At 68.3% G+C, this 230,686-nt stretch carries 188 protein-coding genes, 1 tRNA gene and 2 pseudogenes (2 of these 191 only partly in view); 89 read left to right on the top strand and 102 right to left on the bottom strand.

The window, feature by feature from the left end; genetic code table 11:
• The 3 genes from G4D83_RS03710 to G4D83_RS03720 all read left to right on the top strand — a co-directional run.
• A protein-coding gene (locus G4D83_RS03710) for a TetR/AcrR family transcriptional regulator (RefSeq protein ID WP_163862905.1) crosses the window boundary here: on the top strand, positions 1–488 show its 3' portion. Its footprint begins 154 nt before the window's first position; only the last 488 of its 642 coding nucleotides appear in the window; its start codon lies off the left edge, out of view; it ends in the stop codon at positions 486–488.
• A gap of 333 nt (positions 489–821) precedes the next feature.
• On the top strand, positions 822–2,441 hold the full coding sequence (locus G4D83_RS03715) for a serine/threonine-protein kinase (RefSeq protein ID WP_163862907.1): 1,620 nt from the start codon (positions 822–824) through the stop codon (positions 2,439–2,441).
• 82 nt (positions 2,442–2,523) lie between these two features.
• Positions 2,524–3,375, top strand: coding sequence for an ATP-grasp domain-containing protein (locus G4D83_RS03720; protein WP_163862909.1), 852 nt, complete (start codon positions 2,524–2,526; stop codon positions 3,373–3,375).
• 12 nt (positions 3,376–3,387) lie between these two features.
• Here G4D83_RS03720 and G4D83_RS03725 read toward each other — a convergent pair whose 3' ends face one another.
• Both G4D83_RS03725 and G4D83_RS03730 read right to left on the bottom strand, forming a co-directional pair.
• A complete protein-coding gene (locus tag G4D83_RS03725) occupies positions 3,388–4,812 on the bottom strand; it encodes an alpha/beta hydrolase (protein ID WP_163862911.1) in 1,425 nt (474 codons plus the stop codon).
• Between the two features lie 30 nt (positions 4,813–4,842).
• The gene (locus G4D83_RS03730) at positions 4,843–5,388 is read right to left on the bottom strand and encodes a hypothetical protein (protein ID WP_163862913.1); all 546 of its coding nucleotides are present in this window, start codon (positions 5,386–5,388) and stop codon (positions 4,843–4,845) included.
• Positions 5,389–5,537: 149 nt separating this feature from the next.
• Between G4D83_RS03730 and G4D83_RS03735 the strand changes: the two genes are divergently transcribed.
• The gene (locus G4D83_RS03735) at positions 5,538–6,071 is read left to right on the top strand and encodes an FHA domain-containing protein (RefSeq protein WP_163862915.1); all 534 of its coding nucleotides are present in this window, start codon (positions 5,538–5,540) and stop codon (positions 6,069–6,071) included.
• Between the two features lie 129 nt (positions 6,072–6,200).
• Here G4D83_RS03735 and G4D83_RS03740 read toward each other — a convergent pair whose 3' ends face one another.
• The 3 genes from G4D83_RS03740 to G4D83_RS03750 form a co-directional block, all read right to left on the bottom strand.
• Positions 6,201–7,736 (bottom strand): serine/threonine-protein kinase, encoded by a 1,536-nt coding sequence (locus tag G4D83_RS03740; RefSeq protein ID WP_163862917.1) that lies wholly within the window; start codon positions 7,734–7,736, stop codon positions 6,201–6,203.
• Positions 7,737–7,944: 208 nt separating this feature from the next.
• The gene (locus G4D83_RS03745; protein ID WP_163862918.1) at positions 7,945–8,298 is read right to left on the bottom strand and encodes a hypothetical protein; all 354 of its coding nucleotides are present in this window, start codon (positions 8,296–8,298) and stop codon (positions 7,945–7,947) included.
• A gap of 3 nt (positions 8,299–8,301) precedes the next feature.
• Positions 8,302–9,501 carry a PEGA domain-containing protein gene (locus G4D83_RS03750; protein WP_163862920.1) on the bottom strand — a complete coding sequence of 400 codons (1,200 nt, stop codon included), beginning with the start codon at positions 9,499–9,501 and terminating at the stop codon, positions 8,302–8,304.
• A 192-nt stretch (positions 9,502–9,693) separates the two neighbouring features.
• Between G4D83_RS03750 and G4D83_RS03755 the strand changes: the two genes are divergently transcribed.
• The 3 genes from G4D83_RS03755 to G4D83_RS03765 all read left to right on the top strand — a co-directional run bounded on the left by G4D83_RS03755 (position 9,694) and on the right by G4D83_RS03765 (position 11,654).
• Positions 9,694–10,134 carry a host attachment protein gene (locus G4D83_RS03755; RefSeq protein WP_163862922.1) on the top strand — a complete coding sequence of 147 codons (441 nt, stop codon included), beginning with the start codon at positions 9,694–9,696 and terminating at the stop codon, positions 10,132–10,134.
• Positions 10,135–10,233: 99 nt separating this feature from the next.
• Positions 10,234–10,833, top strand: coding sequence for an HAD family hydrolase (locus G4D83_RS03760; protein WP_163862924.1), 600 nt, complete (start codon positions 10,234–10,236; stop codon positions 10,831–10,833).
• Positions 10,830–11,654 (top strand): glycosyltransferase family 2 protein, encoded by an 825-nt coding sequence (locus G4D83_RS03765; RefSeq protein ID WP_163862926.1) that lies wholly within the window; start codon positions 10,830–10,832, stop codon positions 11,652–11,654. The genes G4D83_RS03760 and G4D83_RS03765 overlap by 4 nt, the downstream gene beginning before the upstream one ends.
• Positions 11,655–11,672: 18 nt before the next feature.
• On the opposite strand, the gene G4D83_RS03770 is transcribed toward G4D83_RS03765, so the two are convergent.
• From G4D83_RS03770 to G4D83_RS03795, 6 genes are all read right to left on the bottom strand, one after another.
• Entirely contained in the window at positions 11,673–12,320 is a 648-nt protein-coding gene (locus G4D83_RS03770; RefSeq protein WP_163863811.1) for a glutathione S-transferase family protein, read from the bottom strand.
• A 41-nt stretch (positions 12,321–12,361) separates the two neighbouring features.
• A complete protein-coding gene (locus tag G4D83_RS03775) occupies positions 12,362–12,961 on the bottom strand; it encodes an adenylate/guanylate cyclase domain-containing protein (RefSeq protein ID WP_163862928.1) in 600 nt (199 codons plus the stop codon).
• 376 nt (positions 12,962–13,337) lie between these two features.
• A complete protein-coding gene (locus G4D83_RS03780; RefSeq protein WP_163862930.1) occupies positions 13,338–14,159 on the bottom strand; it encodes a hypothetical protein in 822 nt (273 codons plus the stop codon).
• 11 nt (positions 14,160–14,170) lie between these two features.
• Positions 14,171–14,995: a hypothetical protein gene (locus tag G4D83_RS03785; protein ID WP_163862932.1), complete on the bottom strand. Its 825-nt coding sequence runs from the start codon at positions 14,993–14,995 to the stop codon at positions 14,171–14,173.
• Positions 14,996–15,049: 54 nt separating this feature from the next.
• Positions 15,050–17,314 carry a serine/threonine-protein kinase gene (locus tag G4D83_RS03790; RefSeq protein WP_205522562.1) on the bottom strand — a complete coding sequence of 755 codons (2,265 nt, stop codon included), beginning with the start codon at positions 17,312–17,314 and terminating at the stop codon, positions 15,050–15,052.
• Between the two features lie 199 nt (positions 17,315–17,513).
• Positions 17,514–19,592 carry a S46 family peptidase gene (locus tag G4D83_RS03795; RefSeq protein ID WP_163862934.1) on the bottom strand — a complete coding sequence of 693 codons (2,079 nt, stop codon included), beginning with the start codon at positions 19,590–19,592 and terminating at the stop codon, positions 17,514–17,516.
• 108 nt (positions 19,593–19,700) lie between these two features.
• Between G4D83_RS03795 and G4D83_RS03800 the strand changes: the two genes are divergently transcribed.
• The 3 genes from G4D83_RS03800 (at position 19,701) to G4D83_RS03810 (ending at position 22,922) form a co-directional block, all read left to right on the top strand.
• Positions 19,701–20,843 (top strand): esterase/lipase family protein, encoded by a 1,143-nt coding sequence (locus G4D83_RS03800; protein WP_163862936.1) that lies wholly within the window; start codon positions 19,701–19,703, stop codon positions 20,841–20,843.
• Positions 20,844–20,998: 155 nt separating this feature from the next.
• Positions 20,999–21,883, top strand: a complete 885-nt coding sequence (locus G4D83_RS03805) for an oxidoreductase (RefSeq protein WP_163862937.1) — start codon at positions 20,999–21,001, stop codon at positions 21,881–21,883.
• A 1-nt stretch (position 21,884) separates the two neighbouring features.
• On the top strand, positions 21,885–22,922 hold the full coding sequence (locus G4D83_RS03810; protein ID WP_163862938.1) for an AraC family transcriptional regulator: 1,038 nt from the start codon (positions 21,885–21,887) through the stop codon (positions 22,920–22,922).
• Here G4D83_RS03810 and pdxR read toward each other — a convergent pair.
• A complete protein-coding gene (pdxR, locus tag G4D83_RS03815) occupies positions 22,813–24,369 on the bottom strand; it encodes a MocR-like pyridoxine biosynthesis transcription factor PdxR (protein WP_163862940.1) in 1,557 nt (518 codons plus the stop codon). The two genes, G4D83_RS03810 and pdxR, sit on opposite strands and share 110 nt — an antisense overlap.
• A 142-nt stretch (positions 24,370–24,511) precedes the next feature.
• Between pdxR and G4D83_RS03820 the strand changes: the two genes are divergently transcribed.
• Entirely contained in the window at positions 24,512–24,967 is a 456-nt protein-coding gene (locus G4D83_RS03820) for a rhodanese-like domain-containing protein (RefSeq protein ID WP_163862942.1), read from the top strand.
• Between the two features lie 40 nt (positions 24,968–25,007).
• Here G4D83_RS03820 and G4D83_RS03825 read toward each other — a convergent pair whose 3' ends face one another.
• From G4D83_RS03825 to G4D83_RS03835, 3 genes and pseudogenes are all read right to left on the bottom strand, one after another.
• Entirely contained in the window at positions 25,008–25,595 is a 588-nt protein-coding gene (locus G4D83_RS03825) for an imm11 family protein (protein WP_205522563.1), read from the bottom strand.
• Positions 25,596–25,605: 10 nt separating this feature from the next.
• Positions 25,606–26,899: pseudogene (locus G4D83_RS03830) on the bottom strand (AHH domain-containing protein).
• 113 nt (positions 26,900–27,012) lie between these two features.
• Complete coding sequence (locus tag G4D83_RS03835) at positions 27,013–28,068, bottom strand: ferrichrome ABC transporter substrate-binding protein (RefSeq protein ID WP_240356134.1); 1,056 nt, start codon at positions 28,066–28,068, stop codon at positions 27,013–27,015.
• Positions 28,069–28,514: 446 nt separating this feature from the next.
• On the opposite strand from G4D83_RS03835, the gene dps reads away from it, so the two are divergent.
• From dps to G4D83_RS03875, 8 genes are all read left to right on the top strand, one after another.
• Positions 28,515–29,072 carry a DNA starvation/stationary phase protection protein Dps gene (dps, locus tag G4D83_RS03840; protein ID WP_163862944.1) on the top strand — a complete coding sequence of 186 codons (558 nt, stop codon included), beginning with the start codon at positions 28,515–28,517 and terminating at the stop codon, positions 29,070–29,072.
• Between the two features lie 102 nt (positions 29,073–29,174).
• A complete protein-coding gene (locus G4D83_RS03845) occupies positions 29,175–30,035 on the top strand; it encodes an SDR family oxidoreductase (protein WP_176434442.1) in 861 nt (286 codons plus the stop codon).
• Positions 30,032–30,649: a glutathione S-transferase N-terminal domain-containing protein gene (locus G4D83_RS03850; RefSeq protein ID WP_163862946.1), complete on the top strand. Its 618-nt coding sequence runs from the start codon at positions 30,032–30,034 to the stop codon at positions 30,647–30,649. Before G4D83_RS03845 ends, G4D83_RS03850 begins: the two co-directional genes overlap by 4 nt.
• A 20-nt stretch (positions 30,650–30,669) precedes the next feature.
• Entirely contained in the window at positions 30,670–32,112 is a 1,443-nt protein-coding gene (locus G4D83_RS03855) for a protein adenylyltransferase SelO (RefSeq protein ID WP_163862948.1), read from the top strand.
• A gap of 56 nt (positions 32,113–32,168) precedes the next feature.
• A complete protein-coding gene (locus G4D83_RS03860; RefSeq protein WP_163862950.1) occupies positions 32,169–32,723 on the top strand; it encodes a hypothetical protein in 555 nt (184 codons plus the stop codon).
• The gene (locus G4D83_RS03865) at positions 32,720–33,133 is read left to right on the top strand and encodes a hypothetical protein (protein WP_163862952.1); all 414 of its coding nucleotides are present in this window, start codon (positions 32,720–32,722) and stop codon (positions 33,131–33,133) included. The genes G4D83_RS03860 and G4D83_RS03865 overlap by 4 nt, the downstream gene beginning before the upstream one ends.
• 90 nt (positions 33,134–33,223) lie before the next feature.
• Positions 33,224–33,763: an inorganic diphosphatase gene (locus tag G4D83_RS03870; RefSeq protein WP_163862954.1), complete on the top strand. Its 540-nt coding sequence runs from the start codon at positions 33,224–33,226 to the stop codon at positions 33,761–33,763.
• Between the two features lie 4 nt (positions 33,764–33,767).
• On the top strand, positions 33,768–34,667 hold the full coding sequence (locus G4D83_RS03875; protein ID WP_163862956.1) for a CHAD domain-containing protein: 900 nt from the start codon (positions 33,768–33,770) through the stop codon (positions 34,665–34,667).
• A 59-nt stretch (positions 34,668–34,726) separates the two neighbouring features.
• On the opposite strand, the gene G4D83_RS03880 is transcribed toward G4D83_RS03875, so the two are convergent.
• Positions 34,727–35,251 (bottom strand): hypothetical protein, encoded by a 525-nt coding sequence (locus tag G4D83_RS03880; RefSeq protein WP_163862958.1) that lies wholly within the window; start codon positions 35,249–35,251, stop codon positions 34,727–34,729.
• Positions 35,252–35,328: 77 nt separating this feature from the next.
• Positions 35,329–36,759, bottom strand: coding sequence for a hypothetical protein (locus G4D83_RS03885; protein WP_163862960.1), 1,431 nt, complete (start codon positions 36,757–36,759; stop codon positions 35,329–35,331).
• A 165-nt stretch (positions 36,760–36,924) separates the two neighbouring features.
• On the opposite strand from G4D83_RS03885, the gene G4D83_RS03890 reads away from it, so the two are divergent.
• Positions 36,925–38,178 carry an Hsp70 family protein gene (locus G4D83_RS03890; RefSeq protein WP_163862963.1) on the top strand — a complete coding sequence of 418 codons (1,254 nt, stop codon included), beginning with the start codon at positions 36,925–36,927 and terminating at the stop codon, positions 38,176–38,178.
• A gap of 118 nt (positions 38,179–38,296) precedes the next feature.
• Here G4D83_RS03890 and G4D83_RS03895 read toward each other — a convergent pair whose 3' ends face one another.
• Both G4D83_RS03895 and G4D83_RS03900 read right to left on the bottom strand, forming a co-directional pair.
• Positions 38,297–38,707 carry a hypothetical protein gene (locus tag G4D83_RS03895; protein ID WP_163862965.1) on the bottom strand — a complete coding sequence of 137 codons (411 nt, stop codon included), beginning with the start codon at positions 38,705–38,707 and terminating at the stop codon, positions 38,297–38,299.
• A gap of 159 nt (positions 38,708–38,866) precedes the next feature.
• Entirely contained in the window at positions 38,867–39,295 is a 429-nt protein-coding gene (locus G4D83_RS03900) for a hypothetical protein (RefSeq protein WP_163862966.1), read from the bottom strand.
• A gap of 212 nt (positions 39,296–39,507) precedes the next feature.
• Here G4D83_RS03900 and G4D83_RS03905 point away from each other — a divergent pair, with 212 nt between their 5' ends.
• The 3 genes from G4D83_RS03905 (at position 39,508) to G4D83_RS03915 (ending at position 42,848) form a co-directional block, all read left to right on the top strand.
• Positions 39,508–40,836 (top strand): Kelch repeat-containing protein, encoded by a 1,329-nt coding sequence (locus tag G4D83_RS03905; protein ID WP_163862968.1) that lies wholly within the window; start codon positions 39,508–39,510, stop codon positions 40,834–40,836.
• A 68-nt stretch (positions 40,837–40,904) separates the two neighbouring features.
• A complete protein-coding gene (locus G4D83_RS03910) occupies positions 40,905–42,263 on the top strand; it encodes an AHH domain-containing protein (RefSeq protein ID WP_163862970.1) in 1,359 nt (452 codons plus the stop codon).
• 15 nt (positions 42,264–42,278) lie between these two features.
• A complete protein-coding gene (locus tag G4D83_RS03915; protein ID WP_163862972.1) occupies positions 42,279–42,848 on the top strand; it encodes an imm11 family protein in 570 nt (189 codons plus the stop codon).
• A gap of 66 nt (positions 42,849–42,914) precedes the next feature.
• On the opposite strand, the gene G4D83_RS03920 is transcribed toward G4D83_RS03915, so the two are convergent.
• From G4D83_RS03920 to G4D83_RS03945, 6 genes are all read right to left on the bottom strand, one after another.
• Positions 42,915–43,784, bottom strand: coding sequence for a hypothetical protein (locus tag G4D83_RS03920; RefSeq protein ID WP_163862974.1), 870 nt, complete (start codon positions 43,782–43,784; stop codon positions 42,915–42,917).
• A gap of 2 nt (positions 43,785–43,786) precedes the next feature.
• Positions 43,787–46,402, bottom strand: coding sequence for a TonB-dependent receptor (locus G4D83_RS03925; protein WP_163862976.1), 2,616 nt, complete (start codon positions 46,400–46,402; stop codon positions 43,787–43,789).
• Between the two features lie 38 nt (positions 46,403–46,440).
• Positions 46,441–47,244, bottom strand: coding sequence for an OmpA/MotB family protein (locus tag G4D83_RS03930; RefSeq protein WP_163862978.1), 804 nt, complete (start codon positions 47,242–47,244; stop codon positions 46,441–46,443).
• 139 nt (positions 47,245–47,383) lie between these two features.
• Complete coding sequence (locus tag G4D83_RS03935; RefSeq protein ID WP_163862980.1) at positions 47,384–47,935, bottom strand: chalcone isomerase family protein; 552 nt, start codon at positions 47,933–47,935, stop codon at positions 47,384–47,386.
• Between the two features lie 312 nt (positions 47,936–48,247).
• Positions 48,248–49,258 (bottom strand): 3-oxoacyl-ACP synthase III family protein, encoded by a 1,011-nt coding sequence (locus tag G4D83_RS03940; protein ID WP_163862982.1) that lies wholly within the window; start codon positions 49,256–49,258, stop codon positions 48,248–48,250.
• A 143-nt stretch (positions 49,259–49,401) separates the two neighbouring features.
• On the bottom strand, positions 49,402–50,319 hold the full coding sequence (locus tag G4D83_RS03945) for a hypothetical protein (protein ID WP_163862984.1): 918 nt from the start codon (positions 50,317–50,319) through the stop codon (positions 49,402–49,404).
• Positions 50,320–50,440: 121 nt separating this feature from the next.
• On the opposite strand from G4D83_RS03945, the gene G4D83_RS03950 reads away from it, so the two are divergent.
• Positions 50,441–52,657 (top strand): molybdopterin oxidoreductase family protein, encoded by a 2,217-nt coding sequence (locus G4D83_RS03950; RefSeq protein ID WP_163862986.1) that lies wholly within the window; start codon positions 50,441–50,443, stop codon positions 52,655–52,657.
• Here G4D83_RS03950 and G4D83_RS03955 read toward each other — a convergent pair.
• Positions 52,590–53,645, bottom strand: a complete 1,056-nt coding sequence (locus G4D83_RS03955) for a lysylphosphatidylglycerol synthase domain-containing protein (RefSeq protein WP_163862988.1) — start codon at positions 53,643–53,645, stop codon at positions 52,590–52,592. The genes G4D83_RS03950 and G4D83_RS03955 overlap by 68 nt on opposite strands.
• 245 nt (positions 53,646–53,890) lie before the next feature.
• Between G4D83_RS03955 and G4D83_RS03960 the strand changes: the two genes are divergently transcribed.
• Together G4D83_RS03960 and G4D83_RS03965 are read left to right on the top strand one after the other, a co-directional pair.
• Positions 53,891–54,877: a zinc-dependent alcohol dehydrogenase family protein gene (locus G4D83_RS03960; RefSeq protein WP_163862990.1), complete on the top strand. Its 987-nt coding sequence runs from the start codon at positions 53,891–53,893 to the stop codon at positions 54,875–54,877.
• A 32-nt stretch (positions 54,878–54,909) separates the two neighbouring features.
• Positions 54,910–55,683, top strand: coding sequence for a glucose 1-dehydrogenase (locus G4D83_RS03965; protein ID WP_163862992.1), 774 nt, complete (start codon positions 54,910–54,912; stop codon positions 55,681–55,683).
• 38 nt (positions 55,684–55,721) lie between these two features.
• On the opposite strand, the gene G4D83_RS03970 is transcribed toward G4D83_RS03965, so the two are convergent.
• Positions 55,722–58,241, bottom strand: coding sequence for a hypothetical protein (locus G4D83_RS03970; protein WP_163862994.1), 2,520 nt, complete (start codon positions 58,239–58,241; stop codon positions 55,722–55,724).
• A gap of 62 nt (positions 58,242–58,303) precedes the next feature.
• Complete coding sequence (locus tag G4D83_RS03975) at positions 58,304–59,746, bottom strand: ELWxxDGT repeat protein (protein WP_163862996.1); 1,443 nt, start codon at positions 59,744–59,746, stop codon at positions 58,304–58,306.
• A 214-nt stretch (positions 59,747–59,960) separates the two neighbouring features.
• Between G4D83_RS03975 and G4D83_RS03980 the strand changes: the two genes are divergently transcribed.
• From G4D83_RS03980 to G4D83_RS03990, 3 genes are all read left to right on the top strand, one after another.
• The gene (locus G4D83_RS03980) at positions 59,961–61,382 is read left to right on the top strand and encodes a galactose oxidase-like domain-containing protein (protein WP_163862999.1); all 1,422 of its coding nucleotides are present in this window, start codon (positions 59,961–59,963) and stop codon (positions 61,380–61,382) included.
• Positions 61,383–61,404: 22 nt separating this feature from the next.
• Positions 61,405–62,106: a TFIIB-type zinc ribbon-containing protein gene (locus tag G4D83_RS03985; protein ID WP_163863001.1), complete on the top strand. Its 702-nt coding sequence runs from the start codon at positions 61,405–61,407 to the stop codon at positions 62,104–62,106.
• 82 nt (positions 62,107–62,188) lie between these two features.
• The gene (locus G4D83_RS03990) at positions 62,189–62,551 is read left to right on the top strand and encodes a PilZ domain-containing protein (RefSeq protein WP_163863003.1); all 363 of its coding nucleotides are present in this window, start codon (positions 62,189–62,191) and stop codon (positions 62,549–62,551) included.
• A gap of 40 nt (positions 62,552–62,591) precedes the next feature.
• Here G4D83_RS03990 and G4D83_RS03995 read toward each other — a convergent pair whose 3' ends face one another.
• The gene (locus G4D83_RS03995) at positions 62,592–63,245 is read right to left on the bottom strand and encodes a TetR/AcrR family transcriptional regulator (protein WP_163863005.1); all 654 of its coding nucleotides are present in this window, start codon (positions 63,243–63,245) and stop codon (positions 62,592–62,594) included.
• Positions 63,245–64,375 carry a saccharopine dehydrogenase family protein gene (locus G4D83_RS04000; protein WP_240356135.1) on the bottom strand — a complete coding sequence of 377 codons (1,131 nt, stop codon included), beginning with the start codon at positions 64,373–64,375 and terminating at the stop codon, positions 63,245–63,247. The genes G4D83_RS03995 and G4D83_RS04000 overlap by 1 nt, the downstream gene beginning before the upstream one ends.
• Positions 64,376–64,549: 174 nt before the next feature.
• On the opposite strand from G4D83_RS04000, the gene G4D83_RS04005 reads away from it, so the two are divergent.
• The 7 genes from G4D83_RS04005 to G4D83_RS04035 all read left to right on the top strand — a co-directional run bounded on the left by G4D83_RS04005 (position 64,550) and on the right by G4D83_RS04035 (position 71,413).
• Positions 64,550–65,395, top strand: coding sequence for an urease accessory protein UreD (locus G4D83_RS04005; RefSeq protein WP_338041901.1), 846 nt, complete (start codon positions 64,550–64,552; stop codon positions 65,393–65,395).
• An 85-nt stretch (positions 65,396–65,480) separates the two neighbouring features.
• Positions 65,481–66,251, top strand: coding sequence for an urease subunit gamma (ureA, locus tag G4D83_RS04010; protein WP_163863011.1), 771 nt, complete (start codon positions 65,481–65,483; stop codon positions 66,249–66,251).
• Positions 66,248–67,963, top strand: coding sequence for an urease subunit alpha (gene ureC, locus G4D83_RS04015; protein ID WP_163863013.1), 1,716 nt, complete (start codon positions 66,248–66,250; stop codon positions 67,961–67,963). Before ureA ends, ureC begins: the two co-directional genes overlap by 4 nt.
• A gap of 16 nt (positions 67,964–67,979) precedes the next feature.
• A complete protein-coding gene (locus tag G4D83_RS04020; RefSeq protein WP_163863015.1) occupies positions 67,980–68,642 on the top strand; it encodes an urease accessory protein UreF in 663 nt (220 codons plus the stop codon).
• Between the two features lie 12 nt (positions 68,643–68,654).
• Positions 68,655–69,392: an urease accessory protein UreG gene (gene ureG, locus G4D83_RS04025; RefSeq protein WP_163863017.1), complete on the top strand. Its 738-nt coding sequence runs from the start codon at positions 68,655–68,657 to the stop codon at positions 69,390–69,392.
• A gap of 74 nt (positions 69,393–69,466) precedes the next feature.
• The gene (locus G4D83_RS04030; protein WP_163863019.1) at positions 69,467–70,816 is read left to right on the top strand and encodes an AHH domain-containing protein; all 1,350 of its coding nucleotides are present in this window, start codon (positions 69,467–69,469) and stop codon (positions 70,814–70,816) included.
• 15 nt (positions 70,817–70,831) lie between these two features.
• Positions 70,832–71,413 (top strand): imm11 family protein, encoded by a 582-nt coding sequence (locus G4D83_RS04035; RefSeq protein WP_163863021.1) that lies wholly within the window; start codon positions 70,832–70,834, stop codon positions 71,411–71,413.
• Between the two features lie 109 nt (positions 71,414–71,522).
• Here G4D83_RS04035 and G4D83_RS04040 read toward each other — a convergent pair whose 3' ends face one another.
• Together G4D83_RS04040 and G4D83_RS04045 are read right to left on the bottom strand one after the other, a co-directional pair.
• Positions 71,523–71,906 carry a hypothetical protein gene (locus tag G4D83_RS04040; RefSeq protein ID WP_163863023.1) on the bottom strand — a complete coding sequence of 128 codons (384 nt, stop codon included), beginning with the start codon at positions 71,904–71,906 and terminating at the stop codon, positions 71,523–71,525.
• A gap of 78 nt (positions 71,907–71,984) precedes the next feature.
• A complete protein-coding gene (locus tag G4D83_RS04045; protein WP_163863025.1) occupies positions 71,985–74,435 on the bottom strand; it encodes an ABC transporter permease in 2,451 nt (816 codons plus the stop codon).
• Positions 74,436–74,766: 331 nt separating this feature from the next.
• On the opposite strand from G4D83_RS04045, the gene G4D83_RS04050 reads away from it, so the two are divergent.
• Positions 74,767–76,134, top strand: coding sequence for a hypothetical protein (locus G4D83_RS04050; protein WP_163863027.1), 1,368 nt, complete (start codon positions 74,767–74,769; stop codon positions 76,132–76,134).
• A gap of 43 nt (positions 76,135–76,177) precedes the next feature.
• Positions 76,178–77,014 (top strand): ceramidase, encoded by an 837-nt coding sequence (locus G4D83_RS04055; protein WP_163863029.1) that lies wholly within the window; start codon positions 76,178–76,180, stop codon positions 77,012–77,014.
• 14 nt (positions 77,015–77,028) lie between these two features.
• On the opposite strand, the gene G4D83_RS04060 is transcribed toward G4D83_RS04055, so the two are convergent.
• The 4 genes from G4D83_RS04060 to G4D83_RS04070 form a co-directional block, all read right to left on the bottom strand.
• Complete coding sequence (locus G4D83_RS04060; protein ID WP_240356136.1) at positions 77,029–77,490, bottom strand: SMI1/KNR4 family protein; 462 nt, start codon at positions 77,488–77,490, stop codon at positions 77,029–77,031.
• A 2-nt stretch (positions 77,491–77,492) separates the two neighbouring features.
• On the bottom strand, positions 77,493–77,804 hold the full coding sequence (locus G4D83_RS45860) for a hypothetical protein (protein WP_240356137.1): 312 nt from the start codon (positions 77,802–77,804) through the stop codon (positions 77,493–77,495).
• Positions 77,785–78,009 (bottom strand): hypothetical protein, encoded by a 225-nt coding sequence (locus G4D83_RS45865; protein WP_240356138.1) that lies wholly within the window; start codon positions 78,007–78,009, stop codon positions 77,785–77,787. Before G4D83_RS45865 ends, G4D83_RS45860 begins: the two co-directional genes overlap by 20 nt.
• 240 nt (positions 78,010–78,249) lie before the next feature.
• Positions 78,250–78,768 carry a nuclear transport factor 2 family protein gene (locus tag G4D83_RS04070; RefSeq protein ID WP_163863031.1) on the bottom strand — a complete coding sequence of 173 codons (519 nt, stop codon included), beginning with the start codon at positions 78,766–78,768 and terminating at the stop codon, positions 78,250–78,252.
• 95 nt (positions 78,769–78,863) lie between these two features.
• Here G4D83_RS04070 and G4D83_RS04075 point away from each other — a divergent pair, with 95 nt between their 5' ends.
• Positions 78,864–79,643 (top strand): alpha/beta fold hydrolase, encoded by a 780-nt coding sequence (locus tag G4D83_RS04075; RefSeq protein ID WP_163863816.1) that lies wholly within the window; start codon positions 78,864–78,866, stop codon positions 79,641–79,643.
• A 10-nt stretch (positions 79,644–79,653) separates the two neighbouring features.
• Here the strand turns inward: G4D83_RS04075 and G4D83_RS04080 are convergent, their stop codons facing one another.
• From G4D83_RS04080 to G4D83_RS04105, 6 genes are all read right to left on the bottom strand, one after another.
• Positions 79,654–81,831, bottom strand: a complete 2,178-nt coding sequence (locus G4D83_RS04080) for a caspase family protein (RefSeq protein WP_163863033.1) — start codon at positions 81,829–81,831, stop codon at positions 79,654–79,656.
• Positions 81,832–81,926: 95 nt separating this feature from the next.
• On the bottom strand, positions 81,927–82,850 hold the full coding sequence (locus tag G4D83_RS04085) for a hypothetical protein (protein WP_163863034.1): 924 nt from the start codon (positions 82,848–82,850) through the stop codon (positions 81,927–81,929).
• On the bottom strand, positions 82,850–85,576 hold the full coding sequence (locus tag G4D83_RS04090) for a TonB-dependent receptor (RefSeq protein ID WP_163863036.1): 2,727 nt from the start codon (positions 85,574–85,576) through the stop codon (positions 82,850–82,852). The genes G4D83_RS04085 and G4D83_RS04090 overlap by 1 nt, the downstream gene beginning before the upstream one ends.
• Positions 85,577–85,740: 164 nt before the next feature.
• Positions 85,741–86,532: an energy transducer TonB gene (locus G4D83_RS04095; RefSeq protein WP_163863038.1), complete on the bottom strand. Its 792-nt coding sequence runs from the start codon at positions 86,530–86,532 to the stop codon at positions 85,741–85,743.
• Positions 86,533–86,542: 10 nt separating this feature from the next.
• Positions 86,543–86,968: an ExbD/TolR family protein gene (locus G4D83_RS04100; protein ID WP_163863039.1), complete on the bottom strand. Its 426-nt coding sequence runs from the start codon at positions 86,966–86,968 to the stop codon at positions 86,543–86,545.
• 2 nt (positions 86,969–86,970) lie between these two features.
• Complete coding sequence (locus G4D83_RS04105; protein WP_163863040.1) at positions 86,971–87,645, bottom strand: MotA/TolQ/ExbB proton channel family protein; 675 nt, start codon at positions 87,643–87,645, stop codon at positions 86,971–86,973.
• Positions 87,646–87,794: 149 nt separating this feature from the next.
• Here G4D83_RS04105 and G4D83_RS04110 point away from each other — a divergent pair, with 149 nt between their 5' ends.
• Together G4D83_RS04110 and G4D83_RS04115 are read left to right on the top strand one after the other, a co-directional pair.
• Positions 87,795–88,604: an SDR family oxidoreductase gene (locus G4D83_RS04110; RefSeq protein ID WP_163863041.1), complete on the top strand. Its 810-nt coding sequence runs from the start codon at positions 87,795–87,797 to the stop codon at positions 88,602–88,604.
• A 127-nt stretch (positions 88,605–88,731) separates the two neighbouring features.
• Complete coding sequence (locus G4D83_RS04115) at positions 88,732–88,920, top strand: hypothetical protein (RefSeq protein ID WP_163863042.1); 189 nt, start codon at positions 88,732–88,734, stop codon at positions 88,918–88,920.
• A gap of 94 nt (positions 88,921–89,014) precedes the next feature.
• Here the strand turns inward: G4D83_RS04115 and G4D83_RS04120 are convergent, their stop codons facing one another.
• Together G4D83_RS04120 and G4D83_RS04125 are read right to left on the bottom strand one after the other, a co-directional pair.
• Entirely contained in the window at positions 89,015–91,192 is a 2,178-nt protein-coding gene (locus G4D83_RS04120) for a hypothetical protein (RefSeq protein ID WP_163863043.1), read from the bottom strand.
• Between the two features lie 128 nt (positions 91,193–91,320).
• On the bottom strand, positions 91,321–92,763 hold the full coding sequence (locus tag G4D83_RS04125) for a DUF2079 domain-containing protein (protein WP_176435524.1): 1,443 nt from the start codon (positions 92,761–92,763) through the stop codon (positions 91,321–91,323).
• Positions 92,764–93,395: 632 nt separating this feature from the next.
• Here G4D83_RS04125 and G4D83_RS04130 point away from each other — a divergent pair.
• Both G4D83_RS04130 and G4D83_RS04135 read left to right on the top strand, forming a co-directional pair.
• Positions 93,396–94,445 (top strand): esterase/lipase family protein, encoded by a 1,050-nt coding sequence (locus G4D83_RS04130; RefSeq protein WP_240356139.1) that lies wholly within the window; start codon positions 93,396–93,398, stop codon positions 94,443–94,445.
• Positions 94,442–94,750 (top strand): hypothetical protein, encoded by a 309-nt coding sequence (locus G4D83_RS04135; protein WP_163863044.1) that lies wholly within the window; start codon positions 94,442–94,444, stop codon positions 94,748–94,750. Before G4D83_RS04130 ends, G4D83_RS04135 begins: the two co-directional genes overlap by 4 nt.
• A 123-nt stretch (positions 94,751–94,873) precedes the next feature.
• Here the strand turns inward: G4D83_RS04135 and G4D83_RS04140 are convergent, their stop codons facing one another.
• The 6 genes from G4D83_RS04140 to drmD all read right to left on the bottom strand — a co-directional run bounded on the left by G4D83_RS04140 (position 94,874) and on the right by drmD (position 108,389).
• Positions 94,874–95,263 carry a hypothetical protein gene (locus G4D83_RS04140; protein ID WP_163863046.1) on the bottom strand — a complete coding sequence of 130 codons (390 nt, stop codon included), beginning with the start codon at positions 95,261–95,263 and terminating at the stop codon, positions 94,874–94,876.
• A 150-nt stretch (positions 95,264–95,413) separates the two neighbouring features.
• A complete protein-coding gene (locus tag G4D83_RS04145) occupies positions 95,414–96,100 on the bottom strand; it encodes a phospholipase D-like domain-containing protein (protein WP_163863048.1) in 687 nt (228 codons plus the stop codon).
• The gene (drmB, locus tag G4D83_RS04150; protein ID WP_163863050.1) at positions 96,091–97,938 is read right to left on the bottom strand and encodes a DUF1998 domain-containing protein; all 1,848 of its coding nucleotides are present in this window, start codon (positions 97,936–97,938) and stop codon (positions 96,091–96,093) included. Before drmB ends, G4D83_RS04145 begins: the two co-directional genes overlap by 10 nt.
• Entirely contained in the window at positions 97,925–101,263 is a 3,339-nt protein-coding gene (gene drmA / locus G4D83_RS04155; protein ID WP_163863052.1) for a DISARM system helicase DrmA, read from the bottom strand. Before drmA ends, drmB begins: the two co-directional genes overlap by 14 nt.
• 8 nt (positions 101,264–101,271) lie before the next feature.
• Complete coding sequence (locus G4D83_RS04160) at positions 101,272–105,189, bottom strand: DNA methyltransferase (RefSeq protein WP_163863054.1); 3,918 nt, start codon at positions 105,187–105,189, stop codon at positions 101,272–101,274.
• Entirely contained in the window at positions 105,189–108,389 is a 3,201-nt protein-coding gene (gene drmD, locus G4D83_RS04165) for a DISARM system SNF2-like helicase DrmD (RefSeq protein WP_240356140.1), read from the bottom strand. The genes G4D83_RS04160 and drmD overlap by 1 nt, the downstream gene beginning before the upstream one ends.
• Before the next feature lie 347 nt (positions 108,390–108,736).
• Here drmD and G4D83_RS04170 point away from each other — a divergent pair, with 347 nt between their 5' ends.
• Positions 108,737–108,973, top strand: coding sequence for a hypothetical protein (locus G4D83_RS04170; protein ID WP_163863056.1), 237 nt, complete (start codon positions 108,737–108,739; stop codon positions 108,971–108,973).
• 12 nt (positions 108,974–108,985) lie between these two features.
• Positions 108,986–110,163 (top strand): IS3 family transposase gene (locus G4D83_RS04175; RefSeq protein ID WP_163863058.1). Its coding sequence is split into 2 segments (ribosomal slippage): positions 108,986–109,262 and positions 109,262–110,163, totalling 1,179 coding nucleotides; the frame shifts between segments, so codons are not numbered across the junction.
• 322 nt (positions 110,164–110,485) lie between these two features.
• On the opposite strand, the gene G4D83_RS04180 is transcribed toward G4D83_RS04175, so the two are convergent.
• Both G4D83_RS04180 and G4D83_RS04185 read right to left on the bottom strand, forming a co-directional pair.
• On the bottom strand, positions 110,486–110,773 hold the full coding sequence (locus tag G4D83_RS04180) for a hypothetical protein (RefSeq protein ID WP_163863060.1): 288 nt from the start codon (positions 110,771–110,773) through the stop codon (positions 110,486–110,488).
• Complete coding sequence (locus tag G4D83_RS04185) at positions 110,770–117,135, bottom strand: RHS repeat-associated core domain-containing protein (protein WP_338041903.1); 6,366 nt, start codon at positions 117,133–117,135, stop codon at positions 110,770–110,772. The genes G4D83_RS04180 and G4D83_RS04185 overlap by 4 nt, the downstream gene beginning before the upstream one ends.
• A gap of 2,235 nt (positions 117,136–119,370) precedes the next feature.
• Between G4D83_RS04185 and G4D83_RS47170 the strand changes: the two are divergent.
• A pseudogene (locus G4D83_RS47170) lies at positions 119,371–120,342 on the top strand (IS3 family transposase); the annotation flags it as partial.
• Between the two features lie 213 nt (positions 120,343–120,555).
• On the opposite strand, the gene G4D83_RS04195 reads toward G4D83_RS47170, so the two are convergent.
• The 4 genes from G4D83_RS04195 to G4D83_RS04210 all read right to left on the bottom strand — a co-directional run bounded on the left by G4D83_RS04195 (position 120,556) and on the right by G4D83_RS04210 (position 129,929).
• Positions 120,556–123,159: a coiled-coil domain-containing protein gene (locus tag G4D83_RS04195; RefSeq protein ID WP_163863063.1), complete on the bottom strand. Its 2,604-nt coding sequence runs from the start codon at positions 123,157–123,159 to the stop codon at positions 120,556–120,558.
• Positions 123,160–123,195: 36 nt separating this feature from the next.
• Positions 123,196–124,230, bottom strand: a complete 1,035-nt coding sequence (locus G4D83_RS04200; protein WP_163863065.1) for a trypsin-like peptidase domain-containing protein — start codon at positions 124,228–124,230, stop codon at positions 123,196–123,198.
• 201 nt (positions 124,231–124,431) lie between these two features.
• Entirely contained in the window at positions 124,432–126,855 is a 2,424-nt protein-coding gene (locus G4D83_RS04205) for an alpha-2-macroglobulin family protein (RefSeq protein WP_163863067.1), read from the bottom strand.
• Complete coding sequence (locus G4D83_RS04210) at positions 126,852–129,929, bottom strand: MG2 domain-containing protein (RefSeq protein WP_205522565.1); 3,078 nt, start codon at positions 129,927–129,929, stop codon at positions 126,852–126,854. The genes G4D83_RS04205 and G4D83_RS04210 overlap by 4 nt, the downstream gene beginning before the upstream one ends.
• Before the next feature lie 99 nt (positions 129,930–130,028).
• On the opposite strand from G4D83_RS04210, the gene G4D83_RS04215 reads away from it, so the two are divergent.
• A complete protein-coding gene (locus tag G4D83_RS04215; protein WP_163863071.1) occupies positions 130,029–131,228 on the top strand; it encodes a hypothetical protein in 1,200 nt (399 codons plus the stop codon).
• 12 nt (positions 131,229–131,240) lie between these two features.
• Here the strand turns inward: G4D83_RS04215 and G4D83_RS04220 are convergent, their stop codons facing one another.
• Together G4D83_RS04220 and G4D83_RS04225 are read right to left on the bottom strand one after the other, a co-directional pair.
• The gene (locus tag G4D83_RS04220) at positions 131,241–131,519 is read right to left on the bottom strand and encodes a hypothetical protein (RefSeq protein WP_163863073.1); all 279 of its coding nucleotides are present in this window, start codon (positions 131,517–131,519) and stop codon (positions 131,241–131,243) included.
• A gap of 103 nt (positions 131,520–131,622) precedes the next feature.
• The gene (locus G4D83_RS04225; RefSeq protein ID WP_163863075.1) at positions 131,623–131,820 is read right to left on the bottom strand and encodes a hypothetical protein; all 198 of its coding nucleotides are present in this window, start codon (positions 131,818–131,820) and stop codon (positions 131,623–131,625) included.
• Between the two features lie 242 nt (positions 131,821–132,062).
• On the opposite strand from G4D83_RS04225, the gene G4D83_RS04230 reads away from it, so the two are divergent.
• Positions 132,063–132,272: a hypothetical protein gene (locus G4D83_RS04230; RefSeq protein ID WP_163863077.1), complete on the top strand. Its 210-nt coding sequence runs from the start codon at positions 132,063–132,065 to the stop codon at positions 132,270–132,272.
• Positions 132,273–132,335: 63 nt separating this feature from the next.
• On the opposite strand, the gene G4D83_RS04235 is transcribed toward G4D83_RS04230, so the two are convergent.
• The 7 genes from G4D83_RS04235 to G4D83_RS04265 all read right to left on the bottom strand — a co-directional run bounded on the left by G4D83_RS04235 (position 132,336) and on the right by G4D83_RS04265 (position 137,736).
• Positions 132,336–132,728 (bottom strand): hypothetical protein, encoded by a 393-nt coding sequence (locus G4D83_RS04235; RefSeq protein WP_163863079.1) that lies wholly within the window; start codon positions 132,726–132,728, stop codon positions 132,336–132,338.
• 182 nt (positions 132,729–132,910) lie between these two features.
• The gene (locus G4D83_RS04240) at positions 132,911–133,579 is read right to left on the bottom strand and encodes a hypothetical protein (protein WP_163863081.1); all 669 of its coding nucleotides are present in this window, start codon (positions 133,577–133,579) and stop codon (positions 132,911–132,913) included.
• 112 nt (positions 133,580–133,691) lie between these two features.
• Entirely contained in the window at positions 133,692–134,492 is an 801-nt protein-coding gene (locus G4D83_RS04245) for a nucleotidyltransferase family protein (protein WP_240356142.1), read from the bottom strand.
• Between the two features lie 140 nt (positions 134,493–134,632).
• On the bottom strand, positions 134,633–135,211 hold the full coding sequence (locus tag G4D83_RS04250; RefSeq protein WP_163863085.1) for a head protein: 579 nt from the start codon (positions 135,209–135,211) through the stop codon (positions 134,633–134,635).
• Between the two features lie 8 nt (positions 135,212–135,219).
• Positions 135,220–135,843 carry a hypothetical protein gene (locus G4D83_RS45870; protein ID WP_240356143.1) on the bottom strand — a complete coding sequence of 208 codons (624 nt, stop codon included), beginning with the start codon at positions 135,841–135,843 and terminating at the stop codon, positions 135,220–135,222.
• A 22-nt stretch (positions 135,844–135,865) separates the two neighbouring features.
• Positions 135,866–136,771 carry an AEC family transporter gene (locus G4D83_RS04260; protein ID WP_163863086.1) on the bottom strand — a complete coding sequence of 302 codons (906 nt, stop codon included), beginning with the start codon at positions 136,769–136,771 and terminating at the stop codon, positions 135,866–135,868.
• Entirely contained in the window at positions 136,768–137,736 is a 969-nt protein-coding gene (locus tag G4D83_RS04265; RefSeq protein ID WP_163863089.1) for a LysR family transcriptional regulator, read from the bottom strand. Before G4D83_RS04265 ends, G4D83_RS04260 begins: the two co-directional genes overlap by 4 nt.
• A 140-nt stretch (positions 137,737–137,876) precedes the next feature.
• Here G4D83_RS04265 and G4D83_RS04270 point away from each other — a divergent pair, with 140 nt between their 5' ends.
• The 5 genes from G4D83_RS04270 (at position 137,877) to G4D83_RS04290 (ending at position 147,796) form a co-directional block, all read left to right on the top strand.
• Positions 137,877–138,464, top strand: a complete 588-nt coding sequence (locus G4D83_RS04270) for a hypothetical protein (RefSeq protein WP_163863091.1) — start codon at positions 137,877–137,879, stop codon at positions 138,462–138,464.
• A gap of 90 nt (positions 138,465–138,554) precedes the next feature.
• Positions 138,555–140,432 carry a sigma 54-interacting transcriptional regulator gene (locus tag G4D83_RS04275; protein ID WP_163863093.1) on the top strand — a complete coding sequence of 626 codons (1,878 nt, stop codon included), beginning with the start codon at positions 138,555–138,557 and terminating at the stop codon, positions 140,430–140,432.
• Positions 140,429–144,256, top strand: coding sequence for an nSTAND1 domain-containing NTPase (locus G4D83_RS04280; protein ID WP_163863095.1), 3,828 nt, complete (start codon positions 140,429–140,431; stop codon positions 144,254–144,256). Before G4D83_RS04275 ends, G4D83_RS04280 begins: the two co-directional genes overlap by 4 nt.
• A 112-nt stretch (positions 144,257–144,368) precedes the next feature.
• On the top strand, positions 144,369–146,069 hold the full coding sequence (locus tag G4D83_RS04285) for an ADYC domain-containing protein (RefSeq protein ID WP_163863097.1): 1,701 nt from the start codon (positions 144,369–144,371) through the stop codon (positions 146,067–146,069).
• A gap of 464 nt (positions 146,070–146,533) precedes the next feature.
• Positions 146,534–147,796, top strand: a complete 1,263-nt coding sequence (locus G4D83_RS04290; RefSeq protein ID WP_163863099.1) for an MDR family MFS transporter — start codon at positions 146,534–146,536, stop codon at positions 147,794–147,796.
• An 81-nt stretch (positions 147,797–147,877) separates the two neighbouring features.
• On the opposite strand, the gene G4D83_RS04295 is transcribed toward G4D83_RS04290, so the two are convergent.
• Positions 147,878–149,347: a M57 family metalloprotease gene (locus G4D83_RS04295; protein WP_163863101.1), complete on the bottom strand. Its 1,470-nt coding sequence runs from the start codon at positions 149,345–149,347 to the stop codon at positions 147,878–147,880.
• Between the two features lie 283 nt (positions 149,348–149,630).
• Entirely contained in the window at positions 149,631–151,451 is a 1,821-nt protein-coding gene (traC, locus tag G4D83_RS04300; RefSeq protein ID WP_163863822.1) for an outer membrane exchange accessory lipoprotein TraC, read from the bottom strand.
• A 265-nt stretch (positions 151,452–151,716) separates the two neighbouring features.
• Between traC and G4D83_RS04305 the strand changes: the two genes are divergently transcribed.
• The 3 genes from G4D83_RS04305 to G4D83_RS04315 all read left to right on the top strand — a co-directional run bounded on the left by G4D83_RS04305 (position 151,717) and on the right by G4D83_RS04315 (position 153,389).
• A complete protein-coding gene (locus G4D83_RS04305) occupies positions 151,717–151,953 on the top strand; it encodes a hypothetical protein (protein ID WP_163863103.1) in 237 nt (78 codons plus the stop codon).
• A gap of 158 nt (positions 151,954–152,111) precedes the next feature.
• Positions 152,112–152,522, top strand: coding sequence for a response regulator (locus tag G4D83_RS04310; RefSeq protein WP_163863105.1), 411 nt, complete (start codon positions 152,112–152,114; stop codon positions 152,520–152,522).
• 78 nt (positions 152,523–152,600) lie between these two features.
• On the top strand, positions 152,601–153,389 hold the full coding sequence (locus G4D83_RS04315) for an FRG domain-containing protein (protein ID WP_163863106.1): 789 nt from the start codon (positions 152,601–152,603) through the stop codon (positions 153,387–153,389).
• Between the two features lie 12 nt (positions 153,390–153,401).
• Here G4D83_RS04315 and G4D83_RS04320 read toward each other — a convergent pair whose 3' ends face one another.
• The 3 genes from G4D83_RS04320 to G4D83_RS04330 form a co-directional block, all read right to left on the bottom strand.
• Positions 153,402–153,608 carry a hypothetical protein gene (locus G4D83_RS04320; protein WP_163863108.1) on the bottom strand — a complete coding sequence of 69 codons (207 nt, stop codon included), beginning with the start codon at positions 153,606–153,608 and terminating at the stop codon, positions 153,402–153,404.
• A gap of 168 nt (positions 153,609–153,776) precedes the next feature.
• Positions 153,777–154,916, bottom strand: a complete 1,140-nt coding sequence (locus G4D83_RS04325; protein ID WP_163863110.1) for a hybrid sensor histidine kinase/response regulator — start codon at positions 154,914–154,916, stop codon at positions 153,777–153,779.
• On the bottom strand, positions 154,913–158,056 hold the full coding sequence (locus tag G4D83_RS04330; RefSeq protein WP_163863112.1) for a PAS domain-containing protein: 3,144 nt from the start codon (positions 158,054–158,056) through the stop codon (positions 154,913–154,915). Before G4D83_RS04330 ends, G4D83_RS04325 begins: the two co-directional genes overlap by 4 nt.
• A gap of 341 nt (positions 158,057–158,397) precedes the next feature.
• On the opposite strand from G4D83_RS04330, the gene G4D83_RS04335 reads away from it, so the two are divergent.
• From G4D83_RS04335 to G4D83_RS04355, 5 genes are all read left to right on the top strand, one after another.
• Entirely contained in the window at positions 158,398–159,213 is an 816-nt protein-coding gene (locus tag G4D83_RS04335) for a TadE/TadG family type IV pilus assembly protein (RefSeq protein WP_163863114.1), read from the top strand.
• 26 nt (positions 159,214–159,239) lie between these two features.
• Entirely contained in the window at positions 159,240–160,871 is a 1,632-nt protein-coding gene (locus tag G4D83_RS04340; protein WP_163863116.1) for a TadE/TadG family type IV pilus assembly protein, read from the top strand.
• Positions 160,872–160,938: 67 nt separating this feature from the next.
• Complete coding sequence (locus tag G4D83_RS04345) at positions 160,939–162,021, top strand: TadE family protein (protein ID WP_240356144.1); 1,083 nt, start codon at positions 160,939–160,941, stop codon at positions 162,019–162,021.
• Between the two features lie 46 nt (positions 162,022–162,067).
• A complete protein-coding gene (locus G4D83_RS04350) occupies positions 162,068–162,910 on the top strand; it encodes a hypothetical protein (protein WP_163863120.1) in 843 nt (280 codons plus the stop codon).
• Positions 162,911–162,918: 8 nt separating this feature from the next.
• Positions 162,919–163,107 (top strand): hypothetical protein, encoded by a 189-nt coding sequence (locus G4D83_RS04355; protein WP_240356145.1) that lies wholly within the window; start codon positions 162,919–162,921, stop codon positions 163,105–163,107.
• A 12-nt stretch (positions 163,108–163,119) separates the two neighbouring features.
• Here the strand turns inward: G4D83_RS04355 and G4D83_RS04360 are convergent, their stop codons facing one another.
• On the bottom strand, positions 163,120–163,938 hold the full coding sequence (locus tag G4D83_RS04360; RefSeq protein WP_240356146.1) for a hypothetical protein: 819 nt from the start codon (positions 163,936–163,938) through the stop codon (positions 163,120–163,122).
• A gap of 63 nt (positions 163,939–164,001) precedes the next feature.
• Here G4D83_RS04360 and G4D83_RS04365 point away from each other — a divergent pair, with 63 nt between their 5' ends.
• Positions 164,002–164,625, top strand: coding sequence for a hypothetical protein (locus G4D83_RS04365; protein WP_163863123.1), 624 nt, complete (start codon positions 164,002–164,004; stop codon positions 164,623–164,625).
• 3 nt (positions 164,626–164,628) lie between these two features.
• Here G4D83_RS04365 and G4D83_RS04370 read toward each other — a convergent pair whose 3' ends face one another.
• Complete coding sequence (locus G4D83_RS04370; protein WP_163863125.1) at positions 164,629–165,246, bottom strand: hypothetical protein; 618 nt, start codon at positions 165,244–165,246, stop codon at positions 164,629–164,631.
• A 51-nt stretch (positions 165,247–165,297) separates the two neighbouring features.
• Positions 165,298–166,101: an AraC family transcriptional regulator gene (locus G4D83_RS04375; protein WP_240356147.1), complete on the bottom strand. Its 804-nt coding sequence runs from the start codon at positions 166,099–166,101 to the stop codon at positions 165,298–165,300.
• 136 nt (positions 166,102–166,237) lie between these two features.
• Here G4D83_RS04375 and G4D83_RS04380 point away from each other — a divergent pair, with 136 nt between their 5' ends.
• Positions 166,238–168,481 carry a M9 family metallopeptidase gene (locus G4D83_RS04380; RefSeq protein ID WP_163863129.1) on the top strand — a complete coding sequence of 748 codons (2,244 nt, stop codon included), beginning with the start codon at positions 166,238–166,240 and terminating at the stop codon, positions 168,479–168,481.
• A gap of 43 nt (positions 168,482–168,524) precedes the next feature.
• On the opposite strand, the gene G4D83_RS04385 is transcribed toward G4D83_RS04380, so the two are convergent.
• The 6 genes from G4D83_RS04385 to G4D83_RS04410 form a co-directional block, all read right to left on the bottom strand.
• The gene (locus G4D83_RS04385) at positions 168,525–170,099 is read right to left on the bottom strand and encodes an aldehyde dehydrogenase (NADP(+)) (RefSeq protein WP_163863131.1); all 1,575 of its coding nucleotides are present in this window, start codon (positions 170,097–170,099) and stop codon (positions 168,525–168,527) included.
• 72 nt (positions 170,100–170,171) lie between these two features.
• Entirely contained in the window at positions 170,172–171,062 is an 891-nt protein-coding gene (locus G4D83_RS04390) for a dihydrodipicolinate synthase family protein (RefSeq protein ID WP_163863133.1), read from the bottom strand.
• Positions 171,059–172,336, bottom strand: a complete 1,278-nt coding sequence (locus G4D83_RS04395) for an NAD(P)/FAD-dependent oxidoreductase (protein WP_163863135.1) — start codon at positions 172,334–172,336, stop codon at positions 171,059–171,061. The genes G4D83_RS04390 and G4D83_RS04395 overlap by 4 nt, the downstream gene beginning before the upstream one ends.
• Positions 172,329–172,598 (bottom strand): (2Fe-2S)-binding protein, encoded by a 270-nt coding sequence (locus tag G4D83_RS04400; protein WP_163863136.1) that lies wholly within the window; start codon positions 172,596–172,598, stop codon positions 172,329–172,331. Before G4D83_RS04400 ends, G4D83_RS04395 begins: the two co-directional genes overlap by 8 nt.
• Positions 172,591–173,727, bottom strand: coding sequence for an NAD(P)/FAD-dependent oxidoreductase (locus G4D83_RS04405; RefSeq protein ID WP_163863138.1), 1,137 nt, complete (start codon positions 173,725–173,727; stop codon positions 172,591–172,593). The genes G4D83_RS04400 and G4D83_RS04405 overlap by 8 nt, the downstream gene beginning before the upstream one ends.
• Positions 173,724–174,659, bottom strand: coding sequence for a proline racemase family protein (locus G4D83_RS04410; protein ID WP_163863141.1), 936 nt, complete (start codon positions 174,657–174,659; stop codon positions 173,724–173,726). Before G4D83_RS04410 ends, G4D83_RS04405 begins: the two co-directional genes overlap by 4 nt.
• A gap of 277 nt (positions 174,660–174,936) precedes the next feature.
• Between G4D83_RS04410 and G4D83_RS04415 the strand changes: the two genes are divergently transcribed.
• From G4D83_RS04415 to G4D83_RS04425, 3 genes are all read left to right on the top strand, one after another.
• Positions 174,937–175,245: a hypothetical protein gene (locus tag G4D83_RS04415; protein WP_163863142.1), complete on the top strand. Its 309-nt coding sequence runs from the start codon at positions 174,937–174,939 to the stop codon at positions 175,243–175,245.
• A 55-nt stretch (positions 175,246–175,300) separates the two neighbouring features.
• Positions 175,301–175,588, top strand: a complete 288-nt coding sequence (locus G4D83_RS04420; protein ID WP_163863144.1) for a DUF6289 family protein — start codon at positions 175,301–175,303, stop codon at positions 175,586–175,588.
• Positions 175,589–175,690: 102 nt separating this feature from the next.
• On the top strand, positions 175,691–176,800 hold the full coding sequence (locus tag G4D83_RS04425; RefSeq protein WP_163863824.1) for a serine hydrolase domain-containing protein: 1,110 nt from the start codon (positions 175,691–175,693) through the stop codon (positions 176,798–176,800).
• A gap of 13 nt (positions 176,801–176,813) precedes the next feature.
• Here the strand turns inward: G4D83_RS04425 and G4D83_RS04430 are convergent, their stop codons facing one another.
• Positions 176,814–178,874: a methyl-accepting chemotaxis protein gene (locus G4D83_RS04430; RefSeq protein ID WP_338041905.1), complete on the bottom strand. Its 2,061-nt coding sequence runs from the start codon at positions 178,872–178,874 to the stop codon at positions 176,814–176,816.
• A gap of 391 nt (positions 178,875–179,265) precedes the next feature.
• Between G4D83_RS04430 and G4D83_RS04435 the strand changes: the two genes are divergently transcribed.
• Complete coding sequence (locus tag G4D83_RS04435; protein ID WP_163863146.1) at positions 179,266–179,823, top strand: ECF-type sigma factor; 558 nt, start codon at positions 179,266–179,268, stop codon at positions 179,821–179,823.
• Between the two features lie 19 nt (positions 179,824–179,842).
• Here G4D83_RS04435 and G4D83_RS04440 read toward each other — a convergent pair whose 3' ends face one another.
• Entirely contained in the window at positions 179,843–179,998 is a 156-nt protein-coding gene (locus G4D83_RS04440; RefSeq protein WP_240356148.1) for a hypothetical protein, read from the bottom strand.
• A gap of 671 nt (positions 179,999–180,669) precedes the next feature.
• On the opposite strand from G4D83_RS04440, the gene G4D83_RS04445 reads away from it, so the two are divergent.
• A complete protein-coding gene (locus tag G4D83_RS04445; protein WP_163863148.1) occupies positions 180,670–182,475 on the top strand; it encodes an acyl-CoA dehydrogenase in 1,806 nt (601 codons plus the stop codon).
• A gap of 16 nt (positions 182,476–182,491) precedes the next feature.
• Here the strand turns inward: G4D83_RS04445 and G4D83_RS04450 are convergent, their stop codons facing one another.
• Positions 182,492–183,601: a sensor histidine kinase gene (locus tag G4D83_RS04450; protein WP_163863150.1), complete on the bottom strand. Its 1,110-nt coding sequence runs from the start codon at positions 183,599–183,601 to the stop codon at positions 182,492–182,494.
• Positions 183,602–183,829: 228 nt separating this feature from the next.
• Between G4D83_RS04450 and G4D83_RS04455 the strand changes: the two genes are divergently transcribed.
• The 3 genes from G4D83_RS04455 (at position 183,830) to G4D83_RS04465 (ending at position 187,113) form a co-directional block, all read left to right on the top strand.
• Positions 183,830–184,639: a hypothetical protein gene (locus G4D83_RS04455; protein ID WP_163863152.1), complete on the top strand. Its 810-nt coding sequence runs from the start codon at positions 183,830–183,832 to the stop codon at positions 184,637–184,639.
• Positions 184,640–184,958: 319 nt separating this feature from the next.
• Positions 184,959–185,690, top strand: a complete 732-nt coding sequence (locus tag G4D83_RS45460) for a RodZ family helix-turn-helix domain-containing protein (RefSeq protein WP_205522567.1) — start codon at positions 184,959–184,961, stop codon at positions 185,688–185,690.
• A 274-nt stretch (positions 185,691–185,964) separates the two neighbouring features.
• A complete protein-coding gene (locus tag G4D83_RS04465; protein WP_338041906.1) occupies positions 185,965–187,113 on the top strand; it encodes a DUF1615 family protein in 1,149 nt (382 codons plus the stop codon).
• Between the two features lie 55 nt (positions 187,114–187,168).
• Here the strand turns inward: G4D83_RS04465 and G4D83_RS04470 are convergent, their stop codons facing one another.
• From G4D83_RS04470 to G4D83_RS04485, 4 genes are all read right to left on the bottom strand, one after another.
• Positions 187,169–188,731, bottom strand: a complete 1,563-nt coding sequence (locus G4D83_RS04470) for a hypothetical protein (protein WP_163863156.1) — start codon at positions 188,729–188,731, stop codon at positions 187,169–187,171.
• Positions 188,732–188,961: 230 nt separating this feature from the next.
• The gene (locus tag G4D83_RS04475; protein WP_163863158.1) at positions 188,962–190,431 is read right to left on the bottom strand and encodes a M16 family metallopeptidase; all 1,470 of its coding nucleotides are present in this window, start codon (positions 190,429–190,431) and stop codon (positions 188,962–188,964) included.
• Positions 190,428–191,837, bottom strand: coding sequence for a M16 family metallopeptidase (locus tag G4D83_RS04480; RefSeq protein ID WP_163863160.1), 1,410 nt, complete (start codon positions 191,835–191,837; stop codon positions 190,428–190,430). Before G4D83_RS04480 ends, G4D83_RS04475 begins: the two co-directional genes overlap by 4 nt.
• A gap of 529 nt (positions 191,838–192,366) precedes the next feature.
• Positions 192,367–192,699 carry a hypothetical protein gene (locus tag G4D83_RS04485; RefSeq protein ID WP_163863163.1) on the bottom strand — a complete coding sequence of 111 codons (333 nt, stop codon included), beginning with the start codon at positions 192,697–192,699 and terminating at the stop codon, positions 192,367–192,369.
• 189 nt (positions 192,700–192,888) lie between these two features.
• On the opposite strand from G4D83_RS04485, the gene G4D83_RS04490 reads away from it, so the two are divergent.
• Positions 192,889–193,788 carry a DUF3396 domain-containing protein gene (locus G4D83_RS04490; protein ID WP_163863164.1) on the top strand — a complete coding sequence of 300 codons (900 nt, stop codon included), beginning with the start codon at positions 192,889–192,891 and terminating at the stop codon, positions 193,786–193,788.
• Between the two features lie 45 nt (positions 193,789–193,833).
• Here the strand turns inward: G4D83_RS04490 and G4D83_RS04495 are convergent, their stop codons facing one another.
• Positions 193,834–194,376, bottom strand: a complete 543-nt coding sequence (locus G4D83_RS04495) for a hypothetical protein (RefSeq protein WP_163863165.1) — start codon at positions 194,374–194,376, stop codon at positions 193,834–193,836.
• 308 nt (positions 194,377–194,684) lie between these two features.
• On the opposite strand from G4D83_RS04495, the gene G4D83_RS04500 reads away from it, so the two are divergent.
• The 7 genes from G4D83_RS04500 (at position 194,685) to G4D83_RS45875 (ending at position 206,363) form a co-directional block, all read left to right on the top strand.
• The gene (locus G4D83_RS04500; RefSeq protein ID WP_163863166.1) at positions 194,685–195,887 is read left to right on the top strand and encodes an MdtA/MuxA family multidrug efflux RND transporter periplasmic adaptor subunit; all 1,203 of its coding nucleotides are present in this window, start codon (positions 194,685–194,687) and stop codon (positions 195,885–195,887) included.
• Positions 195,888–198,998 carry a multidrug efflux RND transporter permease subunit gene (locus tag G4D83_RS04505; protein WP_163863167.1) on the top strand — a complete coding sequence of 1,037 codons (3,111 nt, stop codon included), beginning with the start codon at positions 195,888–195,890 and terminating at the stop codon, positions 198,996–198,998. It abuts the gene before it with no gap.
• On the top strand, positions 198,995–202,108 hold the full coding sequence (locus G4D83_RS04510; protein ID WP_163863169.1) for a multidrug efflux RND transporter permease subunit: 3,114 nt from the start codon (positions 198,995–198,997) through the stop codon (positions 202,106–202,108). Before G4D83_RS04505 ends, G4D83_RS04510 begins: the two co-directional genes overlap by 4 nt.
• 128 nt (positions 202,109–202,236) lie before the next feature.
• Positions 202,237–203,703 (top strand): efflux transporter outer membrane subunit, encoded by a 1,467-nt coding sequence (locus tag G4D83_RS04515; protein ID WP_163863172.1) that lies wholly within the window; start codon positions 202,237–202,239, stop codon positions 203,701–203,703.
• 31 nt (positions 203,704–203,734) lie between these two features.
• Positions 203,735–204,109, top strand: coding sequence for a DUF1330 domain-containing protein (locus tag G4D83_RS04520; RefSeq protein WP_163863174.1), 375 nt, complete (start codon positions 203,735–203,737; stop codon positions 204,107–204,109).
• A 191-nt stretch (positions 204,110–204,300) separates the two neighbouring features.
• Positions 204,301–205,926 carry an LVIVD repeat-containing protein gene (locus tag G4D83_RS04525; RefSeq protein ID WP_163863175.1) on the top strand — a complete coding sequence of 542 codons (1,626 nt, stop codon included), beginning with the start codon at positions 204,301–204,303 and terminating at the stop codon, positions 205,924–205,926.
• 74 nt (positions 205,927–206,000) lie between these two features.
• Positions 206,001–206,363, top strand: a complete 363-nt coding sequence (locus G4D83_RS45875; protein ID WP_240356149.1) for an HIT family protein — start codon at positions 206,001–206,003, stop codon at positions 206,361–206,363.
• Here G4D83_RS45875 and G4D83_RS04535 read toward each other — a convergent pair.
• From G4D83_RS04535 to G4D83_RS04555, 5 genes are all read right to left on the bottom strand, one after another.
• Positions 206,257–207,231, bottom strand: a complete 975-nt coding sequence (locus tag G4D83_RS04535; RefSeq protein WP_163863177.1) for a DUF6414 family protein — start codon at positions 207,229–207,231, stop codon at positions 206,257–206,259. The two genes, G4D83_RS45875 and G4D83_RS04535, sit on opposite strands and share 107 nt — an antisense overlap.
• Positions 207,232–207,252: 21 nt before the next feature.
• Positions 207,253–207,978, bottom strand: a complete 726-nt coding sequence (locus G4D83_RS04540; protein WP_163863179.1) for a nucleotide-binding protein — start codon at positions 207,976–207,978, stop codon at positions 207,253–207,255.
• 451 nt (positions 207,979–208,429) lie between these two features.
• Positions 208,430–208,921: an ester cyclase gene (locus G4D83_RS04545; protein ID WP_163863181.1), complete on the bottom strand. Its 492-nt coding sequence runs from the start codon at positions 208,919–208,921 to the stop codon at positions 208,430–208,432.
• A 102-nt stretch (positions 208,922–209,023) separates the two neighbouring features.
• Positions 209,024–209,096: transfer RNA gene (locus tag G4D83_RS04550), tRNA-Phe, on the bottom strand.
• An 87-nt stretch (positions 209,097–209,183) separates the two neighbouring features.
• Positions 209,184–209,978 (bottom strand): sigma-70 family RNA polymerase sigma factor, encoded by a 795-nt coding sequence (locus G4D83_RS04555; RefSeq protein WP_163863183.1) that lies wholly within the window; start codon positions 209,976–209,978, stop codon positions 209,184–209,186.
• A 121-nt stretch (positions 209,979–210,099) separates the two neighbouring features.
• Here G4D83_RS04555 and nhaR point away from each other — a divergent pair, with 121 nt between their 5' ends.
• Positions 210,100–210,999, top strand: a complete 900-nt coding sequence (nhaR, locus tag G4D83_RS04560) for a transcriptional activator NhaR (protein ID WP_163863185.1) — start codon at positions 210,100–210,102, stop codon at positions 210,997–210,999.
• Positions 211,000–211,011: 12 nt separating this feature from the next.
• On the opposite strand, the gene G4D83_RS04565 is transcribed toward nhaR, so the two are convergent.
• Both G4D83_RS04565 and G4D83_RS04570 read right to left on the bottom strand, forming a co-directional pair.
• A complete protein-coding gene (locus tag G4D83_RS04565; protein ID WP_163863187.1) occupies positions 211,012–212,601 on the bottom strand; it encodes an amidohydrolase in 1,590 nt (529 codons plus the stop codon).
• A 277-nt stretch (positions 212,602–212,878) separates the two neighbouring features.
• Positions 212,879–213,100 carry a hypothetical protein gene (locus G4D83_RS04570; RefSeq protein WP_163863189.1) on the bottom strand — a complete coding sequence of 74 codons (222 nt, stop codon included), beginning with the start codon at positions 213,098–213,100 and terminating at the stop codon, positions 212,879–212,881.
• Positions 213,101–213,391: 291 nt separating this feature from the next.
• Here G4D83_RS04570 and G4D83_RS04575 point away from each other — a divergent pair, with 291 nt between their 5' ends.
• The 3 genes from G4D83_RS04575 (at position 213,392) to G4D83_RS45880 (ending at position 216,861) form a co-directional block, all read left to right on the top strand.
• Positions 213,392–214,702 (top strand): NfeD family protein, encoded by a 1,311-nt coding sequence (locus tag G4D83_RS04575; RefSeq protein ID WP_163863191.1) that lies wholly within the window; start codon positions 213,392–213,394, stop codon positions 214,700–214,702.
• The gene (locus G4D83_RS04580) at positions 214,699–215,544 is read left to right on the top strand and encodes a slipin family protein (protein ID WP_163863193.1); all 846 of its coding nucleotides are present in this window, start codon (positions 214,699–214,701) and stop codon (positions 215,542–215,544) included. The genes G4D83_RS04575 and G4D83_RS04580 overlap by 4 nt, the downstream gene beginning before the upstream one ends.
• 882 nt (positions 215,545–216,426) lie before the next feature.
• Complete coding sequence (locus G4D83_RS45880) at positions 216,427–216,861, top strand: hypothetical protein (RefSeq protein ID WP_240356150.1); 435 nt, start codon at positions 216,427–216,429, stop codon at positions 216,859–216,861.
• Between the two features lie 9 nt (positions 216,862–216,870).
• On the opposite strand, the gene G4D83_RS04590 is transcribed toward G4D83_RS45880, so the two are convergent.
• The gene (locus G4D83_RS04590) at positions 216,871–217,356 is read right to left on the bottom strand and encodes a DUF2721 domain-containing protein (RefSeq protein ID WP_163863195.1); all 486 of its coding nucleotides are present in this window, start codon (positions 217,354–217,356) and stop codon (positions 216,871–216,873) included.
• A 198-nt stretch (positions 217,357–217,554) separates the two neighbouring features.
• On the opposite strand from G4D83_RS04590, the gene G4D83_RS04595 reads away from it, so the two are divergent.
• From G4D83_RS04595 to G4D83_RS04610, 4 genes are all read left to right on the top strand, one after another.
• Entirely contained in the window at positions 217,555–218,052 is a 498-nt protein-coding gene (locus tag G4D83_RS04595) for a helix-turn-helix domain-containing protein (RefSeq protein WP_163863197.1), read from the top strand.
• Positions 218,049–220,664 (top strand): VIT domain-containing protein, encoded by a 2,616-nt coding sequence (locus G4D83_RS04600; protein ID WP_163863199.1) that lies wholly within the window; start codon positions 218,049–218,051, stop codon positions 220,662–220,664. The genes G4D83_RS04595 and G4D83_RS04600 overlap by 4 nt, the downstream gene beginning before the upstream one ends.
• A gap of 96 nt (positions 220,665–220,760) precedes the next feature.
• The gene (locus G4D83_RS04605; protein WP_163863201.1) at positions 220,761–221,891 is read left to right on the top strand and encodes a hypothetical protein; all 1,131 of its coding nucleotides are present in this window, start codon (positions 220,761–220,763) and stop codon (positions 221,889–221,891) included.
• 37 nt (positions 221,892–221,928) lie between these two features.
• Positions 221,929–222,573: a phospholipid scramblase-related protein gene (locus tag G4D83_RS04610; protein ID WP_163863203.1), complete on the top strand. Its 645-nt coding sequence runs from the start codon at positions 221,929–221,931 to the stop codon at positions 222,571–222,573.
• On the opposite strand, the gene sitI6 is transcribed toward G4D83_RS04610, so the two are convergent.
• The 7 genes from sitI6 to G4D83_RS04645 form a co-directional block, all read right to left on the bottom strand.
• Complete coding sequence (sitI6, locus tag G4D83_RS04615; protein WP_163863205.1) at positions 222,574–223,296, bottom strand: SitI6 family double-CXXCG motif immunity protein; 723 nt, start codon at positions 223,294–223,296, stop codon at positions 222,574–222,576.
• A 6-nt stretch (positions 223,297–223,302) separates the two neighbouring features.
• Positions 223,303–223,974: a SitA6 family polymorphic toxin lipoprotein gene (gene sitA6 / locus G4D83_RS04620; protein WP_163863206.1), complete on the bottom strand. Its 672-nt coding sequence runs from the start codon at positions 223,972–223,974 to the stop codon at positions 223,303–223,305.
• A gap of 66 nt (positions 223,975–224,040) precedes the next feature.
• Positions 224,041–224,871 carry an SDR family oxidoreductase gene (locus G4D83_RS04625; RefSeq protein ID WP_163863208.1) on the bottom strand — a complete coding sequence of 277 codons (831 nt, stop codon included), beginning with the start codon at positions 224,869–224,871 and terminating at the stop codon, positions 224,041–224,043.
• A 113-nt stretch (positions 224,872–224,984) separates the two neighbouring features.
• The gene (locus G4D83_RS04630) at positions 224,985–225,290 is read right to left on the bottom strand and encodes a YkvA family protein (RefSeq protein ID WP_240356151.1); all 306 of its coding nucleotides are present in this window, start codon (positions 225,288–225,290) and stop codon (positions 224,985–224,987) included.
• An 89-nt stretch (positions 225,291–225,379) separates the two neighbouring features.
• Complete coding sequence (locus G4D83_RS04635; protein WP_163863828.1) at positions 225,380–226,435, bottom strand: ABC transporter ATP-binding protein; 1,056 nt, start codon at positions 226,433–226,435, stop codon at positions 225,380–225,382.
• A gap of 93 nt (positions 226,436–226,528) precedes the next feature.
• Positions 226,529–228,094 (bottom strand): ABC transporter permease, encoded by a 1,566-nt coding sequence (locus G4D83_RS04640; RefSeq protein ID WP_163863210.1) that lies wholly within the window; start codon positions 228,092–228,094, stop codon positions 226,529–226,531.
• A gap of 10 nt (positions 228,095–228,104) precedes the next feature.
• Positions 228,105–229,088, bottom strand: coding sequence for an iron ABC transporter substrate-binding protein (locus G4D83_RS04645; protein ID WP_163863212.1), 984 nt, complete (start codon positions 229,086–229,088; stop codon positions 228,105–228,107).
• A 234-nt stretch (positions 229,089–229,322) separates the two neighbouring features.
• Here G4D83_RS04645 and G4D83_RS04650 point away from each other — a divergent pair, with 234 nt between their 5' ends.
• Together G4D83_RS04650 and G4D83_RS04655 are read left to right on the top strand one after the other, a co-directional pair.
• Positions 229,323–229,973 carry a nuclear transport factor 2 family protein gene (locus tag G4D83_RS04650; protein WP_163863214.1) on the top strand — a complete coding sequence of 217 codons (651 nt, stop codon included), beginning with the start codon at positions 229,323–229,325 and terminating at the stop codon, positions 229,971–229,973.
• A 9-nt stretch (positions 229,974–229,982) separates the two neighbouring features.
• On the top strand, positions 229,983–230,686 hold the 5' portion of the coding sequence (locus G4D83_RS04655) for a PfkB family carbohydrate kinase (protein WP_163863216.1). Its footprint extends 133 nt past the window's final position; 704 of the gene's 837 nt are visible here — the first part of the coding sequence; its start codon is at positions 229,983–229,985; the stop codon falls past the right edge of the window.

A 230,686-nucleotide genomic window follows, 5' to 3' on the forward strand; every position in this document is an offset into this window, starting at 1 on the left:
GCGCGCTGTACTGGCACTTCCCCACGAAGGAGGACCTGCTCCTCGCGGCGATTGATGAACTGCACCAGCGCTACCAGACCGCCTTCGTGGACCTCATCAACGAGTACCGCACCCTGTCCGCACGCGAGCAACTCCAGGCCTTCACCCGCCGCACCCACCACTTCCTGGGCGCGAATCGCGAGTACGGCATCTTCTTCGGCATGCTCGCGGCCGAGGCGGCGGACTCGAACGAGCGGGTGGCCGAGGCCATCCGCGAGAAGCTGGGCCTGTACGCCAAGGTGCTGGGAGGCATCCTCCGCCACGGCCAGAAGACCGGCGAGTTCCGTCAGGACATCGACACCGAGCAGGCCGCCCACGGCGTCTTTGGCGGATACCTGGGCGCCCTGATGTACCAGAACCTCTTCCGCGCCACGCTCGGCTATGACCCGCTCGCCAACGCGCTGGACCTCCTGCTGACGGACGGCACCCTCGCGCGCACCAAGCCGTAGCGCCCGGCGCGAGCCCCACCAGCATGTCGAACCTCTTCGTGTTCGCCACGCCGCTGAGGGTGGCCCGCGGCACCGGCCCCTCGCAGGCGAGCGAATCGCTGACCGCGGCCAGCAGCAGACAAGGGGGCTTTCGCCTCTCGTGGACGCCAGCCCGCGGTGTGGCGGCGGGTCCTCGACGGGCGCGGAGAGCAGTCCGTGTAACATGCGGGTGACAGCCCCCCTGGGGCCCCTTCCTGAAATCCCGTGGCCGGGCCGGTCCCTCCGACGGGGAAGCGGGCTGGCGGCCCTGGGAGGACGTGTCGGGTTCCCAGGTTTTGTAGAGTGGGAGAACCGATGACCCCGCACACCCTGACCAGCCCCGTCACCCGCTTCCTCGACGGCCACCTACGACGCGATGCGCAGGCGCGGGAGTTGTCGGTGGCGCGCTTCATGGCGGGCCTGTCGGGCGCCTCGGTGCTGGTGGCCGCCGCGCTGGGGCCCTCGATTGGCTGGGGCCTGACGCAGGCCCTGATGGGGTTGTCCGCCGTCCTGGCCCTCTACTACACGGCGCTGTGGCGCGTGCTGCGCTCGGGCGCGTTCCACCCGGCGATTCCGTGGCTCAACGTGGCGATTGAGGTCAGCATCCCCGCGGTGGTTCTGGCGTTCGACTTGCGCTTCCAGGGGCCCATCTACGCGCTCACCGCGCCCACGCTGGTCATCTGGCCCACGCTGATTACGCTCGCGACGTTGCGCAGCAACCCCCGGCTGGCACTGGCGGCGGGCATCCTCGTGGCGGCCGAGTACCTGGGCATCTACTTCCTCTTCGTCCAGCCGCTCTTGCCGGAGTCAGCGCTCATCACGCTGACGCCGCGCTTCATCGCCACTCGGGCGTTCTTCTTCGTGGCCGCGGGCGTCTTCACGGCGACGCTGGCGCGGCACTTCCTCCAGCTCACGCGCGGGGCGCTGTCCGCGCTGCGCGAGCAGGAGGTCATGGGCAAGTACGTGCTGCACGAGCGCGTGGGCGCGGGCGGCATGGCGGAGGTGTACAGGGCCACGTACTGCCCGGAGGGTGGCTTCCAGAAGCAGGTGGCCCTCAAGCGAATCCTCCCCTCGTTCGCGGACGACGACGAGTTCGTCACCATGTTCCGCCGGGAGGCGGAGCTGTGCTCGTCGCTCAACCACCCCAACATCGTCCAGGTGTTCGACCTGGGGCGGCATGGCGGCACGTACTTCCTCGCGATGGAGTTCGTGGACGGGATGCCGCTCAGCACGCTGATGCGGGGCCTGGCTCGCAAGCCGCTGCCGGTGGCGGCGGTGACGTTCCTGGGCGCGGAGCTGGCATCGGCGCTCGACTACCTGCATCGGCGCACGGGCCCGGATGGGCAGCCGCTGCGACTGGTCCACCGGGACCTCAACCCGCCCAACGTGCTGGTGTCGCGCTTCGGCGACGTGAAGCTGTCGGACTTCGGGATTGCGCGGGACTCGGCGCGCTCGCAGCTCACCGCCGCGGGCAGTGTGCGCGGCAAGCTGGGCTACATGGCGCCCGAGCAGGCGGCGGGCCGTCCGTTCGATGGGCGCGCGGACCTCTTCGCGCTGGGGCTGACGCTGCACGAGGCCCTCACGGGGCGACGCGCGCTGCAGGGCTCCACGCAGGAGGCGCTGCTGCGCGCGACGTTGGACCAGGAGCTGGCGCCGCCCTCGCACTTCAACCCGGAGGTGTCGCCGGCGCTGGACGCGGCGGTGATGGGGTTGCTCGAGAAGCGGCCGGAGCAGCGCACCGCCAGCGGCGCGCTCTTGCGACAGCAACTGCTCGCGGTGGATGGCGAAGGCGCGCCGTATCCTCGAGGCCAGGCGCTGCTCGCGAACGCGCTGCGCGAGGCCCACGCGCGCAACCAGCAGGACAAGGCGGACAAGGTCGGAGAGGCCTCGGGACAGGCGCCTCCCCGGGCCCCCGCCACCGCTCGCCCGGCCTGACGCGAGCCCCATTCAAAACCCCTGCACCCGTGACGCCTTCGCGCTAATCAGGGCGCGCACGCCTCACCGGGAGCGACACACCATGGACGTGGCCGTCCTCACCTTTGCCGACCTGCCGGAGCTGGACGCCTACGATGCTCCCCTGCTCCCCGCGCTCAAGGCGCTCGGACTGGATGCGCGGCCCGTCGTGTGGGACGACCCGACGGTGGACTTCCGCACCGTGCGCCTGGCCGTCGTGCGCACCACCTGGGACAGCCACCTGCGCCGCGACACCTTCGTCGCCTGGGCCCAGAAAGTGGGCCGCCTCACCAAGCTCCACAACCCCGCCGACGTGCTGCGCTGGAACACGCACAAGTTCTACCTGCGCGAGCTGGAGGCCAGGGGCATCCCCGTGACGCCCACCGTCTGGGTGGAGCGCGGTGGCACCCTGGACGTCGGAGCGCTCATGAAGTCGCGCGGCTGGGACACCGTCGTCCTCAAGCCCGCCGTGTCCGCGGGCGCGCTCAAGACGCACATCCTCCCGCGCTCGGAAGCCGCCACCGCCACCGCGCTCGTCACGGAGCTGGCCGCCGCGTGCGAGCTGATGGTGCAGCCCTACCTCACCGCCTTCGAGACGGAAGGCGAGCGCAGCTACATCTCCTTCGACGGCGCCTTCAGCCACGCGGTGCGCCGTCCTCCCACGCTCAAGTCCGCGCCTCGAGGCTTCGCGCAGCCCTCCGTCTTCTCACCCGACAACCGCGAGGAAATCCGGCTGGCGGAGCGCGTGCTGGAGGCCATGGGCGCGCCACTGCTCTACGCGCGCGTGGACCTGGCCACGGACAACGAGGGCATCACGCGCCTGCAGGAAGTGGAAGTCACCGAGCCCTCCCTCTTCCTGTCCCTGGACCCCGAGGCCTCGGGCCGACTGGCCCGCGCCATCGCAGCCAGGCTCTGAGGCCGTGAAGCCCTAGAGCGCGCACACCCGCGTGTCCGTGTTGCGGAACACGCACAGCAGCTTCGGCAGGCGCTTCTTCCAGAAGAACCAGTCGTGCTGCCCGCTCGGCTCATGGACGTAGGCCACGTCGTAGCCCCGGCTCCTCAGCGCCGCGAGGAACTGGATGTTGGACTGACAGTCGTCGGAGCCCTGCTCTCCGTCGTCCGTGCAGCCCGTCGCGGGCGAGCCATGGTCCACGTAGAAGCGCACCGGCACCACCGGCTCCTGCCCCGCGCGCACCACCATGGCGTTGCCGTCGTCCCGGTCCACCTCGCCGTCGTGCGGCCAGAACAGCGTCCCCGACTGCGTGCCCACGAAGCCGAACCTCTCCGGGAACTGGAAGCCCGCGTACACGGAGATGAGCCCGCCCAGCGACGCGCCGAAGATGCCCGTGTCCCGCGGCCCCGTCTTCACCCGGAAGCCCGCCTCCACGCGCGGCATCAGGTCATCCTTCAGGAAGGCCAGGTACTCGTCACCCTTGGGCGCGGGCCAGCCCGGCGCGCGCGCGGGCGGGAAGGTGTACTGCGCCAGCCGCACGTCCTGGGTGGGCAGCGCCACGAAGACGAGCACCGCCGCGTCCTGGGGCCGCGCCTTGTAGTGCGCGTCCGCCGCGTCCACGAAGGACTCGCGGGTGATGCTCTCGTTGCCGTCGTGCACGTACATCACCGGCAGCGTCGGGCACTCCGGGCCGTCGTACGAAGGCGGCATGTAGACGTACACGTCGCGCGCATCGCCGAGCACCGTGGCGTGCACGCCGTACCAGGCGGTGAGCCGCCCCTTCGTCGCGTCCTGCGCGTCCGGATACACGAGCGAATTGAACTGGCCCACCGCGTTGCGGTTGAGGCGGTCCCACACCACGTTCTTCGCGCGGGGGTCCTCGAAGAAGCTCCCAGCCTTCACCAGCTTGTAGGGGTGTGGCCCCGTGCGTGGGATGTCCACCTCCGCGACGAACAGGTCCGTGTCGCGCACCTGCGCGAGCTGCGTGGCGGTGGGCGACCATTCGTTGAAGTCGCCGGCCACGTACGTGTCGCGCGCGGCATCACCCCGGACGAAGAAGACCACCCGCTGCCGGCCTGAGCTCGCGTCGCTCACCAGCGGCGTGCCGCCCTGCGCCGCCACGTCCGCGACGAACTGGTCGATGGCCGCGGTGCGGACCTCGGGCGAGGTGGCCCGGCTCATCGCGAGTTGCAAGCCCACCCACAGGGAGATGGGGGCGCCGCGCACGACGGACGAGCGCTGACAGGCCCAGCTCTCCGGTCCCGAGCCGCCATCCGGTGAGACGCCCCCATCCGGGTACGACTGGGTGAAGGGCGGGGGCCGCACGTACACCGAGCCCTCGGAGTCATCACACGCGGACAGCAGCGTCGCGCACAGCAGGACGGCGGACAGACGGCGCATCAAGGTCTCCAACGGCTGGAGGGAACCGACCTACGGCTGGGGCTTGGTGGCGGTGGCGGTCCCCGGCACCGTGAACTCGCGGCCCCACAGCCGGACCTTCGCGGCCTTGTCCGCCTCGCCATCGAAGAAGACGCTCGCCTTCACCTTCACCGAGGGCGGCACCTTGATGGAGTCCGCCGCCTGTCCCGGAGAGCGCGCCTGGAGCGACGTGGCGAAGCCATCCTTGTCCAGGAGCTGCGCGCCTCCTCCCTCCTGGAGTCCGAGCAGGTGCAGCGGCTCGGCCGTCTTGTTCGTCACGGCCAGCACCACCTCCACCCCTCCTCCACTGGACGCCTTCACCTCCAGCACGGACAGCTCCGTGTTGGCGTGGACCTCGTCGGCCGCGGACAGCGTGCGCGAGCCATCCGTGCTCACCGCGCCCTTGCGGCCTTCCTTCAGGCCCTCCACCACGCCACTGCTGGCGCCCTTGGCCACTTCCACCGTCTTGCCCACCACCGCGGCCGTGACGTCCTTCGCGGTTTCGCCCTGGCAGGCGGGGACGAGGAGCAACAACGGAGCGAGCAGCAGGCGGCGCATGGGACCTCCAGACGAATGTGGGCGCGGGTGTACTACAGGCCCCCGCCTGGGCGCGAGAGGGGCCTCCCCCGCCTGGCTTCCGACCATTCGTGGACACCTGGACGCACCTTCTCGCGCCCGGCGGGCTCCGAAGAGGTTATGAGTCACCCATGGCTCGCGCTCTGCTGCTCTCGCTGCTGGTGAGGCAGCACATGGCTCTGAAGGAAAAGTTTCGCGCCAAGTACCCACACCCCTGGTTGGTGTGGGAGGCGGGCGCGTGGAACGTCCCCGAGACGACGGAGGGGAACGTGGGTGCCACCCGCCTGCCCTTGACGGACCTGCGGGACTGTCTGCCCGCCGGGGACGCCATGTGCTTCGAGTTGGTGGCCCTGGCGGAGCGAGGCCCCATGCGGTTGGGCCGCGCCTCGAACAACGCCTTGGTCGTCAACGACGCCACGGTGTCGAGGGAGCAGCTCATCCTCACGCCCCGGCCCCACGCGGGCTGGCATGTGGCGAAGGTGGCGGATGCCCGGCCGGTGAAGCTGGATGGCCAGGAGCTCACCGAGGACGGCGCGGAGCTGAGCCCCGGCGCGAAGCTGGAGGTGGGCGACGTGCGCTTCACCTTCCACGACGCGGACGGCTTCGACGAGCGCATCTCCCGCATCGCCGCGCAGGTCCTGGCGCAGACGGCCGCCTCGCGCTGAGGCGGGAAGGCCCGACGCTCCCACGAGCAGCGCGGCGAGATTGCCCTTCACGCAACGAAGGAGCGGCGCTCGCCACGAGCAGCCTGCCCGTCCCGAAGGAGTCCTCGCTCTCGGCGGGGCTGCCTGCTCCTACCGTGAAGCCGGGTCAGCGCTCGCCGCGCGAGTGCCCCTGCGAGGCGCGGGAGCGTTCCGGGTGCCCTTCTTCGCGCTCGTCTTCGCGGTGAGGGACTTGGCCAGCGGCACCTCCAGCTCGGCGTGGGCATCCAGCCGCACCGAGCGCTCCGACGACACGTAGCCCGCCAGCTCCACCTTGAGGGTCAGCGGCACCTCGCGGCGCGGCAGCTCACGCACCAGCGGGGTGATGCCCAGCACCTCGCCCGTGTCCGAGCGCACCACCTGCGCGCCCTCCGGGAAGGAGTGCACGGTGAGCCTGACGGCGGGATGAACGAGCTCAAGCGGCAACGGCTCCGCCCGGGCCTCGGCCTCGCGCTGAGGCGCCACGACGGACACTGGCGCGCGCGCGAGGAGGGACTCGTCCACAGAGACCACCGAGCCCTTCGAGTTCGTCGAGCGCATCCCGGTCCACAGCAGCGCTCCCGTCAGCAGCGCCAGCACGCCACCGCCCGCGGCCATCACCGCGCGACGACGCGTCGCTCCCGCGATGGCGGCCATCCGCCGCGTGGGCCGCTCCGACGCCTCCAGCGCCGCCACGGCCTCCGGCGACGAGGGCGCCTGGACGGGCATCAGCAACAGCCCCGTCGTCACCTCCGCGAGCGTCTGGGGCCGCGCCTCCGGCTCCTTCGCCAGGCAGCGCATCACCAGGTCCGCGAGCTGCGGCGGCAGCGGCTCGCCGGAAGGCAGGTGCGAGGGCAGCGGCGGCGGCGGCTGGGTGATGATCTGCACCACCAGCTGACCGAAGGCCTCCGCCTGGAACGGCGGATGCCCGCAGAGCATCTCGTAGAAGATGTTGCCCACCGCGTAGATGTCCGAGCGCGCGTCCACCGAGAGGCCCGCGGCCTGCTCTGGAGACATGTACGCCGGCGTGCCGATGATGGTGCCGTCCAACGTGCCGGTGGGAGCCCCCTCGGAGGACAGGTGCTTGGCCACGCCGAAGTCCAGCACCTTCACGAAGTCCGGCTGGCCCGCGCGCTGGGTGAGGAAGAGGTTGTCCGGTTTGATATCCCGGTGCACCACGCCCACGTGGTGGGCCGCGCCCAGCGCCGCGCAGACCTGCACGGCGATGCGCTGGATGCGCGCGAGCGACAGCGGCTCCTGCTTCAGGAGCGCGCCCAGCCCATGGCCGCGCAAGAGCTCCATGACGCAGTAGACATGGCCACCCTCGCCCTCGTCCACGAAGTCGAAGATCTCCACGATGTGCTCGTGGTTGATTTGATTCACGGTGCGGGCTTCCTGGAAGAAGCGCTGCACGAAGCCGCCGTCCCGCGCGTGCTCCGGCTTCAGCACCTTCAGGGCCACCTGCCGCCCCAGCCGCGCGTGACGCGCCTGGAACACCCGCCCCATGGAGCCTTCACCCAGGTACGTCTCGAGCTGGTAGCTGCCCAGCACCGAGCCCTCCCGCAACTCCACGCCCATCCGGGGCTCGCCACTCATGGAGCCTCCACGACCGGACAGCAGGGTCTGCGCGAAGAGGTCATCGTTGCCCATGGTGTGAAGAACTCTCCATGCCCGGGCCCAACGGCAACCCACACCGGCCCCTCTGTCTTCCACGCAACGTCCGCGCCGTTGCCTCCGCCAGAGGTCCTCGAGGACCCCTCACTCCAGCCGGAGGCCCCGAGCCCGCACGCACGCCTCCACGCTCCGTCCGCCGTCCACCCACGGACGGGCGTGCCCACCTGTCGCCGGTGCCGTTGCGTCAGGGAGTCCCCGAGCGAAGCTGGCACCGACCCTCCACGCAGGCCTGCTCGGCGGTGCAGGCAACGCCGCAGGCGCCGCAGTTCAACGGGTCCGACCCCCGGTCGATGCCCTCGTCGATCTGCCCATCGCAGTCGTCGTCCACGTTGTTGCACTTCTCCTCGGGCTCCGGGAGGCAGCAGTACTTGGGCCCGTCGTTGGGGAGCGACGTGCACACGTACCCCTCCCCGCCGCAGTCGGCCTCCACCTCACAGGTGTAGGGAGAGTCCTTGGGGAAATCCACCGCGCAGCCCGCCACGCCGGACACCAGCAGCAGGGCGGCGAAGGCTCGCAACCAGCAATTGAAGGTCTTCATGGGTCAGAAGCTCCCGCCAACGACGACATGGACCGCGGTGGCCGCGCCCGCGCTGACCGTGCCCGTGGGCGCCGGCGCCTCACTGCGCGAGGGCACCACCAGCAACCACGTCACGCTGCCCGCCGTCACCGCGCCACCGCCGACGAGCAGCGCCGTGGCCAGATTGGCCTGCGACTGCGCGTCCAGCCGCTCCTTGCGCGTCACGTCGATCATCCCGTCTCCATCCGCGTCGGTCGCCCGGGACGCCACGTCCTTGGCGCTCTTGCCCATCATCGCGCCCACGCCCACCGCCACCAGGCCCACCACCGCCGTGTAGAGCGCCGGCCGCTTGTAGATGGGCGTACCCCCGGAGCCCTTCGCCGCCTTCCGGGCCACCGCGTCCTCCGGGCCTTCCGGCGCCGGGCCGGAGATCTCCATCCGGACCTCCACCTGCTCGCGCCCACCGGGCTTGAGCGTCAGCGTCTTGGTGAAGGGCGCGTATTCCTCCGCGGACACCTCCAACTGCGCGGTGCCCGGCGGCAGGCGCGCCTCCACGCTGCCCACGCCGAGGATGCGCTCGCCCACCTTCACCACCGCGGTGGGGACGTTGACGCTCACCTTCAGCACCGCGCGCGGACGGGCCAGCGCCATCATCCGGCTGCCCAGCTTGCTGGCCGCTTCCTTCTGGAACGCCGCGTCCTTCGGGTTGCGCCCCGACACCACGTCCTCGTGCACCACGTTGCGGTCGCGGTCATACGTCCACGCGCGCAGCGTCCAGCCCGCGTCCTCCAGCGACAGCCGCGCCGTGGTGAGCAGGTCCGCCTCCAGCGCCTCCGCCGGCTCCGCCAGACACGCGGCCTGCGTGCAGCGCAGCGTCGCGTCGTAGCGGTTCTCCAGCCGCTCGCGCACGTCGCGGGGGCTGCCGCCGAAGGCCACCATGCCGGAGGACACCGCGCCCTTCGCCAGCTCTCGCAGCCAGACCGAGGCCTGCTGCGCGCCCGCGCGCTCCGGTGTGTCCAGGCCCACGAGGATGAAGCGCGGTGTCAGCGACACGCCCTCGTCCTCGGGTCTCAGGTCCAACCCCATGCCCGGCTGCTCCGGGGACTGCTGGGTGGACGAATCGGAGCTGAGGTCCAGCCCCAGGCCCTGCTCCTGGGCCCGCGCGGGACGGGCCAGCAGCACGAGCGCCAGCATGGCGACAGGCAGAACGGCGGGAATGCGCATGCTGTCGTTCTACTCCTTTGCCATTCCCAACGGAATGATCGCTCGTGTTCCAGACACCGGAGGTCGGCATGTGGGTGTCAACCCTGTGCGACATGGCCGCCTGCCCTGCGCACGGAGGGGAAGCGGCTCGGGGCTGGAAGCTTGCCGGGTGTCGCGGGGGTCCTCATCTCCCATCGTAAGGAGGCGTGACACATGGCGGACGCAAAGCTCTGGATTCTTGTGGGGAACGCGAGCCGGGCAAGGCTCTTCGCGACGGACGCGAAGGCGGAGAAGGACTGGAGTCTGGTCGAGGAGTTCCACCACGAGGAGAGCCGCTCCAAGAGCGAGCTGCTGCGCGACCAGCCAGACAACCCCAACGCCGGCACCCTGCATGGCCCGCCGGGTGAGAACGAGCCCAACGGCCGCCGGGAGCTGGAGCATGAGCGCTTCGCCCGGGAGCTGTCCGGCGTCCTGGACAAGGGGCATGACAGCCACGCCTTCGACAAGCTCGTCATCGCCGCGCCGCCCGAATTCCTCGGCAGGCTGCGCAAGGCGCTGAGCACCCGGGTGCGGCAGCGCGTGCTGCTCGACGTGGGCTCGGACTACTCCACCGTGCCCGCCCGCGATTTGCCTGAGCGCGTCCCCCTCCTCTAGCGTGGCCTTTTCCGGAATTTCCGGAAGCAGCGGTCCGGGCGTCAGCGGTGGGGCGGGCGCCCGGGCCCCGCGCGGATGCGCGCGGCGCGAGGAGCATGAATGGCGGTGGTGAAGGCGGTCCTGCTGGACCTGGGCAACGTCCTCGTCTTCCACGACAACGCGTTGCTCTTCTCCAGACTGGGAGCGTGTGCCCGGATGCAGGCGCACGAAGTCTCGCAGCGGCTGATGGGCGCCGGGTGGACCGCGGCCAACAAGGGCCTGCTGGACGCGGAGGGCATCCGCCGCAGCGTGTGCGGAGCGCTCCAGGTGGAGCTGCCCATGGCGGAGTTCGCGCCCCTGTGGAGCAGCCACTTCACCACCCACGACGCGGTGCTGCCCCGGGTGGAGTCCCTCGTCGGGAAGGTGAAGCTGGTGCTGGTGTCCAACACCAACGCGCTGCACGCGGCCTACCTGCGACCCCGGCTGCCGCTGCTCCAGCGCTTCGACGCGCTGGTGATGAGCTGCGAGGTGGGCAGCGTCAAGCCGGAGCCGGACATCTACCGAATCGCCCTGGAGCGCGCGGGCTGCGCGCCCGAAGAGGCCGCCTTCTTCGACGACCTGCCGGAGTTCGTGGACGCGGCCGACGCGCTGGGCATGCGCGGGCAGGTGTTCACCACCGCCGCCGCCTTCGACGCGCAGCTCGAGGCGCTGGGTCTATGAGGCTCGGCGGCTACGTCCTGCACCGCGACAACCAGGACACGTTGGCGCCCTGCCTGCGCGACCTGCTGGCCCTCTGTGACGAAGTGGTGGCGATGGACTCCGGCTCCACGGATGGCTCGGCCCAGTTGGCTCGCTCGCTGGGCGCGCGCTCGCTGTCACACTCCTGGCGGGGCTACGGCGCCGCGCGCGTGGCCGCGGTGAACGCGCTGGCGCCGTGCGACTACGTCTTCTACCTGGACTCGGACGAGTCGCTGGAGCCCGGCGCGCTGGACACGCTGCGCGCGTGGAAGGGCTCCTCGCCCGACGCGGACGTCTACCGGCTGCCCCGGCGCGACTGGGCGGAGATGGAGGGCCGCCGCTTCCTCTTCCGCACCCAGTGGCGCGCGCGGCTGGTGCGGCGGGAGAAGGCCGTGTGGCACGCGCGGCACATCGTCCACGAGGCCCTGCCGAAGATGCGGGGCGGGCGCGTGCAGGCGCCCATCGACCACCGCTTCGCCACCTCGGTGGCGCGCCGCTGCGCCAAGGAGGAACGCTACGCGCTGCTGTGGGCCCTGCGCGCCCACTTCGAGCGGCGTGGGCTCAAGCCCGTGGTCCTCCAGCGCCTGGCCGCGTGGGTGCGGGACGGCGTGCTCAACGGCGCCGTCTTCCGGGGCGGAGCGGACGCCTCCCGGCTGGCGTGGGGCGTGGCCGGCTACCACTCCATCAAGTACGCGTACCTGCGCGAGCTGCGCCAGGGCCGCTACTCGGAGCTGGCGCGCATCTATTCAGAGGAACGCTACGACGAGCTGTTCGCCCGCGTGCGCGAGGGCCGGCTGGACTGAAGGCCACGGCCCCGAGGCTCACTCGTACTTCGCCACGGGCGGCTCGTGCAGCCCCGCCTCCGCCCACTTCTGGTACGCGGGCTGGGACAGGAGCGTGTCGCGGTACGCGGCGCTCACCGGCTCCAGCGCCACGTCGTAGGTGATGAAGCGCGTGGCCACCGGCGTGAAGAAGGCATCCGCGATGCTGAACTGGCCGAAGAGGAATGGCCCGCCCTGTCCGAAGCGCGCGCGGCAGTCGGTCCACAAGGCCTGGATGCGAGCGATGTCCTCGGCGACGCCGGGCACCCGGCCCTGTCCCGGCCGGCGCGCGCGCAGGTTCATCCCCATGTGCTCGCGCAGCCTGGTGAAGCTGGAGTGCATCTCCGCCGTCACCGAGCGCGCCACCGCGCGGGCCATGCGCTCCTGGGGCCACAGGTGGGCCTCCGGAAACGTCTCCGCCAGGTACTCGCAGATGGCCAGCGAGTCCCAGATGGACAGGTCGCCATGCTTGAGCAACGGCAGGCGTCCGCTGGGCGAGTGCCGGGCGATGAGCTCGCGCGTCTCCGGGGTGTCCAGGGGGATGACCACCTCCTGGAACGGCTGCCCCGTGTGGGCCAGCGCCAGATACGGCCGAAGCGACCAAGAGGAGTAGTTCTTCGAGGCAACGACGAGGGTGAGCGGGGACATGGCGCGCACGGTAGCGCTCCATGCGGCGGGATGCCCGTGCTTCAGTGCGCCGGGGTGTTGCGGCTCAAGAGCGAGCGCACGCGGGACAACCACGGCTGGCGACGACGGTGCTCCGGCGGGTCGATGCGGTACACCGCCACTGGCAGGCGGATGTTCTTCATCTCGCCCCGGCCCAGCCGCACCGGCGGGGACTCGAGCTGGCCCTCCACCTGTCGCGCCACCGTCTCGCTGACGTAGAGCGTGCCGGGCCTCGCCAGCGCTTCGATGCGCGCGGCCAGGTTGACGCCCTCACCGAACACGTCGCCATCGCGGTGCACGACGACGCCCAGGTGCACGCCCACGCGCATGACGACGCGGCGCTCGGCGGCCACCAGTCCGTTGTGCACCTTGAGGGCCTGCTGAAGCTCCAGCCCGAAGTCCACGGCGGCAAGGCCACCCTCGAACTCCAAGAGGAAGCCATCCTCCAGGCGCTTCACCTCGCGGCCACCGTGACGCGGCAACAGCTCGCGGACCAGCACGGCGTGCTCGTCGCGCACCACCTGCTGGAGCGCTTCGTCACGCCAGGACTGATGCCCCACGGCCTCGATGCCCGTGAACAGGATGGCCGACAGTTTCCCCGGCTCGGGTTCCTCCACCACCATCGCTCATCTCCCCTCCCCCCGATGCCAATTGTCCGAAACGTTACTCCAGGACGAGGTCCCCGGTCCCAGCCGAGCCCCCCGTCACGGCTGGGACCGGGCCCCGGATGACTCCTCGCCCTGGGAGGGCGCGGCCATGCATTTCATGAATTCCTTGGCCCTTCACGGGATGAGCTCAACGGCCGCTCGCTCTCTGTCTTGCTGCGTCAGAGCCCGTGGAGGGAAAGGATGACGAGTGAACCATCCTGCTCGACTTCATCAGGATAATTCATCACTGACGCGGCGCGCAAACCTCCCAGGAGGTCGGACACCGGGGTGTCTGACCCCCAACGTGGGGAGTCGGGCGGGAGTCCTGCTCAGGACAAGTGAGGGGTGGGCCTCACAGGTCGTCGCAGGGGGTCCCCAGGCGCGCGCCGGTGTAGATGCCCAGCTCGTTGTAGATGAGCGACAGGTTCTCCGAGACGGGCACCTGGCGCAGCTTGCGGCGGGCCTTCTTCTCCACCCAGACGGAGGGCAGCTCGCGGTCCAGCAGCAACTGGAGGTCGCCCTTCTTCGTGGAGAAAATCTCTCCCTTGGAGTCGGAGACGACGTTGAGCATCTGCTGCGGCTTGAGCCGTCCGCGCGGGCCGATGAAGACCCGGAAGCTCTTCTGCTCGGCTTCGGACCGGCCCCGCTCCACCAGGAAGTAGACGCCCTTCGTGTCGCGCAGCAGGGCGTACGGCTCATACTTCATGGGGCTGGGGTGGTAGGCCGCCTTGCGCAGCAGCTCGCGTGCGGGCTCCGTCGCCATCAACGTGAAGGGCGTCTCGCGCTGGCCACAGCGCACCGAGCAGGTGCCCGCCGCCGCGTCCACCTTGACGACGGAGTACGCGCGCGCGTCGACGCCGCTCCCGTCGAAGGACAGCTCCGGGTTCCAGAAGCGCGGCTCGAAGAAGGAGCCGGAGGAGAGCCGGACGACGTTGGGGGCGATGGGCACCTCGACGAAGGTCGCGCCGTCTCCGTAGAAGAGCTGGCGCTGCGCGCTCTCGAAGACCTCCGTCGAGGAGACGTAATGCCCCTTGCCGTCGGTGCAGACGGCGGTGCGCTCCAGGAGGATGCGCTTGCGCAGCGAGTCCTCGCGCCCCCAGGGGGGCTCGTGGGCGAGGACGGTGGAGGAGGACAGCGTCAGGAGCAGCGCGAGGCGACGGGCCAGCAGGTTCATGGGAGCGAGCCTCACAGGTGGTCCAGGAAGAAGTCGGCGTAGGAGGCGGTGTCCATGCCGCCGGTGGCGGGGGCGATGGTCCACTGGAGCGTTCCGTTCTCAACCTTGCCGCCGTAGCTGGTGCCGTTGCGGCACTCCATGCGTTGCAGCGCGCGCTTCACCGTCTTGCGAGCCTCCTCCGAGTCCCGGCACAGGTTCTGGAGGGCCTCCAGCGGTCCGGCGCAGTACGCGCCGATGGGGTGCTCGCGCAGCTCCTTGTCGGAGACGGTGTCCCAGGCCACCTGGACCGGGAAGGACGTGCCGCACTTCTCGTGGGTCTCCTTCACCCGCCTGGCGAGGTCGCGCTCCTCGGAGGCGGCCCAGAACGCCTTGTCGAAGGCAGCGGCGCGCTCGAGCGTGCCGTCCGCGAGCTGCCGCTGGTACAGCTCCACCACGTCATCGACGTCCACCTTCTTGGAGCGCTCCTCGCTGCCGTAGAGGGTGACGGGGTCTTCCTTGTCGAAGCGGTTGAGGGTGTTCCTCCCGTTCGACTTCTTGGACGGGGCCAGACGCACCAGGCGCAGGCGCTTGCCGCGCCAGTCCGTCCAGTAGGAGTTGTCGTCGCTGACGCTGTGGAGGGCGACCTTGCCGTCCAGGTCATCCCCCGGGGCGTGGAACTGGACCAGGGCCTTGCGGGAGCCCGAGGGCAGCAGCGGGACGATGGTGATGACGTCTCCGCCCTCGGACGTGAAGACCGACGCCTGTCCTTCCGGCTTGGGGGCTTCCCCCGTGGGGCGCGCGTTTCGCGAACAGCCGAGCGCGACGACCACGACACTCAACGCCAACAAGACTCTCAAGCAACTCCCCTTGGGTGTGGAGCCCCGCGTGGACGCCCGTCACGGGCGCCGCCTTCACAGGGCGATGTCGTACTGCTTGCAGTATTGGCGCACCTGGGCGCGCTCCGCGGCGGGCACGCGAAGCCAGACGGTGCGCGCGTTGGACAAATCCTTCTGGCGACAGTGGACACGCGTCAGCAGCGCGAAGGAGGCGCCCGTGACTTGCGTCCGCTGACTGCGGCGCACCAGGTGGAGCGCCTCGGCCGGGTCTCCACGCTCCAGCGCCTGCTCCGCCAGTTCGAGGTCCGCGAGCGCGCCAGCCTGGATGGACTCCTTGCCGCTCGGATGCGGGGTGCCCACGGGGTTTCGAGCCGAGTCATCGGGCGACGTCCCATTGCCCCAGGGCTTCGCCTTCAACTTCACGCTCGTCTCCGACGTCGAGGGCACCACGTTGGGAGAACCGATGGCGAGCGCGTTGTCCGGCTTCGCCTTCTCCGTGGGCGAGTCCTCGCGCGGCGCCTGGGCCGGCGGCTCTTGCGAGGGCGCATCCTGTCCCACGGGCGGCGGGTTCTCCTGCACCAGCGACGAAGGCGGAGCCCCGGGCGTGGGGTTTGCCTGCGTCGGAGCTGAAGGCGGGGACCCGAGCCCGCCAATCTCCACGGCCGTCGGGTCCGCCTGCACCGGCGACGACGGCGGGGCCCCGGGCGCGCCATGTCCCACGGGCGGCGGGTTCGCCTGTGTCAGGGCGGAGGGAGGCAGGGTATCGCCAGGTGCCGCGGGAGGAGCCTCGCGCGCCGGGGCCGGGTTGTTCGAGGCGGACATGGAGCCGTCTCGAGCCGCGAAGGGCAGGACGCGCGAGAGCCCCAGGCCCACGGCGATGAGCACACCCGCGGCCAGCGCCACCCTCACCAGGAGCTTGCGCGAGACGAGGGCCGCGACTCCTCGCGAGGCGGAGCGAATCGTCGGGAGCTCGGGCTCCAAGTCTTCGGACTCCGAGGGAGCCGGGCTCACCGGCGCGGCCTTCGACGGCTTCCACACCTCGAGCGGAGCCGCCGCCACGGCCTCGGGCACGGGAGGAGGCGCGGAGGAGCCGGCCTTCGGCGACGACACGCGCACCGACTTCCCGACGAGGCCAGAGGACTCCGAGGGACGTGAGGCCTCGCCCTGCGCCGAGCGCCGAGCGGCCTCCGCGACGTGCGCGGACTCACCATTCGCGGGGCGTCGAGACGGCTCCGCACCCTGCGCCGAGCGCCGCGCGGACTCCGGAGCCTGCGCGGGCGCACCCTGCGCGGAGCTTCGGGACGCGGCGTGCTGGGACGGACGACGGGGCGCGGCGGCCACCGTGGCGGGCCTCGACGGAGGAGACGCGATGGGCCGGGGCTGCACGGTCGCCGTGGGCACCTGCGCGGCGGGCGGAGCGACGACTTGCGGCGGCATGTCCGCGGGCGGCGTCACGGTGCGCAGCGGCGTCCCCGTCAGCGCGGCGATGAACGCGCTCACATCCGGGAAGCGGTCCTCCGGGCGCTTCGCCAGCGCCTTCTCGATGGCGCGGATGACGTGCTCGGGCGTCTCCGGGGCCGCTTCGGCCAGGGGCTCCGGTGGGTCATAAACGATGCGGTAGATGAGCTCCGGAAGGATGCCCCCGTCCTTGAAGGGCAGCTTGCGCGCCAGCATCTCGTAGACCATGCACCCGAACGAGAAGATGTCCGTGCGCAGGTCCACGTCCTTGTTCTTCCCCGTCGCCTGCTCCGGGGCCATGTACTGCGGCGTGCCCAGCAGGATGGCGTCCTGCGTCTGCACCGTCTTCGAGTCGAGAATCTTGGAGATGCCGAAGTCGAGCAGCTTCACGTGCTCCACCTGCATGCCCGCTATCTCCATGGGCACCAGGAACACGTTGCCGGGCTTCAAGTCCCGGTGGATGACGCCCACGCCGTGCGCGGCCTGGAGCGCGGAGCCCATCTGCCGCGCAATCGAGAACACCTCCGTCAGCGTCAGCGGCGCGCCCTTGCGCATCCGCCGCGACAGCGGCATCCCGCGCAGGTGCTCCATCACCAGGAACGGCGAGCCGTCCTCCAGCGTGTCGAAGTCGATGACCTCCACGATGTTCGGATGGCCCAGCCGGGTCGCGATCTCCGCCTCGCGCCGGAAGCGGAGGTAGACGTCCTTTCCCAGACTGGAGTCGGGCCGCAGCACCTTGATGGCCACCTGCCGACCCGGCAGCCGCAGATGGCGCGCCAGGAAGACGGTGCCCATGCCGCCTCGGCCAAGCACGCCGGAAATCTCGTACGTGTCCCGAAGGACGGTGCCGAGTGGAATGTCGTGTGCCGCCGAGGAACTCATGGAAGACCGGCCTTCACTCCGGAAGCCGCATTCTATCCTGGAGCCCCTGACACGCCTTGGCCAGTCATCCGCCGTTGCTACACGTCCCCGTGGGATTTCCGCAAGGACACTGGACGCCGGCACGCCTCGACTCGGGCGCGCCGGCTATCGACTTCTCACAGCTTGAGGAACCGATGGATGCGGGGAATCCACATCCAGCCTACCTGGCGGGTGGGGTCGCCACCTCGCTGGCCGCGCGCAGCTCCTTCACCACGCGTGTGGCGCCGTAGACGTGCTCCAGGGCGGCGAGGATGCCGTCTCCGTGCACCGCCACCGCGCGGTTCGTCTCGGGGACATACGCATACCGGCCGCCGAGTGAGTGCAGGTTGCCGTCGAAGATGAGTCCGACGACGCGCCCATCGCGGTCCACGACGGGAGAGCCGGAGTTGCCGCCGATGATGTCGTTGGTGGAGGCCATGTCCAACGGCGTCTCGTCCGGCACCTTGCCCTTCGCCTTCATCCAGGTGTCCGGCAGCTTGAAGGGCTCATTGCCCGTGTGCCGCGCGTACGCGCCACCGAACGTCGTCAGCGCCGGCACGGCGCGGCCATTCTCGTCCCAGCCCTTCAGCTGTCCGGCGTTGAGGCGCAGCGTGAAGGTGGCGTCGGGATAGCCGGAGGTGCCGAACACCGCGAGGTGCGCCTTGGCCAGCCGCTCGCCGTTGCGCTTGAGCACCGCCTCCACCGTGTCCTCGTAGCGCTTGCGCACCGCTCTCGCCTCCGCGTCCACCTTGCGCGCGAAGAGCAGCATCGGGTCCTTCGACGCGTCCACCGCCGCCTTGCCGCCATCCAGCAGCGCCTGCCGCGTCTTCACGTCGCCCAGCTTCGTGCCGCGCACCAGCGAGCGAGCCAGCGCCTCGGGGGCCTCCGCGCCGAGCACCTGCCGCACGAAGGGGTCATCCGCGCCCAGCGTCTCGCGCAGACGGCCAAGGCCGAAGGAGAGCACCGCTTCGTCCAGCTCCAGGGTGATGGGCGCGGCGCGCAGGAGGTTCTGACGCAGCGAGGGGAGCTGCGCGTCGGTGTACTCGCGCAGGCGCTCCGCGTTGGCCTTGGGCTGCTCCTCGGCGATGCGCACCAGGTGGCGCGCCAGCGTGAACAGCTCCGAGGAGAACGCGTCTCCGCCTTCCTTCATCCGGTACTCGGGCAGCATGCGGCGGTACGTGTCGAGCGCCTTCGCCGTCTCCTCCCACGCCCCCGCCGTGGCGGCCTTCACCGTGGCGTTGGCCTCCACGCGCTTCCTCAACTCCGCCTCCTCCTCGCGCTTGCGTGCGAGCAGCGACGGGTCCGCCAGGGCCTGGTGCCGACCGCGCAATGCCTTCAGCCCGTTCTCCACCCCGCGCAGCCGCGAGCGCGTGGTGCGGTAGCGCTCCGGAGAGCCGCTGGAGTACTCCTTCAGCTTGCCGCGCAGCTCGGAGAGCTGCAGCAGCGTGTAGGGCAGGTTCACGTCGCGCTGGAACTCCAGCTCCGCGACGGTGGCCTTGCGCTCGGTGCCGCCGGGGTGGCCAGAGACGAAGACGAGGTCTCCGTCCTTGGCGCCCTGCTTCGCCCACGGCAGGTAGTCCGGGCTCTTCGCGGGCGCGTCGTCCTTCCACACGCGCAGGAAGGCCACGTCGTAGCCGAAGCGCGGGAAGTGGAAGTTGTCCGGGTCTCCACCGAAGGCCGCCATGGAGAACTCGGGGGCGAAGGCCAGGCGCACGTCCTGGAAGCGGCGGTACTCGTAGAGGTGATACTTGCCGCCGTTGAACAGCGTCACCACGTCACAGCGCACGTCGGTGGACGTCGCGCACGCGGACTCCACGGCGGACATCTCCTTCTTGAGCGCGGTGTTGAAGGCCGCGCCGGCGAGGCCCTTCGTCGCCGCGTTCATCCGCTCGGTGACGTCGGTCATCTTCACCAGCTGGTTGGCCTCCACCTTGGGGCAGCGGCGCTCCTCCGCGGGCGTCCGGGCCTGGAAGCCCTTGGCCAGCAGGTCCTCCTTGGGCGAGGACAAGTCTTCGATGCAGCCGCGGACACAGTGGTGATTCGTCATCACCAGGCCGTCCGGAGACACGAAGCTGGCGGAGCAGCCGCCGGCCAGTCTCACCGAGCCGAGCCGGACCTTGTCCAGCCACGCCTGCGTGGGCGTGAAACCATGGGCCTTGTTCACCGCCTCCGAGGGAAAGGCGTCATAGGTCCACATGCCCTCGTCCGCGGCGGCGGGGAGGGACATGAGCAGGCCAAGTGCGAGCAATGCACGGTCCACGGAGTTCGTCCTTCTTGTTGACGGGGTGAGAAAGGCGCCGGTGAACGCCTGCTCGGAGGGTGCATTCCCGAGCGGGAATCACGCGTCGCGTCAGGTATGGTGGAGACAATGGCCGCGAAGCACCACATCTATCTGGTCCCCGGGTTTTTCGGGTTCATCAACCTGGGTGAGCTCGTCTACTTCGGACACGCGCTCGACTACCTGAAGGCGGAGCTGGCTCGTCGCGGCATGACGGAGTCGGAGGTCGTCATCGTCCTGTCTCATCCGACGGCGTCCATCCGGACGCGCACGGCGGACCTGCTCCGGGCCGTGCAGGAGACGGCGAGCGGAGATGACGGACCCATCCACCTGGTGGGCCACTCGACGGGAGGACTGGACGCGCGGTTGTTCGTCAGCCCGGGCGCGCAGCTCGCGGAGGGGCTGGAGCTGGAGCCCTTCGCCAGGCGGGTGCGCTCGGTGGTGACGGTGTCCGCGCCGCACGCGGGCACGCCGCTGGCGTCGTTCTTCCTGGGACTCTTCGGGCAGAAGCTCTTGAAGCTGCTGTCGCTGTTCACCGTGTACGTGCTGCGCTTCGGCCGGCTACCGTTGCGAGTGGTGTTCCGCTTCGGGCACCTGATGGCGCGCGCGGATGACCAGCTCGGGTGGAAGCAGACGCTGTTGGATCAACTCTATGACCAGCTCCTGGGGGACTTCTCCTCTGAGCGGCGCGACGCGGTGACGAAGTTCCTGAGCGATGTGGGCAATGACACGTCGCTGATTCCGCAGCTCACGCCGGAGGGCATCGACCTGTTCAACGCGAGCACGTTGGACCGGCCGGGTGTGCGCTATGGCTCGGTGGTGACTCAGGCGCGGCCGCCGTCGCTGCGCACGCGCGTGTCGGCGGGGCTGGACCCCTACGCGCAACTCACACACACCATCTACGCGTTCATGTATGGGCAGACACAGCGGATGCCGCTGACGGCGCTGCCGCTGCACTCGCCCGCGCAGACGGCGGCGCTGGTGCAGGCGTATGGGGCGATGCCGGGCCCCACGGCGTGTGACGGCATCGTCCCCACGCGCTCACAAGTCTACGGGCGCGTGCTGGCGGCGGTGCGCGCGGACCACCTGGATGCGATTGGCCACTTCGACCAGCCGGCGCACCAGCCGCCGCACGTGGACTGGCTCATCTCCGGCTCGGGCTTCCGGCGGCCCCAGTTCGAGGCCACCTGGAAGGCCATCACCGACTTCCTCTTCGAGGACGAGCCGCGCTGAGCCCCGAGCGAGCGGGCCCTCGGGGGCCACTCGGGACGGTGGCGCGATTGGATGAAACATTGGCGCCATGCGATTGGCGCCGTCGTGGGGCGGTTCGTAACTCTTGGGCGTGGCCGAATTCACGGCACGACGACGAGAGAAGAAGGACGGTCCCCATGTCGAAGGTCTGGCTCATCACTGGAAGCTCTCGCGGCCTTGGCCGTGATTTGGCGGAGGCCGTGCTGGCGGCCGGTCACCGGCTCGTGGCCACGGCGCGCAAGCCGGAGCAACTGAAGGACCTGGTGGAGCGGTATGGCGACCGGGTGCGCGCCGTGGCGCTCGACGTGACGGACCCCGCCGCGGCGCGAGCAGCCGTCGAGGAGGCGACCCGCGCCTTCGGACGGTTGGACGTCGTCGTCAACAACGCGGGCTACGCCAACGTGGCGGCCATCGAGGACGTGGACGAGGCGGACTTCCGCGAGCAGTTCGAGACGAACTTCTTCGGGATGATGCATGTCACCCGCGCCGCCCTGCCGGTGCTCCGCGCGCAGAAGGACGGGCACATCATCCAGGTGTCCTCCATCGGCGGACGCCGAGGCTCGCCCGGACTGGCGTCGTACCAGTCCGCGAAGTGGGCGATGGAGGGGTTCTCGGAGGTCCTCGCGCAGGAGGTGGGGCCGCTGGGCATCCGGGTGACCATCGTCGAGCCCGGGGGCATGCGCACCGACTGGGCTGGCTCGTCCATGAACGTCGGTGACATCAGTGACGCCTACAAGCCCACGGTGGGCGCCTTCACCCAGCACGTGCGCCAGGGCGCGGACGGCGCGCGCGGAGACCCGATGAAGGCGGCGAAGGCGATTCTCAAGATTGCCGACGAGAAGCAGCCGCCCCTGCGCCTGTTGCTCGGGTCCGACGCGGTCTTCCTGGCGGAGGTCATCGTCCAGGAGCGCGCGGCGGAGGATTCGCGGTGGAAGTCGCTCAGCATCTCCACGGACGTTGATGGCCTTGTCCCCTTCGCGGAGACTCCGGTCGCCAAGATGTTGGTGACCAAGAGGAACTGACGTGCCCGCCGACCTCGTCCCCGTTCCCAGTGTGTTGCTCGACCGCCTCGCCGCGCTTGGCGTGGAGGTCGAGCGCGTGCTGCGACACGCGGGCCTGGTCCGCTCGCGCTTCCAGGAGCCCAAGGCGCGCCTCACGACGCGGGAGTTCATGGCGTTCTGGCACGCGGTGGAGGCCGTGGGTGGCGGGAGGGACGTCGGACTGCGCGTCGGCTCCGGGGCGAGACCCCACCACTTCGACGTCGCTTCCATGGCGGCCCTCCACGCGCCCACGCTGGGCGAGGCCCTGGCGAAGCTCGCCCGCTACAAGGGCCTGGTCTGCCCGGAGGAGGTGACAGTCGAAGTCGTGAAGGGCGAGGCGCGGTTCCGGTTCCACTGGCTGCTGGCGGAGGGGCCTCTGCCCCTGCTCCTCGTCGATGCGACGTTCGCCTCCACGCTGGCGCTCGCGCGCCGAGGCACGGGCAAGCCGCTGGTGCCCCGTCGTGTCGAGCTGGCTCGGCGCCGCTCCGACGCGGAACTGCTCACCCGTCACTTCGGTTGCAAGGTCCGGTTCGATGCGCCCGTGGACATGCTCGTGTTCGAGGCGAGCGCGCTCGACGAACCCTTCCTGACGCACAACGCGGACCTGCTGGCGATGCTCGCGCCCGGGCTGGAGCGGGAGATGGAGCAGCGACAGCGACACACCCTGGCGGACGACGTGCGGTTGGCGTTGAGACGCCGCATGTGTGGCGAGCGTCCCTCCGTCGAGAAGGTCGCCGAGGAGCTGCACCTGAGCTCGCGCACGCTCCAGCGCAAGCTGGAGGCGGCGGGGACGACGTACCAGCACCTGCTCGATGAAGTGCGCCACCAGTCCGCGCGCCAGTTGCTCGCGAGCACGGACCTGGACGCCAACGAGGTGGCGTTCCTGCTGGGCTTCGAGGAGCTGAACTCCTTCAGCCGCGCGTTCCAGGGCTGGGAGGGGACGACCCCGCTGCGCTGGCGTGGGACCTCGCGCGAGGGGGCTGACGGGGCGGTCCGTCGAGCAAGCCGCACAGCGTCCTGACAGCGGCGCGGAGCCCGGCGGGGCTCGCTCCCGAGAAGCCCAGCACCAACCCCTGACGCCTCCCTCGCCCCAGGTAGAGCGGGGACAGTCGGCGCGCGCCGAGACTCCGCTCGTCCGTCCGCGCAATCACAGCCACATCCTGGAGTCCTTCGGACAGGAACGCCGTGACATGCATTCCCGCCTCCGCCGCGCCGAGCCGCAGTGCTCCACGCGACTCCCGCTCCAGTGCATCCAGGAGCGCATCGCGTCGCTCCGCATAGACCAGACGCATCTGTCGCAGGTGCGCGGCGTAGTGCCCTGACTCCATGAAGTGCGCCATCGCGGCCTGCGTGAGCGGAGGCGCATGGCCATCCGTGGCGGCGCGCGCGGCGGTGAAGGCGTCCACCAGCGCTTCCGGGACGACGAGGAAGGCCAGCCGCAGCGACGGGAACATCACCTTGTTGAAAGTGCCCGCGTAGAGGACTCGCCCCGCCACGTCCATGCCCTGGATGGCGGCGAGCGGCCGCGTCGCATAGCGGAACTCGCTGTCGTAGTCGTCCTCGAACAGCCACATCCCGGAGGCGCGCGCATGCTCCAGCAGGGCCAGCCTCCGTGACAGGCTCATCGTCACGCCCAGAGGGTATTGGTGCGAAGGCGTGACGTAGGCCAGCCGAGCCTTCGGCGCTCGCGCCAGCGCCACCTCCAAGCGCAAGCCATTCGCATCCACGGGGACGGGATGCAGGCGCGCGCCCGCGGACTCGAAAGCCACGCGTGCGCCGAGATAGCCCGGCTCCTCCAGCCACACTCCATCCCCTTCATCGAGGAGCAGCCTGGCCGTCAGGTCCAGGGCCTGCTGTGTGCTCGCGAAGACCAGGACCTGGCGCCAGTCACAACGCACACCGCGCGCCGGCCCCAGGTGCGCCGCGATGGCCTCCCGAAGGGGACGAAAACCCTCCGGCTCGCCCGCGGTCATCCGTCCCGGCTCCAACATCCGCGCCTGCTTCGCCACCGCGCGAGCCCACAGCTTCGTGGGAAAGAGCTCCAGCGCCGGCAGGCACGGCGTGAAGGGCCGCACGTCACGCGGCTCGGGAGGAAGCACGTCGCTCGCCATGCGCAGCCCTCTTCGGGACAGTCCTCCCAGGCGTGGAGTCGGCACGCTCCCGCGAGCAGGCACCGAGCGAGGCCCGCGAGCGTGGTCCGGAAGCGCGACGACACTGCCCGAGCCCACGCGCCGCACCAGGAAGCCCTCCGCGTCGAGCTGCGCGAAGGCCTCCTCCACTGTCCCTCGTGAAATCCCCAGCTCCTGGGACAGCGTGCGCGTGGACGGCAGGCGACTTCGGGGCGCGAGCGTCCCCGCGAGGATGGCCTCGCGCAGCCGCTCGTAGAGCTGTCGATGCAGAGGGCCTGCTTCCCTGCCCGCGTCCGGTACGAGGAAAGGCAGCGACACACCCACGGAGCGCTTCGACATGTGCACTCTGTAGCCGGCGCTCCGTTCCGCCACAACCCGAGCCTGCCTGAAAGTGGTCCAGTCTTCCGGCACGGAATGGCGCTTTCAAGTGGACCACTCCGGGAGCACTGTTCCTGGCATCGAAGCCCAGGGAGTCCCCGTCATGACCACGCCCGCCACCCCGTTCTCCTTCGTCCTGGAAACCCCCGCCGCCCTGCCCGAGGAAGCCCACCGCCACTTCCTCGCGAAGCTCTCCGTGGAGACCGACGCCGCCGACGTGCACCTGGATTTGGAGCGCGGCAAGAAGGGCTTCGTCGTCGTGGACGTCCGCTCGCCCGACGCCTACGCCGAGCGCCACATCCCCGGAGCGCTGAGCCTGCCCGCGCGGAGCATCTCCACCGCCACGACGGCGCACCTGAGCAAGGACGACGTCATCGTCACCTATTGCTGGAGCCCCGGTTGCAACGGCTCCACCAAGGCCGCCGCGCGCCTGTCAGCGCTGGGCTTCCGCGTGAAGGAGCTCATCGGCGGAATCGAGTACTGGGTGAAGGAGGGCTACGCCACCGAAGGCACCGTGCCCCAGGGCCAGCCCGGCTACGCCGAGCGATTGCCGCGCTGACCGGAGCCCGCGCGAAGCAGAGGCTCATCGGCATCGACCGTCAGTGGTACTCGTGCGGCCCGGTCACGGGCTCGAACGACACCCCCGGGTTTCCGACCTGTTCGAGCGCATCCTTGATCTCCTCCGAGACGATGAACGCTGTCTTGAACTTCCTCGGCCTCAAGACGCTCACGCCCTCAGTCTTCGCGGGATCAATTCGCAGACCATTGATCCAGCGATATTGTCCTGCGGACTCTGGAAAAGGGTCGTCTTCGGCATAGTGCTGAACTTCTCGACACTTCGCTTCGTCAAGGCAATCAATCGTCTTCGCTGCATTGATAATGAAGTACCGCTCGGACTCCCCTTCCACCGTCACCGGAAACGCTTGAATGTCATCCGGAGCGAGCGTCTTGAAGACGTTCGCGACTGCCTCGCTGACGATGGGTGTTCGCTCAATCCCCGCGAAGACAAAGGCGCGCTTCTGGCCTGGGTTTCTGACCCGAGCCTTGATGGGCCCAGGATCCGAAAGGGAGTGACCCTCTCCGAACATCCAAGGCTCTTCGAACTTCCCGCCAGACGCTGGCACAGGCGTCGTGATGTACCACTGAGGTACATCAGCGATACTCACCCAATAATAGTGACGTTCCACCACATCCCTCCTACTTCACAATGAAGCTTCGCAGCTCAGAGCCGGGTGTCAGCAATTCATTTGCAATCGTCGCGAGTTCCTTCAGCAGCCTGGCACGACATGCGTCCGTGGTTCTGCAAGTTCTCACCGCCTCTTGCAGGCGATTCACCACTTGATTGTGATAAAATTCGGGATGCGGCCCCTCGTGCCCCTTGAGCCGCACTTTGTTTGCAGCATCCTCAAGCGACATACCGGCCTTCTCGAAGATTTCTTCACATGCGGGCGTCCATGGACCGCCTGTAGTAGCCGAAGTCGGGTTCTTGTTCGTGCAGATGTGATGAGTGGGGCCCGTGTCATCGCCAGGAAACCGCCCGTCCGAGTACATCGCGAGAGCGGCAGCAACCCCCCGGAGCCAGCGCCACGTTCAGCACTCCGGCGGCGGGCAGCGCGATTGACGTCATGCCACCGTTCAGTGCCGTCCCGAGCTGGAATCCCGCCTCGGCCTGTCCTCGAAGCGCGGCCTGGGAGAAGCCCGGAAGCCTGGGTCCCTGGGACGCCATCGCGCTCTTTCCCCCGAGGGCCGCCGTGACGAGCAGCACCAGGACGCGCGTGCCATTCGTGCCGAGGACCTTCCCGAAGCGGTGGCCGATGTCCTGTAGCTCGGTGACGCTCATTGCCTTGCCCGCATCATCCCACAACTGGACGAAGCCTCGCCCTATCTCCCAGACTGGCACCACTCCGAGATAAGCCACCATCGCCGCCGTCAACGCCACCGCGATGACCTTGGTGATGGGCTCAGGCAAGATCATCGTGAGAAGCACGCTCAGCGCCGCCGAGGTCACCATGACCTTGAGCGCGGCCGGGTTCAGCATCTTGCCGAGCTCTCCTTCCACAGCCCCCCACACCGTATCGAGTGCGAAGGACAGGGCCATGAGCGTCCGGTCCTTTCGCGAGAACGTGAGCCCTGTCCCGCCCACCTGGGACAAGCAGCCGTCCGCGTCTGGACAGATGCGCGCGTACAAAGACTCAGGTGAACTCCCCGAGCCGGAATCCGCAAGACCGGCTGAGGAGGCAAGCAGCGTCCTGGACCGCACCCATCCTCGCTCATCCGCCGCCTCGGCCTCGCGGAACGCAACGTCCATGCGCAGGTCCAGGATGAGCTGCGTGAGGGCAGACTTGAACTCCACCTCGCTCACCTCGACTGGGTCGACGTCCACCGACATGTGAATGGCTCGCTGACCATTTCCAGCATCGATCTGGACGACACGAGTGGTCGCGCACCCCGACGCAATCAGCAGCAGGGAAACGACTGCAATCAACCGCATGGAATCCCCCGAAGGCACCCCTGGGAGTCAGGGGCGCGGCATCCTAGCTTGGGGGGGTGAACGAGAGAGGTGCGACGCGCTTCTACCCGTGGCTCCAGCACGAGCCAAGAGGCTCAGTACACGCCGATGAGGATGACCTTCACGCGGGGGTTGCCCAGGTACTCCTCCAGCCGCCACCGGCTGCGCAGCTCATCGTCACGCAGGCCCAGGCCCGACTCCGGCGGCGCGTCCGCGCTGGCCAGCGCATCGCGCAGATGCGTCACCGCCCACGCGTCGAACTTGGGGTCTCCCGAGCCTTCCAGCACCTTCAAGTCCAGCAGCTTCCCGTCACGCGCCTGCCGCACCTCCAGCACCGTGGCGAGCGCGAGCACCGGCGCGGTGACGTCCATCATGAACATGTTCGCCGCCCGCCCCGCCTCGACGGCCGCCTGGAGTCGGTTGCGCTGCTCCAGCCGCCTGTCCCGCTTCTCCGCCACATACGGAGTGCCCGTCTTCCCGAAACGCTCGGTGGCCTCCACCTGCTCGTTCTTGAGGCGCGAGCCCAGCACCTTCAGGTCCGGCGACGGTGGATTCACCAGCTTCTTGGCGAAGCGGTCCTGGAGGTTCGTGAAGTACGGATTCACCGCGCCGCTCTCCGCGCGCGCAGTCGCACTCGCGTCCGCCGCCCAGCCATCCACCCGCTCCTTCGCCTCCGCCGCTTCTCGCTGAGCGATGGCGCGACGGTCCGGTGGCCGCCCGTCATTGCGCAGCGTCGTGCCCGACTGACCGGGCTTGCCCGGAGGCTCGCTGCCCCAGAGTCCCTTCGGCACGAGCGAAATCGTCGGCGGCGCGGCGCGAGTGGGCGCATCCTCCGGAGTGGCCGAGGGCTCCTGCTCCTGCGACGCGCCTCCAGGCGCCTCCGCGACGGCCGAGGGCGGCTCCTCCTTCTTCTTGCCCTCGGGTGCCCGCGCGATGTCCTCGGGCGGACGCTCCGGACGACGCTGCGACGGAGCACGCTCGGGCACCGGAGGCCGCACGACGGGGGCCGGAGCAGGCGGCCTCGCCACGGGCGCCTTGGGCTGCACGTAGACGATTTCCAGCTCCGTCATCGAACTGGGACGCGATGGCGCGGCCGACCGCACTCGCGACAGCGCGAAGAAGAGCGCCGCGTGCACGAGCACGGAGACCACGACCGCAATCCACCACGATGAACGCCGGGACACCTTCAGAGTCTGCCTCCTGGCTCCCCCGAGGAGAAGCACCCTGACGTCCGAGCCCGATGACGTCCAGTCGCTCCCTCCCGCCGCCTCCCCTGTGACGGAGGTTGCGTCACGAACTACCGCGAGAGTGGTTTCTCATGAGATATCACGCTGGCTTGCTCTGGGGGGGGCTCCTCATACCCCTCGCCTCCAGTGCGTCGGGAATTCCGGAAGGTCGTCCAGGTCGACGACTCCCACCGCGCCCTCGTCCACGTGCGCTACGACGACGCGGACACGCGCACCCTCCCTTGAGCGTCACCCGTCGTCGGATGGACCGCCCGCCCGGCCGTACGCCCTCCAGCCAGGATTCCACGCCATGGCACATGGGGAAGGCCGTCCCCACCCTTCGGACAGCCTTCTTGGAGGGAGCGCCAACCATGAACTTTCCCAGCCATGTGAATGTCCCCAGTGAGACGCGCGAGGAGATCATCGACCTGCTGAACAACCTGCTGGCCGACTCCATCGACCTGCACTGGCAAATCAAGCAAGCGCACTGGAACATCCGGGGCACCCACTTCTACAGCCGTCACCTGCTCTTCGACGACCTGGCCAAGCACGCGCGCAAGCAGGCCGACGAGTTCGCCGAGCGCGCCGGCACCCTGGGCGGCTACGCCGAGGGCACCATCCGCCTGGCCGCCAAGAACAGCGAGCTGCCCGAGTACGACCTCAAGGCCGTGGAGAGCGAGGACCACCTGAAGTGCCTGGTGGACCGCTTCGCGCGCTACGGCGCCTCCATCCGCGGAGGCATCCAGCGCTGCGATGAACTGGAGGAGCCCATCACCGTGGACCTGCTCACCCAAATCCTGGGCGACGTGGAGCTGGACATGTGGTTCCTGGAGAGCCACCTCAACGGCACCGCGCGCCCCACGCCGCGCACCAAGGGCGGTCGCGACGAGTCTCGCTCCAGCGAGCCCACCCGGCCTCCGCACGCCTGAGCCACACTCCGACCTCCCTTCCCCATGGGCCCGGCGCTTCCACGAGCGTCCGGGCCCGTGTCGGCATATAGAAGGCGTCCTCGGAATCCAGAGGACGCCCACATGAGCGCTGAGACACGGTTGGACGGGAAGGTGTGCCTCATCACCGGGGCCACCGGCGGCATCGGCCTGGCGACGGCCAAGGCCCTGGGACGCCTCGGCGCCACGGTGGTGCTGGTGGGCCGCGACGCCGCCCGCACCCAGGCCGCCGTGGACGCGGTGAACCAGGTCGTCGCGGGCGCGAGTGTCGACACGATTCTCGCGGACTTGAGTTCGCTTCAGGCCGTGCGTGCGCTGGCCGACACCTTCCGTTCGCGCCATTCGCGCCTGGACGTGCTGGTCAACAACGCGGGCCTCATCATCGACCAGCGTCAGGTGACGGTGGATGGGCTGGAGGCCACGCTCGCCACCAACCACCTGGCGCCCTTCCTCCTGACACATCTCTTGATGGACACGCTCAAGGCCAGCGGCCCCGCGCGCGTCGTCAACCTCTCGTCGGACGTGCACCGCATCGGCAAGCTCGACTTCAGCGACCTCCAGAGCGAGCGTCGCTACGACGGCTTCCGCGTCTACGCCAACTCCAAGCTGGCCAATGTCCTGTTCACCCACTCGCTTTCGAAGCGGCTGGAGGGCACGCGCGTGACGACGAACGCGGTGCATCCTGGCGTGGTGCGTTCGGGCTTCGGCCACAACACCAAAGGCTACTTCCGCTGGATTGTGAAGCTGGGCGCGCCGTTCTTCCTCTCCGCCGAGGGCGGCGCGAAGACGTCCATCTACCTGGCGTCGTCGCCGGAGGTGGACGGAGTCTCGGGCAAGTACTTCATCCGTTGCCGGAAGAGGAAGCCGTCCGCCGCCGCGCGGGACGACGCCCTCGCCGAGCAGCTCTGGCGGGAAAGCGCGCGGCTCACGGGAGTCCAACCATGATTGACCTGTACACGTTCGCCACGCCCAACGGGCGCAAGGTTTCCATCGCCCTGGAGGAGCTGGGACTGCCGTACACCGCGAAGTCGGTGAACATCGGCAAGGGCGAGCAGTTCAAGCCCGAGTTCCTGGCCATCAATCCCAACAACAAGATTCCCGCCATCGTCGACTCGGAGGGGCCGGGCGGCAGCCCCATCTCCGTCTTCGAGTCGGGCGCCATCCTCCTGTACCTCGCGGAGAAGACGGGCCAGCTCATGCCGTCCAGCCTGCGCGGCAAGACGGAGGTGACGCAGTGGCTGATGTTCCAGATGGGCGGCGTGGGCCCCATGTTCGGCCAGCTCAACCACTTCGGCCGCTTCGCCTCCACCAAGATTCCCTACGCCATCGACCGCTACACCGAGGAGTCGAAGCGACTGCTCAAGGTGCTCGACGGGCAGTTGGGCAAGGGGGACTACGTGGCGGGCCGCTACTCCATCGCCGACATCGCCCTCTACCCGTGGGTCGCGGGCATGCGCTCGTTCGTCCCGGAAATCTTCGCGGGCCTGGGCCAGGTGCCGCAGTGGCTGTCGCGCGTGGGTGACCGTCCCGCCGTGCAGCGCGGCATGAAGGTCCCCTGAGCGTTACTGTTCCCCTCTCCATGCCCGCGCTCGAACAGCTTCGCTTCGACAACTCGTACGCCCGCCTGCCTCCTGGCTTCGGCGCGAGAGTGTCTCCTCGCGCCTTCCCGAATGCCCGGCTGGTGAGCCTCAATCCCGCCGCGCTGCGCCTCCTGGAGCTGTCGCCAGAGGAGGCTCGACGTCCGGAGTTCGTCGAGGCGCTGGGCGGTGGGCGTCCGCTGCCGGGCATGGAGCCCTTCGCCATGGTGTACGCCGGGCACCAGTTCGGCGTGTACGTGCCCCGGCTGGGGGACGGCCGCGCCCTGCTGCTGGGCCAGGTGCGCACCAGCGCGGGCACGTCGTGGGACTTGCACCTCAAGGGCGGAGGCCCCACGCCCTTCTCGCGCGGTGGAGACGGGCGCGCCGTGCTGCGCTCCTCCATCCGTGAGTACCTGTGCGGCGAGGCCATGCACGGGCTGGGCATCCCCACCACGCGCGGGCTGTGTCTGATTGGCGGCGACGAGCGGGTGTACCGCGAGGAAATCGAACCGGGCGCCATGCTGGTGCGGATGGCTCCGTCCCACGTGCGCTTCGGCACGTTCGAGTTCTTCCACCACTCCGAGCAGCACGAGCACGTGGCGCTGCTGGCCGACCACGTCATCGACGGACACTTCCCCCACCTGTCCGGAGCGCCGGGGCGCCACGCGCGCTTCTACGCGGAAGTGGTGGAGCGCACCGCGCGGCTGGTGGCGCAATGGCAGGCGGTGGGCTTCGCGCACGGGGTGATGAACACGGACAACATGTCCATCCTCGGCCTCACCCTGGACTACGGCCCCTTCGGCTTCCTGGACGCGTTCGAGCCGGGCTTCATCTGCAACCACTCCGACCACCGGGGCCGATACGCGTTCGACCAGCAGCCGCGCATCGCGATGTGGAACCTGGCCTGTCTGGGTGAAGCGCTCCTCACGTTGATGTCCGAGGACGAGGCCCGCGCGACGCTCACCACCTTCGAGCCCACCTTCAAGGAGCACTTCCTGAAGCGGATGCGCCAGAAGCTGGGCCTCCAGGAGTCACGCGACGAGGACCGCGCCCTGGTGGGAGACCTGTTCGCGTGCATGGCCGAGGCCCGCGTGGACTACACCCGCTTCTTCCGCGCGCTGGGACGGCTGGACTCGGTGGGAGCGATGTTCGCGGACCGGACGGGCTTCGACGCGTGGGCGGAGCGATACCGGGCGCGGCTCGCGTCGGAAGGCAGCGTGGACGAGGAGCGGCGCACGCGGATGGAGCGCGTCAATCCGCGGTACGTGCTGCGCAACTGGATGGCGCAGGCCGCCATCATCCGCGCCCAGGAGGGCGACTTCTCGGAGGTGGACCGCCTGCTCGCCGCCCTGGAAGACCCCTTCACGCAGCGCTCCGAGTACGAGGAGTACACCACGGAGCCTCCTGCCTGGGGCCGGCACCTGGTGGTGAGCTGCAGTTCGTGAGGCACGGGAGACCCTGACTGGCGCGCGCCGAAGTGTCTGGATTAGAACCGCGCGCCATGTCCGCTGACGTTGTCATTCCCAAGAACGAGCTCAGTGAGTTCGACCTGCCCCGTGTCTGTGTCATCACCGGCCAGACGGAGGGCATCTCCTTCAAGCCCGTGAAGTTCGCGTGGTATCCGCGCTGGCTGCTCATCTTCGTGCCGTTCGCGGCCCTCATCGTGCTGCTCATCGCGATAGCGCTCACCAAGCGCGCCAAGGGCACCCTGCCCTTCAGCGAAGAGGGGTGGGCCCGGTGGCAGCGGAGCAAGCTGCTCTTCGGACTCTCCTTCCTGGGCACCATCGCCATCCTGGTGGGTGGAATCACCGTGTTCGCGGGCAGGAGCGATGGGACGCCCATCCTCGTGGCGGTGCTGCTGGCCGTCCTCTTGCCCGTCGTGGCCTATTTCGCGGTGATGAAGGGACGGGTGCCCCTGGTGAAGCGAATCGACGAGCGGCACATCACCCTCTCCCTCCCCAGCGAGTCGGCGGCGACCACCATCACCGCGCACCTGAGCTCCGGGCGGCGGCGGTCGCGCGGCGTGCAGCACCCGCTGGAGCGGCAGTCGGCATGAGCGTGGAGACGCCACCGGAGGGAGCCTCCTGCGCGGGGCATCCCGACGTCATCGCGAGCTGGGTGTGTGGCCGCTGCGGCACGTTCATGTGTCCGGGGTGCGAGCGGCGGGTGCGTCCGGAGGCGCGCCCCATGTGCCCCTCGTGCTGGGACCTGCGCGAGCGCACCGTCAACGCGCCGGAAGTCGCGGGCATGGGGCTCGTGGTCAGCGGGCTCGTCCTGGGCGTGCTCTCGCTCGTCCCCATGTGCATCGCCATCCAGATTGCGTCGGCGATAGTGAACGTCGTGGCCCTGTACCGCACCCGGGAGCCCCCGGGACGACAGCGACGGTGGATGCCCATCACCGGCCTCGTCCTGACGGGCGTGGGACTCGTCGGCAGCGGCATCGTCGCGGTGTTGGGCTCCATCTAGCCCGCCTGCTCGCCTGGAAGGTTGGCGAGCCGAAAGTCACCCCCGAGGGCGCTTGCCGCGCGGGGGGAGCGGGCTGACCTTCCACCTTCCATGACGACGGACCTCACCCGCCTGCCCTCGCGTGGGCCCCAGGGCGCTTTTCACGTCGTCGTCGAGTCCCCTCGGGGCTCGACGGTGAAGCTCAAGTACGACGCCGCGCTCTCGGCCTTCACGCTCTCCCGCCCCCTGACCCGGGGGCTTCGCTATCCGTTCGACTGGGGCTTCATCCCGTCGACGAAGGGTCCGGACGGAGACCCGCTGGATGCCATGGTGTTGTGGGACGACACCACGTGGCCCGGGGTGGTGCTGCCCTGCCGCGCGCTGGGCGTCCTCCAGGTGGACCAGAAGCGCAAGGGCGGCAAGCCGGGCGAGCGCGAGCGCAATGACCGCATCATCGCGCTGCCCACGGCGTCGCCGCGCACCGAGCACCTGCGCACGTACCAGGACGTGTCCCGTCGCGAGCGCGAGGAGCTGGCGCACTTCTTCCTCACCGCCGTGCACTTCGAGGACAAGGAAGCGCGCATCCTCGGTTGGGAAGGCCCCGAGGCCGCCGAGCGGATGTTGCACACCCAAGCCGCGACGGGAGGCTGACTCGATGGCCCAACCCACACCCATTCGAGGACTGGGCCCGGACAGCGAGCTGGGCGAGGCCGCGCGGCGCATCCTCGCGGGCCGGCTGGCGGATGTCCGCAAGCCCGAGGCGAAGCTCGCGGAGGCGCTCGACGACGACGGGGTCCACGACATGCGCGTGGCCACGCGTCGGCTGCGCGCCGCCATCCAGGTGTTCCGTCCGCTCGGCGGGCTGGGCAAGCTGGAGGTGGAGGTGAAGCGGCTCCAGGACGCGCTGGGCGACGTGAGGGATTTGCACGTCCAGGCGGCCTGGCTGGAGGAGGTCGCGAAGAAGTCGCGCCGCGAGAAGCCCGACACGCGCGCGGGCATCGCCGCGCTGGGCAAGGCGCGCCTCACGGGCCTGAAGGCGAAGGAGAAGCGGCTGCGCTCGGAGTTGGAGCGGTGGGCTTCGCGCACCATGCCCCGGCTGCTGCGCAAGGTGGACGGGCTGGAGGACGACCATCGCTTCGGCGGGCGCCGGGTGAAGGAGCCTCTGCTCTGGCGGGTGCGCCGCGTGCGCAAGCGGATGAAGGTCTACATGGACGCGCCGGATGCCGCGTCCGCGCATGCGCTGCGCAAGGACTTGAAGAAGCTGCGCTACGAGTTGGAGATCTTCCAGCCCGCGTTCCGCCGCACGCTGGGCGCGTTGGTGGAGGTGCTCGTCCCGCTCCAGGAGGGGCTGGGGGAGCTGCACGACGCGGACGTGAGGCTGGAGGTGTTCGAGCGACTCGCCGCCGGAGGCAAGCCCGGGGAGCGCAAGGCCGCGCGCGCCCTGCTGCCGCTCATCCGCGAGGGTCGGGCGCAACGCTCCGCGGAGATTGCACGCGAGCTCCAGCGCTGGCACGCCGAGGCGATTCCCCGACGGCTGCTCCAGGTGCTCGCGTAGCGCGGACACGTGGGCGCCACACGAGGGCGTCCACGTATTCGCGGGACGTGGGGTGACGCTCAGCCGTCACAGTCGGTGGGGCAACCCTGGTGCGTCTCGTGCGACTCGCACAGCCCATCGCCGCACGTGTCACCGACGGGAGTGTCGCAGTCGAGCGGGCAGCTCAAATGCGTCTCGAGCGGCTCGCAGTAGCCGTTGCCGCACGTTCCGCCGATGGGACCGGCGCCGCAGTCGGTGGGGCAGCTCAGCTGCGTCTCGCTCAGCTCGCAGAGCCCGTTGCCGCACGTGCCTCCGATGGGACCGGCGCCGCAGTCGGTGGGACAGCTCTGCTGTGTTTCGAGCGACTCGCACAGTCCGTTGCCGCAGGGGTCGCCGGGACTGTCGCAGTCGAGCGGGCACGTCTCGGGAGTCTCCCCGAGGTCACAGATGCCGTCCTCGCCACAGGGGCCCTGGGGAGACTCCTCCTCGGTGAGCATCGCTCGCGACACGGAGTTGTCCGCGACCTGTGTCGGCCCGCCCGCGTTGCAGCCGAGGAGCGCGCCGAGACACCATCCACCCAGGAGGACGACCAGTTGCTGCTTCATGTGCGTGACCCCTCTCGAAAGAGGGGTCTGGGATTACCACGGCGGCGGCGGACAGCGTGACACCCGTCGCCATCTGATTACTGCTGCTGCGTGGGTTGCTCCTGGGTCGAACCCGTCCCCGGGGTACTCCCTTGTGAGGTCGCGTCGATGCTCACGGCCTTGGCCTCCCCTGTCTCATCCATGGTGTACGAGGCGCGGACCTGGGCGCCTTCCTGGATGTCCTCGGCGACGGAGCGGAACCCATCCACGGTCACCTGCGTCTCGGGTTTGACCGTCAAGCGGAGCTGGGGCTCACCCCCCTGACTGAGCAGGACCTCGGTCTCGCTCGCGCGGACCACCTCGCCGGTGAACTGCTGCGGGGTGTTCTGCTGAGCCTGTGTTCCCGACGTGGTGCCGCTGCCCTGCTGAGAACCGGAGGGAACCGGGAGCATGACCACGGGCTGCTGGGGCTGCTGCGCGCCCTGCTGTGGCTGCGGCTGCTGGGTGGTGCCCGAGGTGCCCGTCGTGGAGTCAGTAGTCCCGGAGGCGGGCTGCCGCTGCTCGGCCGTCGAAGGCGCGGTGGCGATGGGCTGCTGCTCCGTGGCCGACGGGGTCGACGACGTGGTGGGCTGCTGTTCCGTTCCGCTCGTCGTCTGACCCTGCTGCTGTCGGGCATCGAGCTGCTCGAGGGGAGACAGCGGCTGCGGACCCTCGTCGACCTGTTGCCCGGAGCCACCGGAGGCCTGTCCCGAGCTGGAGTCCGTGGGCGACCCGGTGGTGGATGGTGTGGATGACGTGCCCGTTCCCGAGGAGGAGGCCACGGGTGACTGCGTGTCCTGCCCCGTCTGTGACTGCATGTCCGACGGCGCGGAACCACTCTGTGCCGCCTGCTGTTCAGCGCGTTGCTCCGCGCGGAGTTCGGCGTCCCGCTCCGCCCGCAGGTCGGCCTGTCGCTCCGCCTCGCTCTCCGTGCCGGTGGCGCTGGCCTGGGCCTGCTGCTGCGCATCCGTGGCCTGCTGTCCCGCCTGTGCGGCTTGCTGCTGAGCGTCCGTGGCTTGCTGTCCCGCCTGGGCAGCCTGCTGCTGAGCAGCTCCGGTGGCCTGCTGCTGCGCGGCCCCGGCCTGCTGTGCCGCTTCCGAGGCCTGCTGCTGCGCGGCCCCCGCCTGTTGCTGGGCCGCACCCGTCTGCGCATTCGCCTGGGCCGCCTGTTGCCGCGCTGCCCCGGCCTGCTGCGTCGCATCCGTGGCCTGCTGCCGGGCCTGGGCGGCCTGTTGTGCGGCTTCCGTCTGCTGTGCGGTCTGGGCCTGGTCCGCCTCGCCCGACTCACGCTGGGCGCGGGCCTTGGCCTCGTCCAGGGCCTGCTGCTTCCGCCGCACCTCTTCCTGGGCGCTGTTCGCCTGATGCTGTTGTTCGCTCGCGGTCGCCTCCGTGCCCTGCCGCGACTGCGCCTCCTGGCCGCGCTCACGGCAGCCGGTGGCGAGCAACGCGGCGGCACCGGCGGCCACCCATCCTCTCGCGCGGACCTTCATGAAGACCCCCTGTCGTGACTTCCGAAAAAGAAACATGGGAAGTCATCGAATCTCGCCAACCCACGCCCTCTCCGGGCGGCCGCCCACTCGCCCGTCCTCCACCGGGCAGCCCGGCTCACGACGCCCTACCCTTTCCTGGAGTTTGGCGATAAGGGGCGCACCCCCATGCATGCCTGCGGACTCGACTTCGGAACCAGCAACACCGCCGCGGCCCTGCCTGACGGCACGGTGCTGTCGCTGCAACCCCATACCTCGGAGCCCCGCCTCTTCCGCTCCGTGATGTTCTTCCCGGACGACGAGCGCGAAATCTACACGGGCGCCGACGCCATCAACCGCTACATGGAGGACAACACCGGACGCTTCATCCAGTCCGTGAAGTCCTTCCTCCACTCCAACTCCTTCCGCGCCACCCAGGTGAGGGGCCGCACCTTCACCATCGAGGACCTGGTCGCCATCCTCCTGCGTCGCGTGCGCGAGGCGGCGGGCGCCCACATGGGAGGCCTCCCGGAAGCCGTCATCCTCGGCCGCCCCGCCGTCTTCACCCCGGACAAGGACGCGGACGCGCTCGCCCAGAAGCGCCTGCACCGCGCCGCCGAGCTGGCCGGCTTCCAGCACATCGAGTTCCTCATCGAGCCCATCGCCGCCGCGCTCGCGTACGAGGCGCAGCTCACCCGCGATGAGCTGGTCCTCGTGGCCGACTTCGGCGCCGGCACCACCGACCTCACGCTGATGCGCCTGGGCCCGTCGCGCCGAGGCGCCAAGGACCGCCGCCCGGACGTCGTGGGCTCCACCGGTGTGCGCATCGGCGGTGACCGCTTCGACGCCGAAATCATGCGCCACAAGCTGCTGCCCCGCTTTGGCGCGGGCTCCACCTACCGGGTGCGAGGCCTGAGTGACAAGCGCCTGCCCATGCCCCAGCACGTCATGGCCAAGCTCTTGTCCTGGCACGAGATGTCCTTCATCCGGGAGAAGTCCACCCAGGACCTGCTGGACACCATGCTGGAGACCAGTGACAAGCAGCCCGAAATCGAGGCGCTCCACGACCTGGTGATGGACAACCTGGGCTATCGCCTGTTCCGCGCGATTGAAGCCGCCAAGGTGCGCCTGTCCCGCGACGAGGTGGCCACCGTGGACTTCGAGGAGGCCCGCATCAACCTCCACGAGCCCATCACCCGCAAGGAGTTCGAGGCGTTCAGCAAGCCGCTGCTCGACGAGTTGGAGCAGTGCACGGTCGGGCTGCTGTCGCGTCACCCCGAGGCGGCGAACATCGACGCCGTGTTCCTCACGGGTGGCTCCTCGCAGATTCCCGCCGTGCGCCAGCTCTACGTGAATCGCTTCGGCGAGGAGCGCGTGCGGACCGCGGACGCCTTCACCTCCGTGGCCGAGGGTCTGGGACGCGCCTCCGCGACGTTCGGCTGAGCCGCGGGCCAGCGCTCACTGCGTGCACATGAAGTACGGCCCCGCGCGCTCGCGCCTCAGGGGCCCTGAGTCGGGCCCTGCACGGAGATGAGCACCTCGCCTCGATGGTTGCCCGCCTTCAGGAGGCCGCCCCAATAGCGAATGGCCGCGTCGACGTCCTCGTGTAGCCGACGACCGAGACTCGGGCCGCATGAGGCGCGTGGCAGCCGGGCCGGGTGCGGTCAGCGCGGGCCTGCTCGTCTGGACCGCCCATCAGCACCGCCGAGGTACGGCGCTGGTCATGGTCCTCGGGCTCTCCCGCGACGACGGGCGCGAAGACCCGTGAGCCATGGCCGGTGACGACGATGAGGCGTCGGTCTGGATTCTTGTCGGGCTTGCAGAGGTCCACCGAGTAGCCGTCGTATCGACCTGGCCTCGTGTGGACGTCCGCGAGCTGGCCGAGCTGCGGTGCGGGCCTGAGGACACGTGGGGCACAGGCACTCGACGAGAGGACGGTGACGAGGCCCACGGCGAGAAGAAGGCATCTCATGACGGGGAGTCTCCCGCCCGCGCCCGCGCCAAAGCCAATCATGGAATCATCATGATTCGGGGGGCGCCACCGCCTGACAGGTGCAACCCGGTGGAGTTCATCCACGGCGACACGCCGCCCGGAGGGACTGCGTTCCGGGCGGCGCGAGTCACGTCGCGACTACTCGACCCAGTGGACCTTGCCCAGGCCGGCGGCAACCAGGTCGCACACGTAGAAGATGTCGTCGTAGGGGTAGTTGTCGTAGACGCCCCGCGCGGCGATGCAGCGCGCGCTGTTCGGGGACGGAGCGTTCAGGTCCGCGGCCAGGGTGCGGCAGCTCGCATGGTCCGCAGGGCCACCACACTCCTCCGTGCAGCTGTCGGCGTGAATCCAGGCCGGGTTGTAGAGGGGGTAGGAGTCCGCCTCCACCCAGCACAGGCCAGAAGCACACTGCGTGTCGGCCGAGCAGCCCTTGCCCGTCGCCGTCAGGCTCTGCGTCTGCTCCGCGGCCTCCGGCGTGGGCTCGGGGGTCGGCTCCGCGGGCGCAGCGTTGCAGCCAAGGAACGTGAGAGCGAAGAGGGAGGCAGTCACTGCGAGGAGGTTCCGCATGGGGGAGTCCTTTCCAGGTGAAGGGAGGGGCGGAACCAACCACTCCTGAAGAACGGAACCAAGCGGACTTCTCGCGAATTCTTATTTCAAGAGACAGAATCAGGTTTTATTTGACTCGGGGTACATCCGTCGTTCCAGGAAGCTCCGCCATCGAGGTGAGACCGCGCCCCTCTTGCCGAGACGCGTCGTGAGCGGGCCGGACAGGATGAGGGATGCGACGAATCTCCCGAATCCTGCTCCCCGCCGCCGCGTTGGCCTGGGCCGCCGTGCTGTCTCCCGGCTGTGATGACAGCGACCCCTCCGAGACACCGCCGAGAGCGGACGGAGGCGCTGGTGCGGACGCGGGCGACGGAGGCGACGGAGGTTCCGGCCCGGTGCCCGACGCGGGGGGAATCGAGCCGGGCCCTGTCGACGCCATCATCGCCGCCATGCCGGCGGGCTCATGGAAGGAGCTGCCGGGGACGAACATGGCGGACGTCTGTCCCCCGCCGTACTCCAGCTATCCGTGCGAAGCGGTGATGATTGCGTGGAGCGGTGGGGCCTACGACTCGCTGCGAGACAGGCTGGTTGTCTGGGGCGGCGGGCATGACGACTCGCCGTACAACAACGTCTTCACGTTCGACCTCGCGTCGATGACGTGGAAGCGGTGGACGGAGCTGCCTCCGGGGATGACGGGCAACAGCGTCACGCCGGTGATGCGGGACAAGCGGCTGGAGACGTGTGGCTTCTATCCGTCCGTCGCGTCGCTCGATATTCCGGACACGAGCCTGACGGCCAGCGGCTACGTGCGTCCGGAGCTGTGTGACGAGCCGAGCATCCTCGCCCAGGTCGACTTGCAGCAGCCGCGCAGCGCACACACCTACGGCAACATCGCCTTCAGCCAGGCGACAGGGCGATTCTATGTGCTCGGCTCCGTGGGTCCGTACCCCAGCGGACAGGCGGGCTCGAAGCTGGTGATGGGCTTCGACTTCGCGACGGGGCGTTGGGTGCGCGGTGCGAACAACCCGGTCATCGACTACGGAGCCAGCGCCGCCGATGCGCGCGGGCACGTCTGGTACGTGGGGCCGAGGAAACTGCACGAGTACGACCCGGTCGCCGACACCTGGACGGCGCATGCGGCGGATGGCGTGGGCTACTACTACGCGGGCGCGGACGTGGACACGCGGCGCAACGTCCTGGCGCTGGTGCGCGAGGGGGCCACGGTGTCGACGTATGGGTTGGGTGATGCGGGGAAGACGCAGGCCACCGTCACCACCACGGGATTGAGCACGCCGGTGGGTGGAGCGCCGGGGCTCGCGTACTCACCGGTGCTGGACCGATTCGTCGCGTATCCCGGAGGGAAGAGGCTGGCGATGCTCGACCTGCCGAACGCGCGCTGGGTGGAAGTCACGGGCACGGGGGATGACCCGGGCCCGGCCGCGTCGAATGGGACCTATGGACGGTTCCGCTACAGCCGCGCGCGCAACGTGTTCGTCGTCGTGAACGGGACACGGCGCAACGTGTTCCTCTGGAAGCCACCCGCGACGGCGCCAGCGCAGTAGCCTGGTATCCACATCGCAGACAGGGTTGGCATGCTCCAGTGCAGGCCAGCCCTTCCTGGAGAGTGCCCATGAGACTGCATCGCGCCCTTGCGTTGTTGCTCTTGCCTTTGCTGACAGGCTGCGCCACGGCGCGAGTGGTGCGCTTGGAGACGGACCGGGGTGAGGTGCTCACCTTCATTCCTCGCACCGACGAAGCCGAGCCCGTCGAATTGGAAGAGGATGAATTCAAAGAGGCTCTGTTCAAGCACGCGAGAACCCAGCGACCTCCGGCACACCCGCAAGAGGCCGCCCGGCGGCTCTTCGAAATGGACGCGCGTGGAGGAACGTACCTCTTCGATGCGCGCACCCGCCAAGTCACGCCGCTTGGGTCAGGCGAGCGTCTGGAGGGGGAGCCTTCGGAAGCAGACGTGGAACTGACGCGTGCCTACCTGCGCTGGTGCGCACGTACGGAGAGGACAGGAGATTGCCTCCGCTTGTTAGCGGAGAAACCCACGGTGACTGGGGATGGTCGTTACGCGCTGGCCATGGCGCTCGCCCAAGACGCTGTGAACGAAGAGATGTTGGAAGCATTCAAGGACATGGTCGACCCGCACGCCATGCTGGCGGACGCGTTGTGGACGGGCACGCTGTATCTCATCTTATGGACGGTGCCCGAACCGGTGAGTAAGGGATTGGCTGCTGTCATGACAGCCACCCTGATTGTCTACCTGGGAGTGGACACTTTCTGGAGCCTGATTACAGGCTTCCGGGGACTGGTAGACGAGGCGGATCATGCCCGCACCTTCGATGAACTGCGCGACGCTGGGGAGCGATACGGCAAGGTCATGGGACGGAACGCGGCGCGCGCATTCGCCCTTCTCGCCACGGTGGCCATCGGGAACACGGCGGCGGGGTTCGCGGGCAAGGTGCCGACGCTACCCGGCTCGGCGCAAGCATCCATGCAGGCAGGTTCCCGAGCGGGCATCGTGCTGGCCGCCGTGGGCGAAGTGCAGGCGGTGACGGCGACGGGAGAAGCAGTCACCATGGCGCTCGCTCCTGGCGCGGTCTCCACGACGGCACGGAGCATTGGCGGTACGGCTATCGCTCCGGTGGACGCCAAGGGCCAGGATCACCACATCGCCACCGACAAGTGGTGGACGGACACGAAGGACGGCGGGCCATGGTCGCCCCTCTTCAAAAGAATCTTCGACAGAGCAGGCATGTCGCTGAAAAATGACCCTGCGAACATCGTCAATATCAAGGGCCATCAAGGGCCGCACCCGCAGTCGTATCACAAGGAAGTTCACAAGCGCTTGCTTGAAGCAACGGAGGATTGCCGCACCATGCAGCAGTGCCGCGAAGCATTGACGGCAGAACTTCGCCGCTTGGCGCAGGAGATTTCCAAGGAAGGCTCCAAGCTCAACAAATGGGTGACTCGCAGCGAATGACGGTGGGTGCGCATCATGCCGCAGCAGTACTTCGAGCTGACCGATGACATGAGTATTCGGGGACGGTGGGTGCTCGGAACACCCGCTGATCTGCAAGCCCGAGAAGTGGAAGACCCGTGGATTTTCAAGAAAGGGAGACCCGTTCCAGACCTGGGCCGCTTGCAGGTTCCGGTGGATGTCCCAGGGAAGCCCCTGGACTTTTCCCTGGCGGGATTTGCCACGCCCATCGTTCACGTCCGGGTGGCTTCCCTCTTCGTGGAAATAGCCCCAGCCGACGTGCAAATCCTGCCAGTCAATATCCAGGGACAGGCCGATCAGTTCTGCATCTTGGTCGCGACCAAGCTCATTCAGTGCGTCGATGATGCGGCATCCGAAGAAGTGGAATACTGGAAGCCAGAGGATGGGCGCCCGGAGAAAGTAGGGCAGTACCGCAAGGTTTCGGGAATGCGCATCGACCCATCGAGAGTGGGCGACACCCAGGTGTTTCGGACCTGGGGATGGTCCGTTGTCCTCGTTGTCTCTGAAAGGCTCAAAGGCGCGCTAGAGCAAGCAGGGGCCACCGGAATGCTGTTCGAAGCGGTCTAACCCTCCCGCCTCGAAACCTGCCCCTACACCACGCCAGAGTCGCTGTGCGGGCGCTCAGCGCCGTGACTACGGCCCCACGTCCACATCCCGACTGAGCCAGCCCACTCCGCCGCGTCCGTCGCGCGCCACCACATACACGGTGATTCGCTGAGCCGTGGCGGGCGTCTCGTACTTCGACGTCGGGTCTCCGGGCCTGTTGTCCACGGGCTCCTGCGAGCGGAACTCCTTCACCTCGCCGTCCCCCGTGACGAACCAACTGTAGAAGACCTGCTCCGTGCGCGGGCCGTCCTCCGCCGTGTACAGCTCCAGGCTGCCCTCCGTGAGCACCGGACGGAACACCACCTCCGTGGCCAACGGCAGCGGTCCCGTCAGCGTCGCATCGTCCCAGAGGATGTCCGCCACCGCCGGATTCTGATTCGGCGCCGTCGTCGAGCGCACGAGCACCTGCCTCACGCCCCGCTCCACGCCCTCCGGCGTGCCCGTGCCGTCCGACGCCTCGTAGCCCACGAAGAGCGGAATGCCCTGCTCCAGCGCCTCGCGCGTGCGCGGGTCATCCGGATTCGGCGTCCCTCCTCCATTGGGATTCGCCGCGGCCAGCGCCTCCTGCAACACCACCTGCACGTTGGGGTCCTGCAATGACAACACACCATCCGGCAGCGCCACGCCGTTCACACCCGGGCAGCGACCGTCATACGGATTCCCGTTGTAGCGACACAGCGCATACGTGACGGTGACGGCACGCCCCTCCGGCGCCACGCCCAGCGCGCTGAACGTCACCGGCCCGGGCAACGTCCCGGTGTCCGGATTCAGCACCAGCTCCGGCGGCTCCGCGCGGATGCCCAGCACCCGCACCCGGCGGATTTCACTCTGCAATTCGAAGTCGGGACCGCAGGCAAACAGCAGCGCGGCCAGTGTGACGAGGACTCGCGTGCGCATGCTCAGAAGCTCCCCTTGGCGCCGAGGACCGGAAGGATGGGCAGTCCCTCGAAGTAGGCGCTCTCGGTGTAGTTGTAGTTGTAGGCGATGCCCTCCACCGCCGCGTTGTTGTAGACGTTCGTCAAATCCAGATAGAGGTCCAGCGTCCACTTGTCGAAGACGAGAATCTTGTCCACGCGGATGTCCAACTGATTGAACGACGGCAGCCGTCGCGAGTTCACCCCGGCGAACAGCGGCAGGAACACGTCGGTGCCGTCATCCCTCACCGAGCCCACCACCGGCGTCGTCGGATTGCCCGACGCGAAGCGGAAGCGCGCTCCCACCTCCCAGCCCTTCGGCAGCTTGTATGAGGCAATCGCCGTCAGCACGTGCGTCTGGTCGTTGTCGAACAGGCGCCAGTTCGCCCCCGGCGCGTCCCGGCGCTCACTCCTGCTGAGCGTGTACGCAATCCAGCCGAACAGGCGCTCCGTCAGCGAGCGGCGGATGAGAATCTCCAGGCCATACACGCGGCCCACGCCCCCGTTCTTCAGCCGCTCCGGCACCAGCTCCCCGTCCCGCTCCACCAGCGCGTCCGAGCGGCTGATGAGGTCGTCCAAGTCGTTGTAGAAGACCTCGCCGCTGACGAACCACTCCTGCTGCGGCTGCCACTCCGCGCCCACGCCGTACTGGAGCGAGCGCTTCGCCGACAGGTCCGGATTGCCGAACGCCAGGCTGGGCTCATCCTGCACCGGAGGCCCGTGGTACACGCCCGCGCCACCCTTCAGCGTCAGCGTGTCCGTCAGCGCATAGCGCACCGCCAGACGCGGGTTGAGCGTGCGCTTCACGTCCTTCTGGTCCGTGAAGACATACCCTTCGTACCGCACGCCCGGCACCACCAGGAGCCCCTTGAACGGACGCCAGCGCCCCTCAATCCACAACGAGGGGAAGTACTGGAGGAAGTCACCGTCGGTGTTGAGCAGGTCCTCGGTGATGAGCGGACTGGGCGGCTCGCCCTCGCGCGGCGGACGCTGGATGCGCGCCTTCACGTTCGCGAAGCTGCTGGTCACGTCCACGCCACCCGCCAGGGTGAAGGGCTCCACCAGCGCGTACTCCGCCGTGGCGCGCAGGTTCAGGTCCGTGGAGGCGATGCGCAGGTTGCGGTCGCCAATCTCGAACTCCACCAGCGTGTTGCCCACCAGCGCGTGCGTGTCCAGCGTGAGCCGGTCCGCGCGGTACTGGTGACGCAGCCGCAGTTGGTTGAAGCCCGTGGTGACGTCCAGGCTGCCGTTGACGGTGGGGTCGTTGTCCGACGGCCGGTCGAACACCAGCCCCAACCTGTCGCGCGAGGTGATGCCCTGCAGCGTGAAGGTGTGACGCGACAGCGGCTTCCACACCAGCTTGAGCTGCGCGTCGTAGTAGCGCGGCGCCACCTGGAGGCTCGGGCCGTCACCCTCCGGAATCACCCCCAGCACGATGTCGATGTACGAACGCCGGCCGCCAATCGCGAAGCCCAGCGTGTCCGTAATCGGCCCTTCAATCACCGCGTTGGACTCAATCAGGCTCACGCCCACGGTGGCGTGGAGGCGGTCCATCCTCGGCTCGCGGCTGTTCACGTTGATGACGCCGCCGGTGATGTCGCCGTAGTACGAGGAGAAGTTGCCGGGCAGGTAGTCCAGCGACTCCAACAGCTCGGAGTTGTAGACGCTCGTCAGGCCGCCGAAGTGGAACAGCAGGGGGATGCGCTGGCCGTCCAGGAAGACGCCGGACTCCTGCGGGCTGGTGCCTCGAATCACGAGCGCGCCACCGTTGAACGCGGGCCGCGCGACGCCGGGCAGGTTCTGCACCACCTTCAGCGTGTCGCCCTGCGTGCCAGGCACTCGCTGCACCTCCGCCACCTGGAGCGTGGTGCTCGTCACCTCCTTGCGCTCACGGTCGCTTCTCACCACCGTCTCGAACGGACTGAAGATGCGCTTCTGCACGTAGTACGTGGCGCGCGTCTCCAACCCCTCGGACATCGTCTCCTTCGTCTTGAAGCGGTCATACCCGCCCTGCACCACCAGCACCTCGTGGGTGCCCAGCGGCACGCCTCGGAAGGAGAAGCGTCCCTCCGCGTCCGCGACGGCGGACAGGTCCAGCTCCGGCAGCACGATTTCCGCGCCGTTGAGCGGCTTGCGCGTGCCTCGCTCCAGCGCCTGACCGCTGAAGTTCACCGGCGCCTCGGGCTGCGAGACGCCACCGTCCTCCGTGGGCGTGGGCTCCACGGGCCGGAAGACGAACTGGTACGCGTACTGGATGCGCACCGGGGAGGGGACGTTGTCCACCTCCGCCGGGGAGAACTCGAACTGCTTCACCGCCTCCACCGCGGCCTCGTCGAAGCCGTGCCCCGCGGCCTGCGTCACCTCGACATTCGTGACGGCGCCCGTCTCCGAGATGTCGATGAACATCACCACCGTCCCCTCCAACTGCTGGGCGGCGGCTTCGGCGGGGTACGGCGCTTCCACCTGGCGCAGGAGCTCGGGTGGCTTCGTCAGCACACCCGCGGGGATGCCCGCATCGGGGTCGGCGACGCCGCCATCCGGGGCCTGGGCCAGCGCCCCGGTGGCAACGAGGAAGCAGAAGACGGTGAAGAGCGTTTTCATGAGGGAGGGGCGCACCAACGCGCGCCCTCCCGAAGCTCTCACAACTTGGGCGCGAGGACGATTTCGATGCGCCGGTTCAAGCTGCGGTTTTCCGGCGAGTCGTTGGCCGCAATCGGCTGGTACTGGCCGTACCCCGCCGCCGACAACGTCGTCGGGTCGACACCCGCGTCCTGGAGCGCCCGGACCACCGCCATGGCCCGCGCCAGGCTCAGCTCCCAGTTCGTGGGGAACTGACCGCCGCCCGTGGGCACGTCATCCGTGTGGCCCTCCACGCGCACAATCTTCCCCTGCACCGTCTTGAGCGCGGTGGCGATTTTATTCAGCGCGTCCACGCCCTCCTTGCCCACCCGCGCCGAGCCGGAGGCGAAGAGAATCTTGTCCTTGAGCTGCACCGTCATCCGGCCCTTCAGCTCGGACAGCTCGATTTTGCCTTCCGAAATCTCCGACTTGAGGCTCTGCGCCAGGTTCTCGTACTCGGAGCTCTTCTTCTCCAGCTCCTCCTTCGCCTGCGCCAGCTTCTTGGAGTTGCGCGCCAGCTCGTCATTGAGCGCGGCCAGCTGCGCGTTCTGCTCCTGCAGCGCCCGGCGCTCGGCGGCGCCCGACGTGAGGCGAGACTCAGAGGTGGTCAGCCGCGTCTCCAGCGCCGTCTTCTCCTGCTCCTGCGCCGTGATTTTCTCCGTCAGCTCCTTCACCTTGGCCTCGGCGGCCTCGCGCGCGCCCTTCTCGTCCGTGAGGCCCTTGGTGAGCTGCTCCGCCTCCAGGGCCTTCGCGTCGAACTTGCCCTGCGAAACGCATCCCGTGGAGAGCGCGACGAATGCCGCCAGAATCAGCCGTGTCCGCATATGTATGGGTTCTCCCGACAACGATGGTTGGAGCTCCACCTTACTGCTCGGGAGCTTCAAGGTCAGGAAGAACCCACGGGGGCATTTCGCCAGCCGGGTGCCCTGGCCGGTGGCCAGGGGGTCCTCGGTGGCGTGGCCCTCAGCGCGGGAAGATGGGGTGCACGTCCAGCCAGACGGAGAAGAGCGCGTCGGCGAACGTCTTGCCGGGGATGGAGACGCCGCCGCTGGCCGCGCCGCCGATCTCCAATCCGCCCCCAGGCGTGTAGGTGATGATGAGGTCCCCGCCCTTCTCCACGTCACGCATCGAGTCGAGCATGACGCCGAGTTGCTGGGACAGAGGCCCCTCGCGCAGCTCCGCGCTGCGGAGCAGGCCGTGGCGCAGGCTGTCCACCAACTGCGAGCGGGTGATGTCCCGCAGGAAGCGGAAGTGCAGCCGCTTCACCGAGTTGGAGGCGATGGCCTCCGACGCACTGCGTGGACGGTCCTCCAGATAGAGGCTCCACACGTACACCTTGAAGAGGAAGCGCTTGTGCAGCTCCATGTGGGCGAGCTCCACCGTTCGCCCCTGGAGCGTCATCGAGTCCGGCATATGGACTCCGCCCACCTGCTTCTGTCCCGCTCGCGCCGAGCCCGCCACCAACACCAGCCCCAGCACGAGCCACCGCGCGCTCTTCCACGCCTGCTCTCTCATGCGTCCGACCCCCGCCCCGTTACGGTGCCGGGATAGGTGCGCACGCCCTCGCCTCGCCGCCAGCAGATCCACGTGTGCACCTGTGCCCTGGTGGACGGAGAAGACCGCCGGTGAGTCCGATGTCACGCCGGGTGTCGAACCCAGGGATGCCCTGCCAGGGCACCCGGTGGGAGGCTGAAGGGGAATGTCGGGGTGAATCGGGTCCATGACGCTCGTTGGAGAACATACCAGTGCGCTCCGACGTGCGGGGCTCCGGGCTTCATGACAGGCCGGGTTCCGGGCATCCGGACCGAGCCCTTTCCGACACGTCTCTCAGAGGGTGCCGGGGTCCGTGCGCTCCAGCAGGGCGCCGGCCCAGGTGAGGCCGCTGCCGACGACGCTCAGCACCACCGCGTTGCCCAGGGAGGCGTCGTCCCAGTGCTCGCTCAGCACGCCTGGGGCTCCGGCCGCGCCGGTGTTGCCCCGGACGTTGACGTTGAAGCGGTGGCGGGACTCGGGCACCTCGCAGCGGCGCTGGACGGCCTCCAGCATGCGCAGGTTGGCCTGGTGGCCGATGAAGGTGACGTCCTCGTTGCCCTTCCCCGGGTGCTGACGCAGGTAGTGGGCGCGCAAGTCCAGGAACGTCTCGCCCGCGCGGCGGATGGCGAACTTCTGCACCTCCGCGCCGTGCTGGGTGAAGTGGCCGATGCGCGGCACCCGCACCTTGTCCGCGCCCGACGGGTCTCCCGCCAGCCGCGTCTCGGTGATTCGCCAGCGTCCCGGCACGCGGGGAGAGAGCACCGCCGCCGCCGAGCCATCCCCCCACAGCACCGCGCTGGAGCGGTCCGTGTAGTCGACGACGCGCGTGGAGTTGTCCATGTTCACCACCAGCACGTAGTCCGGCAGTCGCTCCGGCCGCATGCCCGTGAGGAAGTGCAGTTGCGTGCAGAACGAGGAGCAGGCGCTCTGGAGGTCCACCGCCGGCGCGTCGATGCCCAGCACCTGCGCCACGCGGTTGGACTCGGCGGGAATGCACTCGTCCGGGCTGCACCCGCCCGCGACGACGAGGCCGATGTCGGACGGCTTCAGCCCCGCGCGCGTGAGCGCCATCCGCGCCGCCTGGGCCCCCGTCTCCGCGTTGCTGAAGAGGGCCGCTTCCTGCGCGGCCCGCACGTCCTTGTTGCGCGTCTCCCGCAGGTACTCCAGCGGCAGCACCGTGTGACGGGAGCGGATGCCCACCCGCTCCACAATCCACGCGTCCGAGGTCTCGAGCCCCAGCTCCTCGAGGAAGGCATTGGTCAGGAGGTTGGGCGGATGGAAATGGCCGAGCGCGTGCAGGAACATGTGAACCCTCTAACCACGAACCCTGCCCATTCTCTGTCAGCGCCCTGTCACGCCTTCGCCACTCCGCGGAGCAGCCGGCCACTCGTGCGGAGCGCCGGACCATTCCCGTCACGTTTCCGCCACGCCGCTGACGCGCTGTGTCGTCACTTCTCGGGCGGTGGGGGGAGGACCTGGGTGGTGAGCACGAGGCGCGAGTCGCCCTTGCCTTCGATTCGCATGCCCAGCTTGTGCATCTCCGGGGTGGGGGTGAGCGTCAGGGGCCCGGCCATGGAGAAGCTGATGAGCACGGTGCCGGCGGCCAGGACGTTCATCGTCCCCTGGTAGGTGACGGACATCGACACGGGGGTCTCCTCGTCCGAGGGGACCTCCAGCGTGGTGGACACCGCGAAGACGCCCACGGGCCCGCGCACCTCGTGGCGAATCTCCGAGAGCTGGATGCGGGTGTCCTTGAACTTCACCCCGTCGGCGCCCCCTCCCTTCTGGAGGCTGGCCTGGAACGCCTGGGCGACGCGCTCCACGCTGTCGCCAATCTTGAGCGGCGCTTCGGGGAAGGCGGCGACGATGGGGTCCTCCTCGCCCAGCCCCTCCAGGTCCGAGAGCACCGTCTCCCGCACCTCCTTCGTCACGGCCATTCCGCGGAGGTCCGTCACCAGGATGCGCCCCGTCTTGAACTCCCCCAGGTAGCTCTTGCCACTGACGGCGGCCACCTCCCGCGTCTCCTTGCCGTCGCCGTCCTTCGTCACGTCCCGCACTTCACCGTAGGCAATCTTCTGCTGGGTGATGACGCGCCCCTTCGCCGCGAGCGTGGTGAGGACCTGGTTCTGGACCATCACGCTCTTGAGCGACATGGGCTCCGGCTCCATCTCTGGCCCGGTGACGTGGAAGTCCTGGGTCATCTCCATGCGCAGCCGCTGCTCCTCGGCCTGCCCCACCACCGCGTCCTTCCGGGTGAAGCGAATCGTCCGGCCGAGCTCCTCCCGGTCGCCCTTCACCTCGTCTCCCAGCGCGACGGACGACAGCGACATCACCGCGACAGCGACCCACGACCACATTCGGCGCATTTGTTCCCCTCTCGCCGCAATCCTTTCATGGGCTTGCCAATATCGTCAGCCCTGAATCCGCACAGCGGAACGCGACGGTGACAGGCATTGGCGCTGGCACGGGCGAGGTACAGTGCCGCGCATGAGCGCGACGGCTACGTCCCGGGTCCACTTCCGTACGTGCAACCTGTGCGAGGCGATGTGCGGCCTGCGCATCGAGCTGGAGGGCGAGAAAATCACCGCCATCCGAGGTGACGACGAGGACCCGTTCAGCCGGGGCCACGTGTGTCCCAAGGCGCTGGCGCTGAAGGACTTGCACGAGGACCCGGACCGGCTGCGCCACCCGATGCGGCGCACGGCGACGGGCTGGGAGCGCGTGTCGTGGGACGACGCGCTCGACGAGGCGGCCCGGCGCATCCACGCGGTGCAGCAGGAGCACGGGCGCGACGCGGTGGCCTCGTACCTGGGCAACCCCAACGTGCACAACCTGGGCAACATGGTGTTCGGCCCGGAGCTGGTGCGCGCGCTGCGCTCGAAGAACCGCTTCTCCGCCACGTCGGTGGACCAGCTCCCCCACCAGCTCGTGTCGTACTTCATGTTCGGCCACCAGCTCCTCACGCCCATCCCCGACCTGGACCGCACGCAGTACCTGCTCGTCATGGGCGCCAACCCGCTCGCGTCCAACGGCAGCCTGATGACGGCGCCCGACATCCGCGCCCGCCTGCGCGCGATTCAGCAGCGCGGCGGCAAGCTCGTCGTCGTGGACCCGCGCCGCACGGAGTCGGCCGCCATCGCCGACAGCCACGTCTTCATCCGCCCCGGCACGGACGCGCTCGCGCTGCTGGCCCTGTTGCACGTCGTGCTCGTGGAGAACACGCCGCGCGCAAGCCACCTGGCCGCGCACCTGGAGGGCCTGGAGGCCGTGCGCGAGCTGGCGCGCGACTTCCCACCCGAGCGCGTCGCGCCCCACACCGGCGTGCCCGCGGAGACGCTGCGCGGAATCGCCCGGGACTTCCTCTCCACCGAGCAGGCCGTCTGCTACGGGCGCATGGGCCTGTCCACGCAGCCGTTCGGCTCGCTGTGCCAGTGGCTCATCAACGTGCTCAACACGGTGACGGGCAATCTGGACCGGCAGGGCGGCGCCATGTTCACCCAGCCCGCGTTCGACGTCGTCGGCGGGCCCAAGGCGATGGCGCTCGGACGCGGCAGCTACGGCCGCTGGAAGAGCCGCGTGCGCGGGCTGCCGGAGGTCGGCGGAGAGCTGCCCGCCGCCGTGCTCGCCGAGGAGATGCTCACCCCGGGCGAGGGCCGCATCCGCGCGCTCATCACCCTGGCCGGCAACCCCGTGCTGTCCACGCCCAACGGGCCGCAGTTGGAGCGCGCGCTGGAGGGCCTGGACTTCATGTTGAGCCTGGACCCGTACCTCAACGAGACGACGCGCCACGCGAACCTCATCCTCCCGCCCGTCTCTCCGCTGGAGCGCGGCCACTACGACGTGGCCTTCCACGTGCTCTCGGTGCGCAACACCGCCAAGTACTCGCCGCCCCTCTTCCAGCCCGGGCCGGAGGGACGTCAGGACTGGCAAGTCGTTCTGGCGCTCCAGCACCGGCTGGAGAACCTGCGCCGGGGCCGTCCCTCGCTGCGCGCGACACTGAAGTACCAGGCCCTCACGCGTCTGGGACCGGAGCGGGTGCTGGATGTCGGCCTGCGCATGGGCCCGTACGGCGCGCGCTTCCATCCGCTGCGCGAAGGCCTGTCGCTGGCGAAGCTGCGCGCGTCACCGCACGGCGTGGACCTGGGCCCGCTCCAGCCGTGCCTGCTCGGCCGGCTCCAGACGAAGGACCGGCGCATCCAGCTCGCACCCGCGCCGCTGATGGCGGACGTGCGCCGGCTGCGAGAGACCTTCCCGGAGGGCGCAGCTCAAGAGCCGAAAGAGGGAGAGCTCTTGCTCATCGGCCGGCGCCACCTGCGCGACAACAACTCCTGGATGCACAACGTGGCGGGCCTGGTGAAGGGCAAGCCGCGCTGCACGCTGATGGTGCACCCGGAGGATGCCTCGCGGCTGGGCCTCGTCGATGGCGTGGCCGCCGTCGTCACCTCGCGCGTGGGCGAAGTGACGGTGCCGGTGGCGGTGACGGACGACGTGATGCGCGGCGTGGTGAGCCTGCCCCACGGCTATGGCCACCGCCGTCAGGGCACGGGCCAGCGCATCGCCGCCGAGCACGCGGGCATCAGCCAGAACGACCTGACGGACGACCGCGCCGTGGACCTGCTCAGCGGCAACGCCGCCTTCAACGGCACGCCGGTTCGGGTGAAGCCGGTCGGGCCGCCGGACGCACCCGCCACACCAGCGGCGTGAGCGCGCCGGCCGTGACGAAGACGAGCTGCACCAGGTGGCCCAGGAGCGCCACCGACATGGCGCGCGCGGCGGTGGTGTCCAGCACACCCGCCGCCAGCGCGAAGGCGCCGTCACTGACGCCCACCTGCCCGGGCACCAGCGAGCCCACCGCCAGCGCGCAGAGGTAGAGGCCTTGCGAGAAGAGCGCCTGCACCAGCGACGTGTCGATGCCCACCGCGTGCGTCAGCACCGCGTACTGCGCCACCTGGAGCGCGCGGCTGCCCAGGAAGGCCAGCATCGGGCCTCTCGGCAGCAACGTGCCGTGGCACGCCGTCGCGCGGAACTGCTCGGTGTGGTGGGCCCAGCGCTGGGAGCGACGCGCCAGCCACGCACAGGGCTTTCGCGCGCGCATGCATGCCCGCAGGCCCGTGGAGGCCACCACCAGCACCACGCCGTGGCCCAGCATCGCCAGGGTGAAGACGGACCAGCCCGTCAGCAGATAGGACGCCGCCGCGCAGGGAAAGGAGATGAGGCCGCCCGCTCCCAGCGAGGCCGCTTGCGATGTGGCCGCGGCCGCGGTGGCCGTGGCGCCGCCCATGTGGGGCGACAGCAGCGCGGCCTTGGTGGCCTCCGCCGCCGCGCGGCCCGCGGGGGCCATGCTGGACACCGCCGTGCCGATGAGCTGCGCGCGCAGCAATACGCGCATCGGGACGTGCTCGGCCCGGGCACCATAGGAGGCGCGCGTCGCGAGCGCGTCCATGCCCTGACGTCCCAGCTCCAGCAGCACCACCCAGGGCAGCCAGGGCGCGGCCTCCAGCAGCACCCCGCCCAGCTCCCGGGCTCCCGCCTTTCGCACCAGCAGCGCCAGCATGGCCAGGCCCGCCACCGCGAAGACGGGCCGCAAGAGCCCCGTCACCTTCTTCCGCCAGGGCACCGACACCGAGGGGAGCGCCATCGCGGCGTCCATCGGCCGGCCCAGGGTCATCTCCCCGCGCGCGTTGCTCACCATCGCCTCCCTCACCCACCCTGCGCCCCGAGTCACGGTGGAAGGTGGACAGCCCCGGCTGGGATTGCGAGGGTCGCCCGTCGCCCGGAAGCCACCTCCCTTTCCTCGCGTCCGCCGGTGGACATCCGCGCTCGGCCGCCCCGCCCCGGAGCGCTGGTTGCCCGAGCGACTCCGAGTGCGTGCTCGGCTCCGGCCTCGAAGGTCGCTAGGGTGCGACACCGATTTCCCGCGCGCACACGGAGCAACACATGAAAGCGGTCCGGTTTTCGAAGTTCGGGCACCCGTTGAAGGTGGTGGAGGTGGTGGAGGAGCCCGACGCGGAGCTGAAGTCGGGCGAGGTCAGGCTCGAAGTTTTGGCCAGCCCCATCAATCCCTCGGACGTGCTCACCCTCTCCGGCCAGTACGGCTCGCTGCCCAAGCTGCCGGCGATACCGGGCAACGAGGGCGTGGGCCGCGTGGTGGAGGTGAAGGACTCGTCGGCGGTGAAGGTGGGAGACGTCGTCTTCCTGCCGCTGGGCTCTGGGACGTGGCGCACCCACCTGGTCGCCCCCGCCGAGGGGCTGATGCCGGTGCCCAAGGGCACGGACGTGAAGCAGGCGTCCATGCTGTTCGTCAACCCGCCCACCGCGGACATCATGCTGCGCGAGTTCGTCACCCTGCAGCCCGGAGACTGGGTGCTCCAGAACGCGGCCAACTCCGCGGTGGGCCGCTACCTCATCACCCTGGCGAAGCAGGCCGGCTACAAGACGCTCAACGTCGTGCGCCGCGAGGAGCTGGCGCCGGAGCTGCTCGCGCTGGGCGCGGACGTCGTGCTCACGGACACGGACGACCTGAAGGAGCGCGTGCGCGAGGCGACGGGCGGCGCGAAGGTGCGGCTGGCCATCGACGGCGTGGGTGGCGACTCCACGCGGCGGCTCGGCGACTCGCTCGCCACCGGCGGCACGGTGGTCAACTACGGCGTCATGAGCGGCAAGGGCCCCAAGCTGTCGGCGGAGGCCACCATATTCAAGGACGTCACCCTGCGCGGATTCTGGCTGGTGCTGTGGCTGAAGCGCGCCCAGCGCGAGCACCAGCGCGACACCTACGCCCGGCTGTCGAAGCTGCTGGCGGACGGCACGCTGAAGACGGCGGTGGAGGGCACCTTCTCGCTGGATGCCATCCAGGACGCCCTGGCGCGCGCCATGGAAGGCGGACGCGGCGGCAAGGTGCTGCTCACGCCCAACGGTCCAGTCTGACTCCCACTCGCAGCCCCGAAAGGAACACGACGATGAAACGCGTGGAAGGCAAGGTGGCACTCATCACGGGCGCGGCGGGCGGCCTGGGCAGCGCGTCCGCGCGGATGCTGGCGCGCGAGGGCGCGAAGGTCGTGGTGACGGACCGCAAGAGCCAGGAAGCGCTCGGGCGTGAAGTGGCCGCGTCCCTGGGCGAGGGCCAGGGCCTGTTCCTCCCGCTCGACGTCACGCGCGAGGAGGACTGGGTCCAGGCCATCGACACGACGCTGGAGAAGTTCGGCCGGCTGGACGTGCTCGTCAACAACGCGGGCCTGGGCATCCCCAAGGACGTGGAGCACATCTCCCTGGAGGAGTGGAGGCTGGTGCACGCGGTCAACCTGGACGGCACGTTCCTGGGCTGCAAGCACGGCATCCGCGCCATGCGAAAGTGTGGCGCCAAGGGCTCCATCATCAACATCTCCTCGCTGGCGGGCCTCATCGGCGTGCCCACGCTGCCCGCCTACGGCAGCGCCAAGGGCGCTGTGCGCATGTTCACCAAGTCGGTGGCGCTGCACTGCGCGCAGCAGGGCTACGGCATCCGCTGCAACTCCATCCACCCCACCTTCGTGGAGACGACCATGGTGAAGGCGCTGATGGACGCCAGCGGCGTGCCGGACAAGATGCGCGAGGGGATGCGGCGCAGCATCCCCCTGGGCCACCTGGGCGAGCCGGACGACATCGCCCACGCCGTCGTGTACCTCGCGTCGGACGAGTCGAAGCTGATGACGGGCTCCGAGTTCGTCCTCGACGGCGGCTCGTCCGCGCAGTAGCCCCGGCTTCAAGCTTCAAGCCGGGTGACTGGCGGCGCTCAGGTCCAGGGCGCCGTCAGCATCTGCGCGAAGCGCACGCTCAGCTCCGGGCGCCGCATCATCGCCTGTATCCAGGCCTGCGCCTCCGTGCTCCAGTCGGCAATCGACAGGCCGCGCGCTTCGAAGACCGCCAGCGCGTTGCTCGACACGCTCATCGCCTTGAGAACCCGCGCGTACTCCAGCAACGTGCCCAGCGTCGCCCCGGGGAGGATGACCTCCGTGTCCAGCTCCTGCGCGTCCACCTGGGGGCGGGCCTGGAACCACCGCTCCAGGGACACGGGCGGTCCCATTTGAGCCACCGCGTTCATCAGCCGCACGCGGTGCGCCTCCTGCTCCTCGCGCACCCGGTCCGCCTCGCGCTGGGCGGCCTCGGCCTCGCGATGGGCCAGCTCGATTTGCCGCTGCTGGTCCCTGCGTCGGGACTCCTCCACGCGCCGCCGCAGCTCGTCCTGGCGCCGTGACTCCTCGTCGTCCCGCTGGCGCTGGAGGTACTCGCCCATCATCTTCACGTCGACGTGGATGTCCTCCAGCAGGTCGCGGTGGTAGCTGGACTCGGCCTCCTGGACGGGTGCCTCGCGGATGCGCCGCTCGAAGTCCGGGAGCCACGCCAGGAAGCGCTCCACGTCGGGGATGAGGAAGTCGTTCCCCTGGCGCAGCGCATGGTTGAGCGGCGAGGACGCGTGGAACACCGCATGCGAGGTGGAGCGCGGCCACGCCGCCACCCGAGCCTCCGCCGCCCTCCAGACGAAGGGCAGGCGCTCGGCCAGCGTCCGGGCGGGGACGTCGTCCAACAACCACGCCACCAGCTTCGGGAGCTGGAGCTGCGAGTCCACGCGCCACCACGTCTCGAAGGTGACGAGGGGGTCCGGCTCCGCCGCGAGCTGACGCTCCCACAGCTCCTGTCGCCAGGGCGTGAAGGCGGCCAGCAGCTCCGCGCGCTCGTCTGGGTAGCGCTGGAAGCGCAGCCACACGGCGTCGATGAGCTCCTCGCGTCCGGAGATGCCGCTCCAGGAGCGCACCGCCTTCGCGAAGGGAGCCAGCACCGCCGCGCGTGAGGGCTTCTCCCACGCCGCCATCAGCAGCCGCGCCGAGCGGCCTCTTCCCAGCTCCGGCGTCAGGCGGTCCAGCCGCCCTGGCAGCGACACCAGCAAGTCCAACAGCGGCTCCGCGCAGGCCGCATCGCGCGCCCACGAGTGAACCAGCGTCAGCTCCTCCACGTCGCCCAGCGCGAGCAAGGTCGTGAAGCCGCTCGCTCGCACCAGCTCCACGCGCTCGGCGGAAGGGGCGAGCCGGAGCGCCCGCACGGCGGCGTCATGGAAGGCGCGCGCGGCCGGCGTGGCCCGGGCCTCGCGTTCATCGGTAGCCCACTCCAACCACCGCATCACGTTGCGCGCGGGCCACGTGCCCAGGATGTCACGGGCCCACGTCTCCCAGCGGGCATGGACTTCTGGAGACAGGCGCTCGAAGGGAGTGTCGCGGGCCCAGGACTGCACCGCGTCCGCGAGCGTGTCCGGCTCCCGCGCGGCGACGGCGAGCACCGCGTCCAGCGCCTCCAGCGTGGGCGGTGAGGGCAGCCGCCGCAGCACGTCCCGGACGAAGTCCGCGTCTCCCGTCTCGCCGAGGCTCGCGAGCAGCGCCGACGAGCCCAGCGCCGCCAGCGTGCCCCGCGCCTCCGTCACCACGTCTCCGTCCTCCGAATCCAGCGCCGCGAGCAGCCCCGGCTCGTCGCGGAGCACGAGCGCGCACTCGAAGCGGAGGTCCTCATCCCGGGAGCGCAGCCCCTCACGCAGCGCGAAAAGCAGGTCCACCTCCGGCGGCTTTCCGGTGGCTCGCACCCAGGCCACCGCGGCCCACGCGGCCTGCTCCGGGAAGGCCGCGAAGGCGGCACGCGCGTGACGCTCGACGAGCTCGCGCTGCTGCCGCTGCAACCGCGTGCGGCTCCACACCCGCCAGCGCGTCAGGGCGAGCGCGGCCTCCATCGCCGCGCGCCCCTCTTCATACAGACAGGACAGGACGGTGGAGAACATGTCCCGCGTGTCTTGTCGCAGGTGCACCTTGGCGAGCGCCGCGAGCTGGCGGACCTCGGAGCCCGGACCGTGCCGGAACATCACCGTCAGCATGTCCTCGCCGTCCTCCGGGGAGGACTCGGGCACCGGGGGCTGGGTCCACGGGAGCAGCTCCGCCCAGCGGTCCTCGGCCTCCTCGACGAAGCCCGGGAGCAGCAGGCAGGGCTCGCATCGGCGCACGTCCGCGATGACGCGCAGCACGTCCGCCCACCGCGCGGCGTACTGGGACTCCAACTGCCACGACAGGGCGGGCGCCAGCGCCTCCAGCCGCCCCACCAGCGCGAAGCGGTCCACGCCCGCGTGGAGCAGCATGCGCGCGGCGCCGTAGTGCTCGGGCGGCACCGGGCCGCACGCGCAGCTCGGACAGCGGACGCCGGGTGTATTGAAGCGGGTGCAGCCTGGACACCGCACCCGCGTGCCACGCAGGGCACCGTTCTCCCACGGAAGGGCCATGCCCCCTGTCTACAACGTCCCGGCGCCGCTGTACTCCCGGACGGCGCCAGGACGCGCCTGGCTCAGGGAGGACACCCTCCCACGGGCGCGATGGGCAGCGCATACACGTACCGGACGCCGCTGTTGTCCTGCGCCGTGAAGAAGACATTCTGACCGGAGCGCGTGAAGCTCCTCGGGAAGGAGTCGAGCGGACCGGGTGCGATTTCCGTCAGGGACACCGTGGTGATGCGCACCCCGTTGCTCACCCAGGGCTCCGCGCCCCGGTTGCGAATCGCCGCGCTGAAGAAGAACAGGTTGTCGACGGTGGTCAGCACGTCCGGGAACGAGCTCCCCGCTCCGGCCTCCAGGTCGCCGAACAGACGCGTCTTCGCCGCCGTGCTGTCGCTGTCCCAGGGCTCCACGCCATGGACGCCATCGTCCGCGGCGAAGAAGAGCTGGTTGCCCAGCACCGTGAAGTGGTCGGGATTCGAGCCCATGGGCCCCGGGAGGATGTCCTCCACCAGCACCGTCCCCGAAGCCGTGCCATCACTGCGCCACAGCTCCATGTCGTCGCTGTCCATCCCCATGGCCGCGCTGAAGAGCAACCTCCCTCCCACGCCCGCCATCTCCCCCACCATCCCGAACTGACGCAGCATCACCGGAGGCGCCCCCCCGTCCGTCACCATCAGCATCGCTCCACCCGAGTGCGACACGCCCACGGCGAAGAACAGCTTGCTGCCCACGGCCACCAACGGGAGCTGGAAGCCATGGTCGCTCGACATCCGGAACACCTCGTCGGCGCCTGGCCCCCCGTCCGAGCGAAGCAGTATCGTGATGACGCCGCGATACGACGCGAGGAAGTAGAGCGAGCCGTCTCCCCCCAGGGTGAACCGATGGGGCGAGGAGTCCTCGATGCCCGGCTCGAAGTCCTCCACCATGAAGGTCCCGGCGGCGGAGCCATCGCTGCGCCACAGCTCCCGTCCATGCGTCGGGTCCCCCGCGGCGAAGTAGAGCAGTCCGTTGAACGCGAACAGCTCATTCGGGAACGAGCCCACCGCGCCGGGCCAGATGTCCTTCACGCGGCGGGTGCCACCGACCGTTCCATCGGTCACGAACAGCTCGCGCCCGGCCACCGGGTCATCGGCGGCGAAGAACACCCGGCTCCCCACGGTCGTGAACCAGGTCGGGTGCGAGCCCACCGCTCCAGGGATGATCTCCTTCAGCAGCCGGGTGCCCGCCCCCGGAGCGCCGCTGCTCACCCACGGCTCGCTGCCTCGCACCCCGTCGTCCACGCTGAACACCATGCCTCCCGCGCTGGGCGCCATGGGCGTCACGAGCTCCGCGGGCGGCGCGAACGGAGACTCCTCCAACAGGGAGACCCCCAGCGACACGGCGGTCCTCGTACAGATTTCCCAGGGACCCGCGAGCAGCGATGAGCCCGCCTGCACCGGCTCCGGCGACCCCGAAGACGACGAGCAACTCGCCAGCAAACACACCACCACCAGGAAACAGCACCTGTACCTCATCGGGACTTCTCCTCATCCGCTCGAGTCGACAGCCATCACTCGCGCGGGCCCGAGACTGAAGACACTTCGCGACGCGCGACAACGACCCTCCAGTGGCAGCGTCTCGTCGGGCAATCGTCAGCGAACGGGACTCGGGAACAGCTCGACGTTGTCGGCCTCGCCCCTACGTTCTGGCCCGCGCCTGGACAACCCCGCGTTCGGAGTCTCCCCTTCCATGACGAACCGCTGTGTCACGCTTTCGCCGCGCGTCAGCGCGCTCTGGCTGCTCGGGCTCGTGGTGTGTGCCTCGTCGGCCCGCGCCCAGCCGGCCCCCGCTCAGGTCGGCCGATGGGCCAGTGTCATGAACTGGCCCATCTCCGCCACCCACACCAGCCTGCTCCCCGATGGCAAGGTGATGTTCTACGGCGAGTTCGAGGAGGGGGCCCTGCCGCCCCGACGCTGGGACCCCGCCACCAATGTGCTCACCGAGTATCCCTATGCGGGCTACAACATCTTCTGCTCCGGCCACTCCTTCCTCTCGAATGGCAAGCTGCTCGTCACCGGAGGACACATCGCCAGCCACGTGGGCCTCCCCCACGCGAGCATCTTCGACTACCTCAGCAACACCTGGACGCAGATGCCGGACATGAACGGTCCGCGCTGGTACCCCACCAACACCACGCTCAACAACGGTGACATCGTGGTCACCTCTGGAGAGATGAATGGGGCCAACGACATCAACCTCATTCCCCAGCGCTTCATCGCGGGGACGAACACCTGGCGGACGCTGACCAACGCGTCGATGGACATCCCCTACTACCCGAAGATGTTCCTCGCCCCCAACGGGCAGCTCTTCTACGCCGGCTCCTTGCGCGGCTCGCTCTGGCTGGACCCCACCAGCAATGGCGCCTGGAGAACCGGGCCCGTGAGCAACTACGGCACCCGCAGCTACGGGCCCGCCGTCTACCTGGACGGCAAGGTGCTCCTCATCGGCGGAGGACAGCCCCCCACCTCCACCGTGGAGCAGATTGACCTCAACGCGGCCAACCCCACCTGGCAATACATGGCCCCGATGAGCATCCGCCGTCGGCAGCACAACGCCGTCATTCTGCCGGACGGCACCGTGCTCGTCCTGGGAGGCAGCAGCGGCCCGGACTTCGACTCGTCCGACTTCCCCGTCTATTACGCCGAGCTCTACAACCCCGCCACCAACACCTGGACCTCGCTCGCGAGCAACGTGCGCTACCGGGGCTATCACTCCACCGGGGTGCTCCTGCCGGATGGACGCGTGCTGTCGGCGGGAGGCAACATGGAGCGCACCGCCGAGGTCTACTCACCGCCCTACCTCTTCAAGGGCGCGCGCCCCGTCGTCACCGCGGCCCCGACGACGGCCCAGCCGGCGAGCACCATCACCATCACCACACCCGACGCGGCCAGCACCACCCGCGTGTCCCTCATCGCGCTCAACGCGACGACGCACACGTTCGACCAGAACCAGCGGTTGCTCACGCTGTCCTTCACGCGCGACGCGGGAAGCATCACCGCCACCATGCCCGCCAATCGCAACCTCGCGCCGCCGGGCTACTACCAGCTCTTCATCGTGAACAGCGCGGGCGTGCCTTCCAGTGGCCGGAGGCTGCGCATTCCCCCGCCCTGATTCGTGGAAGAATGCACACCGCATGAAGAGCGACTGCCCCGTCTGCACACAACCTGCTCCCACGCTGCGCGTCATCGACCTGCGCGGTGTCTGCGTCGACACCTGCACCCGCTGTCACGGCCACTGGCTGGACGCGGGTGAATTGGAGCGGCTGGCACCGGGCTGGAAGACGGAGGCCCTCCGGGCGGCCCTGCCGACGGCGACCCGGCGCTGCCGTCACTCGCGGCACCATGTCCCGGCGACGCATGAGCAGTGCGGGCTGTGCGGCGCTCCCGCGGCGCGCTGTCCGTCCTGCGCGAAGTTCCTCTCCCAGGTGCGCACGGAGGTGTGCTCGGTCGACCTGTGTGGGAGCTGCCATGGCCTCTGGCTGGACGCGAACGAGCTCAAGGCGTTGATCGACTGGCACCAGCGCTCCCAGCGTCCGCTCGCGGTGGGCGCGGCGGTGGTGGGTACGGCTGCCGCGGCGGCGGTGGCGGTGGCGGCGCTGTCCCAGGTGACGGCGGGCAGCCCCGAGCGCTCCCGGGCCGCCGAGGTCCTGACGACCTCCCTGGAGCGGGCGGGCGACGCGGCGGACGTGGTGGAGGTCGGCGAGATGCTGGGCGTCACGGTGGAGGCGGCCAGCGAGGGACTGGGCTCCGCCGCCGAGGCGGCCGTGGAGGGGGCGAACCTGGTGGGAGAAGCGATGGGTGGGTTGTTGGAGGTGGTGGCGGGGTTGTTCCATTGACCCACCTTCACACCGCGCCTGAATCCCCTATGCTCGTGACAGTCCCGTGAGACCCGCCGGATTGTGACGGGGGGAGTGCCGAATGATGAGCCAAGTGAGCACGAAGAGCATTCCGCCGGATGACCGTCGTCTGTTTCCCCGTCTTCAGGCGCCGCTGTACGCGCGCCCGGCGCGTCTGAAATTCGGCGACAAGCGGCAGGTGCTGGACGCGAGCCTGGGCGGCGTCCGCATCTACTCCGACGAACAGTACGCGGAGGGCACCCAGCTCGAGGTGGACCTGTTTCTGGGAGACGGCTCCACGCTGGAATGTCGCGCGCGCGTGGCATGGCTGCGCAAGCTCCCCAAGGACGGCGTGGCCGTCTACGAAGTAGGCCTCGCGTTCACGGACGTCACCCCGGAGACGCTGGAGCGCCTCAAGTCGGTGCTCGTCGTCGAAGAGGACTGAAGGCCCCCGGAGCTTCCCTCGTCGCACGGCGCTGGAAGGCTCAGGGCCGTCCGGCGAGTTCGTCCCAGAGGGCGCGCAGCTCCTGCTCCAACCCGGGCACGGAGGAGGCACGCAGGCTGCCTCCGCCGCGAAAGAGGGAGAGCCCCTCGAAGAAGGCCACCAGCAGGGCCGCGCGTCGCTCCCGTCGAGCGGGCGTGAGGTCGGGAGACAGCTCTCGCAGCAGCGCCACCACGCCCTCGCGATAGCCGGCGTAGAAGACCCCCAGCGCCTCCGCCACCATGGCGTCGCGAGCGGCCAGCGCCCACAGCTCCGCGAAGAGCTGGAAGTGGCGGGGGGACTCCTGGTCCTCCAGCAAGGCGTCCAGTGCGTGTCGCAGCCGCTTCGCCGGCTCCTGTCCTCCGCCGTCCATGCGTTCGCGCACGCGACGGATGGCGGTCTCCAGGTAGCGCGCGAGCAGCGCGCGCACCACGTCCTGCTTGGTGGGGAAGTAATACTGGAGATTGCCCAGGCTCAGGCCCGCGCGTTGGGCCACGCCGCGCAGGCTCAGCCCCGCGTAGCCGTCCTCCACCAGCACGTCCATGGCCGCGTCCAGGATGCGCTCCACGCGCTCATGTCCCTTGGCGTGGACGGCGGTGCCCGCTCGCGGCTTCGCGGAGGGGAGCTTCCCGGGAGACTTGCTCGCGCGTGGGGACATCAGGCCGCCTTCCTCGTCGGCACCTCGGAGGACGCTACCTCATCGAGCCGCACGGTGACGCCACAGGCGCGCAGCGTGGCCAGCAGCTCCTCGGGCCGGGGCTCGTGCTCGGGGAACCACACGCCGGCGGACGGAGGCGGCGCGCCATCCATCCCCAACAGTCGCTCGACGCCGAGCAGCGCGCCCACGGCCGTGAGGTGCGCCTGGCCCTTCGGGTCCACCACCTCGATGCGGGTGCGGCCGTGCGCTCCTTCCAGGTCGGCCACCCACGCGGCCTCGCCTCCGGTGCCGTGGGTCGCCAGCAGCGCGCGGCGCAGCGGCGTCAGCCGGGGATGCTGGAGCAGGCGGAGGATTCCGAGCCGCTGGAGCACCACGAGAGACCACGTCGCCGAGCCCGAGTCGAACCCCAGCCGCGTCGCCACGCCGCGCGCGCCCAGCACCATGGGCAGCGTCGCCTGCTCGGGAGTGTCGAGCCGGAACACCCGCGTGCTCCGTCCGTCCGAGAACGTCACGCGCCGCCCGTCCGTCAGCGGCAGCACCTGGCGCTCCCGTCCCTGCTCCGTCACGTCATAGGACAGCCCCAGCCGGTCCATGTACTCCAGGGAATCCGGCCCCGCCTCGTCCGCGAGCGCGAAGCGGATGCCCACGTCCACGTGCTCCAGCCGTCCCAGGCGCCGCGCGGCCATGGCCACCAGCCGAGGCACCAGCCCCGCCATCCACGCCGAGCCCAGCATCACCGGCCCGCGCGGAGGCGTGCCCGACAGCCGCAGCACCGCGGCCCTCACTCGCGACGTCCATCGGGTGATGTCCAGCACGGGGACGCCGTCGCGCGCCGCCGACATCAGCAGATGGTCCTCCGGGTCATTGACCAACGACACCACGGCCCGAGGCTTCGCACCGAGCACCGCCAGCGGTGACGGGGCCCGGATATCCAACGCCACGCCCTCGGCGTTCCCGAGCTCGGCGGCCAGTTCGCGCGCGGGCTCCAGCCGCCGGCCGGCGATGACGAGCGGCAGCCCGGGATGGCGCTCCCTCAACAAGCGGGCGAGCCGGACGCCCACCACGCCGTAGCCCCCCACCAGCACGACACTTCCCTCGGACACCATGACGACTCCCACACGGGTGGACACGGGACGTCCGTGCCTCGACGAGGACAATATAGGTCACATGACCTAATTTTCACGACAATCGCCCGGGACGCCCTGGTGGGAGCGAGGGGCTCATTCCCGTCAGAGGCGCGCGCGTGGGCAACTCGCCACGGGCCGGGCGTTGTGCTCCAGCGGCGTTTGGCCCAGGCTGACCGCGTGAGCCTGGCCCCGCTGTCCCCCCTCCCCGAGACACCCCGACGCGCGGGCTTCGCCCACCTCGCCTTCGAGCGCTCCGGCCCACGCACCGTGGTGCGCACCGCGCTCGCGCACAGCCCGCTGCGCCTGCTCACCCCGCGCAACCACGGCCACGCCGCGTGGGCCTACACCAGCTCGTTCGGCGGCGGACTCGTGGATGGGGACCACCTCTCGCTCCAGGTGGACGTGGCGCCCGGCGCCACCGCGTGGGTGTCCTCCCAGGGCTCCAATCGCGTCTACCGCTCGCCCTCCGGCTGTCGCAGCGACGTGTCGGCCCGCGTGGGCGAGGACGCGCTGCTCGCCTGGGTGCCGGACCCCACCGCGTGTTTCACCGGCGCGCGCTACAGCCAGACCCTCGCCTTCCAGCTCGCGCCCGGGGCGTCGCTCGTCCTCGCGGACCTCATCACCTCCGGACGCAGCGCCAGCGGCGAGCGCTGGGCCTTCTCGCACTACGCCTCCACCCTGCGCGTCCACGTGGGTGAGCGCGCCCTCATCGACGAGCGCTGGCTGCTGGACCCCACGCACGGAACGCTCCCGGAGCGCCTGGGCCGCTTCGAGGCCATGGCCACCCTCCTCCTCGTCGGCCCCGCGCTGGCGACCGTGCGCGAGGCGCTGCACGCCCGCATCACCGCGCTGCCCGTCACCTCGCGCGCCTCCCTCATCCCCTCCTCCAGCCCGCTGGGCACCCAGGGCCTGCTGGTGCGCGCCGCCGCCGTGTCCGTGGAGGAACTGGTGCGCACCACCCGGGACTGGCTCTCCTTCCTCCCCGCGCTGCTCGGGGACGACCCCTGGGCACGCCGCGTCTGAACCTCCTCCCTGGCGACGCCCGACACGTTGCACTAGTGTTGACGCGTCAAGTCATGGCGCCTTCGGGCCCCTGGGAGTTGGTCTCGTGCACCTGTCCCCTCGCGACGTCGACAAGCTGTTGCTGCATCAGGCGGGCTTCCTGGCCCAGAAGCGGCTCGCCCGAGGCGTGAGGCTGAGCTACCCGGAAGCCGTCGCCCTCATCGCCACGCAGTTGCTGGAGTTCATCCGTGACGGCAGGAGCGTGGCGGAGCTGATGGACCTGGGGCGGCGCTTCCTGGGACGCGCGCAGGTGATGGAGGGCGTGCCGGAGATGCTCGCGGAGGTGCAGGTGGAGGGCACCTTCCCGGACGGCTCCAAGCTGGTGACGGTGCACCACCCGGTGGTGGCCGAGCATGGGGATTTGGAGCTGGCGCTGTACGGCAGCTTCCTGCCGGTGCCCTCGCTGGAGCGCTTCAGCGCGCCGGTGTCCACGGGAGACGGAGTGCCCGGTGAAGTGCGCGTGAAGCCCGGCGACATCGAGCTCAACGCGGGCCGCGACACCCTCTCCCTCACCGTGACGCACCTGGGGGACCGTCCCATCCAGGTGGGCAGCCACTACCCCTTCTTCGAGACGAACCGCGCGCTCGCCTTCGACCGCGAGAAGGCCTACGGCCGACGCCTGGACATCCCCGCGGGCACGGCCGTCCGCTTCGAGCCGGGCGAGCGCAAGACGGTGCAGTTGGTGGCCATCGCGGGTGAGCAGGTGGTGCGCGGCGGCAACGCGTTGGGCAGCGGGAAGGTGTCCGCCGAGAATCTCGCGCGCGGAATGGAAGCGGTCCGTGCGCGAGGCTTCGGCCATGAGGGGGAGCGCGAATGAGTCGGAAGATGGACCGGCGCCACTACGCGGACATGTTCGGGCCCACCACCGGAGACAAGGTGCGGCTGGGCGACACGGGGCTGTGGGCCGAGGTGGAGCGCGACGCCACCGTCTACGGTGACGAGTGCAAGTTCGGCGGAGGCAAGGTGCTGCGCGAGGGCATGGGCCAGCGCGCGGGGGCTGGCGACGCGGACGCGCTGGACGTCGTCCTCACCAACGCGCTCATCCTCGACTGGACGGGCATCTACAAGGCGGACATCGGAATCAAGGCGGGCCGCATCGTCGGCATCGGCAAGGCGGGCAACCCGGACATCATGGCCGGGGTGACGCCGGGCATGGTGGTGGGCGTCACCACGGAGGCCATCTCCGCGGAGGGGCACCTCGTCACCGCGGGCGGGTTGGACACGCACATCCATTTCATCTGCCCGCAGCAGGCGGACGAGGCGCTCGCCAGCGGCATCACCACCTGGGTGGGCGGAGGCACCGGCCCCGCGACGGGCACGAAAGCCACGACGTGCACGCCGGGCATCTGGAACCTCCAGCGGATGCTCCAGGCCACGGACACGATTCCGCTCAACATCGGCCTCACGGGCAAGGGCAACACGTCCATGCCGGAGGGCCTGGTGGACCAGATTCGCGCGGGCGCCATCGGCCTGAAGCTGCACGAGGACTGGGGCACCACGCCGGCCGCCATCGACACGTGCCTCACCGTGGCCGAGGACGAGGACGTCCAGGTCACCATCCACACGGACACGCTCAACGAGTCGGGCTACGTGGATGACTCGCTCGCGGCCATCAAGGGCCGCACCATCCACACGTACCACTCCGAGGGCGCGGGCGGTGGCCACGCGCCGGACATCATCCGCGTGTGCGGCGTGGACAACGTGCTGCCCTCGTCCACCAACCCCACGCGGCCGTACACGGTGAACACGCTGGACGAGCACCTCGACATGCTCATGGTCTGCCATCACCTGGACCGTGAGATTCCCGAGGACGTGGCCTTCGCCGAGAGCCGCATCCGGGGCGAGACGATTGCGGCCGAGGACATCCTTCATGACCTGGGCGCCATCAGCATCATGTCCTCGGACAGCCAGGCCATGGGGCGCGTGGGCGAGGTCATCTGTCGCACGTGGCAGACGGCGCACAAGATGCGCGAGCAGCGCGGTCGGCTGAGCCAGGAGACGGGCGACAACGACAACCTGCGCATCCGGCGGTACGTGGCGAAGTACACCATCAACCCGGCCATCGCCCATGGGCTGTCCCACGAGGTGGGCTCGGTGGAGGTGGGGAAGCTGGCGGACCTGGTGCTGTGGCGGCCGGCCTTCTTCGGCATCCGTCCGGAGCTGGTCATCAAGGGCGGCTTCATCGCCTGGGGACAGATGGGTGACGCCAACGCCTCCATTCCCACGCCGCAGCCGTACCTGATGCGGCCCATGTTCGGAGCGCGGGGACGCGCGCTCGGGGCCACCAGCGTGGTGTTCGTCTCGCCGCGTGCGCTGGCGGAGGGGACGACGCGCGAGCTCGGTTTGACGAAGCGGGTGGTCGCGGTGAAGCGGTGTCGGGGGTTGAGCAAGCGGGACATGCGGCTCAACGACGCGCTGCCGGTCATCACGGTGGACCCGGAGACGTACGAGGTGCGGGCGGATGGGGAGCTGTTGCGGTGTGAGGCTGCGGTGAAGCTGCCGCTGGCGCAGCGCTACTCGCTGTTCTGACCGGGAGCCGCGCGCCATGGGCTCGTCCTGGAAGGTGCTTCAGCTGGCGGACTCGGGGTTTCCCACGGGGGGCTTCGCGCACTCGGGGGGACTGGAGGCGGCGGTGCAGGCGGGCGAGGTGCGCGGCGCGCCGGAGCTGCGCCGCTTCGCGCGGGAGCTGCTGTGGCAGGCGGGGTATGGAGCGCTGCCGCTGTTGAGCGCGGCGCATCGCGAGCCGTCGCGACTGCCGGAGCTGGACGCGCGCGCGGAGGCGTTCCTCACCAGCCACGTGGCGCACCGGGCGAGCCGCACGCAGGGCCGCGCGTTCCTGGACACGTGCGCGCGCATCTTCCCGGGGCCGGTGGGCCCACTGCGCGAGTCAGCGCGGGCGGCGGGGCTGGGCTTCCACCACGCGCCGGTGTTCGGCGCGGTGTTGAACGTGTTGGAGGTGGAGCTGGCGGAGGCGCAGCGGCTGCATCTGTCATTGACGCTGAGAGGCACGCTGTCGGCGGCGGTGCGGTTGGGCATCATCGGCACGCACGAGTCGCACCAGCTCCAGCATCAGGCGGCGACGTTGTTGGACACGGTGTGGGAGCGCTGCGCGGGGCTGGGGTTGGAGGAGCTGGCGCAGCCGTCTCCGTTGTTGGACTTGCTGGGTTCCACGCACGACCGGCTCTATTCGAGACTCTTCCTGTCCTGAGGTGAAGCGCACATGCACGACGATGACCACCGCGGCCATGGCCATGACGACGAGCACGACCACACGCATGAGGAGTGGGACCATCCGGGCCACTTCGAGGAGCGGGAGGAGCCGAAGAAGCGCGACTACCAGTCGAGGGCCTTCACCATCGGCATTGGCGGGCCGGTGGGCAGTGGGAAGACGGCGCTGGTGCTGGCGCTGTGCCGCAGGCTGCGCGAGCGCTACCGGCTGGGCGTGGTGACGAACGACATCTTCACCAAGGAGGACGCGGAGTTCCTGGTCCGCAACCACGCGCTGTCGCCGGAGCGAATCAAGGCGGTGGAGACGGGAGGGTGCCCACACGCGGCGATTCGCGAGGACATCAGCCACAACCTGCTGGCGCTGGAGCAGTTGATGGAGGAGCTGACGCCGGAGCTGCTGATTGTGGAGAGCGGCGGCGACAACCTGGCGGCGCAGTACAGCCGGGAGCTGGCGGACTACACGGTGTATGTCATTGACGTGGCGGGAGGGGACAAGGTGCCACGCAAGGGCGGGCCGGGAATCACGCAGTCGGACCTGCTCATCATCAACAAGACGGACCTGGCGCCGCACGTGGGCGCGGACCTGGGAGTGATGGAGCGCGACGCGAAGAAGATGCGCGGCAGCGGGCCCTTCGTCTTCACCCAGGTCACCAAGGACGTGGGCCTGGACGAGGTCGTCGAACACCTGCTCACCGCGTGGAAGCAGCGCACCGGGGCCCGCGCGTCCTGACCCGGCGGTTCATGATGCTGTGAGGGCGCTCGATGGAGCGTCCGACGAAGTGAACTCGCATCAAGAGGCTCCGCATGTCACCACGAGGGGTGCTTCCCCTGCTGCTCTTGATGGTGGTCGGCTGCGGAGGTGCGAGCAGAACCGTGCGCCTGGAGACAGTCTCGGGCGAGCCCATCACCTTCACCCCACGCCCCCATGACGTTGCGGTCGTGGAACTGGATGAGGACGACTTCACGAAGGCAATCGCGAGTCTGGGTCGGGGTGTGCGCAGGTCCGCACAACCTGGGTCGGCTGCTCGTCGGCTGTTGGGGCCCCCCTCGCATGAGGCTTACGCGAACGTGCGTGGACGCTTGGGCCTCGTGTCTATCGGCGACCACCCCAGCGAGGCCTGGAGGCCAGAAGCAGACTCAGTGCTGACGCGGGCTTATGGTCGCTGGTGCGAGCAGACGCAGCACGCCCGAGACTGCCTTCGGCTGCTGGAGGATGGCCCCACGCTCGACGAAGAGGCCAGACGCACCATCGCTCTTCATTTCGCCCTCGGCTCGGTCCTGCGGGAGACCCAAGAAGCGCTGGTTGAGATGGCGGACCCCATCGCGGTGCGGAACACGATTATGACTGCCATGAGCGTGTATCTCGGCCTCTGGTTGCTACCCGAGCCCGTGAGCAAAGGCGTGGCCGCCACCCTGACAGCATGTCTCATCGCATACTTGGGCATCGATACCGTCTGGAGCCTGATTGCAGGCTGGCAGCGCCTCGCGGAAGACGTCGGGCACGCCACGACCTTCGACGAACTGCGCGCAGCCGGCGAAAGCTACGGCGAGGTCCTCGGCGAGAATTCGGCACGTGTATTCATCATGCTCGCGACGGCTGCCGTGGGAAGCACAGCGGGGCTGGCAACCAAGGCACCAGGACTTCCGGGCTCCGTCCAGGCCATGCGACTGGCCGAGGTCCAGGGCGGTTTCCGCTTCGCGGCGCTCGCGGAGGTCGGCGCGGTGGCTATTCCCGCCGAGGGCGCAATCACCATCGCGCTCGCACCTGGCGCACTGGCAATGTCAGCCCGCGAAACGAGCGCCACCAGCATTGCTCCGGTCGACACAGAGGGCCCCTGGCATCACATTGCTTCCGACAAGTTCGGCACGTCCACCAACAACGGAGGCCCTTGGACGCCCAGGTATCAAGAAGTCTTCGACCGGGCGGGCATGTCGCTCGACGACGCGGCGAACCTGGTCCGAGTCCCCGGCCACAAGGGGCCTCATCCAAGGCAGTACCATGAAGAGGTCTACGAGCGACTGGACGAGGCCACCTCGACCTGCAAGAGCATCGAGCGCTGCCGAGAAGCGCTGACCAGGATTCTCGGGATGTTGGCTCGCGAGGTCGCGAAGACGGGGACACGACTCAACCGGTGGGTCACCCGAACTGAATGACGGAAGATTGACTTCATGCCGAAGCGGTTCTTCAAACTGACTGATGACGTGTACCTCGCCGGCCGGTGGGAACTGGGGCACCCGCTCGACCAGGAGGGCCAGAAGATTGAGGACCCATGGCGGTTCAGGAGCGGGCATCCGACTGAATCCACTGAGCGCATCCAGATTCCCGTCAAGCACCCAGGCAAGCCGCTCGATTACTCACACGCGGCATTCAGCCTCCCCGTCATCCATGCGAAGGCGGCACCCCTCTTCACCGCATTGGCACCCGACGACGTGCAGCTTTTTCCCGTGGAACTCGACTCCCCGGAACAACACTTCATCCTCAACGCCACTCGCTTGGTGAAGTGCATCGACGATACGGCGAGCGAAGAGGTGCGGTACTGGACTCCGGAGGATGGGTTGCCCGAGAAGGTGGGCACATACGCCTCGGTAGCCGGGATGCGCATCGACCCGATACAGGTGGGAAGCGCCAAGGTCTTCCGCACCTGGGGTTGGACGGTGGCCCTGGTTGTCTCCGAAGAAATCAAAGAGGCCATGGAGCGAGCGGGTATCACCGGCGCGAAGTTCACGGACGTGACGGGACCCGCGCGGTAGCCACCGTTTCCGTCGGGGCCGCCGCGAACCCTTCTCACGGTCCGAGGGGGCATGGCCCACATCAGTTGCCTTCCACCGTCCAGAGCCTGGGAGGCACTGTCGATGCGACTCAAATCACGGTGTCGCCATCCACCTGGAGAATCAGCGGATCTTTCTCACGGGCCGCGGGGTCATAGGCCACATCCAACACCGTGCCGGCTGTCAGCTGGCCGATGCGCTCACGCCCTTCCACGAAACGCACCTGCTCCAGGAGCCAGTCCTTGCCCGGCTCCCCTTCGTGCATCAGGAGCGACATTTTGAGGGTCGCCTCCTCCTGCGGGAACATGGACCCGGTGTCGACTTCGCGCAACGTGGCCTTCACCCGTCGGCCATGGGTGAGGATCCAGTTCCGCCTGTGGCGCTGCTTCCGGACCGCCTTGATGGCCAGTGCCCCCACATAGATGACCAGCAGATTGATGACGGCCCAAAGCCACGGATGGGGATGATCAAACATGGCGCCCCCTTCGAACAATGCGCCCAGGATATTCCCACCCAGGCCGTCAACACCACCAGGACACCGCGCCGCGCGCGGTTACTCGGCCCGCAACGCGACCAGTGGGGAGACCCTCGTCGCCCGTCGTGCCGGCAGATAGCAGGCCAGGAGCGCACAGAATGTCAGCAGCAACGACACCCCCACGAAGGTCCACGGGTCCGTCGCGGTGATGCCGTACAGCCAGCGCTCCAGCACCTGCGTGAGCACGAGCGAGCCCACCAGACCCAGCGCCACGCCCACGCAGGTGCGGCGAATCCCCTGCCGCAACACCAACCACAGCACATCCGAGGCCTGCGCACCCAGCGCCGCCCTCACGCCGAACTCGTGCGTGCGCTGCGCCACGGTGTACGCCATCACGCCGCCCAGTCCGAGCAGCGTCAGCACCAGCGCCACCGCCGCGAACGCGCCCAGCAGCAACGTCACGAAGCGCTGCGGCACCAGGGCCTCCTCGATGAAGCCCTCCACCGTCCGCGCTCCCGCCAGTGGCACCCCGGCGTCCAGCGCGCGCACCTCCGCGCGGACCGTGGCCAGGAGCGATAGCGGCTCGCTCGACGTCCGCAGGAACACCGTCAGCGCGTTGAGTGGGAACTGGGCATGAGGGACATACACCTCGGGCTCCGGCGGTGCGCCGAGCCCCTGGTGCCTCACGTCCCGCACCACGCCGACAATCTCCTTCGGCGCCTCGCCGCCCCACCCCAGCTTCAGCCGACGCCCCAGCGGGGCCTGTCCGTCCAGGTATCGCCGCACGAAGGCTTCATTCACCATCACCACGGAGGGGCTCGTCCGGTCATCGCCCACCGCGAAGTCCCGACCCGCGACACGGCCGATGCCCAGGGTGCGGAAGTAGTCGAGCCCCACGAAGCGCAGCCGCGCCTCGTCCTTGCGCACGGGAGCCCCTTCCACCTGCACGCTGGTGCCGTTGTTCATCCCGCTCAACGGGAGCCCCTCGGCGGTGCTCACGGAGAGCACGCCGGGCATCCCGCGCAGCCGGTCCACCAACCGCGCATAGAAGCCCGTCACGCTCGCCGAGCGCATCGGATAGCGGGACACGGGCAGGTCCAGGCTCACCGCCAGCACCCCGCGCGTCTCGAACCCCGGGTCCACGTGCGTGAGCCTCACCAGGCTGTTCACCAACAGGGCCGCGCCCACGAGCAGCACCAGCGCGAGCGCCGTCTGCGCCACCACCAGCGCACCGCGCAATCGCATCGCCGAGCGTCCACCCGTGGTTCCCCGAGCCGCGTCCTTGAGCGCCTCGCGAAGCCCCGGCTCCGTGCCACTCAGCGCGGGCACCAGCCCACACGCGAGCGCCGTGAGCAGTGAGAGCAACACCGCGAACCCCAGGGCGACGGCGTCCACGCGCACCTCGTCGAGCCGAGGCACCTCCGCCGGAGCGAACGCCTGAATCACATCCACGCCCCACACGGCGAGCAGCAGGCCCAGCGCGCCGCCCAGGGAGGACAGCACCAGGCTCTCCGTCAGCATCCACTGCACCACGCGCGCGCGGCTCGCTCCCAACGCGAGTCTCACCGCCACCTCACGCCGTCGCACCGTGGCACGGGCCAGCAGCAGATTCGCCACGTTGACGCAGCCGATGAGCAGCACACAGGCCACCGCGCCGAACAGCAGCAACAGCACCGGCCGGACGGGGCCGACCAGTCGCTCCAGCCCGGAGACGACCTCGACTCCGGTGAACGTGCCGCTGTCCGGATGGGCCGTCTCCAGCTCCTTCGCGAGCGCGCTCAGCTCCTGCCGCGCGGTCTCCACGGAGACGCCCCGCTTCAGCCGGCCCAGGGCCGCGTCGTAGCGCATGTAGCCACGGCTGGACGGAATGGTACCGCCGTACACGCTGGGCTCCGCGTCCACCGCCACGCTCACCCACAGGTCCGCGGGCTCGTGCAGCAGCGGGAAGCTGAAGCCCTCGGGCAACACACCGACGATGGTGAACGACAGGTCATCCAGTCGCACCACGCGCCCCAACACGCCCGAATCCCCCGCGCCCGCGCCAGGGAAGTGCTTGCGCCAGAACGCATGGCTCAACACCACCGGCCGTGCGCCCTCGGGCCCACCTCCGGGTCGGTCCTCCTCGGGGAGGAAGGTGCGCCCCAACAGGGGCGACGTGCCCAGCAACGGGAACAGGTCCGAGGAGGCGATGACACCGGTGACGCGCGTGGCCTCACCGTCACCGCTCAGCGTGAAGCGGGTGGACGTGTAGACAGCGAGCCGCTCGAAGGACGTGCTGCCCGAGCGCCAGTCGAGCAGGTTCGGATACGCGACTCCGCCCAGCTCACCCGGCTTCGCCTGCTGCACGACGACCAGTCGCTCCGGCTCGGAGTACGGCAGCGGGTTGAGCAGCACGGCGTGGAGCACGGAGAAGAGACTCACGTTCGCGCCGATGCCCAGCGCGAGCACCGCCACCGCCACCAGCGTGAAGCCAGGAGCGCGCCTCAGCCCGCGCGCGGCATACCGAAGGTCCTGCCAGACTGCCGTCATGCCGCGCGCTCCGTTCCGGGGATGCCGCTCCCCGGTATGGAATAAGCGTGCCACGGAGCGCCCCCCGCCTGGCACTCCAGCGGGCTCCTGGGCGCACCACTTATGGGACAAGCCAATCCCACCCGTGGAACACGAAGTGGGGCCTGCCAGCGCCTCACTCGCGCTTCGTGGTGCATGACGGACGGGGAGACGACGCCAAGGGCTCGCGCGGACCTCGCCGAAGCGTTGGGATGCGACCACTTCAGGTGAAGACTCCGGGGAGGACGGGTACCCACGACAGGAGAAATGGGCCATATCCGTCTTCGCGAACCCCCCTGAGACGACATCCTCCATGACCCTCCTTCATCTCGCGCGATGTGCCCTGCTCGGAACGCTGCTCTTGCTCACGGCCTGTGGCGACGAGGAGGACCCGTCGCCCGGTGACCCTGTCGACGCGGGTGTCCAGGGGCGCGACGCGGGAACAGATGCGGGGACCGATGGCGGGACGGATGCCGGGGCCGATGCTGGGCCTCCCATCGAGGTGCCCTCGATTCCCGCGCAGACGGTGACGCTGGGCGGGCAGTCCTACGTCGCCTATCAGCGCGCCGGGGACACGTTCCGCATCGTCTGTCAGGCGCCCTGCCCCATCGAGGAGTCGTACATCTTCGCTCGCTACGCGGGCTTCCGCGCGGTGAAGGACGACCTGCTGTCACTCACGGGGGTCGACGTGACGCCGAAGATGATGCCGGTGGACATCCACCTCGCCTCGGACAGCGTGTGCGGGAGTCCGGGCAACCTCGCGGGCGCGTCGTTCATGAACTCCACACCGGAAGGTCCAGGGCCCGGGTCGAACGTCTGCCTGTGGGAGTTGGAGGCATCGCGAGCACAGCCGCCCAACGTCCCGCGTCCCCTGACGGTGGAGAACGCGCTGGCCCGCGCGAACCAGGTGCTGGTGGCACACGAGTACGCGCACGTCGTGTTCTTCCTGCGCCATGAGGTCTCTCACGAGTGGTTCGTGCGCGCGGTCTCCTACCGCGTCAGCGGAGACGCCCAGAGCCTGTGTGATGCGACGAACGAGCTGTTCGCACCCACGGCCTGGAACCTGTGCCAGCAGCACGGGCTCGACTATCCGCAGCTCGCGGAGAGCGTGCGGCGAATCGACACGTTGTGGTCCAGAGGCGATGGGACGGAGGTCCTCTACCAGGGCGTTCCCCTCGCCACGTCCATGTACCAGTATCACCGCCTCCTGGACGGGCTCGCGGGCGAGGATACCTTCACGGGGCTGACGATGGCGGGAGAGCTGCGCCCGAACCAATGCGGTGACGTGGCGAGCTTCACCCCTGCCGGCGGCACTATCTCCATGTATGGAGGGCGAGTGCACTGGGAGCTTCCAGCGGGGGCCGTGGCCGAGGGTTTTCATGTCGGGCCTGGAAGCTGGCGCTCGGGAATGGTGGTGCCGACCGGGTGGGAATCGTTCGCCGGGACGCACAACTACTCCTTCACGTTCGGGGAAGAACCGCTCTTGAAGCAGGCTCGACTGACGGTGCGTTACGACCCAAGCCTCATGCCCACGGGCGCGTCCGAGTCCTCCCTCACGCTCTACTGGAAGCCCGCGGCGAGCATCGCGCAGGAGGTTCCGGGAGCGCAGGTGGACACGGCGGCGAACACCGTGAGCGGCACCGTGTCGCGGTTGGGGCGCTACATCGTCGCGCCGCGCTGAGTGCAGGTAGACGTGAAGTCCGGGTGCTACGCTGCCGGGCATCATGTCCTCGACCACGACGGGCTTCTGGGGCCCGAGCACTTCCACGGTGGATTGGTGCGAGACGAACTACCAGCACCTGTTCCACGTCGGAGAGCTGTTCAACTCGGCGTCCAGTCTCATCCTGGTCCTCACGGGGGTGCTGGGCGTCGTGTTGCACCGCCGGGTGTTGGAGCGGCGGTTCCTCCTCGCCTTCGCGTTGCTCGCGCTGGTGGGCGTGGGCAGCACGGCGTTCCACATGACGCTGCGCCGCGAGCACCAGATGCTGGACGAGTTGCCGATGCTCTATCTGGCCATCGTCATCGTCTACATCCTGCTGGAGGACCGGCCCCAACGACGGTTCGGGAGCTGGTTTCCGTGGGCGTTGTTCGGGCACGCGGTGCTGGTGACGTACCTGACGGCGTTCACCCGGGGCGCGGTGCAGTTCTTCCTCTTCCAGGTGAGCTTCGCGTCGCTGGAGTTCTTCGCGCTCGGGCGGACGTACTTCCTGCAGCGGCGCAGTCCGGACATGGCCACGAAGCGACTGTTCCAGCTCGGCATCGGGGCCTATGCGCTCGCGATTGTGTTGTGGGTGAGTGACATCCATTTCTGCCCCACGCTCAACGAGACGCTTCCGGCACAAGGCATCCCCAACCCCCAATTCCATGCATGGTGGCACGTGCTCGTGGCCTTCGGGTTCAACGCGCTCCTGCTCGTGATTGCGCGGGAGCGGTTGAGGACGCTGGGAAAGGAGTCCCAGCTTCGGGCCGTGCTCGGCGTGATTCCGCGAGTCCTGTTGCCTTCACGGCTCAGGGAGCAGGTGGCACCACCCTCGTCACGGGACGGAGCGAATCCCACCTGACGACAGGAGCGAGCCTACTCGTTCAGCCAATAGAGCTTGTCGCCACCCGACAGCGCTCGCTCCAGAAACTCACGGAAGGATGCGGCAATCGGCCGGCACCTGAGTGGATACGATTCGTGCCACCCATCCAGGAGTGGGTATCCGCCGTCACGAGGAGCGCTGACGTCGAGCAGGGCATAGTCCCCGTCCTGGACATCCACGAGCGCCCACCAGCCAGCAGGGCCCGCCGAGTCCTCGTCTCTTCCCCGAATCGCGATGCGTGCACGTCGAATCTCCGCGAGCGAGAGGATGCTGTAGCGCGCATCCGGCAACGGGTCGAAGAGCTCGGCACCATCACAGTGTTGATAGAAGGCGCGAAGTTCATCATCCAGGCGCCAGCCCACCCGTTCCTCGAAAGCGGCGATCTCCGCCCGCGCCGCGGGTGCATGCGGATGATGGACACAGGAGACTTCGGCGAGGAGTTCTTCCATCGTCATGGTCAGTCCACGTACGGCTTCACTGGGCCGATGGAGAGCCATCGCGGGTCCCTGGCATAACATGCAGGGTACGCGTCGTTGACGACCTTGTGCACCTCTTCGGGGAGGGGCAGCACGTTCGACTGCGCCGTGGGATGTCCGCCATGGAGCAGGTCGTGGATGTGGTGCCCCGGCCAGTTCCGGCCAGCGGTCTGTGGCCACTCGCCCAGTTCTTCTGCCCAGGTGCGCCGGAAGGTCTTCCGCACGTTGTCCCACTGGCGGCGAATCTCCTCCGCATTGCTGACCGTCGGGTAGTCACAGCAGCAGTGCGTCACTGCGAGGCGAGTGCCCCCCCTCGGCAGGCAAGCCCAGGAAGCGCCCCGTCCAATCCCCCCTGATGTCCGCCAACCAGATACAGCCGAGCAGCGCGTGCCCGGCCGTGGCACATCGTTGCTCACACCGCGCCATCCACTGCGCGTTGCATTGCCAGGGGCCGTAATAGATGGCCGTTCGCACCGAACCACCATCAGGCGTCGGCATCGATGGACCTATCCATTTCGCCGTGGCTGGTGTGGCACCAGCGGAGCTGATCGTGGCTGAGCCGCAACCTGAAATGACGAACAGCAGGAGGGACTTGCTCGCGCGAGACAAAGACCCGAGGGAGAAGGACACAGGGCGACATTGCCTCAATGAATTCGAGAAGACCATCGGGGAGACGCGCCTCGCGCGAGGTCGTGGTGGCACGCACCGCACCACGACTCCGCACCTCATCCCTCGTGACTACTTCTTCTTCGGAGCCGGAGGCACCGGAGCCGGCGCGGGCTTCGCGGGCTCTTGCGTCTGGATGCGCTTCACCACCTCATCCATGATGTCGTTCGGAATCGGAATGGACAGGTTGTACTGGGCAATCTTCCAGGTGGCGCCGTCCTTCACCAACACACCACTGCCCCGGCTTGGCCCCAGGTTGGGCGTGTCCAGCGCCTCGTCGAACCACGCCACCGCGCCGTCCTTCGACACGAAGATGTAGCGGGAGACCGCCTTGAAGCTCCACGCCTTGCCCTTGGAGAAGTACGGCTTCGCCCAGGCGCGGAACTCGTCGCGCGTCCACCGCTCCGTGGCATCCGTGCCCATGTAGACGGCGTCCGGCGTGAAGTACCCGAAGTAGCGCGCCTCGTCCGCGTCGGCGGCGGCCTTGTGCCAGTCGTCCAACACGGTGGTGATGGCGGCCTTCGGGTCCGAGGAGGCTCCCGTCACGGGAGCGGCGGCGAGCACGAACAACAACAGGGAGACAGTGGACACGCGGGGCAACCTCGTCGAAGAGAAGTTCGCGATATGAAGCGGCACGGCCCACCCCCGGGTCAAGACTCCGGGCGGGCCAGAAAGGCGTGAGTCGCGTGGTCCTCGAGAGCTTCCAGGTCGGTGAGGGGGATGTGCCCACGGTGCTGCTGCATGGCTTCCTCGGCTCGGGACGCAACCTGCGCTCCCTGGCGCTGGCGTGGAGCGCCGCGGACCCTCGGCGCCGCTTCCTCCTGCCCGACCTCACCGGCCACGGCACCTCGCCCGTCCCTCCCCCGAGCGCCGACCTCTACACCGTCGCTCGCGACGTGCTGGACACCGCCCGCGCCCAGGGCTTCAACGGCGCCCTCGACTGGGTGGGCCATTCGCTCGGCGGTCGCGTCTCACTCGCCGCCAGCCTCCACGTCCCCGAGGCCGTCTCCCGCGTGTCGCTGCTCGATATCGCCCCCGGCCCCGTGCCCTACGACTTGTCCGACAGCGGCATGGTGCTGGGCATCCTCCTCCAGGCCCCGCCCCAAGCGAAGGACCGCAGGGAGATGCGCGCGACGCTCACCAGCAAGGGACTGTCCGACGGACTCGCGGACTGGCTGGTGATGAATCTGATGGCGGACAGCGACGGCGTGCGCTGGCGCTTCGACCGGCAGGCCCTCGCGGAACTGCACTCACGCGTGAATGGCACGGACCTGTGGACCGCGGTGGAACGCAAGGACCGTCCCCCCATGCGGTGCATCCGAGGAGGCCGCTCGCGCTACGTCTCCGACGAGGAGGCCGCCCGCCTGGAGGCCGCCGGTTGCCCGGTGACGACGCTCCCCGGTGCGGGACACTTCGTCCATGTGGACGCCGCGAAGGAGCTGCTGGAGTGGCTGCTGCGCGACTGAGGCCCGCGCGTCAGATGCGCACACCCATGAACAGGCCGGGCCACATGCGCGTACCCGAGGGCCCGCGTCCCGTCTGCCACTGGGGCATCCACGTCATCCCCTTGTCGGGGTTGTCCTCCGGCGGCGTATAGGCATTGAGCGACACGCCGCCGAAGAGCGCGAAGCGACGCTTCAGCTCCCAGCCCACGCTGCCGCGCAGGCGATAGAGGTTGTTCTTCGTGCCTTCACCGAAGAGCTTGGGCTGCCAGCCGCCGAGGGAGAGGTCCACGTCCGCGTAGTAGCGGTCCGCGTCGCCGAAGGGCAGGTGCACGCCCACGCCCAGCGACGTGACGGTGCGCCAGGAGTCGTCTCCCTCCAGCCCCTTCATGCCGATGCTCGCGAGCACGTGCACCGTGCGGCTGCCGTACTTCACGCCGACGGACAGCGGTGTCACTTCGTCCGTCCAGATTTCGAAGGCGATGCGCCCCTTGCGCACCAGGCTGAGCAGGCCGATGGGCACCGACACGTCATCGGCGATGTTGATGAGCCCGAGCTGCACCCCGCTCACATTGCCCGCGACGTTGATGAGGCCCACCTGCGCGCCCGTCACGCTGCCCGCCAGATTGAAGACACCAATCTGCGCGCCCGTGAGGTTCTCCACCATGTTGACGCCGCCGACGAGCTGGAGCCCATGCATGTCCGCGTCCGAGCGATTGCCCACCGCGGCGAGCTGGAACCCGGAGAAGGAGCGCTCCGAGTAGTTGATGATGCCCCCGAGCTGCACGCCCGTCGCCCCACCGAAGGCGAGGTTGCCACCCGCCGCGAGCTGGAGTCCCAACGCCTCGCCGCCCGTGACGTTGGCGATGCCCGCCAGTTGCACGCCCTCCATCGTCCCATCCACCCACCCCAGCCCCGCCGCCGCGCCCACCCCTCGGAGCTGGAACGAGCGCACCGCCAGCCCACCCAGCGCGATGTTGTTGAGGCCACCACCGCCCCAGAACGCGCTCGTGGACAAGGGCGGCACCAGCGACAGGTTGATGGGCACGGAGGGCATGTCCTCCAGCGCTCCCTCGCGAGCGAGCGGCGCATCCGACGGCACGGTGCCACCCCGCGCCGCCGTGCGCGTCAGCGTCACCGGCACGAAGTCACCGACGCGCAGCTCCGCGTCGCCCTTCGTCCCCACCAGCAGCTCCGCCTCGAAGCGCTGCGTGGGCCGCTCCAGCGTGACGTGGTAGCGCCCCGCCTCCAGGCCCAGCGAGAGCCTTCGCCCCGCCGGCTTCTGCAGCTCCGCCACCAACTGGTTGCCCCAGTCGCGCACGAAGAGGCGACCCTGCACCTCCTCCGCCACACGCAGGCGCGCGTTGGAGCCGCGCAGGTCCGTCATCACCAGGTCGCCACTGCCCGCGAGCTGGATGTCATAGGCCGCGTGCTGCGGGCCCCCCTGCGAGCGCTCCGTGCGCGCCAGCGTCTCGTGGAAGGCGAATTGATACGCCTCGTGCAGCGTGACGCGTCCATCCCCCGTGGTGTCCGCCGCGCCGCGCAGGCCCGTCACCAGGAAGTGCGTGAAGAAGGACGCGCCGATGGTATCCGACTCCTGCGCCACCTCGTCCGCGGAGCTGGAGGCCAGGTACGCATGGCCTCGCACCTGCGCGGAGACGTCGGTGAGGAATGACGGACGCCGCAGCCCGCCCTTGAAGCGGGTGAGCGCGCCGGAGCCACACGAGTCCAGGATGGCGATGCGCACGTCCACCGGCACCAGGCCCATCAGCCTGCGCAAATCGCCGTAGGTGACGCGCTCGCCGCGCGGCAACAGGCCATCCGCGTCCGAGTGGCCCGAGTAGTACACCACCAGCTCACGCCGCACGCCGGGCATGGCCGCGCCGTCCACCAGCGTCTTGAGCCGCTCCAGCGCGGACAGGAGCATGTCCCGGTCCGCCTCCAGCAGCAGCACGCGGTCCGCCGGGGCCACGCCGCCCAGCTCTTCCAGCACGCGCGACATGGCCAGCGCATCGGAGCCCGCATAGCGCAACCGCTCGCGCCCGGGCCCGCCCTCGCTGGAGCCGACGACGAGCGCGAAGCGGCGCAGCGCGGCGTCAGGCTCCTCCTCCTGCCGAGCGGCCCGTGAGTCCGAGCCCCACGACACCAGCACCACCGCGGCCAATACGCTGGCCACGCGTCCCCACCCACGCGCTGTGCTCCGGCTCATCATCCGCTTCCCACCCCGCTCCAGCCTCGGCCCGGCCTCGCGTGAGCACCGAGGGCATACCCCGGATGGCCGCCCCCTTGCGAGCCATCCCCACGGCGTTACGGCGTCCAGCGGGCCTTGCGGATGAGCCAGGTACTGCCTCCTCGCCCGTCTCTCGCCACGGCCCAGAAGGTGACCTCTTGAGCAACGCCATCCTTCTCCGGAGGCTCCCACTCCACGCGATGCCGACCGGGCTCGCCATTGAAGTCCGCGCCGCCCGTCTCCTCGTCCGGGATTTCTCCCAGCGATGCGTGCCAGCTGATGGACCAGGCCTCCTTGAGCGACACGGCCTCCCGACGGAACCCGGGCACCACGTAGGACTCCTCCAGGGCGGACACGTCCTCGGCCGTAATCACGAACGGCCCCTGTCCCGTCAACTCAGGCAGCGCCTCCTCCGCCCACGGCTCGCCTTCCAGGCGCAGCCCCTGCAACTCCGGCTGCTGGTTGGGCGCCATGCCCGGCACGAGCGGACAGGAGAACACCATCAGCTTCTGCGCGTAGATGGCCTCGCTCCCGGCGGTGAGGTTCAGCACCAGCGGCATGCGCAGTCCCCCGAAGCCCTGGTAGGGGTCCGCCTGTCGCACCTTGTCCAGGAGCAGCGTGCCGTCCGGCAGCGTGCTGGCACCGGGCCGGATGGGCAATACCAGCTCGCCCGCCGTCGTGGTGCCCTGCGCCAGTTGCACGCGCGCGGCGGTGTTCTCACAGAGGGAGTCCTCCGGGTCCGCGCAGGCCCACAGGGTGTAGGCGATGGAGCGCCCCTCGCCGAGGGGGTCCACCACCAGCGCGCGGTAGGACACCTCGTCGGTGAGGACCTCCAGGGCCTCCGCGGTGAGCTCGCACGTCGGAGCCATCAGCTCCGGGCGCTCCACGGCGATGCCCAGCACGCGCAGGTCATGCACGTTGGACGGCTTGTCATCGGGGTCGACACAGGCGACGGCGCCCAGCGTGAGCAGCAGCCCCGCGTTCTTGAGCCAGGTGTTCATCAGAAGCTTCCTTTCACGCCCAGCACGGGGAGGATGGGGATGCCCGGTATCTCCATCTCGTTGCGATACCGGTAGTCATTGAAGACGAACTCGACGTTCTCCGCGTTGTAGAGGTTCTGCACGTCCATGTAGAGCGCGAGCGTCCAGTTGTCGAAGCGCCAGCCCTTCTCCACCCGGACGTCGAGCTGGTGGAACGTGGAGGTCCGCCCCGAGAGATGGCGGCCGTACGTGGGCCCGTAGTTGTTCGAGTCCGAGTTGTAGACGTCATGTGGATGCACCAACGGCGTCGTCGGACGCCCGGTGGTGAGACGGAAGCGTCCGCCCAGCTCCCAGCCATTGCCCAACACGTAGTTGGCGACCAGCGTGAGGATGTGGGTCTGGTCCCACAGGCTCAGGCCGTAGGTCTCCTCGTTCGCGACGGGAGGACCATCGTCGCCGAAGGCACCGTCCACCCGGGGCTTGGCGCCCGCGCGACCGTCCTCCGCGTGGCTGAGCGTGTACGACAGCCAGCCGTACCACTTGTCCGTGGCGGCGGCGCGGTCCTTCTTCACCATCAACTCCACGCCATAGGCCTTGCCGATGCCCGCGTTGACGAAGCGGTCCTGCGTGAAGCTCCCGCCTTCGGTGGGCCGCACATCACCCGGTGCCACCACGTTCTCGAAGCGGCGGTTGAAGAAGCCGGTGACGTCCACGTTCCACACGTCCCCCAGCCTCTGCTCCACGCCGAGGCTCGACTGGAACGCGCGCTGGTAACCCAGCAGGGGGTTGCCGTAGGGGGAGAAGATGAACTGGAAGGTATCCGCCGGCTGGCTGTAGAGACCGAGCGAGCCCTTGAGCGAAGTGCGCTCGGTGGCCGCGTAGCGGACCCACAGCCGAGGGTCCAACAACAGATTCCGCGTGCCGCCCACCTTCTGGAGGTTGCCGCGCACGCCCGGCGTCACGGTGAGCGGGCCCCACTTGAAGTCCGCCTCGGCGAAGAGCGCGCCGTCGAAGCCGTTGATGGTGAGCTTCTCGTGGATGAGCTCCGCGACGGGGTCATTGCCCGGGAAGGGCACGTACTCGGTGCCCTCCGGAGAGGGGGCCTGCACGTCGACCTTCACGTGCTCGAAGTAGACATCCAGACCGGTGCGCAGGGTGAGCGTGTCGGACAGCTCCAGCGCCACCACCTCGCGCGCGCCCAGCGAGTAGATGGAGTCGTTTTCGATGTACTGGCCGAAGCTGATGTCGAAGTAGTCCACGCCCACGTACGGCGTGAAGACCGTGGTGAGCGGGCCCTTGCGGTACGTCCAGTCGCCCTTCACACGGTGGAAGACGGTGTGCGTGTCCAGGGAGATGTCCCGGTTCTGCTCCTCGCCTCCGGACACCAGGCGCAGCTTGTCGTCGCTGCCGAAGGCCATGATGTAGCCGGTGCTGCGCGCGGCTCCCGGCTCCGGCGTGGAGCCACGCGGCGCGCCGAAGTCCACGCGGAGCTGGTAGTCCCAGTACACGGGGACGATGGAGAGCGTGGAGCCCTCGTCGTCCGGAAGCACCAGGGGCAGCAGCGTGTCGATGTACGAGCGCCGCGCGGAGGCCGCCACGCTGATGCCCTCGGTGATGGGCGCCTCCAGGAAGAAGCCCGCGTCGAGCAGGTCCACCTTCACGGACCCGTGCACCGTGTCCGCGGCGCCCTTGCGCGTGGCCACGTCCACCACGCCGCCCACCGCGCGGCCGTACTGACTGCCGTAGCCGCCCGGGAAGAAGTCGAGCGAGTCGATGAACTCGGCGTTGACCACCGACGGTCCACCGAGCAGGTGGAAGAGGTTGGGGATGCGCACGCCGTCCATCAGCGTCGCCGTCTGGCCCGGGTTGGAGCCGCGCACCAGCAAGTCGCCGGAGATGAAGGGCGCGCGCGCCACACCCGGCAGCGTCTGGAGGACGCGGATGGGGTCGCCGAAAGTACCCGGCGTCTTCTGTGCCTCCTCACGCGTCACCGTGCGGCGGACCACTTCCTTCTTCGGCCGCTCGGAGCGCACCACCGTCTCGAAGGCGCTCCCGGCCGGAGCCAGGTAGAAGTTCACCTCCGTCGTCTCGTTCGCCTTCAGCATCTCCTTCGTCTGGTAGAGCTGATGGCCGGAGGCGATGACCCGCACCGCGCACTCGCCCGGAGGGACCTCCAGGGTGAACCGGCCGTCCACGTCGGACACGGCCTCGGCGGCGTCCGCGTCGTCACCGCAGCGCACGGTGGCGCCGGCCACGCGCGAGCGACTGCCTCGCGAGATGAGCTGACCGGTGAGCGTCGCCTTGGGCGCCTCGGGCTCGACGGCAACCTGGCCTTCGGGCGGCGGGGGCGCGTTGAGGGTGAAGTGGTAGACGTACTCCACCTGCACCGGCGCGGGCACGCCGTCGACCTCGGCGGGCGTGAAGCGGAACTGGCGCACGGCGGCGATGGCCGCCTCGTCGAAGCCGTGGCCCGCGGGCTCCGTGGACTGCACGTCCGTCACCGCGCCGTCCTCGGCGATGGTGATGATGAGGCGCACGGAGGCGGTGAGGCCCTGGGCGAGCGCCTCTGCGGGGTACTGGGCTTCGACCTGCTGCACCAACGCTGGGGGCTTGGTGATGGTGGGCTGCGCGGCCGGAGGTGACTCGGCGGCGGGGGCTCCGGGTTGCGGCGCCTGCGCGAGCGCCGGGGTCGCCACCCAGAGGGAAGCGGCGGCGAGCGCGGCGCGGGCTTTCACGTTCGAGGACATGGGGCTTTCAAGGACAGGGGCGTGAAGGGAGTCGGGCTCCCGCCGACAAAGGGACGGAGTGAAGGCGTGCTGGAGGAGCCGGCGAGCGTGGACGGGCCGTGGATGTGGAAGGGGCCCACCGGTGCACTCCCCCGCTCCGGCCCTCTCTCGGCGGGAGCGGGTGTTCAATCGAGCAGGAAGGTATAGGCGTACTTCATTTCCGTGGACACTGCTTCGCCTCCCTTGATGGCGGGACGGAAGCGGAAGCGGAGGATGGCGGAGCGCGCGGCTTCTTCGAGTCCGTGGCCCGGCCCGTTCAGCACGCGCGCATTCACCACGCGTCCCTCGGGGTCGATGGTGATGGACAGCGTCACCGTCCCCTCGACTCCCGCGCGACGTGCCTCGTCGGGATAGGGAATCTTCACCTCGCTGGCGAGCTGCGGCTCACGGTCCACCTGATAGATGGGCGTGTACTTGGGCGCGCTGTAGGCCTTCACCTCTTGCGGCGCCTTCGCCTTGTCGGCGGTGCGGCCATAGAGGGTGTTGCCCACCGGCGCCGCGAAGCCTCCCGCGTTCGTCGTGGAGGACATGGAGATGCCGACCACCAGGGGCGCCGGCTTCGCGCTCGGTGGAGGCGTCTCGTTGGGCGGAGGCGGCGCATCCACGGGGGGCGGAGGCAGGGGACGAGGGGCCTCGGCGACCTTGATGGGCGGAGGCTTCACGCGGACCTTCGGCGGCGGAGGGGGCTCGGGCTTCGGCTCCTCCACCACGGGCGGCGGGGGCGGTGGAGGCTTTGTCACTTCCACCATGACCAACTCCACGGGACGCTGCGGCGCGGGACGCTCGGGCGGGCGGGTGTGCAGCACCACCAACCCCAGCCCGTGCAACACGAGCGAGCCCGTGACGAACCCCACGAACAACCCGTTGCCACCCCGTCTGGGGAGGACGACACCACTGTCGAGCACGCTCGTACTCATGGCCTTCGCGTCAGCCCCGGGGTGCGGGCGCGACGTCCTTCTCGATGTTGAGCGCGAACTTGGCGATTCCGTGGCCCTTCACGGTGTCGATGAGCCGCATCACCTGTCCATACGCGATGCTCTGGTCGGCGCTGATGATGGCGCGGGTGTCCTTGTCCTTGGCGACGGCCTCGGCGACCTTGGTGGACAGCTCCGCCTCGCTCACCGGTGCACCGTCGAAGTAGAGCTTGCCCTCCTTGTCGAGCACCACGTTGACGAGCCCCTGCACCGTCTCGCCGCCGTTGGCCGCGCGGGGCAGGTCCACCTCCACCGTCTCGCGGACGATGAAGTTGGCCGTCACCATGAAGATGATGAGCAGCACCAACACGATGTCCACCAGCGGGGTGACGTTGATGCCAGTGATTTCCTCGTCGTCCTGTTGCGCGCCTCCGGCCATGACTAGCGGACCTCCGCGCGCAGGCTGCCGACCAGGGCGTAGCCCAGAGCGTTGGCTCGGCTGGTGAGGGTCTTGAGCTGACGGTTGAAGATGTTGAAGGCGACGACGGCGGGAATCGCGACGGCCAGGCCCACCGCCGTGGCGACAAGCGCCTCGGAGATGCCGCCCATCACCGTCTGCTGAATCGCCGCGCCCTTCACGCCCGCGGAGCCCAGGTCATGGAACGCCTTGATGATGCCGAGCACCGTGCCGAACAGGCCGATGAACGGGGCGTTGTTGCCCAGGGTGCCGAGGAAGGAGAGGAAGCGTTCGTACTGGGGGCGCTCGCGAGCCATGGTGGAGGCAATCACCTGCTCGACGGAGTCAGCGCCTTGCGCGGCGGAGGCGAGGCCCTCGCGGATGATGGCGGCCTCCATGCCCCGGCGTCCCTGGATGGCCACGCGGACGGCCTCGAGCTCTCCGCGCGCGAGCCGTACCGCGAGCGTCTCCGAGTCCGGGAGGCGGTTGCGGGAGAAGTACACGGCGCGCTCCAGCATGATGGCGATGGAGAGCACGGACAGGACGACCAGGATCCACAGCACCCACTCGGCCGAGGTGAGCGTGACGCCGAGCAGCTTGCTGCTGAGCCAGCCGAGATTCTCGGCGGGGACCTGGGCGATGACCGCGATGGACGACATGGAGTTCTTTCCCCTCTCGAAATGCGTTGGCGCGAACGGAACACCGAGGGCTCCGGAAAGTGTTACCGGGTTTATTTTTCGGGGCGGACCGCTGTGCGCGGGTGTAGGCCCGGCGGGCATCCTCGACGCGCTGGGAGTGCGGGGCGACAATGCCGGCCATGCAAGGCAAGAGCGTGGTGGTCACCGGTGCTTCCATGGGCATCGGCGAGGAGCTGTCGGTGGCGCTCGCGGCGCGGGGCGCGAATCTGGTGCTGGCCGCGCGGAGTGAGGACGCCCTCCAGCGGGTGAAGCAGCGGTGCCAGGCGGCGGGTGGGAAGGCCATCGCGGTGGCCACGGACGTGGGGGACCCGGAGGCGTGTCGGCGGATGGTGGACCGGGCGGTGGAGGCGTTCGGCGGCGTGGACGTGCTCGTCAACAATGCGGGCATCTCCATGGACGCGCGGTTCGAGGACATCACGGACCTGACGATTTTCGAGCGGCTGATGCGCATCAACTACCTGGGCGCGGTGTACTGCACGCACCATGCGCTACCGTACCTGAAGGCCCGGCGCGGGCTCCTGGTGGCGGTGTCGTCGCTGACGGGGAAGACGGGCGTGCCCACGCGCTCGGGCTATGCGGCGAGCAAGCACGCGATGAACGGGTTCTTCGATTCGCTGCGCGTGGAGCTGATGGGCACGGGCGTGGACGTGACGGTGGTGTGCCCGGGGTTCGTCGCGACGAATGTCCGCGCCAACGCGCTGGGCAAGGACGGCAAGCCGTTGCAGGTGAGCGCGCACGACGAGACGGAAGGCAACATGGACGTGGGCACGTGCGTGTCCATCATCCTGAAGGCCATGGACCAGCGTGAGCGCGAGGTGGTGATGACCACCAAGGGCAAGGTGGGTCAGTACCTGAAGCTGTTCACCCCGGGCTTCCTGGACCGCATCGTGTTCAAGGCGATTCAGGAACGGCGGAAGTGAGTGGGGCGGGAGATGAGGTTGCGTCAGTTTCGGCGAGTCCCTTCAACCGTGGAGGAAGGACTGAACGATGCCGAAACCGAAGCCCCCATCCCCTGCGGAGTTCTGAGCGAGAGTCGTCGAGTTGACCATGGCGGTGAGAACGACGAGCAGCCTGGCCGAGGAGTTCCACGTCACCGACACCACGACGCGTAACTGGATGCAACAGAGCGAGACCTCGTTCCTGACCACGACCTCCTTCTGCCCCAGCCCGCTCGCTTCGTACTCCGCCATCAACTGGTTCCACTCTTCAGGAAGTGGTCGGCGGATGCCGGAGTGAACCGGCAGCTCCACCCCTCAGTGCCGGCTGCGCTCCTTGCACACAAGGTGCAAGGAACGCAGATGACTCCACAATGACCTGGAGGCAAGACTCACTATCGGTCAAAGACGGAAATCCGATCAACCTTGAGGTAAGAGATATCGTGCCACCTGACACGCGTCTCAATTTGATGCCCGAGCCGGCCGCTCAGAGAGAAATTCAACGAGAAGTCCCTGTAGGTGTTCGGCTGAGCGAACGAGGCTCGCGCAATAACAGATGATGCGAGAACTGTACCCGACGTACTGTCGTAGATGTCTATCGTCGCGACGTTTCCTCCGGTTGTGACGACATCAATCATCATGCGAAAAACAGCAACCATGTTGCCGTCACCCCAGTGACTGGCATATGGGCCATAGATGAGATGACCCTGGCTGTCGGCAGCCGTGTTTGCTGACCATCCATCGCCCTCTTGGCGCCCCAGGGCCTTTGAGAGTGAATTGCCTTCCGCCTCATAGACAAACGGCAGAATATAGTCGGCCGGGAAGCTGATTCGTCGAGTCGTTTCGATGGAGCGGGCTCCGATCGCAATTGGAAGCGAAATACCACGATGAAGAACGGCCCCACCAATCTCCATTCCCCCATGGACATAGCATGCACAGAATCCAGTGTCGTCGTTATCGGAAGGACCGATGGACTCCATCTTCACCGAGTCGCCACGTGATGCTCTGCCTCGAGCGCTCCAAGAAAGCGAAGTTCCAGCCCAGCCCCATGTCTCGTCTTGGACTGGCAGAAAGGGAGGAAGACGGACGGTCCATTTATCTGCTGGGAATGTAAGCGGGAATACGGGACCTGTGACGGAGATGTTATCGGGGCGAACTGCATGGAATAGCCCGGCCTTGACGGGTTGCGTCGCCGGAAGTTTTGATAGGACGAGGCCGCCAATCACGGACCAGATTTCATAGCCAAAGCCCGGATTCGCAGCAGGGTTTTCGAACTGGTAAGTGCGGTCGAAGTAGTTGCGATCGCCGTACAAGGTGTATCCGACATGCAGGTAGACAGGGCGACGTACACCGTCGGCAAAAAGGAAGTTCTGGTGGCAGCGGTCACCTTCCTGCACACCATCTCGTGCTGCATCCGCCTCTTTCGTGATAGGGGCCTTATAGACCAGTTTCATGGAGGTTCCCGTCTGCTCGCTAACCGTGGCGGACAGCTTCCTGGCCCATGAAATGTGATTATTGCTGCAGGCCGTCCAGTGAGGGACGTCGGCATCTGTGACCGCGGCTGCTTCGTTGACGCCGTACCAATTGCAAATGCGTCGAACGCATGCACTCCCTTGGCAGGACTCGTCTGTGTCGCACAGCCCGTTTCCATTGGGATCTTCGTCGGGCTCAGCTATCTCGTGTGGCAGTTCGAAATGCTCGGCGCCACTGTATCCAGCCATCCAGGCGCCATCTCCGTCCTCGGCGACTCCCAGAAAACTGATGGGACGATGCGTAGAGGGGTCTTCGTGAAGAAACGCCAGAGAACCTCCCGAGGCCCCATTGAGGAGCCACAGGCCATTCATCTTCCCGTAGAATCCCGTCTGATCGATCCAGGCCATGTAGTGCCTTCCCACAAACACAAGATCGCTGGCGTTTGGACCATCCCTTCGAATCTGGGATGCAACTGGGTCATATGTCCCAAAGCCAAGGCCTTCGATCGCTCTGCGGACCAGGCTTTGGACGTGAGCATCCGAACTGAGAGTGAAGTTCTTGATCGCCGGCTGCCCGGCGACGAAGTCGTCGATATGGACGGTGACCTTCTCAATATTCATGAAGGCACGGTCAAGCCAACGGACGCGAACCTCCATCCTATCTGAAGAACAGAGCGTGAGGTCGAACCAAAGGTCGAACTCCTGGTACTGAAATGGTTGGGCGAAATCGCCTCTCAGGACGTCTTGAGCAGCAATGGTTCTGTTGCTGTCGTGGCAGTGGATTTCAATCCTTGCCACAGCGAGATTATTACTGCTTACGTTATCAACCATGAGGCGAAAGACCGCCTTGCCGGCTCCGGCCCCCCAGTTTGTCGCATAGGGCCCATAGACGAGGAATCCATTGCTTTGGTTGGGGACGTTTGCTGCCCACCCTGAGGCATCTGCATATCCAATCTCATGCGCAAGATCGGCTTCCGCCTCGTACGTGAAGTTCCTGTCGAATGACTCTGGAAATGCTTTTGCTGGGGATAGAATCGCAAGCAGAACAAGCGTTGCGTAGACTGACCCCTTGTGGGGGGAGATTTTTTGGGTGTCTGGCATGTGTTTGGCTTGAACTCCGGAGTGGCGGACGTTCATACGTGCCGCAGGTTAAAACCCGACAAATGGCCTGTGCTGAATTTTCTGCGCGCAGGCACGGTGGACACACGGGTGGAGATGCACTCCAACGCCTAACGGTGCGCGGTGAAGCGACCCCGCGCCATGAAGACGTTTGCATCGTCGATGATGATGTGTGTACCCGCATCCGCGCGCCATTCGTCGATGAGTTCTTTCACTCGCTCGGCGGTGAGGGGCCAGACGTCACCATGGGGTGGCTTCTCCACCAGCACCCACTCATACACCCGACCATCGTCGGGCTGCGGGCCGCCTACGGCGTAGATTTCATTCCGGCCAGCCAACAAGGAAACGAAATTACTGCCCAGCAGAGCCATACCCTCACTGTGCTGCGCGAGCACGTCCACTCCACGCGAGATGCTAGCCAGTCGATCCGGAGCCCCGGGACACTGGCCTGGATACGTTCGTGAGGACACCAGCGTGAGCGTGAGCTTTCGGAAATTTGGCTCGTTGCTGATGAGGAGAATCAAGCCGGTGCACACGAGGACCCACGCAGGTGGCCTCCGAGCACGCAGGATGGGCACAAAGCCCATCAGCGCGGCAGCCATCAGCGATACGCCGTAATGGAAGCGCCAAGCCATTCCGAGGAAGCGGATGCCGAGCATCGGCAGAAGGACCATCAGCCACGCCCAGTCGGGCCTCAAGCGCTCACGCCACGCCCAGACGCTCAGTGGGAGGAGCAACACAAACAAGGTGCCGATGCGCGACAGGTGGACCGGTGCCAGGCGGAGTGAGAGATAGTGGAGGAGCCCCTCGTCCAGGCCCAGCTTGAGCCGGACACCGTAGTCCTCCGTGGGGCCCATCAGCCACGGCCGCAGCCCATAGACTCCTGCGAGCCAGACCAGGGACAGCGCGCCAACGCCCACTGCCAAGCGCCGCTCGCCGCGTAGCAACAACGCCACGGTGAGCATGAGACCTCCGAAGGCGAACTCCTCCTTGCAGGCCAACAAAAGTATCAGAGATACCAGCAGCAGGCCCTTGCGACGCAGGTGGAAGGCCAAGCCCGTCAACACCAACGGTAGCGCGGACCATGTCGTCGGATGGATGGGAAACCTCAACGCCTCCACCGCACTGGGGGACAGGAGCAAGAGCGCCGCCAGCAGCACCGTGGCGGCGCGGCTCAGCAGTCCACGTGCGTTGAGCCACACCAATGGCGCAACCGTGAGCAGTACAAAGAGCGCTTCGACCACCAGCACGGCCCACATCGGTGGCAACACCGCCACCAGCGGGCGGGCCACCCACAGGATGGGGTCGAAGTGGTCGTTGAAGATGTAGACCTGTCGCGCGCTGAGCCAAGGGTTCGGATCCGCCAGCGACATGCGCGCCAAGGCCTGCGTGTAGATGCCCAGGTCGAAGTGCGGAAAGCAGGCGTGCGCGGCCTGAATCCAGACCGGCGCCACGACGAAAACCATCCATACGAGGACGACGAGCGGTAGAGCCAGCCACTCCAGCCATTGCCGCACACGTCCGGGGCTCGAATCATTTGCGGAAGAAGGCATGGGTCACGAGTCGAGGGGGCTGACCACGGAGCAAGGGCCGCGTCGTTTATCGCACTCCCGCGACTCATGTCACTCGGCGCAGTGCCGCGATGGAGTTGCTTCGGTTTCATTGAGTCCGTTCAACTGTGGGTGAAGGACTGAGCGATGCCAAAACCAAGGCCCCCATACCCTGCGGAGTTCCGAGCGCGAGTCGTCGAGTTGGCCAAGGCAAGGAGGACAACGAGCAGCCTTGCTGAGGCGATCCATGTCGCCGACACCACGGGTACGCAACACGAGGCGAACGAGTTCGACGAGCCAACGCGCTGTGCGAATCCTTCCTCTCCTGCCTGGAGTGCGAGTTGCCCGTCCGACGAACCTTCCGTCCCCATGCCGCAGCCAGGGTGGCCGCTTCGAATACATCAAAGGTTCGTACAACCTGCGCGGAGACACTCCGCCCTGGGTTACCGTCCCCGACCAACCATGAGAAGCGGCACCGAGCTGCGGCTTGACCCACAAAGTCGAGGGGGCTCAACGGAACCGGCGTAACTCCATCGGTGGCAAGGACGGCTGCTCTACGAGGGAGCTTCCCTGCGGCCACACCTGTGATTCGACTTCCATGACGCAACGTGTCACACTGCGCGCGGAGGTACTGAATGACGACTTCGGAAGCGGCTGAAACCCCAGACTCCGAGCCTGGGTTCCCGGTGGTCTCGTCCCCTCCCGCTGAAGCGGCGCTCCCCGCTCCGCCCAAGCCTCGCGTGGGCAAGGTGGATCTGGCGCTCGGCGTGCTCAATGGCGTGCTGGGCGACTACCTCCACCGCCAGAACAACGCGCTCGCCACGCCCATGGGCCTCTACCACAAAGGCCGCTCCCTCCCCGTCGAGCGCGAGGCTCTGCGCGCCGCGCATCCTCACTCCACGGGACGCGTGGCACTTTGGGTCCACGGACTCGCCGTCACCGAGGCCGTCTGGGCCTTCCCCTCCGAGCCCACCACTGACTACGGCTCCCTCCTGGAGCGCGACGCCGGCTTCACCCCGCTCTACCTCCGCTACAACACCGGCCTGCACATCTCCGACAACGGCGAGGCCCTCGCGCACCTCCTGCAACGCCTGGTCGCCGAGTTCCCCGTCCCCATCACCGAGCTCGTCCTCGTCGGCTACAGCATGGGCGGCCTCGTCCTTCGCAGCGCCTGCCACATCGCCTCCGAGACGTGCCTGCCCTGGCTCTCCCTCGTGCGCCGCTCGTACTCCATCGGCGTGCCCCACTTCGGCAGCCCCCTGGAGCGCATGGGCACCGTCGTCGCCCAGGTCCTCCGCGCCGTGCCCAATCCCTACACTCGCCTGGTCGCCGACGTCGTCGACCTGCGCAGCAGCGGCGTGAAGGACCTCGGTGTCGCCCGCCTGCGCCGACAGGACTGGGAAGACACCACGTCGCCGTGCACGCCCCTGCTCCCTCCGCCGGGCATCGCCCACCACCTCATCGTCGGAGCGCTCGGCCAACAGGGAAAGTGGCTGTCGGCCATGTTCGGTGACGGCGTCGTCTCTCTGGCGAGCGCTTCCGGACGCACCGGCCCTCGTGATACGAGCCCGTTGTTCCCCCCGGAAAACGTCAAGGTGGTCGCCGGTATCGACCACGTCTCGCTCGCCCACCACGCGGAGGTTTACGCGCGGCTGCGCGAGTCGCTCGCAGTGGAGGTCGCATGACTCGCCTACGTGGTCTGAAGGACCTGGTGCACGATGCCGTCGAACAGGGCGCCATCGCCGTGGAGCGCATCCACCGCTCCAGCGCCGCGAAGCCCTTCGAGGTGCTGCGGCTGATTCCCACGCTCGACGCACCCGTGGGCACCCTGCAGTCCCTCCACGACGCCGCCCTCTCCGGCACGTATGGAATGGTCCGCTGGGTCAACCGCGCTGTCGACGGGACGCTGGACGTCGCTCTGGACCTCTTCGAGCAACGCCAGCTCTCCCAGACGAACGCTCAGGGCCATCCCCCTGAACCTCCTCTTTGACGGTCAATGTTACTCGGAGGGGCCGCCGGACAACGGATGGCCGGTGGGACGGCGCTCGACACCGGTCTTGGATTTCCTCACGGTCTCCCTGACGACAGGCGAATCTGTTCGAGCCGCGCCCCCTCAGCCATCAAGTTCCTCGACGCAACTCCATTCGCAGTCCTCACCGACAACATAGGCAGTGTTCTTCGCCAGGTCAGGCAAGCCAGGGCCGTCATCAGGGTAGGCATCCAGAACCACATACACACGGTCCTCCTGCCAGTCGATTTGCACCCCACCCGACAGGACCTCGAATGTCGTCCTGCCAAGCTCGAACCTGAACTCTTTCATGCCGCGCACAGAAAAAGTGACCCTGGACCACCCAGAGCGCGAATCTCTGTCTTTGCACTGCACTTCAATCCTGCAGGTCCTTGAAGGGACGCCGACCTCAAGCTCGACCTTGCGCACCACTCCGTCATAGAAGTCGGCGAACCGCTCATGAAATAGCGCAACATGTTCAGGCTGTAGACGCATGGACTCACACTAGCGCCGAGCAGAACCCAGGTCAGGTGGAAGTGACGCTCAGGGCCCGTCGAACACCGACAACCTCCTCGTCGGCGACACGTCGAAGAACGCGTAGTTCCAGCAGTTCATGTCGTGGACTCCATCCGGCGCAATGCCGGATCAGGCGACCCGTGAGAACCACTCCCCCGTGGAGAACTGGGCCTCCAGCACCGCGGCCAGGTGCGTGTCCTCCAGCAGCACGCCCACTTCGATGTTCCGTGTCTGTCCTCGGTTCGTGAAGTTCGCGGACGTCACGAAGACCCACCGTGCGTCCACCACGACGCATTTCGCATGCAGGCTGGCGAAGACTCCCCTCCTGGGTGAGAAGCCGTGGCACTCCGGAAAGGGCGGCCCGAAGGGCCAGTGCTCCCGCAGGAACGCCGAGGCCACCGGCGCGCTCGCATAGAGCCTGCCACTCACGCCTCGCTGGAGGGCTGCGTGCAGCGGCCCCAACACGTCCGCCGCATGGTCGAACGTGAATCCGGCCACCAGCACCGTGCTCGTGGCCTTGTGGAAAAGGTCCGCCAGCACCACCGCCGTGTCGCGAGCGCCGCTCCAGCGGGCCTCCGGCCCCGTCCAGACCAGCTCTGGCCGCCGGGCACCCGCGCGCCGCTCCACGAGCACCGTGTCCAGCAGCACCAGCGTTCCCTCCCGTCCCAGCGCGTTCAACGCCGCGACCTCCCCCGTCAGCCGCTCCAGCCCCTCTCCCTGGAGCGCCAGTCGGGACAACGGAAACCCGAGCCGCCGCGTGCCCACCACGGCCTTCAGCCGCTCCAGGTCCAGCGTCGCCACGCCGCTCAGGTCCACGGCGTCTTCAAGAAGGCGACGTCCTCGTGGCCCAACGTGGGCACGACGAGCGCTCGGTCGAGGTACTGGTTGAAGCGCTCGCAGGAGCACTCGGGGAGGAAGAGGCACCCGTGGCACGCGGCGCCCTCCAGGTCGCGGTCATCACGGCCCGTGGGCTCGTGATGCGCGCAGACGGGGTCGTTGGAGCACAGGCGCGCGTCCTCCAGCGCCCGGGCAAGGTGCTGCCCCAGTCGCCGGCCCTCCTCCACCAGGCCGCCCAGCGTGCCTTCCGCGCCCGTGGTGCCCGTCATCAACAGGATGCCCGCCATGGGGACGGCGTCGCTGTGCGGCGCGCAATAGAGCCGCTCGCGGATGGAGCTCGCGGGATAGCCACACTCCAGCGCCACCTCCGTCATCAACAGGTGCGCCAGCGAATGGAGCAGATAGAGCCGCACGCCCGGGAAGGGGAGCTTCGAACCGGAGCCCTGCTTCCAGCGTTCATATCCCGCCCGGAGCACCTCCTCGCGCCGCAGCACGGGCTCGGACAGCTCCCAGGCATGCACCTGCTGCTCGTCGAGCACCAGCAGCATGCCCTCGCCCTGCATCTCCGTGACGGGGACCCAGTCCCGGTGGAGCGACATCGGCGCGAGCGCCACGTCCAAATCGTAGCGGCCCTGGAGGTCCTTCGACAGGGGCTCCAGCCGCGTGAAGCCGACCTGGGCCTGGACCTCCCGCAGCCGTCGCGCCAGCACCACGCGTTCGACCAGCGAGGGCAGCCCCTGGGGCCGAGCGATGCGCCGGGCCCAGAAGACCTCGGTGCGGTCCCGGGGCATCTCGCCAGGTTTCTCCTGGGGCTGCGCGAGGAACTGGAGCCACTCCGCGGTGCGGATCTCCGGGACGGCTTCGGGCGTGTGCTCGCGCTCCGCAAGGATTGCCGCCAGCACCTCCGCGTTGGAGGCGGAGCCGAGCGCCGCCTGCACCTGGGCAATGGTCCGGAAGGCCGGCAGGGTCTCCGCTGTCGCTGACTGGAGGATGCTCCACGCGGACTGCACCTTGCGCCGGAGCGACTCCGGTTCAGGGATGGTGATGGCACTGGTGGTCTGCGCGAAGTAGCCGTTGCTGGCGGTGCGGACCAGCAGCCGCTGCTTCTCGTCGCAGCGCTCCCGCGCCTCCAATCCCAGCCAGGGCCGCTCCCCGTCGCAGCGGTCCTGCTGCTCCTTGTGGGTCATGTCGATGAGGCGCCTGCGCTTGCCGCACGTCGAGCACGCGACCTCGATGTCACTGAAGTCACCGCTCACGCCCTCCTCGAACTTGAGCTGTGGGGCGTCGCAAGGCTTGCGCTCGTGCATCCACCAGCTCCAGTCGATGTCCGACAGGTGCCCCCGAGGACAGGCCGCGACGAAGCGCACCGGCACACAGCGCTCGGGCTTCGCTTCCACACCCGCGCAGCGATGGCGGTACTCCTGATTCACACGCTCCAGGCTGTTGGCCCGCACCAGCGTGCGGCAGTGGGGGTTCTGGCAGACAAACCAGCGCGGAAACTCATACACCTGGATGCCGCAGGACTCTGTCGGCTCTCGCTCATCCCCAGCGGGGGGCTTGCGGAAGGGGGCCTCCTTGCTGAGCGGCCACTTGTTGCGGTGGTAGAGCGGTTCGACGATTTCCAGCAACCGTGGCTCGTTGACCACCTCGCCCTGGCCCTTGAGACGCCAGAAGTCCAGGCCGCCCACGAGGACCGCGTCGTTCAGCAAGTCCAGCATGCTGCCCGGACCGAAGGTGGAGACCACCTGGCTCTGGCGCACGCGCCCATCCGGCGGCCGCGTCGAGCGGGCCCGGTTCCACTTCCTAGGTTTCGTCATGCGCTACCTCCACCATCGCTGCCTTCGGGGCGCGGTAGCCGCCCAGGGGTTGACGTGAAATCCACAGGTGCACCGAGGACTCCACGTCACGCATGGACGTGGGCGCGTCGAACTTGAGCTCGTCCTGGGTGAGGTTGTCGGTGGGGTCCAGGAACCCGCGCAGCAGGGGCTTGAGCCCCTTTCCCTCCGGGTCGTAGGGCGAGTACGCGCGCTGGGCGGCGTCCTTCTTCGCCTGCTCGATGATGTTGCGCCACGAGTCGAGCAGGCTTCGCGCGCGCTGCATCACGATGCCGCTGGCGCGCTCTGACTCCGCCTTGGGCAGCCCTCGGCCAGCGCGCTTCGCCAGGGTTTCGAGCGCCTGCTCCAGCGCGTCCCGGTGCGCCTGCAGGGACTTCCACTCCAGGGGCGCCGTCATCGAGGTGCCCAGCAGCCGGCCCAGCGCCACCACCACGCCCGCGAGCCCCCGGTCGAGCGCCGGTGCCGAGAAGGGTGTCACCGAGGTGGCTTCGACGAAGCGATAGAACGACTCGTGGTACGTCCCGAAGCGCTCGTAGTGGCTGCGGTCGCGGGGCTTGGCCGCGTTGAGGCACGTCACCACGAGGCCGGGCTTGTTCAGCTTGCGGCCCACGCGGCTGGACGCCTGGATGTACTCGCTGGTCGTCTTGGGCTGTCCCGCCACGACCATGAGTCCCAACCGGTCGATGTCCACGCCGACGGAAATCATGTTGCTGGCGAGCACGACGTCGATGCTCTGGGGCTGACCGTGCGTGAGCTCCAGGCGGTTCTTCGAGGCCTTGATGTCAGCGGTCTTCTCCCGGCTGGTCAGCTCGATGGGCTCGCCGCGGATGGTCCTGCCCCGGTACCAGGGATGCTCGGCCTGTTTGTCGAAGTCCTCTGGACGACGGCGGACGCGGTCCATCACCAGTCGGCGCACCTCGTCCTCGACCAGCCGGCGCATGCCGCCCAGTTCGCGCAGGCTGTTGAAGTAGCCGACGAGCGTCAGGTACGGGTCCGCGCTCACGGCGCCGTGAAGTTGTTCGCCGCGCGCGGCGGCGGCGAGCAGGCTGACATAGACGCGCAGCAGGATGGCCTTCATGGGCCGCCCGGGTGCCGCCACGCCCACGTATTGGCGCGCGCCCTTCTTGCCCACGGAGGCGAAGAACGTCTCGGAGGCATCCACGCCTGGCGGAGGGAAGAGCGCGACGTCCCGTCCATAGAGGCGACTCACCTGTTGCCGGGAGCGGCGGACCGTGGCGGTGGAGGCCACCAGCTTCGCCCGAGGCGCGAGCGTCAGGACGGCGCCTTCGTAGAGGCCCACCATGGAGCCCAGCGGGCCGGAGATGAGGTGCAGTTCGTCCTGCACGATGAGCTCCGGGGGAGGCAGCCCCTTCGGGAGCGTCACGAGCGCCGCCTTCACGTCCGCGGCGGCATTGCACGGACCGACGAAGCGCTTCCCGGTGCGACCCAGGACGCGACCGAAGAGCAATCCCGTCTCTCCACGCCACGGCAGCATGGCGAACTTGTCCACGGTGGCGACGAGGAAGCACGGCAGCTCCCGGTAGATCTGCTCGTCGACGAAGAGGACGGGGAGCCCTTCCGGGTTGCGTCCCAGGTTGAAGGCACACTCGATGTTGGCGCAGCCGACGAGCACTTCATCTGGTTTGGATTTGGACGGCCGGAGGATGAAGCACTCCCGTTCGAACGGCGTCGTGCACCAGGGACAGGTGGCGAGCGGGAAGGGAGACTGCGCGCGGGCACTGTTGTCGTTCTTGTACTCGGTGATTTGCGTGGATGCCTGCTCCAGCGTGTTGGCGGTCGCGGAGCGGCCGACCCACAGTCCGATGGAGAAGCGCACGACTCCCAGGCGTTTCGGCTCTTGCTTGCGGAGCACTTCGAGCGCGCAGATGAGTGTCGCGGCGCGACCGAGCTGGTCGAGTGTGAGCAGCCGCAGCGTGTAGCGCAGCAGCACGGCCACGCCCAGTCCGCCGTGGAGGTGGGCCTGACCCCGGAGGCGGCGCAGGAGCAGGGTGAAGGCAATGAGTCCCAGGTAGGCCTGCGTCTTTCCGCCGCCGGTGGGAAAGAAGATGAGCTCCACGAGCTCACGGTCCGCGTGGCCTTCGTGCTCGACGGAGGGGAGGTTGAGCAGGATGAAGGCGAGCTGGAAGAGACGCCATTGAGGCGCTTCTTCCTGCCGCACCTTGCGTTCCGCCTGGGCCATGACGCTGTTCATCCAGCGGAAGGCGTCGAAGGCGAGAGGTTCCCGTGTCAGGAGTTGGATGCCCTCCTCGATGCGATCGGCCGCGCGTCGAGCCCTGCGGATGAGCTCATCCCGTGTCTCCTCGCGGCGTTCGCTTCCGACAGCGATGGTGGCCTGCGTGGCCACCCATTCACGGTAGGTCCGGACCAGGGGGAGCAGGGCCGCTACGGCCTCCGAGGGTGTCGTGAACGCGGCGAGCTGCTCCATGCCCACCGTGACTTCGTCAATCCGCCGCGCTTCGACAGGGAGCACCTCGACGCGTGGCAGCCAGTCCGTTTCCACGCGGGTGACGGGGACGGAGGTGGATGGGACGCGCACGGAGATGCCATGGCCCACGGCCCACCGCTGGCGGTCGCGGAACTGGAGGTCGTTGACGCGGTCGTCGTCGTCCTCGCTCCTGGCGTCGCTGGAGTCCTGTCGGCTGACGAAGCCCTGCTCGCATTCCAGGGCGAGGTGGGTCTGGAAGGCATAGGCCTCGTCCCGGTCGACGGCGGTGCTGGTGGGCGGGCGCGCGTTGACGAGGAAGATGGCGACCGCGAGCTCTCCTTCGAGCGTCTTCTCCACGTGGCCTTCCAGGCGCAGGCCCCCGCTGTCCTGGAGGTACAGGCCTTCCCGCAGCGCCGCGTCGTTCAGGTGCAGGGTGACGGTGCGTTGGTGGAAGGTACGTCTCCACGGCTTGCGCTCCTCTGCTTCGAGGCGCTGGTAGTCCGCCCAGCAGACATGGGCTGTGAGCTGGGACGTGCCCGCGGGGACGAAGACGGACAGGCCCATGGATGCGGGCAGGCGGCGCACCTTCTTGGCGGTCGGGTCGGGGCGGGAGGCTTCCTCGTTGTCCTCGTCATTGCCCGCGGCGAGGTCGTCTTCCTCGTCGTCGGGCTCATCCTCGATGACGCCCTGGTCGAGCGGGACAAGGAAGCCCGTCAGGTACCAGCGGGACGGTGGCGTGCGGAGCACTTCCGCGGCGTCCGAGACAGGAGCACCTGGAGGCTTGTGGAACGGACCCACGAGGTCCGCTTCGAGTGCATCGATGAGGTGGGAGCGGACCGCTCCCGTGTCAGGGGCATTCATGGGAGGGCTCAGGCGGTCTGGGCGCGGGACTTCGAGGGACGGCGGACGGTGGGGTGGGCTTCCTCGTGGGCACGCTGCGCGTTCAGGTCGAAGAGGCGGTCGAGAACTTCGTCCTCGAAGGCTTCGAGCTGTTTGGGAGTGGCGCCGCAGTACAGAGGGGATTGGATGTCATTCCAGCCGTAGGCATCCAGGACAGCCTGGTCCACGGCCACGTGCAGGTCCCGCAGGCGCTGCGTCGCTGTGTCGGTGACGGACTTGTCCTTGAGCCGGTTGTACGTCGTCGTCAGGCCGATGTTGTGGGCCTGCATGTACTGGCTGCGCTCGAAGTGGAGCCGTTCGCCTATCGCATTGAGCGCTGAGGTGCTTGCGGAGTCCGGGAAGGGGAAGGTCTCGAAGCAATCACTAGGAGCATAACGAAGGCGGTCCTCGAGAGATGACGACAGAAGCCGGGCCCAGACTTCATGCACCCGTGATTGCAACACCGTCAGCCAGTGGTCTTGGTCCACTGGAATGACAACGACGCCCTCACTGAAGATCGTAGAGGACTGCTGCCAGGAGAACATCAGGTGCTTCGAGACTCGAGAGGTTGTGAGGCAACGAGCGACGGGACGAAGTGCTTCCTGGAGTTCAATACGCTTCTCGCCAAACTGCCACCACCACTTGCGGTAGCTTTCCCTATTGTTCTTGTCGCGCTCAGGCTTTACCAAGTCCCGTACGATGCGGATGAGGCCGGGCCAGCGCTCAGCTTCGGCTAAATCCATTTGCCCGAAGTTGATGACATGCCTTTCGAGTTCGGGACTCGGGTCGGAGTTAAGTTCCTCGCCCCCCACGTAGCGAAAGATTCGCGCCGCGTTCATTGATGATTTCGAGACAAGATCCGAGCGCTGCTCAGGGCTAAGTACAAACCCCATTCCCAAGACGTACATCCCAACGAAGCTCTTGCCAGCATTGGCACCAATCGCCACGGGCTCCGGGCGTTCAGGTTTGCCACGTAGCCGAGAGTTGATGCACTTCACAGGCAGGCGATCCAGGCGAGGCTCCAGCATCAGGCCAGAGACGTGCCCCTTCGCCAGGTGCACGACGGACACCGAGACGTTAGCTCCAGAGACGGGCCACTTCATGGAGCGCACGGCGTCATAGAGGTGGCCGCCGTTGTCCACCAGGTACTTCAGTCCCGTGGCCCTCGTGTCCCCTTGCGCGATGGTGTTGGTGGCGATGAATCCGAAGCTGCCGTGCTCACCCAATAGATGGAACGCACGGCGGAAGAAGTGGGCGGAGAGATCCGCGTTGCCGTGCGCACCCTCATGAACCGCCTGGAGCCAAGGGAGGTAGTTCTCTCCACCCGTCTCGATGATGGCGTTCTTTCCCGCGAACGGCGGGTTCCCCACGAACCCATCGACCCATGCAGCCTTGTTGAGCTGCTCGTTGTCCAGTGGATCCGGCCGTCTCCCGTGGAAGACCTCCGGGAACTCCAGCGGCCAGTGAAACGTCCCTGACGGCGCGGAGAACGCCTCGATGTCCGTCGGCATGGGAGGCGGAACCCCATTCTTCGCCTTGGACAGCCACGCCCCAATCAGGTCCAACCGGCGGACGCGCTCCTTCTCCCGCCCCTTGTCCGAGCCATGGGCGAAGAACGCTCCGACGCACGCGTTGGCGATCCGCTTGATGTCCTTCAACGCCGCGTCCGCGTCGTGGAGAAGCCCCTCCTTCATCCGGCCGGGCTCCAGGTCCAACTGCAGCGGCTTGCGCTCCGGCCCTTCCAGGTCGAGCGCGAGCTGGAGGATCTTCTCGCGCTTCTCCAGCGAGCTGTTCAGCGCCTTGGAGATGAACGCCCAGGGCAGTTCCGACTGCTTCTTGCTGGTCGGGTCCCAGTGGAACACTTGAAGCTGCTCCAGGCCGAGCCCGACCAACGAATCCCCACACTTGAGCGCATGGTCCAGGAAGGTGAAGGGCTCCGTCTTCGCCAACGTCACGAGCCACAGCGACAGCTTCGCGAGCTTCACGGCCCATGGATTCTTGTCCACGCCGTACAGGCATCGCTGGGCCACCAGCCGGCGTGCCCGCATCACCTCGTCCTCGTGCTTGTCATGCTTCAACACTCCTTCACGTGTCCAGGCGGCGACAACCTGGTCCGCGAGAAAGCGGCAGGACTCCACCAGGAACGCACCCGACCCCATGGCCGGGTCGCAGATCTTCAGGTTGAGGAGTCTTTCTGACGTCGGCAGCGGCACCATCGTCTTGAGCAAAGGCTCTAGAGCCCGGCGGACGATGGTCGATGACAGACTTCGAGGCGTGTAATGGCTGCTGGTCCGTCGCCGCTCGTCGCCAGGCTGGAGTACCCACTGGGATGCTCGCCGTGTCTCGGTCCCCTTCACGCGGTACGGCTCCAGCGCGGTCAGGACCATCTGCTGTGTCGAAGCCTGCTCCAACGCCTTCGACAGGGCTTTCACCGCCTTCGCATCGAGGCCCGCCTCCTCTTCCACCCACGTCGCGCGCCGCTTCGCGGGGTGGGCCAGCACCTCGTCCGCGGAGACCCATACCTTCGAAGGCTTGAGGCAGATTCCAGCACCGGTCAGGCGCTTCACGTGGAAGCCCATCAGGCCCTCGTACACGGAGCCGATCTGCTCCACGTCGAGCGACTTGAAGCTCAGTCGCTGTCCCTTGAGGAAGACGAGCCGCTCCAGGACCTGGAGGACCGTCTCGTCATCGATGGGAGGCACCCGCGCATCCGTGCCCGCCTCGGCGGAGTTCGCGCCTCCCAGGAAGGGGAACGTGCCAGGGTCGAAGAGCTGTCCACGCCGCGCCGGCATTCGCAGCTTGTCGTGCGAGGCGCCCAGGTAGATGCACCTGAAGAGCGCCAGCAACCGTGGCCACGCACCGAAGCGCCGGTTCATCGAATCGGGGTATTGACTGGAGTCCTCGACGAGTTGCGCGTGAAGAGCCTTCACCGACAGGTCATCGCGGTAGGGCTCCTGGTCCACGGGAAGCAGGCCCCGGTCTTCCGCGTAGAGGATGAAGACGAGCCGCAAGAGCGTGGAGAGGAGCCCGCCGTAGACATGGTCCTCACCTCGTGAGAACGCCTCCTCCAGGGCTCGGGAGCCATCCCGTTCAGCGGCCGTCTCGAAACCCGTGAGAAGGATGCCGAGCGCCTCCAGTACCTGGTCGGCCAGTTCATCGGTGACATCCGCCTGCCGGCGGCGTGACTGCTCCAGGAGCGCGGGAAGCTGATGCTCGGGCAGCACGCCGAAGAAGCGGCGCGCGTGCAGGAGCATCACCATCGCGTCGAACAGCGGACGACCGCTGGCGGTGACGAGGTCCTTGAACCGGAAGGTGATGTGCCCTGACGTCTCTCCGTGGGGCGCATAGACCAGGCGCACGGAGTCCCCGTTGAACAGCAGACCGATGGGGACACGGGCCGCGCGCAGCAGGCGGTCGAACTTGGCGGTGGGCTCGTAGAACCACGCGCCCGTGGTGTCTTCCTTCTTGTCCAGGTCCAACCCGGCCGGCAGCTCCCAGGTCAGGAGCGCGAAGCCTTCCGCGGCGCGGCTGATGGGCGTGGAATCATCCGGCAACCCTTCCGGCTTCGCGGGAGGAGGCCCTCGTCGCAACAGACCCCGCGTGGGCCTGACTGTCTGATGCCCCTCCGCGATATCGAGCTGGAGGTCCTCTGGAAACCTCGTGGTGAAATCATCCTCGGTGTAGCCCAGCACCTCCCGGAGGAAGCGTGGGACATCCGTCACGCGAGGTGACTCCCGGCCCGCCAGCAGGACGAACCGCGACTGCGCGGACACCGGCAGGCGCTGCATGCACTGCGCGTCCTCGAGGACCGGGATGGAGACCACCAGTCCTTCGATGGGCTGCGCCATCCCCATCCATGTCTGGTGATAACGACGCTCGACGTCTCCGCCATAATTCTGGCCGTTCATCAGCGCGCCCCCGGCCACAGATAGACCATGCCCACGGGCACCAGGCGGGCGACCCGCACGGCGTAGGTGGCCTTCAAGGATTCAGGTTGTTCGACGAGCTCCCTTCCAAGCGCTGTCAATCGCTGTTCAAGGTGCGCCTTGTCCCTCCTCCATTGGTCCTTCTCGGCCTGGGCGTCGAGCTCGAGCTCGAGCTGCGCGCCCAGGGCCTCCTGGATGGCCTCCTGCTGCGTCAGGAGAATCTCCGTCAGCGCCTTGGCTTCGGACGCGCCCCGCGCCGCCAGCTTCTTGCGAGCATCCCGCTCTCGCACCGAGGCCTGTTCCTCGATGGCGGGCCAGAGCTTCGAGAAGTCGGACTCGACACTGGCCAGCAACCGTTTCTGGACGGCCTTGGGTATCGAGGAGAGCGCGGGCGCTTCCGCCAGCGTGGTCTCCAGTTGGTCGATGGCCTTGCGGTCCGCCTCGTCCGCGAAGGGCTTCAGGTGCCCGCGGCCGCCGCCGTCCAGCCACCTTGCTGAAACAGAGACCACCTCGTCATGGAGCCGCGCGGCGCCCTCGCCAAAGAGCGACAACCGGCCGAAGACGATGACGCGCGACACGGCGTCGCGTCGGGTCTGGACCACCGTGACACGGCTCAGGTCGTTCGCGGAGAACCCCTGCGCCAGGAACCGCTGGAGCACCCGCTGGACGAGCGGATGGGACAGGTGCAGGTGGACGAGCTTGCTGGAGACGCCCGGAGGTGCCTCGAAGACGACGGGAGACAGAGGCCGCTTGCGCCACTCCCACGCTGCCTCGTCGTGCACGCGGCGCGGACGAATGGAATCCAGAGTCGTGCTCCACGAAGCGGGAAGGGCGGGGACCTTCCAGGCCTCCAGCGTCCGGCCCTCTTCCGTGATGGTCTCCCGCTCCAACCGGCCCGCGCCGGCCAGCTCGAACCCCACGTCCAGCGCATCGCGCAGCAGGACGGGATTGAAGTCCATCACCTTGCCGCTGCGCTCGCGGAGCTCTCCAATCTCATCCAGTTCCTTCCGCAGGGATTGGAGCGTGCGCTGGGACTCCAGTTCCCGCTTCGTCACCTCCGTGCGAGTCGAGGTCGCGGCGCGGGAGAGGCGCTCCAGCGTGCGCTTCGTGATGCCCGAGGCGAGGGCATCGTGCATCTGGTCCATCAGCACGCAGCCCAGGCTGCCCAGCTCGCGAGTGATGGTCTCTACCTTGCGCGCGAGGGTGTCGAGCACCGCATCCTCGGCGCGCTGGCCGTAGATGAAGTAGCCACAGCGCACGGTGGACGCGGGTTGCAAGGCACGGTCGATGCGACCGTTGCGCTGCTCCATGCGTGAGGGATTCCACGGAACGTCGATATGGAAGAGGTCCGCGCAGTGGCCTTGCAGATTGATGCCTTCGCGCGCGGCGTCGGTCGCGAGGAGGACCCGCACGGGGAACTCCTCCATCGAGCCGTTGAAGGCTGCCTGCACCTCCGCGCGCTTCACGTCATCGATGCCGCCCGTCAGCGTGAGGATGCGCTCATCGCCCCGTTGGGTCCCCTCGAAGGCGGCGGTGAGCTGCTCCTTGAGGTAGCGAAGCGTGTCGCCATACTCGGTGAACAGGATGACCCGGCGGGGCTTCCACGCGGCGCCTCGGGTGAGTGGGCATTGGTGCTCGCGAATCCAGTGGAGCAGGGCCCGCAGCTTCGCGTCCCGGGCAGCGCGGTGCCGGGCGCTCAGCTTGAGCATGTCATCCAGGAGCTTGCGCGCCTGGACGCTGGCGGACAGATGCTGACTGTCCTCGCGGATGGTCTCCGCGAACGACAGCTCGAGCGCGTCGTCCGTCTCGCCGTGCTCCTCGGACTCAGGAGCTGTATCGCCGGTGAGCGCTCCGCCGTCGGGAGCCAGCGCCCCCGCGCCGAAGGCCGCCGCGTGGATGGAGAGGGTGCGGTGGAACGCCTCGATGCTGGAGAGGAGGCGCTTCTGGAGGTTGATGAAGACCAGTCGTCCCTGCTTCGTGCCGGGCCCCATGAGCTCCGTGTAGCGCGCGAGCTTCTGGGACAGTTCCAGTTCCGGGGCGGAGGCTTCGCCCAGGTCGACACGCTGCTCGACAGTCTTTCCGTCCGGGGCGAGCCACTCGGCGTGCCAGCGCCCCGAGTCATGCGTCAGCCGCACGCCCACCACGTGCCGCTCGGGGTATCGCTGTGAACTGCCCAGGGCGAGAAGGTCGCTCTTGAGCCGGCGCACCATGACGGGCGCCAGTTGTGCTTCACGGACGCGGGTGCCCCGCGTGAAGCGCTGTGGGTCCAACATCTCCAACAGCGCGGAGAAGCTGTTGGAGTGGCCGTTGTGGGGCGTCGCGGAGAGGAAGAGCCGGTGCTCGAAGCGCTCCGCCAGTGAGCGGATGCTGCGAGTGGTCTCCGTATCGATGGCGTACCGGCTGGACGATGCGGGCGCGACGACGTGCGCCTCGTCGAGCACCAACAAGGACTTGTGGTGACCCTTCTCCTCCAGGAGGGTCTTCAGCGGCTCGAAGTACTCGCTGCGCCGCAGCGTCTGGTACGACACGATGAAGCGTGAGTGCGTGGCCCAGACTGGGACCTGGAAGCCGCGCTCCTGACGGCGGCGGGAGACGAACTCGCTGTTGAAGATTTCGAAGCGCAGACCGAAGCGCTTCTCCATCTCATCGCGCCACTGGAGCGTCACCGACGCCGGGCAGACGATGAGGACGCGGTCCACGCGCTGGCGGAGGATGAGCTCCTGCAACACCAGCCCAGCCTCGATGGTCTTTCCGAGACCTACGTCATCGGCGATGAAGAGATTGACCCGAGGCAGCTCGAGCGCCTTCTTGAGAGGCGTGAGCTGGTGATTCATCAAGTGGATGCCCGCGCGGAACGGCGCCTGGAAGAGCCGGGCGTCGGTGGCGGTGACGGAGCTCCACTTGAGCGCGTGCAGATACGCGGCAAAGTGACGCGGCTCGTCGAAACGCGCGGGAGGTCCCAATCCACCCTGTTCAGGTCGGATGACCCGAGCGGCGAGCTCGCGCTCCCATAAGACAGACAGGGGACGACCCTGTGCGTCATCATCGAGACACGTGAGACGAACGAGGGTGTGTTGCTCCCGTACATCCGCAGGAGCGATGACCTCGTTGACCAGGTACTGACGGTGTCGGACCTGCGCGATATCACCCGCGCACGGCAACAGCATGGGAGCGATTGGCACGGGAGCAACACTGCGCTCCAGGCCAGCGCAACAAGAATACCCCGCAAGTAGTAGACCGGAGGTGCGCCAGAGGTATTGACATCTCGGGCCCGCACGGATTGCGCCGGGAAGGTGTGACGGACCGGGGTAATGGATTGCAGGTGGGTCACCCAAGCAGTTCATAGCAGGGTCGGCCAAGCGGATCGCCCCAGGGGGGCGGCCGAGCGGACCGCAAGTCGGAGCAGTCGGGACGGCGGTCCGTTTACCCAAAAGACAGTTGGAAGAAACGGAGGTGTTCGCCGTGCCCCGTCGTGACGGGTTCCAGGCTCTTGTGAGACCTCCATGGGACACAAGCCAGGAGGTGGTCCATGGATTTGGAGAAAGAGTTGGAGCAGTTCCGGCAGGAGGCGCAGCGGCTGAAGGCTGGGCGGCGCAGTGGCTCATTGCCATTCCCCGAGGCGCTGCGCGGCTTCGCGGTGCGCTACACTGAGCACAGGCTTTCGGCGGGCGGGATGGACGTGGCCAAGAGCTTGAGCAGCCTGGCTCCAGCCTCTGTGTGCCTGACCCGATTCGGTGGACACCCGCGCTCAGTCAGAAGCGCGTAGAAGGGGTGTCCAATGTCGAGCGAGAAGAAGAGGCGAGAACGCCGGAACCATCCGCCAGAATTCAAGGCGGAGACGGTGCGCCTGGTGCGAGAGGGAGCCCGGAGCGTGGGCCAGCTGTCCGAGGAGTTGGGGCTCGCCGATAGCCTCATCCGGGGCTGGGTACGGCAGGCCGAGGTGGACGCAAGCAAGGGCTCCACAAGCGCGATGACAACAACGGAGAAGGAAGAGCTGGCGCGGCTGCGGCGGGAGGTGAAGGTCCTCCGAGTCGAGCGCGAAATCCTAAAAAGGGCGGCCACCTTCTTCGCCAAGGAGAGCACGTGAAGTTCGCGTTCATCTCCCAGCAGAAGGTGGCCTTCCCCATCGCGGTGCTGTGTCGGGTGATGGAGGTGTCCACGAGCGGCTACTACGCGAGCGTGGGGCGGCCCGTGTCTGCGCGGGCCCGACGTGACGTAGCACTCGGCGTCCATGTCGCCGCTGCCCACGAGGCCAGCAAGCGCCGCTACGGCAGCCCCCGAGTCCATGCCGAGCTTCGAGCCCAGGGCCAGATGGTAGGACGCAAACGGGTCGCGAGATTGATGCGAGAAAGGAACCTGGCGGCCAGGAAGCGTCGGCGCTTCCGGTCGACCACGGATTCGAAGCATGCGTTCCCCCTTGCTCCCAACGTCTTGGCCCGCGACTTCACCGCGAGCGCCCCCAACCATGCCTGGGTGACGGACATCACGTTCGTCTGGACGCAGGAGGGTTGGCTGTACCTCGCTGTCATTCTCGACCTCTTCTCGCGACGTGTCGTGGGCTGGGCCATGAGCGAGAACGTTGACCGACACCTGGCCCTCGCCGCGCTGGACATGGCGCTCGACCAGCGTCGGCCCACCGGCGAACTGCTCCACCACTCGGACCGCGGAAGCACCTACGCAAGCGAGGACTACCGCGCAGCGCTGGAGAAGCGCGGCATCCAGTGCAGCATGAGTCGCAAAGCAGACTGCTGGGACAATGCAGTCGCGGAGAGCTTCTTCTCGTCGCTGAAGTGGGAAGTGGAAGGTCTCGATGGCTGCGAGAGCCGCGACACCGCGCGTGTCCTCATCGCCGCGTACATCGACGGTTTCTACAACTTGCAGCGGCGCCACTCGACCCTCGGTTATTTCAGCCCAGTCGAGTTCGAATTGAAGTATTCCTTGAGGCCAGTAGCTTAGCGAAACCGTCCACCGAATCGGGTCAAGCCCACTCGCGCCGCAACGCGCGGAGGTGCGGCGCGTCGCGTGATCAGGATGGGCGCCACACCCGGCCCGTCAAATCAGACATGGCCAATAGGGCTCGTCAGCGTCACCACCCCGACACCGAAGAACTCCATCGCCCTCCAATCCCCCCGCACCACACTCCAGGCGGTCGTGTTCAACCAAGTGGTGTGTAGATGGCGAGCAGGGACAGACGGGACGAAGGAAAGGTTCTCTCCCCTTCGCCACTCCTCCCCAACTACACACCTATAGGGACACGTCCGCACAAATCAAGACAGGCCTACGCAATGATTTTCGAGCCAATTCGCCGTAGCAGCGAGGACAACCACACTAAGCCATAGCCAACGGGCGGTTTCTGCCCCGACCCGATCTGCCGCAACTCCTCCCAGTCGTCCGACAATTGCCCAACCGTGAAGCCGGTGGGCTCGTCGTAGACCGCGTACAGGCGATCCTCGGGAATGCTCCAGTAGAAGTCCTCGGTGAACTCGACTTCCAAATGTCCACTCCGCTCAAGATGGTCGAGCAAGAGGTTCGTCACGTGTCGAAGCTCGGAGACCTTGATCTTCACGGCGTTGCTCCTAGGTCACTAATGGCTTTTGCGAATGCGCGAATCTCATTCTCCAAGTGCCTGATGCGCCCATCAATGATCTTCTGGCGCACCTCAGCCGACGGAGCATTTTTCAAGAGACCTTGATTATCAATTTTATCTGGATTAGCGCGATAATCTGAGAGTTTCTTCTGATGCTCCGCCATTCTATCTCTGAGTGACTCGATGGACTTCCCTGGATTCGAACTCGTCTGCTGCCCTCCCGGCTTTGCGGCACTCTCTCTGGCGTCCCCACCACCACCGCTCCCGGCCTGATTCGCCATCTGCACGGCGTTGGCGGCGCCCACCATGTTCAGCGCTCCAAGTCCCAGGGCGATGGGGCTGGTCACTGCCACGGCACCGCCCACAACCGCCACCGTCGCACCCACAGGTGCTCCAACCACCGTCCCCGACACTGCGGTTCCAGCCCCTGCGGCGGCACTGCCACCGTAGAGCCCAATCGTCCCTCCAACCAACCGGACCCCACCCCACGCAAACTGCGCTCCTGCGTAGCCGACGTAGAAATCGCGTGTCTGCCCCTCGGGAGGAGAGGCCAGGCTCAGGAAGGGGACAGCTCCGCCAATCGCCCCCAGCAGCGCGCCCTTCACCGTCTCGAGAATGTCGGGCCGCGAGAGCAGAGTCCTCATGACAAAGTAACTGAACTCCGCGGACATGGTGAGCTCGCGTGGCAGCTTCGAGCCCATGTTCTCATAGCAGTCGGCGCCCTCCTCTGGCGTCGTGCACCAGCTCGATGGAGTGATGCCTCCCCCTCGAGGTGCCCCCGCGATGGCAGAGCCTCCATACCAACTGTCATAGATGATGACCGGCAGCTCATGGGGCACGAAACCCGACGGGTCCGTGTATCGCACCGGGTTGTTCAGCACATAGCTGTAACGGTTGAGCACCTGGCTCATCCGAGGCCCCGAGAACAGGGGGTCAGCGCTCAGGAAGCGACCCAGTCTCGGGTCATACATGCGCCCCCTCATGTTGATGAGGCCCACCTCCTCGTCATGCTCGTGTCCCGTGAACCCCTGACGCACCCGCGAGTTGCCGCGCGTCTGCGGGCTCCCCATCGAATGTGGATACCGCCTGCCGCCATAGGGCTCGTACTTCGACACTTCGACGGCCGCGCCCCCCTCATCCGTGAGCGTGTCGACCGAGCCCAGGTTGTCCTTGTGCAGGTAGAGCGTCTTCTGCGCGACCAACTGCCCCAGGGCGTTCGTCGTCCACGATACATGCGCGACAGCTCCATCCCCCCCCACCACGTTGAAGGCATGCAGCGCGACTCCCGCCGCCGTGCGCCGCATCTCGTAGAGGTCTCCCACATAGAAAGTCACATCCCCGGCCGAGGCGCGCTTCACCGTCCGCTTGTCCTGGGCGTTGTAGCGGAACGTCAGGTCTTGGGAGCCACTGGTGATGCGCGAGGGCAGGTTGAAGGGCGTGTATTCCACCGTCCGCCCGGGCGCGGTGAGTTGGTTGCCATTGGCGTCGTAGGTGTAAGCCCCCAACGAGGAGCGCGACACCGCGTGTGGCCCCGCGCCCCCCGTACCTTCGTAGAAATACGAGAGGCTCTCCCCGGACCCTTGGCGCACCGAACGTCCCAACAGGTTGCCCAGATCGTCGTAGTTGAAGTCCACAGCCGTGGAGCCGCAATTCTGGAAGGCCGTCCAGCTCTTGAGCCGGTCCAGCGCGTCGTAGGTGAAGTCCTCTGTCGTTGCCCCCACGCGGTCATGCCTGCCGCGCAGGTTTCCGTTCGTCTCGTACTCGTAGGCCAGGACTTGGCGCGCCTGGGCACCCGCCTTGGTCTCGATGAACAGCGGACGACCCCGGGTGTCATATCGGCGCTGGCTGACCACCCCGTTGCCGAAGACCTCCGACGTCAGTTGTCCCAGCCCGTTTCGCGATTGCGCCTGCCAGAAGGTCTGCGCGCTACCGGCACTCTTCACCGACTCCAGGACACCCCATCGCTTGTACTGGTAGTCCACCGAGAAGCGTTGCCCCCCAGCGGAGGGATAGGACAACCGCTGCAACTGGTTGTAATCGTCGAACGTCCGGGAAAGGGCGAAGACGCTGCCTTCCACACTCCACGTCTCTTCCACGGGGCGCACCAGCGCGTCGTACGTATAGACGACGCTGATGTCATCCAGGCTGGACCCCGGGTCGCCCTCTTGCGAGCTGCTCAGGAGGGCTCCCACCTTGCCCAGTGAGCTGGAGACGTCCCACGTGAAGCGGGACACGCCCGTCCGGTCCGTCCGCGTGACGACACGTCCCAACACATCCCGCGCATAGGTCGTCGTGTCGCCGTTGGCACGAGTCTCCTGCGTGACTTCGCCAAAGCCATTGTATTGAGTCAGCAGCGTCCCGGAGTTGGGTTCCTGGGTCTGGAGGACGCGCCCCAGCTTGTCATACGTGTAATGAGGCCCCTGCCCATACCCATTTGTCACGGAGGCCAGCAGCCCGAATGGGCCATAGGCGTAGGCCGACGCCAGACGCCGGGTCTCCAAGACGTCCTCGGTGCGCAGCAGGCGGCCCTGGGCATCAAACCAACTCTCCACCAAGTTGCCCTTCTCGTCCCATCTGGAGTGCTTGGTGCCTTCGTACTTCCAATCCTGATGAGTCCCGTCGGGCGAATCCATGCGCAGGCGGCGGCCTAGGTTGTCGTAGGTGAAGGTGGTTGCGACCCGCTCGAAGCCCGTCGGAGACGGAACCCATTGCTTCCACAGGCGTCCCAGGCCGTCATACTCGAGCGTCGTGGTGGCCAGCCCCCCGCCAAACTCCCTTCGACTGAAGCTTCTGGGCCTGCCCAGTCGGTCCGCCGTGGAGACCTCCTCTTGGTACCCGTCCGATGAGACCGAGGTGCGCCGCCGGACCGTGCTTGTCAGAGCACAGAGGGAGCTGTCCGCGCAGGCCGCATAGCTGAGCGTCGTGTCCGACAGTCCCGGAACGTCAATATTCCTCAGGCGGCCGAACCCGTCATACTGTTTGCGCGTGGTGAGCCCATTGGCGTCCACCTCCAACGCGAGCAGGCCCAGGCCTCCGTGGTAGGCGAGGCTCACCGAGTGCCCCAGCCCATTGGTCATCACCGACGGCCAGGTGCGGTCCACCGTGTCATAGGTGATGGAGGTGGTACGAGCCGGTAATCCCGCGGCGGTGCGGACAACCTGCCGAGCCAGTCCATCCGAGTCCCTCAAGTATGTCGTCGTCCTCGCCAGGCTCGGGTCGCCCGCTTCTACAGACTCACTGGCCAGCAACGCTGTCCCGGGCTGATACGTGAAGGACTGGCTCCTCGTCACGGAGGCACTGTTGACGGTGTTTGTCACCGTCTGGTGTAGCGTCAATCCCACGAGCCAGGTGGACGCGTCGTTGTGGAACACCTCGGTCCCCGTCGTCACCTCCGAACCCACGGCCTCGCGCCAGCTCGTGGCATTGCCGTAGGTCCAATCATATTCCCGCGTGCTCTCCATCCGCCGCAGCAGCCCAGCAGTTTCTGGCTCGGAGGCTTGACGGTCATGAACTTCTTCCGTCAACCCCACGGGAAGCATCGTGATGACCGTCCCCGAGCCAACGCCAGCTCGAATCCGGTGCTCATGCGTCACCTGCCGAGTCTGGACATGGAGCCGGTTGCCCGAGGTGATGCGGGCCACCTCCTTGAGTGGCTTGTCCGCATGGGGATAGGCGGTTCCCACCCGTGTCTGATTGTCGAACTCGGAGCGCAGCTCTGTTCCGGCCGCCACTTCACGCACGGTGACCGCGCCAAAGCCCAGCCAGCCACGGCCAATCAGGTCCGAGCGGCCGTCCTCATAGCTGTATTTCCTCACGCGCATGGGGTGGTCCCCCGCGTCGGAGATGTGCTCGGCCACCAGCCACATACCTTTGCGAAGGCAGTGCTGCGGCCACGTGCAGGTGGTGCCCGGCGTATAGACAGTGGAGTCCACCATCGGCTTGTAGGTGAACTGGACCTGCGCTCCCAGGGAGTCGCTGACGCGCGCCAGCAGCCCCGCCTTGGTTCCCTTGCGTTTGTAGAGGCGCAACGAGCCATCGACGACCTGAGCCAGGTCCATCAGGCCATCGCCATTGTAGTCCAGCACCTGAGAGAGCTTGTACCCTCGCGTCGATGCGACCTGTCCCACCGGGATGGGCAGCGGGCGCAGGGCGAAGCCCGTGCCTTGGGACTCGAGCACCACCAACCCCGTTCGCACGTCCCCCACGCGGTCCATCAACAACAAGTCCTGGCGCCCGTCATCGTTGTAGTCCAGCACGCGGATACCATTGTCCCGGGTGAAGCTCCCGAGCCCGCCTCCAGGCGGAAGCGCTACGGCTACGGGCTCGGCGAAACCGTTGCCCGTGTTCACGAGCACTTCCAACTCCGTGCCATCGGGCTTCGCGCGCAAGGCGTCAGGCAGGGAGTCGCCATTCAGGTCGGTGAAGAAGTACTGCTTCCCCGACACATCCGTCCGGACAAGGGTCGTCTCCTCCTTCGTGAAGGTCCCGTTGCGCAGCGTCACTGCCCAGTACTTCTCCCCCACCACTTCATAGCTGCCAGGAACTCCGGGTCTGTCCTGCATCTCGAGGATGAGCAGGCTGGACTTGCCGGTGCCTTCCAGGTCAACCACCATCTGCGCATTGTCGTTACGGACCGAGGTCACAATGGGCTGGAACGCCTGGAGCGCCCCCCCCACATTGAGCCGGTAGCCCAGTTGCCTGGAGCCATTCACCAGACTCTCGCGAACCAACTCCGGGTAGCCATCACCGTTGAGCTCGGCGTACCAGAAGTTCCCTCCGCGGCCGTCGTCTCCCGTTTCGGAGAACCAGTTATAGGAAGGAGAGGGGTGATTGGTTCGCTGGAAGTGTTTCAGCCTCCGGGAGGGACTGGTGACGCAGCTCTCGTACTCCTCGAGGCTGACGTCGATGCGACCATCCAGGTTGATGTCCACCCAACGTCCGTCTTGCCCTGCAGGGGCCTCCCAGCACGCGAGCGGGAGATTGCCCGTCTCCACCACGGTGAACTGCCCCGACGAGGACGACATGCGCAGGGTCCACTTGTAGCGTCCCACATCGTCATACGCCGTGCGGTAGAGGAGGTCGTCGCGGCCATCGCCGTCCACGTCCACGGGGTTGAGAACCCAGAAGCGGCCGTTGAATGTGGAGCCCTGCGTCAGGTCCGTCAGGCCTGTATTTACCTCCTCGAATCCGGGGTCATTCTGGGTGTAGTCGAACGTCAGGGGGCGCGTACAGGCCCCAGCACCGTCACAATCTTGGAAGGTCCGCAGCAGGCTGAGGTTGCTCAGGGAATCCTGTGCGTAGGTGAAGCGATAGGCGCGTACGAGCCCCACCGCAGCGGGGTTCGGCGCACTCACACGAATCTCGCGCACCCGTCGCGACATCTTCAACGACAGGCCCGAGACATAGATGGACATCGTATCGGGCCGAACATCCCCTCCGTAGTCGAAGTCGACAAAGCGAGTGGCCGCCATCCCCGCTCCGACGGAAGAGGCGGTATAGGCGATGCGGTCCAGCGTCTGCTCATACCCAACGCCAGCGGCATCACCATGGACGGTGTAGTGGTAGGTGATGGAGTTTCCGCTGCGGTCCTCTACCTTCGCCAGAGACCAGGCAAAACGGCTGTCCTGCCCCTCAACGGTGGTGGAAACGCCCTCGCCCCAGGTTGGGCGGACGCTGACGCGCCGGCCAGCGAGCGTCGAGCTATGCAGCAGGCCATACGTCAAGATGAGGCCACCCTTCTGGTAAACCTTGAACTGGAGTGGGCCCTGCGCGTCAGTGGAGAGCGACACCACCTTCGTGAAGCTCTCCTCCTCGGTGCGATACTCCGTATCAGAGGCCCCATAGGCGCCTTGGATGGACACCAGGCGCTGACCATCCAGACAGAAGGCGTCCGAGTTCGTGAAGGTGATGGGCGAGGCGTCCCCATCCTGGGCCAGGGTCTTGGCGCAGCGGACGACTCGAGAGCTCACAGACAGGCTCCACCCTCGCCCGAGAGGGCCGTTGGAGCCGCTGCTGAGATAGCCCAGTGACAACTCAGGCTGGACGCCCGCACGGCCCGTCGGCAGCCACAGGGGTAGCGTATAGGTGGCGGAGCCGTCTGGGCTCACCCCGGACTGTCCGGTCACTCGCTCCGCCACGAAGCCGTCCGCACCAACTTGTGTTGGCACGAGGGTATCGCTGGGTGGTTCCACCAACTGTCCCTTGTTGCTGCCCAGGGATTCCTGATGGTCCCACGTCGCTACATCTGAAGGGCCGCAGGACCCAGTGACCATTGCCACAAACCATGCGGAGAGTAGAAGTCGCTTCATTTGACGGCCTCGACCATCGCCACGAGTCTTCATCGAGAGAACAAGCCGGACGACGAGTCCTGGCTCCTCCGGGTATCCAAATCGCCTTCGCACACGCCGGCTTTGCAGAAGGTGCCTGTCGGGCACGGTCCACAGATGATGCTGCCGCCGCAACCATTGGTCGTGGAGCCACACTCCAGTTCCGCCAGACCACACGCCTGCAGCTTGGTCATCGGCGCGCAACCACAGACATTGGATGCGCCCCCACCACCGCACGAGTTGGTACCCGTGCAAGTTCCACAACTGTATGTGTCACCACAACCGGCGGGAACGGAGCCACAGTTCTTGCCATTGCAGGCGGTCACCTTGGGCACCGGAGTACACCCACAGACATTCGGCGTTCCCCCGCCGCCGCAAGACTGCGGACTGGCACAAGAACCACAGTCATGGAAGCCCCCGCACCCATTGGACACCTGGCCGCAGTTCTTTCCCGCGCAGGCAGCCACCTTCGACGTCGGCGTGCAGCCACAGACGTTCGGTGTCCCACTGCCGCCGCAAGACTTCGGGCTGTCGCAGGTTCCGCAATCGAGGGTATTGCCACAACCATTGGAGACCAGGCCGCAGTCCTTGCCGTTACAGGCGGTCGTCTGGGTCAGAGGCGTGCATCCACAAACACCGGGCGTGCCACCCCCACCGCAGGAGTTATAACCAGCGCACGTGCCACAGGAATAGCTGTCCCCGCATCCATCTGAGGCAGAGCCACAGTTCTTACCAGCACAGGCCTCGCTCACGGTTACGGGAATACACCCGTTGGTCGTGCCACAAACGTTGGGGAGGCCACCGGCGCCACAAGACTGCCCCGCAGGACAGCCACCGCACTCGAGCATCCCACCACAGCCATTCGGCACGGAGCCGCAGTTCATCCCCAACTGCGCGCAGGTCCAGGGCTGACACTGACAGGTGAGGGGGTCCGAGCGACAGATGCCACCCTCGTCGAATGCGCCGTCACAGTCATCGTCCAGGCCATTGCACTGCTCCGGGGGGGCGATGCACTGGCTGGACCACTGGCCTCCGGCGCAATTCTTCGTTGACCCCGGACACACGCCATTGGGGCCGACACAGGTCGTCGTGAGCGTGTCCGCTCCCTGGCCCTGGGCGTTGTCAACGATGCCGTCCCTGTTGTCGTCGCATCCATTGCATGTTTCAGCCGATGCCGTCACGCGGGTACAGGGCGCCAGGGAGCCGTCCGTGCCGCACTGCCGATAAGCCTCGGCGCCACACTGATTTCCGCAGGTCAGCTTCTTGTCGGTGGGGATGACGCAGGTCCAACCGCCCGCCACACAAGTCATCGTCCCGGAGCAACCGTTACTCAGCGGATCACACGCACCTGCGGTAAGTCCCTCATCAACGAGACCGTCACCGTCGTCGTCGCAGTTGTTGCAAACTTCCACGCCATATGCCGTACAGGAGCCCGAGATAAGATCCCCTTCGGTGTCGCACGTGATGAAGCCGGAGCGGCCACAGACCGAACAAGACTGCGTTGAGACAGGGGAGTATGAACAGTCACTCCAATACTCGTCACACGTCTGGGTGCCGACGCATGCGCCCCTGTTACATGCCTGGGTGCCGCCTTGGGGAAAGCATGCGGCCTGGACCTCGTGCGCCCCCAGCGAACACAACAACACGAGTCCCATCACCCACGAGGGGAGGAGACGACAAAAGAAATACCTCATTTTGAGCCATACCCCCTCAGCGAACCGCTCTGCCGAAACAAGATGATGCAAATCCTGGTCATTTTTATTGCGCCTCGAAGAATCCCGCCAGGACCCGTCTCTTCCGGTGACGAAAACGGAGGGAGATGGCTGACGCGGCAGACAGGCTCATTTGAATTCAGACAATCAGGAATTTCCCACAAGCCCTCGGTGAGTCTCGGCCCAAAGCGTTCGTTCAATGAGATGGCGTGACGGCGTCCACCGGAAAGGGTCCGGCCGCCACGAGAGCCCCCTGCCCCGTTCTAGCCCGAGCGAGCCCCGCAGGAAATCATGGCGAGACATCATGGACAGACAGGGGAGCCTGAGGCTCCGTCCTCAGTTGGTGCAATCGGCTGGACCTTGGGTGACATCCGATGGGCCTCTGGCCTCGCCTTTGTGACCATGACGTACCGAATCAGTGAGCGTCTTCGTGGTTGTGAAGTACATGGCGGAACTCATGCATCTGACATGCCGCGGGGTTTCGGACCGCCTGAAGATTGAGAGAATGCCGTCTCTAGCCACTACGGAGAGGCAGGCCGTGAAGAAGAGTCGGTTCAGCGAAGAGCAGATGGTCGCCATTCTGCGAGAGCCGAAGCGGCCGTCCCCACGAAGAAGCACGGGGGAGCGAACCTAGGGTCTACGTGTGGCACAAGCGCTTCGGAGGCATGGACGCCACCGACACGACGAGGCTGAAGCAAGGGACTTGGATATCGAGGTACCGAAGTAGACGGTGAGCGCCACCGCGCAAGGCAGCAGGTGGATGATGCCCGTGCATGGGACTGTCCACCCGTCGAGAATGCTGGCTGCTGCGGGTGGCGCGCTCGGCACTGGGGTATGTGTCGCAGAAGGCACAGCGGGAGGAGCCTGTCGTGGAGCGAATGCGCGAACTCGCCCTTCAGTTCCCGAGGTACGGCTAACGTCGCATCTGCATCTTCTTGGGGCGAGACGGTCACTACATGTGTCCAGACAGAGCGTATCGGCTCTGGCGGAAGGCGGGCCTGCAAGTGCCGCGCAAACGGCCCGGGCGGCGAGCGGCGGCCAGCCGCCCGCGTCCGCTGCCGACCACGGGGCCCAACCAAGTGTGGGCCTACGACTTCGTCTCCGACCGCCGCGCCAACATGTAGCAGCTCAAATTCCTCATTGTGGTGGACGAGTGGACACGCGAGTGCCTCGCCATCGACGTCGCGGGCGCCATCCGCTCCGAGCGGATGGTTGAGGTGCTGTCGAAGCTGGCGAGCCAGAGAGGGGCGCCCCGGCACATGCTCAGTGACAACGTTCCGGAGTTCGTGGCCTCGGCCATCCTGCGAAGGCCCGCATCGAGCTGGCGCACATAGCTCCAGGCAAGCCCTCGCAGAAGGGCACCGACGAGAGCTTCAACGGACGCTTTCGCGACGAGTGCCTCAACATGGAATGGTTTCTCTCCAGGTTAGAGGCGGAGGTTGTCATCGAGGCGTGGCGACAGCACTACAACCACGTCTGCCCCCACTCGAGCCTCGGCCGCCACATCCCTGGAATTTCGACGGTAGTGCGAAGCAGTGGTGCCCGACTCATACCGGTCAGCACCTCTCTCGTAGTCGGTGGTCCGAAGGATTCATGTAGGTCAGCCCGGGCAAGCCGCATCCAAGATCCTGGACTACCGTCCATGTTCGCGTACGCCCACTGAACGCAACCTTCGCGCTCTGCAAACCCCGGCCCGAGCAGTCTCCCGTCATGACGCAAGCGCTCAGGAACCGCCTACTCCTCCTCCGCCCGTCGCGCCGCCGCGCCCCTCCACGCGCGTCAACAGGCCGGCGAGGCCCTCGAAGCTGGCGTTGCCCACCTGGTGCAGCCCGAAGCCCCAGAGGAACGCCGTCATGCCCGCGCCGAAGCCACCCCACGTCGGTGAGAAGACGTTGAGGAGTTGCAGGCCCAGCACCACCGCCACGCCCGTGAGCAACGCCAGCAACGCCAGCTCCACCACCCACAGGTGACGCGGCGACGGCAACGGCACACCCTCCAGTGCACTGAAGCCACCCGCCGAGTCCGCGTCCTCGCTCGGAGGAGCCTCTGGCAGCGTCGGCAGGCTGCCACCCGTGGGCGCGCTGGCGGCGGGCACCTCCGGCGCGGTGGGCGCGGAGAAGCTCAGCGCCTCCCTCCCCGTGGGAACTCCCAGCCTGCCACTCATGCTGGTGCTCTGTGGACTCGGGTAGGCCTGGAGCGCCATCGCCGCCTTGTCCACCTTGTAGTCCGCGTCCTGCAATGTCTCCGGCTTCAACGCGAGCTGCGCCTCGTTCAGCAGCGAGTCGATGTGTCCCAGCTCATGCAGCTCGGAGTCAGAAGTAGCCGCACTGCGTTTGCTCGTCACCTCCGCGCGCAGCGCTTCGATTCGCTTGCGCACCTGTCCCGTCTGCGCATGGTGGAGGAGGTCTCTCGCCTCGCGGTACTTCGCCGCGGCATCGTGCGGAGACTCCGCCCCCAGCGCCAGCATCGCCTCGCGCAGCTTCGCCTCCGCGCTGTCCAGCTCCACCTTCTGCGCGTCGCTGGCCGTGCTCCTCGCCTCCGCCAACGCCTCGCGCAGCTCCTGCAACAGCCGGAGCACGTAGTGCGCATACGCGCCCTGGTACAGCCGGAAGCCCTCGTCCACGCTGACGTCCGCGCGCGCTCGCGCCTGCTTCAGCCTGTCCTTCACCTCCGCGGTCAACTCCCGCCACTCCTCCTGCGTGAAGCCCCGGGGATTGCGCGGCGAGGCCACCGCCAGCGACAGCTCCCCGCAGAGGACGTCGAAGTAGGAACGCCGGGCCCGCTCGAACCGCAGCCGCGCCGTCGCCAGGTCGCCCTCGTCCAGGGACGCACGCACCTCCTGGAGCAGCGGCAACAGCTCATACATCAGCCGGAAGCCCAGGCTGTCGTCTTCCCCCAGCTTCTGCGCCAGCGTGCGCGCCTGCGTCTCCAGCTCCGCCAGCTTCGCCTTCAGCCCCGCTCGCGCCAGTTCCTCCACGTTCTGCTGGCGCAGCACCTTGAGCTGCTCCTCCAGACGCTCCGTCGGCACATTGCCCAGGCGCAGCGACGTCTCCGCCTCGTCCAGCAGATTGCTCGCCTGCGCCGGCCTCAGCTCTCTCGGAAGCGCGTTCAGTTCGCGCGTGCCCGCGCACCACGCCTCGTACAGCCGCAGCTCCGGCTCCACTCGCGCCAGCTCCGCCTCCGCCACCCGGCCGCCTCGCAGCGGTCCGCGAATCCTCGAGACGATGGCGTCGATGCGCGCGCGCACCTCCAGCCCCACTCGCCGCGTCTCCGCGTCCTGGCCGTTGAGCAGCTCCGCCGCCTTCTGCCTCAGCGCCTGCGCTCGATGGAGCTGCTGCGCCCGGGGCCGGATGTTCTGCGTGTACAGCCGCACCCCATACGAAGACACCGCGCCCGCCGCGATGAGCAGCGCGCCCCACAGCCAGGGCGTCCTCACCCAGACGGTGAAGGGCTGCTCCACCGCCACGCCTTGCGGCACCGCCATCCGCACCGTCCCCGTGTACTCGCCCGGCCCGTCCAGCCCGCGCAGATGCAACAGCAGCGTGCCACTGCCATTCGCTGACACCTGCACCGTGGAGTCCGCCGCCGACAGGTCCAGGTCCTTGCCGTCCTTCCCGCCGCCCTCCAGGAAGAAGTGGGAACCTCCGAAGTGCGGCTGCACCAACGTCGCCCCCAGGTCCGGCGCCTTGTGCTGGAGCTGGAGCAGCCGGGGCGCGGCCACCATCCCCGTCACGCCCGCCGTCTCCTTGAAGGGCAGCCGCACCGTCGCTTCCACCGTGCCCAGCCCCCAGCCCGACGCCGCCACCGCTGGCGACGTCGCGATGAACTGCACCGCCGGCACCGCCTGCGTCCGCGTGACGACGAGCGCCGTCGTCTCACGCCCGCTCGCGTGCACCAGCACCAGCTGCCCCGTGTAGTCCCCCGCCGCCGGCAGCTTCCCGGACACCTCCAGGTACAGCGGCGCCCTCGATGAAATGGACGGCGACGTGCCCGCATCCCCGGCGCCCGCGGCCTCGCGCACGACGGCCGTCAGCGTCACCTGGGAGCCATCGCTCGCCTGGAGCGGATCCACCAGCACCGTCACTCCGCCGGGCAGCGCCTCCTCCACGCCCGCGTCACCCGGTGGCGGCGACAAGAGGTCCACGCGCAGCACCGTGCGGAAGTCCTCCGACGTCGTGCGCAGCTTCACCTCGTTGTTGGCCGTGGCCCCGGCCACGCGCAGCCGCGTCTGCGCCAACGCGACGCTCGACGACGCGGAGAGCACCACGAGCAACCCCAGGCGGAAGAGACCCCGGGCACGGCGGCAACGGGCATCGAGGACGAACATCCGCCGACGATAACAGGCGCGTCCCCCGCCTCCAGTTCACTCCCAGCCCAGCAGCGCCTTCACCTCCCGGGACAGGCTCCGGCGGATGGTGTCCGTGGGGATGCCCTCGTTGTGTCCCGTGGCGGACGGCATCCGCGGCCCCCCGCTGTGATGCAGCGCGGCCAGACGCAGGTCCTGGGTGAAACACGGCGCGCCGGAGGACCCGGGGCTCGTGGACGTCCGATAGGACACACGGGTGCGCGACGCGTTGACGGCCAGGAACTCGTCCAGCGCCACGCTCATCGGCTGCCCCTCCGGGTGCTGGACGATGAGCGCCAGGCTGCCCAGGACGATGGGCACCTCCACCTCGGGCAGCTCCAGCCAGCCCCGGGGCTCGTCCTCCACCGGCTCCTCGCCCGGCGCTCCCTCCACCTGGAGGAAGGCGTAGTCCAGCTCGTCCACCGTCGCCTCGCGAGGCCTGGGGTGCATCAGGTCCGCGGGGCTGTACGAGCTGCGCGCGATGCAACGCTTCACCGCGTACCGCGTCCCCGACTGGAGCAGCGTCCGGTCCGGCAACACCTTGTGGTCGAAGCGCACGCGCAGCGACTCCAGCAGCCGGTTCTCGATGACATGGAAGTTGGTGAGCACCACGTTGCGCGACACCAAAAACCCCGTCCCCAGGGACGCACCCAGCACCGGCTCCACCCGACAGACGCGCCGCTCAATCGCGGCGAGCCTCCGGCGCCACCCGTCCGCGCCACCGTCCTCCGCCCAGGAGCCGACGATGCGCTCCAGGCTGCGACGCGGAATGCTCCGCTGCACCGAGGCGAGGTAGCCCTGCATGAAGCGATGCAGCCGCGCGTGCCGAGGATGGGCGCCGTGCATGCCCGTCACCAGCTCCCGCGTCCACCCTTCCGATTCCGCGCGCTGGATGAGGCCCGTCGCCCGCTCCCTCGGGCCGCCCGTTGGAACGAGCACTTCCAAATCCCGGTGGCACACCGAGGCCACCACCCGGCGAAGGTCCTCCACCGAGGGAAACGCCCCCAGCATCGCCAACAGCAACTCGTCTCGTTCCGCGCCGTCGAGCTCCATGGTGTCACCCGTGAAGAACCGCTGACGAAGCCTTCTCCGGCCTGCCGACGCTGCCGTGAATCTTCCGTATTCTCCGAGCGGATGCCCAGGGGGTAGCCGCGCTTCTGCCCTGACGTGCTGGTTCCAGAAGCCCGTGAGCAGACACTCCTTACCGGGCCGTCCGCGATACGGCCCCGGTCCGAAGTCCGCGAAGACCCCGCCTCAGCGCACCGCCCACGTAGCGGGAGGTACGTAGGAGACGACGTCCGGCCGAGCAAGCACCCGCAGCGACGAGGCACCCGCCTGGAGCGTCCCCGCCAGCGTGGGGATGACACGGAAGCGAGCCTGGAAGGTCTCCCCTTGTCCTCGGGCAGGCAGCTTCAGCGTCACCGCGCCGTCCTCCGAGGTCCACGACGAGACACTCCCCGACGCCACCAGCGCGTCCAGGCTGGCGGAGTCCACCTGCACGCCCGCCGGTAGCCCGTGCCTCAATTCCAGCACCAGGCCCGAAGGCGTGGAGGCCTGCACCGTCACCTCCACGGGCTGCCCGACTCGCGCCTCCCGGGGCGAGTCCACGGCCAGCTCCAGTCCACCCTGCGACTCCTGCTTCCACGGCACGGCGGCGGACAGCGCCAGCGCGAAGCCCAGGCCCGGCACCGCGGGCTCCGCGCGCACCGTCCAGGCATGCGCACCCGCCGAGCCCGTCGCCAGGGCCTCCAGCGCCAGCACCTCGCGCAGCGCCTTCGCGTCGTACGTGCCCTCGGCCACGGGCTTGCCATCGCGCTCCAGCACCACGCGCACGCTCGCGGGCAGCGGCTCCTTGAAGAGCGACACCACGGCCTTGAGCGCCAGCCGGTTCGTCCGGCCACTGCCCCACCCACGCGCCGGCCCGTAGCTCGCGAGCAGCGACGCGCCCAGGTCCGCCAGCGGCGCCTTGTCGTCGCCCTCCAGGCCCAGCACCGCCAGCGCGGTGGCCTCCGCCTCCGAGGGCACCTCGCCATCGGCCGCCACCACGCCCGCATCCACCGGCAGGTACGCGGCGCCGTCCTCGCGCGTCTTCAGTGCATCACGCACCTGCGCCCGCAGCGAGTCCCGCAGCGCGCCCGTCACGATGCCGCTCGCCAGCAGCGACGCCGCCGTGTAGCCGTCCTTCACGTGCGCCCGGTTGCGCTCCAGCGCGCCCGACGCCAGCGCCGTGAAGCGCGCCGCGCGCCGCTGGCCCACCGGCGTCCCGGACGCCGCCACCACCGCGCGCGTACAGTCCGCCGTCGCCACCAGCAGTCGCTGCAACGTCCAACCGTCGCCACCCTGGCACGTGCCATCCGGACGCTGCGCCGCGGCCACCCAGCCCGCGAGCCGCTCGCCCAGTCGCGCCAGCACCGGGTTGTCCGGGTGGAGCAGCGTGCCCTCCACCAGCAGCGTCGCCGACACCACGTCCGGCGTGCGCCCCAGCCGCAGCGCGCGCTGCGTCGCCTGCGCCACGAGGACGCGCACCCCTTCCGCGTCCACCAGTCCCCCCGCCGACTCCGGCGGTGACGCCACGCGCCCGCCCTTCGGCGACAGGGCCGCCTTCAGCACCTGGGCCGCCTGGGGCTCGCCCAGCGCTGTCAGCAACTCCGGCGCGCGCCCGGCCAGCATCAGCGCATACGCCACGTCGTCCGAGCCACCGCGAGCCCCCGCCGACGTCAGCTCCGAGCGCAGCACGCCGAGCCCGCCGGGATACACCTGGAGCCGCACGCGCTCACTGCCCACCTGCGCGTCCGCGGCGCCCGTGAGCGTCAACGTGCGAGGCGCGGCCAGCGTGCCACTCCACGTCTGGACCACGGGCCTGCCGGTGGGCCACACGTCCAGGGGCTTCTCCACGCTGTCCGCGTCTCCCAGCGCCGCGCGCACCGCGATGGGCCCGGGGCCGGAGACGCGCACCGTCACGTACTCCACCACGCTGCCTCGCGCCGGCACGCGCACCGTGCGCGCGGCGCCATCCACCGTCGCCCCCGTGGCCTCCACCTTCAGCGACGTCTCCACCACGGCATCCGTCGTGTTCACCACCTGCACCGGCACGCGCACGGAGTCGCCCGCGCGCAGGAAGGGCGGCAGCACCGGGTCCACGTACGTGGGCAGCGTGCCCGCGAAGCTCGTCACCGCGCCGGCCTGGGCGCCAGAGCGCGAGTGCGCCAGCGCCAGCACGCGCCAGCGGGTGAGCCGGTCCGGCACGCGCACCGGCAGCGTCGCGCTACCAGACTCGTCCGTCACCACCAGCGGCTCGAAGAGGAACGTCTCCGGGAACCACGCGCGGCTGGGCGCTCCCACGGATTGCGGCTTCTGCTCCCCACCGCCGCCCTTGGGGCGGCGCGCGTCCCCCTCGTCCGCCTTCTGGGCGATAGCGCCGAAGCCGTCCTCTTCCGGCGCGGCCCCTCCCACAGGGGGCGCCATCACAGGCGCCGCGGCCATCTCCGCCTCGGCGGAGCCCCTGAGGAGCAAGTCCGCCGACCGGTCCATCATCGCCTGGCCCGGGGGCTCGAAGTGCCCCGACAGCGCGGACGAGGACGCTCCAAAAAGCCTCCGGAAGTTGTCCCCGAACAAGGTCACCAGGAGCACGAACCCCACGACGACACACACCGCCCCGACGACGATTTTGCGAATCACGGCGCCTCCCGGGCGACCCACGCGTTCCAGTTCTCCACGTCCTCTGGCAGTCGCGTCCCACGCGACACCACCGCGCGCGGGTCCGTCAGCTCCAGCAGCTCCCTGGGCAGCCTCGACAACCGCAGCCGCTGGCCGAAGGCGTCCTTCACCTTCTCGCCCCGCTGCTCACAGGACGCCAGCGCCTGGGTCCACAGCTTCGCGAGCCCCGCCGGGTTCAGCGTCTCACCCTCGGGCGCCTTCTCCTCCCAGTCACGCACCTTCGCGTGCAGCTCCGAGAGCACCGCGTAGAAGGGCTCGGTCAGCTCCGCCTCCGGGTCGAAGGCACCGCGCGCGCTCGCGCTCGCTCGCACCTCTGTCTCCTGGAGCGTCGGCACCGTGCTCACGCGCAACAGCGCCGCGGCGGCCGCGTTGGAGCCCCGGATGCGTCCCTGCGCCAGCGCCACGCCATCCAGCACTCCGAAGGCGGGCTCCGACACCGATGGCGCGGGCCTCACGCTCGCCAGCGCGTCACCCCCGGGCAGCGGCACCAACTGGCTCAACGTCTCGTCCACGCCGAAGAGGCCCACCGCCGCGGGCCCGTCCTTCCCATCCACGCGCGTGCGCACCTGGAGCCGCGCCAGGTCGCCGGGCGCATAGGCCGGCTTCTCCGACGACACCTCCACGGAGAGCTGCGCGCGCGGCGCCACGTACACCCGCGCCAGGGCCCCCGCCCACGAGGTCTCCGCCCAGCCCTCGAAGTCCGCGGGCAGCCGGAAGCGCGCCGTGGTGGAGCCCTTCTCCAGCTTCGTCACCAGCTCCTGCTTGCCCGCAGACAGCCGCAGCTCCGTGGGCAGCGAGCCCTGGAAGTCGGGGCCGCGCATCAGGTCGATGCGCACCTCCTCGCCGGCCTTCGCCAGCACCGGCGTGGCGCGCAGGCGCAAGGGCGGCAGCGTCGCCGGGCGCAACACCCACTTCGTGTCCCCCACCAGCTTGCCGTCCACCTTCGCCGCCACCTTCAACTCGTAGCCCAGGAAGGTGGTCGCCTGAGCGGGCCCACCACCTCGAGAGCCGTCCACTCCCGGATGCGCCGTGAGGAAGAGGACGCCCATCGCCTCACCTTCCTCGCTCTCCTCCACGGCCTTCCAGCGCGCGAAGCGCTCCTGGATGCAGGCCACCGTCGCCGCGCCGGGTCCGCCCTGGACCCACGGCAGCGCGGACCAGGACAGCGACACCTCCCGCTTCGCCCCCAGTCGCCACGTCAGCGCCACGGGCAGGTAGCTGCTCGTCGCCAGCCCCGCCGGCAGACAGGTGCGCGCATCTTTCGCGGCCGACTCCAGCGCGCCCATCAGCGGCGCGGCGGTGCCGAAGGCGGACTCCACCCGCGTCTCCAGCCGAGGCAGTCCCCAGTCCCGCACCACCAGCGACAGCGACAACACCCGTTCCTGTCCCGGGGGCAGCGTGCGCGCGCGGATGACCTGGGCCAGACACGTCGACAGCGCGTCTTTGGTGCCCACCACGTCCGTCACCGCGCCGCCCGCGCCCACCCGCACGCCCAGCTCCATCAGGCGCTGGCCGTCGTTCGGCTCGACGAAGCGCGAACACGGGAAGAACGACGACACCCAACCCTCCACCGCGAGCCGCTCCTTCAGCGTCGGTCCGCTGCCCGCTTCCATCAGGTTCTTCAACTGCGCCAGCCGCACCGGAGGCGGCGGTGGAAGCCGGCGCACCGGCAGGGGCGGCACCACCACGTTGACCGGTGGGCCCGGGTCCAGTTGGAAGGCCGCCACGCCGTCCTCATCCGTCACGCCGCGCACGCCCTCGTCGCGAGCATCCCACGCGCGCGTCACCGTCAGCTCCGCCCCCGGCAGCACCCGCCCGTCCGGCGTGGTGGCGCGCAGGTACACGCGGTTGCTGAAGCCATCCACCAGCCCGTCCTCCAGCTCCGTCACCGAGGAGATGGCGAGCGCGTCCTCGGAGAGCAGCAGCGCAGCGCCGCTCACCACCCGGTCTCCAGCGGCGTCCTTCGCCGACACGCGCGCGGACAGCGTCACCTGGCCCCGCAAGTCATCGGGCACGCGCGGCAGCGCCACTCGGAAGCGCCCCGACGCATCCGTGCGGGCATTGGGAGGCAGTCCTCCCGAGTTCCATTCCGGAGGCGGCGGCCACTCCCCGGAGACGTTCCATCCAAGCTCCACCTCCGCGTCCGTCACCGGAGCGCCCGACGCGTACACCACCTGGCCTTCCAGCTCCGGCGTCTCCCCCGCGCGCCAGTAGGGCCGGGGGCTGGACGCCTCCACTCGGAAGCGCGGCAGCGTGAAGGGCTTCACCTGGAAGGTCGCCTGGGCCTGGGTGCTCCCGCTGCGCCACTCCAGCGTCCACTCACCGACGGGCGCGCCCCGGTCCAACGGGAAGCTGCCGGCCACGACGCCCCACGGTCCCGCGGGCGCCCGCTCCTCCAACACCGTCTCTCCCGTCGCGTCCTTCAGGAACCACGTCCCGGGCCGCCCATCCAGCGGAGACAGGTCCTTCGCGCGCAGCACCACGGCGCGGAAGCGCACCTCGTTGCCGGGCTCGTACAGCGGCCGGTCCGTCAGCACGTGCGCCACCGCCGGCGCGTAGAGGGGCAGCGCCGCCTCCACCGTGTCAGTGCCCAGCGGCGTGGTGAGCCGCGCGAGCAGCTTGTAGTCACCGTCCGGCACTTCGGGCAGCTTCACCTGGGCCGTCAGCGAGTCGTCGGGCGAGCGCGTCCACGGGAAGTCCTTCTCGGCCTCCAGGGCCGTCTGCTTCCCCTCGGCATCCACCAGGAACAGCTCCGGCGTGCCCCGCCGCACCCGCGCGCTCATCAATTGGCCGCGTGCGTCAGGCGCATGGGCGTCCGCCCAGACGACCACGCTCCCAGCAAGCCCGCGCCCCAGCCCATGGGCATCCACGCCCACCGTCTGGCGGAACTGCCCGTCCGGACACTCGGGCACCTTCACCCCGCGAAACACCCAGGCGGTCAGGCACACGTCCCACGCCGCGAAGGCCCAGACGCCCACCAGCAGCAAGGCCGCCAGCCCACCCCGCTTCGCCCCACGGCGGAAACGCTCTGTCATGCATCCTCCCCGAAGCCGCACTCTATGTCGGGATGCCCCCTGACTGCCGAGCCCCCTTCTTCGCGCGACCGCCGCCGGTGCGATAGCGTGCCGCGCCCCATGCCTTCGTCGCCCAATCCCCGAGTGACCCGTCCTCCCGCGGATGCCCTGCCCTCTCGATTGGAGGCATTGCTGGAGTCGCTCACGGACCGGCACCTCGCGGACCGCCTCACGCACGTCCACCGCGCGGCGGCGGTGGCCATCGACCGGCTCGGCCACCTGAGCATCGCCAAGTACGAGCCCACCACCCTGGAGTCGGACGGCGGCGCGGACCTGGCCCTCTGGGAGACCATGGCCCCCGCCATTGGCGACACCCTCGTGGGCGTCAACCAGCTCGTCAGCGCCATCCACCAGCAGTTCCCCCCGCCCGCGCGCGCCGCGAGCACCACGGACACCGGCTGGGCTCCTCCCCCCGCCAGCTCCGACGAGCGACTGGCGCAGGAGGTGGAGGTGGTGCTCCACGCCACCGCGGAGCTCTTGTCCAAGCGGGTGTCGGAGCTGGGCCAGCAGATGCGAAAGCCGGAGGTCGTCAGCGACCGCTGGACGCTGATGGCCAAGCTCCAGGCGTTCCGCGCCGACTTCCGCGTGCGCATCGGCGACCTCGTCTACCTGACGGCGGCGGCCTTCGAGGACGTGCGCCGCGAGGACGTGGTGCCCGGCTACGTGCACCAGGTGGGCGCGCGCTCGGCGCTGCGCGGGGCGGCGGCGGACCTGCGCCGCTCGCTGCAAGGACGGCTGGAGCGCGCGACGAAGGCGGAGGCCCCGTCGCGGCCCGCCCTGGCCCGTCAGATGGCGGAGAGCGTGTCGGCCTTCATCACCCTGCCCGCCTCGGTGGCGCTGCGCACGCCGCAGAAGCACCATGTGCTCACCTTCCGCGCGCACCTCCAGGAAGCGGCCGGACAAGGCGAGCTGGCGGCGGATGTGCTGTCCTCGCACGTCGAGCCCTTCCTCTCCTTCCTGGAAGAGGCCATGGACGAGGTGACGCGCACGTGGCTCATCGTGCATGACCGCGAGCTGTGGGCGTCATGCGGCGCCAAGCTGGAGCAGGCGGACATGCACCTGACGCTCGGCTCGCCCGGCGCGGCGCGCGTGCTGGCGGACGCGGTGGACACGGCGGCGGCGCTGTACGGCCGCTCGGCGCCGTTCGACGGCTTCCTGCGCAAGGCGCGACAGGAGGCCGCCGAGGGACTGGATGAGGCGAACTCGCTGGGGCTGCTGGAGCGCTTCCGGGAGCGCCTCGCGGCCCTGCCCTTCAGCTAGGCACCCGCGCGCCTACTTCTTCGTGTCGGCGGGCAGCGCGGGAGGCTCGGCCTTCGGCGGCAGCACGCGCAGCTCGTTGAAGCGCTCGGCCAGCGTCACGGGCGTCATCTCCTCCTGCCACTGCTTGGGGTTGGTGTTCCAGCCGAAGTCCGCCGGCACCTTGCCGCCACCCTGGTTCTTGTAGCCGATCATGTCCGGGAACAGCGTGGACCAGCGGCCCGCCGGGTCCGGCTCCTTGGTGATGTACTGCCGGTTGGCGGGGATGAGGAAGGGCTTGCTCGCGTCGCTCATGGGACCAAAGCCTCCCCGAAACCCGCCCGCAAGGGTAGTGGGAAGCCACGGTGACTGCGCCTGAAGGCCCGGTCCCCGGACATCACCTCTGGAAACGAAGTCCTCAGGCGGCCTTCCGGGCCTTCACCCGGCGCACGGGGGGCAGCACCCGGGGGCCCATCGCGAAGACGGCCGCGAAGAAGCGCGCCTGGGCCTCGCTCCGGTAGCGGTAGCGCCGCACCTCGCCCTCCGACGTGACGACCTCCACGCCCCAGCCCTTCTTCTCCTCGCTCACGTCCACGCGCTCCACGCCACCGCCCATGCCGTCCCCCTCGGTTCTTCCTGACGCCCTTGAAGATCAATCCACGTGCCAGTCAGGCCACGAGGATGCCCGGGGTTGCGGTGTCCACCGGACGTCAGTCGGGTGCGAGGCGGTAAGGAATGCAGGCCGCGCCCGCCTGCTCGCCTGCTTGGAGGGCGATAGGGGGCCGTGCCCTACAGGGAGAGGCTCACGGCCGGGAGCGGTCTGCTTGTGCCGCGCGATTCCTGCGTTAACTCAAAGGTATGACTGAATTCGAGAGCAACCTCGGCGAGCGATTCGCCGAATTCGTCCTTCCCGACGGCTGCGTGCTCTGCGGAGGAGCCGTGAACGTGCGCGCCAGCCCCTCCGGGGCGCACAGCTACTGCGCCCACTGCCACTGGCTGTCCAAGCCTCGCATGCGCGTGAAGGACAACGGCGTGGAGCTGTCCTTCGGCATGGCGGCGACGGCCTGACGTCCCCTCGCGCGTCGAGCCCCATGAGGCTCGACGCGCCCCTTCACTTCACCCTGGCCTGGCTCAATTCGCCGAGCAGGCCCAGACCCCTTGAATGGTGCAGAAGCAGTTTCCGACCCGCCGGTTGATGCAGCACGAGCGCGTGCCGCTGCCCGCGGGAGAGCAGGGCTTGCCCGCCACCGTCGAACAGGCGCTGTTCGGCTGCAGGCAGATGGACGGCGGTGAGGTGAAGCAGATGTTGTGGAAGCCGTCGCACTCGACGGACTCACCTGGATAGGTGTTGCACGTGTTGCCCTCGCACGACACCGTCGTCCCGTTGGGACACGTCGTCGTACAGGTGACGAGCGCGCTCTCCTCTTGAGTCAGAGGCTCCTGCGCCTCGATGGCTCCGGTTCCACCACAGGCCAGCAGACCAGACACGACCAGCGCCGACAGCACCGTCAGGGACAGCTTCATGGTGGAGCTCTCTTTCAGCGAAGGATGGGCCATGGCCCATCACGCACACCGTGCGCGCTGGAGAGGGATTGAAGCATGACCCGCGTGGGCTTTGTCAGGCGTGGGCCTGGAACCCACCGTGGCATCCGCCATTCAATTTCATGATTCCGGGCAGAGCGGACCCGAAATGGGGCACCCGGGCCTCACCTTCGCGGAGCTTCGGCTTCGTCGAGGCCGGGACCTTCCAGCGTGCGCCCGGAGTCGGTCGCCTCGCGCGCGGGTGCGGGGGGCAGGCCCTGCGCGGAGAGCAGCAGGGACAGGAGCGCGGCCTGCTCGGCGTCACCGAGTACGTGAATCGTCTCCGGCAGGCTGAGGGAGACGGAGGTCGGCTCACCGCCCGCGTCGGGCTGACAGGTGCGCCAACCGGTGTAGCGGCCCCCGGCCACCGTCATGGAGTAGCTGCAGCCGCCCACGTCGCCGGTAATGCCCACGGGGGAGAGGACGAGCGAGGTGGGCCAGTTCGCGAGTTCGCCATCCACGCGCAGGCCCGGCTCGGAGGACATGCGGGAGAGCTCCAGCCGGCTGTCCTCCACGCCCACGCGTCCGACGATGGGGCCGGTGCGCCAGCGCAGGTCCACGTCGCCGCCGCGCAGTCGGCCCTTGAGGGAAGTGGAGGTGCGTCGCAGGTCGAAGCCTCCACCGCGCACGGTGTCGCGGCTCAGGGAGACGGTGAGGGATTGGTCGCCCACCTGGAGGCGGATGGGACCGCCGCGTTCTGAGACGGCGAGCTGAGCGCTGGCGGGCGTGGCGAGCCCTAGCGACAGCAGCAGCGCGCCGAGCGCTCCTCGGGGTCCGGATTCAGGGCGTGACACGGGGACACCTGCCTTTCCTCTGGGCACTGGAGGAAAGGTAGGGTCTCAAGCCCGGGGCGGGCATGGCCGTGCGCCCCGGGGGCTCGCATGGAGGGACGTGGGGCGGCGGGGCTCAGTGGAGTCCGTCGGTGCCGGGGGCGCCGCCGGCCGTGAGCGCGGGGTCGTCCTTCTTCCGCTCCTGGATGTCCCAGGCGTCGCCATCCTCGTAGCCCCACTCGTCGACGTCGACGCGATAGTTGCGGAACGAGATGATTCGCCCGCGGCAGATGCGCTCCTGCCAGTTCCCCTGGTCCACGGAGCGCTCCGCGCGGGAGAGCAGCTCACGCATCAGCCAGTCGGGAACGATGGCGCGGTCCGACGGGTAGGCGAAGCGGAACAAGAGCAGGTGGGAGAGGAGGACCTCCCAGTAGCGGTCGAAGCGCCGCAGCAGACGCTCCCAGTCGAACGTGGCGCCCGTCTTGAGGAGCAGGTGGGTGAGTTCGTGGCCGTCGAAGCGTTCGCGCTCGAGGACGAACGCCTTGCTCCAGAAAATCTCTTCGGCGGGAGGGACGCGGCACGGGCAGCCCAGCACCTGGGCGGGGACGGAGTGCTCGAACCACGCCTCGTCGATGGCGGTGATGCCATTGCCGGAGCTGTAGATGAGGTCGACGAGGAAGTCCGCCCAGAAGGCCTTGTGGAGCCAGCCGTGGACTTCGCTCTCGGTGCGCCACTCGTTGCGCGAGAGGAGTTCGATGGCGCGGTCCGCGTCCTTGCGGTGGAGGAAGAGGTCCAGGTCCTTGGTGTCGCGATAGATGCCCGTGTAGTGAGCGAAGGCATAGGCGCCGCCCACGAGGAAGGGGATGTCAGCGTCGGAAAGCAGTTGGATGGCGTAGGTGCGCGCGCCCAGCTCCGCCACGGAGCGCCGCACTTCCATCCGCCTCGGGTCTCCTCCGGGTGCCCCGGAGGCCTTCGGTGGTTGCTCGGCCATGAGGGAAGATAGGTGGGCAGAGCCGGCACGTCAGCGAGCCGTCCGCGTACCCGCCCGAAGGGCAGCCGAGCGGGCGTGGATTCGCCTCAGTCGGCTGACTCGTCCGCCGGGGCAGGTGCGGCCTTGGCGGCCAGGGACATCGGGTAGATGGCGCGGACGTTGACGCGGTAGTGGTAGGCCACGAGATGGGGCTCACCGTTGATGAGGATGAGCACTTGGCGCGGGGGCTCGGGCTGACGGTCGACCCAGGCCCGCGCCTGCTCGACTGTGTCGAATGTGGCGACGGGTGGGGGGAGCCCTTCCTGTTCCAGATCCTGGAGATAGAACTCGAGCACGGGGCTCGGGGGGAGGTAACGGAGGTCTTTGTCCCGGAAGTGGACCACGTTGAAGTACTCACCTCCAACCAGCACCTTAGCGCCGTTGAGCGGGGCCGGATGCGCCAGGAGCCAGGCCATCGCTTCGTTACGCGTGGCAAAGCTCGCGGAGACGAGCGGAGGGGCACGAACATCCAGGCTCTGGCGGTAGTCATCGACGGCCTCCGCCTGCCCGGTCTCGAAGATGAACTCGAACACGTCCATCGCGGTGTTCAACTTCTCCTTCTCCTCGGGAGAATCGCTCTCTTCGAGAAGACGGCCCAGCACTTCCTGAACCTCCAGCAGCTTCATTCCGGGCGTCATCGAGCAGCCTCCGTCATCAGGGACTCCGCTTGCACTGGGGTCTCGGCCACCAAGAGAGCTGGGGCGAGAACGAGAAGACCTGCGCCCATGGAAACCACGACGAAGGCCACCCCTGCGATGACGAGCACGCTCCCCATGAGGACACGCGTCCGGTTGCGCTTCAGCCATTCCACTGCGTCGTCCGTCGCCGCGAACTCCTTCTGCTGCAATCGCTCCAGCTCTTTGCAGTCCCGAAGGGGCTGAGCGCAACGCTCCTCACAGAATTCCTGCTTGCCGCCCTTCTTCCTTCCTCTTGAAGTGATGTGTCCGTATCCCGATGCCAAAGGACGAGACATGCATTCACGAACGCACTCGCGATTCTCCGCGTCGCAGTCACGCGGTCGACTCACGACTGACGTCGCTCGCAAGCGTGAGCGAGCCCCCTGGCGCGGCAGGTCGTACCCCTCGGCCGGCTCCCACGCATGAGTCACAGCACCATCCTGCTGCTCCCGGATGACCAGCACGAGCCGCTGAAGCTCGGTGGCGCTCTCGGGTGCCACCTGTCTGGACGAGCCACAGGCCACGAACGCCACGCCCACGAACAGGGCGACAAGCTGCTCTGAAAATCGATAGGTCTTCACACACCCTCGCCAGACAGGTCCATCACCGCACCAGCCACAACATCAGGGGCGCGGTGACGAAGGACAGTGGAATCCCCACACCCACCATCAGCACCGCCAGGTCCGGGTCCAGCCGATGTTCGGCCGCGAGAATCGCCGCGCTCACCATGGGCGCCATCGCCGCCTGGAGCACCGTCGCCTGCACCACCACCGGCGACAACCCCGGCAACGCCCACAGCCCCAACATCACCACGCCCGGCACCAGCACCAGCTTGTAGAACAACCCCAACGACAACGCCGGCAGTCGCGCCTTCACCCCCGACAGCCGCAACTGCAATCCCACTGAGAACAACGCCAGCGGCGTCAACAACGCCCCCAACCGCTCCAGCACCGACTCCACCCAGACCGGATACCCCACCGGCCGCAACAGCAACGACACCACCAACGCCACGAACGGAGGGAACGTCGCCACCTTCCTCGCCAACACGCTCAGCGGCAGCTCCGCCCCCGCGCTCGCTCGCGTCGCCGCCAGCGTCGCCAACGTGGACAACACCAGGAACGAGCCGAGCTGGTCCGCCACCACCGCCACCGCCAGCCCCTCCGAACCCAGCAGCGCCTCCGCCATCGGCAGCCCGACGAACGCCGTGTTGCCCAACCCCGCCGTCAACACCAGCGCCGCCACCGACTCCTTCCCCAACCCCAATCGAGGCCCCAGCCACCGGAAGAACGGCCCCGCCGCCAGGTAGTACAGCCACGGCACCACCGCGGCCACCAACAGCGATGGCACGAACTCCAGCCGGTGCATCACCCGCAACACCAACGCCGGCAGCGCCACGTACAGCACGAACGTGTTGAACGGCCCCGCCGAGCCCTCGGGGAACTTCCCACTGCGCCGGGCCAACACCCCCAGCACCAGACACGTCCCCAACAACCCGATGACCTGACTCATGACGCCCGCGCCTTCCCGCGCCGCCGCTGCCCTGCGCGCGGCGAACGTGACTCCTGTTTCCCGACCACCACCCCACCTCCCGACAACAACGCGCGCTCGCGCTGGATGAGCTCCGCCAGGAAGTCCAACACCGCCCGCACCCGCGCGTTCTGCTGCAGGTCCGCGTGGACCACCAGCCAGATGTCACGCCGCAGCGCCACCACCGGCGGCAACACCCGCCGCAAGCCTGGCGTCTGGTCCCCCTGCAGACACGGCATCAACCCCAGCCCCAGTCCCCCCACCGTCGCCGCCATCACCGACAGCAATGAGTTGCACCGCACCGCCACCCGCGCGGACGCCCCCTCCGACTCCAACCACCGCGCCTCCGGCCACTTCGCGGCCGCCCCCGTGTACCCAATCACGTCATGCCCCGCGAACCCCGTCGCCGGGTCCGCCAACCCCCGACGCGCGACATATGCCTCCGACGCATAGAGCGAAATCGCGATGTCCCCCACCTTGCGCGCCACCAGCGACGCCTCGCTCGGCCGCGTCAGCCGCACCGCCACGTCCGCCTCGCGCCGCCTCAAGTCGAGCGCCCCGTAGTCCGTGAGGAACCGCACCTCGATGCCCGGATGCCGCTCGCGGAACGGCGCGAAGCGCGGCAACAACGTGTTCACCGCGAAGGCCTCCGTCGTCGTCACCCGCACCACCCCCTCCAGCCGCGCGTCCTCCCCACCCGCCCGACGCTCCACCGCGAGCATCGCGCCCTCCATCTCCTCCGCCGCCCCCTGGATGCCCCGCGCCGCCGCCGTCGGGACGAGCCGCCCCGGCGTCCGCTCGAACAGACGCGCCCCCAAGGTCTCCTCCAACACCGCGAGCCTGCGCCCCACCGTCGTCGCATCCACCTTCAACGCCCGCGCCGCGCCCGCGAGCGTCCCCTCTCGCGACACCGCCAGGAAGTACCGCAGGTCATTCCAGTCCAACATGGTGCCCTGCAATCTCGCAGCCCCTCCCTGCAACCTCCAGCATTTCCGCAGGACCCCACCTGGCGCATTCATGGCGTCACCGGAAAGCGGGCCACAAGACGCGTCCCGCTCCGAAGTCACCCACGTCAGGGAGTCCCGCCATGCGCAGCCTCGTCCTCGCCCTCGTCACCCTCTTCGTCGCCGCGTGCGGCGGAGCGAAGTCCCACGTCCGTCCCCAGGACCTCGCCGGCACCTGGGACAGCGCCGCCTGTGAGACCGTCCCCAACGGGGATGGCACCAGCAACTACCTCCAGCGCCACTTCCAGCTCACCGAGTCCGCCTGGACGCTCCACCTGGACGTCTTCGGCGACGCGGGCTGCCAGATGAAGCTGTTCACCGCGCGCGTCGTCGGCCCCTACAGCCTGGGACAGGACTCGGAGAAGGTGTCGGGCGCCACCGAGGGCAACTTCGCCTTCGGCGAGCGCTACCTCACCGCGCACGTGCAACCGCTGGCGGACGTCTTCACCCAGACAGGCTGCGGCACCGGCGCGTGGACGGTGGGCGTGGAGCAGTCCGTCCCTGGCGCGTGCCTCACCTTCAAGCTCCTGGCCTCCTGCGGCACCGACCACGACGTGGTGAAGGTGGAGGGCAGCCAGCTCTTCTTCGGCCAGCGCCCCGCCGACAACGACATGTGCGCCCCGGCGAAGCGGCCTCAAACCCTGGCTTCCCACCCCGTCGTCAAGCACTGAAGCGCGTCGGCCTGGCTTGGGGTGCGCCGTGGCTGCCATCCGGCGATGACGGCGCCCCTGGCTGATATGGGAGACTCTTCCGGGCCAGACATGTCGACCCCCGACTCCCTAGAAACGCTGGATGCACGCTCGTCCAGGTCCACTCCCGGACCTGACGACGCGGACCGTCGCTACCTGCTGGTCATCGACGGCAGCTCCTCTTCCCTGTGTCCCCTCCCCCAGGAGGGCGAGGTCCTCATCGGCCGGGCCGCCACCGCGGACGTGCGGGTGCAGGACGCCTCGGTGAGTCGACACCATGCGCGGGTGATGGTGACGGCGGAGTCCGCCCGCATCGCGGACCAGGACAGCCACAACGGCGTCAAGGTCAACGGCCTCAAGGTCGAGGGCGCCCACCCCCTGCGCACCGGTGACGTCGTGACACTCGGCGACGTCGTCCTCGTGTTCCATGGCGGGACACGCTCCTCGCGTCCGCTGCTGGATGCCAATGCCTTGCGCAACCGGCTGGGTGAGGAGTTGGAGCGCGTCCTCGACTACGAGCGCAGTGTCAGCGTGGTGGCCCTGGAGCTGGGGCCCTCCACGGTGGCGCCCCCTGAGCTGCACCGCGCGGCGAGCGGCGCCTTGCGCGGCATGGACGTGCTCGCGCGGGAGGCCCCCAACCTCCTCGTCGCCATGCTCCCGGAGCTGCTGCGCGACGAGGTGGAGCCCTTCGTCCAGCACCTCCTCGAGGCCCTGCTGCCCCTCGCACCCGGCCTGCGCGTCGGCGTGGCGACCGCGCCCCAGGACGGCCTGGACGCGGAGGCGCTCGTCTCCACCGCGCGCGCCGCCGCGCTCACCGCGCCCGTGGGCGGCCTGAGCTTGAGCGGGCCCCGTCTCTACAGGTTGGAGCTGGGCGAGCGCGCCGTGGTGGTGGCCGACACCGCCATGGTGCGCACCTTCGAGCTGCTGCGGCGCCTGGCGGCCAGTCCCCTCACCGTGCTCATCCAGGGTGAGACGGGCTCCGGCAAGGAGAACGCCGCATGGGCCATCCACCACTGGTCTCCTCGCGCGGACAAGCCCTTCGTCGCCTTCAACTGCGCGACGCTCCAGGAGTCCCTCGCGGAGAGCACGCTGTTCGGCCACGAGAAGGGCTCGTTCACCGGAGCCACCACGACGCGCGCGGGGCTGTTCGAACAGGCCGGCGGTGGCACCCTCTTCCTCGACGAGGTCGCCGAGCTCTCCCTCCCGGTGCAGGCCAAGCTGCTGCGCGCGCTGGACCAGAAGGTCATCACCCGCGTGGGGGACTCGCGCGAGCGCCCCGTCGACGTGCGCATCGTCGCCGCCACCCACCGGCGCCTCTCCGAGGAGGTGAAGGCCGGCCACTTCCGCGAGGACCTCTACTTCCGACTGTCCACCGCCGTGGCCCTGCTGCCTCCGCTCCGGGAGCGTCCTCGCGAGCTGCCCCTGCTCGCGAGCACCTTCCTCGCCGAAGCCTGTGCGCGCTTGAACCGGCCCGCCCTGGAGCTGTCCGCCGCCGCCATGGGACTGCTGCGCGGCCACCGCTGGCCCGGCAACGTGCGCGAGCTGAAGAACGCCATGGAGTTCACCGCGGCCACCGCGCACGGGCCCATCGTCGACCCCTCGTGCCTGCCCGAGTCGCTCCGAGGCCAGGACACGCCCGCTCCCGAAGCCTCCGCGCCCATCTCCGAAGTCTCCACGCCCTCCATCGAAGCCTCCACACACTCCGCCGAAGCGGACGCGCCTCGCACCGAGCCCACGCACGAAGAGCGGAGTGCCTCGCGAGCTCCCCGCCAGCGCCTCGCCGATGAGCTGCGAGCGCTGGAGCGGCAGCGCATGGTGGAGGCCTTGGAGGAGACCTCGGGAGTCCAGGCGCGCGCGGCGCGACTCATCGGCATGCCAATGCGCACCTTCGCGCTCAAATACAAACAATATGGGCTCGCGACCTCGCGCCACCGGGAGCCTCCCGGATGAACGCGCAGGCCCCGACGTCGTGGCAGCCTCCCACCGACTTCGAGGAGTACCACCTGCTGGAGCCCCTGGGCCGGGGAGCGATGGGCGAGGTCTTCCTCGCGAGGGACTCGCGGTTGGACCGGCTCGTCGCGGTGAAGTTCATCGCCGGCGTGGCGCCGCAGGAGGGACAGCGTGAGCGCTTCTGGAACGAGGCCCGCGCCATCGCCCGCGTGCAGCACCCCAACGTGGTGGGCATCCATCGCGTGGGCGAGGTGCTGCGCCGTCCCTATCTGATTTCGGAGTTCGTGCGCGGAGAGAGCCTGGACCGGCTGCCGCTGCCCCAGCACTGGACGCAAGCGCTCACACTGGGCATCGGCCTCGCGCGAGGCCTTGCGGCGGCGCATCGCAGGGACGTCGTCCATCGAGACCTCAAACCCGCCAACGTGATGAAGACGGTGGAGGGCGACGTCAAGCTGCTCGACTTCGGCGTGGCCAAGCTCATCGACGCGGCGGGCGGCCCGTCCGAGCCGGCACGCACCCAGCTCTCGCTCGCTCGGCTCGACGCCTCCCCTTCCATCGAGCCGGAGCTCTCGCGAACCATCACCGTGTCACCTCCCGCGAGCCCTCCTCCCGCGACGCCCTCCGCGCTCCCCGCATTCGTGACAGGCCTGGTCGGCACGCCGAGCTACATGGCGCCGGAAATCTGGCGGGGCCAGCCCGCGACACTTCGCAGCGACGTCTACTCGTTCGGCGTCATGCTGTATGAGCTGTGCACCGGCACACCGCCCTACCGGGGGGACTCCGTATCGGAGCTGCGCGAGGCCGTGCTCCAAGGCGGGTTCTCGCCGCTGACGCGCGCGCTGCCACAGGTGGACCCGGCCTTCGCCACCATCATCGACCGCTGTCTGTCCCTGGAGCCCTCTGCGCGCTTCGCCTCCGCGGAGCTGCTGCGCGAGGCCCTGGAAGCCCTGCGCGAGGGCACTGGTGAACCCGCGCCCGCGAACGAGCGGCCCTACCCCGGCCTGCATGCCTTCGGCGCGGAGGACCGCGCGACCTTCTCCGGCCGTGGGTCGGAGATTCGCGCGCTGGTGGACAGGCTGCGCTCCCAGCCCTTCGTCCTCGTGGCCGGAGACTCCGGCGTCGGCAAGTCATCGCTGTGCCGCGCGGGCGTCCTGCCCCGGGTGGCCCAGGGCGCGCTGGGCCCTGGCGCGTGGACGACGTGTGAGCTGGTGCCCGGACGCCATCCCCTGGTGGCGCTCGCGGCGACGCTGGCACCGCTCCTCGGCGAGAGCGAAGCGACGCTCCTCGGCGAGCTGCGGGACGCCCCCGAAAACCTGGGACGCCGCCTGCGCACGAGCCCCAGGGCCGTGCTCCTCCACGTCGACCAGCTCGAGGAGCTCCTCACGCTCGCTGCGCCCGAGGATGCCCAGCGCTTCGCGCTCGCGCTGGAGTCCCTGACGGAAGGCGGGCCCCGGCTGCGGGTGCTCGCCACGGCGCGCGGCGACTTCCTCGCGAGACTGGCCTCGCTGCCGGGGCTGCGCGACGCGCTCGACACGGGGGGCCTGTACCTCCTCCAGCGTCCCACCGAGGCGGGACTGACGGAGGCCGTCGTGGCCCCCGCGCGGGCCCACGGATTCACCTTCGAGTCACCCGCGCTCGTGGACACCCTGGTGTCCGCCGGAAGTGGAGAGGGTGGACTGCCACTGCTCCAGTTCGCGCTCGCGCAGCTCTGGGAGCGCAGGGACAAGGAGCGCCGGGTGATTGCCGCCTCGGCCCTCGAGTCCCTCGGTGGAGTCCACGGCGCTCTGGCGCGACATGCCGATGGCGTGCTGGCCACCCTGGCTCCAGCGGAGCGAGGCGCCGCGCGGCACCTCCTCTCGCGGCTGGTGACGGCGGAGGGGACTCGGGCCCAGCGCACCCGCGAGGAGCTGGTGGGCATTCCAGGCGCGGAGTCCGACCCGGCCCGCGCTGCGCTGGAAGCCCTGGTGCGAGGCCGGCTCGTGGTGGCACGCGAGGCGGTGAGTGAAGACGCGGAGACGGGCACATATGAGCTGGCACACGAGGCCCTGCTGGTGGGCTGGGACACGCTGCGCGGCTGGCTCGCGGGCGACGAAGGGTTGCGCGTCCTGCGCCAGCGCCTGGAGCGGGCCTGCGCGGAGTGGCGACGCCTGGGTCGCGCCGTGGACCTGCTGTGGTCCGGCCGACAACTCGTGGAGGCCGCGAGCCTCCCGCTCGAAGCGCTGAGCGAAGACGAGCGCGCCTTCCTCCAGTCCTCGCGCCGCGTGGCGACACGCAAGCGGCTGGGACGCATCGCCGCGGTGCTCTCCCTGCCGCTCGTCACGGTCGCCGTGTACGGAGGGCTCCAGCTCCAGACCTTGCGCACGCGCGAGCGCGACAGCGCCCAGGCCGTGAGCGAGGCGCGCGCGTCCGTTGAACAGGCGCGCGAGGAGAACACGCGACTGGAGGCCCTGCGCCGCGCGGCCTTCGCCGCCTTCGACACCGCCCAGAAGGTGGAGGGAGAAGCCACCTGGACCCGGGCGCTCGCGGCGGCCGAGCGCGTCGACACCGCCTGGCGGGCCGCGGGCAACACGCTCGACACCGCGTTGCAGAAGGACCCACGCCACGCGGACGTGCGCCACCTGCTGGCGGAGGTCCTCTTCGAGCGCATCCTCCTGGCCGAGCGGCTGCGCAGACCCGCTCTGCACCGCGAGCTCGTCCAGCGCCTGGCGCTCGTCGACGACACGCGCGACTTCCAGCGGCGGCTGGAGGCCCCCGCGCGCTTGGATTTGGAGACCGAGCCTCCCGGCGCCCGCGTGCGCGTCGAGCGGGCCGTCGAGGACGCGGGCCGGCTGAGCTGGTCCACCCCGATGAATCTCGGAACCACCCCGCTGCGCGGTGCGTTCCTGCCGCCGGGCTCCTATCGCCTCACCTTCGTGAGAGCGGACCGCCCCGCCGTCCTCTACCCGGTGCTGCTGGAGCGAGGCGAACCCCACGCGGTCCGACTCCAGCTCCCCGCGTCCGTCCCCAAGGGCTTCGTGTACATCCCGCCGGGGCGCTTCCTCTATGGCAGCCCCGACGACGAGGTCATCCGCCGCAACGCCATGCGCGCCCAACCCCTGCACACGCTCACCACCGGGGGCTATCTCGTCGCGCGCACCGAAGTCACCCATGGCGAGTACCTCGACTTCCTGCGCACGCTGTCACCCCGGGAGCGCGCCGAGCGCCGTCCCCACGGCGGCAACTACTTCGGCGACATCTCGCTCGTCGAAGTGGAGGCGGGCCAGTGGGAGTTCCAGCTCGCGCGCAAGGGGCACCTCTACCGCGCCCGCGAGGGCGAGAAGCTGCGCTACCTGGAGCGCGAGCACCGCGCCGTCCAGGACTGGCTGCGCCTGCCCGTGTCCGGAATCTCCTGGGAGGATGCCGTGGCCTACGTCACCTGGCTGAACGACACCGGCCGCGTGCCGGGCGCCCGCCTGTGCGACGAGCGCGAATGGGAGCGCGCCGCCCGGGGCGCGGACGGACGCAGCTACCCTCACGGCGAGCGGCTGGAGCCGGACGACGCCAACTTCGACGCCACCTATGGCCGCAAGTCGCTGGCCTTCGGTCCGGACGAGGTGGGCTCGCACCCCGCCTCCGACAGCCCCTTCGGCCTGGCGGACTTCACTGGCAACGTGTGGGAGTGGATGCGCTCGGTGTCCTCACCCGACCAGCCCACCTACGGCGGCGGCTGCTTCTACCAGGACATGTTCACCGCCCGCAGCCTCAACCACGGCGACGGCGAGCCCCGCTTCCGCATCCCCTTCATCGGGCTGCGTGTCTGTGCGTCACCGCCCGCCATCCATTGAGCCGTGAGCCGTTGGCAGGCTTCCTGCTTTACGTCGAGGAGCACGGCACTCGAGCCACACACGGGAGCAACGCACGATGCGATGGATGAGAGGCCCCTGCCTGGGGGCATGGATGTGTTTGTCCGCGGGACTGTCCGCCACCGGGGCGTTGGCGGATGAGCCGCCCGCGCAGAGCGGTCAGGGGACGAAGCTGCACGGCGCGGCCGTCTTCGATGAAAACCACGTCAACGTCCTCTTCACCACGTCACCGCGTGCCTCCTGCATGAGTACGGGGTTGAGCCAGGGAGGACTCGTCGGCAGCAAGCGCACCGGTTCGGGCCTGTGTGGCCCGCTGAACTACGTGGGCTACGAATTCACCGCGGAGGGAACCCCCGAGCGGAAGTTCAGGATTGTCTCGGCGGCCCCTCACGCGAGCATCTACGAGACGTGCCGGAACATTGGCCTTCCCAACCCGCCGCCCCCGGTCATGGGGACCACCTGGGAGTACGAGGTGACGTGGTCCACCCCGCTCACCCAACCCCAGCCGCTGTGCCCCGCCAACAACGTCGCGCTGGCGGTTCCGCTCCGCTGGGTCCAGGACTCCGTGCTCCAGCCCTGGCGACTGGTCTACACCACGGACTCCTTCACGTTCGCCTGCGTGCCCAAGCACGTCTCGGCCTGCGAGTTCGAGGACGGTGGCGTCATCGCCAAGTGCGTCGACTGGGGCTATCCACCCTGGCACTCCACGGCGCGGACCCTCACGGGCCAGGTGCTCAGCGGCACCACCGTCGCGGGCTACCCGCTCACGGGCACCAACACGGAGGCCGTGAGCTTCCACCAGACGTGCCTGCGCATGGCCACGGCCGACTACTGCGGCGTGGGCCACAGCAACACCGTGGATGACACCCCCATCGCGTTCCACGACACGAAGTACGCGCCCCTGACCTCCGCGGGAGGTGTCATCCCCCAGCTCTCGGGCGCGGCGGTCCAGGACCATTACTTCGAAGCCGCGTGGGTGGACTGCACCCAGGACAAGACGGACTCGAACCCCGCTCCCGCGTGCCGGCCCACCCTCGGGGGTTCGCCGAACAACGGCCTCATCCCGCCGCGTTATGGCGCGCTGTGCTTGAGCAAGCGACGCTGGGCCAGCTTTCCGCTCGCGGGGAGCTGCTTCGACCCGCAAGGCCTGACATTGGAACCCTCCAACCGCGACTTCGCTCCGAAGTTCTGCGAGGACTACACGGAGGAGGAGCTGGAGGCTCGCGGCGCCCGGTTCTTCTCCTTCTCGCGCTTCCTCGACACGGGCCTGTACCAGTTCCGCCACGACGCTTCGCCCGACCGGGCCGTCACCACCACCGCCTACTTCCCTCCACAGCAGCTCCCCAAGCATCCCAACCTGGTGGCACCGAATACGGCGGTGCTCGGCGCATCCTCCGGCTACGCGATGTTCCGCTTCGAGGGGGCCCTGCTCAGCAAGAAGATTGCCCCCGCCCTGCGCGCGAAGCTGGGACTCAAGGGCCTCTACCGCTGCGCCCGGGTGGACTCCTCCGGGCAGAAGCACTTCCTCACCACCACCATCCCCGACGGCTCCACCACCGGGGACCCGAGTGACGCCTGCCCCGCCACCCTCGGCTGGTGGCTCGACGTGCCCGCGCAGGGCACCGCGCTGGATGCACTGGAGGGCTATGTCTCCCCCGTGGACGCGGGCGTCACGGGGACCCCCTTGAGCCTGTGGCAAGACGACGACAACCACTTCATCACCACCACCACGTCACCGGGCATCGGCTGGACCGAGCTCCAACCGCCCCTCGGCTACATCCCCGGCAATCCCTGACGTCCGCTCGAAGCCTCGTGTGTCATCCGCGCCCCCGTCTTCGTCCCCTCGCTCGGGGATGGAGGCGGGGCCGGACCTTGCAACACTTGCATGGCGTGCAACTCCCGCTGGCCCTCCCGGAGCACCCATGCTGCAAGTCCTGCGGGGTGCCCGAGGGCGTTCGCGCCAGACGTACCCTGGCACCCGGGGAGCGCTTCACCGTCGCGGGCACCGCCTGGCTCCGCACTCACCGCTCGAACCCCAGGGCCCCGGACGCGTTTTCAGGCGCGGCCCGAGGTCCTCGTCAGTCGCGGGCAAATGCTCGGAACCCAAAGCAAGACATCGACTCTCGGGACTCCGTCGTCCTCCCCACGTGCGGCTTGGAGCGAGCGACACGCTGACGCATGCTCGCGCGCAGCCATGGCCTCTCGATTCGTCTTCCGGTGCCCCTCGCGTCTCCTCGCGGCCACGATGGGAGGGCGACCATGACGGGCGCGCTGCGACGGGCGCTGCACGAGATGGCGGGCGGCCTTCCGCGCACGTACTGGGTGCTGTGGGTGGGCACGCTGGTCAACCGGCTGGGCAGCTTCGTGGTGCCCTTCCTCGCGCTGTACCTCACGCGTGAGCGGGGCTTCAGCGTGGAGCGCGCGGGACTCACCGTGTCGCTCTATGGCCTGGGCGCCGTCATCGCCAGTCCCCTGGGCGGCATGCTCGCGGACCGCGTGGGCCGGCGAATCACGCTGGCGGGCGGCCTGTGGCTGGGCTCGGTGGGCATGCTCTGCCTCGGCTTCGCGCGCGAGCCCGCCGTCATCGCCGCGGCCGCCTTTGGCCTGGGAATCGTCGGTGAAATCTACCGCCCCGCCGTGTCCGCCGCCGTGGCGGACGTCGTCTCGCCCGAGGACCGCCAGCGCGCGTTCGGCCTGCTCTACTGGGTCATCAACGTGGGCTTCGCCGTCGCCCTGCCGCTGGCCGGGCTGATGGTCCGCTACGGCTACCTGACGCTCTTCATCGCCGACGCCATCACCACCTTCACCTATGGCTGCTGCATCTGGCTGCTCCTGCCGGAGACGCGCCCCGCCAGGCCCTCGCCCTCCTCTTCCGACACGCCGGCCCCCGGTGCCGGCAGCGCCCTCCTGGCGCCCTTCCTGGACCCGAGCTTCGTCGCCTTCGCCGTCCCCTACTTCGGCGTGGCGCTCATCTTCTACCAGAGCCAGGTGTCGCTCCCGCTGGCCCTGGGCGCGCGCGGACTGACGGAGGCGCAGTTCGGCGCCGTGCTGTCCGTCAACGGCCTGCTCATCGTCGCGCTCCAGCCCTTCACCCACCCGGTGCTGCGCCGCCTGCGCCGCGCCCAGGCGCTCGCCCTGGCCGCGGTCCTCACCGGCGTCGGCTTCGGCCTGCACGCGCTGACGGGCCACGTCGCGCTCGCGGCCCTGGCCGTGGCCATCTGGACGCTGGGGGAGATGGCCCAGGCCCCCGTCGCGCCCTCCGTCGTCGCGGACCTGGCGCCGTCCGCGCTACGCGGCAGCTACCAGGGCGCCTACCACATGCTCTGGGGCCTGGCGTCCAGCGCCGCGCCCGCGCTCGGCGGCTGGGTGCTCGGCCGCTTCGGCACGTCGGCCTTGTGGCTCGGCTGCCTCGTGCTGGGGCTCGGCTGCGCCGTCTGGCAACTGGCCATCGCCGGAGCCCGCCGCCGCAGGCTGGACTCGCAGCGCGCGGTGCGCACGGACCTGAGCCCCCTGGTCGACTGAAAAAGCTCCGTGCCTCCAAAAACAACGGGCGGCCTCCCGTGAAGGAGACCGCCCGCGTTCAACACCGGAAGCCGGAAGCGACTACGGCTTGGTGTAGTTGATGGCCAGGTTGTACGTGGCCGCCGTGTAGCCGCGCACCATGACGTACGCCGTCGTCGTGCCGGCGGGGACCGTCAGGTCGCACGTCTCCGTGGCGCCCGTCTGGTACGGACGGCAGGTGTACGTGGTGGTGGTGGGCGCCGCGCCGAAGCGGACGTAGAGGTCCGGATCGCCCGTGCCCGTCATCGCCACGCGGAACGTGGTGCCAGCCACCACGTTGTACGCGGGGAAGTTCACGTTGGTGTTCGCCGCGACGCTGCCCGTCTTGCTGTCCGTGGTCGGCGTGCCGGTGCCGCCCGTGCCGGGCTTGGTGTAGTTGATGGTCAGGTTGAAGGTACCGGCCGCGTAGCCGCGAACCATGATGTACGCCGTCGTCACGCCGGTGGGCACCGTCAGGTTGCAGGACTCGGAGGCGCCGCTCAGGTAGGGGCGGCAGTCATACGTCGTCGTGGTGGGGGTGGCGCCAAAGCGCACGTACAGGTCCGGGTCGCCCGTGCCCGTCATCGCCACGCTGAAGCTGGTGCCGGCCACCACGTTGAAGGGGCCGTAGCTGGTGTTGGAGCCGGCCGTCACGGTGCCCGTGCGGGTCTCCGTCGTCGGGGTGCCGGTGCCAGGGCCCGGCGGCTCGGGGTCCGTACCACCCGGAGCGCCGTAGAGCGCCACGGCGCCCTGCGCGTCCAGCGCGGTGATGACCAGGTCGCCCGTCTGGGTGCCGTTGCACTGGGGGTAGTGCATGACCGACTTGGAGTCATACGTGGTCAGCTGACGCCAGTTGCTGTCCTCGAAGCACGTGCCCGACTCGGGGCGGGTGTGCTCGTGGCGGAAGCCGAGCGTGTGGCCCAGCTCGTGACGGAGGATGCCCGTCAGCGTCCAGGGCGAGGTGTTGCCGAACGCCGTGTTGTCGATGAGCACGTTGCGGTTGGCGCGGGCGTCGTTCGGGAAGAACGCGCGGGCCAGGTACTGGCCACCCGAGTTCACCGGACGCACGTCGAACACCACGTTCGCGTTGCTCGCCGTGCAGCTCGCGTCCTGCGCGCTCACGTAGATGAAGTCGACGTTGGCCACCGCTTCCCACGCGGCCGCCGCGTTCGCCATCGTCGTCACGGCGTTGTTGTAGTTGGAGCCGAACGTCGTGCTCACGCAGTAGGTGATGTTCTTCTTCTGCGTCGCGTTCCACGCGGCATCCACGCCGCCCGCGCGGTGGACGATGAGCTGTCCGTCGCGAACGTTGTTCTCGTAGAACTCGCGCAGCAGCTTCTCGTTGGCGAACGTCGTGTCGCCGTCAGCGATGAAGATGCCGGTGTCCGGCTCCTGGTAGACCACCGAGAGGAACTGCTCCCACGACATCCCCTGGCCAACGGCCTCGGGGGCGGGGGTGGAACCTTCGCCGCCGCCACAACCGGACAGCAGCGCCAGGCCCGTGAGGGCACCGATCAACTTGGACTTGGACATGAACTTCCTTTTCGGGAGGGGGGTACTGCCAGAGCTCCGACAGCTCGGGACCCGCGACGAAGCAGCCGCCATGCCAATCCCACAACTAGTGGATTTCCCTCATGTTTTTACGGGAAACGCCGAGGATTCACGGAGCACAGAGACTCCACGTTTCACACTCCGGCTGTAAAACCTCGTAACAATCCGCAACAAAATCCCTTTGATTCCAAAGGGTTGGAGCGCGAAAACGGGAGTGTCCAAGAAAAGGACACTCCCGTTGTAAACTGTCCCGGGTCAGGTCGGACTACAAACCCAGGAGTGTCTCGGGGCGGGTGAGGCCCCGGGCGCGGGCCAGGGGCTGGAGGACGTCGGCCGGGGGCGCATCGGCGGTAAGCAGCAGGGCGCGCACGGCGGTCTCCACCACGTCCTCGGCGCCGGGGCGCACCATGCCCCGGCGGGCATCCTCCACGCGCTTTCCTCGGTACGCGTCGAAGCGCTCCTTCACGCGGCGGGCCAAATCAGTGACGGCCTTGTCCCCCACCTCCACGCGCAGCTCCAGCTCGTTGCGCAGTTGCACCGGGTCCGCCAGCACGCCGTACCTGTCGTAGCCCTTGTGCGACATGTCCTCGTGCATCACCGCGAAGTCGTCGGTGTGGGGCGCGGGGACCTGGTCCTTGAGCAAGTCGCGCATCACCGCGGTGACGGAGGCCGTCACGGTGAGGCGGTGCATCTGCACGTCGTAGACGAAGTCGGAGAACATGTTCTCCTCCACGGTGACGGGCTCCCTGAAGGTCGTGTCGCGGTGGCGCTGCACCTCGATTCGCTGCCCCTCCGACTTCTCCAGGGCCGCCTCCAGCTTCGTCTCCCTGTCCTTCACCGCCACCACCATCTGCGACAGCAGCTGCTCCTCCTTCGCGCACAGGCCGCTGGCGCAGCGCGCGGGGCTGCACTCGCCGGGCAGCGTGCCGGGCTTCTCCGCCTCGCGCGCGGCCTCGCCGCACTCCTGCAGCGCCTCCAGACACTCGCGGCGCTCGCGCTCACGGCAGCGCTCGGCGCCCGCGCGCAAGAGGTTCATCTCCGTCTGCATGCGCAGGTACTCGCGCAGGGCGGCGGCCTGCTTGCGGTCCACCTCCTCCTGGGAGCGCTCGGCCTGCAGGAGCTTCGTCTCGAAGCCGGCGCGGCGCGGGTTGGGCACGGAGGTCTTCCCGGCGAGGTAGCGGTGCGAGCGCTGCGAGTCCTCCACCGCCTTCAGCGGCAGCACCCGCTCCAGCGACAAATCCAGCTTCACGCCCTCGCGGCCCTCGGGGGCCTCCGTCACCACGCGCAGGGGGAGCTGGGTGGGGAGCATGGCCGCCAGCCTCCCGGCCGCCAGCCGCTGCGCCACATCGGGCGCGCCGGCGCGGTCCTCCACGGGCGTGGCCACCACGAGGAAGGCCACCTCGTCGCGCAGCTTCTGCCGCACCGCCTCCGCGCGCTCGCGGGCCGCCGTCGCGCCCACGCGCTCCTGGTCCGCGCGCACATAGGCCACCAGCGCGTTGCCCAGCTTGCCCGCCTTCTCCAGCCCGTCCCCGGTGTTGAACCAGCGCTTCGCCCACGCCACCTGCACCTGGTCCACCGCCTTCTTCGCGCCCGCGTGGTCCGGCGCCACCGACAGCACCGCGTCCAGCTCCACGCGCGCCTCCTGGAGCTTGTCCGCCTTGAGCGCGGTGAGCGCCACGGCCACGCGCTCATCCAGCGTCGTGTTCAGGAGGTCCCTGGCCGCCGTGTTCTCCGCGTCCAGCTCCAGCGCGCGCACCAGCCGCTTCATGGCGCCGTCCAGATCGCCCGAGTCGTGCACGCTCCGGGCCTCCTCCAGCACCACCTTGCTCCACGCCTGGCGCACCTCGCGCAGCTTCACGGTGATTTCGGACGCCTCCGGGTCCGCGGCGAGCGCGCGCAGGTAGGCCGCCTCGGCTTCCGCCCACTTCTGCTGCTGGCTGGCGGTGTCGCCCTCCTTCACGGCGCGGGAGAAGGCCGAGCAGGCCGTCAGGACGAGCAGCGAGGCCAGGGCCAGGGCGCCGAGCACGCCACGAGATGCGCCAGGAGCCGGACGAAGGGGACGGGGGGGGCGGGACACGCCTCGCATCTTCGGGGAAAGGAGGCACCGGGTGAAGTGTTCACACCTCCGGCGTCGCACCCTCGCCTCCCGGGCACGGGCCACGAGAGCGTGACGCGAGGCCCGGCCCCTCGCCCCACGAGCGGCCGGCCGGCGCGAATGGCAACCCCTGCTGCTGGCCTTTATGAGGTTCGCCGCGAATCGCGCGGGCCTCGGTGGGTCTTCCCCGGGAATGACGCGTCGCAACAGCCGGTAGACGATTCAACGCACCCACGAGGGGGGCAAGAGAGTCAACATGTCCTGTCCACAACCGCGTCCCACAGAGTTCCGCCTGCCCATGCGCGCGGAGTCCTTTTCCGTCGAGGACCACCGCAACGTGCACTGCCGCTTCTACGGCGGCTGCATCGACGTGGCGGTGCGCCAGGACTGGGACAGCTTCACCTGCGCCAAGTGCCCCATGTTCCAGCAGGACGCCGCGCCGGGCGCGGACCAGTACGCCTTCAATCAGCCCGCTGACTCGGGCAGGCCCTAACCCGGCGCGAAGGGCAGGCGACGTGCCGGCCCTCCACCCATGGGTGGAGGCCGGGACGACGCCGGGACTCTCCGGGGTTGTGTCCCACGGTGGTGGCGGGAGTCCGGACCCGCGAGCCGCTTCAAGCCCTTCTTCTCCGGTCGTCGCGAGCCTTGCGCATGCCTTACCGCCCCGTGGTCGTCCTGGCCGAGGATGATGGCCTCCTCAGAGAGGCGATGACCGAGGCCATGGAGCTGGAGGGCTACCGGGTCCTCGCCTGTGAGAATGGCTTCACCGCGCTGCGGGCCTTCTTCTCCGAGCCTCGCGTGGACGTGCTGGTGCTGGACTGGCTTTTGCCCGACATCGAGGGCCAGGGCCTCATCCGGATGCTGCACGCCCAGCGCTCGCTGGCGGAGCTGCCCATCGTCCTGACGACGGGGCTGGATTTGGAGCTGCCCAGCTTCGAGGGCGCGGTGTGCCTGTTGCGCAAGCCCTTCGCCCCGGGCGAGCTGTCGCGAATCCTGCACAGCCTCACCCAGCCGGGCCCGCCTCCCACCACCCTGGTGCCCAGGGACCAACGCGTGGCCTGACGCCCGCTTCCGCACCCGCTCGGCACGCCCCACCTTCCAGGGGCGGCGGGCCCGGCACCCGGCCCGCGCGTCCTCGTCATGCAAGAGCATCGCGTCACCACGTGGCTGGAGCTCCAGGACTCGCTGTTCACCGACTCCTGGAACGAGACGCTCGGGCGTCACCGCTCCAACTTCGTCTTCCGGGGCATGCCCCACGTCGAGCATGACCTGTCCACCGCGCTCAACCGCCAGGGCATGTTCGTGCGCCAGGAGCGGGACTTGCTGCGCGCCTTCCGCAAGTACGCGCGCGGCACGCCTCGCGAGCCCCTGGACTCCGTCTGGGACTGGCTCGCCCTGGCCCAGCACCACGGCCTGCCCACGCGGATGCTCGACTGGACGTTCAGCCCCAACGTCGCGCTGCACTTCCTCACCGAGGACAGCGAGCTGGCGGACGCGGACGGCGTGGTGTGGTGCGTGGACTACCGGGAGACCAACCGCCTCCTGCCTCGCGCGCTCAAGGCGCAGCTCCACAAGGAGGGCGCGGACGTCTTCACGGGGGAGATGCTGGCGGCGGCGGCCAGCTCCATGGCGGACCTGGACAAGCTGACCGAGGACCCCTTCGTGCTCTTCTTCGAGCCGCCCTCCCTGGACGCGCGCATCGTCAACCAGTTCGCGCTCTTCTCGGTGATGAACGGGCCGGACCTGCGCCTGGACACCTTCCTGGAGAAGCAGAAGCAGGGGGTGCGCAAGCTCATCATCCCCGCGGCCCTCAAGTGGGAGGTGCGCGACAAGCTGGACCAGGCCAACGTCACCGAGCGCGTGCTCTTCCCCGGCCTGGACGGGCTGAGCCGCTGGCTGCGTCGCTACTACAGCCCGCGGCCCCGCTGAGGTCCGCGTGGCTCAGGCATGCGCGGGGACGTGTGGTCCCCCGGTCATATCGAGGTCCCTCAAGGTACCTGCGTCAACCAGACCCGCGTCGCGCTCGCTCTTCGTCACCGCGCGGATGTCCTTCTCCCACTTGTTGCCGGCGGCGCCGAACATGATGACGACGAAGAGGGCGACCAAGAAGATGAGCGTACCGAAGAAGGCTGCACCGAGCATGAGCATCGCCGGACCTCCTGGAAGGGGCCGCCGGGAGACGCGCGGCCAGGTGGACTGCACCCTTCAAGGATGTGTCCTGCCTCCTCGGGCCGCGACGTGCGCCCCCGACCTCCCGTCCTCGCTCGCCTGCTCCAGCCTGGAGCGGACAGGCAGGCAGGTCCCCAGCCGTGACGCTCAGCCGCCCGTGGCCGCATACTGGCGCGGCAGACTGAGCCAGAAGCAGGTGCCCTCCTCCGAGGAAGAGGAGACGCCCAGGAGGCCCCCATGGGCGCGCACGATTTCGTGGGTGATGTAGAGGCCCAGGCCCAGGCCGTTGCGCTGGGCGCTGCGCATGTCCTGGGCGCGCACGAAGGGGTCGAAGATGGAAGCCAGCCGCTCGGTGGGGATGGGCAGGCCCCAGTTGTGGACCTCCACGCGCACGCCCCCCTCCGCGTCGGCCACCATCACCCGCACGGCGGTGTCCTCGGGTGAGTACTGCACGGCGTTGCCCACCAGGTTCGACGCCGCCTGGGCGATGCGGTCCCCGTCCCAGTCGCCCCAGCCGTTGCCCGTCAGGCTCAGCTCGAACTGGCGCCGGGGGTGCGCCACCTCCAGCTCCTCCACCACCTGGCGCAGCACCTCGTGCAGGTTCATCCGCGCGCGCTCCAGCACGTAGCCCGCGCCCAGGCGCGTGCGGGTGAAGTCCAGCAGGTCGTTGATCATCCGCGCCATGCGGTCCGCGGAGATGGAGATGCGGTTGATGGCCTTGCGCTGGGGCTCGCTCAGGCCTCCGTGGCGCAGCAGCAGGGACGCGTTGCCGGAGATGGCCTGGAGCGGGTTGCGCAAGTCATGGCCGAGGATGCCCAGGAACTGCTCGCGGAACACCGCCGTGCGCCGCGCGGCCTCCTCGCGCTTGAGGCCCTCCTCCACCCGCTTGCGCTCAATCGCGTACCGCAGCGCTCGCACCAGCAGCGGGCCCGACACCTGGCCCTTCACCAGGTAGTCCTGCGCGCCCTCGTGCACCGCGCGCACCGCCAGCCGCTCGTCATCCGTGCCGGTGAGCACGACGAGGGGGACGGACGGCGCGGCCTGGAGCAGGGGCGGGATGTTGCCCAGCCCGTGTCCATCCGGCAGTGACAGGTCGAGCAGCACCGCGTCCAGCGAGGTGTCGCTGCTCACCACGCGCACCGCGTCCGCCAGTCGCTCGACGTGGAGCACCTCGAAGTGCGTGGTGCTCACCTCGCGCAGCTCCTCCTGGAGCAGCCGCGCGTCGCCGGGGTTGTCCTCCACCAGCAGCAGGCGCAGGGGGCGCTCGTTCGTTCCAATCTCACTCATGACGACGCCTCGGACACCGTGGCTCCAGCCGGCGGCCAGGGCAGGGTGAACCAGAACGTACTTCCCTCCCCGGGTCGGGACTCGACACCGATGCGCCCGCCCAGGCGCTCGACGATTTTCTTGCAGATGGCCAGCCCGATGCCCGTGCCCGGAAACGCCTCCTTGCCGTGCAGGCGCTGGAAGATGACGAAGATGCGCTCGAAGTCCTGCGCGTCGATGCCGATGCCCCAGTCCCGCACCGAGAAGCGGACCTCCGCGCCCCGCGCCTCCGCCGTCACCTCCACGCGCGGCGGCGCGGCGCCGTGGAACTTGAGCGCGTTGCCGATGAGGTTCTGGAACAACTGCGCCAGCTGCGTCTCGTCCGCGAGCACCGTCGGCAGCGGCCCCGCGCGGAAGTCGGCGCCGGACTCCTGCAGGGACGCCCGGAGGTTGGCCTTCGCCCGCTCCAACGCGAGGTTGGCGTCCACGGGCCTGGGCTCGCGGCCCTGCGTCCCCACGCGCGAGTAGGCGAGCAAATCCTGGATGAGCTGCTGCATGCGGGTGACGCCGTCCACCGCGTAGTGGATGAAGGTGTCGGCGTCCGCGTCCAGCTTGCCCTGGTAGCGCCGGGCGAGCAGTTGCGTGTAGCTGGCCACCATGCGCAAGGGCTCCTGCAGGTCATGCGAGGCCACGTAGGCGAACTGCTGGAGCTCCTCGTTGGAGCGCGACAGCTCCCGCGCGCGCAGCCGGAGCGACTCCTCCGCCCGGCGGCGCTCCAGGCCCTGCGCGAGCGCGTCCGCCACCGTGGCCAGCACCGCCATCGCGTCCTCACCCAGCACGTTGCGACTGTAGAGGCCCATGACTCCCACGAGCTGGCCTCGCACCAGCAACGGGATTCCGGCGAACGAGCGCACCCCCGTCTCCCGCACCCAGGTCCGGTCCAGGACGCGGGCATCCTGCTCCATCTGGTCCACCCATATCTGCTCGCGCGTGCGGGCCACCTCCGCCACCAGGCTCTGCCCGTGCAGCGACACCCGGCCCCAGCGGTCGGGAGGTGGGGCGGCGGCGCCCGCGTTGCCCACCAGCTCCAGCATCGCCGCGGCGCGCGAATACAGCCACAGCCGCGCCACCTGCGCGTCCAGGTGGCGGGCCAGCGCCTCCGCGCAGGCCTGGAGGATTTCGCCGACGGTGCCCTCTCGCGCGAGCGCGCCGCTCACCTCCGCGCGCAGGGCCTCCAGCCGGCGAGCGCCCTGCTCCCGGTCCAACCGGCGCAGGCCCTCCTCCACGCGGCGCTGGGCCGTCATGTCGGTGTTGGTGCCCACCCACTCGCGCACGGCGCCGTCGGCGTTGAGCACGGGCACCGCCCGGGCCATTGTCGGTGAGTACGTGCCGTCCGGACGCAGCAGGCGGTACTCCACTTCATAGGGGCGCACGTCCGTCACCGCCGCCTGCCACGCGCGGGCGGCCGCCTCGCGGTCCTCCGGGTGGAGGGCATCCAGCCACCCCTGGCCCCGCCACTGCTCGTACGTCTGTCCGGTGTAGGCGCGCCAGGAGGGGCTGTCCTCCTCGATGAAGCCATCCGGGCGCGTCACCCACACCGCCTGCGCGGTGGCGGTGACGAGCGAGCGGAAGCGCTCCTCGGCCCGCCGCGCGTCGCGGTACAGGCGCGCGTTGTCCAGGGCCACGGCGGCCTGCGAGGCCACGCCCTCCACCAGCCGCGCGTGCTCCTCGCGGAAGCGCCCCGGCTCCTCGTGGCCGAAGAACAGCCCGCCGAGGATTTCGCCGGAGCGGCCCTTCACGGGCACGGCGAGGTAGCTGCGCACCGGCAGGTGTCCGGGCGGCATGCCGTGGAAGGGCGCGCTCCTGCCGTAGTCCAGGTGGCGCGTCACGTCGTCATAGAGGCGCGTGCCCTCGCCCCGGAACGTGGGGCCGAAGACGGCGGTGTTGCGTGGCATGGGCAGGTGGGCGAAGGCGTGCCGGGGCGCGCCGGACAGCGTGTAGAGCAGGTACGACTCGCCGCGCTCGTCCACGCGGTTCTCGAAGAAGGCGCCGAAGCCCGCGCCGGTGAGGGCCACCGTCTCGTCGGTGATGCGCTGGACGAGCACCCCCGCGTCCAGCTCCGAGGACAGCGAGGCGCCGATGCGCAGCAGCATCTCGGCGGTGCGGCGCTCCTCCTGGCTGCGGCGCAAGGACTCCTGCGTCTCGTGGTGCAGGCGCGCGGTGTCCACCGACTGCGCGGCGCGCGAGGCGAGCTGCTCGCCCAGCACCAGGTCCTCCGGGCCGAAGCGCCGGCCGGACTCCGCCGTCACCAGCGTGAGCGCGCCGAGGATTCGGCCCCGAGCCCGCAGCGGGACAATCACCGCCGAGCGCAGCCCCAGCTCCCGCAGGAAGCGCAGGTGCTCGGGGCCGCGGGCGCCGCCCACCAGCCCCTCCTCGGAGATGGACTCCAGCAGCACGGGCGTGCCGGTGCGGATGACGCCCAGCACGCCGTGCGGGTCGTCCTCGCGCGGCGGGTAGCGCTCGCGGACGTCCTCGGCCAGCCGCACCCGGCTGGGGTCCACGTGGGCCACCGCCACCTGGCGCGTGCCGCCGTCCTCCTCCACCAGCTCCACGGCGCACCAGTCCGCCATGCGGGGGACCGCGAGCCGCGCCAGCGAGGTCAGCGTGCCTTTCAAATCCAGCGCGGAGGAGGACAGGAGCGCGCCGGCCTCGGCGAGGAAGCGCATGGACTCCGAGGCGCGCTTCGGGTCTTCGATATCCGTCGTCGTGCCGAGCCACCGGAGGACGTGGCCGTCGGAGTCCCTCAGGGGGCTGGCGCGGGCGAGCATCCAGCGCCACACCCCGTCATGGCGGCGGCAGCGGAACTCCACCTCGTAGGGCTCGCCGGTGCGCAGGGAGTGGGCCCAGCGTCTGCCGGCCTCCGGCAGGTCGTCGGGGTGGAACATCCGCTGCCAGCCGTCGCCAAGCGACTGCTCGGGCGTCAGCCCGGTGTACGCGTACCAGCGGCGGTTGAAATAGACGTGGTGCCCGTCGGGGCGGGTCATCCACACGAGCTGGGGCAGGCTCTCCAGGACCTGCCGGGAGAGCGCTCCCTGGAACAGAGCCTCCTGCGACTCAGGCTCCTCGGCCGCCTGCTCCAGGCGGGGATGGGACGGGAACATGGAACGCACATCACCTCAACAGCCCGCACCCGCGCCACCCTTTCGGCGCCGCGTGATTTCCACCAGCTGACAGTTGCCCTACGAGGAAACCGATGCTCCCGGGAGTCCCACCGGGCCGGGGGTGTCCTGCCTACCCGCCGGAAAACCCTGACATCATCAGCCCTGGTTATTCCTGACACCCCCGCAACAGCGTCACAAAAGCCACAAACCGACAGGATTTGAGAGCCCTTGCGACTTCAAATAGAGCCATGCGTTTCCATCACAGCGCGTTCTTCCGTAGAGTCTGGATTCAGCGGGGTGGGAGGGCCGGGGGTGCAGTGACGTCGTGCCCGGGGAGGGCCATGCGCTCGACATGTGAACCCAGTCGTTCAAACAGACAATCGGGCCAGGCCCTGGTGGAGACGGCGTTCGTCATCCCCATGATGGTGTTCTTCGTGCTGGGCATCATCCAGCTGAGTCTGGTGCACCATGCCCGCCTGATGACCGAGTACGGCGCCTACCGCGCGGTGCGCTCGGGCATCGTCAACCATGGCGACTGCGCCATCATGAAGAAGGCGGCCCTCACGTCGCTGCTGCCAACCCTGGGCCCCTTGAGCGGGAGTAACGGTCGGGTGGACACGTTGCCCCGGGCCATGGCGCACCACGCCCTGTTCACTCAAGCCGATGTCAGCGGTGATTACTATCAAGCAGGCCCTCTGCCCTTGCTGAAGGTCGAGGTCGTCAACCCCAAGCGAAGCGAGCTGGATGGCTTGTTCGCCACCTACGGCTCCCACATGCAAGGCATGGAGATTGACTACGACGATGTCCGGGATGACCGCGTCATCGAAGCCAATCTGCTGTCGGTCAGGCTCGTCTACTTCTACGAACTGCGAGTCCCCTTCGCGAACTGGCAGCTCCACAGCTTCTACATGGGGCGCGAGTACCTGGACGACCTGAAGGGGCTCCAGTTCGAGATTCAGCGCGCGGGCGGGCGCTCCGCCACCCAGTATCTCGTGGAGCGCGGTGCCGCCAGGGACCGGACCCACCGTGGCCTCGCCAACCTGTCGCGCGAGGGGCGGTACATCATTCCCCTGACCGCGACCTGGACCATGCGCATGCAGTCCAACCTCTTCAACAACGGCCGTCGCGGACCCGCGCAGTGCGCGGTCGACGCCTGAACCTGACTGCCTGGCGGGGGATTTAGATGTTCTTCATTCTGCGAAGGCTGCGCCGCGACGAACGTGGGCAGGCCCTGGTCATCGGCGCCGTCACCATGCTCATCCTCGCTGTCAGCGTGATGGCCTCGGTGAGCATCGGCCATGGCGTCTATGAAAAGATAAAGCTCCAGGACGCGGCCGATGCCCAGGCCTACTCCTTCGCGGTGAAGGAGGCCCGGGCCTACAACTTCCTGGCGTACACCAACCGCGCCATGATTGTTCACTACTCGGCCATGCTCACGGTGATGTCCTACGTGAGCCACGCCGTCTACCTGGACCGCACGGTGGGCGCGGCGGCCAGTGTCCTCAAGGTGGTTCCCGTCATCGGCGCGATATTCGCGGCGGTGGAACAGGCCATCAAGCTCTGGAAGACAGTGGTCGAAACCGTCTCCCAGGTACTCATCCCCTTCCTATCGGCGCTCAACGTCGCGTTCTGGCTCGCGCAGGAGGCCATGCTCTATGGCACCTTGCATGACCTCGTCATGTACAGGGACGACGTCAAGAAAACCGACCCCAATGCCAAGCCCGGCTTCGACGTGGTTGGCAGTGGAGGAGACGTCAACCTCGATTCGCTCTTCAGCAACTACGACGTCAATCATTCCAATCTCAAGAACTTCCTCCACGCCATCGACGACGGGCCCCACAGCAGTCAGGCCAGCTTCAGCGCACTCGACCCCACCGGCCTCGTCAAACGCTCCAAGCTCCTCCGCGCCAACTCCCTCTCCGACCCCGACATGGCCAAGTACCGCCTGCTGATGGGCAACCTGGCCAATGGCGTCCGTCGTGAATGGACGGCCGTGGGCAAAGGCCCCTTTCTCATCGGACGCAGGTGGAACTTCAACCTCTGCCTCATCATTGGCCAACTGCGCATCAACAAGGTCGCGGACAGTCAAATCAAGAGCTTCGACGAAGAGTTCCAGAACAACCGCAAGGACCAGCTCTTCGCCTCGGACGACATCAAGATAGAAGCCCGAGCCGGCTGCTTTGGCCTCTTCGACTGGGAGACCCTCTTCGAGCTGCGCTTCCGTGCCGCGGCGGATGCCCAGCGGGGGTATCACCAGGAATACGGCGGCAGCAAGGTCAGCCGGCACCACAACTGGATAGGCCTCACACCCTTCCTGACCTCGGATACGAGCTTCGTGAACCCATGGCAGAACCACTTCTCCTATCCCTGCAACGTCAGCGTCCTGACGAAGAACATGATGCCGCACTCAAAGGACGGCGTGAACTCGGACACGCCGTTCCAACTCCACAACCTCATCAGCACGGCCTTCATGAAGGAGAGTGCCTCCAACAGGTACAACGACTATCGGGAAGGCGTTCAAGCAGGCTACCTCGACATGTCGTGGAACTTCGTGGGAGGACTTGACGACTCGACCCCGATTGGAGCCTCCGCCAGGCAGTTCCGCGAGAGGACAGGGGGAATGATGGCCATGGCAGTGGGACGCGCCATCTATCACCGCCCCGGCCAGTGGAAGGAAGAGCCCAACTTCTTCAACCCACTCTGGACGGCACGCCTGGCCCCCGCGAAGACCCACTGGGAAGAGAAAGCCATGAAGGACATCATTCCCGAGTGGAACATCACCGCCAACGGCTTCAAGGACGCGCTCAATTACTGACGGAGGCGCCATGTACTCACGCTCGCGAACGATGAGGACGAGAGGTCGGCAGCGCGGAACGGCGACCGTGGAGTTCGCCATCATCGCGCCCCTCCTCATCATGATGGTCCTCTGGGCCCAATACTTCTGGGAGCTTCAACACGTCCGGCTCAAGGCCGCCGAGCTCGCCCGCTTCGTCGCGTTCGAGCGCACCGTCCGCCCCAACCTCCAGGGCATCATCAGCGACGCGCGTGAGCGCTACAAAGACCTCGATGGCGCCACGAAGTCGGGGGAGCTTCCGACAGGGGCGGGCTTCCGCAATCGCCTCACCCTGACGGTGTACGCCGAGGAGGCCGAAGCCCCCCTCACCGAGGTCTCCATGGGCGACCGCGGTGGACTCGGAGGTGCGATGGGTCTGGTGGGCGGCGCCCTGTCCGCCCTGGGCTCAACGCCCGCCGACCTCGCACAGGACATGGGGCTGGATACGCGCCGGGGCGCGGTCTCCGCGACAATCACAGTCGACATCCAGAACGGCATCATTCCCCACCAGATTGCGTTCTTCACCACCTCCCCCGACTCGTCCCAGCTGAACCTCCAGTTCACCGAGCACTTCAGCGTCTTCCACGACACGTGGCGGGCCTGGGGCTACGGAGATCATCCGAGGGACACCTACGCACGCGTCGAGCAGATCACCCACGACCGGGCCACGGGCATCATCTACAAAGGAGCCACCGGAGGCGACGCTGGGGGCGCGCTGAACTCCATCGGCGAGGTCCTGCAAGTGCTCGGGCTCGATTTCCCGTTCACGAGCAAGTACGTCCGCGAATCCGTCTTGATTCGCAAGGTGGGCACGAGCGGGAGCACATTCAACAAGGGGCCCGTCATTCCCACGCGAACGGTCCCCGGAGACGCCCTCCAAGCGTACTACTGGAAGAACGACTCGGACTACTGCTTCGGCGATTGCGAGCCTGGTCCCGTCCTCAACAAACGAGGAACCCGCAGCAACGGCGGCTACGGCGACAACTGGCCCATGCGCTCCTACAACTGTCGGGGCAACTTCTTCCAGGGCGCTGTCATCTCCAACCGCCCGGAGTCCGAGTACGCGGATCAACACAACGCCGACATGGACCGTTATTCCTATCACTCCTATGGAGACAAGGCGTGCAGGTAGCGATGAGGTCTCGACGCATCCCCTTGCATGAAGGGGACGGGAAGGCATGACCCGACTCAAGGACCGGACGGGAGGGCTCATCCGCGTGTTCGGCGTGGGAGGGCTGGGGCTGTTGTTGGCGCTCGCGGTGACGCTGCGCGAACCGCCGCCTCCGCTCCCCGAAGCCGAGCCCACGCCGGAGCCTCCTGTCGCACCCCCATCTGTCGCCAGGCCGATGACCGCGCGCTTCCAAGGAGCGTTCCCCAGCTACCCACAGTCCACGACCATTCCCATGGGGCGCATGGAGGCCAATGGGAATCCGATGGAGATGGCCTATTTCGAGACGACCAGCCCGCCTGGAGAGGTGCTGGAGTTCTACGCCCGCGAGTTCCGGCGGCGGGGCCATCGCACCAACCACAAGGCGGATGGCCCGAATGCCGGGGCCGTCAGCTATTACGACGCCAGACTGGGAGCGCTCGTCTCCGTCACGGCCGTGGGCGCGGGGGACAAGAAGGATAGGACCCAGGTCTTCCCCTCCATCGTCGAGACGCCCGAAGGCGTTCACCTTCAAGCCCGTGTGCCGGAGGCCCTGCCGAGAGCGCCGGGTGCCACCACGGTGCTGCGCGTCGATGACCTCAATCCAGGGCCTTCCGAAGGCAGCATCACCGTGACGGAAATCGCCCAGGGCACGCCGGGCACGCTCGCGGAGTTCTATCGGCGGGAGCTCGGACAGCGGGGCTTCACCCAGGTCGAAGCACGCTCCGCCAGACATGGCGTGGAGGTGCTTGGCTTCACGCGTCCAGGGGAAAGGCTCTCCCTCTCCCTCTCTCCCGTCCAGAAGGACGGGTTGCCCGAAACACTTGCCACCGTGGTCCTCGAACAGGCCACTTCCCCGGAGGGTCACCCATGAACGGATGGATGTCCTTGGCTTACCGCTGGCTTCGTCGGCCTCGCTCGCGCGGACAGGCAGCGGCGGAGTTCTCGCTCCTGCTCCTCGCTTTGATGGTCGGCGGAACCACGCTCACCGCGTTCGCCCCCGACCTGCTGGCCATCTTCACCGTCTACGTAGCGGGCTTCTATCTCGTCCTCGGCTACCCGCTGGGCTGACCCCGGCGACACTCATTGCCCGGGCAGCCGGGGAATAGCGATGGGGACGGTATCCAGCGAGGGCCGGGCCCCCGTCCCCGAAGCACGCGCCATCCAGGAGCCGTCCTCGGTGACAACCGAGACCACCCCGACGAGTGGAACCCTGCTTGCGTCCACCACGACCACCGGCTTGCCACGCTCCCGCCGGAAGGTGCGCTCTCGGGCCTTCCCAGCGAATGGACCTCGCACCGTGATGTCCTTTTCTCCCATCAACTCCCCGCGCAGTTCGGGCGAGTCGGCCTCCAGGTCCACGGGGATGGAGATGGGGGCATGAGGCGCCACGGAGACCGCCAGCCGCTCGACGAAGGGACGGGTGGCCCCCGCCAGCCAGACCACCACGAGCATGCGCGGAGTCGTCTCATGGTCCAGTTCGACCTGATAGAGCGGCGTGCCGTCCTCGCGGACCGTCTCGCCCACCAACGCGACACGCACGCGAAAGGCCCCCTGGCGCGTCGCCAGCTCGTATTCGACCCATTGGCCCACGACGGGCTGGAACTGGCCGTAGAGCAATGGCGCGGGGACCAGGGCACGCGCCTCCGCTCGGCGCGAAGGGTCCACGGAAACGCCTCCATCTCCTGGAGGTGTCACCGTGGGATTCGCGACCCCAGCGGGTGTCTCCACCGCGGCGGGCGCCTGCTTCGCGTCGACGGTGGGAGGCGCGCCGGACGGTGCTCGCGATGACGCCTCCACGAGGGGCTCCGAGGTTGAGCGAGCGGGAGGACTGGCTTCCGGGTTGGAGCAGGCAAGGAGCAGCAAGGGAATGGCTCGCACGGCATTCAGCAGACGAGGCATGGACGAACTCTAACAAAAGGCGTCCCGGGAGAGGGATGCACGCGTCAGGGATTGAAACCTCACATGACCAGAACCGGATGGGCAGTCGTCGCGCTGATGCTGTGCCTCGTGGTCCGCGAGGCCCATGCACAGACCACTCCCTTGGAGGGAATGCTCGAACTCCCCCTCGTCGCGCGAAATGGGGGCTGGGCCCGTTATCTGGGGACCTCCTCGGAAGGCCCTACCCGCTTCGTCATCAAGGTCGGTGCGCCGGGCCGACACGGAGCCAGGAGTGGCCGCTGGTTCCATCTGCAGCTCGAAGTGCCCTCCCTGGGCCTCATCGCCTTCGACTTCCTCGTTGAAGGAGAACGCTTCGGCGCGCAGGGCGTCATTCTCTTGAGGGTGACTGTTCCGGGACAAGCTCCCCGCGAGCACCCCAATGCCTTCGCCAAGGCAGCCTCCGCCCCACGCCAGCCCCGCTTCCTCCAGAAGTCGACGGAGACCATCGCGGGCAAGACCGTGGAGATAATGGAGTACTCCTTCTCCGGGGGCCTCACGGCCGAATGGTCCTCCTCCGTGCCCGGCCTGGGTCTGGTGCGCATGGGCGGAGAGAACCCCTTCCACCTCGTCGACTTCGGCGTGGGCGGAGACCCGTGGAGGGAGCGGACCACGCCCGCGATGTTCCCCGCGCCACCGCCCAAGAAGTGAGCCTCAGCATCCAGGCACGCGCGACGACAGTCCCATCTTCAGCAGCCGTCCTCGCACGCCGTCCACCGCGTCGTGCGCGAGCCTCGCCTCCAGACGAAGTGACTCACCCCGCCCCGCCCGCAGCACCGTGCCAGGCGGCTCCCCGTCAACCTTCTGGAGCGAGAACCACTCCAGCTCCGAGAAGCGCGTGCGCCGCCCCAACGGGTCGATGAAGCCCTCTCCAGACAGGAACAGCCCCGGCACCAGGTGCAAGCCAATGGCGCCCAGCCACACCGCCAACCCCAGACAGAAGCTCCCCAGCGCCGGCCGCGCCTCGGAGTACATCAGGTGCACGCCCAGCAGCGCCAGCAAACCCACCCCCGCGAGCACTTGCAGATACGTCCCCACCCGCGCCCGCGAGCCCAGCACCACGAGTGAGCGCGCCCGCAAGAGCGACACCAACGCCACGAGCGACAGCAACGCCTGCCCCCCAGAGGCCACCGCCACCGCGACGGCCAGCATCCCCCGCCGCCCGCCGAGCGCCTGGGACTCCTGCACGAGCCACACCGCGCAGGCGCTGAAGAACCCCACGGCGAGGACATGGAGTGCGACGGTGGACACGGGCAACGCGGTTGCTTTCATCGGTGCCCGCCAGCGCATCACATCCGAGAGGCTTTGGGGAGGCCCCCTCCTTCAGCGGGCCCGCTTCCGACGGGAGGCCACGGGCACCGACGTGGCGACGACGAGCTGCCGGTACTGCCGGGGACTCAACCCCGTCACCTGCTTGAACTGGCGCGACAGCGCGCTCTGGTCACAGAAGCCCACCGCGAGGGCGATGGCCGCGATGGGCTGCTCATCCTCCACCAGTCGCGCCGCCGCCGCGTCGATGCGCGTCTTCATGATGAACTGCCCCGCCGACAACTGGAAGATGCGCCGCATCCGCCGCTCGAACTGCGCCGCGGACATGCCCGCCCGGCGCGCCAGTGAGTCGATGCGCAGCCGCTCTCCATAGTTCGCCTGGATGTAATCGATGGTCCCCGCGAAGCGCTCGTCCACCAGCCCCGCGCGCCCCGGCTCGTGCACGTCCTTGGACAGACACGCCAGCCCCATCACCTCGCCCGTCGAGTCAAACAGCGGCACCTTGCTCGTCAGACACCAGCCCGGCTCGCGGCTGTTGAACAACGTCAGGTCCAGGTTGTCCACCAGCGCCCGGCCCGTCCGGAACACCTTCTCGTCCTGCCGCACGTAGCGGTCCGCCATGTGCTGGGGAAACAGCTCGTGCGCCGTGCGCCCCACCGCCGCCGCCTTGCTCTTCAGGCCACAGCGCTCCGCGCACGCCTCGCTGATGCACACGTAGCGCCCCCGGATGTCCTTCACCGAGAAGACGATGTCCGGCACCCGGTCGAACAGCTCCTCCGCGAACAGGGGATTGGCCACCTGTCCCATGAAGCCCATCCGCCAGTGCTCCAAGGTTTCACGCGCTTTGGTGGTTTCCATTCGTCCCCACATGGGAAAGACACAAGAACGTCAGACGTGCTCACGAATACCTTGAACACCACGTGAAACCTACGTCGGTGTCACTCGGAAAAAACGACACCGTGCATCAAGCCCCCACCCCGAGGAGCACGAAGCCATGCGCGGTCCAATCACGGATTGGTGTCGCTGTCACATCGTCCTCGCCATCTGTTGTCTCACGCTACTCGCACCCGGAGCGGACGCACGCCCTGGAGGTCCCCCGCCGGCCGAGCCCGCCCAGCGCGTCCATGGACTGGAGCACGCGCACCAACGCATCCAGCCCGACGAGCGACAGCCCGACGTCTCCCCGGAGCAACTGCGCCAGTCGCCCACCCCTCCCGCGCCGAAGCGGGCCCTGCTGGCCTGTGACACCGCGGCCTTCGGGTCGGCCACGGGCACTGCGCTGGTGACGCTGGTGAAGGGCTCCACGACGGAGTGCATCAACACGCTGTTCAGCGTCACGGGCACGCTCGCAAGGCAGGTGTTCATCGAGAGCAAGATGGTCACCATCGCCAACGCGCTCACCTCCAACGCGCAGGCCTACGTGGGGAACAACAGCGGGCAGACGCTCCAGCTCATCATGTACCTGCGCGCGGGGTACTACGTGCAGTACTACGCCCCGGACGTCGTGGGCAGCTACGGCACGGCGCTGGCCAACGCCATCCGCCCGGCCCTGGCCGCCTTCGTGGCCAACAGCCACTTCCGGGACGTCAACGACGACCACGGCGCGGTGCTGGGTGAGTTCGTCACGCTCATCGACAGCTCAAGCGAGAACGCGCGACACCTGGGCACCTTCAAGGGGCTCCTGGACCGCTTCAACGACACCGCCCTGGCCTCCTGGTACATGCGCGGCGCCACCAACAACGTCTTCGTCGGCCTGTTCCGGGGCCACTACAACGACGACTTCGTGGCGGCCGTGCAGGCGGACTCGTCCATCATCGACTCGCTGGACTCCTTCGGCCTGCGCACCGAGCACCTGCTGGGCACCGACAACCAGTACCTCACCGTCAACGCCGCCCGCGAGCTGGCGCGCTTCCTCCAGTACCCGGGGGCGCTGCAGACGAAGGCGCGCCCCAAGGTGAGGACGCTCATCACCGGCCACTCGATGACGGGCCCCACGGCGGGCGTCTGGGTGGGCGCGGCGGAGATGGCCGACTACTACGACGGCGCCAACTGCGCATACTACGGCATCTGCGACTTCCGAAGGGCGCTGGAGCAGGCGGTGCTTCGCGTGACGCACAACTGCGGCGCCACGCTGAAGATGCGCGCGCAGGACATGACGGCCACGCAGCTCACGCAGAGCTGCGGCCAGTTGGCCACGCAGGAGTCCTACTTCCACGACAAGCTGAAGACGGGCCGCCTCCCCGTCGCCAGCGACAACAACACGTCGCTGGAGATGGTCATCTTCGACAGCAGCCTGGACTATCAGACGTACGCCGGCGCGCTGTTCGGCATCGACACCAACAACGGTGGCATGTACCTGGAAGGAGACCCGGCGGCGTCCGGCAACCAGGCCCGCTTCATCGCCTACGAGGCGGAGTGGCTGCGGCCCGCGTTCGAAATCTGGAACCTGCGCCACGAGTACGTCCACTACCTGGACGGCCGCTTCAACCTGAAGGGCGACTTCGGCGTCAGCATCAGCCAGCCCACCATCTGGTGGATTGAGGGCCTGGCCGAGTACGTGTCCAAGAAGGACGTCAACGCGGACGCGGTGACGCGGGGCACCAGCAAGGGCTTCCAGCTCAGCCAGATTCTGCGCAACGACTACAACAGCGGCACCGAGCGCGTGTACTCCTGGGGCTATCTCGCGGTGCGCTTCATGTTCGAGCGCCATGGGAATCAGGTGGACACCTTCGTCGGCCAGTTCCGCGCGGGGAACTACAGCGCATATCGCACGTCCCTGGACGCCCTGGGCACGGCGAACGACACGGAGTTCCACCAGTGGATTGACTGCGTGGCCACCGCGACCGACCCGAGCACCTGTGTGAATCCCGGCCCAGGCCCGGGTCCAGGCACCAGCACGCCGTGCACGGGCGCCGACACGCGGATGCTGGGCAACAACTGCTACCGGGGCCCGCTGTCCGGTGGCGAGCAACTGCAGTACTTCTACGTGTGGGTGCCCGCCGGTGCGCGCAACCTGCGCTTCCAGATGAGCGGCGGCACGGGCAACGCGGACCTCTATGTCCGCGCTGGCACGTGGCCCTCGACGACGGCGTATGACTTCCGGCCGTATCTGTCCGGCAATGACGAGGGGGTGGACATCCCCTCGCCGGTGGGTGGCAGCTACTACTACGCGATGGTGAAGGGCCGCGCGGCATTCACGGGCGTGAAGCTGGAGTCCCGCTTCGACACGACGCCGTGAAGCAAGGGAGTGGCTCCCGGGTGGAGGCGGGGCCACCTGGGAGTCACTCCCGCTTCAGCACCCCGTCCACCGTGCGCCAGAGGCCCAGGGGGTTCGCCTCGCGAAGCTCCGGCGGGAGCAGCGCGTCCGGCACGTCCTGGAAGCAGACCGGGCGAACGAAGCGGCGGATGGCCCCCGTGCCCACGGCGGTGAAGCGTCCATCCGAACTGGCCGGAAAGGGACCGCCATGCACCATCGCCGGGCAGACCTCCACGCCCGTGGGGACACCGTTCATCAGCACACGCCCCACGCGGTCCGACAACGTGGGGAGCAGCTCCGAGGCCAGCTCCGTGTCTCCCACGTCCATCATCACCGTGGCGGTGAGCTGGCCTTCCAGTCGCGAGGCCACGCGCACCAACTCCGCCGCGTCACGCGCCACGGTCAGCACCGCGCAGCTTCCGAACACCTCTTCGGTGAGCTCCCCCTCGGCGAGCACCACCCGCGCCTCCGCCTCGAACAGCGCGGGAGCACCGAGCGCGGCCTTCGACTCGCCGCGTGCATGCGTCCGCGTGTCGGCGCGCGCGGCCAGCCGGCTCACGCCCTCGCGAAAGCGCTCGGCGATGGCGGGCGTCAACATGGGCGCGGCAGGAGCGGCGCCCAGCTTCTCGGCGAGCCTCGCGCGGAAGGCCTCGTACCCGGTTCCATCCACCGCCACGAGCAAGCCGGGTGAGGTGCAGAACTGGCCCGCGCCCTGGAGGATGGACGCGGCCAGCGCGTCCGCCATCGCCTGCGGACGGGCAGCCAGGGCTTCCGGCAGGAGGAAGATGGGGTTGATGGAGCCCATCTCCGCGAACACGGGGATGGGCACGGGCCGAGCGGCGGCCAGCGCCATCAACGCGCGACCTCCACCGCGAGAGCCCGTGAAGCCGACGGCGCGGATGGCGGGGTGACGCACCAGGGCGGCGCCCACCTCGGTGCCCGCGTCGAACAGGAGCGAGAACACGCCTTCGTGCAGTCCACACGCCGCCACGGCCTCACGGATGGCCAGGCCCGCGCGCTCGGAGGTCGCGGGGTGCGCGGGATGAGCCTTGGCGATGACGGGGCACCCCGCGGCGAGCGCGGACGCGGTGTCACCTCCCGCGACGGAGAACGCGAGCGGGAAGTTGCTCGCGCCGAACACGGCCACCGGCCCCACGGGGCGCAGCAGCGAGCGCAGGTCCGGACGTGGCAGCGGGCGACGCTCGGGCAGGGCATGGTCGATGCGCGCATCCACCCAGCTCCCCTCCTCCAACAGTCGGGCGAACTGACGGAACTGTCCGGCCGCGCGGCCCAGCTCGCCCTGGATGCGGGCGGGGGGCAGGCCGGTCTCCTTCGGTGTCACGGCGAGGAAGTCCGCCTCCGCCGAGAGGAGCGCCTCCGCGATGTGCTCCAGGAACACGGCGCGCTGGCGAGAGGACAGGGCCGCGAGCGAGGGCGCGGCCTCCTGCGCGAGCACACAGGCGCGCTCCACCTCCTGGGGCTTCGCGCCGTGGAAGCGCGGCTCCAGTGCCACGCCCTCCGCCGGATTCCAGCCGGTGAACGTCGGCCCACCGGGCTCTCCGCGTTCGGCGCCAATCAACGACAGTCCCATCCAGCTCATACGGCGACCTCACTCCGGGAGGGGCGGCAGCGCCCCTCCAGCTTCGATACGAGAGACTTCACACCACGCACGCTATAGCGCGGGACGGTTCGCCAGGGCCTCGCGCAGCACGCGCAGGCACTCCTCGCGCTCGGCTCCCGCCAGCTCCAGCCGAGGCCCACGCACGCGCTCGTGGCCCCAGCCGACCTCCTGCTGCACCAGCTTGATGAGCTGGACGAATTTGGGGACGGTGTCCAGGCGCAACAGCGGCAGGAACCAGCGGTACAGCTCGAAGGCGGCCTGCTTCTTTCCGGCGAGCGACAGCTCCAACAGCCGCACGGACTCGGCGGGGAAGGCGTTGACGAGTCCCGCCACCCAGAAGCGCGCGCCCGCCTCCACGCCCTCGACGAGGCAGTCATCCACGCCGACGCCCAGGGCCAGCCGGTCTCCCAGGAGCGCGCGAATGGCGGTGACGCGACGGGCATCGGTGGAGGACTCCTTCACGGCGACCGCATTGTCGTGCTCGGCGGCCAGCTCCGCGAGGTGGGCGGGGGTGAAGTCCGTCTTGTAGGCGACGGGGTTGTTGTAGAGCAGGCACGGCAGCTTCGTGGCGCGCAGGACGACGGACATGTGCGCCTTCATCTCGCGCCAGTCGCTCGAATAGACATACGGGGGCAGCACCATGAGTCCGGCGCAGCCCGCCTCCTCGGCGGCGCGAGCCAGCCGCACGGCCTCCGCGGTGGACAGCGCGGCGATGCCCGGGATGACGGGCACCTTCACCGCGTCCACGACGGTGCGCATCACCGCGGCCTTCTCCTCCAGGCTCAGCGTCGCGCCCTCGCCCAGGGAGCCGCAGGGGATGATGCCGGTGCAGCCCTGCGACACCAGCCAGCGCACGTGCGAGCGCACCGTGCCGTGGTCGACGGACAGGTCCGTGTTGAAGGGGGTGGTGATGGCGGGGAGGACACCAGTCCAGAGGCTCATGACTCTCTCGTATGGGTAGAGGAAACGTCCGAGGGTAGGCGCAGGCTGCCGATGCGCGCGGGGAGGCACGGTGGGCGCACGTCTTCGCCCGACCAGCCGAAGAGGGCCTGCGCCGCGGTGCCGCAGGTGCGGCCCTGGCAGGCGCCCATTCCCAGCCGTGCGTACAGCCGTGCCTCGCGCAGGTTCTGACAGCCCTCCAGCGCGGACATGGGCACGTCCTCGCAGCGACACAGCAGCGTGTCCGGCGCGGCCAGTCGGAGCAGCTCCGCGCGCGGCGCGTCGTGCCTCGCGAGCTGAGCGGCGAAGGTCCGCACGCGGTGCCAGGAGCGCTCCAGCTCGAGTGGAACGGGTTGCTCGGCGGCGACGAGACCGGCCAGCGCTCCGGTGACGAGCGCCTGGTCCACGCCACCGATGCCGAGCAGCTCGCCCACGGCGTGGACCTTGGGAACGCGCGTCTCCAGACGGTCGTCGACGACCACCGCGCCGGCCGAGGTCTCACAGCCGAGGAGTCGCGCCACTTCCAGGTTGGGAACGAGCCCGTAGGCCGCGCCCAGGTAGTCGCAGTGCAGGTGTTCTTCACGGCCGCGCACGGAGAGGCGGACGGCTTCCAGACGGCGCTCGCCTTCGGCGGCGGTGACCCAGGCGTCCGTGGACGTGGGCACGCTGACGAGCTTCGCTGACATCAAGGCGCCCTGGAGCAGCTTGGCCGGCTGACGCCAGAGCTGGAGCGCGAAGCCCCAGTGGCTCGCGGCGGAGGCCTGTTCGGCGATGTAGAGGACCTCGCCACCGTGAGCGTGAATCGTCGCGGCGGCGACGAGCAACAACGGGCCCGTGCCGGCGAGCACCACGCGCTTGCCCTCGATGGGGAGCCCGTCCTTCACGAGCACCTGGAGTCCGCTGACGCCCAGCACTCCCGGAAGCGTCCAGCCAGGGAACGGCAGGAAGCGCTCGCGCGCGCCGGTGGCGAGCACCGCGCGGCCGTAGCGCACGGCGAACGAGGACGAGGCCTCTTCCACCAGGAGCACGCCCGGCTCGGGCGCGGCGATGACCCGGGCACCTGGACGAAAGCGCGCGCCCGACGCGGAGAACCGGGTGAGCCAGCGACGCGCCAGGCGGTTCGAGCCCTTTCGAGCCTCGCCTCGCCAGACCTGTCCACCGGGCTCCGGCTGGGCGTCGAGGACGAGCACATCCAGCCCCGCCTCGGCCGCACGACACGCGGCGGCGAGCCCACCTGGGCCAGCGCCGACGACCACGAGGTCGCAGACCTCACGCATCGGTCACCACCGTCTGGTCCTCGCGACACGGCGTCAGGCACATGAGGACCTCGGGCACACCGTCGATGGTGGCGCGGCACTCGAAGCAGACGCCCATGCCGCACAGCGGGCCACGGGGTCGCCCGCTCAAGTCCGCGCGACTGACGAAGCTGTCCATCATCGCCAGCGCGGCCGCGACGGAAGTCCCCACCGGCACCGTGACTTCACGCCCGTTGATGCGAAGGGTGACGACCGAGGCGTTCTTCAGCGAGGCCTCACGCATGAGCAACCTCAGGACCCGACGCTGACAGGAAGCGCGCGGGTGAATACGGGCGCGAGTCAATGACACTCGCGCGCCCGAGCAACTGGTCTGCCACCAGTCGCGCGCTGCCCGTCGCGGTGGTGATGCCGAGCCCCTCATGGCCACACGCCAGCCACAGCCACGGCTTCTCCGGATGGGGCCCCAGCAACGGCAGTCCATCCGGCGTCGCCGGGCGCAGTCCCGTCCACACGCGCAGCGCCTGCAACCCATCGAGCCCCGGAAGGAACAGGGCCGCGCGCTTCAACATCCGCTCCAGGAGCGCCGCGTCCACCTCCCGAGTCCCATCCCCCGGTTGCCGAGACGAGCCCAGCAGGAGCTGTCCCGTGACGCGAGGCTGCGCATTGAAGGCCACGGAAGCGCCATCCGTACCATGGGCGCTCTTGAGGTAGCCCAACTCCACCAACTGGTGGTGCACCACCGGAGCACCGCGCCGGGTGATGAGCAGATGCCCCTTGCGAGGAGAGATGGGCAGCCCGGGGCACAGCAGGGGACTCGCCACGCCCGCGGCGAGCACGATGTGCCGCGCCGCCAGCACCTCGCCATTCGCGAGCACGACCCCACCCGGCCGCAGTTCCCGGACCGGACAGCCCGTCATCAACCGCGCGCCACGAGCCTGGGCCCGCAGCGCGAAGGTCCGCGCGGCGAGCGGCGGATACAGCACGGCATCCTCCGGAACCCGCAGCGCCCCGACGAGTCCCGGAGCCAGCGCGGGCTCGGCCTCGTAAAGCGCCGCGCTGTCGAGCACCTCCGCCCGGACGCCCGCGGCGCGGTAGTTGGCGACCTTCGCGGAGACCGCGGCCATCTCCTCGTCATCGGCGGCGAGCCACAGCGTGCCGCAAGCGTCGTACTCCACGGTGCGAGGCAAACCAGGCGCGAGCTCCCGCCACAGCGCCACGGACCACGCCGTCAGCGCCAGCTCCGCCGCGTTGTCGTCCATGGCCACCAGGTGACCCATGCCGCACGCGGTGGTCCCCGTCCCGATGGAGCGCGCCTCCACCAGCGCCACCGACACCCCTTCCGCGCTGAGCACATCCGCGAGCGCCGCGCCGACGATGCCACCGCCGACGATGACGCAATCGAAGGCGCTCATCCGATGCCCCAGGCGAACGGGTCCGTCGGGTCCACCAGCAACGTCGCCTCCGCGTTGACGGACGCGGTGCCGGTGATGGTGGGAAGGACGCGGTCACCATCGCGCACGTAGCGCGCCTCGAAGCGACTGCCGAGGATGCTCTCCTGCACCCACGTCGCGCCCTCCGCGAGCCCTCCCTCGGCGGCGAGGCATGCCACTTTCGCGCTCGTCCCGGTGCCGCAAGGAGAGCGGTCATACGCCAGCCCGGGGCACAGCACGAAGTTGCGAGCATTCACCCCGGGCGTCGGCGACGGGGCATACAGCTCCACGTGGTCAATCTCCGCGCCACCCTCTCCCGTGATGCCCTGGTCCACGAGCGCCTGCTTGAGCGCGGACGTGTACGCGAGGAGCGAAGGGACCCGCGTCAGCTCCAGAGGCAGGTGCGTCGCACGCGCCAGGAAGAACCAATTGCCACCCCAGGCGATATCCCCTCGGACCTCGCCATGTCCCGGCACCGACACGGCCACGTCGTGCGCCCACCGGTAGCTCGGCACGTTGGCGATGCTGACGCGACCATCCGGATGCAGCGTGGCCTTCACCACGCCCACGGGAGTCTCCAGCGCGTGGACGCCGGGACCGATGCGGCCCAGGTACTCCAGCGTCTTCACCACGCCGATGGTTCCGTGGCCACACATCCCGAGGTAGCCGACGTTGTTGAAGAAGATGATGCCGGCGACGCTCGACGCATGGACGGGTGGACACAAGAGCGCCCCCACCATGACGTCGGAGCCACGGGGCTCGCAGACAATGGCCTTGCGAAAGGCGTCGAACTGCTCGCGGAAGCGCTCGCGCTGACTCGCCAGGTCGCCCGTCCCCAGCTCGGGTCCTCCGTCAATCACCACACGCGTGGGCTCACCGCCCGTATGACTGTCGATGATTCGAATGCGCCGCATGCGGACCGCTCCCTCTACCCGGGCCTCCCATGAGCCACCCTAGGAGTCCCGAGGCGCTGTTTCTTGGGAGATTCGACCACACTCGCGTGGCAATCACGCAAATGCCCCCGAGAGCAGGCGCCCTCGGAGCCTCCACCTGGGACAGACCCTCCCCAACGGGAGCCCCTGGTTCATGAAGGTGACGCGCCCGGCCAGAGCCACAAACCTCCGCGATTCTCCTTGGCGATGGCGGCCACTGGCAGTGAAGTCACGCTCCCTCAATCCCTGGGAGCGTGCAATGAATCGTCAGACGTGGAGCGGAGCCTTCGTGGTGGCCTTGCTGCTGGCTGGCTGTGGTGGAGGCACGGAGTCCCCGACCTGGGAGGAAGCATCGCCCGCCGGGTCCGAAGTCAATCAGTCGCTCTCCGACCCCTGGACCTGCGACCCCGCCGAATGGTGTCACGTCAGCCAGCACACCCTGGACTGTCCTCCGGGCGCCCCCTACGGGACGGCCCACGCGTGGCCCACTCAGGCGGGCGGCTACTGCACCCAGCGCTTCGCGTGCGGCGCCCATTTCCCCCTCTGCCCCGCCCCCGTCGACCCCTGATCCGGATTACTTTCGCCACGCAGTAGCATCAATCCCCTCACTCATGGAGCGCGACATGAAGCTGCGTCACCACATCGGAGCCTTGCTGGCCGTCGGAGTCCTCTCGGGTTGTGGCGTCACCACGGAGGAGGAGCAGCCCTCCGACGCCAATCAGGTGAGCGCACTCGACCCCTGCGACGGGACGATGCTGTGGGAGTACAACTTCTACAGCGACGCCGCCCATCGCGAGCAGGTGGGCGGAATCATCTGCAAGTGCCGAGGCACCATCGCCACCTGGGGTGACACCTCGACGCCGTATGTCGGGTACTACAGCGGCGCCTGCCCGGCGCAGCCCGAGACCTGAGCCGAGCCACGGTCCTCCCTCGCTCGATGAACCGGGCGAGGGCAGGAGGCGCGAACAAAAGACTTCCGAGACTTTCTCGGAGGTCCCGTGTTCAGGCAGTCCATGCGAAATCTCTACGTGTGTCTGCTGTCCTGCTGGCTGTGCGCCTGTGGTCCCTCTTCGGTACCGGAGGAAGTCACCCCGCCGTCCACCGAGACCCTCACCCAGCAGGACTCCCAGCTCGCGGGCTGGGCGGCCGTGCGCGCGCTGCTCATCCAGCGGTCCGCCTCCGAGGGCGTCCAGGACCTGGGGTTGATGGTGTTCGACAGCAACGACACCCTCGTCTTCCAGCACATGGTCGGCGCCTTCACGCCCACCCAGCGCGTCGCGGTGGCGTCCGCCTCCAAGATGGTCTCCGGCCTGGTGCTGCTCGAGCTCATCAAGCGCGGGCAGCTCAGCCTGGACTCGACGACGGGCACGGTGCTCGGCTGGACGGGGCCCAAGGCCAGCATCACCCTGCGCCACCTGCTCTCGTTCACCTCCGGGATGGTGAGGGACCACGCCTGCACCACCATGCCGACCATCACCCTGGCCACGTGTGTGAACACCCTCTCCACGCTGGCGCCCGTCGCCGCGCCCGGGACGCGCTTCGACTATGGCGGCACGCACCTGCACGTGGCCGCGCGCATGGCGGAGGTCGTCACGGGCAAGACGTGGAACACCCTCTTCAGTGACATCCTCCGCGCGCCGCTGGGCCAGTCCACGGCCGTCACCTACTACTCGCTGCCGCGCCAGAGTCTCGGCACGCAGAACCCGCTCATCGCCGGCGGCCTGCGCGTCACCATGTCCGAGTACGCCGACTTCCTCTCGCTCGCCTTCCACAAGGGCCAGACGCCGACGCTGACCATCGGCACCCCCGCCCTCTTCGACGCCCAGGCGCGCGAGCCGTACCCCAACGTCGTCATCGGCAACTCGCCCATGGCGGCGCTCGGCCTGCCCTTCCACTATGGCCTCACCGCGTGGCTGGAGTGCCTGACGCCCGCGACGGGCTGCACGCGCATCAGCTCCCCGGGCGCCTTCGGCTTCACGCCCTGGTTGGACCGCGACAGCGGCTACTACGCGATTCTCGGCATGGAGCTGAACACCACCGCGGGCGAGGGCGGCATCGTCGACTTCAGCGTGACGCTCGAAAGGGATTTGGCGCCGCTCATCCAGAACGCCCTGTCTCCCTGACGCACGGCGCGCCTCACGCGCCCAGCGAGCCCGACTGGAGCGCCTTCCGCGCCGAGCCGGACATGGTCTCCGCCAGCGTTTGCACCGAGCGCGCCACCTTCTGCGTCTCCTCCACGACGCGCAGGGTCTGCTGCATCTGCCCGGACAGGTCCTGGATGGCCACGGCTATCTGGGACGTGCCCGCGTCCTGCTGGGACACGGCCATGGAAATCTGCCGCACGCTGCCGCTCGTCTCACCGATGATGCCCGCGAGCTTCTGGAGCTGGGAGCCGGAGATTCGCACCGCGTCCAGGCTCACCTTCACCCGCTGCTCGCCCTGCTCGCTCATCTTCGCGGCCTCGCGCATGCTGGTGTTCACCCCCTCCAGCACCTCACGGATGCGCTGCGTGGCGAGGATGGACTGGTCCGCGAGGCTGCGCACCTCGCGCGACACCACCGCGAAGCCCCGGCCATGCTCGCCGCTGCGCGCGGCCTCAATCGCGGCGTTGACGGCCAGCATGTTGGACTGGTCCGCCAGCCCCTTCACCGTGTCGACGATGCCGGAAATCTCCCGCGTGCGAGCATCCAGCGCGAGGATGCGCCGGGCCATCTCCGACACCTCCGCGCGGATGGCCTCCAGGTTCGTCAGCGTCCGGTCGATGGCCGCGCCACCGTCACGGCCCGCCTCCTCCGCGACGACGATGGAGCTGGCGAGCAGCCGCGTCTTGTCCGCCGTCACCAGCGAGCCCTGACGGATTTCCTGCACCGTCTGCTCCAGCTCCTTGAGCGCCGTCGCCTGACGGCTGATGCCCACCGTCTGCTCGTCGCTGGACGTGCGCAACTGCTGCACCACCGTCGCCAGCTCTCCAGCGCCGGTGCCCATGCCCTCGGCCAGCTCCCGCACGTCCTTGCGGCGCGCCTCCAGTTGACGCGTGTGGGACGCCAGCGAGCGCACCACCAGCGTGGAGCGCCGCGCGACGATGCACACCAGCGACACCGTGAGCGCCACGAAGCCCCAGTGAATCTGCGAGCCGTTCTGCTCCATCACCCCGAGCACGGGCAGCGTGCTGAGCACGCACACGAAGGTGAGCGCGCCCAGGCCCGCGACGAAGATGCGCGCATCGGGGCTGCCCTTCCACGCGGCCCCGACCGCGACGATGAGGCAGATGAACAGGCAGGGCAGCGAATAGAAGGTGAAGTACGAGAGGTGCCGGTACACCATCCCCAGGTCCACGAACACCAGCACGCTCTGAATCGTCGCGGGGACCGCGAGCGCGGCCACGCCCCAGCGGAACCAGCGCAGCTCGCCCTCCAGGATGCTGTCGGAGATGAACCACCCCAGGCCCGGCAGGAGGACGTACGCGCCCAGCAACGTGAGCTGGCTGCTCAGCAGATTCGCACCCCAGAGGGACATCAACAGCCCGCTGGAGCCCAGCAGCAACACACCCGAGCCACCGGAGAAGACGGTGAGCGCCACCAGCATCCGCTGCTGTCGCCGTACCAGCGCCGCCACCACGGCGACACCCGCCACCACGAGCAGCAACACACCCATGACGAAGGGCGCCAGCCCCTCGCGCATCGCCCCTGCGGCCAGCTCGGACCGGTGCCCCACCCGGGCCTCCTGCCCCACGCCGATGATGGGCCCGTTGCTCTGGATGCGCAGCAGCACCCGCGAGCCGATGACCGAGGAAGGCAGCGGCACCAGGCTCCACGCCATGGCCTCCACCGACTCGACGCTGGAGGGACGCAGCGTCCCGTTCACGTAGATGCGGCGCCCGTCCGCGTACACCTCGAACGCGTTGGCCACGGTGGCCAGGAAGAGCGCGGGCTCGCCCCACGTCCCGTGCGGCACGGGGATGCTCACCCACAGGAACGTGTTCGACGCGCGTCCCGGCGGCTCATGCGCGGCCTCCATGGGCAGCCAGTCCTCCCGGTCCGCCTCATGCGCCCACGTGGGCACGCCATCCCGCCCCATCGGTGAGTCACCCCAGCGATAGCGCCACCCGCTCTCCAGTCTCACGCTTCCCGCGCCCGAGTCCTCCGCCCGCGCCGACGGAGCGAGCATGAACACGATGAGCAGAAGCCAGGCGAACACCCCCGATGAAACACCTGAGACGAAACAACCCATCGACGCGCGACCCGAACCGCGGAGCAGACTCATGGATGAACACGATGCTCGGGCTTCTGCGACACGAATGTAAACGGGTCTCACCCACCCCGCCTGTCTGCCCACCGCGCATTCCTTTCCCATGTCGATGTTTCAAATGGGATGTATCGAATCGCGAGTGCCCGCTTGAGCGCTCGCGCCGTCCTCTCCCCCTCCGGCCCGATTCGCGGACGTCCACCTCTTTTCCTGGGAACCGGAGATGGTTTCCGCGTGAGGGTCATTTCCCGACCTCTCAAGGATTTCCGACGAATCCGTCGTTAAGGAGGAACGCGGAAGGAAGCGTCCGTGGGGCGACCCGAACCGGGCCGCGGGGGACACCATGAGCACGACGGAGCTGGCGGTCTTGTTGGAGGGTGCACGCGAGGGAGACCTGGGCGCGAGGGACGCGCTGACGGCGGCGACCTATCGCGAGCTGCGGCGGATGGCCCGCACGGCCCACCCCGAGGTCGCCCCCCACAATCCCCTACAGCCCACCGTGCTGCTGCAGGATGCCTGGACGCGGCTGTTCGGGACGGACGCGCTCCAACCCGAGGACCGTCGCCACTTCTTCGGCGTCGCCGTCCAGGCGCTGCGGCGGGTGCTGGTGGACCGGGCCCGCGCCTGGCTCCATCAACGGCGTGACGCGCGGCGGGAGTGGCTGAGCATCCGCCACCTGGACGCGGAGAACCCGGGCCCCGACCTGGAGGTGCTCCAGTTGGAGGGGGCCCTGTCGGAGCTGGAGACATTCCAGCCCCGGCTCGCCCGGCTGGTGGAGCTGCGCTACTTCGCGGGCCTGAGCCTCCACGAGGCAGCGACCGCGCTGGGTGTGTCACAGGCCACGATGAAACGAGACTGGGCCTACGCGCGTGTCTGGTTGACGGAGCGGCTGAGCCACTGAAGACGCGACGCGCGGTGTTTCAGTGCGCGTTGGCCATGCTCTCGAAGGGCCAGGGGCGCGGCGTGACAGGCGTCCCCAGCCACAGGTCCGCGACGTGCTGCGCGAGCGTCCACGGCGCGCCGCCCGCGCGGTTCGTCAGGACGATGACGGTGAGACGCTGATCCGGATACTTCACGATGGCGTTGGTGAAGCCGCACGTCTCGCCGTGAGGTGACAGGCGCTGGTGTTGCTCTGGTCCCTGGGCGCGAGGACGGCTCCGAGCACGGGGCGGGTCATGCGTGGGATGATGGACGAGAACACGCCGCCGTCACGCACGCGTGTTGCCCGGGCGCGACGCCGCACCGCGCAAACCATCCCACGAGAACCTGGGACTCCCCGGTTGAGGGACCCGGCCGTCATGGCAGACGAGCAGACAATCGCTCACTCCATCTGTTGCCCTCCCTGCGGTCGGCGAGGGGGCGAGCCCTCCCCACATGGCATGGACGAAGGTCCAGACCCAACTTCAACCGTCAGACGTGCAAGCGGAAACGGCTGCCTCCAGGGAGCAGGAGCCTGTCATGTGGAGCACATCATCCTCGGCCTGGGCCGAGGGACCTCGGAGACGACGAATCACGGGGCGGCTGCGGCGCCCCGTGGACAGCAGGACACTGGGAGCCGAGACGATGACCTTCGCCGTGTTGGAGGCCCTGGGGGAGCGACACCAGTCGCCACGGGGACCGGGAAAGCGCTGGAAGCGTTCCGCTCTGCGAACGCACCCGGCCCCGGCGCACGAGTCCTGGGACGACGAGGCCGTCGACTTCGAAGACGCCATCGCCTCCTGGTAACGCTCCTGCTAACAACCGGGGGATGACCGCGCCCCGCCCCAATCCGTTGTTGTCGGACCGCGACGTGGACTTCCAGCTCGACGAGGTGGTGCGGGTCGCCGCCCTGTGTGAGCTGCCCGACTTCGCGGAGCACTCCCGAGAGACCTTCGGCCTGCTGCTGGACAGCGCCCGGCGCTTCGCGCGCGAGGTGCTCTACCCCACCTATCGGACGTTCGACCTGGAGCCGCCCACCTTCGAGAAGGGCCGCGTCCACGTCCATCCGCTGATGCGCGAGCTGTACCCGCGGCTGGTGGAGTTGGGGATGCTCACCGCCACCCGGCCTCCGGACGTGGGGGGCCAGCAGCTCCCGCTCACGGTCCACGCGCTGGCCAGCGCCTATCTCATGGCGGCCAACCTGAGCGCGTATGCCTACCTGGGCCTGACGCACGGCGCCGCGCATCTCCTGGAGGCCTTCGGCACGCCGGAGGTGAAGGCGGCCTTCATGGAGCCGCTCTACCGGGGCGAGTGGACGGGCACCATGGCCCTCACCGAGCCGCAGGCGGGCAGCAGCCTCGCGGACGTGCGCACGCGCGCGACGCCGGCGGCGGACGGGTCGTGGCGCATCCAGGGCTCCAAGATTTTCATCAGCGGTGGGGACCAGGACTTCACCGAGAACATCGTGCACCTCACGCTGGCGCGCACAGAAGGCGTGGAGAGTGGCACGCGCGGAATCTCCTTGTTCGCGGTGCCGGCGCGGCGGCGCGAGGGTGACGCGCTGGTGGACAACGACGTCCGCGTGGCTGGCGTCATCCACAAGATTGGCTGGAAGGGCATCCCCAGCCTCGTCCTCAACTATGGCGAGTCGGGTGACTGCCACGGGTGGATGGTGGGACAGCCCGGGCGCGGGCTGGCGTGCATGTTCCAGATGATGAACGAGGCGCGCATCATGGTGGGCCTCAACGGCGTGGCCACCGCGTCGGTGGCGTACCACGAGGCCGTGGCCTACGCGCGCGAGCGTCCCCAGGGGCGGCCCGTGGGAGCCAAGGACGCCACGCGCCCGCAGCACCCCATCATCGAGCACGCGGACGTGCGTCGCATGCTGCTGCGCCAGAAGGCGATTGTCGAAGGCGGCCTCTCGCTGCTGGTGACGGCGGCGTACCAGGCGGACCTCGCGTCGCACGCCACGGACGAGGACACGCGGCGGCGCGCGGGGCTGCTCGTGGATTTGCTGACGCCGGTGGCGAAGACGTTCCCCGCGGAGCGCGGCTTCGAGGCCAACGCGCTCGCGGTGCAGGTGCACGGCGGCTATGGCTACTCCAGCGAGTACCTGCCGGAGGCGTGGCTGAGAGACCAGAAGCTCAACAGCATCCATGAGGGCACCACGGGCATCCAGGGGCTCGACCTGCTGGGGCGCAAGGTGGTGGCCGGTGGTGGCGCGGCGCTGGCGGCCTTCGCGGACGCGGTGGGCAGTACGGTGGAGCGCGCGCGGAGGGCTGGCGTGGAGCCCGCGTGGGGTGAGGCGCTGGAGCAGACCACGGGCGAGGTGGCGGAGCTCGTCGCGGAGCTGGGAGCTCGCGGCGCGGCGGGCGAGGTGGAGTTGATGCTGCGCCACAGCGCGGACTTCCTGGACCTGTTCAGCATGCTCGCGGTGGCGTGGCGGTGGCTGGAGCAGGCCGCGGCGGCGAAGGAGGGCCTCGCGCGAGGCTCGGGCGATGCGGACTTCTACGAGGGCAAGCTGGCCGCCGCGCAGTACTGGTTCGCCGTGGAATTGCCCCGCATCCCCTTGCTGCTTCACCTGTGCCGCACCGGCGAGGACTCCTACGCGCGGATGAAGCCCGAGTGGTTCTAGAGCCCACCGCTGAGCACTATGCGGGTGAGGGAGCAGCGCCTGGCAGCGTGAACGAGAAGGTGCTCCCCTTGCCTGGCTGACTCTCGACCCAGATCCGCCCGCCGTGGGCGTCGACAATGCCCTTGGAGATGGCGAGCCCGAGCCCCAACCCTCTGCGGTCTTCGCGGCGGGCTTGCCAGAAACGCTGGAACACCGCCTCCAATTGTTGGCTCGAGACTCCGGAGCCTGTGTCCTTCACCGCGAAGCGAACACCCTGGCCCGCCGGCTCGAGTCGAAGCGAAATAGTGCCGCCCGCCGGAGTGAACTTGATGGCATTGGTCAGCAGGTTGGCCAGCACCTGAAGGATGCGCTCATGGTCAAGCTTCACCATCAGCCTGTCGCCGCGTATCTCTCCCTCGAGCGAGAGGTCCTGCGCGGAGGCCAGAGGCTGAAACGCCTCGAGAGACTCGCGCACGAGCGCGGTCGCATCCTGCACCGTGGGGTCGACGCGGAGGATGCCCGCCTCCATGCTGACGACATCCAGCAGGTCTTCAATCAGCCGGGTCAGTCGCGCGGTGAAACGCTGGATTCTCTCCACGGCGTGGACCGTCTTTCCGCCCGCCTCGTCTTCGGCGGCATCCCGCTTGAGCACGGTCGCTTGCAAGGCGATGCCCCCGAGCAGCGTGCGCGAGTCGTGGCTGACCATCGCCATGAAGTGGTCCCGCGCCGCCAGTCCATCATCGGCGCGTGCCCGCTCTATCAGCAGCCGGGCGTTGGTCTCCTCTCGTTCCGTGTGAAGGAGGGCGGCCAGGGCGCGCTGGCGCTCCACGCGTTCGTCTCGCAGCTCTTCGTCCGCGGTCTCACGCTCCCCGAGCAAGGCAGCATCCTCATGTGCCCGCTCCCGCGAAACGCTCTGCCGCGCGGAGATGGGCGTCCACGACCGGGCCATCCTCGCATCCGCGTTTTCGCGGGTCGCGCGGAGGACTTCGTCAGCTCTCGCGCGGGCCGTTTCGACGGCGGTATCCGCCTCCGTCTCAATCACGGCCTGCCTGTTGCTGTATTCGTCGTCGGACTTCTCCCGCTCCACGCGCAGGCTTTCATCCGTGTCGTCGCGTTCAGGTCGCGATTTCTTGTCCCGCGTGGCCATGGAGAAAGTCCCCTTCCTTGGAGCGCCCGCTGTGGGAAAGGTAATACCCAGGGAGCAGCCCACGTCGGGGCGCCGCTCGTGCGTGGCGGCGCTCCCCAGACGGCAGCCTGTCACCCAGCCAGTCCAGGAGGAGGGGTCCGCCTGCTCGCCCGCCCTCCTGGAGTCGATTGCTCGCCTGCCCGCTACGATTCCGCTGCATAAATCGTTGGTGCTCGTAAGATGTACCCTGTGACGGTTTCCTTCCACCTGTGTCAGCCCGGTGGAGGCGCCTCGTGCGGCGCCTGCTGTGGCCTCTACAACTTCAAGGACCACTCCCGCATCGCGCTGACGGAGCAGCTCGCGATGCAAACGGAGCGGCTGCGTCGAGCGCCGATGGAGCCGGAGGCCTGGCACGCGGCGGCGAAGGAGCTGGTGGCCGCGCGACGGGCGGCGCCGATGTTCGACGCCGTCCGGGTGTGTCCGCTGCTGGGCTTCCTGGACCGGGAGCGCAAGCAGGTGGGGTGTCTGGGTCATCCGAAGGTGACGGGAGGCGCGGACCTGCGGGACTGCGGCGTCTATCGCTCATCCGTGTGCGAGACCTTCACGTGCCCGTCCTTCGGCTGGCTCACGGACGCGCAGGCGAAGCTGGTGCTGGCCGCGTGCGCGGACTGGTATCTGTATGGACTGGTCATCACCGACGTGGAGTTCGTGCGCGGTTGCCTGCGGCTGCTGGAGTGGGAGCTGGCGGGCCCGGCGAAGCCGGAGCGGATGGTGGAGAAGCCGGACGTGCTCGCGGCGGTGCGGCGGCTGTTCGCGCTGAAGGAGACGGCGCCCCGGAGAGACCCGAACGCGGCGGTCTTCGGGCGCTTCACGCGAGACACGGAGGGTGAGCCGGTGCCGCGCATGCTCGACTACATGAAGCTGGGCGTGCGGGCGGCACCCGAGGACGACGTGGTGCTGTGCCTGGGGTACACGCCCGCCGACGCCACGGAGTTGATGGCCTCGCGTGAGCTGGTGCGCTCGCACGTGAAGGCCGTGGCCCGCGCGCTTTCGGCCTGAGCAACGCGGGGCCGCGCTCCGGCGAGCAGGCAACCGAGCCACACGGTTCCTCGGCCGCCTGGTGTACAGCCATGTCGAACCCTCACGAGCGCTCAGGCCCATGCCCTGGTTGATAGGAGCACGCCCCTTGCACAGATCTCCTGGCACGTAACGCGGAATGGGTACGCGAGGTGACTGGATGGGCAGGCGATGGGCGTGGGTGGGAATGTTGGGTCTCTGCGCGTGGGTGTCCGGGTGTGCCGAGAGGCAAGGGCAGGAGCCCGTCGATAGCGCTCGGTCCGTGAGTGGACAGTCGGAGCAGGAGGTACCGCCGCCGAACATGGCGGGTGGCGTCGCGGGACAGACGGACTCCACCGCGGCGCAGCGCAACGCAGTGAACACGGGCAGCGCACGGGCTCCGGGCAACACAGCGGTGGGCAACACCAGCAATGCACCGGGCACCGGCAACACGGCGACAAGCAACACCGGCAACACCACTGGCAACACGGCGGCGAGGAACACCGGCAACGCGGCGACCAACAACACCGGTAATGCACAGGGCACTGGCAACACCGCAGCCGGCAACACCGGCAATGCCGCGAGGAGCACCGGCAACGCAGCAGCCGGCAACACCGGCACCAGCACCACCGCATCCGGCGCTACGGCCAGCACCACCGCCACGGGCAGCGCGGCGACCCAGGCTCCCGGGGCCGGCAGGGTGATGATCGGCACCGAAGCAGTCCAGGCAAGCGACGACGAGGACTGGTTCAAGGGCGCCGCGCGCGCAGCACAAGCCGCGCTCCCGGAGAACACCTCGAACCACTCGCTCGAGGACGTGGTCATCGCCTCCAGCGCGGTGAGCGGCAGGGTCACCCGCGTGGGCCGCGACACCATCACCGTGCGCGACCGAGAGGGCAGCGACTACGTGCTGACGCTCGACAACCGCAGCCAGGGTGTCCGCCAGGGACGCCGCGTCTCACTGCGCCAGCTCCAGGAGGGCACGCCCGTGCGCGCGCGCTTCGTCCTCATGGGCGGACGTTCCGTGGCGCGCGACGTGAGCATCCGCCGCTGAGCCAGGACTCCCTCCGCCACCCGGGGCAAGGTAGGATGACGCCCCGAGTCACGGAGTGAATGGGCCCGCTGCCCCGCCGTCGAGGAACACGGCGGCGGGACGATGTCACCGTGCCGGCTGTTCCACCGTCGAACCTCGGTGGAACCTCGTGTCGTGCCCGGAGGCAAAGCGGATGGATGACCCAGGCCCAGGTGGAACCGGAACGCGGCGGCGCGGACCTGGACGCGTCGCCTGGGCCCTGGTCTGCGCGCTCGTCGCATGCACCCCTCGAGGCGTGGGCACGCCCGAGCCCACCGTGCCTCCCCCTCCGCGTCTCACCGTGCAGCAGGTCACCCAGCTCCTCCCACCCCACGTGAAGGAGCGCGAGGGCTGGGCCCGGGACGTGCTCGCCGCGCTGGAGGCGGAGGACGTGCCGCCATCCCCATCAACCGTGTGCTCCGTCCTCGCCGTCATCGAACAGGAATCCGGCTTCCAGTCGGACCCGGCGGTGCCGAACCTGTCGCGCATGGTCCGCACGCGACTGGAGGAGCACGCGGACACGCTGGGCCCGCTGGGCCACAAGGCGCTGGCCTCGGTGCTCGCGGGCAAGGCGGCAGGACAGAAGCGCACCTTCGATGACCGGCTGCGCACCGTGCGCACGGAACGGGACCTGGACCGCCTCTTCCGCGACATGCTCGCGTACTACGAGGCCGAGTACCCCACGACCTTCGCGACGATGAACCTGGCCAGCGCCCTGTTCTCCTCGCGGCGTCTGGAGGACCTCAACCCCGTCACCACCGCGGGCTCCATGCAGGTGAGCGTCCGGTACGCGGTGGAGAAGGAAGGCGAGGACGCGGACCCGGTGAAGGTGCGCGAGTCGCTGTACACGCGCGCGGGCGGAGTGCGCTTCGGCACGGCGCGGCTGCTCGGCTTCGAGGCCGCCTATCCCCAGCCCCTCTTCCGCTTCGCGGACTACAACGCCGGCGTCTACGCCTCGCGCAACGCCGCGCTCCAGGCCCAGGTGAGCCAGCTCACCCGCGTGTCCCTCGTCCTCGACGGAGACCTGCAACTCTATGACAAGAACGGCGACCCTCGCTCCGAGGACAGCAAGTCCCTGGCGGCGCTGCTCGCCTTCCGTCGAGACCACGCCCCGGAGCTGAGCGAGCGGCAGGTCCGCCGCGACGTGAAGAAGGAGAAGGAAGAAGCCTTCGAGTCCACGGAGACCTTCCGCGCGGTGAAGCGCGTGTACGCGAACCAGACGGGAGAATCCCCCGCCTACGCCCAGCTCCCGCAGGTGACGCTCCAGAGCCCCAAGCTGAAGGGAGAGCGCACCACGGCGTGGTTCGCGCGCTCGGTGGATGCACGCTTCCAGAAGTGCCAGGGCCGCTACCGCGCGCTGACGAAGCCGCCCGCCACGCCCCGGAACACCGCCCGCCCCAAGTGACAGCCCCGGCGTCACGACGAACGCCGGGGCCCGACACACCCTCAGCCGTCCCGCCTCACCGCACGGAGAAGAAGGAGCTGAAGGCGGAGGCGGAGCGGGAAGGCACCGTCTCCAGTGAGCGGAGCGGGTGATGCTCCACGTCCCAGTGGGGTGCCTCGATGGCGGTCACCCGCACGAAGTAGTTCTGGGCCCCCGACTCCAGCTTGCCGGGCGGCAGCCGCACGTCCCGAACCGAGCCGGGGACGTAGATGGCCCCCAGGTTCAGCATGGCACCCCACTCAGGGAGGAACTGCCTGACCGACACCTCGTAGGCCGTGGGCCTGCCGACGGCCGGAGGGACCCAGGAAATCACCGGCTGGAGAGAACCCACCTCGTACGGAGCGCTGGCTGACTTCCGGTCGATGCGCAAGGAGCGCGGCGGCGACAGCTTCGGAACCATCGGCCCCGACACGAGGTCCTCCAGCAGCTCGGTGGAGATATAGCCTCCGCTCAGATTGATGAAACGCGTCGGGTCGCTCTGCAACTGTGACGGATAGACATAGCTGTAGAGCAACTGGCCCACCACGCCCCAGTCCAACGGATACGGGTTGCCGAACCGCAGGCGGGCCGTGAAGTCAGTCGCGGCTCCCCGAGGCATGTCCATCCAGAGCAACTCACCCGCGTAACCAAGCCAACCATCCGCCAGTCCGCGGGGAGCGGGCACGACTCCGAACGAGGCCATGAAGGGAGTGGCGCGTGGGTGCCCCTCCACGGCCAGGCGAGCGAACTCGGACAGGCGCCAATCGACAGCGACCTCCGTGGGAGCAAGCGGTTGGAGCACCGCGGTGATGGGCAGGGGCGTCTCCCAATCCGGCACGAAGTCGAAGGGCTCCAATCGCACGGAACGCTCCACGGCGACGTACCCGACCTCCGTCCCATCGGGCATCCTCCCCGCGATGGACTCATTGAGCTGATTCACATACAGCCGGTCCCCGCGGTCCGCCTCGAAGACGGGAAACCGGGTGGAGGTGTAGCTCACCAGCCCCGCCTCATCCGTGACGATGGAGGTCGCCCCCTCGGGAACCCTGTCGTAGACCTCCAGTCCGCCCATCACCTCCACCTCCGAGGAGACCGCCTGGAGACTGGAGCCGAGGTGGAGTTCGTCGGCCCACTCGACCCAGGGTGAAAGGTTTTGCAAGTCCAACTGGACGGGGGTCCAGTCGACCTCCGTGTAGACGGCGTCCGAGCGCCCCCACTGGTTCGCGCCGATGTCCACGTGACGCGCGGACGTGAGGATGTCGACCATGTTGAGGGGGTCCGCGCGCAGGTAGTACTCCCCTCGTGGCACCCCCGTGAATCGCCAGCCGCCCGGCACCGCGGAGCCGGTGATGAGCGAGAACCGGGCCCCGTCATGCACGTAGATTTCAGGAGGACTCTCCGACAGGTCCTCGACGCGCTCGGCGATGCCCACCGACGTGTGGAAGCGCGTGGTCTTCGTCACCAGCACCGTGTCATCGGCGAGCAGCGTCTGGCCTGTCGCCTGGGAATCCTTCTCGACGAAGGACGTTCCACTCTCACACCCCGCCAGCCACACGACACACGTCGTGCCCAGCAGGGAAGACATCCGCAGCAGCTTCATGAAAGACCACCTGTCGCAGGAGAAGTGATGCGCCTGGACCGTTACCACGGCACGCAATCCTGGCCGGCCGACAGGCCTTCACCGCGCAAGTATTCGAGGACCCCGCGAGACATCTCAAGGCTTCATGCGTTGAGCGCGAGCAGGACGCGTGTCCCGCTCGACAGCAGACACACGAAGGCCCCGGCGTCACGAAGAACACCGGGGCCCGGTTGACGCGCGAAAGCCAGCCTTCAGCGTTTGGCGGGCGCGGGCGGCGGGGCGAAGCGCTTGTCCGAAATCTTCATCTCCGTGACGGTGCCGTACTTGCGAGCCATCTCCCGGATGGCGGAGGCCTTGCCGATGAGGACGAAGGTGAGGTTCTCCGGGGCGGGCAGCACGCGCTGGATGACGGTGCCCACGCCCTCGCAGGTGGTGGCCGTCACGGCGGTGGCGAAGCCATCCACGTCGGTGGCGTCCAGGCCGTAGAAGGCCAGCTCCGAAAGCTTGTCCGCCACCTGGGCGCCCGTCTCCAGCCGGGGCGGGAATTGGCCCAGCACGTAGGACTTGGCGGACGCCAGCATGGCGTCATCCATGGTGGACTTGCGGTAGCGGGTGAAGACATCCAGCGCCATGTCGATGGCCTTGTCTGTCTTGTCCGTCTGGGTGAAGGAGCTGATGACGAACGGGCCGGGGTGGGCGCTCGGGGAGAAGCCGGAGCGGGCGCCGTAGGTGAGGCCGGACTTCACGCGCAGCTCCGTGTTGAGCAGCGAGGTGAAGCGTCCGCCGAGCACCGTGTTCGCCAGGTTGGCGGTGACGCGGTCCGGGTCGTTCCGCGCGATGCCCGTGTTGCCGATGGAGAAGTACGTCTGGGTGGCGTCGGGCTTGTCCACCAGGAGGACGCGGCGGCCCTTGGAGACGGTGGTGGCGGCGACCTCCGGGGCGGGGCTGGCCGCGCGGGCCCAGCCGCCGAGCGCGGCCTCCAGCTTCGCGGCGAGCGCCTTGCTGTCGAAGTCACCGACGACGGAGAGGATGAGCCTGTCACCGCCGAGCTGGCTCTTGGCGTAGGCGAGCACGTCATCGCGGGTGAGGCCCGGCAGGGAGGCCTCGGTGCCGTCCACGGGCGTGCCGTAGGGGTGGCCCGCGAACTGGAAGGCCTCGAAGTAGGTGTTGATGAGGCCGCGCGGGTCACCGTCCTTGGCGGCGGTGATTTCGGAGGCCATGCGCGAGCGCGTCTTCTCCAGCTCCTCCTGGGCGAAGCGCGGGCGGGTGAGCAGGTCCGCGAGCAGCTCCACCATCAGCACGCTGTCGCGGGACATGAACTGGCCGCTGACGACCAGGTTCTCCAGCTCGGCGCTCGTCTCCAGCACGCCGCCGACGCCGTCCACCGCCTCGGCGAACTGGCGCGCGTCACGCGAGCCCGCGCCCTTCTGGAGCAGCTCCGCGGTGAGGGCGGCCAGGCCCTCCTTGCCCGCGGGGTCCGCGAGCGCGCCGCCGCGCAGCCACGCGCTGAAGGCGACGAGCGGCACGTCCTTGCGCTCCACCAGCAGCACGCGCGCGCCGTTCTTCAGCGTGACGGTGGTGGGCTTGGGGAGCGTGACGCCCTGGGGCGCCGCGGGGGTGGTGGACGGAGGCATGGACGGAGTGGCGCCCTGGGCGGCGGCGGAGCCCGAGGAGAGCAGGATGGCGGCGAGGACGGTCTTCCAGGTGGGGGGGGCAATCATCGCGCGGCCTCCTTGCGGGTGGCGGGGGTGGCGGTGTCAGCGGCCTCGGTGGGGACGAGCCAGCCGACGGTACGATGCTCGGGAACGAAGATGCGGGCGGCGACCTTGCGGATGTCGTCACGGGTGACGCGCTCGAAGCGGGCGGGGGAATCGAAGACCTTGCGGTAGTCACCGCGGAAGACCTCGGACGAGCCGAGCGCATAGGCGCGGCCGTTGATGGTCTCCAGCGAGCGCCAGAAGTTGGCGAGGGTGATGTTGCGAGCCTTGCGCAGCTCCGCGTCGGTGACGCCGTCCTTCACCACGCGCGCCAGCTCCTCGGTGATGAGGGCCTCGGCGCGAGACAGGTCACCCCCGGTGGGGAGGTCGGCGGTGAGCCAGACGAGGCTCGGGTCGAAGCCGGGCGAGTACATGGTGCTGGCGCGGATGGCGACGCGCTCTTCTTCGACGAGGCGCCGGTGGAGGCGGGAGGAGTCGCCATCGCCGAGGATGTTGAGCAGGAGGGTGAGGGCTTCCTGGTCCGCGTCCTTGCCGGACATGCCGTGGTAGGCAATCTGGAGGAGCGGGGACTGGGAGACCTTCTTCACCACGACGCGGCGCTCGCCCTGCTGCTCGGGCTCCAGGGTGCGGACAGGCTCGGGAGCGGGCTGGGCGGGGATGGGCTCGAGGTACTTCTCGACGAGCGTGAAGATTTCAGCGGGCGTGACGGCGCCGGTGAAGATGAGCGTGCCGTTGTTGGGCGCGTAGTAGGTCTTGAAGTAGCGCTGGAGGTCTTCGATTCGCCACGACTCGATGTCGGAGGGCCAGCCGATGACGGGGAACTGGTACGGGTGGGCGACGAAGGCGGTGGCCTGGACCTGCTCGATGAGCGCGCCCATGTTGTTGTTGTCCACGCTGGAGCGGCGCTCCGAGTAGACGACGCCGCGCTCGGACTCGATGACCTTGGGGTCGAAGGCGAGGTGCTGGAGCCGGTCGGCCTCGAGTTGGAAGATGATGTCGAGCGCGGAGCGAGGGAACCAGTCCTGGTAGACGGTGACGTCCTCGGAGGTGAAGGCGTTGTTGGAGCCGCCGTTGGCCTCCATGACGCGGTCGAACTCACCGGGGCCGAACTTCTTGGCGCCGTTGAACATCATGTGTTCGAAGAAGTGGGACAGGCCGGTGATGCCTGGGTATTCGTTGCGGCTGCCGACGCGGAACCAGTTGTAGAGGGCGACATTGGGGATGTCGTGGTCGGGCCAGACGATGACCTTGAGACCGTTCTTGAAGGTGCGGGTCTCGACGTTGGCGCCGAGCTTCTGGGTGGACGTGGCGGCGGGCTTGGAGGCCGCCTTGCCTTGCGCCTGGGCGTCGGCGGCGGGAGCCACCAGCAGCGCCAGGCACGACGTCCAGAGGAGGGACTGACGGAACATCCGTGCTCCTGTCGAAGAGGAAGACGCCCACGAACGGGCGGCGGCGCACGATATTCCAGTTTCAGCCCCCCGTACCTACCTCGGAGGGCAGGCGGAGCTCAGGCCCCGAGCACGCCGCGGCGCGTCCACCGGAACTGGGCATGGGCTACCTTCGCACATACCCACGGTGCAGGAGCCCTCGCCACCAGGTCCAAGGGTTCATTCACGCCCCATGTCCTCGACAAGTCACGTCTCCCCTACTCTCGAGCCGCCCGCTTCTCGCTGGCTGTGCGTGGCATCCCTCTCCTTGCTCCTCGCTGGCTGCGCGACGACACCCGCTCAGCGAGCAAGCAGCTATCGCTTCGACACGGTCTCGAACACCTGCCGTCAACAGACGCAGACCTGTGTCGCCCTTGCCGGGAAGGACTTCATCCAGGCACCGGGACATGCCGCGGCCACACTGGGAGCCTCGCTTCATGAAGCGCTTCGGATTCTGGACGGAGGGACGAAGGCCCGCATCGAAGAGGCACTCGTGAGGTGTGCGGACCAGTCACGCTCGCAAGTCTTCCTGGCGCATCGCGAGGAGTTCGCGGGTCCGATACCCACGCGAGAGGAGTGCAAGCAACTGGTACGAGACGCCTCGGGCAGGAGCCTGAGCCGGGCCATGCTGCTCGGGATGGAGATGCACGAAGAAGCGCTGCGCTGTGCCGAAGCTGCGCTGACGCATTTGCGCCCGGGGGGCTTCAGCCTGGAGCCCTGCTATCGCCATGACACGAACACCGGCACGACGAAGGTAATCACCGAGGCGGACATCCAGGCGCTGAAGCAATCCGGGAATGGAGGTGAGCTTCATGGGACGCTCGTTCCCGATGTCGTCATCCATGCGGGCCACCCCGGGCAGGCGCAAGCCGTCTACGACTTCAAGTTCCCATGCACCAACGTCGACGAAGCTCCCCCCCTGGCGCAAATACCCGAAGGGGCACTGCCATCAAGGCCTCCACCAAGGAGAGCTGTATGAGCAGACGCTCGGAGTACGCCCGTTGCGCATCGTCCCTCGACTCGGAATCGTCCGATGACTGAGCATCCACCCCGCCTCCGCGTTCGCGCGGCAAGTGGCGCCCTCCTGATTCGGGACTCGCTCCACATCCACTTCTACATGCGCCGCCCCCATGCGGAGGTGGCCCCCGCCGTCCTGCGCGCATTGGAGTGTTATCGACGCGTCGTTCCTGAGGGCGCACTGAGCCGCTACGACGAAGAGGCGGGAGATTGGGAGCCCGTTGACCAGGCAGCAGTCTGGGACAGCATTCGAGACGAACTTCTTGAGCCCCATGGCGCGGTCCTGGACCTTCGGGACGCCACGGGTGAGAAGCGGTATCGCTTCGACTATCGCGGTCGTCGACCAACGACCAGTGCCACGTCGGACACGGTATGCGTGGTGAGCTTCTGGCTTCCCACGGAGTATCTGGAGGAGGCGGGCCCCGAGGCCCTACGAACGCTGGTGCTGGAGCTGGCCGAGCCCCTCCCCTTCAACTCCGGGCACGCGGGGCTCGCCTTCAACTGCGACATGGACCTGGTGGGAATCGAGGCCGAGGTCTGGAAGTGGTGCCGCGGATATCCTGGGATGGACCTCCCTCGGATGGACCGGCTTGCCTGGCAGCTCGGAACGAGAATCAGCACGGTTTCCTGGATGACGCTCCTGGGAGAGCCGGTACTGAGCGCGGCAGGAGGCGCGGTGGAACTCCGTGAGCAACTGCGCTCGACCGGGGCCACCGTGTTGGATTTGAGCAACGAGCGAGTCGCCATCGTGCTCTCTCCAGAGCCCGAGGCAGGAGACACGGAGCACGGCGCCGTGCCGTCTGCGTATCGGAAGCTCGCCACCACACTGGAGCCTTGGCTCTTTCACGAACAGCAACTCACGGGCGCCGAGCACGCCGCGGAGCTGCGCCGCTGGGAACGCCGCTTCATCGATTGAAGACAAGCCAGGGCGCCCCACGTTCAGGGGCGCCCCTCCTCCAACTCAGGCCCCGAGCACGCCGCGGAGCACGTCCTGGAAGTAGTTGATGCTTCCGACGTGCGTCTGGTGGTGCTTCGCGGACTGGTAGAGGCGGTGGATGACGGCCTCGAACTCGTCCTTGCTCACGTCGCGCAGGGACATGTAGAGGCGCGCGGCGCCCTGGAGGTGCGAAAACAGGGGATTGCGGTCCGTGCCGTCCGGGCGCCGGGCGAGGTGGCGGTAGAGCCGCTCGAACTCCTGGTCGGTCTCCGTGTTGCGCACGGCGCGGCAGTAGCCGGCGGCGGTCGCCTCGATGAGGATGAAGAACGGGTGGTACTCGGGGGGCGGAGTCTTCACGAAGCTGGGCGGCTTCTTGTCACCGGTCCACAGCTTGGAGATGGGCTGGAGGGTGACATGCGTCGTCACCTCACCGGCCCGCACCAGGGCGCGAGCGCCGACGGGAACCACGTGCTTCTGGTCTTCCCACTCCACGGCGACAAACAGCCGGTCCGGAGCGTCCACCCTCACGCCCGCCTTCTCCAGCTCCGCCACTGCATTCGCGTCCATCGCTTTTCACGCCTCCGAGTCCCCTCTCTACCCCGCCCCGGGCCCCTAGTGCACCCCGCTTCGCACGAAGACGCCCGCTCGCCTCTCCGCGAGCCGTCGGGCCGTGTGAACCGTTGGCCAGGGACAGAGACCCTGTCCTCCCGTGGCGCTTGAAGGGGACCGGGCCCGTATCCACTCTCCGGGCCCCAGCAGGACGCTGCCTCTCCCACGGGCGTATGAACACGAGCCCTGCTCCCGAGCATGTCCCCCCTGGTGGAGATGGCACGCCACCTCCCCACCCACCCAGGCGCAGGCGTTGGCCCTGGTTCGTGTTGGCCCTGGCCATCCTCGTCTTCGTCGCCGTCCTCCAGGTCCGGCGACGAGGTGACGCCGCTGCGGGCCACACGGCGACAGCGGGCGCACACGGACCGGACGCGGGGCAGAATCGCCCGCAGCAGGTCGTCCCCGACACGGCCAGGGCCCGCGACGTCCCCGTCTACATCGCCGGCCTGGGCGCGGTGACGCCGACCCACTCCGTCACGGTGCGCCCCCGGGTCGACGGACAGTTGATGCGCCTGGCCTTCAAGGAGGGCCAGCTCGTCAACGAAGGAGACGTGCTGGCGGAGATAGACCCCCGGCCCTTTCAGGTCCAGTTGGAGCAGGCCCAGGGGCAACTCCTCCGGGACCGCGCCCTGCTCGCGAACGCCCGCCTGGACCTCCAGCGATACACCACCCTCTTCGCGCAGGACTCCGTGGCGAAACAGACGCTCGATACGCAGGCGGCCCTCGTCCAGCAGTACGAGGGCATCGTGAAGTCAGACGAGGGCGCGGTCGCCTCCGCCAGGCTGAACCTCACCTACGCACGCATCACCTCTCCCGTCGCCGGGCGCGTGGGCCTGCGCCTGGTTGACCCGGGCAACATCGTGGACGCGGCTTCCACCACGGGCATCGTCATCGTCAACAGCCTGCAGCCCATCACAGTCATCTTCTCCGTGCCGGAGGACCGCGTGCCGGACATCCTCGCGAAGCTGGAGGCCCACCAGACGCTCGTGGTCGAAGCCTATGACCGAGGCGACCAGCATCTGCTCTCGCGAGGAACCCTCGCCACCGTCGACAATCAAATCGACCCGACGACAGGCACGGCCCGCCTGCGCGCGGACTTCGCCAACCGCGACTACAAGCTCTTCCCCCAGCAGTTCGTCAACGCACGGCTGCGCATCGACGTGCTCCGCGATGCGACCGTCATCCCCACCGCGGCCATCCAGCACGGCGTCCAGGGGCCCTTCGTCTACATCATCCAGCAGGATGACACCGTCCGCGTCAGACCCGTGTCGCTCGGCCCCACGGATTTGGACGACACCGTGGTGACCCGAGGCGTGAGCGTGGGCGAGCGGCTCGTGGTGGAAGGCGCCGACAAGCTCACCGACGGCGCGCACGTCCGGCTTCAAGCGCACGCGCCTGGCCTGGGCCAGGGCGGAAGCGGCCAGGGCGGGATGGACGCCGGGCACGAAGCACCCGACGGCGGTCGCTAGATGTCCCATCCCTTCATCCTGCGACCCATCGCGACGTCGCTGCTGATGTTGGCGCTGCTGCTGGCGGGAGTGCTGTCCTACCGGCTGCTGCCCGTGTCAGCGCTACCGGAGGTCAACTACCCCACCATCCAGGTGATGACGTTCTACCCGGGCGCCAGCCCGGACGTGATGGCCTCCGCCATCACCGCGCCGCTGGAGCGGCAGTTCGGGCAGATGCCGGGCCTGAGCCAGATGACCTCGTCGAGCTCCGAGGGCGCGTCCGTCATCACGCTCCAGTTCACGCTCCAGATGAGCCTGGACATCGCGGAGCAGCAGGTCCAGGCCGCCATCAACGCCGCCACCAACCTGCTGCCCACCGACCTGCCGAATCCGCCGGTCTACAGCAAGGTCAACCCCGCGGACACGCCGGTCATCACGCTGGCCCTCACGTCCCAGGCGCTGCCGCTGCCCCAGGTCGAGGACCTCGCCGACACCCGGCTCGCCCAGAAAATCTCCCAACTGCCTGGCGTGGGGCTCGTGAGCATCAGCGGCGGTCAGCGTCCCGCGGTCCGCATCCAGGCGAACACCACCGCGCTGTCCGCCTACGGGCTGACCCTCGAAGACGTCCGCACCGCGGTGGCCGCCGCGAACGTGAACACCCCGAAGGGCAGCTTCAATGGTCCGCGTCAGGCCTACACCATCAACTCCAATGACCAACTGCTGGCCAGCGAGGATTACGCACCGCTCATCATCGCGTACCGGAGCATGGCGCCCGTGCGGCTGTCGGACGTGGCGCACGTCTTCGATGGCGCGGAGAACGTGAGACAGGCCGCGTGGATGAACCAGGTCCCCGCGGTGATTCTCAACGTGCAGCGGCAGCCGGGCGCCAATGTGATTGCGGTGGTCGACAGCGTGAAGAAGCTGCTGCCGAGCCTCCAGGCCACGCTGCCAGCCACGATGAAGGTCGTGGTGCTGACCGACCGGACGACGACCATCCGCGCCTCGGTGAAGAACGTCCAATGGGACCTGACGTTCTCCATCGGGCTCGTGGTGCTGGTCATCTTCCTGTTCCTGCGCAACCTCCCGGCCACGTTCATCCCGAGCGTCGCAGTGCCGCTGTCGCTCGTGGGCACCTTCGGCGCGATGTACCTGCTGGGCTTCTCGCTGAACAACCTCACGTTGATGGCGCTCACCATCGCCACCGGCTTCGTCGTCGACGACGCCATCGTGATGATTGAGAACATCTCCCGCTACATCGAGGAAGGCACGCCGCCCATGGAGGCGGCCCTGAAGGGGTCCAAGCAGATTGGCTTCACCATCCTCTCGCTGACTGTCTCGTTGATAGCCGTGCTCATCCCCCTGCTCTTCATGGGGGACGTCGTCGGGCGACTGTTCCGGGAGTTCGCCATCACCCTGGCGGTGACCATCCTGCTGTCGGCCGTCATCTCGCTCACGCTCACGCCCATGTTGTGCTCGCGGCTCTTGAAGCACCGTCCTCTGGGCCAGGAGAGTCGCTTCGAGCGGGTGGTAGGGGGCGGCTTCCAGCGGGTGGTGGACCGCTATGACGTCGCGCTGACCTGGGTGCTGGACCACCGGGGACTGACACTCCTCGTGGCCCTGTCCACCGTGCTGCTCACCGCGCTGCTGCTCTGGGCCATCCCGAAGGGCTTCTTCCCGGTCCAGGACACCGGCGTGCTCCAGGGCATCTCCGACGCGCCCCAGTCCATCTCGTTCTCCGCCATGTCCGAGCGGCAGCAGGCACTGGCGGAGGTCATCCTCCAGGACCCGGCCGTGGAGAGCCTGTCGTCCTTCATCGGCATCGACGGGACGAACACCACGCTGAACAGCGGGAGGATGCTCATCAACCTCAAGCCGTTGGGCGAGCGGGACGTCACCGCCGCCCAGGTCATCACCCGGCTGGGCCCGAAGCTGGCCCAGGTGTCTGGCATCAACCTCTTTCTCTCCTCGGTGCAGGACCTGACCATCGACACCCGGGTGAGCCGCACGCAGTACCAATACAGCCTCGGCTCTCCGGACGCGGCGGAGGTCTCCCTGTGGACGGGGCGGCTCGTCGCCTATCTGAAGCAGCAGCCCGAGCTGGGCGAGGTGTCGAGCGACCTCCAGGAGGGTGGACTGAGGATGAACATCCACCTCGACCGCGACACCGCCGCGCGCCTGGGCATCACCACGCAGCAGTTCGACGACGCGCTCTATGACGCCTTCGGACAGCGCCAGGTGTCGACCATCTTCACCCAGTCGAATCAGTACCGCGTGGTGTTGGAGGCCGCGCCTCGACTCCAGCGCGCCTCGCTCGCACTGGATGCCATCTATCTCCAGTCCGCCACGGGAGGCCCGGTCCCCATGGAGACCTTCACGAAGGTGTCCCAGGGCGTGGGTCCGCTCACCATCAACAGACAGGGACAGTTCCCGGTGGCGGTGGTCTCCTTCAATCCGGCGGCGGGCACCTCCCTGTCACAGACGGTGCATGTCTTCGCCCAGGCAAGGCAGGCCATAGGGATGCCCGCCTCGGTGCAGACGAACTTCGAGGGCACGGCCAAGACGTTCGAGGACTCGCTCGCGAACGAGGGCTTCCTCGTGCTCGCCGCCATCGTCGTCGTCTACATCGTGCTTGGGGTGCTGTACGAATCGTATATCCACCCCATCACCATCCTCTCCACCTTGCCATCGGCGGGAATGGGAGCGCTGCTCGCGCTGCTGGTGTGCGGCATCGACCTGGGGATGATTGCCATCATCGGCATCATCCTGCTCATCGGCATCGTGATGAAGAACGCCATCATGATGATTGATTTCGCGCTGGAGGCCGAGCGCACGAGGGGGAAGACCGCGCGTGAAGCCATCCATGAGGCCTGCCTGCTGCGCTTCCGGCCCATCCTGATGACGACGCTGGCGTCGATGTTGGGCGCCGTGCCGCTCGCCTTCAGCGGGGGAATGGGGTCGGAGCTGCGTCAGCCGCTCGGCATCGCCATCATCGGAGGGCTGGCCGTCAGCCAGGTGCTGACCCTGTTCACCACCCCTGTCATCTATCTGGGCTTCGACGGCCTCTCTCGCAGGGCCTCCACCTGGTTCTCCCGCCACACCGGGCCGCACACGCCGGCAAGGGAGACGGAATGAACCTGTCCGCGCCCTTCATTCGTCGCCCCATCGCCACCTCCCTGCTGGCCGTGGGCATCGCCTTGATGGGGGCGCTGGCTTTCAAGCTGCTGCCCGTCGCGCCCCTGCCCCAGGTGGAGTTCCCCACCATCTCCGTGCAGGCCCAGCTGCCCGGCGCCAGTCCGCAAATCATGGCCACGTCGGTGGCGACTCCGTTGGAGCGGCAGTTGGGCCGCATCGCCGGCATCACCCAGATGACGTCGTCCAGCAACCTGGGCTCGACGAGCATCGTCGTGCAGTTCGATTTGTCGCGAGACATCGACGGAGCGGCGCGCGACGTCCAGGCGGCCATCAACGCCGCGCGGGGAAACCTGCCGACGAACCTGCCGAACAACCCGAGCTACCGCAAGGTGAACCCCGCGGACGCGCCCATCGTCCTGCTCGCGCTGACGTCGGAGACCTTCACGCGAGGCCAGATGTATGACTTCGCGTCCACCCGATTGCAGCAGAGCCTGTCCCAGGTGAGCGGCGTCGGACAGGTGATTGTCGGAGGAGGCGCGCTGCCAGCCGTGCGCGTCGAGGTGAACCCGACGGTGCTCAATCAGAACGGGCTGGGGCTCGATGTGGTCCGGACGTCGCTCGCCGCGCAGAACGCGAACCGGCCCAAGGGACAGCTCGACCAGGGGCCCCTGACGTACTCCCTCCAGACGAACGACCAGCTCTTCACCGCGGAGCAGTACCGCGCGGTCATCATCGCCTACAGGAACGGCGCGCCGGTGAGGCTCCAGGACGTGGCGGACGTCACCGACAACAACGTCGAGGATGTCCACAGCCTGGGCCTGGCCAATGGCAAGCAGGCGGTCCTCCTGGTCGTCTTCAAGGAGCCCGGGGCGAACGTCATCGACACGGTCGACGCCATCCGGGAGATGTTGCCGGTCCTCCAGGCGCAGATGCCTGCGGGCATCGACATGACGGTGACGATGGACCGCACGACGACCATCCGGGCCTCGCTCCATGACGTGGAGGTCACCCTGCTGCTGGCGGTCGCCCTGGTCATTCTCGTCGTGTACGCGTTCCTCGGCAGCGTGCGCGCCACCCTGATTCCGAGCGTGGCGGTGCCACTGTCGCTGCTCGGCACCTTCGCGGTGATGTACCTGCTGGGCTACAGCCTGGACAACCTGTCGATGATGGCGCTGACCATCTCCACGGGCTTCGTCGTGGACGACGCCATCGTGGTATTGGAGGACATCGAACGGCACGTCGAAGAAGGGGTGCCCCCCCGGGAGGCGGCGCTGCGAGGCGCGCGCGAGGTCGGCTTCACCGTCATGTCGATGAGCATCTCCCTCATCGCCGTATTCATCCCGCTTCTCTTGATGCAGGGCATCGTCGGTCGCCTGTTCCGCGAGTTCGCCGTCACGCTGTCAGTGGCCATCCTGGTGTCGCTGCTGGTGTCGCTGACCGTGACGCCCGTGATGTGCTCATGGCTGCTGAAAGCGCGTGCTCCCCGGGCGAAGTCCTCCTCGCGCTTCAATCCCCGGCTGTTCGAGCGGCTGCGTGACGGTTACGCGAGGAGCCTCGACTGGGCGCTGCGGCATCCCGGGCTGTTGATGTTCGTGCTGTTCGTGGCCATCGGGCTGAACGTGTCGCTGTTCATCTTCGTGCCGAAGGGCTTCTTCCCACAGCAGGACACGGGCCGGCTGAGCGCGAGCGTCCAGGCGGAGCAGGACATCTCCTTCGACGCGATGGCCCAGAAGTTCACGCGGTACGCGAAAATCATCGGAGAGGACCCCGGGGTGGAGGCCGTGTCGGGGACGTTGGGAGGCTCAGGCGGCGCGAGCAGCTCCGCGAACACCGGCTCGTTCTTCGTGACGCTCAAGCCGCTGGAGGTGCGCAAGACGAACGCGGACGCGGTCATCAACCGGCTGCGCGGCAAGCTGGCGGTGGTGCCGGGAGCCTCCGTGTTCATGCAGTCCGCGCAGGACCTGGTGATTGGAGGAAGGCAAGGCGGGGCGCAGTACCAGTACACCCTCTCCGCCGACAACCTGGACGTCCTGAGTGAGTGGGGGCCTCGGGTGATGGCCCGACTTCAACAAATCCCCGGCGTCTCCGACGTCAACACCGACCAGCGGGACCATGGCCTGCAGACCTACGTGACGGTGGACCACGACACGGCCAGCCGCTTCGGCATCACTCCCGCGCAAATCGACACCGTGCTCTACGATGCGTTCGGCCAGCGGCAGGTGTCGACGATGTATACGGCCAGCAATCAGTACCATGTGGTCATGGTCGTCCAGGACCGCTTCTGGCAGCGCCCGGAGAGCCTGAATGACATCTACGTCGCCTCCGCGAGTGGCAGACAGGTGCCGCTCGCGGCGTTCTCCCGGTTCGCGGCGTCCGACACGTTGCTCTCCGTGAACCACCAGGGACAGTTCCCCTCGTTGACGCTGTCCTTCAACCTTCTGCCAGGGACATCGCTGGGCACGGTGGTGACAGAGATTGAAGCGGCGGTCCAACAGTTGGGGCTGCCAGCGGCGGTGCGCGGCGACTTCAGCGGCACTGCGCAGGCATTCCAGGCCTCGCTCGCCTCCGAGCCGCTGTTGATTGCCGCCGCCCTGCTCGCCGTCTACATCGTGCTGGGGATTCTCTACGAGAGCATCATCCACCCCATCACCATCCTCTCGACGTTGCCGTCGGCGGGAGTGGGGGCGCTGCTCGCGCTGCTCCTCTTCAAGCTGGAGCTCTCCATCATCGCGTTGATTGGCATCATCCTCCTGATTGGCATCGTCAAGAAGAACGCCATCATGATGATTGACTTCGCGTTGGCGGCGGAGCGCGGGGGTGAACTGGGCCCGCGCGAGGCCATCTACCAGGCGGCTCAACTGCGCTTCCGGCCCATCCTGATGACGACGATGGCCGCGCTGCTCGGGGCGCTGCCGCTCGCGTTGGGAACGGGCGTCGGCTCCGAGCTGCGCAAGCCCCTGGGGGTCGCCATCGTCGGGGGCCTGTGTGTCAGTCAGGTCCTCACGCTCTACACCACGCCGGTCATCTACCTGACGCTGGACACCTTCGGACACTGGGTCCGCCGACAGCGCACCCGGTTGTTCCCCCACGTCACTCCGAATGGTCCGTGATTCGGGAGCACACGATGTCAGCGAGTCCGCCTTCATGCCCCACCAGCATTCCCCACGGGGTGGGCCGCGCCCGCGCATCCATCGTGTCAGCGAGTCTGGCTTCATGCCTGGCCAGCGGCCCACACGGGATGGGCCGCGCTCGAGCGCTCATCCTTGGGGCCAGGGTGCTCGCCACGGTGATGCTCGGCGGCTGCGCGGTGGGTCCCAACTACCAGCGGACCCAGGTGGCGGTACCCGAGCACTTCAAGGAAGCGGCGGAGGGCTGGAAGCCCGCGCAGCCCAGCGACCACCACGAGCGCGGAGGGTGGTGGGCGGTCTTCGAGGATTCGAGGTTGAGCGAACTCGAGGAGCGAGTCGCGCTCGCGAACCAGACTGTCGCGGGGTTCGAGGCGGCCTATCGGCAGGCCCGGGCGTTGGTGGCACAGGCTCGCGCCGGGACGTACCCGGTGCTCGGCGCCTCCGTGTCGGCGGGGCGCTCCCGGGGCCGAGGACGCGGCACGGGCGTGGATACCGGTACGAGCAGCATCGGCAATGACTACAGCGCCTCACTGGATGCCTCGTGGGAGCCCGACCTCTGGGGGCGTGTGCGTCGGCAGGTGGCGGGCGCGAAGGCCTCCGCGCAGAGCGCGGCCGCGAACCTGGCGAACGCGAAGCTGTCCGCGCAGGCCCTGTTGGCGCAGAGCTACTTCCAGTTGCGCGCGCTGGATGCGACCCAGAAGTTGCTGGATGAGACCGTCCTGGCGTACCGGCACTCGCTCACGCTGACCCAGAATCGCTACGAGCAGGGTGTCGCCGCCCGCACGGATGTGCTCCAGGCCCAGACGCAGTGGCTGCTGGCGCGGGCGTCCGCGGCCGAGAACGAAATCGCGCGGGCCCAGTTCGAGCACGCCATCGCGGTGCTGGTGGGCGAGCCCGCGTCGAGCTTCGCGATTGCCCGCGAGCCGCTTCGAGCGACGCCGCCGGAGATTCCCGCGCAACTGCCTTCGTCGCTGCTGGAGCGGCGTCCCGACATCGCGGCGGCCGAGCGCGCCGCGGCGGCGGCGAATGAGCAGATTGGCATCGCCATCTCCGCCTTCTTTCCATCGCTGACGCTGTCCGCGTCCGGAGGGTTCAGCAGCCTGGCGCTCGCGCAGTGGTTGAGCGCGCCGTCGCTGGTGTGGTCACTCGGTCCCCAACTGGTGGCCACGCTCCTGGACGGAGGCTTGCGCACGGCGCAGACCGATGCGGCGCGAGCGCAGTATGACCAGAGCGTCGCGAACTACCGGCAGACGGTGCTGGCCGCGTTCCAGGATGTCGAGGACGCCCTCGTGTCCCTCCGGGTGTTCGAGCAGGAGGTCATCCTGCAGGAGGAAGGAGTCCAATCGGCCCGACAGGTCGTGGACATCGTGACGAACCAGTACAAAGCAGGCACGGCGACGTACCTCGACGTGATTGTCGCGCAGACCACGGCCTTCAGCGCCGAGCAGAAGCTGGTAAGCATCCGGGGGCAACGGATGGTGGCCGCCGTCAACCTCATCAAGGCGCTGGGTGGTGGCTGGGATGTGAAGCAACTCGATGAGGACCCACCGAAACCGAAGGACACGAAGCCCCGATAGTGGCCGCACCGTTCTTCTCCAGGAGAAATCAATGGCCGTCGACCCCAAGATTTCCGACATCCAACGGTTCAAGCAGGAAGACACGGGAGGGCCCGTGGTCATGTTGAACCTCGTGCGCTTCAAGCAGGACGGAGGCCGCACGACGTACAAGGAGTACGCGAACGCCGTCCTGCCGTTCCTGAAGAAGGTCGGGGGCCAGCCGCTCTATGCGGGGGATTGCTCCACGCCGCTGGTGGGTGAACCCGGCCAGCTCTGGGACGCGGTACTGCTGGTCCGCTACCCCAATCGCTCGGCGTTCCTGCAGATGGCCATGGACCCTGAGTACCAGCACGTCTCGAAGCTGCGCACGGCCGCGCTCGAAGAGGCCGTGCTCCAGGCCACGACTCCCTGGCCGGGCTCTCCGTAACTCCGAGCAGGGACCACGCATCGGTGCGGCGCGCGCTCCGCGCCAATGCGCAAACAATCCTTGTCCGGTGAATCTCATCCCGCCGGGCTAAGGGATTTGCCATACATGCCCGGATTGGAATCCTGCGCTAATCGCTCGCTTCGGTCGCGGTGTCCGTTCTGGACCTCGCCACTCGAAAGGAGCCTCGCGCCATGGCCCTCGGTTCACCGTCCCCTGCCGTTGTTGTCATTGGCTGTGCCTTGCTGTGCTTCGCCTGCTCCGACAAACCAGGGCCGGTGGAGCCGCCTCCCCCGCCCGTGGAGCCGTGGGACGGAACGTACACGCCACTCGTCGAGACCACGGACTGGGTCGACCGGGGCCCCTATGCGCCCTGCTCCTTCACCCCAGCGAGGGGCACCGTCGTCGACTGCGACGACCCCTCGCTCTTCGACCTGTCGAAGTGTGACCTCAGCTCGCTCGACGCCCTGGATGCGCACGGCATCTACCAGGTGGACGTCCGCCATGACCTGGGCTTCCCCGACTTCGTGGGCGTTCGGGTGCCCCAGGATGGCAGCACGGGGACCCTGGACGGCACACCGCTCACGAGGCAGCAGGTGCCGGGGCGCTTCACCCTCTCCACGCGGTACACCCAGCGAGACGTCTCCCGGCAGACGGTCCTCGTCGGTTGTGGCCGTCAGGCCTCCTCTGGACTGGTGACAGGCTGTTTCGTCCGCTGTGCGAATGGGAAGGCCGGCAGCTGGGGCACCTTCGAGGCCGCGAGGATGACGTGGGCCCGAGGTGAAGCCGAGTCCTCGGGCGGCCTGCGCCTCATCTCCGAAACGTCGATCCCACTCACCGGGACGCACGCGGACGTCTATGTCGCCCATCAGCACGCCTACGTCGTGTCCATCGACCTTATCGCGGAGACCCAGGGTGGGCTCACGGTCTTCGACGTCAGCGACCCGAGCCACCCCGTCCTCAAGAAGAACATCTCCCTTCCGGGAGACTCCTACTGGAATGCCGCATGGACGAAAGACAACGCGCTCTACGTCGCCAGCAAGAAATCGGGGGTCATCGTCTTCGACATCACAAACCCTGCGGACCCCATCTTCGTGCGCAGCGTGCCGGGAGGCGCGCCCCTCAACGTCCATACCTTCTTCGGGGATGGAAACCGGCTCTATGCCGTGTCCCCCGGACCCGCGCCGCACGGAGAGACGCTCATCTTCGACATCTCCACGCCGCTGGAGCCCGTGCTGCTCAACCGCTTCGTCGTCTCCGACACGACGTCCTATATCCCCTCGGCGCACGACTCCTTCGCCTATCAGGACCGGCTCTACATCAACCATTTCAGCTCGGGCTACGTCGTCTTCGACGTGAAGGATGCGATGAACCCTCGCGAGCTGGGGACCTATACCTTCGACACGGAGAACAGCTCATCGATGAGTCACGCGGGCGCGGTGGGGACCTTCGCGGGAAGGACCATCGCCTTCGAGGGTGGCGAGGGACAGGGAACCCGCCTGCGCGTGCTCGACGTCACGGACCCCACGAACATCCCGCTCATCGGCACGTACAACCTCCGCTTCCACTCCTCCATCCACAACATGATTCTGAAGGACAAGCGGCTCTACCTCACCCACTACCACGAGGGAGTGCGGGTGCTGGACGTCTCCATCCCGACCCACCCGCGCGAAATCGCCCACTTCAACACCTTCCGTGAGTCCGACCCGAACCGGACCGACAGCATCCTCGATGGCGCCATCGGCATCCGCGTCCCGGGAGACGGCTACGTGTACGTCGTGGACACGTCCCGGGGCCTGCTCATCTTCAACGAACTCTGAGTCCTGCCGCGCGGTGACCGCGCTCCCCATCAGGTCCGTCCTGAAAAGCCAGGTGGCTGGGATAGGGTGGCGAGGTGTCCTCCCCGTTCCTGCTGATTCCAGAATCCGAGTGGGTCGCCTCGAACACACTCGCCTTCGCCATCCGGGATGCATCCCCCGCCAGTCCCGGGCACACACTGGTGATTCCCCGGCGGCCCGTGGCCACCTGGTTCGACGCCACGGCCAAGGAGCAGCGCGCCCTCTTCGAGCTGGTGGACGAAGTGAAGCGGGGGCTGGACGCGGAGCTGAAGCCGGACGGCCATTCAACAATGACTTTTACGTCCACTGAATTTACTTCGCCGAACCCGGAGAGTCGATTTCAACATAAATCGCAATCGGGTCCAGCACCACCTCATTGTCGAGCGCCCCAAGAAACGTCTCCTCAATACCATGCATAGCAGAAACCATATGCAACACACCCGCCTTGACGTTCATTTGCTCTCCATTCTCGTCAACACCTGGAGATGAACGAGCCCTACGGCCGTCTGACTTTCCCGCCCGCGTCGGAATTCCTACGACTGTAACTGGCCTATCGGTATGCCTAGCATACTTATGCATCAGCATCGACGCAGACTCCCTAAGCGCCTCGGCCTTCATAATTCCGCTAAAAACCAACTCCCCCCCTCCCGACAGGGCCACCGGAATCTGTAACTGCAACTGATCCTCAAAGCCATAATCCAAAACCATAGTCAACTTCTTCAGAAACTGTTCATCCATGCGCTTACCAGCCATCTTGGACAACTGCTGAGGCGAAAGCTGGCGCTCAAGCTGTTTTTTAGCCTTAGCTCGTTCATTTGGATCTTTAATCCCCTGCAGCGCCTCCTCCATCGCCTTACGATGTTCCTCCACTTTCGAATATGTCGAAACGTACAACAACGCATCAAGCAACTCATTGAATCGAGACACCAAGCCCTTCAATCGCGGCGCATCCACAACAACAGCAGGCCCAGATACGCGCACAAATCTAGACAAATAAAAATCAACCACCCCCGAATCATGGGTCACATCAGCAAGTAGCTTTCGCCCCTCAAGCTCTCGCTCAAACAGGCTGTATGCATAGTCATGGAGGAACTTCTTCTCCGTAGTCCCACTCCTCTCAGAAGCAATTTCGGCCACCAACCTGGTTCTATCTTCTGTGGCACCACGAACCTCATCGTGAACCCGAGAACGGTCCGTCGAACTCACCACATACTCAGTCAATCCACTGAAGAGCTGAGAGGAAAACGAATAGAGTTTATACTCATCGAGATACAAGAAAGAACGCATTGTCACTGAGCACCCCCGTAGCTATCTCTCCACGATCTGAACCACGGCTCCATTATCTACGACGACCTTCAATCCGCGTCGACTTGCATTCACGACCACTTTGGTAAGTCTAGCTGAAGTACCTGGCTGAAGGTGCAGCTGCTCGTCGATTTCCGCATGCGACATGGGCTGCATCAAGACATCCACAACAGTCCGCAGCAACCACGCATCTATTATGGCGGAGGCCTCGACATCAGTCAGTGCCAACGTCGAAACATGCGTCTCAACAGGAGGTTCACTTGGCCGTCGCTTCAATGACAGCTTTACCAATTGAGCAAGGATTTTATTGCAGGCCACCGCCAACGCAGCCTCAAGATTCCCATCGGACCGCTTGGAGTCAAACGTAGCTGGCGTAACTCCCAATATATCAGTAGGGAGATGAAGATTGGTCTCTCCTTGGGGGACAACAAAATAAACACGATTTCTACCGAGCGCCCCCATAAACAAACCCAACTCAAATACGACATTGTCGCGAGGCACGCGCATCTCGGTGCGCCGCATCGTCACCAGATCATCAGGAGTAAACACAAAAACAGCCGCATCGAATGCTCGCGTCCCATCGGTCAATGACTCGAGACTTGATTTCGAGAGTTCGAAAAAACCCTGAGTCCAAACAGTGACTTCCGCAGCGCGCTCCATATTTGCTTGAATAGCATGGGCAACACCGAGGCTTTCGGAAGAAGACCCGACGAAGACTCTTGGCTTCATTTATTCTCACAATACTTATGCAATTGTTGACCTGACTATGCAGGCAGCAGTGCCCCGGTTTCCGCTACCTGTACGACGTCCTTTTCGATCTGCAACAACTCATCATTGATCCCATTGTGCAAGAAGGTAAGCGCCATATTCCTGATTGTCCCACATTCACTCCACCCATCCCGATGCAAAAAATAAAAGGGCCCTGAACCGAAGTCCAGAGCCCAAAAGCTTTCAACGCGGTGTACCCAGAGGCGGAACCGAACCACCGACATAGGGGCTTTCAGTCCTCTGATCTACCGACCTAGCTACCCGGGCGGATTGAGCACCACGACATGCCGGGCGCTCATATCGAGCCCTTGCCGGGGCTGGCAGAGAGATTCGCTCGGAGCACCTCTGTGCGACTGCCCGCAGCAGGGCATGATTACTCCGAAGCATTCGTCGTGAGTCCTGGGTTGATGGGTCAGCGGGATTGACCCGCGCTGAGTTGCTGGCGCAAGGTCGCCTCGTCAATGAGACCCCAGCGCTCCAGCAACTTGCCGTCGTCGGAGAAACGCAGGATGTCGATGACAGTGTAGGAAATCGTGCGGCCTGTCGGGGCAAAGCCCATGAAGGGCCCGTGATGGGTGGCCTGGGTCGTGACGCGACAGGCGACCTTGTCCCCCTCGGCGACGAGGTCCTCGATGGTGAAGCGGATATCGGTCATCGCGGTCCGCAGCCCGGCGAACCCCTTCTTGATTCCATCGCGACCCAACTCCATGTCCGGGTCCGGGTTGTGGTCGACGGCGTCGCGCTGGATGACTTCATCGAGGACGTCGAAGTCGCCGGTCCGGATGGCTTCGTCGAGCTTCGCGTAGAACCGGCGAACGGCGTCCTTGGGGGATGTGGTCGTAGGAGAGCGCATGCCAGGGAACCTGAACGAGACGGGCCAACCCGTCTTGAAGGAATCGGACACCCACTGGCTGAACCGCTCGCTTCGCGGGTTTCGTCCGGCGCTCCGGGCAAAAAGAAAGGGCCCTGAACCGAAGTCCAGGGCCCCAAACTCTTCAACTCTGTGTGCCCAGGGGCGGAATCGAACCACCGACACGGGGATTTTCAGTCCCCTGCTCTACCGACTGAGCTACCTGGGCGTACGGGTCACCGCGAGAGGCCGCGCTCTCATATCGAGCCCTTCCCAGGGCCGTCAAGCACCCTTTTCCCGGCGCCCCCTCCCCTCGTCATGCGGCACGGGACATGGCCTCCGCGTCCCAGGTCGTCAGACTGGCCGTGAGCCTCTTCTTCAGCTTCGCCCTCAGCCCCTGTTCGATCTGCCGGATGCGCACCGCCGTCACCCCGAAACGCCGAGCCAGCAGCTCCGCGCTCGCCGCCTCCTCCGCCAGCATCCGCTCCTCCACCAGCGCCCGCTCCCGCGCGTCCAGCTCCGGCCACGCCGCCTCCACGCTCGCCCGCAGCCTCGCCGCCCACTGCGCCCGGTCCACCACCTCCTCCCGCGGCTCACCCTCCCCCTCCAACACCTCCAGCCGCGTCACCTCACCGTCCTGCGTCACCGGCGCGTCCAGCGACACGTCCCGGGCCAACGACTCCGTCGCACGGACCACGTCCTCCTCCTTCTTCCCGAGAGCGGCCGCCAGCCGGCGCACCACCTCCGGATGACCCTCCCCCCACCGGGCCTCCAGCCGCGCCCGCTCCCGCCGGAGCTGGAACACCACCCACGGCGCCCGCCCCCCCGCCATGCTCCAGTTGCGGCTCACGTACGCCCGGATGCGCGCCCGAATCCACTGGCTCGCGTATGCCCCGAACGGAATCCCCCGCTCCTCGAACCGGCCCGCCGCCTCCATCAACCCCACGTTCCCCTCGGCCACCAGTTCGTCCAGCGGCAACCCCGTCCACCGGTACTTCCACGCCAGCCGCTCCACCAGCACCAGGTGCTCCCTCACGCGCGTCTCCACCACCTCGCGGAGCACCTCAAGCTCACGGGACTCACAGGACACGCTCGGGTTGATGGCTTCCATGGACCTCCTCCGGTCTCTTCGCGGCGAAGAACTCGTCCGCGAATGCACATAGAGATAAGCCAGGACCATTCTTAATAAAATTAGGTAGTTTGAACGCAACCCATCGGTTATCTCTATGGGTATGAGCTGGCTCAACTACCATCATCTCCTGTATTTCTGGACGGTTGCGCGGGCGGGCAGCATCGCCAAGGCAGGCGAAGAGCTGCACCTCGCTCAACCCACCATCAGCAGCCAGCTCAAGCTGCTGGAGGAGTCGCTGGGCCACAAGCTCTTCGAGCGACAGGGCCGCAAGCTCGTCCTCACCGACGTGGGGCGCACCGTCATGCGGTACGCCGATGAAATCTTCCGCCTGGGCAACGAGCTGAAGAACGTGGTCGCTGGGCTGCCCCCCGGCCAACAACTGCGCCTCAACGTGGGCATCCTCGACGTCATTCCCAAGCTCGTCGCCGAGCAGCTCCTCAAGCCCGCACTCGAGGCAGGCCCTTCGCTGCGCATCATCTGCCGCGAAGGCCCCCTGCCCCAGTTGCTCGCCTCGCTCGCGCTGCACGAGTTGGACGTGGTGCTCGCCGACGCACCCAGCTCCGAGCCCGTCAGCGTCCGCTCCTTCAACCACCTGCTCGGCAAGTGTGGCGTGTCCTTCTTCGCCGCCGACAGCCTGCGTCACCTCAAGAAGGACTTCCCCCGCTCCCTCGACGGCGCGCCCATGCTGCTGCCCTCGGACGAGTCCTCCGTGCGCCGCTCGCTGGACCTCTGGTTCGAGCGACAGGGCCTGCGCCCCCTCATCGCCGGCGACTTCGACGACAGCGCCCTGCTCCAGGCCTTCGGCCAGAGCGGCCACGGCGTCTTCGCCATGCCCTCCGTCATCGAGTCGCAGATGGAGCGCGAGTACAACTGCTCCGTCATCGGCCGCACCGACGAAATCGAGACCTGCTTCTACGCCATCACCGTCGAGCGCCGCCTGCGCCACCCCGCCGTCGTCGCCATCGCCGAGGCGGCCCGCTCGCAAATCTTCAGCGTCTGAGGCCCGCGGCGCTCAAGGCGAGGCGCGGTACACCTCCACGCCCGCCACCACCGTCGCCAGCACCCGCGCATCCACCAGCGCCTTCGCGGGCCCCTCCACCGGGTCCACCGACAGCGCCACGAAGTCCGCGTCCTGCCCTGGTGCCAACCCGCCGCGCCGAGCCTCCTCGAAGGACGCCCACGCCGGCCCTCGCGTGAAGCCCTCCAGGGCCTCGTACCCCGACAGCGCCTCCTCCGGCAGCCAGCCTCCCTCGGGTCTGCCCGTGGCGTCCTGCCGCGTGCGCGCCGCGTACAGCCCCGCCAGGACGTCCGGGTTCTCGATGGGGAAGTCGCTGCCCAGCGCGAGGGTGGCCCCCGCGTCCTTCAGGCTGCGCCACGCATAGGAGCCCCGGAGTCGCTCGCGGCCCAGTCGTGCTTCCGCCCACGGCATGTCGCTGGTGGCATGGGTGGGCTGAACGCTCGCCACGAGGCCCGCCGCGCCCAGGCGGGTGATGTCCTCGCGTCGCAGAATCTGCGCGTGCTCCACGCGGTGCCGCAGCGCCTTCGTGCCCGTCTCCTCCGACACGCGCGTGAGGACGTCCACCACCAACGTATTGGCACGGTCTCCAATGGCGTGGATGCACACCTGGAAGCCCCTGGCCATGAAGGCACGGCTCCGGGACTCGAGCTCCTCGGGCGACATCAACAACAGCCCGCGCTGTCCCGGCTCGTCACAGTAGTCCTCGTGCAGCGCCGCGCCCCGGCTGCCCAGCGCCCCATCCGCCAGGAACTTCACCGCGCGCATCGTCAGCATCCGCCCCTGCCAGGGGCCTTGTTCCAGATAGGCGTGCCGCTCGTCACCCTGACCCGCAGCCATGGCGTAGATGCGCAGCGGGAGCGTGCCCTCCGCGTCCCACTGTTGAAGCAGCCGGAACGCATCCAGGTCCATGCCGGCGTCGTGGACTCCCGTCAGGCCCACCCGGGCACAGCGCTCCAGCGCCGCGCGGAGCCGTGTCTCCAACTGCGCCTTCGTGGGTGGTGGCATCGCCGCGGCCACCACGTCCATGGCGTTGTCCACCAGCACTCCCGTCGGCTCGCCCTTCGCGTCCCTCAGGATGCGGCCTCCCTCGGGGTCCGGCGTGTCGCGGGAGATGGCTGCTCTGCGCAGCGCCTCACCGTTCACCCAGGCCGCGTGGTGGTCCACTCGCGTGAGGAACACGGGCGTCGTGGGGAACAGGGCATCCAGTTCGGCCCGACCCGGGAAGGCGCCACCGGGCCACTCGTTCTGGTCCCAGCCCCGTCCCACCAACCAGTCACCCTGGAAGCTGGAAGCGGGCGCCTGCGTCAGTCGGCGCAACGCCTCCTCGACCGAGGGCGCCTTCTCCAATCGCACCGTCGTCAGGCTTCGCCCCAGGCCGTGCAGATGCGCGTGGGCGTCCACCAGCCCCGGCACCACCGCGGCGGCTCCCAGGTCCACCTCTCGCGCACCGGGCGCGGCCGCCCTCACTTCGTCACGCGTGCCCACCGCCACGACACGTCCATCTCGCACCGCCAGGGCGTGCGCCCGCGGGCGCGTCGCATCCAGCGTCCAGATTCGCTCTGCCAGATAGACCGTGGTCTCCACCGTGCGCCTCCGCCTGCTCCGCGTCGGGCTTCGTCCCCACGCGGTTCGCGCGAACTGTGCGCGAGCGGACGAGCGGTGTCACGAGGTCCATCCGCCTGGAGGCGCGATGAGCGGAGGGATGGTGTCACGAGAGCCCTCTGCCCGGAGGCGCGATGAGCGGAGGGGCGGTGTCACGAGGACCGTCTGCTTGGAGGCGCGATGAGCAGAGCCGGCGCGGGCCGCGAGCAGGCTCCTGGCTCGCGCCTCACGGCGACGGGCGTCCGCGTAAGGCGGCGCGCTATTGCGGCTGCGTCTCCGTCTCCGTCGTGCCCGCGTCGGGCTGCGCAGGCATGGGCGTGGCGGGGCCGGGCGGTTCGTCCGGCACGGTCTGCACGGGCTCCCGCACCTGGTCAGGGCCCTGGAGCGGCTCCTGTTGGTCCGTCCCGGCGGGCTGCGTGGTCTTGCAAGCCAGCGGCACTGCGGCCAGGCAAAGGGCGGCGATGAGGGCAACGCGGCGCATGAATCCTCCCCTTCGGAGTCTTGGCGAGCAGCGAATGTGCTGCCTGTCGTTCCCACCGGCCACCCGGGAAGCGACCTGGCATGCGAGCACTCCCTCTCCATGCCCGATACCGGACATGCGCGAGCCGGCTCAGGAATCTCGAGCAGGGCATGACCATCGTTGCTGGGGAGTGTCCTCACACCTTGGAGCTTCGAGCCATGCGGGTGGTGGGCAAGCGTTCACTTCAGGAGGTGTGACTTGCCACGCTCACGCCACATCCAGTTAGGGAGAATCGGGGCCGCTTGCGCCCTGATGATGCTGGCCCTGGGGCTGCTCGCGGCGACTCCTCCACCGAGCGCTCCGTCGGACTCCTCCACCGTGGCGCGCTGTGAGCTGGAGGGCGTGGTGGACACCGGCTCGGGCGCCTATCTGGCCGACTGCGTGCGGCGCGCGGAGCAGGGGGGACACTCGGCGCTGCTGGTTCGACTGGACACTCCGGGCGGCTCGCTGGAGGCCACTCGCACCATCGTCCGTGCGTTCCTCGGCTCCTCCGTGCCGGTGCTCGTCTGGGTGGGTCCCTCCGGTGCGCATGCGGGCAGCGCGGGTGTCTTCATCACCCTCGCCTCCAATCTGGCGGCCATGGCTCCGGGCACCAACATCGGCGCGGCGCATCCCGTGGCGGGTGTCACCGGACAGGACCCGGAGGCGGCAGGTGGCTCGCAGCTCGCCCGAAAGGTGGAGAACGACACCGTCGCCTTCGCCGAGAGCATCGCGCGTCAGCGAGGCCGCAGCGCGGAGTGGGCCTCCTCCGCCGTGCGCGACAGTGTCGCCGTCAGCGCGAACGCGGCCGTCGAACTGCGCGTGGTGGAGCACCTCGCGTCCAGCGAATCTGAGTTCCTTGCCTGGGCCGATGGACGTTCGGTGCAGGTGGCGGGGGGCGACACGGTGCGGCTGTCCACTCGCGACGCTCGACTCGTGGAGCTGACTCCGAGCCTCTCCCAGCGCACGGTCCATGCGCTCGCGCATCCCTCGCTGGTCTACCTGCTGTTCCTCATGGCCGCGCTCGGACTGGTCGTCGAGCTGGCGCATCCCGGCGGCATCGCGCCTGGACTCATCGGCCTGGTGGCACTGGTGCTCGCGCTGGTGGCCTCGTCCGCGCTGCCCGTGAGCGCGGGGGCCCTGTTGCTCCTCTTGCTCGGCGCGGCGCTCATCATCGCGGAGCTGTTCGTCACCAGTGGACTGCTCGGGGCCTCGGGCGTGGTGTTGCTGGGGCTGGGCGGACTGTTCCTGGTGGACCGCTTCGACCCGGACTGGTTCGTGGACCGCTCCTTCGGGGTGTCGTGGGCGTGGCTGATTCCCACCACGTTGGTCCTCGCGGGCGCGGCGGCCTATATCGCGTGGCGGAGCGCGCAGACGCGGCGGCTGCCTCAGCGCGGTGGAGACGCGGGACTCGTGGGCGAGGAGGGCACCACGCTGGCCCCCGTCACTCTCGAGAGCGGTGAAGTGTTCGTCCATGGTGAGCGCTGGCGCGCCACCTCTCCCTCCCCCATCCAGCGCGGCGCCCATGTGGTGGTGCGGCGCGTGGAAGGGCTCACCCTCTTCGTCGACGAGGTGAAGACATGACCAACGTGTTCGGGCTGCTCGGGTTCATCATTCCGCTGGGCATCGTCTTCCTGCTGTTCCTGTCAGGCGTGCGCATCGTCAACGAGTACCAGAACGGCGTGGTGTTCCGGCTCGGTCGCTTCGTGGGGTTGAAGCGCGCGGGCTTCCGCTGGCTCATCCCCTTCGTGGAGCGCATGGTCATCATCGACCTGCGCACCGTTGCTCGCGACGTGCCGCCCCAGGACGTCATCACTCGCGACAACGTCAGCGTGAAGGTCAACGCCGTCGTCTACTTCCGCGTCATCCATGCCGACAAGGCCGTGCTCGAGGTGGAGGACTATCTCTACGCCACCAGCCAGCTCGCCCAGACGACGCTCCGCGCGATTCTGGGCCAGGTGGAGCTGGACCAGCTCCTCAGCGAGCGCGAGCGCATCAACCACGAAATCCAGCAGGTGCTCGACGCGCGCACGGACCCGTGGGGCATCAAGGTCTCCAACGTGGAGGTGAAGCACATCGACCTGCCCCCGGAGATGCAGCGGGCCATCGCCCGACAGGCCGAGGCAGAGCGCGAGCGTCGCGCGAAAATCATCGCCGCCGAGGGCGAGCACCAGGCCGCCGAGAAGCTCGCCATGGCCGCGGACGTGCTCAGCCGCAACCCCGCCACGCTCCAGCTCCGATATCTCCAGACGCTGGTGGAAATCACCACCGGCGGCAATCACACCATCCTCCCCATCCCGCTCGACATCCTCCGTGCCGTTGGCGCCGCGGCGGCTCGCAGCGGCTTCGGTTCGGGCGAGGACGACAGGCGACACTCCAACGGGCATCGCGACGAGGACGGACATCCCGTGGGTGGATTGACGTAGGCTCTCACTCAGGTCTCCCACCTGAGCGAGTCCATGGATGAGTCCATCCCCTTGTTGGCGCCATAGGTCTGGAAAGCTGCGTCGGCGCCACCTCGGGGCAGCCGCCCTGTTCGCGCTCGTTCTGGCCTGTGCTCCCTCTCGCCGCTACTTCCTGAGCAGCGAGCTTCCCATCCTCGAGGGAAGGGACGTCCTGCGCGTGGCACCCGGTCCCTGGGAGAATGGAGATGTCCCTGCTGTGTATTCGGACGCAGCCACCGTTCCAGATGACTTGCTCATTCCCGCTCTCAAAACCTTGATGACCTTGCCTGGGGCCACCGACGCGTGCGAGCCGAGCACGGGGCGCCCCCGCGCAGACGCAGCCGAGTACTGCCTCGCCGTCTACCGAACGGCAGAAGACTGGCGAGTGTCCTGGCCTATTCGGAATCTCACAGGCGAACGAAGTGCGTGCAGTCCTCCTTTCGGTGGGGTCGATGACAAGGACTTTGGCCGAGACCTCCCCATCTTCGGATTCGCGCACAATCATCCTTGCGGCACGAATGTGAGCAGCTCGGACTTGAGGGTGTCTCCCGCGATGAAATCAGCCGAAGGACACTGGAGCATGGTGGAGTACGCGGTGGCGCCCAACGGAAAGCCAGCACGTGACTCGCGAGGCCAGTTGATTCCGGCATGGGCATGGCTCGCGACAGGAAGAGCGGTAGCTCCTCGCATCTACAAGTGGAACCTCGCTGGCGAAGTGTTCCGATGGAGCGAGACTGGGAAGCGCTGGGACTTCCAGGCAACGTGCGAGCCCCAGAGGCCCAGCAACCTCTCCGCCGTGGTACCGCCTCCACGGTGCGTTCCCGAGTTGGACACGAAGGCCGAAGCTGCCCAGGAGTGACTTCCATGCTGAAGCCCCACTATTTCGTCCTCTTCGTCTCGCTCCTGGCGGATGGCGGCACGGAACCACCCAAGGCGAAGGCATCGACTCCAGTCTCGGATGCGGGCACTCCCAGCCCCAACGGTGTCGACTCCATTCCCTGGCCCAAAGACCTGCGCCCCCTGGCCACACTGGATGGGCCCGCCGTCCTGGCGGCGCATGCCGCGCTCCAACAAGTGCTGTCGCGGTTCCCCAAAGGAGGAACGAGCACATGTGAGTTCTCGGCCAAATCACTGGACGTCGTCGTTGGACAGGAAGCCGGCCTGTACTTCGTGCGCATCGACCGCCGCCCCGAGCGGTGTGGCTGGGCCCCTGGCGTCAGCCTTGAGTTCGATTGGTTCGAGCTCTATGCGGTCTCCCCCGACGGCCGCGTCCTCGGCCGCCATCCGTACATGCCTTAGCGCGGACCACTACAGGCGCGGTGGCGGGCGGGTGATTCCGAAGAGCTCTTCCCGCTCCAGTGTGATGGCCAGTCGGCTCAAGCGCAGCGAGGCCAGCGCGAGCACCGCCACCGCTCCCAGCAACAACACGCCGAGGGCGAAGGACACCACCGGCAACGGCTCCGGAATGTCGAGCTGACGCTTCGTCAGATACAGCAACGACGTCACCACGAACGCCAAGAGCGCCGTGTACGTGAGCGCGATGGCCCTCGCGAGGATGGCGTGCCGCCGGTCCAGGATGACCACCTCCTGCCGCAACAAGTCCCGCCGCGAGCTCCCATCCGGCAACTGCCGCGCCTCCCTCAACATCTCCCGCATCCGCGTCGTCATCCGCGCAATCTGGTTGTCCAACCCCGTCGCCACGATTCCGCACGCCGACACCATCACCGCCGGCGTCACCGCCGTCCCAATCAGCCGTATCGACGAGAGGTCCAACCCATCCGACACACCGTTCATCCCTCCTCTGTTCCACCCCTCCCCTCCCCCTTGCAACCCACCCCTCGGCCCCCTGCCCTTCCCCGAACTCGACAGTTCATCTCGACACTCGAACCAGACAGTACGACACCGACCCACCCCGGCATGTCGACACCACCCCCGCATAAACTCGACACTGATGACTTGACACCAAAAGTGTCGAGTCGTACTGTCTGAATCGTGAACACGCGGAAGACACAGAGTGAGTGGAAGCTGGCGGAGCTGGCCGAGGAGGCGGGCGTCTCGCCACGCACGGTGCGCTACTACGTCCAGCGGGGTCTGCTCCCCGCGCCGCCCTTCCGGGGCCCGGACACCGTGTATGGCGAGGAGCACGTCGTCCGTCTCAAGGCCATCCGGGTCCTCCAGGCCCGGTTCCTCCCCTTGGATGCCATCCAGGCGGAGCTCCTGCGCCTGTCGCTCGACGAGCTGCGCAAGCTCGCCGAGTCGGACGTCACCCCGACTCCGCCCACGTACGGGCCGACGAGTCCCAGCGGTTCACAAATCGTGGCACCGCCGGCCACCGGCCCGCGTCCCACGACGACGACTCGCTACCAGCGCTGGGAGCTCATCCCCGGACTGGAGCTGCACGTAGCCGATTCAGCGGATGCCAAGGTCAAAGCCCTCGCCGAGCGCGTGAGGGCCCTCATCGAAGAGTTCCAGGACAAGGAGAAGCCATGACGAAAGAGCATGCAGGGCTGTTCACTCGCGAGGGCGCGCAGGTCCCCCTCCAGGGCGTCGAAGTCACTGGTGAGCTGCTCGGCGGACATGCGCGCGTGCGCGTTCGCCAGCGCTACCTCAACGACTCGCAGCGCCCCATCGAGGCCGTCTACACCTTCCCCCTGCCGTCCGATGGCACCCTGTCCGCCTTCTCCATGACGTGCGCGGGCCGCCGCGTCGAGGGCATCGTCAAGGAGCGCGAGGAGGCCTTCCGCGCCTATGACGACGCCGTCACCGCGGGCCATGGCGCCGCCCTGCTCGATGAGGAGCGCTCCAACGTCTTCACCGCCCAGGTGGGCAACCTCCTCCCCAACGAGGAGACAATCATCGAGGTGGAGTTCCTCCAGGCCGTCACCGCCGAGGAGGGCAGCGTCCGGTGGATGCTCCCCACGCTCGTCGCCCCGCGCTACATCCCCGGCAACGCCGCCGGTGACCGCACCGGCCACGGCAGCGCCGAGCCCACGTCGCGCGTCCCCGACGCGGACCGCATCTCTCCTCCCATCGGACAGGTGCACTACGGCCTGCGCATGGACCTGCTCGTGGACCTGGGCCGCGAGGTCATCGTCGAGAGCCCCTCGCACGCCATCACCGTCACCCGCGAGAGCGGCACCCGCGCCCGGGTGAGCTTCTCTCGCGGCGAGGTGTCCCTGGACCGCGACCTGGTCCTCTCCCTGCGCAGCTCCGATTCGAGCGCCGTCTTCACCCCGCTCGCCACGCACCGCAAGGGCGACAAGCCCGGCACGTTCGCCCTCACCGTGGTGCCCGACCTGCTGGGCATGGCCTCCGCGCCCCCCAAGCAGGAGGTCATCTTCCTGGTGGACGTCTCCGGCTCCATGGACGGCGAGAGCCTGCCCCAGGCCCAGGCCGCGCTCCGGCTGTGTCTGCGCCACCTGCGTGAAGGCGACCGCTTCAACGTCATCGCCTTCGAGAGTTCCTTCCGCTCCTTCCAGCCCCTGCCCGTTCCCTTCACCCAGCGCATGCTGGAAGAGGCGGACCGGTGGGTGGCCGCGCTCCGGGCCGATGGCGGCACCGAGCTGCTCGGGCCCATGCAGGCCGCGGCTCGCACCGCGCCGGACGGCGTGCTCGTGCTCTTGACGGACGGACAGGTGGGCAACGAGGAGGAGATCCTCCGCGCCGTGCTCGCCGAGCGGAAGTCCGCGCGCGTGTACTCGTTCGGCATCGGCACCAACGTCAGCGACGCGCTGCTGCGTGACATGGCGAAGCAGACCGGCGGCGACGTGGAGTTCATCCACCCGGGAGAGCGCATCGACGACAAGGTCGTCGCCCAGTTCTCCCGCGCGCTCGCGCCTCGCGTCACTGAGTTGCAGGTCACCTTCGAGGGCATCGAAGGCACGGAGCTGGCTCCCGCCGAGCTGCCGACGATGGTCGACGGTGTTCCCTGGACGCTGCTGGGCCGCTACCCCACGCCGGGCACGGGCAAGGTGACGCTGCGGGGCCGCTCCGGCCGTGAGCCCTTCGCGCTCACGGTGAATGTGAACTTCCTCGCCGAGTCGGACCGTCCCGCGGTGGAGAAGTTGTGGGCCGCCGAGCGCATCAAGAGCTGGGAGGCCGCGGGCCTCACCGGCCGCCGCGCCGAGTCGATGAAGAAGCGCATCGTCGACCTCGCCGTCGAGCACCAGATTGTCACGCGCTATACGTCCTTCGTCGTGGTGGAGGAGCGCACCGGTGACAGGCGCGCCTCGGGGCAGCCGGAGACGCGCGTCGTCCCGGTGAATGCTCCCGCGGGCTGGGCCATGTTCGGCACGCAGAAGAACGAAGAGGCCGAGGCCGCTCCCGTCGTCCAGCGCCCCGGTGCTCGTCGCCGTGGCGGGCCGCAGCAGCCGGTCATGCCGGCTCCCGGAGCGCCGATGCGAATCCCGGCTCCGGCGCCCATGGCCGCCGCGCCCTCCATGGCTTCCGCGGGTGGGCCCCCGCCGCCCCCCGCGCCGCTCGAGGACTCCGCTCCGAGCTTCGAGAGCCGGAGGATGGTCAGCAAATCGTCCCAGGCCCCCGACATGGCGAAGAAGAAGGGCGGCGGCCTGCTGGGCGCCATCTTCGGCGGAGCCTCTCGGAAGGAGAAGGACTCCCTGGCGGCTCCCGAGTTCTACGACGACGACGCCCCCGGGGACGGCATGGCCCTCGAGCAGGAGGAGAGCACCCTGGAGCGCTCCCGTGACGTCGCTTCCCACGGAGCGGGCGCGGAGGCGCTGCTGGGACGACAGCTCGCCAACGGGCTGTGGGCGGGGACCGGCTCCGGGCCGGAGCCCGTGCAGCAGGCTCGAGCCACCGCGCTCGCGCTGCTGGAGCTGCTGCGCGAGGGCATCACCAGCAGCCACGCGCTGCACGGCGCCCAGGTGAAGAAGGCGGTGGAGGCCCTGCTGACACTCGCCTCGCAGCTCACCGGCAGCCCCGACGTCGCGGAGCTGGCCCTGGGCGTGGCCTGGCTCGTCGCGGCGGGCCCGCGCACCCGCGGTCGCATCGAGCAGGCAGCCAAGCCCCTCGCCGGACTCAACGGCCGACTGGGCAACGACGCCGAGCTGCGTCAGCACGTCGATACGCTCGCCGCTCGCTGACGCGTCGCGCCTGAGACACGACACCCGAAGTCCCCGACGACCTCGGCCTCTCCCTCGTGGACGGGCCGGGGTCGTCGCATAGAGTGGGTGGTGCCCATGACGCTCGCCACCCTCCTGCTCGTCGCGCTCTCCACCACCCAAGTCGTGGATGAAGCGCGGACCGGACCTGATTCCCCAACGCGGCTCTCCTCCGAAACCCTGACGGCTCCGCCGCTGATGACCTCACCCGAGGCGTGCCCTCCCGAAGCGGAGGCTCGCTACAACGAGGGCTTCGACGCGCTCATCCGGGGCAAGGACAGCGAGGCCTCGGAGGCCTTCGGGGAGGTCCTCTCCGTCTGCCCGCAGCACCCCTACGCCTCCGAGCTCGGCCGGCTCACCCATGCCCGGCTCAAGCCAGGCGCGAAGCTGGCGCAGGCGGCGGTCTACGAGAACACGGAGCGTCGCTCGGGCGCCGCCGTCGCGTCGCTGACGGTGGTGCAGACGCTGCACGGTGCGACGCAGGGCATTCTCCTGTGCGCCATCGCCGAATGCAGGGACCAGAACTACGTGGCCGCGTCCATGCTCGGAGCGGGCGCGGGTGTCACCAGCGCGCTCCTGCTCTCGCAAGGTGGAATCACTTCCGGACAGGCGGCGGTCGTCAACTCCGGCACTGTGTGGGGGTTCTGGTTCGGCATCGCGTCGATGCAGGCCTTCGACCTGGAGGGCGATGATGCGCTGGGGGCCGTCATCGTCGGCGGCGCGGGCTTCACCGGCGTGGGCGTCCTGCTCGCCAACCTCGTGAATCCCACGGCGGGTCAGGTGTCCATGGCCAACTCCGGCGGCCTGTGGGCCGGCGTGGTGACGGCGCTGTTCCTGGCCACCTCGGAGAACGACGACACGAAGTCCTTCTTCGCCGCCGAGCTGGCCGCGACGTCCGCCGGCATCATCGGCCTCGCGGTGCTGTCGCGCAGCGTGCCGGTGTCGCGGGGCCGCATGCTGCTCATCGACGCGGGCGGCATCGTCGGAGGGCTGCTCGGCGCCAGCACCATGTACACCTTCACGGGAGGCGACAACGGCGCCAACGGCGACGCCATCCTCATCAGCGCGGGCGTGGGCGCCCTGGGCGGACTGGCCCTCACGGCCTATCTCACGCGCAACTTCGATGCGCCCCGGGTTCCCCAGGTGATGTTGACTCCCACCCTGATGGGCAAGGAAGGCGCGGGCATGGCGCTGGCGGGTCAGTTCTAATCACGCCGTCTCGCAGTGCCCTGCCTGGAAGGCACCCATGCCCATCGACTCCACCGCCCTGGCTCCCCTCCAACATCAGCGCGCCTTGCGCGTCCGTCAGGTGAAGGAGTGGGGAGAAATCCTCACGGGCTTCGAGGGACGCAACAAGTACCAGGTGGTGGGGGACGACGGAGAGACGGTCTTCTTCGCGGGCGAGGTGGGCAGCGGGCTGGGGCTGCTGCTCCTGCGCAACTTCTTCAAGGCCAGGCGCCCCTTCACGATGGAGCTGAAGTCGCCCTCGGGCGCCGTCGCGCTGCGGCTGCGAAGGCCGTGGCGCTTCTGGCTGGCGCGCATGGACGTGGAGGACGGAGATGGGCGTCTCTTGGGGAGCGTGAGGCAGCGCTTCCGCTTCTTCACGCGGGCGTATGACATCGTCGGGCCGGGTGGAGAGGAATTGGGACACCTGCGGGGCCCGCTCTTCCGTCCGTGGACGTTCGTGATTGAAGAGGGTGGGCGCGAGGTGGGCACCATCGCCAAGCGGTGGAGCGGGTTCGGCAAGGAGATGTTCACGGACGCAGACAACTTTGGCGTCCAGTTCGACGGGGCGCTGAGAGGCTCGCTCCTGCGCACCCTGGCCGTGGCAGCGACGTTCCTCATCGACTTCGTCCACTTCGAGAACCAGCGCGAGCGCAGCAAGGATTAGCTAGCGCGTCGGGAGTTCGCGGAAGGTGAGGCCATCCAGACCGAGACGGAGCACGGCGTCCTTGAAGCGCTCGGTGCCGACGACCATGGTCGAGAAGTTCGCCAATCGGAACAGGTCCAGGTCCGGGGGTAGGGAGGCCGCGTCCAGGATGGGTTCGTCGGGCCGCCCGAAGCCGGCTCGACCACAGGTCGCGCACGGAGGAGGTTCCTCTGGCGGGATGCAGTCGGCATGCAGAATGCCATGCGGGTCCACCTGGAGTTCCATCAACTCCGGTGGGTTCTTCTGTTTGAAGCGCAGAGCCGTCGGGAAGGCCTGAAGCCCGTGCAGTCCTCCGACCTGGAGTTGCTCAACCATCTCTTGGTCAAGCAGCAGCACATCGAGGAGCCACACGAAATCCGGGAGCTTTCCGACCGAAGTACCTACCAATGGACCGAAGCTCGTGCCTGGAGGAAGCGCGGCATGGGGAGGCACCAGGGGGCGTACCAGTTCGCGAAGGCGCGTGAACTCCAGGAGGGGCTCGGGTCTGGCCTTCTCGAACTCGCGATGCTCTGGCAGTTGAGTCAGGTCCACGCCGGGGAAGTGGTGCCCCAGGCCTCCCCAGGTTGCTCCGCACGTGGGGCACTTCAACAAGCCCGGCAACCCCCATCGGTGTGACGCATTCACGTACCCCCGGTACTTCGCAGTAACGGCGTAGTCCTCATCCACCCAGAAGAATCGCGGCATTCGCCATCACGCTCCTGGCTTGGAATAGTACGGTCGGATGGGGCCACCGATGAGTTGGAAACGGTAGATGAGCTCCCCAGCGTGCTTGAAAATCTCTTCAGGTGAGGCGCCGGGATTGCTCCTGATGAAGACCCGCCACGCCTCATTCCACTGCCCTCCGTGTCCTCCCACGTTGTGAATTCTTTGATGGACGTGGCGCGGGATGGGCATGGTGTAGTCATGGATCTTGACGCCCTGACGCTCGAACCAAGCTTGAAGCCTTTGTTCCTGAGGGAAGATGTGGTGCTTCTCCCAACGTCCGGGAGTGAGCTGGTGTGACGGGGGAATGATCCGCGCGGGGGCGCCATTCCAATTGGGGAACGTCATGACGGCGCCACGCGGGAGGTTCTGTGCCCCGCCCCAGTTCCTGCGAGGCCCACTGCCCGGCGCAGCAGCCGCCGCTGGCGGACGGGAGGGCGGGAAGCGCGCCTCCTCGATTGCTCCCGGAGTGTCCTCGCACCGGTAGAAGCCGCAGGCGTCATCCAGACACAGCAGGGTGACGCACCGGTCTTCCCCTGGGTCGTCGCACTCCACCTCGGCCTCGGCCCATGCCTGCTGCATGGGGGGCTTGCCACCAGTAGAACAGCCCAACCAGGACACGGCGAACAACGACAGCCAGAACGCGTAAGGGACTCGCATAGGCGGAAAAACCTACCACCCTGATCTGTCGTGGCCCTTACCGGAACCGCGCCAGGGACTGCGCGCTCAGCGCCGCTTCAAGCCATACAGCGACATCAGGATGCCCTCGAAGGTCTTCGCGGGCAGCAGCGCCTTCGCAATCAGCGCCGCGCGCTGCGCCAGCTTCCCCACCGAGTACCTCACGTCGGGCGCCTCCACCTCCATCACCTCCATCACCCGCCGCGCCACCTCCTCCGAAGGCACGCCCTCGCGCTCCTCCTTCTCGATGACGGCCAGCACCTTCTCGAAGGACTCGCGGTACGCCGAGCCCTCGCCCGACGCCGCCGCGCGAACCCTGTTGTCCGTCAGCCGCGTGCGCACGTCCCCGGGCTGCACCAGCGTGGCGTGGATGCCATACGCCTCCACCTCCTGGCGCAGGCTCTCCGTCAGCCCCTCCAACGCGAACTTGCTCGCGCTGTAGAAACCCTGGAACGGCAACCCCACCGCTCCACCCAATGAGCTGATGTTGATGATGCGGCCAGCACGCCGCTCACGCATGGACGGCAACACCGCCTGGCAGACGCGCAACACGCCCAACACATTCGTGTCGAGCTGCCGCCACGCCTCCTCCACGGAGGTGTCCTCCACCGCCCCCGCCAACGCGTGGCCCGCGTTGTTCACCACGACGTCGATGCGGCCCTCACGCCCAAGCACCGTCTCCACCGCGCGACGCACGGACGCGTCCTGCGTCACGTCCATCTCCAGCATCCGGTAGCCCACCGACTCCTTCGTCGGCGGACGACGGCTGGTGCCGTAGACGACGTGCTTGCGCACCGTCAGCAGCTCGACGCACGCCTCGCCAATACCCGAGGAGGCTCCCGTGACGAGGACCACCTTGCTGCCCTGGGACGTGTCCATGCACGCCCATGATTCCGCGTCCCTCCCGCGCGCACCACGGGAACTCGCGGGCGCGCGGCGTCAGATTCCCAGGACACTGCTGGAGCCGGGAATTCCGGGCGGAACTTTCCGGCTCAGACGTGCTTTCGCACGGTGGGAGGCACGCGCTCGTGCCCCTCCGCATCCCTCGGGACACCGTCCCAGGGCTGCTCGGGCCGGTAGCGCTGGACTTCACGCACCATGAAGAACGCCGCCGCGGACAACATGCCCAGGTCGTCCAACCAGCCCAACACGGGGATGAAGTCCGGCACCGCGTCCACCGGCGACAGGAAGTAGACCACCGCTACCACTCCGGCCAGCTTGCGCCAGAGCGCCACGCGAGGGTCCCTCACGTACTGAAAAAAGCGGGTGCCCATGCCACGAAGACCTGCGATGTTCATACCCACCTCTACGCACGGGGAGGCCGGGTGATTGCACCCCGGGAGCCACCCCCAGCGTACGCCGCCTGCCTGCTCGGAGGACAGCCAACCTAGTCGGGACTGTCCTCCAGCACGCCCGCCTTCCCCACGATTTCCAGCCGCGCCCTGTCCCCCACGCGCAGCGGCGACTCCGGCGCTCCACGTACCACCAGCTCCATGCCGCCACAGGCCACGGTGTACTCGGCGCTGGGCCCCTGGAACTCGCGAGAGAGGACTTCCGCGCGCAGGGCCCCGCCCACCGCCACTGAATCCGTGTCAGGCACCAGCCGCAGGGACTCCGGACGCAGCGACAGCAGCACCTTGCCCTTCGCCTGCCCCATCACCGGCAGGTTGCCCAACACCGTGCGCGCCCCGCCACCGAAGCCCATGCCAGGCAATAGATTCGTGCCTCCCAGGAAGTACGCCACGAAGGCCGTGCGCGGCGCGGAGTAGACGGACTCGGGCGTGCCCACCTGCTCCACCTTGCCCGCGCGCATGACGGCCAGCCGGTCCGCGAAGGCCATCGCCTCGCCCTGGTCATGCGTCACGAGCACCACCGTGGCTCCCAGCGACTTGAGCACCCGCCGCACTTCGATTCGCGTGGACGCGCGCAGCCCGCTGTCCAGGCTGGAGAAGGGCTCGTCCAACAGCAGCACACGCGGGCCCGGCGCCAGCGCGCGAGACAGCGCCACCCGCTGCTGCTGGCCTCCGGAGAGCGCGTGCGGCATCCGCGAGGCGAACTCGCCCAGGCCGAACATCGTCAGCATGGCGCGCGCCTTGTCCTCCGCCTCACGCCGCGACAGCTTCGACAAGCCGAACGTCACGTTCTCCAGCACGGACAGGTGCGGGAACAGCGCGTAGTCCTGGAACACCATGCCCACGCTGCGCTGCTCCGGAGGCACGAAGGCTCCCTGTCCCGCCAGCACCCGGCCGTCCAGGGTGAGGGTGCCCGCGCCGGGGCGCTCGAAGCCCGCGACCAGGCGCAGCGTCGTCGTCTTGCCGCAGCCAGAGGGGCCGAGCAGGGCCACCACCTCACCGGGCTCCACCGACAATGACAGACCATCCACGGCGGCGGCGCCGCTGGGGGTGTAGCGCAGGGACAGGGCGTCGAGCGTGAGCAGGGACATGGCGAAGGCGCCGCGCACCCTACCGCGTTCCGACGCGACTTCCAGGGCGGCCGAGCGGCCATCGGTGTCTCGACGTCCACCTCGTCCACGAGGTCATCCCCGGGGTGCGTCGCCCTCCTGAGACACGAGCAGGCCCACCCCCAGCGCGGAGATGGCCATCAGAACCAGGGCGGGCAGCGCGGCCTCCGCGAAGCGCCCCTCTGCCGTGGCACCCCATACACGCGTCGCGAGCGTCTCGAAGCCGATGGGCGCCAGGAGCAACGTGGCCGGCAGCTCCTTCATCGCCGTGAGGAAGACGAGCGCCGCTCCCGCCAGCAAGCCAGGGCGCAAGAGCGGCGCGGTGACGCGGCGGAACACAGTCGCGGGTGACTGCCCCAGCGACGCCGCGGCCTCCGCCAGGTGCGGATTGAGCTGGAGCAGCGCCGAGCGCACCGTTCCCACCGCCTGCGGAAGGAAGCGCACCAGATACGCCAGGACCAGCATGACCAGCGTGCCGTAGAGGAACGGCAGGGCGCGCACGCCCAGGAAGACGAGCGACAGCGCCAGGACGATGGGCGGCAGCGCATAGCCCACGTAGGAGACTCGCTCCATGGCCAGAGTGAGCCGTCCTGGATATCGCACCGCGAGGAAGGCCAGCGGCAGCGCTCCGAGCACCGACGCCACCGCGCCCAGCACCGACGCGAGCACCGAGCCGAGCGCCGGCGCCATCATCGACGCGCTCTCCCCTACCAACCCCCGCACGCCCCAGTACACGAGCACGCCCACCGGCAGCACCACGCCCACCGCCACCACCGCGCCACACAGCAGCAGCGCGGGCAGCCGCCACTTCCCCAACGACACCGGTGTGAAGACTCGCGCGGCGCCCTTCGCGCTGCGGTGATAACCCGCGCGGCCTCGCAGCCGCACCTCCAGCACCAGCACCACCGCCGTCACCACCACCAGCGCCAACCCCAGCAGCGCCGCATAGGTCCGGTCATACGCGCCCTCGTACTGGACGTAGATGGCTCGCGAGAAGGCGTCGTACTGGAGCAGCGCCACCGCGCCGAAGTCCGACAACACATACAGCCCGACGAGCAGCGCGCCAGACACGAAGGCCGGTCGCAACAGCGGCGCCGTCACCTTCCAGAAGGCCCGCGCCGGGCTCATGCCCAGACTGCGCGCACCCTCCAGCCAGGCGGGGTCCTGCGAGAGCAACCCCGCGCGCAACGCGAGGAAGAGGTACGGATACGTGGACACCGTCAGCGCCAGGAGCGCTCCGGGAAAGCCATACACCGAGGGCACCGGCAACCCCCAACGAGACAGCGGCTCCTCCAGCACGCCCCCGGTGCCGAACGTCGCCAGCAGCACGTAGCCGCTGACGAAGGTGGGCACCGCGAGCGGCACGCACAAGAGCACCGTCCAGCCACGTCGTCCCGGGAGGTCCGTGCGCGTGGTGAGCCACGCCAGCGGCAGGGCCACGAGGGCGGCACAGACAGTCACCGCCACCGCGAGCCCCAGCGTGCGCCACAACAGGCCCCACGTCTTGTCTCGCCAGAGCAGGGCCCACGCGTCCGCATCGGCTTCCGCCGCGCGAACGCCCAGGTACACCGCTGGCAACACCGCGAGCGCGGCGACCACCAGTCCCGACACCAGCAACCACCCCGGAGGACGACGCGTCACTTCGCTGACCTCAGAGGACGCCGGTGTCCTGGAGCAGCTTCACCGTGCCGCGCAGGTCATCGAGCTTGGACAGGTCCAGGTCCGGCGAGCCCACCTTCGCGAGCGTCGGCAGCGCCTCCGCCGTCTTCACGCCCTTCACCAGCGGGTACTCGTACGTCTCCTGGGAGAAGTACGTCTGCGATTCCGCCTCCAGCAGGAACGCGGCGAACTTCTGTGCCGACTCCACCTGCTTCGACCCCTGGAGGATGCCCACGCCCGCCACGTTCACCAGCGCGCCCGGGTCTCCCGCCGCGACGAAGTAGTTGGCCACCGGCAGCTCCGCGTTGCTCTTCTTCGCGGCGTACAGGTAGTAGTGGTTGACGAAGCCCGCATCGATTTCACCGCGACCCAGCGCCTCCACGACGGCCGCGTTGTTCTTGTAGACGCGCGGCTCGTTGGCCTGCACGCCCTTGAGCCACGCCGTCGCCGCCTCGTCGCCCTTGAGCAGCCGCAGCGCGGTGACGAACGCCTGGAAGGACGCGTTGGTGGGCGCCCAGCCCAGCCGGCCCTTCCACTTCGCATCCGTGAAGCCAAGGATGCTCTTGGGCAGGTCCGCCGGCTTCACCTTCTTCGCATTGTAGGCCACGACACGCGCACGGCCGCTGGCGCCCACCCACAGCCCCATCGGCGAGCGGAAGCGCGCGTCCACCTTGTCCAGCGTCGCCTTGGGCAGCGCCTGGAGCCGGCCCGCGTTGCCCAGCGCGCCGAGCGCCCCCGCGTCCTGCGCGAAGAACACGTCCGCCGGAGTCTTGTCACCCTCCTCCAGCAGCGTGGCGGCGAGCTGCGGCGTCTCGCCGTAGCGCACCTTCACCTCGATGCCGGTCTTCTCGGTGAACTTCTTGAGCAGCGGTCCCACCAGCTTCTCGTTGCGGCCGGAGTAGACGGTGAGCGGCTCCGCCGCCAGCGCGGTGGAGGCCACGGACAACAGCAGGGTCAGGAGGAGTTTGCGCATCATGGCGCGGCACCCTAACGGACACGCCCGCACGGTTCCACCCGTTGCGCGCTCCTGCGGGCAGCTCTCTTCGTCCGTGAGGTCGTTCTCAGGAAGGCCGCCCTGGCCATCGGTGTTGCGTGCAGGGACTGTCGAAGCGCGAACATCGACATTGAACCGCGCGCGGCATCAGACAGTTCCCAGGACGTCAGGTTAATCTGCCGCGCGGTGCTTCTCGACGTCTTGGAGGTTCATCCCATGCATCGTCTGTACACCTCGGTCTGTGTCGCCGCGTTGCTGCTCGCAGCCCCATCGTTCGCACAGGCCTCGACGGCGCCCGCCGCGAAGCCGCAAGCGCCCACGAGTCCACCCACCCCCCCCAAGCCCGCGACACCCAGCCCGATGAAGCTCGCGGCGGAGAAGACCCAGGCGGCGCTCCAGAAGGTGCCCCAGGCGCGCCCCGAGGACGTGAAGACGCAGGACGGGCTGCTCGCCGCGCTCTACGACTCCATCAGCGGCCCCGCTGGCAAGCCGCGTGACTGGCAGCGCTTCCGCTCCCTCTTCTATCCCGGAGCGCAGTTGGCCTCCGTCCAGCGCACCAAGCCCGGCGGCCCTCCGGGGGTCGCCCCCATCACCGCCGACGACTACGCGGCCTGGGGTGAGGAGTTCTTCAAGACCCACGGCTTCTTCGAGAAGGAGACACACCGCCAGGTCGCCGGCTACGGAGACCTCATCAACGTGCTGAGCGCGTTCGAGACGCGCGAGACGCCCGAGAGCGCGCCGGTCGCCCGCGGCATCAACAACGTGCAGCTCATCTTCGACGGCCAGCGCTGGTGGGTGCTGCACATCGCGTGGACGGACGAGAAGTCCGCGGGCGCGCCCGTGCCGGCGACCTTCACGCGGAAATAGGCCCGCCCCATGCCTCCCAGGTCCTCGTGTGACGCGTTGGTGGTGGGCAACTACTGTCATGACGTGTTGTCGCGAGGTCCGGGAGACGCGGTGCACACGCTGGGAGGCTCGGCGGCGTACATCTCCTCGGTGTTCACCGCCATGGACGTGGACCACGCGGTGGTGGCTGTCGCGGGCGAGGACTTCGCCTACGCGGACCGCGTGCGGTATCCGCCGCTCATCGTCCCGGGCACGCGCACCACGCGGTTCATCGCGGACCTGAGCCAGGAGGAGCGCGTGCTGCGAGTCGACGCCCGCTCCGAGCCCATCCGACCCAAGGACATCATCCTCGACGCGCGCGTGGCGCTCGCGTGCGGCGTCATGGGAGAGGTGCTGCCCGAGACGCTCATCCGGCTGTCCCTGCACGCGACGCAGGTGCTGGCGGATGCCCAGGGATTGCTGCGGACCCTGGACGCACAGGGGCGCGTGCTCAATCAAAGACTCGAGGACACGCCCTTCGCCGCGCTGCTGGGACACCTGCATGTCCTCAAGGCGAGCGAGGACGAGGCGCGCGCGATGGACGTCGACGCCGTGCGCGCGAAGACGTGTCTGGTGGTGACGCGAGGGCTGAAGGGATGCACGGTGCTCACCGCGCGAGACACGCTGGAGGTGCCATCCTGCCCCGTCTCGGAGGTGGACCCGACGGGCGCGGGTGATTGCTTCCTCGCGGGCTT

The sequence above is a fragment of the Myxococcus eversor genome (assembly GCF_010894455.1).
GTDB classification, from domain to species: Bacteria; Myxococcota; Myxococcia; order Myxococcales; family Myxococcaceae; genus Myxococcus; species Myxococcus eversor.

Excerpts from the sequence above, each read along its gene's own strand:
- G4D83_RS03715 (WP_163862907.1), top strand. The coding sequence starts at position 822 with ATGACCCCGCACACCCTGACCAGCCCCGTCACCCGCTTCCTCGACGGC.
- G4D83_RS03720 (WP_163862909.1), top strand. The coding sequence starts at position 2,524 with ATGGACGTGGCCGTCCTCACCTTTGCCGACCTGCCGGAGCTGGACGCC.
- G4D83_RS03725 (WP_163862911.1), bottom strand. The coding sequence starts at position 4,812 with ATGCGCCGTCTGTCCGCCGTCCTGCTGTGCGCGACGCTGCTGTCCGCG.
- G4D83_RS03730 (WP_163862913.1), bottom strand. The coding sequence starts at position 5,388 with ATGCGCCGCCTGCTGCTCGCTCCGTTGTTGCTCCTCGTCCCCGCCTGC.
- G4D83_RS03735 (WP_163862915.1), top strand. The coding sequence starts at position 5,538 with ATGGCTCGCGCTCTGCTGCTCTCGCTGCTGGTGAGGCAGCACATGGCT.
- G4D83_RS03740 (WP_163862917.1), bottom strand. The coding sequence starts at position 7,736 with ATGGGCAACGATGACCTCTTCGCGCAGACCCTGCTGTCCGGTCGTGGA.
- G4D83_RS03745 (WP_163862918.1), bottom strand. The coding sequence starts at position 8,298 with ATGAAGACCTTCAATTGCTGGTTGCGAGCCTTCGCCGCCCTGCTGCTG.
- G4D83_RS03750 (WP_163862920.1), bottom strand. The coding sequence starts at position 9,501 with ATGCGCATTCCCGCCGTTCTGCCTGTCGCCATGCTGGCGCTCGTGCTG.
- G4D83_RS03755 (WP_163862922.1), top strand. The coding sequence starts at position 9,694 with ATGGCGGACGCAAAGCTCTGGATTCTTGTGGGGAACGCGAGCCGGGCA.
- G4D83_RS03760 (WP_163862924.1), top strand. The coding sequence starts at position 10,234 with ATGGCGGTGGTGAAGGCGGTCCTGCTGGACCTGGGCAACGTCCTCGTC.
- G4D83_RS03765 (WP_163862926.1), top strand. The coding sequence starts at position 10,830 with ATGAGGCTCGGCGGCTACGTCCTGCACCGCGACAACCAGGACACGTTG.
- G4D83_RS03770 (WP_163863811.1), bottom strand. The coding sequence starts at position 12,320 with ATGTCCCCGCTCACCCTCGTCGTTGCCTCGAAGAACTACTCCTCTTGG.
- G4D83_RS03775 (WP_163862928.1), bottom strand. The coding sequence starts at position 12,961 with ATGGTGGTGGAGGAACCCGAGCCGGGGAAACTGTCGGCCATCCTGTTC.
- G4D83_RS03780 (WP_163862930.1), bottom strand. The coding sequence starts at position 14,159 with ATGAACCTGCTGGCCCGTCGCCTCGCGCTGCTCCTGACGCTGTCCTCC.
- G4D83_RS03790 (WP_205522562.1), bottom strand. The coding sequence starts at position 17,314 with ATGAGTTCCTCGGCGGCACACGACATTCCACTCGGCACCGTCCTTCGG.
- G4D83_RS03800 (WP_163862936.1), top strand. The coding sequence starts at position 19,701 with ATGGCCGCGAAGCACCACATCTATCTGGTCCCCGGGTTTTTCGGGTTC.
- G4D83_RS03805 (WP_163862937.1), top strand. The coding sequence starts at position 20,999 with ATGTCGAAGGTCTGGCTCATCACTGGAAGCTCTCGCGGCCTTGGCCGT.
- pdxR (WP_163862940.1), bottom strand. The coding sequence starts at position 24,369 with ATGTCGAAGCGCTCCGTGGGTGTGTCGCTGCCTTTCCTCGTACCGGAC.
- G4D83_RS03820 (WP_163862942.1), top strand. The coding sequence starts at position 24,512 with ATGACCACGCCCGCCACCCCGTTCTCCTTCGTCCTGGAAACCCCCGCC.
- dps (WP_163862944.1), top strand. The coding sequence starts at position 28,515 with ATGAACTTTCCCAGCCATGTGAATGTCCCCAGTGAGACGCGCGAGGAG.
- G4D83_RS03845 (WP_176434442.1), top strand. The coding sequence starts at position 29,175 with ATGAGCGCTGAGACACGGTTGGACGGGAAGGTGTGCCTCATCACCGGG.
- G4D83_RS03850 (WP_163862946.1), top strand. The coding sequence starts at position 30,032 with ATGATTGACCTGTACACGTTCGCCACGCCCAACGGGCGCAAGGTTTCC.
- G4D83_RS03855 (WP_163862948.1), top strand. The coding sequence starts at position 30,670 with ATGCCCGCGCTCGAACAGCTTCGCTTCGACAACTCGTACGCCCGCCTG.
- G4D83_RS03860 (WP_163862950.1), top strand. The coding sequence starts at position 32,169 with ATGTCCGCTGACGTTGTCATTCCCAAGAACGAGCTCAGTGAGTTCGAC.
- G4D83_RS03865 (WP_163862952.1), top strand. The coding sequence starts at position 32,720 with ATGAGCGTGGAGACGCCACCGGAGGGAGCCTCCTGCGCGGGGCATCCC.
- G4D83_RS03870 (WP_163862954.1), top strand. The coding sequence starts at position 33,224 with ATGACGACGGACCTCACCCGCCTGCCCTCGCGTGGGCCCCAGGGCGCT.
- G4D83_RS03875 (WP_163862956.1), top strand. The coding sequence starts at position 33,768 with ATGGCCCAACCCACACCCATTCGAGGACTGGGCCCGGACAGCGAGCTG.
- G4D83_RS03880 (WP_163862958.1), bottom strand. The coding sequence starts at position 35,251 with ATGAAGCAGCAACTGGTCGTCCTCCTGGGTGGATGGTGTCTCGGCGCG.
- G4D83_RS03885 (WP_163862960.1), bottom strand. The coding sequence starts at position 36,759 with ATGAAGGTCCGCGCGAGAGGATGGGTGGCCGCCGGTGCCGCCGCGTTG.
- G4D83_RS03890 (WP_163862963.1), top strand. The coding sequence starts at position 36,925 with ATGCATGCCTGCGGACTCGACTTCGGAACCAGCAACACCGCCGCGGCC.
- G4D83_RS03895 (WP_163862965.1), bottom strand. The coding sequence starts at position 38,707 with ATGAGATGCCTTCTTCTCGCCGTGGGCCTCGTCACCGTCCTCTCGTCG.
- G4D83_RS03900 (WP_163862966.1), bottom strand. The coding sequence starts at position 39,295 with ATGCGGAACCTCCTCGCAGTGACTGCCTCCCTCTTCGCTCTCACGTTC.
- G4D83_RS03905 (WP_163862968.1), top strand. The coding sequence starts at position 39,508 with ATGCGACGAATCTCCCGAATCCTGCTCCCCGCCGCCGCGTTGGCCTGG.
- G4D83_RS03910 (WP_163862970.1), top strand. The coding sequence starts at position 40,905 with ATGAGACTGCATCGCGCCCTTGCGTTGTTGCTCTTGCCTTTGCTGACA.
- G4D83_RS03915 (WP_163862972.1), top strand. The coding sequence starts at position 42,279 with ATGCCGCAGCAGTACTTCGAGCTGACCGATGACATGAGTATTCGGGGA.
- G4D83_RS03920 (WP_163862974.1), bottom strand. The coding sequence starts at position 43,784 with ATGCGCACGCGAGTCCTCGTCACACTGGCCGCGCTGCTGTTTGCCTGC.
- G4D83_RS03925 (WP_163862976.1), bottom strand. The coding sequence starts at position 46,402 with ATGAAAACGCTCTTCACCGTCTTCTGCTTCCTCGTTGCCACCGGGGCG.
- G4D83_RS03930 (WP_163862978.1), bottom strand. The coding sequence starts at position 47,244 with ATGCGGACACGGCTGATTCTGGCGGCATTCGTCGCGCTCTCCACGGGA.
- G4D83_RS03935 (WP_163862980.1), bottom strand. The coding sequence starts at position 47,935 with ATGAGAGAGCAGGCGTGGAAGAGCGCGCGGTGGCTCGTGCTGGGGCTG.
- G4D83_RS03940 (WP_163862982.1), bottom strand. The coding sequence starts at position 49,258 with ATGTTCCTGCACGCGCTCGGCCATTTCCATCCGCCCAACCTCCTGACC.
- G4D83_RS03945 (WP_163862984.1), bottom strand. The coding sequence starts at position 50,319 with ATGCGCCGAATGTGGTCGTGGGTCGCTGTCGCGGTGATGTCGCTGTCG.
- G4D83_RS03950 (WP_163862986.1), top strand. The coding sequence starts at position 50,441 with ATGAGCGCGACGGCTACGTCCCGGGTCCACTTCCGTACGTGCAACCTG.
- G4D83_RS03955 (WP_163862988.1), bottom strand. The coding sequence starts at position 53,645 with ATGGTGAGCAACGCGCGCGGGGAGATGACCCTGGGCCGGCCGATGGAC.
- G4D83_RS03960 (WP_163862990.1), top strand. The coding sequence starts at position 53,891 with ATGAAAGCGGTCCGGTTTTCGAAGTTCGGGCACCCGTTGAAGGTGGTG.
- G4D83_RS03965 (WP_163862992.1), top strand. The coding sequence starts at position 54,910 with ATGAAACGCGTGGAAGGCAAGGTGGCACTCATCACGGGCGCGGCGGGC.
- G4D83_RS03970 (WP_163862994.1), bottom strand. The coding sequence starts at position 58,241 with ATGGCCCTTCCGTGGGAGAACGGTGCCCTGCGTGGCACGCGGGTGCGG.
- G4D83_RS03975 (WP_163862996.1), bottom strand. The coding sequence starts at position 59,746 with ATGAGGTACAGGTGCTGTTTCCTGGTGGTGGTGTGTTTGCTGGCGAGT.
- G4D83_RS03980 (WP_163862999.1), top strand. The coding sequence starts at position 59,961 with ATGACGAACCGCTGTGTCACGCTTTCGCCGCGCGTCAGCGCGCTCTGG.
- G4D83_RS03985 (WP_163863001.1), top strand. The coding sequence starts at position 61,405 with ATGAAGAGCGACTGCCCCGTCTGCACACAACCTGCTCCCACGCTGCGC.
- G4D83_RS03990 (WP_163863003.1), top strand. The coding sequence starts at position 62,189 with ATGATGAGCCAAGTGAGCACGAAGAGCATTCCGCCGGATGACCGTCGT.
- G4D83_RS03995 (WP_163863005.1), bottom strand. The coding sequence starts at position 63,245 with ATGTCCCCACGCGCGAGCAAGTCTCCCGGGAAGCTCCCCTCCGCGAAG.
- ureC (WP_163863013.1), top strand. The coding sequence starts at position 66,248 with ATGAGTCGGAAGATGGACCGGCGCCACTACGCGGACATGTTCGGGCCC.
- G4D83_RS04020 (WP_163863015.1), top strand. The coding sequence starts at position 67,980 with ATGGGCTCGTCCTGGAAGGTGCTTCAGCTGGCGGACTCGGGGTTTCCC.
- ureG (WP_163863017.1), top strand. The coding sequence starts at position 68,655 with ATGCACGACGATGACCACCGCGGCCATGGCCATGACGACGAGCACGAC.
- G4D83_RS04030 (WP_163863019.1), top strand. The coding sequence starts at position 69,467 with ATGTCACCACGAGGGGTGCTTCCCCTGCTGCTCTTGATGGTGGTCGGC.
- G4D83_RS04035 (WP_163863021.1), top strand. The coding sequence starts at position 70,832 with ATGCCGAAGCGGTTCTTCAAACTGACTGATGACGTGTACCTCGCCGGC.
- G4D83_RS04040 (WP_163863023.1), bottom strand. The coding sequence starts at position 71,906 with ATGTTTGATCATCCCCATCCGTGGCTTTGGGCCGTCATCAATCTGCTG.
- G4D83_RS04045 (WP_163863025.1), bottom strand. The coding sequence starts at position 74,435 with ATGACGGCAGTCTGGCAGGACCTTCGGTATGCCGCGCGCGGGCTGAGG.
- G4D83_RS04050 (WP_163863027.1), top strand. The coding sequence starts at position 74,767 with ATGACCCTCCTTCATCTCGCGCGATGTGCCCTGCTCGGAACGCTGCTC.
- G4D83_RS04055 (WP_163863029.1), top strand. The coding sequence starts at position 76,178 with ATGTCCTCGACCACGACGGGCTTCTGGGGCCCGAGCACTTCCACGGTG.
- G4D83_RS04060 (WP_240356136.1), bottom strand. The coding sequence starts at position 77,490 with ATGACGATGGAAGAACTCCTCGCCGAAGTCTCCTGTGTCCATCATCCG.
- G4D83_RS45865 (WP_240356138.1), bottom strand. The coding sequence starts at position 78,009 with ATGCCGACGCCTGATGGTGGTTCGGTGCGAACGGCCATCTATTACGGC.
- G4D83_RS04080 (WP_163863033.1), bottom strand. The coding sequence starts at position 81,831 with ATGATGAGCCGGAGCACAGCGCGTGGGTGGGGACGCGTGGCCAGCGTA.
- G4D83_RS04085 (WP_163863034.1), bottom strand. The coding sequence starts at position 82,850 with ATGAACACCTGGCTCAAGAACGCGGGGCTGCTGCTCACGCTGGGCGCC.
- G4D83_RS04090 (WP_163863036.1), bottom strand. The coding sequence starts at position 85,576 with ATGTCCTCGAACGTGAAAGCCCGCGCCGCGCTCGCCGCCGCTTCCCTC.
- G4D83_RS04095 (WP_163863038.1), bottom strand. The coding sequence starts at position 86,532 with ATGAGTACGAGCGTGCTCGACAGTGGTGTCGTCCTCCCCAGACGGGGT.
- G4D83_RS04100 (WP_163863039.1), bottom strand. The coding sequence starts at position 86,968 with ATGGCCGGAGGCGCGCAACAGGACGACGAGGAAATCACTGGCATCAAC.
- G4D83_RS04105 (WP_163863040.1), bottom strand. The coding sequence starts at position 87,645 with ATGTCGTCCATCGCGGTCATCGCCCAGGTCCCCGCCGAGAATCTCGGC.
- G4D83_RS04110 (WP_163863041.1), top strand. The coding sequence starts at position 87,795 with ATGCCGGCCATGCAAGGCAAGAGCGTGGTGGTCACCGGTGCTTCCATG.
- G4D83_RS04115 (WP_163863042.1), top strand. The coding sequence starts at position 88,732 with ATGGCGGTGAGAACGACGAGCAGCCTGGCCGAGGAGTTCCACGTCACC.
- G4D83_RS04120 (WP_163863043.1), bottom strand. The coding sequence starts at position 91,192 with ATGCCAGACACCCAAAAAATCTCCCCCCACAAGGGGTCAGTCTACGCA.
- G4D83_RS04125 (WP_176435524.1), bottom strand. The coding sequence starts at position 92,763 with ATGCCTTCTTCCGCAAATGATTCGAGCCCCGGACGTGTGCGGCAATGG.
- G4D83_RS04130 (WP_240356139.1), top strand. The coding sequence starts at position 93,396 with ATGACGACTTCGGAAGCGGCTGAAACCCCAGACTCCGAGCCTGGGTTC.
- G4D83_RS04135 (WP_163863044.1), top strand. The coding sequence starts at position 94,442 with ATGACTCGCCTACGTGGTCTGAAGGACCTGGTGCACGATGCCGTCGAA.
- G4D83_RS04140 (WP_163863046.1), bottom strand. The coding sequence starts at position 95,263 with ATGCGTCTACAGCCTGAACATGTTGCGCTATTTCATGAGCGGTTCGCC.
- drmB (WP_163863050.1), bottom strand. The coding sequence starts at position 97,938 with ATGACGAAACCTAGGAAGTGGAACCGGGCCCGCTCGACGCGGCCGCCG.
- drmA (WP_163863052.1), bottom strand. The coding sequence starts at position 101,263 with ATGAATGCCCCTGACACGGGAGCGGTCCGCTCCCACCTCATCGATGCA.
- G4D83_RS04160 (WP_163863054.1), bottom strand. The coding sequence starts at position 105,189 with ATGAACGGCCAGAATTATGGCGGAGACGTCGAGCGTCGTTATCACCAG.
- G4D83_RS04170 (WP_163863056.1), top strand. The coding sequence starts at position 108,737 with ATGGATTTGGAGAAAGAGTTGGAGCAGTTCCGGCAGGAGGCGCAGCGG.
- G4D83_RS04185 (WP_338041903.1), bottom strand. The coding sequence starts at position 117,135 with ATGAAGACTCGTGGCGATGGTCGAGGCCGTCAAATGAAGCGACTTCTA.
- G4D83_RS04195 (WP_163863063.1), bottom strand. The coding sequence starts at position 123,159 with ATGTTCGTCCTCGATGCCCGTTGCCGCCGTGCCCGGGGTCTCTTCCGC.
- G4D83_RS04200 (WP_163863065.1), bottom strand. The coding sequence starts at position 124,230 with ATGGAGCTCGACGGCGCGGAACGAGACGAGTTGCTGTTGGCGATGCTG.
- G4D83_RS04210 (WP_205522565.1), bottom strand. The coding sequence starts at position 129,929 with ATGACAGAGCGTTTCCGCCGTGGGGCGAAGCGGGGTGGGCTGGCGGCC.
- G4D83_RS04215 (WP_163863071.1), top strand. The coding sequence starts at position 130,029 with ATGCCTTCGTCGCCCAATCCCCGAGTGACCCGTCCTCCCGCGGATGCC.
- G4D83_RS04220 (WP_163863073.1), bottom strand. The coding sequence starts at position 131,519 with ATGAGCGACGCGAGCAAGCCCTTCCTCATCCCCGCCAACCGGCAGTAC.
- G4D83_RS04225 (WP_163863075.1), bottom strand. The coding sequence starts at position 131,820 with ATGGGCGGTGGCGTGGAGCGCGTGGACGTGAGCGAGGAGAAGAAGGGC.
- G4D83_RS04230 (WP_163863077.1), top strand. The coding sequence starts at position 132,063 with ATGACTGAATTCGAGAGCAACCTCGGCGAGCGATTCGCCGAATTCGTC.
- G4D83_RS04235 (WP_163863079.1), bottom strand. The coding sequence starts at position 132,728 with ATGAAGCTGTCCCTGACGGTGCTGTCGGCGCTGGTCGTGTCTGGTCTG.
- G4D83_RS04245 (WP_240356142.1), bottom strand. The coding sequence starts at position 134,492 with ATGGAAGTGCGGCGCTCCGTGGCGGAGCTGGGCGCGCGCACCTACGCC.
- G4D83_RS04250 (WP_163863085.1), bottom strand. The coding sequence starts at position 135,211 with ATGAAGCTGCTGGAGGTTCAGGAAGTGCTGGGCCGTCTTCTCGAAGAG.
- G4D83_RS04260 (WP_163863086.1), bottom strand. The coding sequence starts at position 136,771 with ATGAGTCAGGTCATCGGGTTGTTGGGGACGTGTCTGGTGCTGGGGGTG.
- G4D83_RS04265 (WP_163863089.1), bottom strand. The coding sequence starts at position 137,736 with ATGTTGGACTGGAATGACCTGCGGTACTTCCTGGCGGTGTCGCGAGAG.
- G4D83_RS04270 (WP_163863091.1), top strand. The coding sequence starts at position 137,877 with ATGCGCAGCCTCGTCCTCGCCCTCGTCACCCTCTTCGTCGCCGCGTGC.
- G4D83_RS04275 (WP_163863093.1), top strand. The coding sequence starts at position 138,555 with ATGTCGACCCCCGACTCCCTAGAAACGCTGGATGCACGCTCGTCCAGG.
- G4D83_RS04280 (WP_163863095.1), top strand. The coding sequence starts at position 140,429 with ATGAACGCGCAGGCCCCGACGTCGTGGCAGCCTCCCACCGACTTCGAG.
- G4D83_RS04285 (WP_163863097.1), top strand. The coding sequence starts at position 144,369 with ATGTGTTTGTCCGCGGGACTGTCCGCCACCGGGGCGTTGGCGGATGAG.
- G4D83_RS04290 (WP_163863099.1), top strand. The coding sequence starts at position 146,534 with ATGACGGGCGCGCTGCGACGGGCGCTGCACGAGATGGCGGGCGGCCTT.
- G4D83_RS04295 (WP_163863101.1), bottom strand. The coding sequence starts at position 149,347 with ATGTCCAAGTCCAAGTTGATCGGTGCCCTCACGGGCCTGGCGCTGCTG.
- traC (WP_163863822.1), bottom strand. The coding sequence starts at position 151,451 with ATGCGAGGCGTGTCCCGCCCCCCCCGTCCCCTTCGTCCGGCTCCTGGC.
- G4D83_RS04305 (WP_163863103.1), top strand. The coding sequence starts at position 151,717 with ATGTCCTGTCCACAACCGCGTCCCACAGAGTTCCGCCTGCCCATGCGC.
- G4D83_RS04310 (WP_163863105.1), top strand. The coding sequence starts at position 152,112 with ATGCCTTACCGCCCCGTGGTCGTCCTGGCCGAGGATGATGGCCTCCTC.
- G4D83_RS04315 (WP_163863106.1), top strand. The coding sequence starts at position 152,601 with ATGCAAGAGCATCGCGTCACCACGTGGCTGGAGCTCCAGGACTCGCTG.
- G4D83_RS04320 (WP_163863108.1), bottom strand. The coding sequence starts at position 153,608 with ATGCTCATGCTCGGTGCAGCCTTCTTCGGTACGCTCATCTTCTTGGTC.
- G4D83_RS04325 (WP_163863110.1), bottom strand. The coding sequence starts at position 154,916 with ATGAGTGAGATTGGAACGAACGAGCGCCCCCTGCGCCTGCTGCTGGTG.
- G4D83_RS04330 (WP_163863112.1), bottom strand. The coding sequence starts at position 158,056 with ATGTTCCCGTCCCATCCCCGCCTGGAGCAGGCGGCCGAGGAGCCTGAG.
- G4D83_RS04335 (WP_163863114.1), top strand. The coding sequence starts at position 158,398 with ATGCGCTCGACATGTGAACCCAGTCGTTCAAACAGACAATCGGGCCAG.
- G4D83_RS04340 (WP_163863116.1), top strand. The coding sequence starts at position 159,240 with ATGTTCTTCATTCTGCGAAGGCTGCGCCGCGACGAACGTGGGCAGGCC.
- G4D83_RS04350 (WP_163863120.1), top strand. The coding sequence starts at position 162,068 with ATGACCCGACTCAAGGACCGGACGGGAGGGCTCATCCGCGTGTTCGGC.
- G4D83_RS04355 (WP_240356145.1), top strand. The coding sequence starts at position 162,919 with ATGTCCTTGGCTTACCGCTGGCTTCGTCGGCCTCGCTCGCGCGGACAG.
- G4D83_RS04360 (WP_240356146.1), bottom strand. The coding sequence starts at position 163,938 with ATGCCTCGTCTGCTGAATGCCGTGCGAGCCATTCCCTTGCTGCTCCTT.
- G4D83_RS04365 (WP_163863123.1), top strand. The coding sequence starts at position 164,002 with ATGACCAGAACCGGATGGGCAGTCGTCGCGCTGATGCTGTGCCTCGTG.
- G4D83_RS04370 (WP_163863125.1), bottom strand. The coding sequence starts at position 165,246 with ATGAAAGCAACCGCGTTGCCCGTGTCCACCGTCGCACTCCATGTCCTC.
- G4D83_RS04375 (WP_240356147.1), bottom strand. The coding sequence starts at position 166,101 with ATGGAAACCACCAAAGCGCGTGAAACCTTGGAGCACTGGCGGATGGGC.
- G4D83_RS04380 (WP_163863129.1), top strand. The coding sequence starts at position 166,238 with ATGCGCGGTCCAATCACGGATTGGTGTCGCTGTCACATCGTCCTCGCC.
- G4D83_RS04385 (WP_163863131.1), bottom strand. The coding sequence starts at position 170,099 with ATGAGCTGGATGGGACTGTCGTTGATTGGCGCCGAACGCGGAGAGCCC.
- G4D83_RS04390 (WP_163863133.1), bottom strand. The coding sequence starts at position 171,062 with ATGAGCCTCTGGACTGGTGTCCTCCCCGCCATCACCACCCCCTTCAAC.
- G4D83_RS04395 (WP_163863135.1), bottom strand. The coding sequence starts at position 172,336 with ATGCGTGAGGTCTGCGACCTCGTGGTCGTCGGCGCTGGCCCAGGTGGG.
- G4D83_RS04400 (WP_163863136.1), bottom strand. The coding sequence starts at position 172,598 with ATGCGTGAGGCCTCGCTGAAGAACGCCTCGGTCGTCACCCTTCGCATC.
- G4D83_RS04405 (WP_163863138.1), bottom strand. The coding sequence starts at position 173,727 with ATGAGCGCCTTCGATTGCGTCATCGTCGGCGGTGGCATCGTCGGCGCG.
- G4D83_RS04410 (WP_163863141.1), bottom strand. The coding sequence starts at position 174,659 with ATGCGGCGCATTCGAATCATCGACAGTCATACGGGCGGTGAGCCCACG.
- G4D83_RS04415 (WP_163863142.1), top strand. The coding sequence starts at position 174,937 with ATGAATCGTCAGACGTGGAGCGGAGCCTTCGTGGTGGCCTTGCTGCTG.
- G4D83_RS04420 (WP_163863144.1), top strand. The coding sequence starts at position 175,301 with ATGAAGCTGCGTCACCACATCGGAGCCTTGCTGGCCGTCGGAGTCCTC.
- G4D83_RS04425 (WP_163863824.1), top strand. The coding sequence starts at position 175,691 with ATGCGAAATCTCTACGTGTGTCTGCTGTCCTGCTGGCTGTGCGCCTGT.
- G4D83_RS04435 (WP_163863146.1), top strand. The coding sequence starts at position 179,266 with ATGAGCACGACGGAGCTGGCGGTCTTGTTGGAGGGTGCACGCGAGGGA.
- G4D83_RS04445 (WP_163863148.1), top strand. The coding sequence starts at position 180,670 with ATGACCGCGCCCCGCCCCAATCCGTTGTTGTCGGACCGCGACGTGGAC.
- G4D83_RS04450 (WP_163863150.1), bottom strand. The coding sequence starts at position 183,601 with ATGGCCACGCGGGACAAGAAATCGCGACCTGAACGCGACGACACGGAT.
- G4D83_RS45460 (WP_205522567.1), top strand. The coding sequence starts at position 184,959 with ATGGCGGGTGGCGTCGCGGGACAGACGGACTCCACCGCGGCGCAGCGC.
- G4D83_RS04470 (WP_163863156.1), bottom strand. The coding sequence starts at position 188,731 with ATGAAGCTGCTGCGGATGTCTTCCCTGCTGGGCACGACGTGTGTCGTG.
- G4D83_RS04475 (WP_163863158.1), bottom strand. The coding sequence starts at position 190,431 with ATGATTGCCCCCCCCACCTGGAAGACCGTCCTCGCCGCCATCCTGCTC.
- G4D83_RS04480 (WP_163863160.1), bottom strand. The coding sequence starts at position 191,837 with ATGTTCCGTCAGTCCCTCCTCTGGACGTCGTGCCTGGCGCTGCTGGTG.
- G4D83_RS04485 (WP_163863163.1), bottom strand. The coding sequence starts at position 192,699 with ATGGATGACGACATCGGGAACGAGCGTCCCATGAAGCTCACCTCCATT.
- G4D83_RS04490 (WP_163863164.1), top strand. The coding sequence starts at position 192,889 with ATGACTGAGCATCCACCCCGCCTCCGCGTTCGCGCGGCAAGTGGCGCC.
- G4D83_RS04495 (WP_163863165.1), bottom strand. The coding sequence starts at position 194,376 with ATGGACGCGAATGCAGTGGCGGAGCTGGAGAAGGCGGGCGTGAGGGTG.
- G4D83_RS04505 (WP_163863167.1), top strand. The coding sequence starts at position 195,888 with ATGTCCCATCCCTTCATCCTGCGACCCATCGCGACGTCGCTGCTGATG.
- G4D83_RS04510 (WP_163863169.1), top strand. The coding sequence starts at position 198,995 with ATGAACCTGTCCGCGCCCTTCATTCGTCGCCCCATCGCCACCTCCCTG.
- G4D83_RS04515 (WP_163863172.1), top strand. The coding sequence starts at position 202,237 with ATGGGCCGCGCTCGAGCGCTCATCCTTGGGGCCAGGGTGCTCGCCACG.
- G4D83_RS04520 (WP_163863174.1), top strand. The coding sequence starts at position 203,735 with ATGGCCGTCGACCCCAAGATTTCCGACATCCAACGGTTCAAGCAGGAA.
- G4D83_RS04525 (WP_163863175.1), top strand. The coding sequence starts at position 204,301 with ATGGCCCTCGGTTCACCGTCCCCTGCCGTTGTTGTCATTGGCTGTGCC.
- G4D83_RS04535 (WP_163863177.1), bottom strand. The coding sequence starts at position 207,231 with ATGCGTTCTTTCTTGTATCTCGATGAGTATAAACTCTATTCGTTTTCC.
- G4D83_RS04540 (WP_163863179.1), bottom strand. The coding sequence starts at position 207,978 with ATGAAGCCAAGAGTCTTCGTCGGGTCTTCTTCCGAAAGCCTCGGTGTT.
- G4D83_RS04555 (WP_163863183.1), bottom strand. The coding sequence starts at position 209,978 with ATGGAAGCCATCAACCCGAGCGTGTCCTGTGAGTCCCGTGAGCTTGAG.
- nhaR (WP_163863185.1), top strand. The coding sequence starts at position 210,100 with ATGAGCTGGCTCAACTACCATCATCTCCTGTATTTCTGGACGGTTGCG.
- G4D83_RS04570 (WP_163863189.1), bottom strand. The coding sequence starts at position 213,100 with ATGCGCCGCGTTGCCCTCATCGCCGCCCTTTGCCTGGCCGCAGTGCCG.
- G4D83_RS04575 (WP_163863191.1), top strand. The coding sequence starts at position 213,392 with ATGATGCTGGCCCTGGGGCTGCTCGCGGCGACTCCTCCACCGAGCGCT.
- G4D83_RS04580 (WP_163863193.1), top strand. The coding sequence starts at position 214,699 with ATGACCAACGTGTTCGGGCTGCTCGGGTTCATCATTCCGCTGGGCATC.
- G4D83_RS45880 (WP_240356150.1), top strand. The coding sequence starts at position 216,427 with ATGCTGAAGCCCCACTATTTCGTCCTCTTCGTCTCGCTCCTGGCGGAT.
- G4D83_RS04590 (WP_163863195.1), bottom strand. The coding sequence starts at position 217,356 with ATGAACGGTGTGTCGGATGGGTTGGACCTCTCGTCGATACGGCTGATT.
- G4D83_RS04600 (WP_163863199.1), top strand. The coding sequence starts at position 218,049 with ATGACGAAAGAGCATGCAGGGCTGTTCACTCGCGAGGGCGCGCAGGTC.
- G4D83_RS04605 (WP_163863201.1), top strand. The coding sequence starts at position 220,761 with ATGACGCTCGCCACCCTCCTGCTCGTCGCGCTCTCCACCACCCAAGTC.
- G4D83_RS04610 (WP_163863203.1), top strand. The coding sequence starts at position 221,929 with ATGCCCATCGACTCCACCGCCCTGGCTCCCCTCCAACATCAGCGCGCC.
- sitI6 (WP_163863205.1), bottom strand. The coding sequence starts at position 223,296 with ATGCCGCGATTCTTCTGGGTGGATGAGGACTACGCCGTTACTGCGAAG.
- sitA6 (WP_163863206.1), bottom strand. The coding sequence starts at position 223,974 with ATGCGAGTCCCTTACGCGTTCTGGCTGTCGTTGTTCGCCGTGTCCTGG.
- G4D83_RS04625 (WP_163863208.1), bottom strand. The coding sequence starts at position 224,871 with ATGGACACGTCCCAGGGCAGCAAGGTGGTCCTCGTCACGGGAGCCTCC.
- G4D83_RS04630 (WP_240356151.1), bottom strand. The coding sequence starts at position 225,290 with ATGAACATCGCAGGTCTTCGTGGCATGGGCACCCGCTTTTTTCAGTAC.
- G4D83_RS04635 (WP_163863828.1), bottom strand. The coding sequence starts at position 226,435 with ATGTCCCTGCTCACGCTCGACGCCCTGTCCCTGCGCTACACCCCCAGC.
- G4D83_RS04645 (WP_163863212.1), bottom strand. The coding sequence starts at position 229,088 with ATGATGCGCAAACTCCTCCTGACCCTGCTGTTGTCCGTGGCCTCCACC.
- G4D83_RS04650 (WP_163863214.1), top strand. The coding sequence starts at position 229,323 with ATGCATCGTCTGTACACCTCGGTCTGTGTCGCCGCGTTGCTGCTCGCA.